The sequence below is a fragment of the Pseudomonas sp. FG35 genome, assembly GCF_057809295.1.
The window spans coordinates 1-194,705 of sequence record NZ_JBMDJR010000011.1 but is presented as its reverse complement, the minus strand read 5'-3'; the positions used below and the strand labels follow the sequence as shown (position 1 = coordinate 194,705).

The 194,705-nt window shown below is 61.6% G+C and carries 126 protein-coding genes, 2 tRNA genes, 1 other RNA gene and 1 pseudogene; 68 read left to right on the top strand and 62 right to left on the bottom strand.

Annotation, left to right across the window (positions count from 1 at the left end; genetic code table 11):
• Positions 1-134: 134 nt before the first annotated feature.
• Positions 135-210: transfer RNA gene (locus tag ACODTD_RS21815), tRNA-Ala, on the bottom strand.
• 202 nt (positions 211-412) lie between these two features.
• Positions 413-1,894, bottom strand: coding sequence for a glutamate--tRNA ligase (gltX, locus tag ACODTD_RS21810; RefSeq protein ID WP_007956429.1), 1,482 nt, complete (start codon positions 1,892-1,894; stop codon positions 413-415).
• Positions 1,895-2,124: 230 nt separating this feature from the next.
• On the opposite strand from gltX, the gene ACODTD_RS21805 reads away from it, so the two are divergent.
• Positions 2,125-3,174 (top strand): HlyD family secretion protein, encoded by a 1,050-nt coding sequence (locus ACODTD_RS21805; RefSeq protein WP_489105192.1) that lies wholly within the window; start codon positions 2,125-2,127, stop codon positions 3,172-3,174.
• Positions 3,164-4,714 (top strand): MDR family MFS transporter, encoded by a 1,551-nt coding sequence (locus tag ACODTD_RS21800; RefSeq protein ID WP_489105191.1) that lies wholly within the window; start codon positions 3,164-3,166, stop codon positions 4,712-4,714. Before ACODTD_RS21805 ends, ACODTD_RS21800 begins: the two co-directional genes overlap by 11 nt.
• 60 nt (positions 4,715-4,774) lie before the next feature.
• Here the strand turns inward: ACODTD_RS21800 and uvrB are convergent, their stop codons facing one another.
• Positions 4,775-6,790, bottom strand: a complete 2,016-nt coding sequence (gene uvrB, locus ACODTD_RS21795) for an excinuclease ABC subunit UvrB (RefSeq protein WP_108560689.1) — start codon at positions 6,788-6,790, stop codon at positions 4,775-4,777.
• A 336-nt stretch (positions 6,791-7,126) separates the two neighbouring features.
• Between uvrB and ACODTD_RS21790 the strand changes: the two genes are divergently transcribed.
• Together ACODTD_RS21790 and ACODTD_RS21785 are read left to right on the top strand one after the other, a co-directional pair.
• Complete coding sequence (locus ACODTD_RS21790) at positions 7,127-8,323, top strand: amino acid aminotransferase (protein WP_489105190.1); 1,197 nt, start codon at positions 7,127-7,129, stop codon at positions 8,321-8,323.
• 112 nt (positions 8,324-8,435) lie between these two features.
• Positions 8,436-8,636, top strand: coding sequence for a hypothetical protein (locus ACODTD_RS21785; protein WP_007956421.1), 201 nt, complete (start codon positions 8,436-8,438; stop codon positions 8,634-8,636).
• On the opposite strand, the gene ACODTD_RS21780 is transcribed toward ACODTD_RS21785, so the two are convergent.
• Complete coding sequence (locus tag ACODTD_RS21780) at positions 8,633-8,863, bottom strand: hypothetical protein (protein WP_011333336.1); 231 nt, start codon at positions 8,861-8,863, stop codon at positions 8,633-8,635. The two genes, ACODTD_RS21785 and ACODTD_RS21780, sit on opposite strands and share 4 nt — an antisense overlap.
• Before the next feature lie 228 nt (positions 8,864-9,091).
• On the opposite strand from ACODTD_RS21780, the gene ACODTD_RS21775 reads away from it, so the two are divergent.
• Positions 9,092-9,167 (top strand) — tRNA-Asn (locus ACODTD_RS21775).
• Positions 9,168-9,287: 120 nt separating this feature from the next.
• On the opposite strand, the gene ACODTD_RS21770 is transcribed toward ACODTD_RS21775, so the two are convergent.
• Entirely contained in the window at positions 9,288-10,808 is a 1,521-nt protein-coding gene (locus tag ACODTD_RS21770; protein ID WP_221615648.1) for a nucleobase:cation symporter-2 family protein, read from the bottom strand.
• A 348-nt stretch (positions 10,809-11,156) separates the two neighbouring features.
• Between ACODTD_RS21770 and ACODTD_RS21765 the strand changes: the two genes are divergently transcribed.
• Entirely contained in the window at positions 11,157-11,486 is a 330-nt protein-coding gene (locus ACODTD_RS21765) for a BrnA antitoxin family protein (protein ID WP_011333334.1), read from the top strand.
• A 3-nt stretch (positions 11,487-11,489) separates the two neighbouring features.
• Here ACODTD_RS21765 and ACODTD_RS21760 read toward each other — a convergent pair whose 3' ends face one another.
• The 4 genes from ACODTD_RS21760 to ACODTD_RS21745 all read right to left on the bottom strand — a co-directional run bounded on the left by ACODTD_RS21760 (position 11,490) and on the right by ACODTD_RS21745 (position 15,737).
• Positions 11,490-12,317, bottom strand: a complete 828-nt coding sequence (locus ACODTD_RS21760; protein WP_489105189.1) for an arylamine N-acetyltransferase family protein — start codon at positions 12,315-12,317, stop codon at positions 11,490-11,492.
• A gap of 101 nt (positions 12,318-12,418) precedes the next feature.
• Positions 12,419-13,213 (bottom strand): exodeoxyribonuclease III, encoded by a 795-nt coding sequence (gene xth / locus ACODTD_RS21755; RefSeq protein ID WP_489105188.1) that lies wholly within the window; start codon positions 13,211-13,213, stop codon positions 12,419-12,421.
• 75 nt (positions 13,214-13,288) lie between these two features.
• Positions 13,289-14,731: a mechanosensitive ion channel family protein gene (locus ACODTD_RS21750; RefSeq protein WP_285354694.1), complete on the bottom strand. Its 1,443-nt coding sequence runs from the start codon at positions 14,729-14,731 to the stop codon at positions 13,289-13,291.
• 139 nt (positions 14,732-14,870) lie between these two features.
• A complete protein-coding gene (locus ACODTD_RS21745; RefSeq protein WP_011333330.1) occupies positions 14,871-15,737 on the bottom strand; it encodes a pirin family protein in 867 nt (288 codons plus the stop codon).
• Between the two features lie 222 nt (positions 15,738-15,959).
• On the opposite strand from ACODTD_RS21745, the gene dkgB reads away from it, so the two are divergent.
• Positions 15,960-16,763 carry a 2,5-didehydrogluconate reductase DkgB gene (dkgB, locus tag ACODTD_RS21740; protein WP_285354695.1) on the top strand — a complete coding sequence of 268 codons (804 nt, stop codon included), beginning with the start codon at positions 15,960-15,962 and terminating at the stop codon, positions 16,761-16,763.
• A 4-nt stretch (positions 16,764-16,767) separates the two neighbouring features.
• Here the strand turns inward: dkgB and ACODTD_RS21735 are convergent, their stop codons facing one another.
• The 7 genes from ACODTD_RS21735 to ACODTD_RS21705 form a co-directional block, all read right to left on the bottom strand.
• Positions 16,768-19,977, bottom strand: coding sequence for a transporter substrate-binding domain-containing protein (locus ACODTD_RS21735; protein WP_011333328.1), 3,210 nt, complete (start codon positions 19,975-19,977; stop codon positions 16,768-16,770).
• A 7-nt stretch (positions 19,978-19,984) separates the two neighbouring features.
• Positions 19,985-20,614 carry a response regulator transcription factor gene (locus ACODTD_RS21730; protein ID WP_011333327.1) on the bottom strand — a complete coding sequence of 210 codons (630 nt, stop codon included), beginning with the start codon at positions 20,612-20,614 and terminating at the stop codon, positions 19,985-19,987.
• A 107-nt stretch (positions 20,615-20,721) separates the two neighbouring features.
• Positions 20,722-21,156 (bottom strand): hypothetical protein, encoded by a 435-nt coding sequence (locus ACODTD_RS21725; protein WP_041475191.1) that lies wholly within the window; start codon positions 21,154-21,156, stop codon positions 20,722-20,724.
• Positions 21,157-21,265: 109 nt separating this feature from the next.
• Complete coding sequence (locus ACODTD_RS21720; RefSeq protein WP_011333325.1) at positions 21,266-21,982, bottom strand: MgtC/SapB family protein; 717 nt, start codon at positions 21,980-21,982, stop codon at positions 21,266-21,268.
• 54 nt (positions 21,983-22,036) lie between these two features.
• The gene (mgtA, locus tag ACODTD_RS21715) at positions 22,037-24,736 is read right to left on the bottom strand and encodes a magnesium-translocating P-type ATPase (RefSeq protein ID WP_489105187.1); all 2,700 of its coding nucleotides are present in this window, start codon (positions 24,734-24,736) and stop codon (positions 22,037-22,039) included.
• A 494-nt stretch (positions 24,737-25,230) separates the two neighbouring features.
• The gene (locus ACODTD_RS21710; protein ID WP_011333323.1) at positions 25,231-26,568 is read right to left on the bottom strand and encodes a lysine N(6)-hydroxylase/L-ornithine N(5)-oxygenase family protein; all 1,338 of its coding nucleotides are present in this window, start codon (positions 26,566-26,568) and stop codon (positions 25,231-25,233) included.
• 113 nt (positions 26,569-26,681) lie between these two features.
• Complete coding sequence (locus ACODTD_RS21705; RefSeq protein WP_011333322.1) at positions 26,682-27,164, bottom strand: sigma-70 family RNA polymerase sigma factor; 483 nt, start codon at positions 27,162-27,164, stop codon at positions 26,682-26,684.
• Positions 27,165-27,482: 318 nt separating this feature from the next.
• Here ACODTD_RS21705 and ACODTD_RS21700 point away from each other — a divergent pair, with 318 nt between their 5' ends.
• The 3 genes from ACODTD_RS21700 to ACODTD_RS21690 are packed head-to-tail and all read left to right on the top strand — an operon-like array spanning position 27,483 to position 32,031.
• Positions 27,483-28,655, top strand: a complete 1,173-nt coding sequence (locus ACODTD_RS21700; RefSeq protein WP_285354697.1) for an efflux RND transporter periplasmic adaptor subunit — start codon at positions 27,483-27,485, stop codon at positions 28,653-28,655.
• A complete protein-coding gene (locus ACODTD_RS21695) occupies positions 28,656-30,629 on the top strand; it encodes a MacB family efflux pump subunit (protein WP_489105186.1) in 1,974 nt (657 codons plus the stop codon).
• 7 nt (positions 30,630-30,636) lie between these two features.
• Positions 30,637-32,031: an efflux transporter outer membrane subunit gene (locus ACODTD_RS21690; RefSeq protein ID WP_011333319.1), complete on the top strand. Its 1,395-nt coding sequence runs from the start codon at positions 30,637-30,639 to the stop codon at positions 32,029-32,031.
• A gap of 33 nt (positions 32,032-32,064) precedes the next feature.
• Here the strand turns inward: ACODTD_RS21690 and pvdP are convergent, their stop codons facing one another.
• Positions 32,065-33,675, bottom strand: a complete 1,611-nt coding sequence (gene pvdP / locus ACODTD_RS21685) for a pyoverdine maturation tyrosinase PvdP (RefSeq protein WP_011333318.1) — start codon at positions 33,673-33,675, stop codon at positions 32,065-32,067.
• Between the two features lie 184 nt (positions 33,676-33,859).
• On the opposite strand from pvdP, the gene pvdM reads away from it, so the two are divergent.
• The 5 genes from pvdM (at position 33,860) to ACODTD_RS21660 (ending at position 43,404) form a co-directional block, all read left to right on the top strand.
• Entirely contained in the window at positions 33,860-35,230 is a 1,371-nt protein-coding gene (pvdM, locus tag ACODTD_RS21680) for a pyoverdine-tailoring dipeptidase-like protein PvdM (RefSeq protein ID WP_489105185.1), read from the top strand.
• A complete protein-coding gene (gene pvdN, locus ACODTD_RS21675; RefSeq protein ID WP_011333316.1) occupies positions 35,227-36,522 on the top strand; it encodes a pyoverdine-tailoring periplasmic protein PvdN in 1,296 nt (431 codons plus the stop codon). The genes pvdM and pvdN overlap by 4 nt, the downstream gene beginning before the upstream one ends.
• A 39-nt stretch (positions 36,523-36,561) precedes the next feature.
• Entirely contained in the window at positions 36,562-37,470 is a 909-nt protein-coding gene (gene pvdO, locus ACODTD_RS21670) for a dihydropyoverdine dehydrogenase (RefSeq protein WP_489105184.1), read from the top strand.
• A gap of 87 nt (positions 37,471-37,557) precedes the next feature.
• Positions 37,558-39,216, top strand: a complete 1,659-nt coding sequence (locus tag ACODTD_RS21665) for a cyclic peptide export ABC transporter (protein ID WP_489105183.1) — start codon at positions 37,558-37,560, stop codon at positions 39,214-39,216.
• Positions 39,217-39,252: 36 nt separating this feature from the next.
• Positions 39,253-43,404, top strand: a complete 4,152-nt coding sequence (locus tag ACODTD_RS21660; protein WP_489105182.1) for an amino acid adenylation domain-containing protein — start codon at positions 39,253-39,255, stop codon at positions 43,402-43,404.
• Positions 43,405-43,557: 153 nt separating this feature from the next.
• On the opposite strand, the gene ACODTD_RS21655 is transcribed toward ACODTD_RS21660, so the two are convergent.
• From ACODTD_RS21655 to ACODTD_RS21635, 5 genes are all read right to left on the bottom strand, one after another.
• Positions 43,558-46,038 (bottom strand): TonB-dependent siderophore receptor, encoded by a 2,481-nt coding sequence (locus tag ACODTD_RS21655; RefSeq protein WP_011333312.1) that lies wholly within the window; start codon positions 46,036-46,038, stop codon positions 43,558-43,560.
• Between the two features lie 346 nt (positions 46,039-46,384).
• Positions 46,385-49,597, bottom strand: coding sequence for a non-ribosomal peptide synthetase (locus tag ACODTD_RS21650; RefSeq protein ID WP_489105181.1), 3,213 nt, complete (start codon positions 49,595-49,597; stop codon positions 46,385-46,387).
• On the bottom strand, positions 49,594-63,099 hold the full coding sequence (locus tag ACODTD_RS21645; RefSeq protein WP_489105180.1) for a non-ribosomal peptide synthase/polyketide synthase: 13,506 nt from the start codon (positions 63,097-63,099) through the stop codon (positions 49,594-49,596). The genes ACODTD_RS21650 and ACODTD_RS21645 overlap by 4 nt, the downstream gene beginning before the upstream one ends.
• Complete coding sequence (locus ACODTD_RS21640) at positions 63,099-80,063, bottom strand: non-ribosomal peptide synthase/polyketide synthase (RefSeq protein ID WP_489105179.1); 16,965 nt, start codon at positions 80,061-80,063, stop codon at positions 63,099-63,101. Before ACODTD_RS21640 ends, ACODTD_RS21645 begins: the two co-directional genes overlap by 1 nt.
• 194 nt (positions 80,064-80,257) lie before the next feature.
• Entirely contained in the window at positions 80,258-80,995 is a 738-nt protein-coding gene (locus ACODTD_RS21635; RefSeq protein WP_011333308.1) for a thioesterase II family protein, read from the bottom strand.
• Between the two features lie 129 nt (positions 80,996-81,124).
• Between ACODTD_RS21635 and ACODTD_RS21630 the strand changes: the two genes are divergently transcribed.
• Complete coding sequence (locus ACODTD_RS21630; RefSeq protein ID WP_011333307.1) at positions 81,125-82,255, top strand: cupin-like domain-containing protein; 1,131 nt, start codon at positions 81,125-81,127, stop codon at positions 82,253-82,255.
• A gap of 6 nt (positions 82,256-82,261) precedes the next feature.
• Here the strand turns inward: ACODTD_RS21630 and ACODTD_RS21625 are convergent, their stop codons facing one another.
• The gene (locus ACODTD_RS21625; protein ID WP_489105178.1) at positions 82,262-83,434 is read right to left on the bottom strand and encodes an MFS transporter; all 1,173 of its coding nucleotides are present in this window, start codon (positions 83,432-83,434) and stop codon (positions 82,262-82,264) included.
• A 295-nt stretch (positions 83,435-83,729) separates the two neighbouring features.
• Here ACODTD_RS21625 and ACODTD_RS21620 point away from each other — a divergent pair, with 295 nt between their 5' ends.
• From ACODTD_RS21620 to ACODTD_RS21600, 5 genes are all read left to right on the top strand, one after another.
• Positions 83,730-84,737, top strand: coding sequence for a terpene synthase family protein (locus ACODTD_RS21620; RefSeq protein WP_011333305.1), 1,008 nt, complete (start codon positions 83,730-83,732; stop codon positions 84,735-84,737).
• A 115-nt stretch (positions 84,738-84,852) separates the two neighbouring features.
• Positions 84,853-85,653 (top strand): glucose 1-dehydrogenase, encoded by an 801-nt coding sequence (locus ACODTD_RS21615; RefSeq protein WP_285354673.1) that lies wholly within the window; start codon positions 84,853-84,855, stop codon positions 85,651-85,653.
• Entirely contained in the window at positions 85,646-87,475 is a 1,830-nt protein-coding gene (locus ACODTD_RS21610) for a glycoside hydrolase family 15 protein (RefSeq protein ID WP_285354672.1), read from the top strand. The genes ACODTD_RS21615 and ACODTD_RS21610 overlap by 8 nt, the downstream gene beginning before the upstream one ends.
• Positions 87,476-87,784: 309 nt before the next feature.
• Entirely contained in the window at positions 87,785-88,174 is a 390-nt protein-coding gene (locus tag ACODTD_RS21605; protein ID WP_221615631.1) for a hypothetical protein, read from the top strand.
• A 10-nt stretch (positions 88,175-88,184) separates the two neighbouring features.
• Positions 88,185-89,084, top strand: coding sequence for an alpha/beta fold hydrolase (locus tag ACODTD_RS21600; protein WP_489105177.1), 900 nt, complete (start codon positions 88,185-88,187; stop codon positions 89,082-89,084).
• On the opposite strand, the gene ACODTD_RS21595 is transcribed toward ACODTD_RS21600, so the two are convergent.
• Entirely contained in the window at positions 89,053-90,036 is a 984-nt protein-coding gene (locus ACODTD_RS21595; protein ID WP_085655229.1) for a GlxA family transcriptional regulator, read from the bottom strand. The two genes, ACODTD_RS21600 and ACODTD_RS21595, sit on opposite strands and share 32 nt — an antisense overlap.
• Positions 90,037-90,126: 90 nt before the next feature.
• On the opposite strand from ACODTD_RS21595, the gene inhA reads away from it, so the two are divergent.
• The 3 genes from inhA (at position 90,127) to ACODTD_RS21580 (ending at position 93,406) form a co-directional block, all read left to right on the top strand.
• Positions 90,127-90,813 carry an isonitrile hydratase gene (inhA, locus tag ACODTD_RS21590; RefSeq protein ID WP_489105176.1) on the top strand — a complete coding sequence of 229 codons (687 nt, stop codon included), beginning with the start codon at positions 90,127-90,129 and terminating at the stop codon, positions 90,811-90,813.
• A gap of 133 nt (positions 90,814-90,946) precedes the next feature.
• Positions 90,947-91,738, top strand: coding sequence for a CPBP family intramembrane glutamic endopeptidase (locus tag ACODTD_RS21585; protein ID WP_489105175.1), 792 nt, complete (start codon positions 90,947-90,949; stop codon positions 91,736-91,738).
• A gap of 102 nt (positions 91,739-91,840) precedes the next feature.
• Positions 91,841-93,406 (top strand): methyl-accepting chemotaxis protein, encoded by a 1,566-nt coding sequence (locus tag ACODTD_RS21580; protein WP_011333297.1) that lies wholly within the window; start codon positions 91,841-91,843, stop codon positions 93,404-93,406.
• 560 nt (positions 93,407-93,966) lie between these two features.
• Here ACODTD_RS21580 and ACODTD_RS21575 read toward each other — a convergent pair.
• Positions 93,967-94,325, bottom strand: a pseudogene (locus ACODTD_RS21575) (DUF6124 family protein).
• Positions 94,326-94,984: 659 nt separating this feature from the next.
• Between ACODTD_RS21575 and ACODTD_RS21570 the strand changes: the two are divergent.
• Both ACODTD_RS21570 and ACODTD_RS21565 read left to right on the top strand, forming a co-directional pair.
• Positions 94,985-96,268: an AAA family ATPase gene (locus tag ACODTD_RS21570; RefSeq protein WP_489105174.1), complete on the top strand. Its 1,284-nt coding sequence runs from the start codon at positions 94,985-94,987 to the stop codon at positions 96,266-96,268.
• Positions 96,265-96,774 (top strand): hypothetical protein, encoded by a 510-nt coding sequence (locus ACODTD_RS21565; protein WP_221615627.1) that lies wholly within the window; start codon positions 96,265-96,267, stop codon positions 96,772-96,774. The genes ACODTD_RS21570 and ACODTD_RS21565 overlap by 4 nt, the downstream gene beginning before the upstream one ends.
• 3 nt (positions 96,775-96,777) lie before the next feature.
• On the opposite strand, the gene ACODTD_RS21560 is transcribed toward ACODTD_RS21565, so the two are convergent.
• Positions 96,778-97,485, bottom strand: a complete 708-nt coding sequence (locus tag ACODTD_RS21560) for an alpha/beta family hydrolase (RefSeq protein WP_489105173.1) — start codon at positions 97,483-97,485, stop codon at positions 96,778-96,780.
• A gap of 86 nt (positions 97,486-97,571) precedes the next feature.
• Here ACODTD_RS21560 and ccoN (ACODTD_RS21555) point away from each other — a divergent pair, with 86 nt between their 5' ends.
• From ccoN (ACODTD_RS21555) to ccoP (ACODTD_RS21520), 8 genes are all read left to right on the top strand, one after another.
• Positions 97,572-98,996, top strand: a complete 1,425-nt coding sequence (ccoN, locus tag ACODTD_RS21555) for a cytochrome-c oxidase, cbb3-type subunit I (protein ID WP_007960356.1) — start codon at positions 97,572-97,574, stop codon at positions 98,994-98,996.
• 10 nt (positions 98,997-99,006) lie between these two features.
• Positions 99,007-99,615 carry a cytochrome-c oxidase, cbb3-type subunit II gene (ccoO, locus tag ACODTD_RS21550; protein ID WP_003223389.1) on the top strand — a complete coding sequence of 203 codons (609 nt, stop codon included), beginning with the start codon at positions 99,007-99,009 and terminating at the stop codon, positions 99,613-99,615.
• Between the two features lie 5 nt (positions 99,616-99,620).
• Positions 99,621-99,818 (top strand): cbb3-type cytochrome oxidase subunit 3, encoded by a 198-nt coding sequence (locus ACODTD_RS21545; protein ID WP_011333290.1) that lies wholly within the window; start codon positions 99,621-99,623, stop codon positions 99,816-99,818.
• A complete protein-coding gene (ccoP, locus tag ACODTD_RS21540; RefSeq protein WP_221615625.1) occupies positions 99,815-100,768 on the top strand; it encodes a cytochrome-c oxidase, cbb3-type subunit III in 954 nt (317 codons plus the stop codon). Before ACODTD_RS21545 ends, ccoP (ACODTD_RS21540) begins: the two co-directional genes overlap by 4 nt.
• A 481-nt stretch (positions 100,769-101,249) precedes the next feature.
• Positions 101,250-102,692 carry a cytochrome-c oxidase, cbb3-type subunit I gene (gene ccoN, locus ACODTD_RS21535; protein WP_011333288.1) on the top strand — a complete coding sequence of 481 codons (1,443 nt, stop codon included), beginning with the start codon at positions 101,250-101,252 and terminating at the stop codon, positions 102,690-102,692.
• A complete protein-coding gene (gene ccoO / locus ACODTD_RS21530; protein ID WP_057396232.1) occupies positions 102,692-103,300 on the top strand; it encodes a cytochrome-c oxidase, cbb3-type subunit II in 609 nt (202 codons plus the stop codon). Before ccoN (ACODTD_RS21535) ends, ccoO (ACODTD_RS21530) begins: the two co-directional genes overlap by 1 nt.
• 5 nt (positions 103,301-103,305) lie before the next feature.
• Entirely contained in the window at positions 103,306-103,491 is a 186-nt protein-coding gene (locus ACODTD_RS21525) for a CcoQ/FixQ family Cbb3-type cytochrome c oxidase assembly chaperone (RefSeq protein ID WP_003175465.1), read from the top strand.
• On the top strand, positions 103,488-104,471 hold the full coding sequence (ccoP, locus tag ACODTD_RS21520; protein WP_011333286.1) for a cytochrome-c oxidase, cbb3-type subunit III: 984 nt from the start codon (positions 103,488-103,490) through the stop codon (positions 104,469-104,471). Before ACODTD_RS21525 ends, ccoP (ACODTD_RS21520) begins: the two co-directional genes overlap by 4 nt.
• A 401-nt stretch (positions 104,472-104,872) precedes the next feature.
• Here ccoP (ACODTD_RS21520) and ACODTD_RS21515 read toward each other — a convergent pair whose 3' ends face one another.
• Positions 104,873-105,877, bottom strand: a complete 1,005-nt coding sequence (locus tag ACODTD_RS21515; RefSeq protein WP_221615624.1) for a metallophosphoesterase family protein — start codon at positions 105,875-105,877, stop codon at positions 104,873-104,875.
• A 470-nt stretch (positions 105,878-106,347) separates the two neighbouring features.
• Here ACODTD_RS21515 and ccoG point away from each other — a divergent pair, with 470 nt between their 5' ends.
• The 6 genes from ccoG to hemN all read left to right on the top strand — a co-directional run bounded on the left by ccoG (position 106,348) and on the right by hemN (position 113,354).
• On the top strand, positions 106,348-107,763 hold the full coding sequence (ccoG, locus tag ACODTD_RS21510; RefSeq protein ID WP_041475186.1) for a cytochrome c oxidase accessory protein CcoG: 1,416 nt from the start codon (positions 106,348-106,350) through the stop codon (positions 107,761-107,763).
• Positions 107,764-107,774: 11 nt separating this feature from the next.
• Entirely contained in the window at positions 107,775-108,314 is a 540-nt protein-coding gene (locus ACODTD_RS21505; RefSeq protein WP_285354668.1) for a FixH family protein, read from the top strand.
• A 213-nt stretch (positions 108,315-108,527) separates the two neighbouring features.
• Complete coding sequence (locus ACODTD_RS21500) at positions 108,528-110,978, top strand: heavy metal translocating P-type ATPase (protein WP_285354667.1); 2,451 nt, start codon at positions 108,528-108,530, stop codon at positions 110,976-110,978.
• A 22-nt stretch (positions 110,979-111,000) separates the two neighbouring features.
• Positions 111,001-111,213, top strand: coding sequence for a cbb3-type cytochrome oxidase assembly protein CcoS (ccoS, locus tag ACODTD_RS21495; protein ID WP_007951659.1), 213 nt, complete (start codon positions 111,001-111,003; stop codon positions 111,211-111,213).
• Entirely contained in the window at positions 111,206-111,889 is a 684-nt protein-coding gene (locus ACODTD_RS21490; protein ID WP_011333281.1) for a sulfite exporter TauE/SafE family protein, read from the top strand. The genes ccoS and ACODTD_RS21490 overlap by 8 nt, the downstream gene beginning before the upstream one ends.
• A gap of 82 nt (positions 111,890-111,971) precedes the next feature.
• On the top strand, positions 111,972-113,354 hold the full coding sequence (hemN, locus tag ACODTD_RS21485) for an oxygen-independent coproporphyrinogen III oxidase (RefSeq protein ID WP_489105172.1): 1,383 nt from the start codon (positions 111,972-111,974) through the stop codon (positions 113,352-113,354).
• Here the strand turns inward: hemN and ACODTD_RS21480 are convergent.
• On the bottom strand, positions 113,351-113,833 hold the full coding sequence (locus tag ACODTD_RS21480) for a hypothetical protein (RefSeq protein WP_221615621.1): 483 nt from the start codon (positions 113,831-113,833) through the stop codon (positions 113,351-113,353). The two genes, hemN and ACODTD_RS21480, sit on opposite strands and share 4 nt — an antisense overlap.
• Positions 113,834-113,988: 155 nt before the next feature.
• On the opposite strand from ACODTD_RS21480, the gene fnr reads away from it, so the two are divergent.
• Together fnr and ACODTD_RS21470 are read left to right on the top strand one after the other, a co-directional pair.
• The gene (gene fnr / locus ACODTD_RS21475) at positions 113,989-114,723 is read left to right on the top strand and encodes a fumarate/nitrate reduction transcriptional regulator Fnr (RefSeq protein WP_039770035.1); all 735 of its coding nucleotides are present in this window, start codon (positions 113,989-113,991) and stop codon (positions 114,721-114,723) included.
• Positions 114,724-114,801: 78 nt separating this feature from the next.
• Positions 114,802-115,350 (top strand): adenine phosphoribosyltransferase, encoded by a 549-nt coding sequence (locus tag ACODTD_RS21470; RefSeq protein ID WP_003223345.1) that lies wholly within the window; start codon positions 114,802-114,804, stop codon positions 115,348-115,350.
• Between the two features lie 147 nt (positions 115,351-115,497).
• Here ACODTD_RS21470 and ACODTD_RS21465 read toward each other — a convergent pair whose 3' ends face one another.
• From ACODTD_RS21465 to dnaX, 5 genes are all read right to left on the bottom strand, one after another.
• On the bottom strand, positions 115,498-116,646 hold the full coding sequence (locus ACODTD_RS21465) for an acyl-CoA dehydrogenase family protein (RefSeq protein ID WP_285354666.1): 1,149 nt from the start codon (positions 116,644-116,646) through the stop codon (positions 115,498-115,500).
• Positions 116,647-116,717: 71 nt separating this feature from the next.
• Complete coding sequence (gene recR / locus ACODTD_RS21460; RefSeq protein WP_007951652.1) at positions 116,718-117,320, bottom strand: recombination mediator RecR; 603 nt, start codon at positions 117,318-117,320, stop codon at positions 116,718-116,720.
• A gap of 66 nt (positions 117,321-117,386) precedes the next feature.
• Positions 117,387-118,421 carry an NADP-dependent oxidoreductase gene (locus ACODTD_RS21455; RefSeq protein ID WP_085667904.1) on the bottom strand — a complete coding sequence of 345 codons (1,035 nt, stop codon included), beginning with the start codon at positions 118,419-118,421 and terminating at the stop codon, positions 117,387-117,389.
• 148 nt (positions 118,422-118,569) lie between these two features.
• Entirely contained in the window at positions 118,570-118,908 is a 339-nt protein-coding gene (locus ACODTD_RS21450) for a YbaB/EbfC family nucleoid-associated protein (RefSeq protein ID WP_285354665.1), read from the bottom strand.
• Positions 118,909-118,975: 67 nt separating this feature from the next.
• Positions 118,976-121,054 (bottom strand): DNA polymerase III subunit gamma/tau, encoded by a 2,079-nt coding sequence (dnaX, locus tag ACODTD_RS21445; protein ID WP_221615618.1) that lies wholly within the window; start codon positions 121,052-121,054, stop codon positions 118,976-118,978.
• Between the two features lie 145 nt (positions 121,055-121,199).
• On the opposite strand from dnaX, the gene ACODTD_RS21440 reads away from it, so the two are divergent.
• The gene (locus tag ACODTD_RS21440; RefSeq protein WP_285354664.1) at positions 121,200-121,949 is read left to right on the top strand and encodes a substrate-binding periplasmic protein; all 750 of its coding nucleotides are present in this window, start codon (positions 121,200-121,202) and stop codon (positions 121,947-121,949) included.
• 9 nt (positions 121,950-121,958) lie between these two features.
• Here ACODTD_RS21440 and ACODTD_RS21435 read toward each other — a convergent pair whose 3' ends face one another.
• The 7 genes from ACODTD_RS21435 to ACODTD_RS21405 form a co-directional block, all read right to left on the bottom strand.
• Positions 121,959-123,914: a hypothetical protein gene (locus ACODTD_RS21435; protein WP_489105171.1), complete on the bottom strand. Its 1,956-nt coding sequence runs from the start codon at positions 123,912-123,914 to the stop codon at positions 121,959-121,961.
• 245 nt (positions 123,915-124,159) lie between these two features.
• Positions 124,160-124,256: signal recognition particle sRNA small type (ffs, locus tag ACODTD_RS21430), an RNA gene on the bottom strand.
• A gap of 111 nt (positions 124,257-124,367) precedes the next feature.
• Positions 124,368-125,534: a zinc-binding metallopeptidase family protein gene (locus ACODTD_RS21425; RefSeq protein ID WP_221615615.1), complete on the bottom strand. Its 1,167-nt coding sequence runs from the start codon at positions 125,532-125,534 to the stop codon at positions 124,368-124,370.
• Positions 125,535-125,602: 68 nt separating this feature from the next.
• Positions 125,603-127,960, bottom strand: coding sequence for an NAD-dependent DNA ligase LigA (gene ligA, locus ACODTD_RS21420; protein ID WP_011333272.1), 2,358 nt, complete (start codon positions 127,958-127,960; stop codon positions 125,603-125,605).
• A gap of 87 nt (positions 127,961-128,047) precedes the next feature.
• Positions 128,048-128,914, bottom strand: coding sequence for a cell division protein ZipA (gene zipA, locus ACODTD_RS21415; RefSeq protein WP_221615613.1), 867 nt, complete (start codon positions 128,912-128,914; stop codon positions 128,048-128,050).
• 258 nt (positions 128,915-129,172) lie between these two features.
• Positions 129,173-132,661, bottom strand: coding sequence for a chromosome segregation protein SMC (smc, locus tag ACODTD_RS21410; RefSeq protein ID WP_489105170.1), 3,489 nt, complete (start codon positions 132,659-132,661; stop codon positions 129,173-129,175).
• 2 nt (positions 132,662-132,663) lie between these two features.
• Positions 132,664-133,323, bottom strand: coding sequence for a GntR family transcriptional regulator (locus ACODTD_RS21405; protein ID WP_011333269.1), 660 nt, complete (start codon positions 133,321-133,323; stop codon positions 132,664-132,666).
• 266 nt (positions 133,324-133,589) lie between these two features.
• Here ACODTD_RS21405 and xdhA point away from each other — a divergent pair, with 266 nt between their 5' ends.
• From xdhA to guaD, 4 genes are all read left to right on the top strand, one after another.
• Entirely contained in the window at positions 133,590-135,044 is a 1,455-nt protein-coding gene (xdhA, locus tag ACODTD_RS21400) for a xanthine dehydrogenase small subunit (RefSeq protein ID WP_201817756.1), read from the top strand.
• The gene (xdhB, locus tag ACODTD_RS21395; RefSeq protein WP_011333267.1) at positions 135,037-137,430 is read left to right on the top strand and encodes a xanthine dehydrogenase molybdopterin binding subunit; all 2,394 of its coding nucleotides are present in this window, start codon (positions 135,037-135,039) and stop codon (positions 137,428-137,430) included. Before xdhA ends, xdhB begins: the two co-directional genes overlap by 8 nt.
• 127 nt (positions 137,431-137,557) lie before the next feature.
• Positions 137,558-138,415: a xanthine dehydrogenase accessory protein XdhC gene (xdhC, locus tag ACODTD_RS21390; protein WP_285354661.1), complete on the top strand. Its 858-nt coding sequence runs from the start codon at positions 137,558-137,560 to the stop codon at positions 138,413-138,415.
• A 13-nt stretch (positions 138,416-138,428) separates the two neighbouring features.
• Positions 138,429-139,733: a guanine deaminase gene (gene guaD / locus ACODTD_RS21385; RefSeq protein ID WP_285354660.1), complete on the top strand. Its 1,305-nt coding sequence runs from the start codon at positions 138,429-138,431 to the stop codon at positions 139,731-139,733.
• 186 nt (positions 139,734-139,919) lie between these two features.
• Here the strand turns inward: guaD and ACODTD_RS21380 are convergent, their stop codons facing one another.
• Complete coding sequence (locus ACODTD_RS21380) at positions 139,920-140,684, bottom strand: GntR family transcriptional regulator (protein WP_064378756.1); 765 nt, start codon at positions 140,682-140,684, stop codon at positions 139,920-139,922.
• Positions 140,685-140,908: 224 nt separating this feature from the next.
• On the opposite strand from ACODTD_RS21380, the gene ACODTD_RS21375 reads away from it, so the two are divergent.
• On the top strand, positions 140,909-142,099 hold the full coding sequence (locus tag ACODTD_RS21375) for a benzoate/H(+) symporter BenE family transporter (RefSeq protein ID WP_201817763.1): 1,191 nt from the start codon (positions 140,909-140,911) through the stop codon (positions 142,097-142,099).
• Between the two features lie 53 nt (positions 142,100-142,152).
• Here the strand turns inward: ACODTD_RS21375 and ACODTD_RS21370 are convergent, their stop codons facing one another.
• Positions 142,153-142,497 carry a YggL family protein gene (locus ACODTD_RS21370; protein WP_011333263.1) on the bottom strand — a complete coding sequence of 115 codons (345 nt, stop codon included), beginning with the start codon at positions 142,495-142,497 and terminating at the stop codon, positions 142,153-142,155.
• Positions 142,498-142,731: 234 nt separating this feature from the next.
• Between ACODTD_RS21370 and dacB the strand changes: the two genes are divergently transcribed.
• On the top strand, positions 142,732-144,192 hold the full coding sequence (gene dacB, locus ACODTD_RS21365) for a D-alanyl-D-alanine carboxypeptidase/D-alanyl-D-alanine endopeptidase (RefSeq protein ID WP_221615608.1): 1,461 nt from the start codon (positions 142,732-142,734) through the stop codon (positions 144,190-144,192).
• Positions 144,193-144,334: 142 nt separating this feature from the next.
• Here dacB and ACODTD_RS21360 read toward each other — a convergent pair whose 3' ends face one another.
• Both ACODTD_RS21360 and rlmKL read right to left on the bottom strand, forming a co-directional pair.
• Positions 144,335-146,719, bottom strand: coding sequence for a sensor domain-containing diguanylate cyclase (locus ACODTD_RS21360; RefSeq protein WP_489105169.1), 2,385 nt, complete (start codon positions 146,717-146,719; stop codon positions 144,335-144,337).
• Between the two features lie 146 nt (positions 146,720-146,865).
• Positions 146,866-149,136 carry a bifunctional 23S rRNA (guanine(2069)-N(7))-methyltransferase RlmK/23S rRNA (guanine(2445)-N(2))-methyltransferase RlmL gene (gene rlmKL, locus ACODTD_RS21355; RefSeq protein ID WP_201817784.1) on the bottom strand — a complete coding sequence of 757 codons (2,271 nt, stop codon included), beginning with the start codon at positions 149,134-149,136 and terminating at the stop codon, positions 146,866-146,868.
• 530 nt (positions 149,137-149,666) lie between these two features.
• Between rlmKL and rmf the strand changes: the two genes are divergently transcribed.
• Entirely contained in the window at positions 149,667-149,882 is a 216-nt protein-coding gene (gene rmf / locus ACODTD_RS21350; protein WP_003223300.1) for a ribosome modulation factor, read from the top strand.
• 138 nt (positions 149,883-150,020) lie between these two features.
• On the opposite strand, the gene ACODTD_RS21345 is transcribed toward rmf, so the two are convergent.
• Positions 150,021-151,040: a quinone-dependent dihydroorotate dehydrogenase gene (locus tag ACODTD_RS21345; protein WP_011333259.1), complete on the bottom strand. Its 1,020-nt coding sequence runs from the start codon at positions 151,038-151,040 to the stop codon at positions 150,021-150,023.
• Positions 151,041-151,262: 222 nt separating this feature from the next.
• Between ACODTD_RS21345 and ACODTD_RS21340 the strand changes: the two genes are divergently transcribed.
• The 8 genes from ACODTD_RS21340 to cobA all read left to right on the top strand — a co-directional run bounded on the left by ACODTD_RS21340 (position 151,263) and on the right by cobA (position 162,732).
• Positions 151,263-152,474 (top strand): CmpA/NrtA family ABC transporter substrate-binding protein, encoded by a 1,212-nt coding sequence (locus tag ACODTD_RS21340; protein ID WP_221615605.1) that lies wholly within the window; start codon positions 151,263-151,265, stop codon positions 152,472-152,474.
• Between the two features lie 15 nt (positions 152,475-152,489).
• Positions 152,490-153,065, top strand: a complete 576-nt coding sequence (locus ACODTD_RS21335; protein WP_007916390.1) for an ANTAR domain-containing response regulator — start codon at positions 152,490-152,492, stop codon at positions 153,063-153,065.
• 220 nt (positions 153,066-153,285) lie between these two features.
• Positions 153,286-154,497 (top strand): nitrate/nitrite transporter, encoded by a 1,212-nt coding sequence (locus ACODTD_RS21330; protein WP_489105168.1) that lies wholly within the window; start codon positions 153,286-153,288, stop codon positions 154,495-154,497.
• Between the two features lie 7 nt (positions 154,498-154,504).
• Positions 154,505-156,175 (top strand): bifunctional protein-serine/threonine kinase/phosphatase, encoded by a 1,671-nt coding sequence (locus ACODTD_RS21325; protein WP_489105167.1) that lies wholly within the window; start codon positions 154,505-154,507, stop codon positions 156,173-156,175.
• 309 nt (positions 156,176-156,484) lie between these two features.
• Positions 156,485-158,938, top strand: coding sequence for a nitrite reductase large subunit NirB (gene nirB / locus ACODTD_RS21320; RefSeq protein ID WP_045121673.1), 2,454 nt, complete (start codon positions 156,485-156,487; stop codon positions 158,936-158,938).
• The gene (nirD, locus tag ACODTD_RS21315; protein ID WP_007951992.1) at positions 158,935-159,252 is read left to right on the top strand and encodes a nitrite reductase small subunit NirD; all 318 of its coding nucleotides are present in this window, start codon (positions 158,935-158,937) and stop codon (positions 159,250-159,252) included. Before nirB ends, nirD begins: the two co-directional genes overlap by 4 nt.
• The gene (locus ACODTD_RS21310; RefSeq protein ID WP_201817791.1) at positions 159,252-161,966 is read left to right on the top strand and encodes a nitrate reductase; all 2,715 of its coding nucleotides are present in this window, start codon (positions 159,252-159,254) and stop codon (positions 161,964-161,966) included. Before nirD ends, ACODTD_RS21310 begins: the two co-directional genes overlap by 1 nt.
• Positions 161,967-161,979: 13 nt before the next feature.
• Complete coding sequence (gene cobA, locus ACODTD_RS21305; protein WP_201817793.1) at positions 161,980-162,732, top strand: uroporphyrinogen-III C-methyltransferase; 753 nt, start codon at positions 161,980-161,982, stop codon at positions 162,730-162,732.
• Positions 162,733-162,807: 75 nt separating this feature from the next.
• Here the strand turns inward: cobA and ACODTD_RS21300 are convergent, their stop codons facing one another.
• The 8 genes from ACODTD_RS21300 to ppsA all read right to left on the bottom strand — a co-directional run bounded on the left by ACODTD_RS21300 (position 162,808) and on the right by ppsA (position 170,971).
• Positions 162,808-163,842 carry an OmpA family protein gene (locus tag ACODTD_RS21300; protein ID WP_011333252.1) on the bottom strand — a complete coding sequence of 345 codons (1,035 nt, stop codon included), beginning with the start codon at positions 163,840-163,842 and terminating at the stop codon, positions 162,808-162,810.
• Between the two features lie 107 nt (positions 163,843-163,949).
• Positions 163,950-164,540: an RNA polymerase sigma factor SigX gene (gene sigX / locus ACODTD_RS21295; RefSeq protein ID WP_011333251.1), complete on the bottom strand. Its 591-nt coding sequence runs from the start codon at positions 164,538-164,540 to the stop codon at positions 163,950-163,952.
• A 90-nt stretch (positions 164,541-164,630) separates the two neighbouring features.
• Positions 164,631-165,455 carry a mechanosensitive ion channel family protein gene (locus ACODTD_RS21290; protein ID WP_007951987.1) on the bottom strand — a complete coding sequence of 275 codons (825 nt, stop codon included), beginning with the start codon at positions 165,453-165,455 and terminating at the stop codon, positions 164,631-164,633.
• A 2-nt stretch (positions 165,456-165,457) separates the two neighbouring features.
• Positions 165,458-165,706, bottom strand: coding sequence for a hypothetical protein (locus tag ACODTD_RS21285; protein WP_007951986.1), 249 nt, complete (start codon positions 165,704-165,706; stop codon positions 165,458-165,460).
• A 63-nt stretch (positions 165,707-165,769) separates the two neighbouring features.
• The gene (locus ACODTD_RS21280; protein WP_011333249.1) at positions 165,770-166,765 is read right to left on the bottom strand and encodes a zinc transporter ZntB; all 996 of its coding nucleotides are present in this window, start codon (positions 166,763-166,765) and stop codon (positions 165,770-165,772) included.
• 24 nt (positions 166,766-166,789) lie between these two features.
• A complete protein-coding gene (rraA, locus tag ACODTD_RS21275) occupies positions 166,790-167,281 on the bottom strand; it encodes a ribonuclease E activity regulator RraA (protein WP_011333248.1) in 492 nt (163 codons plus the stop codon).
• Between the two features lie 226 nt (positions 167,282-167,507).
• Entirely contained in the window at positions 167,508-168,497 is a 990-nt protein-coding gene (locus ACODTD_RS21270; protein WP_011333247.1) for an alpha/beta fold hydrolase, read from the bottom strand.
• Between the two features lie 98 nt (positions 168,498-168,595).
• A complete protein-coding gene (gene ppsA / locus ACODTD_RS21265) occupies positions 168,596-170,971 on the bottom strand; it encodes a phosphoenolpyruvate synthase (protein ID WP_011333246.1) in 2,376 nt (791 codons plus the stop codon).
• A gap of 174 nt (positions 170,972-171,145) precedes the next feature.
• Between ppsA and ppsR the strand changes: the two genes are divergently transcribed.
• Positions 171,146-171,964, top strand: coding sequence for a posphoenolpyruvate synthetase regulatory kinase/phosphorylase PpsR (gene ppsR, locus ACODTD_RS21260; protein WP_011333245.1), 819 nt, complete (start codon positions 171,146-171,148; stop codon positions 171,962-171,964).
• On the opposite strand, the gene prpD is transcribed toward ppsR, so the two are convergent.
• From prpD to ACODTD_RS21230, 6 genes are all read right to left on the bottom strand, one after another.
• A complete protein-coding gene (prpD, locus tag ACODTD_RS21255) occupies positions 171,957-173,441 on the bottom strand; it encodes a 2-methylcitrate dehydratase (RefSeq protein WP_011333244.1) in 1,485 nt (494 codons plus the stop codon). The two genes, ppsR and prpD, sit on opposite strands and share 8 nt — an antisense overlap.
• A gap of 307 nt (positions 173,442-173,748) precedes the next feature.
• Positions 173,749-174,939, bottom strand: a complete 1,191-nt coding sequence (gene prpF, locus ACODTD_RS21250; RefSeq protein ID WP_489105166.1) for a 2-methylaconitate cis-trans isomerase PrpF — start codon at positions 174,937-174,939, stop codon at positions 173,749-173,751.
• A 54-nt stretch (positions 174,940-174,993) separates the two neighbouring features.
• Entirely contained in the window at positions 174,994-177,588 is a 2,595-nt protein-coding gene (acnD, locus tag ACODTD_RS21245; protein WP_489105165.1) for a Fe/S-dependent 2-methylisocitrate dehydratase AcnD, read from the bottom strand.
• 61 nt (positions 177,589-177,649) lie between these two features.
• Positions 177,650-178,777, bottom strand: a complete 1,128-nt coding sequence (prpC, locus tag ACODTD_RS21240) for a bifunctional 2-methylcitrate synthase/citrate synthase (protein WP_489105164.1) — start codon at positions 178,775-178,777, stop codon at positions 177,650-177,652.
• A gap of 43 nt (positions 178,778-178,820) precedes the next feature.
• Positions 178,821-179,711, bottom strand: coding sequence for a methylisocitrate lyase (prpB, locus tag ACODTD_RS21235; RefSeq protein ID WP_007951973.1), 891 nt, complete (start codon positions 179,709-179,711; stop codon positions 178,821-178,823).
• Positions 179,708-180,430 (bottom strand): GntR family transcriptional regulator, encoded by a 723-nt coding sequence (locus tag ACODTD_RS21230; protein ID WP_169432611.1) that lies wholly within the window; start codon positions 180,428-180,430, stop codon positions 179,708-179,710. The genes prpB and ACODTD_RS21230 overlap by 4 nt, the downstream gene beginning before the upstream one ends.
• A 300-nt stretch (positions 180,431-180,730) precedes the next feature.
• Here ACODTD_RS21230 and rloA point away from each other — a divergent pair, with 300 nt between their 5' ends.
• The 4 genes from rloA (at position 180,731) to pabB (ending at position 185,246) form a co-directional block, all read left to right on the top strand.
• A complete protein-coding gene (gene rloA / locus ACODTD_RS21225; RefSeq protein WP_011333239.1) occupies positions 180,731-181,267 on the top strand; it encodes a retropepsin-like aspartic peptidase RloA in 537 nt (178 codons plus the stop codon).
• A 5-nt stretch (positions 181,268-181,272) separates the two neighbouring features.
• Positions 181,273-182,808: an osmotic stress tolerance membrane protein RloB gene (gene rloB, locus ACODTD_RS21220; RefSeq protein WP_039769978.1), complete on the top strand. Its 1,536-nt coding sequence runs from the start codon at positions 181,273-181,275 to the stop codon at positions 182,806-182,808.
• A complete protein-coding gene (locus tag ACODTD_RS21215) occupies positions 182,808-183,794 on the top strand; it encodes an alpha-L-glutamate ligase-like protein (RefSeq protein ID WP_108560483.1) in 987 nt (328 codons plus the stop codon). Before rloB ends, ACODTD_RS21215 begins: the two co-directional genes overlap by 1 nt.
• A 108-nt stretch (positions 183,795-183,902) precedes the next feature.
• On the top strand, positions 183,903-185,246 hold the full coding sequence (gene pabB / locus ACODTD_RS21210; protein WP_489105163.1) for an aminodeoxychorismate synthase component I: 1,344 nt from the start codon (positions 183,903-183,905) through the stop codon (positions 185,244-185,246).
• A gap of 53 nt (positions 185,247-185,299) precedes the next feature.
• Here pabB and thrH read toward each other — a convergent pair whose 3' ends face one another.
• Positions 185,300-185,917 carry a bifunctional phosphoserine phosphatase/homoserine phosphotransferase ThrH gene (thrH, locus tag ACODTD_RS21205; protein ID WP_489105162.1) on the bottom strand — a complete coding sequence of 206 codons (618 nt, stop codon included), beginning with the start codon at positions 185,915-185,917 and terminating at the stop codon, positions 185,300-185,302.
• A gap of 162 nt (positions 185,918-186,079) precedes the next feature.
• On the opposite strand from thrH, the gene ACODTD_RS21200 reads away from it, so the two are divergent.
• The 3 genes from ACODTD_RS21200 (at position 186,080) to ACODTD_RS21190 (ending at position 189,645) form a co-directional block, all read left to right on the top strand.
• Positions 186,080-186,814, top strand: a complete 735-nt coding sequence (locus ACODTD_RS21200) for a phosphoadenylyl-sulfate reductase (RefSeq protein ID WP_007960132.1) — start codon at positions 186,080-186,082, stop codon at positions 186,812-186,814.
• A 503-nt stretch (positions 186,815-187,317) separates the two neighbouring features.
• On the top strand, positions 187,318-188,862 hold the full coding sequence (locus tag ACODTD_RS21195) for an NCS1 family nucleobase:cation symporter-1 (protein WP_489105161.1): 1,545 nt from the start codon (positions 187,318-187,320) through the stop codon (positions 188,860-188,862).
• A gap of 54 nt (positions 188,863-188,916) precedes the next feature.
• The gene (locus ACODTD_RS21190) at positions 188,917-189,645 is read left to right on the top strand and encodes an aspartate/glutamate racemase family protein (protein ID WP_064378736.1); all 729 of its coding nucleotides are present in this window, start codon (positions 188,917-188,919) and stop codon (positions 189,643-189,645) included.
• Here ACODTD_RS21190 and ACODTD_RS21185 read toward each other — a convergent pair.
• On the bottom strand, positions 189,614-190,555 hold the full coding sequence (locus ACODTD_RS21185; RefSeq protein WP_041475183.1) for a LysR family transcriptional regulator: 942 nt from the start codon (positions 190,553-190,555) through the stop codon (positions 189,614-189,616). The genes ACODTD_RS21190 and ACODTD_RS21185 overlap by 32 nt on opposite strands.
• 125 nt (positions 190,556-190,680) lie before the next feature.
• Here ACODTD_RS21185 and ACODTD_RS21180 point away from each other — a divergent pair, with 125 nt between their 5' ends.
• On the top strand, positions 190,681-191,427 hold the full coding sequence (locus ACODTD_RS21180) for a 3-oxoacyl-ACP reductase family protein (protein ID WP_489105160.1): 747 nt from the start codon (positions 190,681-190,683) through the stop codon (positions 191,425-191,427).
• Between the two features lie 76 nt (positions 191,428-191,503).
• On the opposite strand, the gene ACODTD_RS21175 is transcribed toward ACODTD_RS21180, so the two are convergent.
• Entirely contained in the window at positions 191,504-192,199 is a 696-nt protein-coding gene (locus ACODTD_RS21175) for an HAD-IA family hydrolase (RefSeq protein ID WP_007960113.1), read from the bottom strand.
• Between the two features lie 249 nt (positions 192,200-192,448).
• Between ACODTD_RS21175 and ACODTD_RS21170 the strand changes: the two genes are divergently transcribed.
• Positions 192,449-194,705 (top strand): DUF6531 domain-containing protein (locus tag ACODTD_RS21170; protein ID WP_489105159.1); only part of this gene is annotated, 2,257 nt, incomplete at its 3' end.

Sequence of the window (194,705 nt, the reverse complement as noted above, 5' to 3'; positions counted from 1 at the left end):
AACCCCTGTTACCGCCGTGAAAGGGCGGTGTCCTAGGCCACTAGACGAAGGGGACGCAAACCCTTCTATACAACTGATCAACGCTGAGTGTTGATCGCTTCGAAGCCGGTGTGGCCAGGCTTCGAAGTGTAAATTGGTGGAGCTAGACGGGATCGAACCGTCGACCTCTTGCATGCCATGCAAGCGCTCTCCCAGCTGAGCTATAGCCCCTCATCGTTGATGTCATCGCTGAGGACGGGGCGAATCTTAAGGGCGTATCGAAAGGCTGTCAAACTTATTTTTGAAAAATTTCAAAATTTTTTGTCGGCATTACAATCACTTACCGCCCTCCCCCCGTAAATTCGGGGGAAAACACCGAAGGACAGGATCAAAAGATCCTGACCTTCGGCGCGTCCTGCAGAGTCAAACGCAATCAGGCGATGGCGCCCAACAGCTTTTCCCACTCTTTGTTTTCTTTCTTCGACACGCCGCCCAGCAGGTCAATCGCCTGGCGCAGACGGAAACGGGTCAGATCCGGCCCGAGGATTTCCATCGCATCAAGCACCGACACCGAACTCGCCTGCCCGGTAATCGCGGCAAACATCAGCGGCATCGCATCACGCAGCTTGAGCTCGAGGGATTCGACCACCGCCTGAATCGTCGCGGTGATGCTGTCCTTCTCCCACTGACGCAGGCTTTCCAGCTTCCACAGGATCAATTGCATCAACTGACGAACCTGATCGCCCGAAAGCTTTTTCGATTCGAACAGCTTGGCATCCGGGTTCACGCCACCGGCGAAGAAGAACCCGGCCAGCGGTGCAACCTGGCTGAAGGTTTCGACACGGCCCTGAACATGCGGCGCGATCTTCATCATGTATTCGGAATTGAATGCCCACTTTTGTACGCGAGCGGCGAACTCTTCCACCGGCAGATCACGCAGCCACTGACCGTTGAGCCACGACAGTTTCTCGATGTCGAAAATCGGCCCGCCCAGCGACACGCGCTTGAGGTCGAAGTTGTCGACCATTTCCTGCAGCGAGAACTTCTCGCGCTCGTCCGGCATCGACCAGCCCATGCGGCCCAGGTAGTTGAGCATCGCCTCAGGCATGAAACCCATGCGCTCGTAGAACGTCACCGAAGTCGGGTTCTTGCGCTTGGACAGCTTGCTCTTGTCCGGGTTACGCAGCAGCGGCATGTAGCACAGCTCCGGTTGTTCCCAGCCGAAGTACTCGTAAAGCAGGATCAGTTTCGGCGCCGACGGCAGCCATTCTTCGCCGCGCAGCACGTGGGTGATGCCCATCAGGTGATCGTCGACCACGTTGGCCAGGAAGTACGTCGGCAGGCCGTCGGTCTTCATCAGCACTTGCATGTCCATGCGATCCCACGGGATCTCGACATCGCCACGCAGCATGTCCGGCACCACGCAGACGCCTTCGCTCGGCACCTTCATGCGGATCACGTGCGGCTCGCCCGCAGCCAGGCGCCGGGCGACTTCTTCCTTGGACAGCAACAGCGCACGGCCGTCGTAACGCGGGGTTTCGCCGCGCGCCATTTGCTCGGCGCGCATCTGATCCAGCTCTTCAGCGGTGCAGAAGCACGGGAAGGCGTGGCCCATATCGACCAGTTGCTGGCAGTACTTCTGGTAGATATCGCCGCGCTCGCTCTGACGGTAAGGACCGTGCGGGCCGCCGACGTCCGGGCCTTCGCTCCAGTCGATGCCCAGCCAGCGCAGGGCGTCGAAGATCTGCTGTTCGGACTCGCGGGTCGAACGCAATTGATCGGTGTCTTCGATCCGCAGGATGAACTCACCGCCGTGCTGCTTGGCAAAGCAGTAGTTGAACAGTGCGATGTAAGCGGTACCTACGTGGGGATCCCCGGTAGGCGATGGCGCGATGCGAGTGCGGACGGTGGTCATGGCATGTCTCGAAAAGAATGAAAAGCAAAGAACGATCAAGCGGCGAATGGTAACAGGCGACACCCGCCCCGCTCCAGCGGGCAGGGCATTTAAGCCAAGGTTGCGTCTGGAACGCCCGTTGGCCGTGGTGAATGGCCGAATATCAACAGACGGCATTTACCGTTCATCGGCTGTATGCCAGATTCGCCTGCTGATAACTTTCCTTACAATTCCTCGACTACAGTTTGCCCATGCCTGCCCAACTCAAGCGTCGCCTGTTCATTTTCCTGCTGCTGGTCCTGCTGATTGCCGGGGGCTTTTTCGCCCATTGGTTTTTCAAGGGACGCTTTTATGAAAGCACCGACAACGCCTATGTCCAGGGTGAAATCACCCGCGTGTCGAGCCAGTTGAGCGCACGCATCGACGAAGTGCTGGTGCAGGACAACCAACATGTGGAAAAGGGCCAACTGCTGATCCGTCTCGAACCGAATGATTTCCGTCTGGCCGTCGATCGCGCCAACGCCGCCCTCGCCACCCGTGAGGCCGAGCGCCTGCAAGCCCAGAGCAAATTGACCCAGCAAGCCAGCCTGATTGCCGCCAGCGACGCGCAAGTTGCCACCACCCAGGCAACGCTCGGCCGCTCGCAGGTGGATTTGTCGCGGGCAGAAACCCTGCGTAAACCCGGCTACGTCTCCGAGGAGCGGGTCACCACCCTCTCCGCCGACGCCCATATCGCCCGCTCGCAAGTGGCCAAGGCCCAGGCCGATGCCCAGAGCCAGCGCCAGCAGGTCAACGCGCTGACCGCCGAGATCAAACGCCTCGATGCACAGATCGCCAACGCCCGTGCCGACCTCGCCCAGGCCGAACTGAACCTGACCCGCAGCGAAATCCACGCGCCGATCAGCGGCCTGATCGGCCAGCGTGCCGCGCGCAATGGGCAAGTGGTACAGGCCGGCGCCTATCTTTTGTCGATCGTCCCGGGCGAAGACATCTGGGTGCAGGCCAACTTCAAGGAAACCCAGATCGGCCACATGCAGCCAGGCCAGAAGGCCGAGCTGCTTTTCGATGCCTATGGCGATACGCCGGTCGAAGCCCGGGTCGACAGCCTGTTCGCCGCCTCCGGCGCGCAATTCAGCCTGTTGCCGCCGGACAATGCCACCGGCAACTTCACCAAAGTCGTGCAGCGAATTCCGGTCAAGCTGACGTTCAAGGCCGATAACCCGTTGCGCGGCAAGATCCGTCCGGGCATGTCGGTCACCGCCACCGTGAACATCAAAGACGCCCCGGACAATGGCCGGTGATCAACTGATCCGCCCGGTCGGCGAACCGACCCGGCGGGACTGGATCGCGGTGATGAGCGTGATGCTTGGCGCCTTCATGGCGGTGCTCGACATCCAGATCACCAACTCGTCGCTCAAGGATATTCAGGGCGCCCTGTCGGCGACGCTGGAAGAAGGCTCGTGGATTTCGACGTCTTATCTGGTGGCGGAAATCATCATGATTCCGCTGACCGCCTGGCTGGTGCAGTTGCTGTCGGCACGGCGGCTGGCGGTGTGGGTGTCGCTGGGGTTTCTGATTTCTTCGCTGTTGTGCTCGATGGCCTGGAGTCTGGAGAGCATGATCGTGTTTCGCGCCATGCAGGGCTTCACCGGCGGCGCGCTGATCCCGCTGGCGTTCACCCTGACACTGATCAAACTCCCCGAACACCACCGCGCCAAAGGCATGGCGATGTTTGCCATGACCGCCACCTTCGCCCCATCCATCGGCCCGACCCTCGGCGGCTGGCTCACGGAAAACTGGGGCTGGGAGTACATCTTCTATATCAACATCCCGCCGGGGCTGATCATGATCGCCGGGCTGATGTACGGGTTGGAGAAGAAAGAAGCGCATTGGGAGCTGCTGAAAAGCACCGATTACACCGGCATTCTCACGCTCGGCATCGGCCTCGGTTGCCTGCAGGTTTTCCTTGAGGAAGGCCATCGCAAGGACTGGCTGGAATCGAGCCTGATCGTGACGCTGGGCAGCATCGCCCTGCTGAGCCTGATCACCTTCGTGATCGTGCAGATTTCCAAGCCCAACCCGCTCATCAACCTCGGCATCCTGCGCAACCGCAATTTCGGGCTGTCGAGTATTTCCAGCCTCGGCATGGGCGTCGGGTTGTACGGTTCGATCTATCTGCTGCCGCTGTACCTGGCGCAAATCCAGAACTACAACGCCCTGCAGATCGGCGAAGTGATCATGTGGATGGGCGTGCCGCAGCTGTTTCTGATTCCGCTAGTGCCGAAACTGATGAAATTCGTCTCGCCGAAATGGCTGTGCACAATCGGTTTCGGGCTGTTCGGGCTGGCGAGTTTTTCATCCGGGGTGCTCAATCCGGATTTCGCCGGGCCGCAGTTCAACCAGATCCAGATCATCCGTGCCTTGGGTCAGCCGCTGATCATGGTGACCATTTCGCTGATCGCCACGGCGTACATCCTGCCGCAGGACGCGGGTTCGGCGTCGAGCCTGTTCAACATTTTGCGCAACCTCGGCGGCGCCATCGGCATTGCCCTGCTCGCTACTTTGCTGGATGCGCGCACCAAGACCTATTTCGATTATTTGCGTGAAGCGGTGGTGCCGACCAATCCGCAGGTGGCCGAACGCCTGGCGTCGCTGACCGATCGGTTCGGCAGTGACACGGCGGCGTTGGGCAAGTTGAGCGAGATCGTGCATCAGCAGGCGCTGATCATGGCCTACAACGATGCGTTTCATTTTGTCGGGATTGCGCTGGGGATCAGCATGTTGGCGATTTTGCTGACCAAGAAATTGCCCGCCGGACTGAAGGCCGGCGAGGCACATTAACCTTGAGCGGACGCAGAGCGTCCAGGGCTGCGTTCCCACGCAGAGCGTGGGAACGATCCGTTAAACGGCCAACAGCCGCTCACGCAGCTTGGCAATTTCGTCGCGCATCTGCGCTGCCGCTTCGAATTCCAGGTCGCGGGCCAACTGGTACATCTTCTCTTCCAGTTGGCGGATGCGCTTGGTGATCTCGCTCGGCGAGCGCAGTTCGGCTTCGTACTTGGCGTTCTCTTCTGCGGCCTTGGCCATTCCTTTGCGCTTCTTGCTGCGCGAACCGGGCACGGTGGCGCCTTCCATGATGTCGGCGACGTCCTTGAACACGCCCTTCGGCGTGATGCCGTTGGCCAGGTTGAAGGCGATCTGCTTTTCGCGACGGCGCTCGGTTTCGCCGATGGCCCGCTCCATCGAACCGGTGATGCGATCGGCGTAGAGAATCGCCCGGCCATTGAGGTTACGCGCCGCCCGGCCGATGGTCTGGATCAGCGAACGCTCGGAACGCAGGAAGCCTTCCTTGTCGGCGTCAAGAATCGCCACCAGCGACACTTCCGGCATGTCCAGACCTTCACGCAGAAGGTTGATCCCCACCAGCACATCAAAGGTGCCGAGGCGCAGGTCGCGGATGATTTCGACCCGCTCGACGGTGTCGATGTCCGAGTGCAGATAACGCACGCGCACGCCGTGATCGGCCAGGTAATCGGTCAGGTCTTCGGCCATGCGCTTGGTCAGCGTGGTGACCAGCACTCGCTCCTCCAGCGCCACACGCTTGGTGATTTCCGAGAGCAGATCGTCGACCTGAGTCAGCGCCGGGCGTACTTCAACCTGCGGGTCGACCAGACCGGTCGGGCGCACCACTTGCTCGATCACCCGACCTGCGTGTTCGGCTTCGTAGTTGCCGGGCGTGGCCGAGACGAAAATCGTCTGTGGGCTCACCCCTTCCCACTCGTCGAAGCGCATCGGCCGGTTGTCCAGCGCCGATGGCAGGCGGAAGCCGTACTCCACGAGAGTTTCTTTGCGCGAGCGGTCGCCCTTATACATCGCGCCGACTTGCGGCACACTGACGTGGGATTCGTCGATCACCAGCAACGCATCGGCCGGCAGGTAATCGTAGAGCGTCGGCGGCGCCGCACCAGCCGGGCGTCCGGACAGGTAGCGCGAGTAGTTTTCGATGCCGTTGCAGTAGCCGAGTTCGAGGATCATCTCCAGGTCGAACCGGGTGCGCTGCTCAAGACGCTGGGCTTCCACCAGTTTGTTGTTGTTGCGCAGGTATTCCAGGCGCTCCTGCAACTCGACCTTGATCCCCTCGATGGCGTCGAGCAGGGTTTCCCGGGGCGTCACGTAGTGGCTCTTCGGGTAGAAGGTGAAGCGCGGCAGCTTGCGGATGACTTCGCCGGTCAGCGGGTCGAACGCAGAAATGCTCTCCACCTCGTCATCGAACAGCTCGATGCGGATCGCTTCCAGGTCGGATTCCGCCGGGTAGATGTCGATCACATCGCCGCGCACACGGAAGGTCGCACGGGCGAAATCCATGTCGTTGCGGGTGTATTGCAGGTCGGCCAGGCGCCGCACCAGCGCACGCTGGTCGAGCTTGTCGCCGCGATCGACGTGCAAGACCATTTTCAAATAGGTTTCCGGGCTGCCCAGACCGTAAATGCACGACACCGTGGTGACGATGATCGCGTCCTTGCGCTCAAGCAATGCCTTGGTCGCCGACAGCCGCATCTGCTCGATATGGTCGTTGATCGACGCATCCTTCTCGATGAAGGTGTCGGACGACGGCACGTAGGCTTCGGGCTGGTAGTAGTCGTAGTAGGAAACGAAGTACTCGACGGCGTTGTTCGGGAAGAACGACTTGAACTCGCCGTACAACTGCGCGGCCAGGGTCTTGTTCGGCGCCAGCACCAGCGTCGGACGCTGCACCTGGGCGATCACGTTGGCGATGCTGAAGGTCTTGCCCGACCCGGTCACCCCGAGCAATGTCTGGTGCGACAACCCGGCTTCGATGCCTTCGACCATCTGGCGAATGGCTTCGGGTTGATCGCCGGCGGGGTCGAAACGGGTGACGAGCTGGAATTCAGACATAAACACCTCTGGAATCGCGACGCTGCGGACAAACCGCAGCACCACGAGAATGACCGCAAACGACCGATGTCGCGCAAGGAAAAACGAAGATTGTGCTGAATGTGGAGCCGATTGCCTCGCCTTTCAAGGCAAACGTCCTACATCCGGTAAAGTCTCCGACAGGTTCATTCGACTAACGGTCGAGAAATAATCGGAAAAACTTACCTTAAAAGCCGAATCGCCTGTCGCCATTGATCGATGATGGCCTCTATACTAGCTCCCCGTTTGTGCACCGCTCTAGTGCATTCGGCTGGAGCGCCACACGTCCCTCCACTCTCCAATAGAGCTGCCGTAAAAATGAGCCTGTTCTCCGCTGTCGAAATGGCACCCCGCGATCCAATCCTGGGCCTCAACGAAGCATTCAACGCCGATACCCGGACCAACAAGGTCAACCTCGGGGTGGGTGTGTACTGCAACGAAGAGGGGCGAATTCCACTCCTGCGCGCCGTCATCGAAGCCGAAACCCTTCGCGCCGCTCAGCACGCCTCCCGTGGCTACCTGCCGATCGACGGCATCGCGGCCTACGACCAGGCTGTGCAAAAGCTGCTGTTCGGCAATGATTCGCCACTGCTGGCGGCTGGCCGCGTTATCACCACTCAGGCCGTCGGCGGTACCGGCGCACTGAAAATCGGTGCCGACTTCCTCAAGCAACTGCTGCCCAATGCCGTCGTGGCGATCAGCGACCCGAGCTGGGAAAACCACCGCGCGCTGTTCGAAACCGCCGGTTTCCCGGTGCAGAACTACCGCTACTACGACGCCGCCACCCACGACGTGAACCGTGCCGGCCTGCTGGAAGACCTCAATGCCCTGCCGAACGGCTCGATCGTTGTGCTGCACGCTTGCTGCCACAACCCGACCGGCGTCGACCTGAGCCCGGCGGACTGGAACAACGTGCTGGAGGCGGTCAAGGCCAAAGGTCACGTGCCGTTCCTCGACATGGCTTACCAGGGTTTCGGTGACGGCATCGCCGAAGACGCCGCTGCCGTGCGTCTGTTCGCGGAATCCGGTCTGACCTTCTTCGTATCGAGCTCGTTCTCCAAGTCGTTCTCGTTGTACGGCGAGCGCGTCGGTGCACTGTCGATCATCAGCGAATCGAAAGAAGAAAGCGCCCGCGTCCTGTCGCAAGTCAAACGCGTGATCCGCACCAACTACTCCAACCCGCCGACCCACGGCGCAAGCATCGTTGCCGCTGTGCTGAACAGCCCGGAACTGCGCGCTCAGTGGGAAGCCGAACTGGCTGAAATGCGCCTGCGCATTCGCGGCATGCGCGAGCAGATGGTTGCTCTGCTGGCCAAGAAAGCCCCGCAGCGTGACTTCAGCTTCGTCGGTCGCCAGCGCGGCATGTTCTCCTACTCCGGCCTGACCACCGAACAGGTTCACCGCCTGCGCAACGAGTTCGGCATCTACGCCCTGGACACCGGCCGCATCTGCGTCGCCGCGCTGAACCAGAGCAACATCGAAGCCGTGACGGACGCCATCGTTCAGGTCATCTGATCCGGCGTGGCACTGAAAACGGGAAGCCTTCGCGCTTCCCGTTTTTTATTTGTCTGAAGAAAAGCCGCCATACCCTCTAGACTGCACCCAAACGATATTTCAGAGAGACGACATGAAAAACGATGACCTGCGCGCCGACCGCGACGATCTGGATGACTTCATCCCCCGCGCTCCCGCCAAGCGCGGCAACAATCTGGTGCTGCAAGTCGCGGCCGGGGTGTTTCTCGGTGGGCTGGCGCTGTGGCTGGTGCAACTGGGTGCGACGATGCTGTACGCCAAACTGATGCTCGGCACCTTCACCTTCGGCGGTTAAGCCAGTTCCGCTGCACGCTGAGTCGCCGCATCGTCATAAACGACGTAGAGCGATTCGGCGATCTGGCTCTTGATGGCCTTGGTGCTTTCCAGGCCGAGGACAAAACCTTCGGCCTTTCCGCCTGCGCGGTTCAGTTCTTCAGCCGTGGCGGCCTGGGTGATCGCGTCGAAGAGTTTTTCGGCGTGCGGGCCGACGCCTTTGGGCAGGCTGATTTGTGCGGTGCTCATGCGAACACCTCGACAGGACAATGGGTGAGGATGGGACTATTCATGGCGCATACCTTTTCGGCGAATGGCCGGCAGCGCGTGTGACCACTTCCGGGCGGCCATGGTAGACCTCTGCCACGGTTCTGGTAACCGCCAATCGCCGATAAACCGCCGCCCGTCCTGACCTTTCCAACAAATTTACATCTCGCGCTTGACTAGTCTTTTTAAATCAGTAACATACGCACCAATTCCGCAATAGCTCAGTTGGTAGAGCAAGTGACTGTTAATCACTGGGTCCCTGGTTCGAGTCCAGGTTGTGGAGCCAAATACAGAGCCCCTGAATCGAAAGATTCAGGGGCTTTTTTGTGGCATTGAAAAAGTCAGCGCCATAAAAAGGGCCGATCAGTTTCGCAACTGATCGGCCCTTTTCATTCAACTACAACGGTCAGACGTGTTCGCTGCTCTTGGCATGTACCTTCGGCGCGCCATGACCGTGATCCGCATCCGGATCGATCACCGGCACTTCATTGCCGTCGCAGTCATGCAGTTTGCCGTCGCTGAAGTAGTCACCTTCACGCAGCGCGGCCAGATCGCGATAACGCAAGGTCCGCTCTTCTGCTGCCGCAAACACCGACTGCTGATCCGAGTTGCCCGCCGTGAAGTGGTTGAACGCCAGGTTCAGCAGGATCGCCATGATCGCCGACGAGCTGATGCCCGAATGGAAAATGGTCGCGAACCAGCTCGGGAAGTGATCGTAGAAGTTCGGCGCGGCGATCGGGATCATGCCGAAACCGATCGAGGTGGCGACGATGATCAGGTTGACGTTGTTGCGGTAATCGACCTTGGACAGCGTGCGGATACCACTTGCCGCCACGGTGCCGAACAGCACGATACCGGCGCCGCCGAGTACCGAGGTCGGCACGGCTGCAATGACCCGGCCCATGAACGGCAGCAGGCCGAGGATCACCAGGAAGATACCGCCGGTCGCCACCACGTAGCGGCTCTTGATCCCGGTCACCGCCACCAGCCCGACGTTCTGGGCGAAGGCGCTTTGGGTGAACGAGCCGAAGATCGGTGCAAACATGCTCGACAGCATGTCCGCCCGCAGGCCGTTGCCCAGACGCTTGGAGTCGACCTTGGTGCCGATGATTTCACCGACCGCCAGGATGTCCGCCGAGGTTTCCACCAGGGTCACCATGACCACGATGCACATCGACAGGATCGCGGCGAAGTGGAAGGTCGGCATGCCGAAATGGAACGGCGTCGGGAAGCCGAACATCGGGCCTTGGGTGACATTGGAGAAGTCCGCCATGCCGAGGAACACCGCCAGCACCGTGCCGATCACCATGGCCAACAGGATCGACAGACGCGAGATGGTGGAACTGCCGATCTTGCTCAGCAGCAACACCAGCACCAGCGTGACCGCCGCCAGACCGATGTTCTGCATGCTGCCGAAATCAGGGGCGTGACTGTTGCCGCCCATGGCCCAGCGTGCAGCCACGGGCATCAGCGTCAGGCCGATGGTGGTGATCACAATGCCGGTTACCAGCGGCGGGAAGAATTTGGTGATTCGCGAAAATACCGGGGTGATCAGCAAGCCGATCAGCGACGCCGCAATCACCGCGCCGAGCACCGACTGGAAGCCGCCCTCCCCGCCACTGCTGACAATCGCCACCATGGTGGCAACGCCAGAGAAGGACACGCCCTGCACCAGCGGCAACTGACAGCCGAAAAATGGTAAACCCAGGGTTTGCAGCAGCGTGGCCAGCCCCCCCGCAAACAATGAAGCAGCAATCAACAGACCGATGTCCGCCGGCGAAAGCCCGGCGGCCTGACCGATGATCAGTGGCACCGCGACGATACCGCCATACATGGTCAGAACGTGTTGCAGGCCGTAAGCCATATTCGCGCCGACCCCGAGATTCTCGTCCTCGGGCCGTTGGTGTGAAACATGGGGCGTTTTCATGGTGGGGGAGTTCCCTGGTTTTTGTTATGCACACACTGTATGCAAGAGTCAGGACAAATGTCCATAGACTTGTATACAACTTATCAGTCACATAATGGTTAGCTAGCCACCCAACCTTCTATCCCGCTGCTTTCATCCCCCACAAATCCGGCAACACATCCCCAATAGAGTCCACGCGTTATCCGCCTAGGCTGAAGTGTTCATGGCGACCGACGGCGCGGTCGCGTTCTTTTTATACATATAAAGTATGCATAATGAAGTCATTCAAGATTCAGTTCGACAAAAGCAAGAATGCTGCCAACCCATTCGAGCCCAGCGAGCGATGGCAACTTTGCGCAGAGGTGATCAATGAAAGATGAATACAATTTCAGCGACGGTAAACGCGGCGCCATTGCTCCCACCAAGGGTAAAACGCGCATCACCATCATGCTCGATGACGCGGTGATCGAAGCCGCGCGCGAGGTCGCTGAAAGCGAGGGGTTTGGCTATCAGACGGTAATCAACAACACCCTGCGCCACGCATTGCTTAACAGCCGTGGGGCAGCTGTTGAACTCGAAGATTCAAGCGGGCAATTCAAGCAAGGCATCACCGCCACCGACCTCAAGAGCCTTGAGAAAAAACTGTCGGCGGCCGTGAACGAGATCCGGCGAGTACTGGAACCGGACGTCAAACCGTAGCGTTCAAACTGGCTGAATCAAGCGCGCCAGAGCCTCTCGCGCACCGAGCTGGTGCGGCAGGCGCAAGCCGAATTCCCGTTCCAGCAATTCGATCAGTTCATCGACATCCGTCACTTCACGCCGCTCGCTCTCGGCGCCGATACGGTGGATCGCGAAACTGCCGTTGTTCAAGGTGCGCCGCCAGCCGTCGCCCGTACGCGCCACCATCAGGCGCTGGGCAAATGGCGAGTCCGGGTGGGTCGAGACGTACCAGTTGCCGAGGGTGTAATCGATGTCTTCCTGGCGCTGCAGGTCGAACAGGTACATCGGCCGCCATTCGCCGGCGACTTTGGCCCGCAGCATGTAGCCATCGGCCTGCACTTCGATGCGATACGGTTCGTGCGGCGTGGATTGCTCGGCGTCGGTATCCAGCACCAGCGGCGCGGTCGGCACCATGCCGCCGAAGCCGACGTCGGTGATGTAGCGCACGTCGTCAATGGTCACCAGGCTCAAGCGATGGGTGCGCGCGGTCCAGCTGCCTTCGGGCTGATTCATGACCACGCGCCCGCTGATGCCCCGCGCATCGAACCCCAGCTCCAGCAGCAAGGCCAGAAACAGGTTGTTCAGCTCGTAGCAGTACCCGCCACGGGCGTCATTAAAGACTTTGCGCTCGATGGACGGCAGATCGATCAGGACGGGTTCGCCACTGAGCGTCGACAGGTTTTCGAAAGGAAAGGCGCCGGTATGGCGCAGTTGCAACAGGCGCAGGGTTTCAAGGGTCGGTGCCGGGGGCGCGTCGAATCCCAGGCGTTGCAGGTACTGTTTCAGATTCGTCAGGCGTGGCTCGCTCATGGCTGGGTCCTTTTGCATGGGGGCGCGGATCGTTCCGCCGATAGTCGCCATGTATACGGGATCCGGGCATCGAATCGACAATTGAATTAACCAATCACCGGCTAGCGCCTTTTACGCGAATCGATGCGAATCCACGTCGGCGCGTGGTCGCTGGCATGCGGTTCGTTGCGCACCCAGGCATCCACACCGGCCTCGTGCAGATAAGGGCTCAGTGTCGGATTGAGCAGCAGATGGTCGATCCGCAACCCGGAGTTCTTCTGCCAGTGCTGACGGAAATAGTCCCAGAACGTGTACAGCCGATCTTCGGGATACAGATGCCGCAACGAATCGATCCAACCCTGATCCAGCAACCGCTGATAGCACTCGCGGCTTTGCGGTTGCAACAACGCATCCTTGAGCCAGGAACGGGTGTTGTAGATATCCAGATCGGTGGGCACCACGTTGTAATCGCCGGCCAGCACCACCGGGTGATCGCTGCTTTGCAGATCCTTGGCGTATTTGATCAGGCGCTCGAACCAGGCCAGTTTGTAGTCGAACTTCGGCCCCGGTTGCGGGTTGCCATTGGGCAGGTAAAGGCACCCCACCAACACCCCGTGCACTGCCGCCTCAAGATAGCGGCTGTGTTTATCGTCGGGATCGCCGGGCAGGCCGCGCCGGCTCTCCAGCGGTTGCGTATCGCGGGCAAGAATCGCCACGCCGTTCCATGACGCCTGGCCGTGCCAGATAGCGCCGTAGCCGGCGGCCTCCAGATCGGCGGCAGGAAACGCGCTGTCCACCAGTTTCAGCTCCTGCAAACAGGCGATGTCCGGCTGCTCGCGCCTGAGCCATTCCAGCAGATTTGGCAGACGGGCACGCAGGCCGTTGACGTTGAACGTGGCAATGCGCATTTTTTTCATCGTCCGGGCTCCTGCCATTGACCGATAGAACCTGTGACACCGGTCCCCCCGCAGCGGTTGCGTTGGATCCTCCTTTTACACGCGATTGCGCAGCCATTGCAGGAAGCCTTTTTTCGGCACGACCACCGGCGTATCTTCCGTCAGGGATTGCGCCTTGTGCAGGCGGAAATCGAGCAGCGCCTTCATCGCATCGTTGATGTCGTGACGGGCATCGAGGCACGGCTTGAGATAAGACTTCTCGATGCGGTACAGCGCGCAGAAGGTCTTGGCGGAGAAGTCGGCCGGCAATGAGGTATCGGACACAATCCCCGCCTCGCCGATCACTTCGCCCGGCCCCATCCGTCCGGACTCGAACGGCGTGCCGTGGCGCTTGAGCGTCACCGAGACCACGCCGGACTCAATGATGAACAAGTGATCGCTGACCTCCCCACCCGCCAGAATCATCTCGCCGGCACGGAAGGTTTGCAGGGTCATGTTCTGGCTGAAGGTTTCTTTCTCCTCCTGACGCAGGGTGGAGAAAATCGGCGAGCTGTCGAGCAACGCCCGAGGTCGCGAGAGATTGCTCGGAACACCCGGCTCATCACTCGACAGCAGATTGACCCCGGACGCTTGCAGATGCCGGTAGGCCAGGTCGAACAGCTGATTGCGCACCACGCGCTTTTCACTCATCGAGGCGACGAACCCGCTGATTTCATATTCGGTGCCTGCACTGCTGGAGCTCTTCAGCGCAACACTCGGCGCGGGGTTCTCCAGCAGTTGGCGACAGCCCTGCATCGCGCGCTCCAGGGCATCGATCACCGAACTCGGCCGCGCATGGGGGCTGACCTGCACGCTGACGGCAACCCCGAACATGTTGCTCGGCCGGCTGAAGTTGATGATCTTGGCCTTGGCCGCCAGCGAGTTGGGAATCACCGCCATGCTGCCCTGACTGGTTTGCAGGCGCGTGGCGCGCCAGTCAATGTCGGTGACCCGGCCTTCAGTGCCGTCGATGGAAATCCAGTCATCCAGTTGATAAGGCTTGGTGGTGTTGAGCACGATCCCGGAAAACACGTCGCTCAGGGTGCTCTGCAAGGCCAGACCGACGATGATCGCCAACGCCCCGGACGTTGCCAGCACGCCTTTGACCGGCAGATCCAGCACGTAGGCCAGCGCCGCGATGATCGCAATCAGGAAGATCACCGCACCCAGCAAATCCTGCAACAACCGCCCGGTGTGCCCGACCCGCTGCATCATCACTGCGCCGATCAACACCGTCAGAGTGCGCGCGCCGAACAGCCACCAACCAATCTGCAAACCGGTCGCCGCCAGATGCAACGGCACGTTGTCAGCCCACGGCGCAGGCTCCATCGGGTTGAGCCCTTCGTTGAACAGCAGGATGCTGAACAGGGCGAAAATCAGCACCCGCACCAACAGTTTCCACGCGCTGCCGTGGGCGCTGATCAGACGCCACAGACCGAGATCGATCAGGATCAGGATCAAGGCGCAAAACAACGGATGATCGGTGAGCAGAGACAGCATCAAACAACTCCGACAGGGGCCAGTCGCGAGAAGATCGCACAGATTGGGCTCAGTGTAGGAGTAATTGATTTGGCGGGATGAGCGCCACTGCGCGTGCGCAAAAAAAACCGGCAGGCGCACGTGGCGCCTGCCGGTTTTTTTAGCTGTGCATCTGGCCGAAGCGGCCGGACTGGAAGTCGGCGAAAGCCTGATGGATTTCCTGCTCGGTGTTCATCACGAACGGGCCGTGGCCGACAATCGGCTCGTCGATCGGCTCGCCGCTGAGCAGCAGCACCACCGCGTCCGCGCTGGCTTCAAGGGTGATGCGATCGCCATCACGCTCGAACAGCGCCAACTGGCCTTCGCGCATCGACTCCCCACCGTTGATCTGAACCGAACCCTTCAACACCACCAGCGCGGTGTTGCGGCCTTCGTGAAGATCCAGCGTAAGCAGCTTGCCGGCGTTCAGGCGCAGGTCCCACACGTCGATTGGCGTAAACGTGCGGGATGGGCCCTTGTGACCGTCGAACTCACCGGCGATCAGGCGCAGGCTGCCGGCACCGTCATTGAGCGCGATTTGCGGGATATCACTGTCCAGGATGGTCTGGTAACCCGGCGCGGCCATTTTGTCCTTGGCCGGCAGATTCACCCACAGTTGCACCATTTCCAGATTGCCGCCGGTTCGAGCGAAGTTTTCCGAGTGGAATTCTTCATGCAGGATGCCGGAAGCCGCCGTCATCCACTGCACATCGCCCGGACCGATGGTGCCGCCGCTGCCGGTGGAATCACGGTGCTGCACTTCGCCTTCGTAAACGATGGTCACGGTTTCGAAGCCACGGTGCGGATGCTGCCCCACGCCACGGCGCTCAATAGTCGGGGTGAAATGCGCAGGTCCGGCATGATCCAGCAGCAGGAACGGGCTGATGTGCTTGCCCAGGTTGTCGTAGGAAAACAGGGTGCGCACCGGAAACCCATCGCCGACCCAGTGGCCGCGAGGGCTGGTGTAGATACCGATCAGTTTTTTCATGGTGGGCTCCGAAATCAGGTTGATCATGGGCTGATCATAAATTCGCCACGTATTTAGTACTAGTCAGCCAAAACCGTCCTCATCGTTCTATTGATGGAACGATGAGCGATCAATGTGATTCGTGCTTTTCAGTCAACAGTACTTTGCCCCGACAGCGGTTTTTCCCGAGGAATCAGACGCGGATACTCCTGCCCATACCCACTGCAACCCTGGAGTTCCTGCATGTCTGTTCCCGCTTTCGGTCTTGGTACGTTTCGCCTGCAAGGTCAGGTGGTCATCGATTCGGTGAGCACTGCCCTTGAACTGGGTTACCGGGTCATCGACACCGCACAGATCTACGAAAACGAGGCCGACGTCGGCGCAGCCATCGCTGGCAGCGGCATTGCCCGTGAAGAGCTGTTCATCACCAGCAAGATCTGGATCGCCAACTTCGCCAGGGATCGCCTGATCGAAAGCCTCAAGGCGAGCCTGCAAAAACTGCAGACCGACTACCTTGACCTGACGCTGATCCACTGGCCGTCGCCGGAAGATCAGGTGCCCGTCGAAGAGTTCATGGGCGCGCTGCTGGAAGCCAAACGCCTGGGCCTGACCCGGCAGATCGGCGTGTCCAACTTCACCATCGACCTGATGAAACAGGCGATTGCTGCGGTCGGCGCAGAAAATATCGCCACCAACCAGATCGAACTCCACCCGTACCTGCAAAACCGCAAGGTCGTCGAGTTCGCGCAAAGTCAGGGCATCCAGATCACGTCGTACATGACCCTGGCCTATGGCGAAGTGCTGAAGGATCCGCTGATCGTGCAGATCGCCGAGCGTCTGCAAGCCACCCCGGCGCAGGTCACTCTGGCGTGGGCGATGCAATCGGGTTACGCGGTGATTCCGTCGTCGACCAAACGTGCCAACCTGCAAGGCAACCTTGGCGCCATGGCGCTGACCCTGAGCGACGCCGACATGGCGCTGATCGCCACACTGGATCGCGGCCATCGCCTGACCAGCCCCAAAGGCATCGCGCCGCAGTGGGACTGACCGATCAGGCCTGAAGCTGCTGCGCGAGGTCGTGCATGGCCACGCGCAGCGAATCGATGGCGGCCGTCAATGCCGCTGCGGGCTGATCGTCACGGCAAGCCTGCTCGAGCACCCGACACGCCGAGACCACGCGCTCGGCACCAATCATGTGCGCCCCGCCCGTGACGTGATGCGCCAGATCACGCAAGACATCACGATCAAGACCTGATGCTTCCAGACGCTGCAGGTCGATGCGCAGGCTGTTACGCACCTCCTCACGCAATTGTTCGATCAGCGGGTTGTCCGCGCCTGCCAGTTGCAACAGCGCACTCAGATCGAACTCGGACACCGCCGACTCGTCCAAGCTCTCGACCTGCGTCTCTGCTCCGGCGGCCATCAGCGCCTGACTCAGCTCGCGCAGCAGCACCGGCTTGAACAGGCAATCGTTCATTCCGGCCGCCCGGCAGCGCTGCCTTTCTTCGATTTGCGCATTGGCGGTAAATCCGAGAATCAGGCAGGGCGCCCTGCCCGTCGCGGCTTCTTCCTGACGCACCGCGCGCGTCAGTTCATAACCGTTGAGCCCCTGCATGTTGATATCAGTGATCAAAGCATCGAACGATTGCCCGCGCCACAGTGCCAGCGCGCGCTCACCGCCATCGGTGTCAACGGGGCGATGGCCGAGTTCACTCAACTGCCGGCACAACAGCAGGCGATTGACCGGATGGTCGTCCACCACCAGCACGGCCAGTGAATTTGTCATTGCTACCGCAGGTGCCGCTTCTTCCTTCTGCACCCGCGGCGCCAGCACCGGCAGCTCCAGTCGCAGCATGACCTGAGTGCCGCGGTTCAACTCGCTGTTCATCCACAAATCGCCGCCCATCAACCGGCACAGGTTGCGGCTGATCACCAGCCCCAGGCCGGAGCCGCCGTGCGCCACAGACCGATGATCGCCGACCTGTACAAACGGGCTGAACAACCGCTGCTGATCCTCGGCGCTGATCCCACGGCCACTGTCTTCAATGGCCACACCCACTTCAATCAACCCGCCGTGCTCGCCGAACACGCGCAAACACAGGCTCACTTCCCCGGCTTCGGTGAATTTGATTGCATTGCTCAACAGATTCGAGACCACTTGTTTGAAACGCAGGGGATCGAGCATCACCTCGACGTCGCTGCGCTCATCCAGTTCGACATGCAACAACAATTGCTTCTGCCGGGCCAGGCCTTCGAAAATCCGACACACCGACGCCACCACCTCACGTAGATTGGCGCGCTTGGGGGCCAGCGACAGATGCCCGGACTCGATGCGGGCGATGTCGAGAATATCGCCGATCAATGCCAGCAACTGCTGCCCGGCGCTGGACGCCACTTCGATCGCCTGGCGATCGGTCACGCCTTCATCGGCACGCTTGAGGGCGAGTTCGAGCATGCCGATCAGCGCGTTCATCGGTGTGCGGATTTCATGACTCATGGTCGCCAGAAACGTGCTCTTGGCGCGATTGGCTTCGTCGGCTGCGTCCTTGGCTTCCTGCAACTGCTGAAGCCATTGCTGGCGCTGGCGGATCTGCCGACGCTGAAAGGCGATCCAGCCCAATGCCAGCAACAGCAGACCGGCGGCTACGGCAAACCCGCGCAATATTTGCTCTCGATGGCGCTGCCAATAGCTGTCCTGCAGCACCACGTTCCGACTCCATCTCGCGACCAGACCGTCGATTTCCTGAGGTGCAATGCCCAGCAGCGCCTTGTTCAGAATCGACTGCAGCTGCGGGGCATCGGGCGCCGTGGCCATGGCGATCCGGGCCGGTTGATCCCCCAGCGTAGAGGCTATGCGCAAGCGCTCACGGTACTGGTGATCGATCTGATAACGCGCCACCAGCAACGAGCTCAATGTCGCATCGGCCCGACCATCAAACAGCGCCCGCGTACCGTCCGCCGGGCTCGGCAATTCGATCAGGTTGATCTGCGGCACGTGTTCCAGCAGGTAATCACGCAGCGGATTGCCGCGATAGAGCGCCAGACGTTTACCCGCCATCTCTTCGAGACTGCGCGGCGCCTGTGCCTTCGACTCGGTGATCAAGACAAAGGGACTGTTGGCGTACGAGCGAGTGAACAACATTTGCGTTTCGCGCTCGCGGCTCGGTGTCATCACCGGCAACAGGTCCAGCTCACCGTTTCTGAGTTGCTCGACCTGACGATCCAGAGATTGACCGCGCACCACCTCGAATGTCAGGCCGCTGCGCTGACTGATCAGGTTGAGCAATTGAGCGACCAGACCACTGAAGCGGCCATCGGTGTCAAAGAATGTCAGCGGTGCAAAATCATCGACAGCGCCGACCCGTACCACCGGATGCTGATCCAGCCATTGTTGCTCGCTGTCACTCAGGCTCACCCGCGACTGCGCCGCTATGTCGGCTCGACCGGCGCTCCAGCGCAGTTCCATGGCCAGGCGCTGCTCCATGGGAATGGCCAGCAGGGCCTTGTCGACCAGACGTTTCAAGCGGATGTTGCTGCGAGCCAGAGCAAAGCCGAACGGGTTGGCGTCGAGGCCCGAGGGCCCGGCCAGTTGCAGGTCGTTTTGAAAATGGGTGTTGATCAGGTAGCTGGCGCTGATGAAGTCACCGAGGTACAGATCATCCCGGCCGAACGCCACGGCGCCGAGGGCATCGAGGATCGATCGATAGCGCTGCAGGGAAGCTTTCGGGTAAGCCTCTTCGATGGTCGAGGCTGGCAGGTAATCGTCCACCATGGCGATGCGCTTGCCGGCGAGATCATCCGGTAACGCCTCATTGAGCCGGGTCACCCACATCGGCTGATCCTCGGCGTAGGCGCGCGACAGCATCAGTTCGGGATCAGCGATCTCGAAGTTGTTCGACGTGCCCAGCAGGTCTACCTCACCGGCCTTGAGCGCGGCCATGGCGCTTGCGCGGTTGGCATGACACCAGACTTCGACGTCGATGTTCAAAATCTGCGCAATCGCATCAGCGTAATCGGCCGTGAGGCCTTCCAGCTCATGGCGCTTGCGGGTCAGTTCAAAGGGCGGGTAGTCCGGCCAGGAGGCACCGATGCGCAATACCGGGTGCGCACGGAGCCACTGTCGATCCTGCTCATCCAGTTGAATCTGCACACCCTCAAGGCGGGTGCGGGAGACGATTTCCAGCCGTTGTGCCTCGGTCGCGTGCACTGTGCTTGCAAGCATCAGTATCGACAGAAGAACGAACCGCAGAGGCCATATCATGGGCAGCCTATGGAAGCAGACCGTTGCGTTTGACAAACTCTCGCAACACCACCAGTGAGCTTACCCCGAGCTTCAGCATCAGGCGGGTCTTGTAGGTGCTGATGGTTTTGTGGCTAAGGTTCATCGCAAGCGCAATGTGCTTGTTGGACTCGCCTCTGGCCAGCTTCAGCATGATCTCCATTTCGCGAGTGGACAGAAGTGCAATCAACTCTCGTTCATCGCGATGTGCTTCGGATTGCCCGGTATTGACCACAGGCATTTCGGGGAAGTAGGTATAACCCGAACGGACGGCTTTGATTGCATTTTGCAAATGCTGCATCGAGGCGGATTTGGCGACAAAAGCCATCGCCCCTGCACGTCGACAGCGCATCAGATAGTGTTCAGGGTCGGCCGAGGTGAAAATCACCACATTGCAGACCAGCCCGACGGCTCTGATGCGGGCTAACACCTCCAGGCCGCCGAAGCCATCGAGTTTCAGGTCGAGCACTACCAGTTTCGGCGCGTGCTCACGCAGCATCGGCACCACATCGACACCTCTGCCAGTCACATGGATCGGTGTGTAACCCGCAGACTCCAGAACCAGGCGTAGGGCACCCACCACCACTGGATGATCATCAACGATCAATGCTGAACCCATGATCACTCCCGGGGCGAATACATGACACGACGCCACCGATCTGGCTTGAACGGGACTATTGGTAGCTGCGCTACAACTGTTGCACGGTATGCACCCTGAATCACCTGTCAGATCTGACAGTTGTGCGTTCGGCCGATCTGTGATCGAACACGCGAAGAGCGCCCAGACGAACCCTCGACCGAGTTCATCAACTGTTCGATGGCGCGGATGGAAGGCAATGCTTCAGGGCTAGTGATGATCTTTGCCCCAAATCGCCTGGAAACACCTGAAGAGTCCGCCGATTCACCATAGACCAGCGCCCTTCGGACGAGTGGGTGATCAAACAGAAAACCACGCAGATCCGCGATCCCGGTCGCCAGCTCGGCATTAATCACCAGGACATCGAACGGCTGACAGCCGTAATCGACCAGCGTCAGCAGTTCGGCAAGGCTCTGTACCGGTGCAATGCGGTAGTAATCGAGACCATTGAACAGCCGCTCGATCTTCATCCGGTGAAAATGCTGCAGGTCGGCGATCAGGATGCGCAGGGTTTTGTCGGTCAACGTGGAAGTCCGGGTAGTCGCTTCAAGTGGCGGCAAGACTACCCAAGCATCGGGATGCGCTCTGTAGGACTTTTCCGAAAAACACCGTCACTCATCCGGATTGAAAAAGCTATTCCGTGGTGCTCGGACTCCAGAACGCCTGCACCACCAGGCTTGAAGTGGAAATCCGCTTCACCAGTGCGTCCAGTTCATCGCCGTCCACCGACGTGGTTGCGAGCGTGGCTTCGATCTCGATTTCGTCGGCACCGAAGGCGTGCACATCGACATCACTGGCCGGGTAGTTGCTGCGTTCAAGCTCCGCTTCAAGCAGGGCGAACACGGCCGTTTGCTGCGAGCGCCGGGCAATGACATAGACGATGTTGGTGACTTCCGCCGAGACCACATCGAGCGGCTGACGGTTGATGTTGTTGACGATCGGCCGCAGCAAGGTATTGGCGGCGAGCACGAACAAGGTGCCCAGCACCGCTTCGGCCAGCAGGTCGGCACCGGCACAGGCACCGACGGCTGCCGAGGTCCAGAGCGTGGCGGCGGTGTTGAGGCCGCGCACGTTGCCCTCTTCGCGCATGATCACCCCGGCACCGAGAAAGCCGATGCCGGAGACCACATACGCGACCACCCGGACCGCGCCTTCGGCACCGGCGAGACGGTTGGCCATGTCGACGAAAATCGCCGCGCCGACCGCCACCAGCACATTGGTGCGCAAGCCCGCCGTGCGTTGCCGGTACTGGCGCTCGAAGCCGATCAGGCCGCCGAGGATGAACGCCGCGCTGAGGCTGACCAGCGTGTCGAGCAATGAGCTGAGGTTGAGATTGTTGATCGCTTGCATGTCGAACTCCTTGAAACCGCCCCCCTTGCTCCCACAAGGGGGGAATCTTGCCTGTTACTGCCAGCCGAACCGGCGGATGTAGAAGCCTTTAACTGCTTGAGTCAGCGCCATGTACGCCAGCAGGATCACCGGCAGGAACACGAAGTACATCGACGGCAGCGCCTGCAGTTTGAAGTAGTGCGCCAGCGGCCCCATCGGCAGGAAGATGCCCACGGCCATGATGATCCCGGTCATCACCAGCAACGGCATGGCCGCGCGGCTTTGCAGGAACGGAATCTTCGGCGTGCGGATCATGTGCACGATCAGCGTCTGGGTCAGCAGCCCGACCACGAACCAGCCGGACTGGAACAGGGTCTGGTGATCCGGGGTGTTGGCATCGAACACGTACCACATCAAGGCGAACGTTGTGATGTCGAAGATCGAACTGATCGGGCCGAAGAACAGCATGAAGCGCCCGACGTCCCCTGGCTGCCAGCGTTGCGGCTGTTTCAGCATCTCGTCGTCGACGTTGTCGAACGGGATCGCGATCTGCGAAATGTCATACAGCAGGTTCTGCACCAGCAGGTGCATCGGCAGCATCGGCAGGAACGGAATGAACGCGCTGGCCACCAGCACCGAGAACACGTTGCCGAAGTTCGAGCTGGCAGTCATCTTGATGTACTTGAGCATGTTGGCGAAGGTCCGCCGCCCTTCCAGCACGCCCTCCTCCAGCACCATCAGGCTCTTTTCCAGCAGGATGATGTCGGCCGCTTCCTTGGCGATATCCACCGCGCTGTCCACGGAAATCCCGATGTCGGCGGTGCGCAGGGCCGGGGCGTCGTTGATGCCGTCGCCCATGAACCCGACCACGTGGCCGTTGCCCTTGAGGATGCGCACGATGCGCTCCTTGTGCGACGGCGTCAGCTTGGCGAACACATTGGTGGTTTCCACGGCCACTGCCAGTTCCGCGTCGCTCATGCGTTCGATGTCGTTGCCCATCAGCAGGCCTTGCTGGGCCAGGCCCACTTCGCGGCAGATCTTGGCGGTCACCAGCTCGTTGTCGCCGGTCAGCACTTTCACGGCCACGCCGTGCTCGGCCAGGGCCTTGAGTGCCGGGGCGGTGCTTTCCTTCGGCGGATCGAGAAACGCCACGTAACCGATCAGCGTCAGTTCCTGCTCGTCGCCCAGGCTGTAAGTGTCGCGACCTTCAGGCATCGACCGTGCTGCCACTGCTACCACACGCAAGCCTTCAGCGTTGAATGCTGCGGTGACCTGACGAATTTTCGCCAGCAATTCATCGCTCAAGGCTTCGTCGACTTCACCGTGACGAACCCGGCTGCACACCGACAGAACCTCTTCCACCGCGCCTTTGCAGATCAGTTGATGCGGCTGACCGCGCCCTTCGACCACCACCGACATGCGCCGGCGGTTGAAGTCGAACGGGATCTCGTCGACCTTGCGAAACGCCGTGCCGACCTTCAGCTCGCGGTGGATTTCCACGTGTTCCAGGACCGCCACGTCGAGCAGGTTTTTCAGGCCGGTCTGGTAGTAGCTGTTGAGGTAAGCCATTTCCAGCACGTCATCGGAGTCTTCGCCCCAGACATCGACGTTGCGTGCCAGGAAGATCCTGTCCTGGGTCAGGGTGCCGGTCTTGTCGGTGCACAGCACGTCCATGGCGCCGAAGTTCTGGATCGCATCCAGGCGTTTGACGATGACTTTCTTGCGCGACAGGAACACCGCGCCCTTGGCCAGCGTCGAGGTGACGATCATCGGCAGCATTTCCGGGGTAAGGCCCACGGCGATCGACAGCGCGAACAGCAGCGCTTCGGTCCAGTCGCCCTTGGTGAAACCGTTGATGAACAACACCAGCGGCGCCATGACGAACATGAAACGGATCAACAGCCAGCTGACTTTGTTCACCCCTTGCTGGAACGAAGTTACCGCGCGATCCGTCGCCCCGACCCGCTGCGCCAGCGCACCGAAATAGGTGCTGTTGCCGGTGGTGAGAATCACCGCCACCGCCGTGCCGGACACCACGTTGGTGCCCATGAACAGGATGTTGTCGAGCTCCAGCGGATTGCGCGTGTCACGATCGGCCTGACGCGGGAATTTTTCCACCGGCATCGATTCGCCGGTCATCGCCGCCTGGCTGACGAACAGATCCTTGGCGCTGAGCACCCGGCAATCGGCGGGAATCATGTCGCCGGCCGACAGCACGATCAGATCGCCTGGCACCAGTTGCTTGATCGGCAGTTCAGCGCGCGGCGCATCCCGGCGCAGCACGGTGGCGGTGTTGCTGACCATCGCCTTGAGCGCGTCGGCGGCCTGGTTGGATTTGCTTTCCTGCCAGAAGCGCAGCAGCGTCGACAGCACCACCATCGAGAAAATCACGATGGCGGCCTTGAGGTCTTCGGTCAGCCACGAGATTACCGCCAACAGGGTCAGCAGCAGGTTGAACGGGTTCTTGTAGCAGTGCCACAGGTGGGTCCACCACGGCAGCGGTTGCTCGTGCTCGACTTCGTTGTGGCCGTGCTGCGCGCGCAGCACATCGACTTCGAAATCGGTCAGGCCATCGGTGTGGGTGCCGAGGTTCGACAGCAGCACGCCGCTGTCGCAATGGGCGGCGTCCACCAGTGTATTGGCGAGAGTCGGCGGCACTTCACGGCTGACCGTGGTGTCGCTGAGGGTTTCCAGCAAGGCCAGGCGACGGAAATGCCGGGCGATGTGGCGGGTCCGCAGGAAGCCTGCGAAAAATTCCTTGAGCGTAAGTTTCATGGCTGTTGCCCCTATGGTCAGCCGGGAAACCGTCGAGCAGGTACGTCCTCGTCTCGGGCACCGGAAAACCGGCACGGCAAGGCGTGGCGCGCCGGTCAGAAAAGACAGGCGTGTCGATAGGGCTGCAATGACGACGATGAAGTCGACTTCACAGGCTTTTCAGTGTCGATGAGAAGGACGTCGGTACATGACCGGGACCGGTCATGATCGGGATGCCGCTGCTCGCTGTTCGGCGAGACAACGGCACAAAGGAATGCGCGTTATCTTGCCGAGAATCTGCCGGTTACAAGGACCGGCCGACAACTGTCACTCGAACAAGTACCCACTGTGGGTCTCCGCTATTGATGAAAACGCGCGAAGCTTACGCCCCGATGTCTGGAGAGTAAACCCGCAAAAGGAAGTGTGTCGGGGAATGTGGCGGGTGTTCAGGAAGGGTTCAGGATTGGCCTGAAGATCGTTCCCACTGTGTGGGAACGATCAGGCTGAAAGGATGCTTAGCTGGCAGTCGCCAGCAACAGATCCATCACCGAACGGCTGTGCCCGCGGTTCTTGCCATGCTCATACAGCGAGCCGGCGATCTCGTCCGCGCGGATCGGCAGGATCGACAGCAGCGTATCGCTCAGACCATGGCTGGCCTGGCAGAAGCCCTGCATGTACAGACCGGCCTTGCAGCGCTCGTCGGTGATCAGGCGGTAATTGCGGTCGACCTCGAAATCGCCCAGGTACTCCTCCAGCGGCGCCAGCAGTTTGCGGTGCATCTGACGCTCGTAACCGGTGGCCAGCACGACCGCATCGTAGGCACGTACGGTGACTTCGCCGGTGGCATTGTTGCGCACGGTCAGTTCAATGCCATGTTCGGTGGCAGTGGCTTTCTCGACCGTGGTCAGGGTGCGGAACGCGTGACGCGCCACGCCCGAGACTTTCTGGCGATAGAAGATGCCGTAGATACGCTCGATCAGGTCGATGTCGACCACCGAGTAGTTGGTGTTGTGGTACTCGTTGACCAGACGCTCACGCTCGCTGCTCTTCTGCTGGAAGATCAGGTCGGTGAATTCCGGCGAGAACACTTCGTTGACGAACGGGCTGTCGTCCGCCGGTTTCAGCGCCGAGCCGCGCAGGATCATGTCGACCTGCACCGACGGGAACGAGTCGTTCAGATCGATAAAGGCTTCCGCTGCGCTCTGCCCGCCACCGATGATTGCGATGCTCATCGGCTGGTTGTTGATGCACGGCTGCTTGGCCATCTCGGCCAGGTACTGCGAGTGATGGAACACCCGACCATCGCCCTTCAGTGCCTTGAACGCCTCGGGAATGCGCGGCGTGCCGCCGGCGCTGACCACCACCGAACGCGCAGTACGCACGAACTGCTGGCCGTCCGTGCCACGGGAAATCACCCGCAGCGCTTCGACCTGATGGTTATGCAGCACCGGCTCGATGGTCAGCACTTCTTCGCCGTAGCGGCTCTGCTCGGTGAACTGCCCAGCCACCCAGCGCAGGTAGTCGTTGTACTCCATGCGGCACGGGTAGAAGGTGCCGAGGTTGATGAAGTCCACCAATCGGCCGTGGTGCTTGAGGTAGTTGACGAACGAATACGGGCTGGTCGGATTGCGCAGGGTCACCAGATCCTTGAGGAAGGAAATCTGCAACTCGCTCTGGGTCGACAGGGTGTTGCCGTGCCAGCTGTAGTTGGGTTGTTTGTCGAGAAACAGCACATCCAGTTCGCCCTGGGTCGGGCCGCGCTCTTGCAGAGCGATGGCCAGCGCCAGGTTCGAAGGGCCGAAACCGACGCCGATCAGGTCGTGAACGATGGGCGATGCAATTGCCTGTGTCATTTCCAGTGTCCTCTGGACGAAAAGCCTGAGTGACCTGACCGGCCTTGAGCAGGACAGCAGATCGTCTGTTGAGTAGGAACGAGGACAGTGAAATAAAATTTAACGACGACGGCTCAATGGGCGTCCCATTGCTTGATGCGCAGGCGGCAATGCTTCATGGCGTTGACGATGTGTTTTTCCACCAGGGCCTTGGAAATGCCGAGGTGCTGGGCGATTTCGGGGTGCGACAGGCCTTCGATCTTGCGTAGCAGAAAACTTTCGCGGCACAGCGGCGAAAGTTCAGCGAGGGCGCGCTGGAGCATCTCCAGTCGCTGGCCGTGATCGAAGGTGTTGTGGGGGGATGGAGTGAAATAGCGCTCTTCGCTGTCGAGCACTTCCAGCGATTCGACCTGACGCAGGGCATTGCGTCGATGGTCGTCGATCACCAGATTGAGTGCGGTGCGATAGAGAAATGCCCGAGGCTGCTCGATCGGCGTTTCGCTGGATCGCTCCAGCACCCGCAGATAAGCGTCATGCACCACGTCTTCGGCCACCTGACGGTTGCCGAGCCTGGCGTTCAGGAAACACACCAACTCGCGATAGTAGTTTTCCAACATGATTCCCCGCCGCAGCGTGCGGTTTCGATCCTTGAGCCAGATCCGCGACTGTCGAAAAAGGCAGTGGCACGGTAGTGGCAATTTCAGGTGCGTAATTTATAGTAATTCTCATATAGATTTAAAGTGCTGTTTCCATTTGCCCGACAAATTGTTGCCAGCTATACCTGTTACCGCGTTTTTCAGCGCTTAAATTCCCCACCCCGTCTCTCGTTTAAAGGACAGCCCCCGTATCTGTCGCGTCCTGCGACAGCGTTCGACCGTGGCCCGCTCGCGGTGCCTGCTGAACGACGGGCCTATTTCCACTGGCCGGAACCCTGCATGAAACGTCCCCGCCCCGCCCGACGCGCCCTGCTCATCGCCCTTTGCCTTATCCCCGTCATTGCTATTGCCGCCTGGCAGGTGTTGCCGCCCGGTCGGGACAAATTCACCACCGTGCAGGTCTCTCGCGGCGATATAGAAAGCAGCGTGACCGCACTCGGCACCCTCCAGCCTCGCCGGTATGTAGATGTCGGCGCCCAGGCGTCGGGGCAGATTCGCAAGATCCACGTGGAAGTCGGCGACGTGGTCAAGGAGGGTCAGTTGCTGGTAGAGATCGACCCGGCCACGCAAAAGGCCAAACTCGACGCCAGCCAGTTTTCCATCGAGAACCTGAAGGCGCAGTTGCAGGAACAACAGGCCCAACATGAACTGGCGCGTCAGAAGTATCAGCGCCAGCAGAAACTGGCTGCCGGCGGCGCCACCCGTGAAGAAGACGTGCAAACCGCCCGCGCCGAACTGAAAGCCACGCAGGCGCGCATCGACATGTTCCAGGCGCAGATCCGTCAGGCACAGGCGAGCCTGCGCAGCGATCAGGCCGAGCTCGGTTACACCCGGATCTACGCACCGATGGCCGGTACCGTGGTCGCACTGGACGCTCGCGAAGGCCAGACACTCAACGCCCAGCAACAGACACCGCTGATCCTGCGGATCGCCAAGCTGTCGCCAATGACGGTCTGGGCTGAAGTCTCCGAAGCCGACATCGGCCACGTCAAACCGGGCATGAGCGCTTATTTCACCACCCTCAGTGGCGGCAACCGGCGCTGGAGCAGCACCGTGCGGCAGATCCTGCCGGTGCCGCCCAAACCGCTGGACCAGACCAGCCAGGGCGGTGGCAGCCCGACCAGCACCAGCAAAAGCGGTGCCGGTCGTGTGGTGCTGTACACCGTATTGCTGGATGTCGATAACGCCGACAACGCGCTGATGGCGGAAATGACCACACAAGTGTTCTTCGTCTCCAACGAGGCAAAAAACGTCCTCACCGCACCGGTTGCCGCCCTGCACGGCAGCGCCAAACCCGACAGTCAGGTTGCCCGGGTCGTGGCGCAGAACGGCGACATTGAGCAACGCACCGTGCGTACCGGCATCAGCGACCGTTTGAAGGTGCAGATTCTCGACGGTCTCAGCGAAGGCGATCATCTGTTGATCGGCCCGGTCGACGGCAGCGGAGGCTGAATGCAAACGCCCCTGATCGACCTGCAGGACATCCGCAAATCCTACGGCGGCGGCGACACGCCCGAAGTTCACGTGTTGCGTGGCATCGATCTGTCGATCCATGCCGGCGAGTTCGTGGCGATCGTCGGTGCATCCGGCTCCGGCAAATCGACGCTGATGAACATCCTCGGTTGCCTCGACCGGCCCACATCCGGCGAATACCGTTTTGCCGGTGAGAACGTCGCCGGCCTGGACACCGATGAACTGGCCTGGCTGCGTCGCGAGGCTTTCGGTTTCGTGTTTCAGGGTTACCACCTGATTCCGTCGGGCTCCGCCCAGGAAAACGTCGAGATGCCGGCCATCTATGCCGGCATTCCGGCTGCCGAGCGCCATGCACGGGCCGCCGCCCTGCTCGAGCGCCTCGGTCTGGCCTCGCGCACCGGCAACCGCCCCCATCAACTCTCCGGCGGCCAGCAACAACGGGTGTCGATTGCCCGCGCCTTGATGAACGGCGGCCATATCATTCTGGCGGACGAACCGACCGGCGCCCTCGACAGCCACAGCGGCAAGGAAGTCATGGCACTGCTCGACGAGCTGGCGAGCCAGGGTCATGTGGTCATCCTCATCACCCATGACCGTGAAGTGGCGGCGCGCGCCAAGCGCATCATTGAAATCAGCGACGGCCTGATCATCCGCGACAGCGCCAGGGAAGATCCCACCGTGCAGGCCAGCACCAACCCCGGCGCCTTGCAGGCCGTGGATCTGCGCAAACGCCTGAGCGAGGGCAGCGAAGCGAGCGGCGCCTGGAAAGGCGAACTGGTCGATGCGGTGCAGGCGGCGTGGCGCGTCATGTGGATCAACCGCTTCCGTACCGCGCTGACGCTGCTGGGGATCATCATCGGCGTCGCATCGGTGGTGGTCATGCTCGCCGTCGGTGAAGGCAGCAAACGCCAGGTCATGGCGCAGATGGGCGCCTTCGGCTCCAACATCATTTACCTCAGCGGCGCCGCGCCGAACCCGCGCACGCCACCAGGCATCGTTACCCTCGATGAAGTCGCCGCACTGGCCAGCCTGCCGCAGATCACTCGCATCATGCCGGTCAACGGCGCCGAAGCCGGCGTGCGCTTCGGCAACCTCGACCATATGAGCTACATCGGCGGCAACGACACCAATTTCCCCGAGATCTTCAACTGGCCGGTGGTCGAGGGCAGCTACTTCACCGAGGCCGACGAGCGCAACGGTGCAGCCGTGGCGGTAATCGGCAAGAAGGTCCGCGACAAGTTGCTCAAGGACGTGAGCAATCCCATCGGTCAATACATCCTGATCGAGAACGTACCGTTCCAGGTGGTCGGCGTACTGGCCGGCAAAGGCGCCAGCTCCGGCGACCAGGACAGCGACAATCGCATCGCCATCCCCTACTCCGCTGCCAGCGTTCGACTGTTCGGCACGCACAACCCCGAGTACGTAGTGATCGCTGCCGCCGATGCGCGCAAGGTCCATGAAACCGAAATGGCCATCGAGCAATTGATGTTGCAGTTGCACAACGGCAAGAAGGATTTCGAGCTGACCAACAATGCCGCGATGATTCAGGCCGAAGCTCGCACGCAAAACACCCTGTCACTGATGCTCGGTTCGATTGCCGCGATTTCGCTGCTGGTCGGCGGCATCGGCGTGATGAACATCATGCTCATGACCGTGCGCGAACGCACTCGCGAAATCGGTATCCGCATGGCCACCGGCGCCCGTCAGCGCGACATCCTGCGTCAGTTCCTGACCGAGGCGGTGATGCTCTCGGTGGTCGGCGGCATTGCCGGCATCGGCCTGGCGCTGCTCGTGGGCGGTGTGTTGATACTCAGCGAAGTCGCTGTCGCATTTTCCCTGGTGGCCATCGCCGGCGCCTTCGCCTGCGCACTGATCACCGGGGTCGTTTTCGGCTTCATGCCCGCTCGCAAAGCTGCCCGGCTCGACCCGGTCACGGCCCTCACCAGTGAATGATCGATCTATGAAACCGCAACTGAGCCTGTTGACCCTTTGCCTGATGCTGAGCGCCTGCGGCAGCCCCGCGCCACGCCCGGAAAGCGGCGTGACCGCCCCCGCCGCGTGGCAGTCGCCGACCGGGCAATCGGTGGCGCAGACCAACCAGCAATGGTGGACGCATTTCGCCAGCCCGCATCTGAACCTGCTGATCGGGCAGGCGCAAAGCGGCAGCCACGACCTGGCCGCCGCCATTGCCCGCGTACGTCAGGCACGCGCCAGCACAGTGATCGCGGGCGGTTCGCAATTACCGGAACTAACCGCAGGCCTGAACGCCAACCGCCAGAAACTGCTGCGCGGCAACGGCTACAGCCAACTGGATGCCGACAGCAGCAACAAGGCCGTGGACTACTTCGACGCCAACCTCAGCGCGAGTTATGAAATCGACTTCTGGGGCGGTCAGGCCGCCACCCGCGAGAGCGCCCGCCAGGGCCTGCGCGCGAGTGAGTTCGATCAGGCCACCGTGGAATTGACCCTGCTCAGCGACGTCGCCAACCGCTACACCCAGGCGTTGTCATTGCAGGAACAAAGCCGCATTGCCGCGCTGAACCTGGCCAACGCGCAGAGTGTCTTGCAACTGGTGCAGACCCGCTTCAATGCCGGCTCCGCCACCGCGCTGGAACTGGCTCAGCAGAAAAGTCTGGTGGCCGCGCAACAGCGGCAACTGCCGACGGTGCAGCAACAGGCCGAGGACGCGCGAATCGGTCTGGCGGCACTGCTCGGGCGACCGGTGCAAGAGCTGCCACCGAGCCTCGAGTCGTTCGACCAACTGCAGTGGCCACAAATCGCTGCCGGGCTGCCCAGCGACCTGCTGACCCGACGCCCGGACATCGCCCGCGCCGAAGCGCAACTGGCAGCCGCCCGGGCAGACGTCAAAGTCGCCCGCGCCGCCATGCTGCCCAAGGTCACCCTGAGCGCGCAGCTGGGCTCCGGCGCCAACCGCTTCGACGATGTGATGCGTAGCCCGTTCTACAACCTCACCGCCGGGCTGATCGCACCGATCTTCAATAACGGTCGCCTGTCCGCAGAACGCGACAAGGCGACCGCCCGCCAGGAAGAACTGCTGGAAACCTATCGCGGCGCGATCATCAACGGCTTCGCCGACGTGGAAAAAGCCCTGAACAGCATTCAGGGCCTGGATCAACAACGGCAATGGCAGACCGAAGAGCTGAATCAGGCACAGACCGCGTTCAACCTCTCCCAGAGCCGCTATCAGGCCGGCGCCGAAGACTTGCTGACCGTACTGGAAACCCAGCGCACGCTGTACGCCGCGCAGGATCTCAACGTGCAACTGCGGCTGGCGCGGATGCAGGCGAGCATTGCGCTGTACAAAGCGTTGGGTGGGGGTTGGGAGACGCGCTGAAGAACAAAAGATCGCACGCTGCGATCTTTTGTTTTAAACCTTGGCTTTCAAATGACGCGCATACCACGGCCGTTGCGGCACGCGGCGGAACAGCGCGGCAAGTTTCTTCTCGTCGCCGATGAAGGTGATGCGCAGCGCCAGCTTCATGGTCTCGGGATCCATCTCCACTGACTTGCCCACCTGCAACCCCGGCGTGGTGCTGCAACCGTGGGTGGTCGGCCCCAGCCACGGATCCGCGACCTCATTCCAGCGCCCCGGCGCAAACCACTGCACACCGTTGACCACTTGCCGGGTGACTTCGCCCGGGTGAAAACGCTCGTGAGCGCGGAACCAGTCCTCGATGCGGTCATCGATCCAGCCGTGGAAATGCCAGAACACCGGGTTGACGTGGGATGAAAACGGATCGCCGAGGAAGTCGTTTTCCGCCGCAAACCAGCGCGCGGCGAAATCCGCCGGATCACGGGCAAACGGCACCGGCTGGCCGTTGGACGGATCACGCGGCACCGAGGCCCAGCGCATATGCAGCCAGTCATGCAGCCCCAACTCCACTTCAGAACCGAACTGACCCAGCGTGAGTTTGGCCAGATAAGCCGGATCGCGGTATTGCGATTCCCATACCTGAAAGTTGCTTTCGTAGGTCTCGGCGGTTTTCAGGTCGCTGACCCACTGGCTGTATTCGTTGTCGCCATCGGCCAGCCACGTCGGCGGCAGTGCCGTGCCGTCGTGGTTGTCGAAGTAACGGGCGAAACCGACCCGGTCGCGGATCAGCTCGGGCTGCGGCAGCGGGAAGTATTCCCACGACGGCAGATCCTGCATCGAACGCGCCGTGCCCAGCATGTGCCGGTGCATGAAGAAAAAGTCGACGCCCGAGCCGTTGCGATCCTTGCGATCGCCACGGGCATCGCGCTCCTTGCCGCGCGGGCCGGGTTGCCAGCCGAGACCGCGCAACGCATTGCGTTTGTCTTCGGCCAGGGTGTGCCACTTGTCCCGCGTGGCGTGCCAGACCTGGTGAAACAACCGGTGTTCGGGGGAGATCAGCCACGCCAGCAGCGTCGGGTTCAGCGGCGTACGCTGCCGCGCTTCGGGGAATAACTGTTTCACGGCAATGAAGCGGTTGTCCTGCATCGGCAAAGCCAGCGGCCGATCCAGACGTGACACCCGACCGCTGAGGCTGCCGCTGCCGGCGTTGCCGAAGTCGGCCCAGACTTCGTCGAGGATCATTTGCAGTTCGTAGTCGATATGGCCGTTGGCACTGATCAGCCGCCAGCTCAACTTCGCCGCGTCGCCCTCGGCCAGATCACCGATTATTCGGTAACGCGGTGTTTCGCCAGAGCGCAGACGCTCGGGCGTATCCAGAAAGCCGCAGACACCGCGCCCCTTCTGGCCGATGTCGAGAAACACTTGCAGACCGCTTGCCGGCAGCCCTTCGACACCCGCGTCGCGGCCCTCGAAACGGATATCCCAAACCCCGCGCAACTTGTTCGCCAGGCGTTGACCGGCCGTGTCGGCCACGTCGAACGACGCCTCGCCGGGGGTGATCGTGGGGTCCGGTCTGGTCCATTCACGATGACCAAAATACGCCGCAGGCACCGCAGCGCCGGTCAGCGCCAGGCCTGCCATGAACCATCGTCGAGAAATCTTCATTGCCCTACCTGTGTCAGCCATGAAGCAGGCTTTATCCAAGCTAGAACGTACGCTGCCCCGACAAATTTAAGGGTGCCCGCGCCACAGGGCGATGCGACTAAATTTCGTTGCCAATCACTCGTTCTTTCCAGATAGCAATGGCCCCTGCGCCAGCACCTCGACGGCGAACCTGACTGAGATGGCAATGACAAAACCACGTTCGAAAAAGGCTCTTTTCATTGGCCTGCCACTGGCCCTGGCGATCAGTGCCGCAGCAGGCTTCGCAGCCTGGGATTACTGGCTCAACGACAATCTCGGCTATCCGGTCAAGGTGATGGACCAGGCCCGCGAGATGCACCAGCACCTGCTGTCCTTCGACAGCCACATCACCGTCCTTCAGGACTTCGGCACCCACGGCAATGAAGCCGACAAGGACGGCCCCGGTCAGTTCGACCTGATAAAAGCCAATCGCGGGCAACTGTCCGGTGCAGCACTGACGATTTTCGGCTGGCCGGAACTGTGGAACGGCGCCAATGCGCCGCACAAGCCTACGGCGGGTTTCGTTGAAGAGGCACGCAACCAGCAGGAGATCCGCTACAAGATCATCTCCGGGATGGTCCGCGACTTCCCCAATCAGGTCGGGATTGCCTACACGCCCGAAGATTTTCGGCGCCTGCACGGTGAAGGCAAGTTCGCGATCTTCATCAGCATGCTCAACGCCTACCCGCTGGGCCACGACCTGAACCTGCTGGACCTGTGGACGGCGCGTGGCATGCGCATGTTCGGTTTCAGCTACATCGGCAACAACGATTGGGCCGACTCATCCCGGCCGCTGCCGTTCTTCAATGATTCGCCGGATGCACTCGACGGCCTCTCCGACCTCGGCAAACAAGCGGTCAAGCGTCTCAACGATTTGGGCGTGATCATCGATGTGTCACAGATGTCGACCAAAGCCCTGGAGCAAGTCGCGCAACTGAGCCGCACGCCGATGGTGGCCTCGCACTCGGCGCCACGGGCGATGGTCGACATCCCCCGCAACCTCAGCGACAAAGAACTGCAACTGATCAAGAACAGCGGCGGCGTGGTGCAGGTGGTGGGCTTCTCGCAGTACCTGCGCCCGCTGACCCAGACCACCCAGGACAAGCTCAACGAACTGCGCAAAAGCTTTGACCTGCCGCCACTGCCCAACCTCGCCGTGGCACTGATGCCGGGCGACCCGATCATCGCCGCATGGCCCGAGGCCAAGTTCGGCCAGTACGCCAGCCGCCTCTACGCGATCCTCGACGAAGAACCCAAAGCCACGCTCAAGGACTACGGCGACGCCATCGATTACACCGTGCGCAAGATCGGTATCGACCACGTCGGCATCAGCTCCGACTTCAACGAAGGCGGCGGCGTCAAAGGCTGGGAGAACGTCGGCGACATCCCCAACGTCACCGCCGAACTGATTTCGCGCGGCTACTCCGAAGCAGACATCGCCAAGCTCTGGGGCGGCAACTTCCTGCGGGTCTGGGATCAGGTGCAGAAAGCCGCCCGACCTGCGCTGATTTCACAGCAGGACAAGATCAAGCCATGAGTGATCGTCGTACGTTTCTCAAGCAGGCGGGGATTCTCGCCGCCGGCCTGCCGCTGGCCTCGGGCATCGCCCACGGCGCCAGCACCGACAACACCACGAATGTTGCGCCAGCGGCGCCGGCACAGGACAAGTGGACGCAATTACGCACACTGTTCGAGCAGGATCCCGACTGCCTGCACTTCTCCAACTTCCTGATTACCTCGCACCCCAGACCGGTGCGTGACGCCATCGCCCTGCACCGCGCCGCCCTCGACAAGAACCCGGGGCTGGCGATGGACTGGGACCTGGGCGTGATCGAGCAGCGCGAGGAAGAGGTACGGGTCTGGGCCGGGCGTTATCTGCAAGCCGACGCCAGACAGATCGCCCTGACCGGCAGCACCACCGAGGGCCTGGCGATGATTTACGGCGGCGCCCATGTGCGTGCCGATCAGGAAATCCTCACCACTCAACACGAACACTACGCCACCCACACCATCCTCGCGCTGCGCACACAGCGTGAAGGCACCAAGGTGCGCAAGATCCGTCTGTTCAAGGATCCGCACACGGCGACCAAGGCCGAAATCCTGGCGGCGATCGACAGCAACATCCGCCCGGAAACCCGTGTATTGGGCATGTGCTGGGTGCATTCGGGCAGCGGCGTGAAACTGCCGATCGGCGAAATCGGCGCGCTGGTCGACAAGCACAACAAGGGCCGTTCGGACGACAACCGGATCATTTATCTGGTGGACGGCGTGCACGGTTTCGGCGTCGATGACCTGAGTTTCCCGGCCATGAACTGCGACTTCTTTATCGCCGGCACCCACAAATGGATGTTCGGCCCACGCGGCACCGGCATCGTCTGCAGCCGTTTCGACCAGGTCAGGTACATCACGCCGATCATTCCGACCTTCTCCGAAGCCACCGCGTTTTCCACCACCATGACCCCCGGCGGCTATCACGCCTTCGAGCACCGCTGGGCCTTGAACGAAGCGTTCAAATTACACCTGCAACTGGGCAAGGCCGACGTCCAGGCGCGTATTCACGGCTTGAACAGCTACCTGAAAAAGCGCCTGCAGGAACATCCGCAGATCGAACTGGTGACGCCGCTGAGCCCCGAACTCTCCGCCGGTTTCACCTTCTTCCGGGTCAAGGGCAAGGACTGCGACAAGATCGCCGCCTACCTGATGCAGAACAAGGTGATCGCCGATGCCGTCGACCGCGACGTCGGCCCGGTCATTCGCAGCGCGCCGGGCCTGTTGAACACCGAACAAGAAATCGACCGTTTCATGACCGTGCTCGTCAGCCAGATCTGAGCACCGTGAACGCCTTTAAACCTGTTATCGAGAGAAATGATGAACAGTGAGCTACGTAGTTTTTCCATCAAGTCGCTCCCCGCGCTGACCCTGGCCGCCCTGCTCGCCAGCCTGTTGTCGGGACTGGCGCAGGCGGCTGAACCGCTGCAGCCGGGCAAGGTGTTCAAAGACTGCAAGGACTGCCCGGAAATGGTCGTGCTGCCCACCGGCACGTTCACCATGGGCACCCCGGAAGACGAAGTCGGCCGCGAACCGGACGAAGGCCCGATGCACCCGGTGACGTTCGCCAAACCGCTGGCCATCAGCCGCTTTCAGGTCCTTCGGGGCCAATGGGACGCCTATCTCAAGGACACCGGTTATCAGATGCCCGACGGCGATGATCGCGAGGGCCGCGCGTGCAAGGCCGGGATTCCGGATTACGCGGGCAGCGATCCGCGCAAGCAGTACACCGACAAGCATCCGGCCGTGTGCATGGACTTCGCCGAAGTCAACGCGTACGTGGCGTGGCTCTCGAAAAAGACCGGCAAGCAATACCGTCTGGTCAGTGAGTCCCTGCGCGAATACGCCGCGCGTGCCGGCAGCGCCGGGCCCTTCCCGTTCCCGTTCGATGAGGGCAAGGAATACAGCATCGCCAAACACGCCAACACCTACGGCGCCGCCGATGGCTACAACTTTACCGCGCCGGCCGGCAGCTTTCCGGCCAACGCCTTCGGCGTCTATGACATGCACGGCAACGTCTACGAATGGACCGCTGACTGCTACAACGAAAACTACGCCGGTGCCCCGAGTGACGGCAGCGCGTGGCTGACCGGCGACTGCAGCATCCGGCGCATCCGCGGCAATGACTGGGGCGAGGCGCCGGTGTTCTCGCGCTCCGGCAACCGCAACGCGGTCTACCCCAAAGTGCGGGGCGACTGGCTGGGCTTTCGTGTAGCCCGCGACCTCTGATCCACCCCGGCGTCGACCATCGGGTCGACGCCTTCCCGGTTTTTCTCGAATCATCGCCCCCAGCGGCCTTCAAAAGCGGAATCCACCATGACCACTAAATCCCGTGGCGCCATCAGCGAAGTTCTCAGCCTGCTCAAGCCCTATTGGCTGGTGGTCCTGATTTCGATCATGCTCGGCATGGTCGGCGGCCTCAGCGTCACGGCGTTGCTGGCGACCATCAATGACGCCCTGAACGCCAACGGGAGCCCGTCACTGGGTGTGCTCGCCAGTTTCGCCGGGCTCTGTGCACTGGCGCTGCTGAGTTCGATCCTGTCCGACATCGGCACCAACCATGTCGGCCAGCACATCATTGCCGGACTGCGAAAATCGCTCGGTGAAAAAGTCCTGCTGGCGCCGATCGAGCAGATCGAACGCTTCCGCAGCCATCGCCTGATCCCGGTGCTGACCCATGACGTCGACACCGTCAGCGACTTCGCGTTTTCCTTCGCGCCACTGGCCATCGCCTTCACCGTCACCCTCGGTTGCCTGGGTTACCTGGCCTACCTCTCGGTGCCGATGTTCGCGCTGTTGCTGGTGGCGATCATCATCGGCACCGTCGTGCAGTACATCGCCCGAGCCAAAGGCATCAAAGGCTTTGAAGCCGCCCGTGAAGCCGAAGACGAACTGCAAAAGCACTACAGCGCCATCGCGGCCGGCGCCAAGGAACTGCGCATCCATCGCCCGCGCCGTCAGCGCATGTTCAGCCAGCGCATCGAAGGCACCGCCGATTACATCTGCAACACCCACATCCGTTCGATCAACACCTTCGTGGTCGCCAAGACGTTTGGCTCGATGCTGTTCTTCGTGGTGATCGGCCTGGCACTCGCCCTGCAATCCTTCTGGCTGGGCACCGACAAAGCGGTGCTCAGCGGTTTCGTGCTGGTGCTGCTGTACATGAAGGGCCCGCTGGAATACCTGGTGACCACCCTGCCGGTGGTCAGTCGCGCCAACATCGCCTTCAAACGCATTGCCGATCTGGCGGAACAGTTTTCCTCCCCGGAACCGCACCTGCTGCTGAGCGACACCGCCAGCGTCAAACCGGTGGTCGAGCATCTGGAACTGCGTGATGTTCACTATGCATTTGCAGCCGTGGGCGACAACAAACCGTTCACCCTCGGCCCGGTCAATCTGTCGATCCGTCAGGGCGAAATCATGTTCATCGTCGGCGAAAACGGCGGCGGCAAAACCACCCTGATCAAATTGCTGTTGGGGCTGTACGCGCCAAAGGGCGGGGAAATCCTGCTCAACGGTGCGCCCGTGGTGGCCGAGAACCGTGACGATTACCGTCAGTTGTTCACCACGATTTTTGCCGACTACTACCTGTTCGACGAACTGGTGCAGGGCGATCAGCAAGTGCCCGAGGACGCCAACCGCTACCTCGAACGCCTGGAGATTTCGCACAAGGTCAGCATACGAGATGGCGCGTTCAGCACCACCGACCTGTCCACCGGCCAGCGCAAGCGTCTGGCCCTGCTCAACGCCTGGCTGGAAGAACGTCCGGTGCTGGTGTTCGACGAATGGGCAGCGGATCAGGACCCGGTGTTCCGGCGGATTTTCTACACCGAGCTGTTGCCGGAACTCAAATACCTGGGCAAGACCATCATCGTGATCTCCCACGACGACCGTTATTTCGACGTCGCCGACCAACTGGTACGCATGCAAGGCGGCCAGGTCATCAGCGAAAAAGCCCCGGCAGCCGTCTGCTGAACCGGGCCCGCCCCTGTCGAGTGTTAAGAGAAAGCCATGAACGAACTTCTTGATGATGACCTGCTGGCGCTGCTGTTGGCCGATGCCGACGCCGTCGAGCCAGACCCGGTCGCCACCCGCCGCGCGCGCCTGGATCGGGCGCCGCTGTCGTACGCCCAGCAACGCCTGTGGCTGGTGCAGCAACAGGCACCGACGAATACCGCCTACAACTTGCCGCGCGCCCTGCGCCTGGACGGTGACCTCGATCCGCAGGCGCTGGAAACCGCGCTCAACGCGGTGATCGACCGCCACGACATCTTGCGCAGTGCCTTTCGCGAAATCGACGGTGTGCCGACCCAGGTGGTCGAGCGCCAGACACGCCTGAACCTCAAGCGCCAGGACCTTTCCTCACTGGATGAGGACACCCGTCGCCTGCACCTCGAACAACGCCTGCAAACCCAGGCCCTGCAACCGTTCGACCTGAGCCGCGCGCCGCTGATCCGCACCACCCTGGTCAAGACCGCCGAGCGTGAACATGTGCTGCTGCTGAACATGCACCACATCGTGTCTGACGCCTGGTCCAACGCGATCCTCATGCAGGATCTGGCGCGCGCCTATGCGCAGGCCAGCGCCGGCCTCGCTCCGGTGCTGAGCGAGTTGCCGATCCAGTACAGCGACTACGCGCAGTGGCAACGCAGCGAATACCTCGACGGCGTCGCCTGCAAGCGCGCCGACCATTACTGGCGTCAGTATCTGGGTCGCGAACTGCCGGTGCTTGAACTGCCCGTCGATCATGCCCGCGCCGAAGGCCAGCAACACTTGGCCGGGCGTCATTCTCTGAGCCTTGAGCCCACAGCGCTGCAAGCCCTCAACCGCTTCTGCCAGAACGAAGGCCTGACCCCGTTCGTGCTGGCGATGGGCGCGTGGCAATTGCTGCTGGGCCGTTACAGTCAGCAACGCGAATTCACCGTCGGCGTGCCCAACGCCAGCCGCAACCGCAGCGACAGCCAGGAACTGGTGGGCTTTTTTGTCAGCAGTCAGGTGTACAAGGCGACGCTCGACGGCCAGCAACCGGTGCGGGACTTCCTGCACGCCTTGCGCGCGCATTCACTGGCGACCCTGGAACACGCCGATTACCCTCTTGAGCTGTTGTTCGATCAACTGCAACGCGGCAGTGCCACCTCGCTCAATCCGCTGTTCCAGGTGCTGTTCAACTGGCGCACGGGCGGCGGCGAGCCAGCGGCCGTGGAATGGGCCGGGCTCAACCTGCAATTTCTCGATGCCGGCGAAAGCCAGGCCAAGTTCGACCTGTCGCTGGACGTCGACTTCAGTCCGCAGAACCTGCAAGCCACCTTCGAATACAGCCGCGACCTTTACACCCCCGATACCATCGAGCGCATGGCCCGGCACTGGCAACAACTGCTGCTGCAACTGATCGCCAGCTCCGATTTACGCCTGGACGAGTTGCAGTTGCTTGAAGCCGAAGAGCATCGGCAGACCCTCGCCGAATGGAACCCGCAGCAGACCCGAATCGCCCCGTCGCTATGCCTGCATCAGTTGATCGAAGCGCAGGTCTCGCGCGACGGTGCCGCCATCGCCCTGACCTTCGGCGCACAACAGGTCAGCTACGCCGAGCTCAACCGCCAGGCCAACCGTCTGGCCCACCGCTTGATCGCCAACGGTGTCGGCCCGGATGTGCTGGTGGGCATCGCCGCCGAGCGCTCGCCGCAAATGCTGATCGGCCTGCTGGCGATTCTCAAGGCCGGCGGCGCCTATGTACCACTGGACCCGGCCTACCCGGCAGATCGCCTGGCCTACATGATCGAGGACAGCCGCATCGACTGGGTGCTGACCCAGTCCCATCTGCGTGAGCAATTGCCATTGCCGGCCCACGTGCGCTGCGTGCTGCTCGACGACGCCACGAGCCTGATCGACGCCGCCGAGCACAACCCCGACGTCGCCGTGCAGCCGGACAATCTGGCGTACGTGATCTATACCTCCGGTTCGACCGGCAAACCCAAGGGCGCCCTGCTCGCGCATCACAACGTCGTACGTCTGTTCGAAGCCACCACTGGTTGGTTCGGCTTCGATCAGAACGATGTCTGGAGCCTGTTCCATTCCTATGCCTTCGACTTCTCGGTCTGGGAGATCTTTGGCGCGCTGCTGTACGGCGGTCGCCTGGTAATCGTGCCCCACGCCGTCAGCCGTTCGCCGCAAGACGTCTACACGCTGCTCTGCGAGGAAAAAGTCAGCGTGCTGAACCAGACGCCGTCGGCGTTCAAGCAACTGATGAAAGTCGCCTGTGAAGCCGACCAGCCGTTGACCCAGCACCTGCGCTACGTGATTTTCGGCGGTGAGGCGATCGAGGTAAAAAGCCTGCGCCCCTGGTTCGAACGCTTCGGCGATCAGACCCCGCAACTGATCAACATGTACGGCATCACCGAAACCACCGTCCACGTCACCTACCGGCCGCTGTCACTGGCTGACCTGAACGCCGAGTCCGCCAGCCCTATCGGCGTGCCGATTGCCGACCTGTCCTGGTATCTGCTGGATGAAGGCTTCAACCCGGTCGCCAAAGGCTGCACCGGTGAGCTGTACATCGGTCGCGCCGGGCTGGCCCGGGGTTACCTGAACCGCACCGACCTGACCGCTACGCGTTTCATCCCCGACCCCTTCGACAGTGTTGCGGGTGGGCGTCTGTACCGTACCGGCGACCTGGCGAAATACTGCAACGACGGCAGCATCGAATACGTCGGACGGATCGACCATCAAGTAAAAATCCGCGGCTTTCGCATCGAACTGGGCGAGATCGAAGCGCGTCTGCTTGATCAGCCACAGGTGCAGGATTGCGCGGTGCTGACCCACGACGGCCCGAGCGGTCTGCAATTGGTGGCCTACGTCATCGCAGCGGATTCGACGGAACTGCGCGACACTCTGATCACCGCACTGCGTGGGCAATTGCCCGATTACATGGTGCCTGCACACTTGCTGTTCCTTGAGCGCTTCCCCTTGAACGCCAACGGCAAACTCGACCGCAAAGCCCTGCCGGAACCGGATGCCAGCCTCTGGCAACGAACCTACGTGGCGCCGGGCAATCCGCTGGAAGAAGCGCTGGCCGGTCTCTGGCAGCAATCGTTGAACATTGAGCGCGTCGGGATCACCGACAACTTCTTCGAGTTGGGCGGCCATTCGATTCTCGCGATCCAGTTGATCGCCCAGCTCAAGGCACAGCTCGATATCGAAGTACGTCTGCAAGAGTTGCTGGCTCACCCGACCATCGCCGAACTGTCCGCTTTCGTCGCTCGCCAGCATTTCGCAACCGCGCAGTGTGTGGTCGAACTCAACAACGCACCGGCCGACGCACCGGCACTGTTCTGCCTGCACCCCAGCGGTGGCATCGTGTTCTGCTATCAGCCGCTGGCCAAACGCCTGAACAACCGGGCGAAAGTCTACGGCGTGATGCATCGCGGCTTCGCGCAGCAACACAACGACGCGCAAACCTGGTCGGAGATGATCGCCGACTACAGCCGTGAAATCGTCAACACCCAGCCGCAGGGGCCTTATCACCTGATGGGCTGGTCGTTGGGTGGCCCGCTGGCCATGGACGTGGCCGCGACGCTGGAGTCTCAGGGTCACGAAGTGGCGTTTCTGGGGCTGGTCGACGGCACCGTGCCGGCGTCGGCCTTCCCTGCCGACCTGCCACGCTTCCAGCGAACGGACGACGAAGCGCTCGGCGTCACCTCCGAAGAAGTGCTCGATGCCGTGCACTACTTCAATCTGTTGTTCCCGACCCTGGCACCGCGCACCGCTGCCTACCTGCAAACGTCGCCGCACGGCAGCGTCAAGGACTTCTATGACTGGGCGGCCGGTCAGGTCGAACCGGGCCAAGGCGACTTGCTGGCCGTTGTGCAGAACATCAAGAGTGAAGTCATGAACGCCCAGGCGTTCTCGGTCCACGAGCGTCTGGTGGAAGCCTTCGAGGCCTTCACCTACAAGTCTCTGCGGGTCAAACCGAGTTGCTGGTGGGCCGTCCCGGAAAAAACTGCAGAGGAACTGGCCTTCAGCCAGGCGCTGATTCAGCGCTACAGCCAATCGGGCGAACTGAACTGCTCGATACTGTCACCTCTGGAACACCGCAGCATGATCTTCCAGGATGAACTGCTTGAACCCCTGATCGATACGTTCCTGAGCAACAGTCGAGTGCGCTGAGCCTCTGTGCAGGACCTGAAAAACCCCGTCAATCATTGATTGACGGGTTTTTTCTTTGGCCGCTTTTTCGTTCATCCGTCGCTGGAGCCTTTCTTCCGGGCAATAAAAAACCCGGCCTGCAATGGCAGGCCGGGTTCGGGTGTTAGCGGTGGATCAGAACTGCGGTTTGTACGTCACGCTGAACATCACGTTACGCGGGTCGCCGTAGTAGCTGTTGCTGTTGATCTGGGCGAAGGCCGGAATGATGTAGCGCTTGTCGAACATGTTGTTCAGGTTGACCGCCAGATTGACCTCATCGGTGGCCTGGTAGGCAACACGCGAACCCCAGATGGCAAAGCCCGGCAGATCGAAGCTGCGGTCGAAGCTGACCGTGCTGCTCTGGGCATTCACGCCGGCACCGACGCTGACCTTGTTGAAGTCGCCCGGCAGGGTGTAGTCACCCCAGAGACGGAACATGTGCATCGGCGTACCGGTGGCGAAGCGCTTGCCCTTGAGGTCGGAGTCTTCAAGAAACTTGGTGGTGTTGTAGGTATAGCCGCTGGAGATCTGCATGCCATCGAACAGTTCACCGGCGATTTCCGCCTCCAGACCCTGGCTGCGAACCTTACCCGACGCCGTCGAGCAGTACCAGCCGTTGCAGGCCTCAGGCCCTTCGATGTCGGTGGTCAGGTCAGACACGGCGCGGTTTTTCTGGATGTAGCGGAACAACGCCAGGGAGGTGTTGAAGCGGCCATCCATCAACTCGCCCTTGATCCCCAGCTCGTAGTTGGTGCCTTCGATCGGCTTGAGCGCAGTCTTCTCTTTGGTCAACTGGGTTTGCGGAATGAACACTTCGGCAACGCTGCCGTAGGCCGACCACTGTTCGTTGAGCGCATACACCATGCCGACGTAAGGCGTCACACGGCCGGTGCTCTTGATCGAGTTCTTCTCGCCGCCTTCCTGCAATTCGCGGGCGAAGTAGTTGTCCTGGTCGAAGGAGAAGTCATACCAGCTGGTACGCGCCCCGAGGATCAGGGTCAGCGGATCGGTCAGGTTGATCTTGTAACTGCCGTAGAGGCCCTTCTGGCGAACATCGTAGGTGCTCACGGCCAGGTTGGCGGCGTCGGCGATCATGTCGAACGACTTCTGCGGACGATTGTGATCGATGTCGAAGATGTCTACGCCGGGGGTGAACTGGCGAGCGTATTTGTCATCGCTGGTGAACTTGGAATAGTTGGCGCCCACGGTCAGGCCTTGCTTGAAGCCGAAGCCTTCAAACTGGCCGTCGAGGTAGATATCGAACGCACGGTTCTTGTTGGCAAAATCGGTCGCGTAGTCGGAGAAACGCGGACCGGTACTGCCACCCACCGGCACCACGCCGGCGATGAACTGGTAGGTCGCCTCGTTCGACTCGTTCATGGCGATGGCCGAGGCCTTGATTTTCCAGCTGTCGTTGAAGTGGTGTTCAAGGTCGGCGTACACCGCAGTCTGGTCGTTCATCGAACGGTTCCAGGTTGCACCGGTATAGGTCGAGCGCGGCAGATTGATGTTGCTCGCGTCGGCGTAACGCGGCAGGCCCAGCAGGTATGGACGGCCGTGGCTCTTCTTGTTGCTGAAACCGATACCGAGCACGGTGTCTTCATCCAGGTCGAAGTCCAGGGCGCCGTACACGGTCTGTTCCCAATTCCAGGCGTAATCGGTGAACGAATGGTCTTTTTCATAGTTGACCACTGCGCGACCACGGATGGTGCCGGCATCGTTCAGCGGGCCACCTACGTCAGCCTGGGAGCCATAACGGTCCCAGCTGCCCGCCTTGGCAGAAAGGGTCACGGTCGGTTCGGCCTGGCCGCGCTTGCGCACCATGTTGATCGCGCCGCCCGGACTGTTCGCGCCTTGCAGCAGGCCGGCCGCGCCACGGATCACTTCCATGCGGTCGTAGATCGCCATGTTTTCAGTGATGTAGCTGCCCAGCGCATACACGTTGCGCGGGATCGGCACGCCGTCGTACTGGATCGCTTCGATGTCGAAACCACGGGAGTAAATGAAAATGCCCGGGCCCGGCGACTTCAGCGCGGTCAGGCCGGTGGTGGCTTCGACTGCCTGGGTCAGATTGCTGATGTTCTGGTCATCCATGCGCTTGCGGGTCAGGACGCTGACCGACTGCGGGATGTCCTTGAGTTTCTGCTGGCCCTTGCCGATGGTCACGGCACCGGTGGTGTAGGAATGGGTGCCTTCGGTGGTGGTGCCCAGCGCGCTGGCGTTGATCGTGGTTGCACCCAGCTCCAGCCCCTTGGCGCTGCCACTGCGCACCAGCATCAGGGTGTTGCCTTCCACGGTGAAGCGCACGTCGGTGCCGCGCAGGAGCTGGCCGATGGCCGACTCCGGTGTCATGTTGCCTTTGACTGCAAAACTCTTGAGGCCCGCCAGATCATCGGCGCTGTAGATGACCTGCATGTTGCTTTGCTCGCCAAACGCCTGCAGCGCCTGTGGCAGGGACTGTGCCGCGATATTGAAGGCTTTGTCCTCGGCCAGAACCTGAGCGCTGAGCGGCAGCAGGCACGCCATGCCCATTCCCGACAGCACAGAGCGCGAGCGCAACGTTCGGGACATCACCAGGGCCTTGAGCAGGGGTTTCAATTCGTGAATTGCGGACATTGTGCTCTCTATTATTGGTCGAAGTGGAAAAGCCTGCGGGGCGCCGAGCGCCCCTCGAAATGCACACCTGCGCTGCGGGATCGTTCAATCATGTGAATCGATCGACTGGCCCCTCCCCGGGCAACAGTCGCCCGCGCAGAGACGCGGGCCGGTCACGGGTTGCGTAAGAAATCCGTTTGTTGCCGCGTGAAAACCTGACTGAAAAGGCCCTTTTTCGAGTCGATTCACGCGCTTACGTTAGTAAGACGGAGCAGACCGGAAAAACCGGAATGCGTTTGTTTATCATTTGTGAAATAAATTAAAAAAAACCGTCGCACTGAGGCGACGGTTTTTCCTGGCCGGACGGTTAAACGTCCTGGGCCACCTTGGCGGCTTGCAGCTGCCGGGCCTTTTCGGTCAGCAGGGCTTTTTCCTCGGGGCTCATGGACTCGAGACGCACCCGCGCCTGAGCCAGTTTGTCCAGCTGCCCCGGACTTGCTTCCTGACCGCGCAACGCTTGCGCAAGCCCGGCCACGGTCGGATGGTCGAAGACCACGCCCGGGTGGATTTCGCACTGCAGCAGCTTGCGAATCCCCGCGACCAGTTTGATCACCAGCAACGAGTGGCCACCGGCAGCGAAAAAGTCGCGATCGATACTCAGGCGATCCTGCCCGAGCAACTGCGCCATGCGTCCGGCCAGCAACGTTTCGAGGGCGTCACGCGGCGCGACGTAATCGTCGTCGACGCCTTGATCGGCCAATTGCTGCAAAGCCTTGCGGTCGATCTTGCCGTTGGCCAGCCTCGGCAGGCGTTCGATGAAGCGAATCTGCTGCGGCACCATCACCGCCGGCAGTTGCTGCGCCAGTTGCTCGCGCAGACTGTCCGCGGCCAGCGATTCACGGGCCACGACAAACGCCTGCAAGCCTTGCTCAGGACTGTCCCCGGCAACCACCGCCGCTTCCTGCACGGACGGCTGGCGCAGCAATTGCGCCTCGACTTCCGTCAGCTCGATACGGAAACCGCGCACCTTGATCTGATGATCGCGCCGCCCGTGCAAGACAATCGCCCCCTCAGGCAGGTAGCGCGCAAGATCGCCGGTGCGATACAGGCGTTCGCCGCTGATGAACGGGCTGTCGATCAACAGTCCCGCCTCGGCGTCGACATTGACGTACCCGCGAAACAGCTGCGCACCGCCAACATACAACTCGCCAACGACACCGACCGGCGCCAATTGCTGCTGCGCGTCGAGCACGTACACCTGATTGTTGTCGAGCACCTGGCTCAGCCATCCGGCGCCCTGCCCCGGCGCAACCTTGTGCACCATCACGCCGACCGTGGTTTCGGTCGGGCCGTAATGGTTGAACACCTGGCAATCGCTGCGCACCTGCGCGATTCGCTGAATCAGCGGTGCGGCAATCGCCTCCCCGCCCAGCACCAGGGTTCGCGGCAAATGCGGGGTTTCACTGTCGAGCAGTGCGGCCAGATGCGACGGCACGATTTTCAGGCAGTCGATGGCATGCGCCTGCACATAGCCGGCGAAGGCCTGCGCGTCCTGCATCTGTGCATCGCTGGCAACATGCAGCGCTGCACCGTTGAACAGCGCGCCGAACAACGTCGTGTTGCCCAGATCCGCCGCCACCGTGGAGGTCAGACCGAAGTGCCGGTGACCGTCCAGCCCCAGTGCCGAGCTGACACTCGCGGTGTAGTTGAGCAAATGGCGGTGCTCGATCGACACGCCTTTCGGCGTGCCGGTAGAACCCGAAGTGAACAGCACGTACGCAAGATCGCTGCCCTGCGTTTCATGGGCCGGAGCCGGCGCAGCGTCCGTTGCCAACAATTGATCGATGGAACGCACCGGCAGCGCACTGTCCTGCCATTCAGCGACCTGCGTGGCGTCGGTCAGCAACAGACCGGCACGCGCTTGTTCGAGCATCAGTTGCTGACGGGCCACCGGCCATTGGCGATCCAGCGGCAGATACGCCGCGCCGACTCGCCAGATCGCGAGCATCGCCACCACCAGCGCTGCCGAACGCGGCAAGGCCAGCGCGACGATCGAATCACGGCCCACACCCTCGGCATGCAACCCCGCCGCCAGCCGCTCGACTTGGGCCTGCAACTGCGCGTAGTTCAGGCGGCCGGTCTCATCGGTCAGTGCCAGCGCTTCTGGCGTGGACTGTGCCCACTCGGCAATGCGTTGCGGCAGCATAGGTGTTTCAACCCAAGCGCGGGCAGACGGATTGATCGACAGCAAGCGCTGACGCTCGGCGTCGGTCAGCAGGCTGATCGCTCTCAACGGCACGTTTGCGTCGGCCGCAAGCTGGTCCAGCAGCGTGACATATTGATCCAGCAGCACCTGCATGGACGCCGCGCTGTAGCGCTGCGCGGCATATTCAAGCGCAACCGCGCTGGCCACGTTCTCGGCATTCAATTGCACTTGCAGCAGCAACTCGAACACCCTACCGCGCCCGGTCTCCACCGACTGCGCTGTGTAACGGGTCGCGCCGATCACTACCGGCTGCGCCTGACGATGCAACGCAAAACCATAGTCCGGACGTGCAGCCGCCGGTTGCAGCTCAGGGGTCCAGTATTCCTGCCAGAGACGATGTTCTTCCAGGCGCGCGGCGACTGTCGGCAGCCATTGTGCGAATGACTGATCGGCCTCCACGGGCAGATTCAGCGGCAGGGTTTTCTCGAACACGCCGATCGCACCGGAGAAATACTCATAGTCTTCACGACCATCGTGGCGCCAGCCCATCAGCACTTCGTCGCGACCGCTCAAACGCGCCAGCAACAGCCACCAGGCACTTTGCATCAACACCGTCACCGGTTGTGCAACGGTCTGCGCCAGGTGCTCAAGCCCCGCGATCAATGCCGCGTCGAGTGGCTTTTGAAGGGTCGCCGAATCCGCGCCCGATACCGTGGACACGCGCGCCGCCAGCCAAGGCGTCGACAGGCTCGCATCGAGGCCATTGAGCTGTGCCTGCCAATACGCCCGGGCGGTCGCGGCATCCTCGTCGAGGATCACTTCGCTGCGCCATTCCAGGTACTGACCGAACTCACCCGACTCTTCGTCTTCAGGCCATTCACGCTGTTCATACGCGCGCAGCAAGTGCTGATAGAGCAGCGTCAGCGCGTTGCCATCCAGGCTGTGACGAGCCGCGCCCAGCAGGAGCGCCCAACGTTGTTCCGGCAATGCGTACAACACCGCTTGCGCACCGGCAGATTCGCCGTGAACAAAGGCGCGCTGCGCCCACTCGGTCAATTGCGCCTGAATGTCGGCTTCGCGGGCCGGTGCGTTTTGCACGGTCAGCGGGAAGCACCCGGCGGCGACGCTGAACTGGCGCAGGCCATGAAAACCCGGAGCCTTGGCCAACCGGGCCAACAGCATCGGTTGCTGCGCCAGCACCTGGTCGAAAGCCGCTTGCAGGCGCGCCACGTCGAGCTCGCCGGCAATATCGATGCGCAAGAAACGTGCAGCGTCGGCCCAGCATGCAGCGCCCGGCAGCTGCTCACAGAGCATCTGTTGCTCGGGGGTCAACGCTTGCCCCACGTCCTGTTGTTCCATCACCACCTCGTTCATGCCTCTGTTCCTTCGGTTGCGCGGACCGGCTCGCCACGGGCGCCTTGCAGGTCGCTGTGGTCGAACATGTCGCCCATGGCCACGACAATCTTGCGCGGCCCTTCGAACGGATCGCGGGCATGCGCCACCAGCATGTTGTCGAGCAGAATGGCGTCGCCCTTCTGCCAGTCGAACCGTACGGCGCATGCCTCGTAGAGTTCGCCGATGCGCTGCATCACCTCGTCCTCGATCGGCGTGCCATCCCCGTAGTAAACGTGGCGCGGCATCCGCTCCAGACCGAACATCGAAAGCAGGTCTTCACGCACATCCGGCTCCAGCCAGTAGATGTGGTGCAGTTGCACCTGGTTGAAGAACGATTTCGCACCGGTCACCGGGTGACGAATGATCGCCGGGCCGGGGGTACGGGTTTGCAGTTCGTCGTTGTCCAGCCAACGCCATTCGATACCGCCGGCCCGGCAACGGGCCTCGACTTCGGCACGGTCTTCGGTCTTGAAGAAGTGCTGCCACGACACGTCCAGTTTGTCGGTGAAGGTGCGCACATACAGCAGACCCTTTTCCTCGAACTTGTCGCGCAGGTCCGCCGGCAGTTTTTCGTACATCAAGCGGCAATCCACCACCGGCGTCGCGCCGCCAATCGGTGCCGCCACTTCGCAATAGAACATCTGCTTGCGCGGCCAGCGGTCCTGATGGGAGCTCTCGTTGTGGAACAGAATCATTTTGCGTTCCGGGTACGGCGTGGAGCGGTAGGTGTTCTTGCCGCCTTCTTTCTTCGGCAGGTCGCCGTACTGGCCGTACAGACCGGGCTGGATCGCTTCGGCGAAGGCTTCAAAGCCCTGAATGCCGTCGAGTTCGAAACCGCGGAACAGGATGCCGGCGTGGGTGGCCAGCTTCGTCTCGATCAGCGGCCGGTTGTTCTTGATCCACTCGATCAGGTCCAGTTGCGGGTCGTTCGGTTCCACCAGCAGCGGGAACGGTTGTGGCGCTGCCATCAACGATTCACGCACCGGCGCCGGGCGTGCCTTGGCCACCGGGGCAGCGCCGCGCTTGAGGAATTTGCCCAGTTTGTCGGCCTTGGGTCCGGGGGCAGACGGCCGGGTGGCCGCTGCTGAATTGTCGACTGGCATGCTGATAGCTCCCAATTGAATGTCCTGATCAGCGACGATCTGTTCCAACAGGGCTATCCAGGCCTTGACCAGGTACTGAATGCGCTCATGTCCGAACAAGCTTGTGGCGAATTGCCAATTACCCAGCAATTGCCCTTCTTCTTCGTCAACGAACAATGCCATGTCGAATTTAGAATGGGTCTCCAGCGACGGCAGCGCTTCGACGTCCAAACCGCCCATGGCCTGGGTGCGGCCCGGCAGGTTGTTCATCACGAACAGCACCTGCACCAGCGGATTCATACCCTTGTGACGCGGCACGCCCGATGCATCGACGATCATGTCGAACGGCAGGTCCTGGTGCTCCAGCGCTTGCAGCAGCGTGTCCTGGGTCTGCGCCAGGAAGCCGCTGAACGAGGCCTGACTCACAAACCGCGAACGCAGCGGCAGCACGTTGACGAAGAAACCGATCAAGCGCTCCAGCTCCGCCCGCTCACGCCCGGCCACGTCGGCACCGACCAACACGTCCGCGCCTTCGCTGACGCGGTGCAGCAATACCTGGAACGACGCCAGCAACGTGCTGTACAGCGTCACACCGGCCCGTGAGGCCAGCGCCCGGACGTCACGAGTCAGCCGAGCGCCGAGGGCGAATTGCACCGCGTCGCCAGCGTAGGACGGCGTTGCACCGCGCGGGTTGTCCAGCGGCAGGCTGAGCTGGCCGTTGTAGCCCGCCAGTTGTTCTTTCCAGAACCTCGCCTGCTGCCCGAGCACGCCTTGTTGTTCCAGCGCCTGTTGCCACAGGGCAAAGTCCGAATACTGCACGGCGAGTGCCGGCAAGGCATGCGGTTGGCCGGCGCTGGCGCGGTCGTAGATTTCCACCAGCTCGTTGATCAACACCCCCATCGACCAACCGTCGGAAATGATGTGGTGCATCGAATACAGCAACACATGTTCGTTCGGGCTCAGGTGCAGGATGCGTCCGCGCAACAGCGGCGCCTGCTCCATGTCGATCGGCGTGTTGGCGTTGTCGAGGACGGCTTGCGCCACCTGTTCTTCCTGATCGCTGCGCGACAGGCCGGACAGATCGATCAGCGGGAAATCCAGCTCGACCTCATCGACGATCACGGCAATCGGATCACCCTCATCGTCCTGCACATAAGCGGTACGCAGCACCTCATGACGACGCACCACTTCGGCGAAACTCGTCAGCAGGCGCTGCACCGACAAGTCACCGCGCAAGCGCAACGCCATCGGCATGCCATAGGCAGACGTGCCGCCGGAGAGCTGCTCGGCAATCCACAAGCGGCGCTGCACCAGCGACAGCGGCGCGCTGCTCTTGGCGCCGTGCGCCTTGAGCTCGACCTGACGTGAATCGAACGCCGCCAGCTCGGCCCCGACGTTGGCCTGCATGACCGCCGCCAGATCCTTGAGCACCGGCGCGCCGAACAGATCGCGCAGGCTCAGCGTCAGACCGGTGACTTTGCGCAACCGGGAGACGGCCTGGGTCGCCAGCAACGAATGACCGCCGGCCTCGAAGAAGTGCGCGTTGCGCCCGATCTGCTCACGCTCCAGCACGTCCTGCCAGACCTGCGCGATCTGCTGCTCCAGCGAGCCCTGTGGCGCGACGAACTCTTCGCTCGACACCTGAGTGTCGGGCAGTGGCAAGGCCTTGCGATCCACCTTGCCGCTCGGACCGATCGGCATTTGCGCCAACAGCAACACGTGGCTTGGCTGCATGTAGTCCGGCAGGCTGTTTTTCAGCCCGTCGCGCAATACTTGCAACCACGCGGCATTGGCGTTGCCAGCCAATGCCTCATCGTGCGGCACGACGTAAGCCACCAGCTGCTGTCCACCCGCCCCCGGCTGCGCCAGCACCAATGCTTGACGCACACCGTCCTGACGCAACAGGCAAGTCTCGATCTCGCCCAGTTCGATGCGGAAACCGCGCACCTTGACCTGATGATCGAGACGCCCGACGTATTCGATCAAACCGTCAGCGTTGACCCGCGCCAGATCGCCAGTGCGATACAGCCGCCCGCCCAGCGTGCTGAACGGATCAGGCAGGAAGCGATCGGCCGTCAGGTCAGGACGCTGGAAATAACCCCGCGCCAACAGTTCGCCACCGACCAGCAACTCGCCCACCACACCTTGCGGCACCGGCTGCCCGGCGCTGTCGAGGATATGAATCGTGCGCCCGGCCAGACCATGACCGATCGGCAACGCTGCCGGCAACGGCTGGCTGTCCTGCACGTAGTCAACGCAGTCGAGCACGGTGCTGGTGACTGTCGCCTCGGTCGGGCCATAGGCGTTGATCAGTTGCACCTGCTCAAGCCCTGCACGCCGATACGCCGCGATGGCTTGCGGCGGCATGGCTTCACCGCCCACCACCATCTGGCGCAGACGACCGTAGTCGCGCGGGCCATGATCGGCGAAGTCCTGCACCACCACGTTCCAGTACGCCGTTGTCAGGTCGGCGATGCTGATGTCCCGGGCAAGAATTTGCTGATACAGGGTTTCGCTGTCCCACACCTCGTTGCCGCGCAGCACCACCGCCGCGCCACAGATCAGCGCCGGGTAGACCTGCTCGACAAAACTGTCGAAGTTGAACGTCGCAAACTGCAACACCCGATCACGGGCCGACAGGCCCTTGTAGGCCTCGGACACACGGGTGTGCCGCGCCAGCGCCTGGTGGCTGATGCCCACGCCTTTCGGGCGCCCGGTCGAGCCGGACGTGAACATCACGTAAGCCAGGCTCTGCCCGTGCACGACGGCTGACGGGTTGCTGTCGAGCGACGGCCATGCATCGCCGTCCACGGTCAGCGTGCGCACACCGGCCACCACAGGCAGTCGCTCCAGCAGGTGCTGCTGGCTGAGCATCAGGCGCAGGCCGCTGTCTTCGATCATCGCCAGCAGCCGGTCGGCCGGGTAGCCGGGGTCCAGCGGCACGTAAGCACCGCCTGCCTTGAGCACGGCCAACAGGCTGATGATCATGTCCATCGAACGATCAACCGCAATCCCCACCAGCACATCGCTGCCGACGTTGTGTTGCAACAAGCCGTGGGCCACGCGGTTGGCGGCCGCATTGAGTTCGGTGTAAGTCAGTTGTCGGTCTTCGAATATCAGGGCGATGGCATCCGGGGTTTGTGCCACTTGCTGTTCGAACCACTGATGCACGCAATGCTCGCTGGCCGGTGCGTCGATGGCGGCGAGCATCGGCCCGGTCGCCAGGGCCAGTTCGCCCAGACAGGTCGACGCCGGTGCCTGCACCATCTGCTGCAACAGGTGATCGAGCTGGCTCGCCAGTTGCTCGACCGAACGCCCGTCGAATTGCTCACGGTCGAAACTCAGGTGCAGCGACAGCTGTGCGTCGAGGCTGACCGCGAGGGTCAGCGGGTAGTTGGTCTGTTCGTGATTGGCTACTTCGCCAAAGCGCAGATCCTGCGGCGCACCTTGTTGCAGCGCTTCGGACACCGGGTAGTTTTCGAACACCAGGATGTTGTCGAACAGCGCTTCACCGCCCTGCCCGGCCCAGCGCTGAATCTCGAACAGCGGCGTGTGTTCCTGCTCGCGCAGTGCCAGGTTCTGCGCCTGCACCTGTTGCAGCCAGGCACTCAGCGTTTGTTCGGCACGCGGACTGGCGATCACCGGCAAGGTGTTGATGAACAGGCCGATCTGCTGCTCGACGCCGGCCAGTTGCGCCGGACGCCCGGACACGGTCGCACCGAAGCTGACGGTGTCGAGCCCGGTGAAGCGTTGCAACAGCAGCAACCAGGCGCTTTGCACCAGCGTGTTGAGGGTGACTTTGTGGCCACGGGCAAACTCGTTGAGCTGGCGCGTGCGCACCTCGTCCAGCACATGGAAACGCTCGCCATGGCCCTTGACCGGCTGCACCGCGGCAAACGCGCGCGCCAGTCGGGTCGGCTCTTGCAGGTCGGCCAGTTGCGCGTTCCAGAACGCCTCGCTGACCTGCGCGTCCTGTCGGGCCAGCCACTGAATGTAATCGCGATATCGGCCTGCACCGCCGGCCGGTGGCTGACCGCTGTAGCGTTGCAGCACTTCGCCGAGCAACTGCGAATTGCTCCAGCCATCCATCAAAATGTGATGGCTGGTGTAGATCAGCCGGCAGCTATCGGCCGCGGTACGCACCACCACCAGACGCAACAACGGCGCGGTACCCAGCTCGAAACCTTGCTGCTGTTCGGCCAGCGCCAGGGCGGCGATGGCTTGCGGCAGGTCTGCGCGGTCACGCCAGTCGAGCACGCTGAACGGCACGGTCAGGTGCTTGTGGATGACTTGCACCGGACGCTGGAATTCACCGTCCCAGACAAAACTGCTGCGCAGCACATCGTGGGCATCCAGCGCGTCCTGCCACGCCGTACGGAAGCGTTCGATGTCCAGGCCTTGAACGTCGACGCACATCTGATTGATGTAATCGCCGGCCTGTTGCTCGTACAGGGTGTGGAACAACATGCCCTGCTGCATCGGCGACAGTGGATAAATGTCTTCGATCTGTTGCGGCGCCAGCGCCAGCGAATCGAGCTGCACCTGAGTCAGGTGCGCCAGCGGGAAGTCCGACGGTGTAACGCCGTGGCTGTCGCGCTGGCAGCAATGCTCCAGCAATGCATTCAGTTCCAGCGCGTAGGCATCGGCCAGCGCCTGAATGGTCGCGGTGTCGAACATCTGCGAACTGAACGTCCAGCCGACACTCAACTGACCGCCATACACCTGACCGTTGAGGGTCAGCCAGTTACCCAGCGCCGCCAACGGGCTCTGCTCGGCACCGGCCGGTTCGTTGGCCGGGCTGAACAATGCACCGCCATCGTCAGCGAAACCGGCGTCGAACTGCCCCAGATAGTTGAAGGTGATGCGCGGCATCGGCAGCGCTTGCAGGGTCTGACGCGCCGCGTCGTCGCCCAGATAACGCAGCGCACCGAAACCGATGCCTTTGGCCGGAATCGCGCGCAGTTGCTCCTTGACTGCCTTGATCGACCCGGCGAGGTCGGCAGTCGGGGTCAACCGGACCGGGAACAGGCTGGTGAACCAGCCCACGGTGCGGCTCAGATCCAGTTCATCGAACAGGTCTTCACGGCCGTGGCCTTCGAGCTGAATCAGGGTCGATTCGCTGGCGGTCCAGCGGGAAATGACCCGTGCCAGCGCAGTCAGCAACAGGTCGTTGACCTGGGTGCGATAGGCCGCCGGCGCCTGTTGCAGCAGTTGGCGGGTCTGCTCCTTGTCGAGACGGGTTTCGACGCTCGCGGCGTAGCGGGTTTGCAGTGCACCGTCAGCGTGATCCAGCGGCAGTTCAACCTTCGCGCCTTGCAGCTGCGCCTGCCAGAACCCCAGCTCCGCTTGCAGTGCCGGGCTGGCGGCGTAGGTTTGCAGACGTTGCGCCCAGGCTTTCGCAGCGCTGGTCTTGGCCGGCAACTTGAGTGCCTGACCGGCCTGCAACTGCTGATACGCCTGTTGCAGATCTTCCAGCAGGATGCGCCACGACACCCCGTCGACCGCTAGGTGATGGATCACCAGCAGCAAGCGCTGGCTGCCGTCGGCCAGGGTCGCCAACACTGCCCGCAGCAATGGGCCGTTTTCCAGGTCGAGGCTGCGTTGCGCCTGTTCGCCCAGCTGTTCCAGCGCGGCATCATCCGCCACCGCGTGTTGCCAGAGCAGTGGTTCGCTGCCCGGAGCACGGTGAGTTGCAGACCACTGGCCGTCACGCTGGCTGAACACCAATCGCAAGGCATCGTGCTGCACCAGCAGCGCCTGCAACGCATGTTCGACGTGGGCGGCATCCAGCGTTTCGCGCGGCTTGAGCAACACCGACTGGTTCCAGTGATGCGGCTCGGCCATGGCGCTGTCGAAGAACAATTGCTGGAACGGCAGCAACGGACTGTCGCCCGTTACCGGGCCCTGATCGATGCTCGGACCGGCCACACCGACCTTGGCCACCGCTGCCAGACTCTGCACGTTCTGGTGCAGGAACAGATCCTTGGGACTGAAATGAATGCCGGCTTGCCGGGCGCGGCTGACCACCTGAATCGAGATGATCGAATCCCCGCCCAGCTCGAAGAAGTTGTCGTGAATGCCCACCTGCTCCAGGCCCAGCACGTTCTGCCAGATCGCCACCAACGCTTGCTCGATCTCACTGGTCGGTGCACTGTAGGCTTTCTGGCTGACGCTCGGATCGGCCTTTGGCAGGGCTTTGCGCTCGAGTTTGCCGTTCGGGCTGACTGGCATCTTCGCCAGCAACAGCCAGTGTTGCGGAATCATGTATTCCGGCAGGCTCTGGCTCAGGTGCTCCTTGAGACGGCGCTGGAAGGCCTGACGGCGATCATCGTCCGCCTCCAGCAGCAATTCGTCGTTCGGCACCACATAGCCCACCAGCAACGAACCGTCCTGAGCGATGACCACGGTCTCGCGTACGTCATCGTGTTCGGCCAGGCGCGCTTCGATTTCGCCCAGTTCGATACGCAGACCACGGATCTTTACCTGATGGTCCATGCGCCCGGCGTACTCGATCACGCCGTCGGCGCGATAGCGCGCCAGGTCGCCGGTGCGGTACAGGCGCTGGCCGTCACCGAACGGGCTGGTAACAAAGCGTTCGGCGGTCAGCGCCGGACGACGGTGGTAACCACGGGCCAGGCCTTCGCCGCCCAGGTACAGTTCGCCGATCACACCGATCGGCAACGGCGCCAGGCTGTTGTCGAGGATGTAGGTGCTGAGGTTGGCAATCGGCTGACCGATCGGCACGCTGTCACGGCCTTCGTCGCGGCAAGTCCAGTGGGTGACGTCGATCGCCGCTTCGGTCGGACCGTAGAGGTTGAACAGTCCGGCGTTCGGCAACTTGGCGAACACCTGCTGCTGCGCATCGACCTGCAACGCTTCACCGCTGCACACGATCCGGGTCAGGCTGGTGCATTCGGCCACCGCCGGATCCTGCAGGAACGCCTGCAACATCGACGGCACGAAGTGCAGCGTGGTGATGCGTTGTTCGGTGATGACCTGAATCAGTTGCGCCGGATCACGGTGCGCGCCCGGAGCCGCCACCACCAGTGACGAACCGGTCATCAACGGCCAGAAGAACTCCCACACCGACACGTCGAAACTGAACGGGGTCTTTTGCAGCACGCTGTCGTCAGCGGTCAGCTGATAGGCCTGTTGCATCCAGCACAAGCGGTTGACCAGCGCCGAGTGGCGGTTGCCCGCGCCTTTCGGTTTGCCGGTCGAGCCCGAGGTGTAGATCACGTAGGCGAGGTTTTCCGGATCGATGTTCAGCGCCGGGTTGGCTTCGCTGCGACCTTCGAGCCAATCACCTTCCTGATCCAGCACCAGACTGCGCAGCCCGGCCGGAACCGGCAGTTGCGCCAGCAGATGACTTTGGGTCAGCAGCAAGGCAATGCCGCTGTCCTCGAACATGTAGGCCAGACGATCCTGCGGGTACTCAGGATCCAGCGGCAGATAGGCACCGCCCGCCTTGAGAATCGCCAGCAAACCGACAACCATTTCCAGCGAGCGCTCGACCGAAATCCCGACCAGCACTTCCGGGCCGACACCGTGTTCGATCAACACATCTGCCAGCCGATTGGCCCGGGCGTTGAGCTGGGCGTAGGTCAGGCGTTGTTCACCGAACACCAGCGCCAGCGCGTCCGGTGTGGCGCGCACCTGATCCTCGATCAGCGAATGCACACTGCGTGACAGTGGGTATTCAGTGGCGGTGGCGTTCCAGCCTTCGACAATCAGTTCGCGTTCTGCACCGTCAAGCAGCACCAGTTCAGCCAACGGACGTGTCGCGTCAGTCACGACGGCGTTGAGCAGGTTCAGCCAATGCCCGGCGAGGCGCCGGATGCTGCTCGCCTCGAACAGATCGGTAGCGTATGTAAAGGACGCATCCAGGCCTTCCGGGCTGTCGCCGGTGTCCAGCGCCAGATCGAACTGCGCGGTCCGGTGTTCCCAGCTCAGGCTTTGCAGGTTCAGCCCCGGCAATTGCGCGACCAGATCGGACTCGGCTTCGGTGCGATGGTTGAACATCGCCTGAAACAACGGGCTGTGGCTCAGATTGCGTTCAGGCTGCAAGGCATCGACCAGTTGCTCGAACGGCAGGTCCTGATGCATTTGCGCGGCAATCGCGGTGTGCTTGACCTGCTGCAGCAACCGGGCGAAATCCAGCGCCGGATCGAACTCGGCCCGCAGCACCTGGGTGTTGACGAAGAAGCCGATCAACCGCTCGATTTCCAGACGATTGCGGTTGGCGATCGGCACCCCGACGCGGATATCCGACTGACCGCTGTAGCGGTGCAACAGGGTCTGGAACGAGGCCAGCAGCAACATGAACACGGTCACGCCTTCACGCCGCGCCAGCGCCTTGAGTGCGTCACCCAGCGCCGGTTCGATGGTCACGTTCAGGCGCGCACCGCGGAAGCTCTGCACGGCGGGACGCGGATGGTCGGCCGGCATTTCCAGCAGCGGTTGTTGGCTGCCCAGTTGAGTCTTCCAGTACGTCAGCTGTCGTTCACGCTCGCCGTTGTCCATCCACTCGCGTTGCCACACCGCGTAATCGGCGTACTGCACCGCCAGCGCCGGCAACTCGGCCGTGCGGCCTTGGCTGAACGCCGCGTAACAGGCGATCAGGTCTTCGATCATCACCTGCATCGACCAACCATCGGAGACGATGTGGTGCAGGGTCAGGACCAACACATGGTCGGTGTCGCTGATGCGCAGCAAGGCCACTCGCAGCAACTCGCCCGCCAACAGGTCGAACGCCTGCCGGGTCTGCTGTTCGACGAAGACTTTGATCTGCTCATCCGTGGCGTTGGCCAGCGTCTGCTCGTAAAACGCCACCTGCCCGCTCGGCCGGATCACTTGCTGCACGCGCCCGTCGGTATCGACAAACGCCGTGCGCAGGCTTTCGTGGCGCTGGATCAGCGCCTGGAAGCTTTGCTCCAGAGCCGCACGATCGAGTTCGCCATGCAGGCGCAGCGCGGTGGGAATGTTGTAGGCGGCGCTTTGCGGGTCCATCTGCCACAGGAACCATTGACGTTCCTGGGCGTAGGACAGCGCCAGCGGTTGCTCGCGGCTGACCTGTGGAATCGGGGTTTGCGTGGTCTGCTGATCGGCATCGAGGACGCGGACAAAGGCTTCCAGGCTGCTGTGTTCGAACAGCGTGCGCAGCGGCACCTGAATATCCAGCGTGCGACGGATGCGCGACACCACCTGGGTCACCAGCAGCGAATGCCCGCCCAGCTCGAAGAAGTTGTCGGTCAGGCCGACGCGTTCGAGCTTGAGCACGTCCTGCCAGATCGTCGCGACGTGTTTTTGCAGGTCGGTCTGCGGCGCGACAAAGGTGTTTTGCAGGGTGCTGGCATCAAACTTCGGCAACGCCTTGCGTTCGAGTTTACCGTTGGGGCTGACCGGCATTTTTTCCAGCCAGACCCAGTGCTGCGGCACCATGAACTCCGGCAGGCTCTGCCCCAGATGCGCCTTGAGTTCGAGGTTTTTCGCGCTGTGTGTGGCGTCGTCGGCACTCAACAACGCTTCGTCGTCGGGCACCACGTAGGCCACCAGCAACGAACCATCCTGAGCGATGACCACGGTCTCGCGTACGTCATCGTGTTCGGCCAGGCGGGCTTCGATTTCGCCCAGTTCGATGCGCAGGCCACGGATCTTTACCTGATGGTCCATGCGCCCGGCGTACTCGATCACGCCGTCGGCGCGATAGCGCGCCAGGTCGCCGGTGCGGTACAGGCGCTGGCCGTCACCGAACGGGCTGGTAACAAAGCGTTCGGCGGTCAGCGCCGGACGACGGTGGTAACCCCGGGCCAGGCCTTCGCCGCCCAGGTACAACTCGCCGATCACACCCACCGGCAACGGCGCCAGGCTGTTGTCGAGGATGTAGGTGCTGAGGTTGGCAATCGGCTGACCGATCGGCACGCTGTCGCGACCTTCGTCGCGGCACGTCCAGTGGGTGACGTCGATCGCCGCTTCGGTCGGACCGTAGAGGTTGAACAGTCCGGCGTTCGGCAACTTGGCGAACACCTGCTGCTGCGCATCGACCTGCAACGCTTCACCGCTGCACACGATCCGGGTCAGGCTGGTGCATTCGGCCACCGCCGGATCCTGCAGGAACGCCTGCAACATCGACGGCACAAAGTGCAGCGTGGTGATGCGTTGTTCGGTGATCACCTGAATCAGTTGCGCCGGATCCCGGTGCGCACCCGGAGCAGCCACCACCAACGAAGAACCGGTCATCAGCGGCCAGAAGAATTCCCACACCGACACGTCGAAGCTGAACGGGGTCTTTTGCAGCACGCTGTCGTCAGCCGTCAGTTGATAGGCCTGCTGCATCCAGCACAGGCGGTTGACCAGCGCCGAATGACGGTTGCCCGCGCCTTTCGGTTTGCCGGTCGAGCCGGAGGTGTAGATCACGTACGCGAGGTTTTCCGGATCGAGGTTCAGCTCCGGATTGGCTTCGCTGCGACCTTCCAGCCAGTCACCGTCCTGATCGAGCACCAGACTGCGCAACCCGGCCGGAACCGGCAGTTGTGCCAGCAGATGACTTTGGGTCAGCAGCAAGGCAATGCCGCTGTCCTCGAACATGTAGGCCAGACGATCCTGCGGATACTCCGGATCCAGCGGCAGATACGCACCGCCCGCCTTGAGAATTGCCAACAGGCCGACAACCATTTCCAGCGAACGCTCGACCGAGATGCCGACCAGCACTTCCGGGCCAACACCGTGTTCGATCAATACATCTGCCAACTGATTAGCGCGGGCGTTGAGCTGGGCGTAGGTCAGACGTTGCTCGCCGAACACCAGCGCCAGCGAGTCCGGCGTGGCGCGCACCTGATCTTCGATCAGCGAATGCACGCTGCGCGACAGCGGGTATTCGGTGGCGGTGGCGTTCCAGCCTTCGACAATCAGCTCGCGTTCTGCGCTGTCGAGCAACACCAGTTCGGCCAGCGAGCAACTCGCGTCGGCCACAACCGCTGCCAACAGGTTTTGCCAATGCGCGGCCATCCGTTCGATGGTCGCGGCGCTGAACAGATCGGTGGCAAAGGTCAGTTGAGCGCCAAGGCCTTGCGGGGTCTCGAAGGTGTCCAGGCTCAGGTCGAACTGAGCAGTCTGGCTGGCCATGCTCAGCGGATCGATTTGCAGACCCGGCAGACGCGCGCCTCGCTGCGACTCGCCAGTCGCCAGATTCTGGTGGTTGAACATCACCTGGAACAGCGGGCTGTGGCTCAGGCTGCGTTCCGGTTGCAGGGCTTCCACCAACTGTTCGAACGGCAGTTCCTGATGCGCCTGGGCGCCCATCGCCGATTGCTTGACCTGTTGCAGCAGGCTGCGAAAACTCGCCTGCGGGTCAATGCGTGCCTTGAGCACCTGGGTGTTGACGAAGAAGCCGATCAGGCGCTCGGTCTCGACCCGGTTGCGGTTGGCGTTGGGCACGCCGACGCTGATTTCGTTCTGGCCGCTGTAGCGGTGCAACAAGGCCTGGAACGAGGCCAGCAAGACCATGAACACGGTCATGCCTTCGCGCTGGGCAAGGGTTTTCAAACCGGCAGCCAATTGGCTGTCGAGGCTCACATCGAGCCGCTGGCCACGGAAGCTCTGCACCGACGGTCGAGGAAAATCGGTCGGCAGTTGCAGCACCGAATGGTCGGTGCCCAGTTGTTCCTGCCAGTAAGCCAGTTGCCGCGCCCGCTCGCCCGCCTCCATCCAGTGCCGCTGCCAGATGGCGTAGTCGGCGTACTGGATCGGCAATTCGGCGAGGCTGACATCGCGCCCCTGTGCATAACCGGAATACAGCTGCACCAGCTCTTCGACCATGACCCGCATCGACCAGCCATCGGCCGCAATGTGGTGCACGGTGACGGCTAGCACATGCTCGTCATCCGCCAGACGCAGCAGGTTGGCGCGCATCAGCGGACCGGTCTGCAGATCGAACGGAAGGTGCAACTGTTCGTTGATGTAAGCCTGAATCTGCTGCTCGCGTTGCGCCGGATCCGCCGCGCTATCCAGCGCATCCACCGCAATCGTCAGCGGCAGCTGCGCGTGAATCACCTGCACAGAGCCCTCGTCGTCCTGACCGAAGGTGGTGCGCAGGCTGTCGTGACGGGCGATCACGGCGTTGAACGCACGCTCCAGCGCCGGCACGTCGAGGGTGCCGCGCAACTGCAGCGCGGTCGGAATGTTGTAGGCCGCACTGTGCGGGTCCATCTGCCAGACAAACCATTGCCGGTCCTGAGCGAAGGACAACGGGATCGCGGTGAATTCCTCGCGGGTCTGCGGGATCGGCAGGTTCGCGGGGGAAACCCCTTCCTGGAGCATCTTTTCAAGATAGAGCGTGCGCTTTTCCAGGGGCAGACAAATGAACCGCCTGGCAATCTTCAGTGCGACATTCCTATCCATCAAGCCTCCTCCATTTCATCAAGCAGGGATTCCAGCTTGCTCAGTTTCAACATATCGACTTGCTCATCGGCGGCGTCCAGCTGGCTGACGAAATCGCCAAGCGCGGGGTGCTGGAAAATCAATTGCGGTGTCAGCTTCAGGCCCAGTTCCAGTTGCAGGCGCGAAACCACGGTGACGGCCAACAAGGAGTGGCCGCCCAGTTCGAAGAAGTTGTCGTTGAGGCCGATGCGCTCCAGTTGCAGCACGTCCTGCCAGATCGCCGCCACTTGTTGTTGCAGTTCAGTGGACGGCGCGACAAAGGCCTGCTGCGCCTGGCTGGCATCGAACTTGGGCAGTGCCTTGCGTTCGAGTTTGCCGTTCGGGCTGACCGGCATTTTCGCCAGCAGCACCCAGTGCAGCGGAACCATATAGTCAGGAACGTTCCGGGCGAGGTGTTCTTTAAGACGCTGGACCAGTTCGCTGCGACTGGCCTCGTCGGCATCCACCAGACGGGCGTCGTTCGGCACCACATAACCCACCAGCAACGAGCCGTCCTGGGCGATGACCACGGTCTCGCGCACGTCATCGTGCTCGGCCAGACGCGCTTCGATTTCGCCCAGTTCGATACGCAGGCCACGGATCTTCACCTGATGGTCCATGCGCCCGGCGTACTCGATCACGCCGTCGGCGCGATAGCGCGCCAGGTCGCCGGTGCGGTACAGGCGCTGGCCGTCACCGAACGGGCTGGTAACAAAGCGTTCGGCGGTCAGCGCCGGACGACGGTGGTAACCACGGGCCAGGCCTTCGCCGCCCAGATATAGCTCGCCGATCACACCGACCGGCAACGGCGCCAGGCTGTTGTCGAGGATGTAAGTGCTGAGGTTGGCAATCGGCTGACCGATCGGCACGCTGTCACGGCCTTCGTCGCGGCAGGTCCAGTGGGTCACGTCGATGGCCGCTTCGGTCGGGCCGTACAGGTTGAACAGCCCGGCGTTCGGCAACTTGGCGAACACCTGCTGCTGCGCATCGACCTGCAAGGCTTCGCCGCTGCACACGATTCGGGTCAGGCTGGTGCATTCGGCCACCGCCGGATCCTGGAGGAACGCCTGCAACATCGACGGCACAAAGTGCAGCGTGGTAATGCGCTGTTCGGTGATGACCTGAATCAGTTGCGCCGGATCACGGTGCGCGCCCGGCGCCGCGACCACCAAGGAAGAACCGGTCATCAGCGGCCAGAAGAACTCCCACACCGACACGTCGAAGCTGAACGGGGTCTTCTGCAGCACGCTGTCGTCAGCCGTCAGCTGATAGGCCTGCTGCATCCAGCACAAACGGTTGACCAGCGCCGAGTGGCGGTTGCCCGCGCCTTTCGGTTTGCCGGTCGAGCCCGAGGTGTAGATCACGTAGGCGAGGTTTTCCGGATCGATGTTCAGCGCCGGGTTGGCTTCGCTGCGACCTTCGAGCCAATCACCGTCCTGATCCAGCACCAGACTGTGCAGCCCGGCCGGAACCGGCAGTTGCGCCAGCAGATGACTTTGGGTCAGCAACAGCGCAACCCCGCTGTCCTCGAACATGTAGGCCAGACGATCCTGCGGGTACTCAGGATCCAGCGGCAGATAGGCACCGCCGGCCTTGAGAATCGCCAGCAAACCGACAACCATTTCCAGCGAGCGCTCGACCGAAATCCCGACCAGCACTTCCGGGCCGACACCGTGTTCGATCAACACATCTGCCAGCCGATTGGCCCGGGCGTTGAGCTGGGCATAGGTCAAACGTTGTTCGCCGAACACCAGCGCCAGAGCGTCCGGGGTAGCACGTACCTGATCCTCGATCAGCGAATGCACGCTGCGCGACAGCGGGTATTCGGTGGTCGTGGCGTTCCATTGTTCGACCTGCTGCTGTTGCTCCTCGCTGGAGAGCAACTCCAGTTGGCCCAACGCCAAAGCGCCGCCCTGCATCATCTGCGTCAGCAGGTTGTGCAAGTGTTCGCCCAGTCGCGCAATGTCGACTTCGGCAAAATGCGCACGGCCGTAGCTGAAGTGCAGCGACAGGGTGTCGCCCATGCTCACGGCGAGAGTCAACGGGTAGTTGGTCTGCTCGTGGTTGGTGACGTCGGTGAAGCGCAATCCGGCCGGCGCACCCTGTTGCATGGCCTCCGATACCGGGTAGTTCTCGAACACCAGAATGCTGTCGAACAGGGCGTCACCGCCCTTGCCGGCCCAGCGCTGGATCTCGAACAGCGGCGTGTGTTCGTGCTCGCGCAGGCTCAGGTTTTGCGTCTGCACGGTGTGCAACCACTGGCCGACACTCTGCTCGGCTCGCGGGGTGCCGATCACCGGCAAGGTGTTGATGAACAGCCCGATCTGCTGCTCGATGCCTTTGAGATCCGCCGGACGCCCGGCCACCGTTGCACCGAAGGCGACCGTGTCCTGACCGCTGTAGCGTTGCAGCAACAGCAGCCACGCCGCTTGCACCAGGGTGTTGAGGGTGACTTTCTGCTCACGGGCGAACTCGGCCAGTTGCCGGGTGGCAGCGGCATTCATGACGCGCTGATGATCGGCATACCCCGCGACGTCCATCAGGTCATCACGACGGGCGATGGCCTGAGTCAGACGGGTCGGCTCTTGCAGGTCGGCCAACTGGGTTTTCCAGAAAGACTCGCTGACGCTGCCGTCCTGACGTTGCAGCCAGGCGATGTAGTCGCGATAACGTCCCACCGATTGCGCCAGCGGCTGACCGCTGTAGCGGTGCAGCACTTCGCCCATCAACTGCGAGTTGCCCCAGCCATCCATCAGGATGTGATGGTTGGTGTAGATCAGGTGACAGGTGTCATCATCGATGCGCACCAGACACAGGCGCAGCAACGGCGCAGCGGTCAGTTCGAAGCCCCGTTTGCGCTCCTGCGCGGCCAGTGCGTCGAGGTCGGCCTGATAGTCACGGCGACCACGCCAGTCCTGCACGCTGAACGGCAGTTCGACCTGTTTATGCACCACCTGCACCGGACGCTCGCCCTGCCACAGGAATCCGCTGCGCAGTACGTCATGCGCCTGCAACGCTGCCTGCCAGGCAGCACGGAAGCGCTCGACATCCAGCCCCTGCACATCGGCGCGGGTCTGGTTGATGTAATCGCCGGCCTCTTCCTCGTACAGCGTGTGGAACAGCATGCCTTGCTGCATCGGCGACAGCGGATAGATGTCTTCGATCAGCGACGACGGCAGCGGCAACCCATCGAGTTGTGCCTGGCTCAGCGGCGCCAGCGGGAAGTCCGACGGCGTCACACCGTGCACGCCGTCGCGGCAGCAATGTTCGATCAGCGCCGTCAGTTCATCGGCGTAATCGTCGGCCAGGGCCTGCACGGTACCGCGCTCGAACATGCGTTCACTGAAGGTCCAGCCAAGGCTGAATTCGCCGCCATAAATGCCGCCGTTAAGGGTCAACGGACTGCTGAGCAAGGCGTCCAGGCTCTGCTCGGCACCGCGCGCTTCACTGGCTGGCGTGAACAGGGCGGCCTGCCCCGCGTCGAAGCTGCTGTCGAACTGCCCCAGGTAATTGAACGTGATCGCCGGTTGCGGCAAGGCACGCAGGGTTTCGCGTACCGCATCGCTGCCCAGATAACGCAACACACCGAAGCCGATGCCTTTGTTCGGGATGGCGCGCAGTTGCTCCTTGACCGCTTTGAGCGAAGCGCCGAGTTCGACGCCGGCAGTCAGCCTGACCGGGAACAGACTGGTGAACCAGCCGACGCTGCGGCTCAGGTCGATGTCGGCGAACAGGTCTTCGCGGCCATGGCCTTCGAGCTGAATCAGCGTCGAATCCTCGCCGGTCCAACGGCTGATCACCCGTGCCAGTGCGGTCAGCAACAGGTCGTTGACCTGGGTGCGGTAGGCCGCTGGCGCGTCTTGCAGCAGTTGGCGGGTCAGCTCGGCGCCGAGTCGGGTCTGCACCGTGTGTTCATGACGGCTCTGCAAGCTGCCATCGGCATGATCCACCGGCAACTGGCTGGACACGTTTTGCAGCTGTTCGAGCCAGTACGGTTGCTCGGCCAGCAGCGCTTCACTGCTTGCATAAGCGTGCAGGCGCTCGGCCCAGGTTTTGAACGCGCTGGTCCGGGCCGGCAGTTTCACCGGCTGAGCGTTGCTGATTTGCTGGTAAAGCCCTTGCAGGTCTTCCAGCAGAACACGCCACGAAACGCCGTCGACCACCAGGTGATGGATCACCAGCAACAGCCGCTGAGTACCGTCCGCCAGCGTCGCCAGCACCGCGCGCAACAACGGCCCGCCGAGGGCGAGGCTGCGTTGCGCTTCCAGGCCCAGCGCTTCGAGCTCGGCGGCGTCTGTGACCTGGGTTTGCCACAGCAGATCCTCCGGCAGCTCGTCGACCGCCAGGTGTTGCGCGGTCCATAGGCCGTTAACCGACACAAACGACAAGCGCAGTGCGTCGTGATGCTCGATCAACGCGTCGAGGGCAGCTTTCAGATGCGCAGCGTCCAGAGTCTGCGAGGTGTTGAGCAGCACCGACTGGTTCCAGTGATGCGGCTCGGCCACGCCTTCTTCGAAGAACTGCAACTGCGCCGGCAGCAACAGCGATGCACCGGTGACCGGCGACTGGTCGATGACAAAACCGCCCTCGCCGACCCGCGCGACGCTGGCCAGACCTTGAATGGTCTGGTGCTGGAACAGGTCTTTCGGACTGAAATGAATACCCGCCTGACGGGCGCGGCTGACCACTTGAATCGAGACGATCGAGTCACCGCCCAGTTCGAAGAAGTTGTCGGTCACACCGACTTGCGCCAGGCCCAGCACCGCTTGCCAGATGTCCACCAGCGTTTGCTCGGCGGCATTGGTGGCGGCCAGGTAATCCTGCTGCGCCTGCGCCGCGTCGGGTTTCGGCAACGCGTGACGATCGAGTTTTCCGTTGGGCGACAGCGGCATTTTTGCCAGGAACAACAGGTGTGTCGGCACCATGTAATCCGGCAGGGTTTGCTGAAGCTGCTCGCGCAATGCACGGCGCAGTTCGCTTTGCAGCTCGCTGTCAGACATGACCGGTTCGGCGTCGGTCGGCACCACGTAGGCCACCAGTTGCTGACCGCTTGGCCCGGCCACCGCCATCACCAGCGTTTCGCGGACGGTGGGGGCATCCAGCAGACGCGCTTCGATTTCACCCAGTTCGATACGGAAACCGCGAATCTTCACCTGATGGTCGACACGGCCGATGTACTCGATCACCCCGTCGGCCCGGAACCGCGCCAGGTCACCGGTGCGATACAGACGTGCCCCCGGCTGCACCGAGAACGGGTCGGGCATGAAGCGCTCGGCGCTCAGGTCCGGACGGTTGAAATAACCGCGAGCGAGCAATTCGCCGCCGATCATCAGCTCGCCCACCGCGCCGACCGGCACCGGTTGGCCGGCAATGTCCAGCAGGTAGATGGAACGGCCCGGCAACGCCGAACCGATCGGCAAGGTCGATGGCGTCGGCTCGGCACCGGTCACGTAGTCGCCACAATCCAGCGACGTGGCAGTCACGGTGGCTTCGGTCGGGCCGTAGGTGTTGAGCAAACGAACGTGGGCCAGACCGGCCTTGTTCCAGGCCGCCATGCCTTCGGGCGGCATCGCTTCACCGCCGGCATGCACCTGACGCAAAACGCCGTAGTCACGTGGGCCGACTTCGGCGAAGTCCTTGGCCAGCATGCCCCAGTAGGCGGTGGTCAGGTCGATCACGCTGATGCGCTTGTCGAGCATCTCGCTGTACAGGGTTTCGCTGTCCCAGATCTCGGTGCCGCGCAGCACCACCGAAGCACCGGTGATCAGCGCCGGGTAAAGCTGTTCGACGAAACCGTCGAAGTTGAACGTCGAGAATTGCAGCACGCAGTCCTGCGCGGTCAACGCCATCAGGTCCACGGTCACGCAGGCGTGCTTGGTCAGCGACGCCTGATTGATCCCCACGCCTTTCGGACGCCCGGTGGAGCCCGAGGTGAACATCACGTAAGCGAGATTATCGGCCAGGGTCAGGTTCGGCAGATCAGCGCTTTGGAGCTGCTCTGGTTGACGATCAACACACAGCACCTCGACGCCTGCGACCTGCGGCAGACGCTCCAGCAAATGGCTCTGGCTCAGCAAAAGGAGCAGGCCGCTGTCTTCGATCATGCAGGTCAGGCGATCACCCGGGTATTGCGGGTCCAGCGGCACATAGGCGCCGCCGGCCTTGAGCACCGCCAGCAGGCTGACAATCATCTCCAGCGAACGCTCGACCGCGATCCCCACCAGCACGTCAGGACCGACGCCGCGCTGACGCAAGGTGTGCGCCAGACGGTTGGCCTGCTGGTTGAGTGCGGCGTACGTCAGATGTTGATCGGCAAAGTACAGCGCGACCTGATCCGGCGCCCGTTGCACTTGCTGTTCGAACAATTGATGCACATGCAGCGCAGTCGGGTAGTGCCCGGCGCAATAGCCCCAATCGTTGAGTGCCAGCTCACGTGCAGCCGCATCGAGCAGTTGCAGGTCGCCCAGGCAACGTTGATCGGAACCGGCGGCCATCTGCATCAGCACGTGGTTCAACTGCGCGCCCAACTGCTCGACGGTGGCGTCGGCAAAGTGCTCGCGGTCAAAGCTGTAATGCACTTCCAGCGTGCCTTCCAGGCTTACGCCCAGGGTCAGCGGGTAGTTGGTCTGTTCGTGGTTGGCCACCGGGCCGAAGCGCAGACCTTGCGGTGCGCCCTGCTCCAGCGCCTGGGCAATCGGGTAGTTTTCGAACACCAGAATGTTGTCGAACAGCGCTTCACCGCCCTGCCCGGCCCAGCGCTGGATATCGAACAGCGCGGTGTGTTCGAACTCGCGCAGCGCGAGGTTTTGCGCCTGCACCGCTTGCAGCCAGCTGCCGAGCGATTGCTCGGGCCGTGGGCTGGCGATCACTGGCAAGGTGTTGATGAACAGACCAATCTGTTGCTCGATTCCCGGCAAGTCCGCCGGACGCCCCGCCACGGTGGCGCCGAACGCGACGCTGGCCTTGCCGGTGTAGCGTTGCAGCACCAGCAGCCATGCGGCCTGAACGAGGGTGTTGACGGTGACTTTGGAAGCCCGGGCGAACTCACCCAGACGAGCAGTCTGCTCGCTGTCCAGCACGCGATAATGGTCGCCGTAGCCTTGCACCGCCGGCGCATCTTTCGGCCGGGCGATGGCGTGAGCCAGGCGCGTCGGCTCGTCCAGCGTGCGCAACGCCGGCAGCCAGAACGCCTCGCTCGCCGCCGCGTCCTGACGCTGCAACCAGCCGATGTAATCGCCGTAGCGACCTGCGTGCGCGGCACTGAACTTGCCGCTGTAGCGTTGCAGCACTTCGCCGAGCAACTGCGAGTTGCTCCAGCCATCCATCAGGATGTGGTGGTTGGTGTAGATCAAGTGATGACGCTGATCATCAATACGTACGATCACCAGACGCAGCAGGGTCGACGCATTCAGGTCCAGGCTCTGACGCTCGGCGTCAGCCAGGGTCTGCAACGCGTCTTCCCGCTGCGGCTGTGCACGCCAATCGTGCAGGCTGTAAGGCATTTGCGCGTGCTTGCTGACCACTTGCACCGGCGCATCCAGCTCGCCCTGCCAGACGAACCGCGTACGCAGAATGTCGTGCGCATCGACGGCGGCCTGCCAGGCCTGATGGAAACGCTCGGGGTCGAGGCCTTCGACGTCCAGGCGCATCTGGTTGATGTAGTTGCCGGTGGACTCTTCATACACCGCGTGAAACAGCATGCCCTGCTGCATCGGCGACAGCGGATAAACGTCTTCGATCGACTGCGGCGCCAGCGGCAAGCCGTCCAGTTGAGCCTGGCTCAAGCGCGCCAGCGGGAAGTCCGACGGCGTGACCCCGTGATGACCGGCCTGGCAGCAATGCGCGATCAGCGCTTGCAGTTCCTGGGCGTAATCATCGGCCAGACGCTGAATCGTTGCCTCATCGAACATCTCATGGCTGAACGTCCAGCCCAGGTTCAGTTCGCCGCCATACACCTGGCCGTTGAGCGCCAACTGGTTGGCCAGCGGCGCATTGGCATCCAGCTCATCGCCCGCCGCTTCGCTGGACGGCACGAACAGCGCGCCATCGGCGGCGTCGAAGCTGCCGTCGAACTGGCCCAGGTAGTTGAAGGTCAGGCGCGGAACCGGCAGCTGCGCGAGGGCGGCACGATCCGCCTCCTCGCCCAGATACGCCAGCGCACCGAAACCGATGCCTTTGTTGGGGATCGCGCGCAGTTGCTCCTTGATCTGTTTCAGCGACGCGCCCAGCCCTGCCACCGGCGTCAGTCTGGCCGGGTACACGGTGGTGAACCAGCCCACGGTGCGGGTCAGGTCGAGGCTGTCGAACAGCTCTTCACGGCCATGGCCTTCGAGTTGAATCAGCGCACTGTCGGCGCCTGTCCAGCGCACCATCACGCGGGCCAGTGCGGTCAACAGCAGGTCATTGACCTGGGTGCGATAGGCCGCCGGAGCGTCCTGCAACAACTGACGGGTCAGGGCCTTGTCCAGACGGGTACGCACGGTCAGCGCGTGACGGTTTTGCAGACCACCGTCGGCGTTGTCCAGCGGCAGCGCGACATCGGCGCCTTGAAGCTGCTCCTGCCAATACGCCAGTTCGGCGCGCAGCTCGCTGCTGCGGGCGTAGGTCTGCAGGTGCTCGGCCCAGGCCTTGGCGGCGCTGGTTTTAGCCGGCAATTGCAGGGACTCACCCGCTGCAATCTGCCGGTAAGCGCTTTGCAGATCATCGAACAGAATCCGCCACGACACGCCGTCCACCACCAGGTGATGGATCGCCAGCAACAACCGCTGGCTGCCGTCGTCGAGGTTCGCCAGCACTGCACGCAGCAGCGGCCCGGCTTGCAGATCGAGGCTGCGTTGCGCCTCGTTGGCCACCGCTTCCAGCGCGGCGCCATCGGCCACATCGACAGTCCACAGCAGAGCGTCGTCACGGCTGTCGACGTCGCGGTACTCGGCGTGCCAGCCATCGGCCTGCTCGACGAAACTCAGGCGCAAAGCATCGTGGTGCGCGACCAGCGCGTTCAGCGCCTGCTCCAGCGCCGCCGCCTGCACCAGCTGAGTCGGCTTGAGCATCACCGCCTGGTTCCAGTGCTGACGCTCGGGGATGTCCTGTTCGAAGAAGGCCTGCTGCACCGCCAGCAACGGCAGCGCGCCAGTCACCGGGCCCTGATCGATCGCTTGCGCCTGCTCGCCCACTTTGGCCACCGCCGCCAGTGCAGCAATGGTCTGGTGCTGGAACAGGTCTTTCGGCGTGAAGCGGATCCCGGCCTGCCGCGCACGACTGACCACCTGGATCGAGATGATCGAATCGCCACCCAGCTCGAAGAAGTTGTCGCTGACACCCACCTGCTGAAGCTTCAGCACGTCCTGCCAGATCGTCGCCAGGTGCTGCTCCAGCACGGTTTGCGGCGCGACGTAGGCTTGTTGCAGTTGGCTGACATCCGGTTTCGGCAGGTTCTTGCGGTCGAGTTTGCCGTTCGGCGTCAGCGGCATGCGTTCCAGACGCAGCACGTAGGCCGGCACCATGTGCGCCGGTAGCGTGGCTTTGAGTTGCTCGCGCAGGTCTTCGGCGAAATCCTCGCGGGCCGAATCACCGACCACGTAGGCCACCAGACGCTTGCCGCTGCCGGCGCTGCCTTCCTGGGCCACGACCACCGCTTCGCGCACGCCGTCGAGGGCTTGCAGGCAGGCTTCGATTTCCCCCAGTTCGATCCGGAAACCACGGATCTTCACCTGATTGTCGATGCGATCCAGGTAGTCGAAAGTGCCGTCGGCGCGCTGGCGCACCAGGTCGCCGGTGCGGTACAGCAAACCGCCGGTGTGGCTGAACGGATCCGCGACGAAACGCTCCGCCGTCAGCCCCGGACGGTTGAGGTAACCGCGCGCCAGGCCCGTGCCGCCAAGGTACAACTCACCGGCCATGCCTTGCGGCAACAGGTTCAGATCGGCGTCAAGCACATAGGCGCTGCGGTCGCCGATACGGCTGCCGATCGGCGCGTAGGCTGCACCGCACGGCACTTCGCGGCCGGCCTTCCAGATCAGCGGCGTGACCACGGTTTCGGTCGGCCCGTAACCGTTGATGATGTAGTCCGGATCAAGGGCGCGTTTGACCCGTTCGAAACTGGCGCTCGGCACCGCGTCACCGCCGAAGCAGTAAATGCGCACCTTGGGTGGATGACCCTCGCGCTCGGCGTGTTCGGCCAGTTGTTGCAAGTACACCGGCGGGAACGCGACCACGGTCACGCCGTGTTCGCGCATTGCGTTGTACGTCTGCTCCGGGGTCCACAGCGTGTCGTCGCGGATGAGCAGCGAGGCACCGTGGGTCAGGCTGGTCAGCCAGCGCTCGTGGGCACCGTCGAAGGCGAACGACATGAAGTGGAATTCGCAGTCGCTGTCACGCATTTCATAACGCTGACCGATGGCCTGGCAGTGCATCGCCAGCGGACCGTGGGCAACGCTGACACCCTTCGGATTGCCGGTAGAACCGGAGGTGTAAATCACGTAGGCGAGGTTGTCCGGATCGAGCTGCACCTGCGGTGCCTTGATCGGCCACTCGCGCAAGTCGAGGCGGTCCAGTTCCAGCACCGGTACCGATTCGGCGACCGGCAGTTGCGCCGACACCGGCGAATCGCTGATCAGCAGCGCCAGCCCCGAATCCTCGATCAGGTACGCCAGACGCTCGCGCGGATAGCTGGTGTCCAGCGGCACATAGGCACCGCCCGCCTTGAGCACGGCCAGCAAGGCAACGATCACTGATTCGCTGCGCGGCAAGGCTACGCCGACCCGGGTTTCGGCACCGACACCGCGTGCAATCAGCGCGTGGGCCAGTTGATTGGCGCGCTGATCGATCTCGCCATAGCTGAAGTGCTGGCCGTTGAAAATCACCGCCGTGCGCTGCGGACGCTCAGCGGCCAGGGCGCTGATCCGCTGGTGCACAGCGATGTCCACCGGGTACGGCTGCGGGTGGTTATCGGCTTGTTGGCGGGCGTGTTCGCCGGCATCGGCCAGGGCAATTTCACCGAGGCTGCGCTCGGCCGACACAGCAAACTGCTCCAGCAATTGCAGCAGGTGCGCGCTGATGCCTTCGATGGCAGCGGGGGCGAAATGACCACGGTCGAAGCTGTAGTGCAGCGCCAGTTGTTCACCGAGCGTGACGGCGACGCTCAACGCATAGTGAGTCTGTTCCAGGTTGGCGACTTCGCCGAACACCACGCCCTGATCGGCGCCTTGCTTCAGGGCCTGGGCAATCGGGTAGTTTTCGAACACCAGAATGTTGTCGAACAGCGCTTCACCGCCCTGCCCGGCCCAACGCTGAATGTCCGCCAGCGGCGTGTGCTCGAAATCGCGCAGGCCGAGGTTCTGCGCCTGCACGGTTTGCAGCCAGTGGCCCACGCGTTGATCGGGACGCGGCGCACCGATCACTGGCAAGGTGTTGATGAACAGTCCGACTTGCTGCTCGATACCCGGCAAGTCCGCCGGACGCCCGGCGACCGTGGCCCCGAACGCCACCGCTTCGTGACCGGTGTAGCGTTGCAGCAACAGCAGCCACGCGGCCTGGATCAAGGTGTTGACGGTGACTTTCTGCTGGCGGGCGAAGGTTTCCAGCACACGGGTTTGCGCCACGTCGAGGGTCTGGAAGTGATCGCCGTGACCGCTCTGGCCGTCGCTGGTCGAGGCCACACGGGCCAGACGGGTCGGCTCTTGCAGGGCGGCCAGTTGCTCGCCCCAGAAGTTTTCGCTGAGTCGAGCGTCCTGACGTTGCAACCAGGCAATGTAGTCGCGATAGCGGCCGCCGGCATTCGCCGGAATCTGCCCGCTGTAGCGCTGCAACACCTCACCGAGCAACTGCGAGTTGCTCCAGCCGTCCATCAGGATGTGGTGATGGGTGTAGATCAGATGCCACTGCTCGGCGCCGGTCTGCACCAGCACCAGACGCAGCAACGGCGCGCAGGTCAGGTCGAAACCTTGTTGGCGCTCGGCATCGGCCAGCGCCGCGAGGGCTTGTGGCTGATCATCACGGGTGCGCCAGTCCAGCGACGTGAACGGCAACTGCACCTGTTTGTGGACGATTTGCACCGGCTCGGCCAACTCGCCCTGCCAGACAAACCCGCTGCGCAGGATGTCCTGAGCATCTACAGTGGCTTGCCACGCATCGCGGAAACGTTGTGGATCGATGCCTTGAACGTCGACGCGCATCTGGTTGATGTACTCGCCCGCCGCTTGCTCGTACAGGGTATGGAACAGCAGGCCCTGCTGCATCGGCGACAGCGGATAGAGATCCTCCAGTTCACCGGCCGGCACCGGCAGCGCATCGAGTTGCGCCTGGGTCACCCGTGCCAGCGGGAAGTCCGACGGCGTCGCTTGCGGCGCTTCGAGCGCACAGCAATGGTCGATCAGGGCATTGAGTTCAAGGGCGTATTGATCCGCCAGTTGCTGCACGGTCGCCGTGTCGAACATCTCCCGGCTGAAGCCCCAGTTCAGCGCCAGCTCGCCGCCGTACACCTGGCCTTCGACCGTCAGCCAGTTGGCCAGCGGCGCCGACGGATCCTGCGCTTCCCCCCCCCCTTCACCGGACGGCACAAACAGTGCCGCTTCATCGAACTGACGGTCGAACTGGCCGAGGTAGTTGAAGGTGATGCGCGGTTTGACGTCGCTGTTCAGCGACGCCGCCGTTTGCGCGTCCGCCAGATAACGCAGTGCGCCGTAGCTCAGGCCTTTGTCCGGCACGGCACGCAGTTGTTCCTTGATGGCCTTGATCGAAGCGCCCAGGTTGTCCGCCGGGCGAAGATTGACTGGGAACAGGCTGGTGAACCAGCCAAGGGTGCGGGTCAGGTCGATGTCATCGAACAGGTCTTCGCGACCGTGACCTTCCAGTTGAATCAGGGTGCTGGCCTGGCCGCTCCAGCGGCAGACCACGCGGGCCAGCGCGGTCAGCAGCAGGTCGTTGACCTGGGTGCGATAGGCCGCCGGAGCCTGTTGCAGCAACTTGCGGGTCTGCTCGGCGCTGAGCTTGAGCTCAACCTTGTCTTCGAAACGGTTTTCCAGTGCGCCGTCAGGACGCTCGCAAGGCAGTTCGGCACGCGGTGCGTCACGCAGCTGCGCCTGCCAGTAATCGAGGCTTTCGGCGAAAGTCGGCAGGTGTCCTTGCAGGCGTGCGACCCACTGCTGATACGAACTGGTCTTGCCCGGCAAGGCGCTGGCCGCGCCGCTCAGGGCCTGGGTGTAAGCAGCTTGCAGGTCTTCCAGCAACACGCGCCACGACACGCCGTCGATCACCAGGTGATGCGCAACCAGCAGCAGACGCTGGCCGCCATCGGCCATATTCACCAGCATCGAGCGCAACAATGGCCCATTGCTCAGGTCCAGACTGCGCTGAGCTTCATCGCACAAGGCCTTGAGATCTTCCTGCGATTGCGCGCTGCGCTGCCACAACACCGACTCGCTGGTTGGCGCAGCGTACGCCTGCTGCCAGCCCTCGGCAGTCGATTCGTAGCGCAGGCGCAGCGCGTCGTGATGGTTGAGCAACTGACTCAGCGCGCGCTCCAGCGCGCCAGCGTCCACAGGCTGTTGCGCCGCCAGCAACAGCGACTGGTTCCAGTGCTGACGCTGAGGAATGTCCTGTTCGAAGAACCACTGCTGAACCGGTGCCAGCGCCACGGCGCCCACGGCCGGGCCTTGGTCGATCAGCGTCTGTTGGCCCTGACGGGCGACTTGCGCCAGGCTACGGATAGTCTGGTGCTGGAACAGTTCTTTGGGGCTCAGCACGATCCCGGCCTGACGGGCACGGCTGACCACTTGCATCGACACAATGGAGTCGCCGCCCAGTTCGAAGAAGTTGTCTTCGAGGCCGACGTTTTCAATCGACAACACGTCCTGCCAGATCGCCGCCAGGGCTTTTTCCAGGGCGCTGCGGGGCGCCACGTGTTCGCGTTGTTGCTGGCTGCCATCGACGGCCGGCAACGCCTTGCGATCGAGTTTGCCGTTGGGCGTCAGCGGCAATTGCTCGAGGAACAGCAGGTACGCCGGCACCATGTAGTCCGGCAAATGTCGGCGCAGCGCCGCTTTCAGGGTTTCGCGCAGGCTTGCCTGGGCATCGGCATCCGCCGCCAGCACGGCCGCGTCGGTCGGCACGATGTAGGCCACCAATTGCTGGCCGCTGGCGCCTTCCTGAGCCAGCACCGCCAGCTCGCGCACCGCGCCCTGCTGCAACAGCCGCGCTTCGATTTCGCCGAGTTCGATGCGGAAGCCGCGCACCTTCACCTGATGGTCGATCCGGCCAACGTATTGCAGCGCGCCATCGGCCTGATAACGGGTCAGGTCGCCGGTGCGGTACAGCCGCTCGCCATTGCTGGCGAATGGATTGGGCACGTACTTCTCGGCGGTCATCGCCGCGCGGCCCAGATAGCCACGGGTGATGCCAGCCCCCGCCAGATACAGTTCGGCTGCCGCGCCTTGCGGCACCGGTTGCAGATCGGCGTCCAGCAGATAGCTGGCGGTGCCGGTCAGTGGTCGACCGATGCTCGGCGTACCGCCCGCCGCACGACGGGTCCAGGTGGAATACGTAGTGTCCTCCGACGGGCCGTACAGGTCGTAGACGTGCTCGACGCTGGCCTGCTGATACAGCGCTTCCACCAGGCTTTGCTTCAGCGGCTCGCCCGCGAGGTTGATGATGCGCACGCTCGACGGGATCGCACCGTCGCGCTGCAAGGCATTGATCGCCGAAGGCACGGTGTTGATCAACCGCACCTGATCGCGCGCCGGCAGTTGCGGCAACTCCAGGGCATTGCGCGCGATGATCAGCGAGCCGCCGTTGGCGAGGGTGACAAACAGCTCCCACACAGACAGGTCGAAACACACCGACGTCGACGCCAGCACACCTTGAATGTCATCGCGGCTGTAGACCGTGCGCGACCAGTCGATCAAGGCCTGCACGTTGCGGTGCGCGATGGCCACGCCTTTCGGTTTGCCGGTGGAGCCGGAGGTGTAGATCACGTAGGCGAGGTTGTCCGGTGTCACCGCCGTGACGGGCGCACGGGACGGATACGCCGCCAGTTCTGCGCCGATCCGGTCCAGCAACAGCACCTGGGTTTCGGCGCTGACGGAGAGGGTCTCGGCCACGGCGTGCTCGGTCAGCAGCACCAGCGCGCGGCTGTCTTCAAGCATGTAGGCAACACGATCCGCCGGATAATCCGGGTCCAGGGGAACATAGGCGCCGCCGGCCTTGAGCACCGCCAGCAATGCCACCAGCAGGCTGTCGGAACGCTGCATGGCAACGCCGACCCGGACTTCCGGACTGACGCCGCACTCGATCAGTTTGTGCGCCAGCGCATTGGCCCGCGCATCGATCTCGGCATAGGTGAAGGTTCGCTCGCCAAAGGTCACGGCCAGCGCGTCCGGCTGGGCGGCAACCTGTTGCTCGATCAAGCGATGGATGCTCGACGCCTCGGCAGTGCCGGCGTCCACGCTGTTCCAGTCGAACACCATGCGTTGGTATTCAGCCGCTTCCAGCAGCGGCAGATCGCTGATGCGCTGATTGCTGTTCTGCACCATGCCACGCAACAGGTTCAACCAGTGCTGCGCCATGCGCGTGATGGTCTGCGGGTCGAACAGATCGTTGGCGTAAGTCAGCGCGGCGTGCAGTCTGCCGCCCTTCTCGTAGGTGTCCAGGGTCAGATCGAACTGGGTGGTGCGCCCCTGCCATTCGATGACGCCCAGCTCCAGCCCGGAAGCCGTGCTCACGGTGCTGATGTCGGCGACTTGCGGCTGATGGTTGTACATCACCTGGAACAGCGGCGTGTGGCTGAGGCTGCGTTCCAGTTTCAGCGCTTCGACCAGCCGCTCGAACGGCAAGTCCTGATGAGCCTGGGCACCGAGTGCGGTCTCTTTGACGGCACGCAACAGATCAGCGACGCGCGTCTGTCCGTCCAGTTCGGTACGCAATACCTGGGTGTTGACGAAGAAGCCGATCAGGCCTTCGATTTCCCCCCGGTTACGGTTGGCGATCGGCACGCCGACGCGAATGTCCGACTGCCCGGTGTAGCGATGCAGCAGCACATTGAAGGCGCCAAGCAGCAACATGAACAAAGTGATGTTGTGCTGTTGGGCGCTGCTGCGCAGTTGTTCCGCGAGCGCGCCGTCGATAGTGAATTCATACCGCGTGCCGCGATAGCTCGACATCGCCGGGCGCGGGTGATCGGTTGGCAACTCCAGCACCGGGTGCTCATTGCCCAGTTGCGCCTGCCAGTATTCCAGCTGCCGGGCCTGCTCGCCCGCCTCCAGCCAGCGGCGCTGCCACAGTGCGTAGTCGCTGTACTGGATCGGCAACGGCGCCAGTTGCGGCGACTGGCCGGCTTCATGGGCGTCATAGCAACGGATGAATTCGTCGATCAGCACGTTCATCGACCAGCCATCGGAAACGATGTGGTGCAGGGTCAACAGCAGCACGTGCTCCTGTTCGTCGAGCTTGAGCAACTTGACCCGCAGCAGCGGGCCGACGGCCAGATCGAACGGTTGCAAGGATTGTTGCTGAGCGGCGTCGGCCACCGCGACTTCGCGCTCGGGCGCGGCGAGACCGCGGAAATCCACGTGTTCGATCACCAGCGGCGCTTCGGCCGGCACTTGCAGCAGGCTGTCGTCGGCCTGCCGCTGGAACACCGTGCGCAGGGTTTCGTGGCGCGCCACCAGGCTGGCAAACGCCGCGTCGAGGGCGGCCAGGCTCAGGCGCCCCGTCAGGCGCACCGCACCGGGCAAGTTGTAGGCGCCGCTGTGCGGGTCCAGCTGCCAGAGAAACCACATACGCTGCTGCGCGTAGGACAGCGCCTGCCGATCATCGGCCTCGACCCCTTGAGGTATCGGAAAACGGGCGAAATCCACGCCCTCCTTGTGCAGGGCCGCGAGGAACATCTGGCGCTTTTCCAGGGGCAACCCGATAAACCGGCGAGCAAGTTTCAAGGAGTCTTCAGCATTCATTTCTTGGTATCCGAATCAGTAGGCTGGCAGCACAAAGGCACGTCGTCCCTATAAAACGAATGCAAAGCGGAAAAATTAGCGATTGAGAAGAACTATCAGAAGGGAGGTGCAGCGCGGATTTGCGGGCGATAAAAAACCCTGCGGGAGCAAGCCTGCTTGCTTCTCACAGGGTTCTGGACAGTACTGAGTCCGGATTAGACGGCGGCCATCAAGCCATGTCGACGATGATGCACGTCGAGCTGATCCTTGATCACCCGCAGCACCTTGGCTTCGTGCTCATGAATGAAGAAGTGTCCACCGGCCAGCATGTCCACCGAGAAACTGCCACGGGTTTCCTTGCTCCAGCCGATCAACTGCTCGGTGGTGGCCTTGTCGGCCTTGCCGCCGAGTACGTGCACCGGGCAGTTGAGCAGCGGCCGCTGCAACGGCTGGAATTTGCCGCACAGCAGGAAATCGGCGCGCAGGATCGGCAGCGTCAGGCTCATCAACTCTTCATTGGCCAGCACTTCCTCACTGGTGCCATTGAGTGTGCGCAGCTGATCGATCAGCTCGGCGTCTGTCTTGGGCTCGGCAAAGCCGCGGTCGTAATCGGCGCGCAACGTCGGCGCTGCGGTGCCCGAGGCGAACAGTGCCACCGGCTCCGGGCAGCCCAGCGCGCGCAAGGCATGAGCCATTTCGCAGGCCAGCAAGGCGCCCAGGCTATGGCCGAACAGTGCGTAAGGGGCCTTGAGTGTCGGCCGCAGTTCCCTGGCCAGTTGCATGGCCAGTGCCCGCATGTCGGTGTGCAGCGGTTCGCCGAACCGGGCACCGCGCCCCGGCAACTCTACCGGTTGCAATTGCAGCCACTGCGGCAGCTTCGGCCGCCAGCGGCTGTAGACCATGGCACTGGCGCCGGAGTACGGCAGGCACAGCAGGGTCAACTTGGTCACCACGCTTCCCTCGGAAAAAATGTCTCTGTTGAGGGTACGGATGGCTGCCCGGGCAAATTAGTCGGCAGTTCGTAAATTTCCGTTACAAACGCTCGTTAACCGTTCAGACCAAAACAACAACGAGGATTCACCGTGGACCTGCAGACCATTCTGGGCAAACTGTTCGCCAATGCCGGCGCGGTCGGTATCGAAGGCGTTTTCCAATTCGTATTGGGTTCACAGGCATTCTGGTCCGAGGTCAGCGCGAGCAGCCGCACCGAGGCCGGTCGCCATGCCAGCCCCGACGTGACCATTGAAGTCGCTGAGCAGGACTTTCTCGGGATCATGGCCGGCATCGCCAACGTCGAGGAACTGTTTGCCAGCGGTCGCCTGAAGATCAGCGGCAACATGGGCCTGGCGACGATGCTGCCGCAGATCATCGACCACGCTCGCCGGGGGGTGGCGCCCGTGGAAAAGGTCGACATGAACAAGCGCTATCCGACGCCGCCCCGTTTCAGCGAAAAACTCACCGCCAGCCTGCCAGCGCAAACCGTCGTCGAGCGCAGACCGCGCAGCGAGTTGTCGCTGATCGAATTCGAGAGCCGCTACCTGCCCAACGGTATTCCGGTGGTGATCAGCAATGCCTTGCACGACTGGCCGCTGTTCAGGCTCAGCCGCGAAGAATCGCTGGTGCATTTCGCCGAACTGCAAGGCATCACCCGCCACGGCGATTACGTGAAAAAGACGTTCTCGACCGAGCGGGACTTCCGCTCCACGTCGATGGCCGATTTCATCGCCTCGCTGGACAGCCCGGCGGTCAAAGGTGCGGACGGAGAGCCACCGGCCTACATGGGCAACAACATTCTGCCGGCAGCGCTGATGGAGCAGATTCAGTACCCGCCCTACTTCGACGCTTCGCTGTTCATCCCACCGCGCATCTGGATCGGCCCCAAAGGCACATTGACCCCGCTGCACCGCGATGACACCGACAACCTGTTCGCCCAGGTCTGGGGCCAAAAGAAGTTCACCCTCGCCGCGCCGCATCATCGTGAAGCGCTGGGCACCTGGTCCACCGCGCCGGAAGGCGGGCTGGACGGCTGCGATTTCAACCCGGATGCGCCGGACTATGAGCGCTTCCCCAAGGCCCGCGACGTGACCTTCATGCGGGTGACGCTGGAAGCCGGGGATCTGCTGTTCCTGCCCGAAGGCTGGTTCCATCAGGTGGAATCGGTGTCGACGTCGCTGTCGGTCAATTTCTGGGTGAACTCGGGCCGGGGCTGGTAACCGGCATTATTTGAGGTGACGAAAGCTCTGCACCGCCGAGCCCAGCACCACTGCCCCGGCGGCAATCGCCAGCCAGAAGCCGCTGCGGGCACCGAACGCATCCACCAGTGCGCCGGAACCGGCGGCACCGATGGCCACGCCAATGCTCAAACCGGTCACCAGCCAGGTCAGGCCTTCGGTGAGTTTGGCCGGCGGTACGATGCGTTCGATCAACGCCATCGCCACGATCAGGGTCGGCGAGAAGAACAGCCCGGCAATGAACACCGCGACGGCCAACCCGAAAATGTTGCTCGCCAGCAACAACGGCAGCGTGGTCACCGCTGTCGCCAGACCGCCGTAGAGAAACAGGCGCGGCAACGGCAGCTTCGAGCGCATTGCGCCGAAGGCAATCCCGGCCAGACAGGAGCCGATGGCGTACACCGACAACACGATGCTCGCCGCCGCCGGCTGCCCCTGCTGCTGGGCGAACGCGACGCTGACCACATCCACCACGCCGACAATCACACCCATGGCGAGCATCAACGCCAGCAGCCATTGCACTTCGGTGGAACGAATGATCGAACCTTGATGCTGCGATTCGTGCGGATGCACCGGCGGCTCGGTGCTGCGCTGGGCGACGAACGCTGTGACGCCAATCGCCAGCATCAACAGCGCCGCCAGTGGCCCGGCCTCGGGAAACACGCCGACGCACAAGCCCACCGACAACGGCGGGCCGACGATGAAACAGACTTCGTCGAGCACCGACTCCAATGCATAAGCGGTCTGCAATTGCGGCTGGCCGCGATAGATTTCGGTCCAGCGTGCCCGCGCCATCGCCGACATGCTCGGCATGCAACCGGCCAATGCTGCGCACACAAACAGGGTCCAGGTCGGCGCCTGCAAACGGGTGCACAGCAGCAACATCAGCAGCGCGCCCCCGCCGATCAGCGCCGCCACCGGCAGCACCCGACCCTGGCCGAAACGGTCCACCAGCCGTGACACCTGCGGCGCGCAAAACGCCGTGGCCAACGCAAACGTCGCCGCCACCCCACCCGCCAGCGCGTAACCGCCGGTCAATTGCGAGAGCATGGTGATGACACCGATGCCGGTCATGGAAATCGGCATGCGCGCGATCATCGCGGCCATCACAAAAGCCCGGGCGCCGGGGGCGTTGAACAACTCGCGGTAAGGGTTTGCCATCGGATGCAGCCTCATCAAGGGCGGCCAAGTTGCCACAAAGCCTGACGGCCGGGGAAGCGAGGAATTGTTGGTGGAATGTGAAGGGAATGCACCCGCGAAAGATTCAGGGTTTTGGCTTCGCAAATTGCCTGCCTGACGCTTAGTGGAGGTCGTTGACTGCTCGTCCATTGAGCCGCGCACCTGTCAAACATGACAGGTGCGCAAATTCCGCCAAAGGTTTTACATGGACCTGTCATCCCTGCACAGGAACCGCGTCGGTGAGCATCTCAATCGGCCCCGAGAAAAGGATCACCCCATGAATCAATCCAGCAGTGCCCGGACGCCACGCAGCGCCACTGCCCCCTTTATCGTCCGTGCCGTACGCTGCCCGCCGCCTACGCGCATTGATGAGGCGTTGGGCCAGGAAGTCAACGAACGCCTGATGGAGTGGATATCGAACATAGGGATCTTTGCCGGCAAGGAAGAAAAAATCCGCGCCAGCGACTTCGGTCGCTATGCAATGCTGTGCCATGCCGACACGAATAATCCGGATCGACTGTTACTCGTGGCGCAATGCTTTGCGGCGTTGTTTGCGGTGGACGATCACTATTGCGACGATCAATCCCTCGGCGGTCGCCCCGAGACAGTGGCCGAAAGCTTGTCGTTCGCCCTCACCGCGATCGATCCGGTCTATTTGCCTTCGCCGTTCGACAAAGAACTCCTGAAGCAGCAAATGTGCGACCCGGTAATCAGGGGATTGCTGGCCTACATGAAACGGGTCGCCCAATTCTGCACGCCCTCGCAAGTCGCCCGGGTGCGCCAGATCACCATCGCCATGTTCGTCACCATGGCGGCGGAAGGTCCCTGGCGCCTCTATGGCACTCAACCCACCGTCGCCGAATACCTGGCCAGTCGGCAGGTCAACAGCTTCTGGCCATGCCTGGTACTGATCGACCTGATCGGCGGCTACGAAGTCCCGGCCAATACGTATTCCCGTCCAGACATTCACCACGTCACCGCACTGGCCTCGCTGGCGACCACTCTGGTCAACGATCTGTATTCCGCTTACAAAGAGCACCTGAACGAAACCGGCGACTTCAAGCTGCCTTATCTACTGGCAGCCAGGCACAACTGTTCGCTTCAAGAGGCAATCGACCTGGCAGCCGATATCCATGACGCAGTGATGGAAGAATACGAACGCCTGCACGCAACGCTGATGAAAGGCACGCGCTCGCCGGTATTGCGGCGCTATCTCACCGGATTGAGTACATGGATCGGCGGCAATCTGGAGTGGCATAAACACAGTGCCCGGTACCATATCTGAACCCGTACAGCCCTGCGGGACTCGACTTGATTACGTGCCCCTTCGCATTCACGCTGAACTCTGACTCAAGGATGCCGGTCAGCAGATCAGATCCCCGCATAAGGCGCGACCGTTCATGCAGATTTCCCTCGCCCGCCAAGTGGCTCTTGTCACCGGCGCCAGTTCCGGCATCGGCCACGGCGCCGCCAAAGCCCTGGCCGCTGCCGGTGCCGCTGTCGTCATCAACTACAACCGCCAGGCCGAGCCCGCCGAAGCGCTGGCCCGGCAGATCGTCGCCGACGGTGGTCAGGCCATCGCGATTGGCGCAGATGTTTCGAAAGAAGAAGACGTGGAGCGGCTGTTCCAGCAAACCCTCGACGCCTTCGGCACACTGGACATTCTGGTGGCCAATTCCGGCCTGCAAAAAGACGCGGCGGCTGTGGATATGTCGCTGGCCGACTGGAACGCGGTGATCGACGTCAACCTCACCGGCCAGTTCCTCTGCGCCCGCGCCGCGCTGCGGATCTTCAATCGCCAGGGCGTGCGCGAAGGCGTGTCCCGGGCCGCCGGCAAGATCATCCACATGAGCTCGGTGCACCAGCGCATTCCGTGGGCTGGGCACGTCAATTACGCAGCGTCCAAGGGCGGCGTCGATCAGCTGATGCAGACCCTGGCCCAGGAAGTCAGCCACCAGCGCATCCGCATCAACGGCATCGCGCCGGGGGCGATCCGCACGGCCATCAACAAAGACGCCACCGAAGGCGACGCGGGCCAGGCCCTGCTCAAACTCATCCCTTACGGGCGCATCGGCGATGTCGAGGACGTGGCCAACGCGGTGGTGTTTCTCGCCTCCGATGCCTCCGACTACATCGTCGGCACCACCTTGTTCATCGACGGCGGCATGAGCCTCTATCCGGAGTTCCGTGGCAATGGCTGAGCATCATCCCGAACGACAAAGCCCCATCGACGCCCACGGCATCATTGGCGACCTGCGCAGTGCCGCGCTGGTCAATGACAAGGGCAGCGTGGATTTTTTCTGCTGGCCGGAGTTCGACAGCCCGTCGATCTTCTGTTCGCTGCTGGACACGCCCGACGCGGGAATTTTTCAGCTCGCGCCGGACCTGCCCGATGCCCGGCGCGAACAGATTTACCTGCCAGACACCAACGTCCTGCAGACCCGCTGGCTCAGCGACCACGCCGTGGTGGAAATCACCGATCTGCTGCCCATCGGCGACAACGACGATGCCTTGCCGCTGCTGATGCGCCGGGTACGGGTGGTCAGCGGGCAGGCAACGTTTCACCTGCGCTGCGCGGTTCGGCATGACTATGCCCGCGCTGAAACTCGCGCCGCAATCGACAAGAAGGATGTGCTGTTCAGCGCCAGCGGGCAGCCGACACTGCGGCTGGCCTCGGATCAAGCCTTGAGCGTCGATAACGATGCAGCGGTCGGGCAATTCACTCTCAAGCAGGATCAGACCGCCGCGTTCATGCTCGGCGCCAGCGACGATCCGCGCTTCGCCGAAGGCGCCGCACAACTGTGCATCGAGCGCACCCTGAAGTTCTGGCGCGACTGGATCGGCCAGTCCAACTATCGCGGCCGCTGGCGCGAAATGGTCAACCGCTCGGCCCTCGCCCTCAAGCTGCTGACCTCGCGCCAGCACGGCGCAATCCTCGCCGCCGCCACCTTCGGTCTGCCGGAAACACCCGGCGGCGAACGCAACTGGGACTATCGCTATACCTGGATCCGCGACGCCTCGTTCACCGTTTACGCCTTCATGCGCCTGGGCTTTGTCGACGAAGCCAATGCCTACATGCGCTGGCTGCGCGGGCGGGTCAGCGATTGCAGCGGCCAGTCGTCGATGAAGCTGAACATCCTCTATGCGATCGACGGCCGCCAGGAACTGCCGGAAACCGAACTCACGCATTTGTCCGGGCATGGCGGCGCGAAACCGGTGCGCATCGGCAATGGCGCCTACGACCAGATTCAACTGGATATCTTCGGCGAACTGATGGACGCCGTTTATCTGGTCAACAAATACGGCGACGCGATTTCCCAAGAAGGCTGGAAACATGTGATGGAAGTGGTCGATCAGGTCTGTGAGACCTGGCAGACCAAGGACGTAGGCATCTGGGAAATGCGCGGTGAGCAACATCACTTCCTGCACTCACGGCTGATGTGCTGGGTGGCACTGGACCGGGCAATCCGCCTGGCCTCGAAACGCTCGCTGCCGGCGCCCTTTGCCCGCTGGGACCAGACCCGTCAGGCGATTCATGCCGACATCTGGGACAACTTCTGGAACGAAGAGCGTGGGCATTTCGTGCAATACCGAGGCGGTACCGCGCTGGATGGCTCGATGCTGCTGATGCCGTTGGTGCGCTTCGTCAGCGCCAAGGATCCGAAGTGGCTGGCGACGCTGGAAGCGATCGAGAAGCATCTGGTGCGTGACGGCATGGTTTACCGCTACCGCAACGACGATGCCGGCATCGATGGTTTGTCGGGCACTGAAGGCGCTTTTGCTGCGTGCTCGTTCTGGTACGTCGAGTGTCTGGCTCGGGCCGGGCAAGTGGAAAAGGCCCATCTGGAATTCGAGCAACTGCTGCGTTACGCCAATCCGCTGGGTCTGTACGCGGAGGAATTCGACAACCGTGGACGGCATCTGGGCAACACACCCCAGGCGTTGACCCATCTGGCGCTGATCAGCGCGGCGAGTTTTCTCGATCGCAAGTTGAGTGGGGAGAAGAATTACTGGCAGCCGTAGTCATCCTTCTTCGCCAGAGACTGTAAGAAAGATCCCAACTCCAATCGCCGTTTGTAGGATGGCTACCTACGAACGGCAAACACCTCCGAGCCTTGCGGTTGAAGGGCTGGCCCACACAATCGATTCCTTTCGATACAACTTGTTGATGGCACGGCCTACAACAACCTGCCAGACCCCGTGTAACGCTTGGCCCGCAACTCGCACTTACACCCCGAAATACCTTGTTGCCAGCTGTTACATCCCCCCCTACCATCCACCGCAACGGGCACAGCGGAGCTGTCCAATAAAAACCCGATTCAAGGAACCAGAATGAGCCAACGCATCCACCGCCAGATCGAAACCCCACTGCGCACCGGCCTAAAGCGCGACGAACTGTGGGAAGCCGCCGACAAAGGCCTGATCAAATGCTGGGAAATCGGCCGCCAGCGCGCCGCCCGCTTCCCCGACCTCGCTCAACGCTGCAGTGCCGATGAGTTGCCGGTGCTGGGCTGGAAAGGCGGAGTCAGTCGCAGCCTGAAGAAGAATGAAAAATACGGATCGCTGAAATACCTTGCCCAGTGGCAGGGGTTGCGTGGGGAAGATCTGGATATTGATCTGGGTTCAGAGCGCGTCATGACCTGCTCGCGGACGAAGATGGTGGTGACGTTTACGCCGGATCGGAGCAAGTATTTCAATCAGGTGGCGGAAGCCGAAACTTGAGGAATCCCGTATGACCCAAGCCGTGATGCAATTTTGCAAGACTGAAAGCCTGACCATCGGCTACGAGCATCACGGCCCGGAAAACGGCACGCCGGTCATCCTGCTCCACGGTTTCCCCTACTCCCCCCGCGCCTACGACGAAATCGCCCCGCCCCTCGCCGCCAATGGTTATCGGGTAATCGTGCCGTACCTGCGCGGTTACGGCCCGACCCGTTTCAATAGCCCGGACACACTGCGCTCCGGCCAGCAAGCGGCGCTGGCTCAGGATCTGCTGGATCTGATGGATGCACTGGGTATCGAGCAAGCGACGTTGTGCGGTTACGACTGGGGTGGTCGGGCGGCGTGCATTGTGACGGCGCTGTTTCCTGAGCGGGTGCGCGGGTTGGTCACAGGTGATGGCTACAACCTGCAGGACATTCCGAATTCGATCCAGCCGCTGGATCCGCAGAGCGAGCATCGCTACTGGTATCAGTATTACTTCCACACGCCCCGTGGCGTTGAAGGGCTGACGCAGAATCGTCGGGCACTGTGCGAGTTGCTGTGGCAATTGTGGTCACCGACCTGGATGCGGAACGCCGAGCGTTATCCGCTGAGCGCACCGGCGTTCGACAACCCGGATTTCGTCGAGGTGGTGATTCACTCTTATCGCCATCGCTTCATGTATGCGCCGGGCGATCCGGCGCTGGAGGGGATGGAGCAGGCGCTGGAGAAACAACCGGCGATCGGCGTTCCGACGATTTCGCTGTGCGGTGCCGATGATGGCGTTGGCCCGGCGCCGGCGGACGATGAAGATGCGCACCACTTCACCGGAGTATATGAGCGGCAGGTGTTGGCCGGTGTCGGGCATAACATTCCCGAGGAAGCACCGGGCGAAACGCTCAAGGCATTACTGGATCTGCTCCAGCGCTGACCGAAAACCGCTCCCGATACGCCTGCGGCGTCACCCCCATGGCCCGCAGGAAACTGCGTCTTAACGTCTCTTCACTGCCAAATCCACAATTCGCCGCGACCCGTTTGATCGGCAAACCGGTATCGCTCAGCAACCGGCGGGCGGTCTCGACGCGAATCAGTTCGATGGCGCGGGCCGGGGTCTGGCCGGTGTCGGCGCGGTAGTGGCGCACGAAGCTGCGCTCGCTCATGCCGGCCTGTTCGGCGAGGGTCGGGATGCCCAGATCGCAGGTCAGGTGCTCGGCAATCCACGCGTGCAGATCGTCAAAGCGGTTGCCCTGTTTTTGCAGCGACAGCGTCACGCTGAATTGCGACTGCCCGCCCGGACGCTTGAGGAACACCACCAGTTGCCGGGCGACATCCAGGGCCATGTCGCGACCTAGGTCGTCTTCGACCATGGCCAGCGCCAGGTCGATGCCGGCGGTGACGCCCGCCGAGGTCCAGACCGGTCCGTCGTTGATGAAGATCGGATTCGGTTCGACCTTTAATTGCGGGTGTTGCTGCGCCAGTTGTTCGCAACGGGTCCAGTGAGTGACGACCCGGCGACCGTCGAGCCAGCCGCTGGCCGCCAGCAGAAATGCGCCGGTGCAGACCGAGGCCACGCGCCGACAGCCATTCGCATGTTCACGCACCCAATTCACCAACCCGGCGTCTTCGGCAGCGGCATAAACGCCCCAGCCTCCGGCGATGATCAGCGTATCGCTGGGCTGTTTCGGCAGCGGTTCGGCCAGCATCGCCAACCCGGCCGAGGAGTTCACCGCCCCGCCACCACTGGCGATGACCGTTGGCGCGTACGGCGCAGGCAAACCCTGCTGGCGGGCGATGTCGTTGGCCGAGGCGAAGACTTGCAAGGGCCCGGTGACATCGAGCAGTTGCACATTGGCAAACGCGAGGACGTGGATGGTTTTCGGCATTTGGCGTAATTCGAGGGCTTATTGGCGTATGCGCCAAAACCTACGCGCCTACAGTGAAGCCGTCTACCCCCCTTTTCACGGAGAAGAACCATGGCGTTGCAGATCGGTTTTCTGTTGTTTCCCCAGGTGCAGCAACTCGACCTGACCGGCCCGTACGACGTGCTGGCCTCTCTGCCGGACGTGCAGGTGCATCTGGTCTGGAAGGATTTGGTGCCGGTAACTTCCAGCACCGGGCTGCAGCTGAAACCGACCACTACGTTCGAGGACTGCCCGGTTTTGGACGTGATCTGCGTACCCGGCGGCGCCGGGGTCGGGCCGTTGATGGAGGATGAGCAGACGCTGGACTTCATCAGGTCGCAAGCGGCACAGGCTCGGTACGTTACGTCGGTTTGCACCGGTTCGCTTGTGCTTGGCGCGGCGGGTCTGTTGCAAGGTAAACGGGCGACTACGCACTGGGCATATCACGATTTGCTGCCGACACTGGGCGCGATTCCGGTGAAGGATCGGGTGGTGCGTGACGGCAATCTGTTTACCGGGGGCGGCATCACCGCCGGGATCGATTTTGCCCTGACACTGGCGCAGGAACTGGTCGGTGCCGACACGGCGCAACTGGTGCAGTTGCAGCTGGAATATGCGCCGGCGCCGCCGTTTGATTCGGGCAGCCCGGAGACGGCGTCGAGTGCTGTTGTCGATGAGGCGCGCAAGCGTGCGGCGCCTTCATTGAAGTTGCGCACTGAAATCACCGAGCGTGCTGCGGCGAAGCTCAATCTGCGCTGATTCGTGCGCAACATAGGCCCTGCGGGGACCAACCCGCAGGGCCTGCGTCCCGGTTTTCCCCTACACCTTCACTTGTCCCCTCGCCCCCACCCGTGTAGAAAGCCTGTCCACAAATCGTGCACAAGGACTTTCCATGACGGCTCTGCCATGGCTCTATCTCGGGCTTCTCAGCCTAGGTTACGGATTGGCGTCGAGTTTCGGCCAGCTCGGCTGGCTGGCGCTGATCTCCATTGCACTGCTGGTTTTCGCCGGTTACGCCGTGCGCCAGCAAACCGTGCCGCTCGGGCGTTATCTCGGCCATGGCCTGTTTATCGTGCTGGCTCTGGCGCTGGCCCTGCACTGGCTGCCGGGTTTCTACAACGGCCGGGCCATCGAGCCGCAGCGCTTCACCGACAATGCCGTGCCGTTCTCGATGTACCTGAATCTCGACAAACCGCTGATTGGCTTCTGGCTGCTGCTGGTCTGCCCATGGATCGTCGCGCGTCGTTCGTTGCGCCTGACCGTCTACGCCACTGCGCTGGCACTGACGTTGAGCGTGATTCTGGCGCTGGGCGGCGCGGTATTGCTGGGTATGATCACCTGGGCGCCGAAATGGCCGGATCAGGCGTGGCTGTGGGTGCTGAACAATCTGCTGCTGGTGACGCTGGTCGAAGAAGCGCTGTTTCGCGGCTATATCCAGGGTGGCCTGAGTCGGCGTTTCCAACACCTGCCCTACGGCGAAAACCTCGCGTTGCTGCTGGCTTCCCTGCTGTTCGGCCTGGTGCATGTGGGCGCCGGCTGGCAATGGGTGTTGCTGGCGAGCCTGGCGGGTGTCGGCTATGGTCTGGCCTACCGTTTTGGCGGGCTCGGCGCGGCGATCGCAACGCATTTTGGCCTGAACCTGCTGCATTTCGGCCTGTTCACCTATCCGATGCTCGCGGGTTGAAGCAAGGGCCGTTTTGCGACGCCGTACTTATAAATGAAAAAAAATTTCAATAAATGGCCGACCCCGCCGACAACCTTTCAAAGCCTTGCGGATTGAAAAACCATGCGTAACAACCAGCCCATTACACAACGCGAACGGACTTTCCCGGCTCAGCAACGGTTGATTTCCACAACCGACGCCAAGGGCGTGATCACCTACTGCAACGACGCTTTCGTCGAAATCAGCGGGTTTTCGCGTGAGGAACTGATCCGTGCGCCGCACAACCTGGTTCGTCACCCTGACGTGCCGGCGGCGGTGTTTTCGCACATGTGGGGCACACTGAAACAAGGCTTGCCATGGATGGGCATTGTCAAGAATCGCTGCAAGACCGGTGACCATTACTGGGTGAACGCCTATGTAACGCCGGTGTTCGAGGGCAATCAGGTGGTCGGTTACGAGTCGGTGCGGGTCAAACCCACCGCCGAACAGATCCGCCGTGCCGAAGCGCTCTACCAACGCATCAACCAGGGCAAGTCGGCGATTCCTTCGAGCGACAAGTGGCTGCCGATTGTGCAGGACTGGCTGCCGTTCATTCTGGTCAGCCAGCTGAGCTTCATGATCGGCGCCACGCTGAACTCGCAGTGGGGCTTCGCCCTCGCCGCCGGTCTGTCGGTGCCGCTGGGCCTGCTGGGCCTGCAATGGCAACAACGCGGGCTCAAGCGCCTGCTGCGTCTGGCCGAGCAGACCACCTCCGACCCGTTGATCGCGCAGATGTACACCGACAGCCGTGGCGCCCAGGCGCGTCTGGAAATGTCGATCCTCAGCCAAGAAGCGCGCCTGAAAACCTGCCTGACCCGTCTGCAGGACACCGCCGAGCACCTGACCGATCAGGCCAAACAGTCCGACGCCCTGGCGCATAACAGCTCCAGCGGGCTGGAACGTCAGCGCGTGGAAACCGAACAGGTCGCCACCGCCGTCAACCAGATGGCCGCCACCACCCAGGAAGTGGCGAGCCACGTCCAACGCACCGCCGACGCCACCCAGGAAGCCAATCGCCTGACCGGTCGCGGCCGCGACATCGCCGGGGAAACCCGCGAAGCCATCCAGCGCCTGTCGGTCGTGGTCGGTGAAACCGGCCTGACCGTCACCCAACTGGCCAAGGACAGCGACGAAATCGGCGGCGTGGTCGACGTGATCAAAGGCATCGCCGACCAAACCAACCTGCTCGCGCTCAACGCCGCGATTGAAGCCGCGCGTGCCGGCGAGATGGGCCGTGGTTTTGCCGTAGTCGCCGACGAAGTCCGCCAACTGGCGCAACGCACCAGCGAATCCACCGGCCAGATCCACGCCCTGATCGCCAAGCTGCAACAGACTGCATCCAGCGCCGTACAAACCATGGAAGCCGGCCATCGCCAGGCGGAAGAAGGTGTAGCGCGGGTACTGGAAGCGGATCAGGCCCTGGTCGGCATCAGCGAAGCGGTGGCCAACATCACCGACATGACCACCCAGATCGCCGCCGCAACCGAAGAGCAAAGTGCCGTGGCTGAAGAAATCAGCCGCAACATCAGCAACATCTCGGAACTGGCGGACCAGACCTCGGAACAGGCGCATAACTCGGCGTTGCTGAGTGAAGAGCTGACCAAGACTGCCAACACGCAATACTCGTTGGTGGAGCGGTTTAACCGCTGATTGTTCTGGCAATAAAGAAACCCCGGACAGCGAAAGCTTCCGGGGTTTTTATTGCGTGTCTGAAATGGATATGGCCAGCACCGCCCTCTTCGTGGGCAAGCCCACTCCCACAAGGTTTCGCATTGGCCAGAAGATCTCGTAACACCACCATCATTGTGGGAACGGGCTTGCCCGAGAAGAGGACCGGCCTGCGAGCGAAAATCTTATTCAAAAAGCGCGGACAGTGCCTACAACGGAATCGGACCCAACTGACTGGCACGTGATGAAGCTCCGCTCTACTTTGTCGTTCAAACCTATTCACACGGGCTAGCCAGCATGAATACACCACCTACGCAGAATCCGATGGTCACGACCGACAAACCTGTGAGAAAGGAAGTCTGGGGTGAACTGACATTCCTTGATGTGCGGCGAGCGGCACGTGATGGACAGAAAGCGTTCGATAAATTTGTGATCACTGGCCGACTGCTTCCCGATTATTAAGGAGGATCAATCTCGTAATGTTGAAAGCCCGGAACGTGTAAGCATCCGGGCTTTTAATTACCTAGCTGTCAGAGCTGGCGTTACTGCGGCAAGCGCAACCTGTCCAGCAGCCGATTTACCAGCAGCTCGTTCAACATGATCAGCTGTTGCAGCGCCAGCAGCGGTTTACGCTCCGGGCCTTTTACCGAGTTGGCGATATTGCCGGCCATGGCGTTGGCTGATGACAGTGATTCACTGGCTTCGACGAGCAGTGTTTCGTCATCGAGCGTGGGATCGACCATGTAGATGGGGCGGGCCTTGGGTGGGAAGTACTTCGGGATTTCGGGGCCGAGGTAAAAGTCGAGTGCGCGGTCGGCGGCTTCTTTTGTCTTTTGGGACTCGAGCGCGGGGTCGTTGGGGTTGGATCGGTTTCTGGTGGGTTGGGTGTGGCTTTGAACATAGGTATAACTCCTATCGCAGACTTCAAGGAGCCATCACCCACGCTACCAAACGATGGGTGGTGGCCATACGCGGGTTGGTAGACCGGCTGCAATAGGAACCCGGCGCTCACGAATGAGCCCCACGCATGACCACCATAAAACCGAGCCCCGAGAAAGGGACTGCATACGGTGTTGCCATACAGCTATTACAGACGGGCTACCAAACCCGATCACTGTTTTTCAGTGACAGGGAAACGATATAGCCCTCTCCAAGCTGCGTAAGCCGGCGGATTCTGGCGTACGCGTAGGCAACGACGCAAGGTGTTGTAGCCCTTATGGCGTAACGGTTCGTGTACTTTAAACGTGGTGACGCGATCGTGTTTATTCGCTGGAAATGCCGGGCTGGGGGGGGCTTTCAGTTTTTTTGGTGTGCCAGTGAAATCAGCCCCTCACTAGCCCTCTCCCGAAGGAGAGGGCTAGTGAGGGGCTTGGGCGAGGCACGCCGACGTGGGATACCGAGTTGAACTCAAGTTTTGAATAGCTCAAATGTCGGCCTTTCTGTTCATCTTCCTATTCGTCCTCATCTTCCTCGGAGTAAGTATCCAACACTTGGGCCGACGAGCACCGAGTAACTGTATGATGTTCCACTTTATTCCGATGGCCTTAGCAAGGAGCCCCCATGATCACTGAGCTGTCGCTCGAAAATTGGAAGAGCTACGAGAAAGCTACCCTTTACATCGATCCGCTTTCAGTACTGGTGGGAACCAATGCCAGTGGCAAATCGAACGCTTTGGATGCACTCCTACTGCTAAATCGTACCGCCTCCGGGATCATGCTGACGTCCGCCTTGCAAGGTGATGGAGTGCAGATTCCACTTCGCGGCGGTATTGAGTGGGCAGCCAGAAGACCGGGTTCAACGTTCGCTTTGGCTATCACCTGCCGCGCCGATGATCTAACGGACTACGAGTACCGCTTGGAGTGCAGCATTCGCGAGAATCGTTGCGAACTGCATGCAGAGCAGCTCGTTCGTGTCAAATATCGCCCTGGAAAAGATGGCATCCGAAAATCACCAGCTGGCAATATCAAGCTGTTTCGTACTGATGCTTGCGTAGAAGACTCACCGACAATCGTTGCACGTCTTTACAACGAGAAACAGGGTTCTCCAAGACAACTGAGTCGCACCAACTCAGTCCTATTCCAATTAATTGGTCAGAAGTTAAGACAGGAAATTCAAGACGGCGTGAATCTGGTCGTTTCTGCCCTTCGAGATATATTCATTCTCGACCCGATCCCATCGCACATGCGAGGTTATTCTCCACTTTCGGAACGACTAGAATCTGATGCGCGAAATGTCGCAGGCGTTCTAGCGGCATTACCTGACGAAAAGAAGGAGGAAATTGAAACAGTCCTCACTCGCTATGCCAGCAAACTACCTGAGCGAGATATTCGAAGGGTATACGCGGAAACCGTCGGAAAATTTAACTCTGACGCAATGCTTTACTGCGAAGAGTTCTGGAGAGACCAAGGTGAAACACCGACTGTAGATGCACGCGGCATGTCTGATGGAACATTGCGATTTCTTGCGATTCTGACTGCGCTTTTGACACGTCCAAAGTCTAGCTTGCTAGTAATTGAAGAGGTAGATAACGGTTTACACCCGTCAAGGGCGCGCTTACTTCTAGACATGCTCAAGAGTGCAGGTACTCAGCGTGGCGTAGACGTTCTGGTTACAACTCACAATCCCGCGTTACTAGATGCCATGGGTAACGAAATGGTGCCGTTCATTACGGTAGCTAATCGAGATCCATCTACTGGTCACAGCGTGCTTACCCTACTAGAAAGTCTTGAGCAACTACCCAAGCTGTTAGCTCAGGGACCTATAGGGCGGCTTTCAAGCCAAGGTCTGATTGAGGAAAGTATTACCAACGCTCAGACCGCAATGGCAGAAGGAGTTGCCGAATGAGTAAGCGAATTTTGATAATCGATACCTCGGTTCTTTGCTGCTGGCTACAAGTTCCAGGAAAAGCAGAAGCGGGGCCGGATGCAGATCGCTGGAACCATGACCGAATTAGCAAGTTGATTGCCGTCGAACTTGAAAAAAAGAGCACGCTAGTATTGCCGTTGGCGACCTTGATTGAGACGGGAAATCATATAGCCCAAGCCCCTGCTGATCGATTCGAGTGCGCCACAGCTTTGGCGGGCTACCTCCGCGAAGCAGCGAGTGCTACATCACCATGGGTAGCATTCACTGAACAAACTGTTTTATGGCAATCGGAAAACCTTCACGCTCTTGCAAACGCATGGCCAAGACTTGCCGCAGAAAAACTGACTATTGGCGACACCACCATTAAGGACGTAGCGGAATACTATGCGAAGGCAGGTTACACCGTTGAAATCCTGACTGGCGATGCGGGCTTAAAAGCGCATGAGCCTGCTCAACCTTTAAGCATTCCTCGTCGTCGTCGCTAAACATCAATGTGAACAAACATGATCGGAATCATGGGTGGCTAAAAAGTCAGCCACCCTCTCCGCCGCCGCAGCCAAATGCTGCTCATGCGTAAACCCGGAAACCTTGAGCGGCTTCAAATCATGATCCCCGGCCGCCAGCCAAAACACTTCAATTTCCGGCGATAACGAATAACCTTCGACCGCTTCGCGATTCCCCAACGCATCCCGTTCGCCCTGAACAATCAACGTCCGAGTCTGCAAAGAAGCCAGATGTTCGACCCGTGGTTTCTCCGGTTTCCCAACCGCATAAAACGGATACCCCAGACAAACCAAAGCATCAGCGCCAAGCTCATCGGCAAGAAGACTGGCCATCCGCCCCCCCATCGACTTCCCGCCAACCGCCAAAACCCCAGCGACATGAAGTCGCACCAAGCCATAAACCTCACGCCAACATTCCAGCAACTTCGGCGCCGGATTCGGCGGACGTTTGCCGCCATCAACCCGCCGCTGCGCCATATAAGGAAACTCAAACCGCAACACGTTGATACCAAGCCCAGCAAGGCGCCCAGCCATATCGTTCATCCAGTCGCTATCCATCGGCGCCCCCGCACCATGCGCGAGAATGAGCGTCGCCGAAGCCTCACCAACAGCGGCATCCCAAAGCCACCCGTGATCCCGCAGGCACTGCGCCCATTGATCCCCGTCAATACTGGCCTTGTGCTGTTTGTCCATGCTTGCCTCGCTTTTAGTCTGCCTATAACTCCAGGCGAAGGACGCGCTGTCGGCGCTCACTTCGGCTGAACCGTGGATGGGGAACCATGAACACTTCTATCAGTACCGCCTACAACTACAAGGTGGTCCGCCAATTCGCCATTATGACGGTGGTGTGGGGCATCGTCGGCATGGGGCTCGGGGTTTTTCTCGCGGCTCAATTGGTCTGGCCCGAACTCAACTTCAACCTGCCGTGGACCAGCTTCGGACGCCTGCGCCCGCTGCACACCAACGCGGTGATCTTCGCGTTCGGCGGCTGTGCCTTGTTCGCCAGTTCGTTCTACTCGGTGCAGCGCACCTGCCAGACCCAGCTGTTTGCGCCGAAAATCGCCGCCTTCTGCTTCTGGGGCTGGCAACTGGTGATCCTGCTGGCGGCCATCAGCCTGCCACTGGGTTACACCAGTTCCAAGGAATACGCCGAACTGGAATGGCCGATCGACATCCTGATCACCATCGTCTGGGTCGCCTACGCCATCGTGTTCTTCGGCACGATCATGCAGCGCAAGACCAAACACATTTATGTGGGCAACTGGTTCTTCGGCGCGTTCATCATCACCGTGGCGATCCTGCACATCGTCAACAACCTTGAGTTGCCGGTGAGCTTCACCAAGTCCTACTCGGTGTACGCCGGTGCAACCGACGCGATGGTGCAATGGTGGTACGGCCACAACGCCGTAGGCTTTTTCCTCACCGCCGGTTTCCTCGGGATGATGTACTACTTCGTGCCGAAACAGGCCGAACGTCCGGTGTATTCGTATCGCCTGTCGATCGTGCACTTCTGGGCGCTGATCACCCTGTACATCTGGGCCGGCCCGCACCACTTGCACTACACCGCGCTGCCGGACTGGGCGCAGTCGCTGGGCATGGTGATGTCGCTGGTTCTGCTGGCACCGAGCTGGGGCGGCATGATCAACGGCATGATGACCCTCTCGGGCGCCTGGCATAAGTTGCGCAGCGACCCGATCCTGCGCTTCCTGGTGGTGTCGCTGGCGTTCTACGGCATGTCGACCTTCGAAGGTCCGATGATGGCGATCAAGACTGTCAACGCCCTCTCCCACTACACCGACTGGACCATCGGCCACGTACACGCCGGCGCGCTCGGCTGGGTGGCGATGATTTCCATCGGCGCGCTGTACCACATGATCCCGAAAATCTTCGGCAAAGAGCAGATGCACAGCATCGGCCTGATCAACGCGCACTTCTGGCTCGCGACCATCGGCACCGTGCTCTACATCGCCTCGATGTGGGTCAACGGCATCGCCCAGGGCCTGATGTGGCGCGCAGTGAACGAGGACGGCACGCTGACCTACTCCTTCGTCGAAACCCTGGTGGCCAGCCACCCTGGCTTCGTCGTGCGGCTGATCGGCGGTGCGATCTTCCTCAGCGGCATGTTCCTGATGGCTTACAACACCTGGCGCACCGTGCGGGCCTCGCAGCCTGCTGACGTCGTTGCTGCCGCGCAGATGGCCTGAGGAGTCCGCCATGAAACACGAAACGATTGAAAAGAACGTCGGCCTGCTGATGCTGCTGATGGTGTTCGCCGTGAGCATCGGCGGCCTGACCCAGATCGTCCCGCTGTTCTTCCAGGACGTGACCAACAAACCGGTGGAAGGCATGAAACCCTACACCGCGCTGCAACTGGAAGGCCGCGACATCTACATCCGCGAAGGCTGCGTCGGCTGCCACTCGCAGATGATCCGTCCGTTCCGCGCCGAAACCGAACGCTACGGCCACTACTCGGTAGCCGGTGAAAGCGTGTGGGATCACCCGTTCCTGTGGGGTTCCAAGCGTACCGGTCCGGACCTGGCCCGGGTTGGCGCGCGCTACTCGGATGACTGGCACCGCGCGCACTTGTACAACCCGCGCAACGTTGTACCGGAATCGAAAATGCCGGCCTACCCATGGCTGGTTACGCAAGCGGTCGACAGCAGCCACACCGAAACCAAGCTCAAGACCATGCGCACCCTCGGCGTGCCGTACACCGATGACGACATCAGCGGCGCGGTGGCCAGCCTCAAGGGCAAGACCGAAATGGACGCCCTCGTCTCCTACCTGCAAGTGCTCGGCACTGCGATCAAAAGCAAGAGGTGATCGAGATGGCCTTTGAAATGAGCGCGGGGCTGATTCGCGGCCTCGGCACGGTCGTGGTGTTCGTGGCCTTCGTCGGCCTGACCCTGTGGGTGTTCAACCGCAAGCGCACGCCGGAATTCGCCGAAGCGCGCCTGCTGCCGTTTGCCGACGAGCCGCAACCCGACACTACCCAAGTTAATGAAACAAGGAGTACCCGGCCATGACCACCTTCTGGAGTACGTGGATCTGCGTACTGACCATCGGCAGCCTGATCGGCCTGACCTGGCTGCTGGTCGGCACCCGTCGGGGCGAAACCAAGGGCAGCGTCGACCAGACCATGGGCCACAGCTTCGACGGCATCGAGGAGTACGACAACCCGCTGCCGCAGTGGTGGTTCATGCTGTTCGCCGGCACGCTGGTGTTTTCCGTGGGTTATCTGATCCTTTATCCGGGCCTGGGCAACTGGAAAGGCATCCTGCCCGGCTACGAGGACGGCTGGACCGGCGTCCACGAATGGGAAAAGGAAATGAGCAAGGCTGACGCCAAATTCGGGCCGATCTTCGCCAAATTCGCCGCCATGCCGGTGGAAGAAGTGGCGAAGGATCCGCAGGCGCTGAAAATGGGTGGCCGTCTGTTCGCCTCCAATTGCTCGGTGTGCCACGGCTCGGACGCCAAGGGCGCGTTCGGCTTCCCTAATCTCGCCGACAAGGACTGGCGTTGGGGCGGCAGTGCGGAAACCATCAAGACCACCATCATGGGTGGCCGGATGGCGGCGATGCCGGCGTGGGGCGAGTCGCTCGGTGAGGCAGGTGTGAAAAACGTCGCGGCATACGTGCGCCACGAACTCGCCGGGCTGCCACTGCCGGCAGACAACAAGGCCGATCTGCAAGCGGGGCAGCAAACGTTCAGCACCATGTGCGTCGCCTGTCACGGGGCAAACGGCCAAGGCACCGAAGCCATGGGCGCACCGAACCTGACGCACCCGGCCGGTTTCATCTACGGCACCAGCCTGACCCAGCTCGAGCAGACCATTCGCCATGGTCGTCAAGGCCACATGCCAGCTCAGAACGAGCTGCTGGGCAACGATAAAGTGCAATTGCTGGCGGCTTATGTGTACAGCCTTAGCAACGGATTGAATACAGAAAAACTGATTACTGAAGACAATAAAAAGTAATCATTGCGTACAAGACTGCCGCACGTTTCCAGTGCGGCAGTTTCCAGCCCCTTTGCGACGCATTGTCGCACCCCTTCACCCCCTCTCCTTTCGGTTACCCGGATTCGGGTCTACGCTTGCTCGATGCGGACTGGCCCGTGCCGGTTCCAGGTCGACCCTGAGCGAGGCGTTGAACGAATCGGCTGACTGACATGGCCGCAAAGGCCGGTAGATACCGGCTGTCGTGCCGATTACCGTCCGTCACCCGAACCGAGCGTTCGAACACACCCCGTTACATCCGACCGGGCCCCCTCGCTTTTTTCGTCCGCTGCGACATTTTGCCCGAGGGCAATTTTGTCCTTACGCGGCGCATGGAAAGGCCGCAGAATCAGCGTTGGAAAGCATTGACCCAGGTCATGGCGCGTTGCATTGACCCCCTGCTTTCTACATACTTGCGGCCGATTTTAATCCTAATAAAACACCCAAACCGTGGAACCTTAGAATGAGCACAGCAATCAGTCCGACTGCTTATAACTATAAGGTAGTCCGCCAGTTCGCCATCATGACGGTGGTCTGGGGGATCCTTGGCATGGGGCTTGGTGTCTTCATCGCCTCGCAACTGGTCTGGCCGGAGTTGAATTTCGGTCTGCCGTGGACGAGCTTTGGACGCCTGCGCCCGTTGCACACAAACCTGGTGATTTTCGCCTTCGGTGGTTGTGCACTATTTGCCACTTCCTACTATGTCGTGCAGCGAACCTGCCAGACGCGACTGATTTCCGACAGCCTCGCGGCCTTCACCTTCTGGGGATGGCAAGCGGTGATCGTCGGCGCGATCATTACCTTGCCGCTGGGTTACACCACCACCAAGGAATACGCGGAACTGGAATGGCCCCTCGCCATTCTGCTGGCCATTGTCTGGGTCACCTACGGGCTGGTGTTCTTCGGCACCATCACCAAGCGCAAGACCAAGCACATCTATGTCGGTAACTGGTTCTACGGTGCGTTCATCGTGGTGACCGCGATGCTGCACATCGTCAACCACATGTCGCTGCCGGTCAGCCTGTTCAAATCCTACTCGGCCTACTCGGGCGCCACCGATGCGATGATCCAGTGGTGGTACGGCCACAACGCCGTGGGCTTCTTCCTGACCACCGGCTTCCTGGGGATGATGTACTACTTCGTGCCGAAACAGGCCGAACGTCCGATCTACTCCTATCGTCTGTCGATCGTGCACTTCTGGGCGCTGATCACCCTGTACATCTGGGCCGGCCCGCACCACCTGCACTACACCGCGCTGCCGGACTGGGCGCAGTCGCTGGGCATGGCGATGTCGATCATCCTGCTGGCGCCAAGCTGGGGCGGCATGATCAACGGCATGATGACCCTGTCGGGCGCCTGGCATAAGCTGCGCACCGACCCGATCCTGCGTTTCCTCGTGGTATCGCTGGCGTTCTACGGCATGTCGACCTTCGAAGGTCCGATGATGGCGATCAAGACCGTCAACTCGCTCTCGCACTACACCGACTGGACCATCGGCCACGTACACGCCGGCGCTCTGGGCTGGGTGGCGATGATCTCGATCGGCGCGATCTACCACATGATCCCGAAACTGTTCGGCCGTGCGCAGATGCACAGCACCGGCCTGATCAACGCGCACTTCTGGCTCGCGACCATCGGTACCGTGCTGTACATCGCTTCGATGTGGGTCAACGGCATCACCCAGGGCCTGATGTGGCGTGCAATCAACGATGACGGCACCCTCACCTACTCGTTCGTCGAAGCCCTGCAGGCCAGCCACCCTGGCTACATCGTTCGCGCCCTGGGCGGTGCGTTCTTCGCCAGCGGCATGTTCCTGATGGCCTACAACGTGTGGCGCACCGTTCGCGCCTCGGACCCGGCTGAAGCTGAAGCCGCCGCCAAGATCGCCGTAGTTGGAGCTCACTGATGAAGCATGAAGCTGTCGAGAAGAATATTGGCCTGCTGGCCTTCTTCATGGTCATCGCCGTCAGCGTCGGTGGCCTGACCCAAATCGTTCCGCTGTTTTTCCAGGACGTCACCAACAAGCCGGTCGAAGGCATGAAGCCGCGCACCGCCCTTGAACTGGAAGGCCGCGACGTTTACATCGCCAACGGCTGTGTCGGCTGCCACTCGCAGATGATCCGACCGTTCCGTGCCGAAACCGAACGCTATGGCCACTACTCGGTCGCCGGTGAAAGCGTCTGGGATCACCCGTTCCTGTGGGGTTCCAAACGTACCGGCCCGGACCTGGCCCGCGTCGGCGGTCGTTACTCCGATGACTGGCAGCGTGCGCACTTGTACAACCCGCGCAACGTCGTCCCCGAGTCGAAAATGCCGGCCTACCCGTTCCTCGTAGAAAACAAGCTCGATGGCAAAGACACGGCCAGGAAAATGGAAGTGTTGCGCACGCTCGGCGTCCCTTACACCGACGAAGACATCGCCGGTGCCAAGGATGCCGTGAAGGGCAAAACCGAAATGGACGCGCTGGTGGCCTATCTGCAAGGCCTGGGCACCATCATCAAAAGCAAACGGTGATTCTGATGGATATCGGGATGATTCGAGGCCTGGGCACCGTTGTCGTGATGGTTGCCTTCATCGGCCTGGCGTTGTGGGTGTTCAGCCCCAAGCGCAAGTCGGAGTTTGAAGACGCGACCTTGCTGCCCTTCGCGGATGATCCCGAAGCCATCAAGCACGTCGAGCAAGCTTCTAGGAGTAACAAAGAATGACTACATTCTGGAGTCTGTACGTCACAGTCCTCAGTCTCGGTACGATCTTTTCCCTGACCTGGCTGTTGCTGTCGACCCGCAAGGGCCAGCGCAGCGAACAGACGGACGAGACAGTGGGCCACTCCTTCGACGGAATCGAGGAGTACGACAACCCGCTGCCGAAATGGTGGTTCATGCTGTTTGTGGGCACCATCGTCTTCGCTCTGGGTTATCTGGTGCTGTACCCGGGCCTGGGCAACTGGAAAGGCCTGCTGCCGGGCTACAACTACCTCGATACCGAGAAGCAGACCGCGTTCGCCAACGGCCAGACCGGCTGGACCGGCGTTCACGAGTGGGAAAAGGAAATGGCGCGTTCGGATGCCAAGTTCGGTCCGATCTTCGCCAAGTTCGCCGCCATGCCGATCGAAGAAGTGGCCAAGGATCCGCAAGCCCTGAAGATGGGGGGTCGCCTGTTCGCCTCCAACTGCTCGGTCTGCCACGGTTCCGACGCCAAGGGCGCTTATGGCTTCCCGAACCTGACCGACGCCGACTGGCGCTGGGGCGGCGAGCCGGAAACCATCAAGACCACCATCATGGGCGGTCGTCACGCGGTGATGCCGGCCTGGGCAGAAGTGATCGGCGAGCAAGGCGTGGCCGACGTGGCCGCGTTCGTGCTGACCAATCTGGATGGCCGCAAGCTGCCGGAAGGCACCAAGGCAGACCCGGCCAACGGCCAGAAACTGTTCGCCGCCAACTGCGTGGCCTGCCACGGTCCGGAAGGCAAAGGCACCCCGGCAATGGGCGCCCCGAACCTGACCCACCCGGCCGCGTTCATCTACGGTTCGAGCTTCGCCCAGCTGCAGCAGACCATCCGTTACGGCCGTCAGGGCCAGATGCCTGCCCAGGAACAACTGCAAGGCAACGACAAGGTTCACCTGCTGGCGGCTTACGTTTACAGCCTGTCCCACGGTGAAAAACCAGCGGAAGCCGAGGCTCAGTAAGACCAACGCTTGAAGCAAAAAACGGCCCCGCCAATGAGTATTGGCGGGGCCGTTTTGTTTCCCTCTCTACTGATTCAAAGAATATTGCCTCCACCGAGACTGTCCAGGCCCGAAGGTCTGCGCTGCCTGCCGGCATCGCCCGGCTGGTTGCCTTTCTGACTGGCCAGATCCTTCGTCCCCTGCGCAGCTTCGACCGGCTCAAGCGCTCGCAGAGCCGTTTGCAGGTATACGACGGCCAAGGGAGCTACCGCGCTGGCGCTATTCAGAATGACGGTCCAATGCATCCATTTCTTTCTGAGTAATGCCGAGTGCTTTGAAAGTGCCTTTATTCATACATTTTCATCCCTGAAAGAGTCAGATCTTCCGGACAAAGCCTGTGAAAGCGATGTCCGAGACATTTTTTATGGACGATTGGCCCAGATGGACTTCACCGGAACCGTGTGCACGAATCGCGGCTTTTGCCATTCATTGTTCTCGACCAGATTGACGTGCAGCTGCCTGCGATCATCCGAAAAACTGGCCGTCAGGTACGTTTGCTGGGACGTTGCGCCGCTGAGAAACATCGGCACCTTACCCATCCAGCGCTTGGCTCCACCTCGCGCATGGTAATGACCCGCAAAAATGGCCGTGACTTCATACTTCTCGATCATGTCCAGAAAGCGCTGCTCCTGTTGCCAGTCTCCCTGCCAGTCATCCCACTTGTGCATGTTGAGGATGATGGCGTAACCCTGGGCCCTCGCCACCCTCAAATCGTTCTCCAGCCAGTCCAGGGCACTGGTGATATTGAAGGTTGTCGGATTCAACGCATGAGCAATCTTTGTGGCGTAGGTGGGTTCATTGTTGAGCTGCACCAGATGAACTTCTCCGACATTTTTCGAGTAAGCGAGACTGCCCGAGTAAAGGATATTCAGAAAAGCGCCAGTGACCTTGAGATCAAAGTTATCCACCTTGCTCTTATGATGTTCGTTGAACTCGACAATACTGCCCGCCGCACAACTATTACTGAAACAGTCATCAACATTATTTTCGTAGTCATGATTACCCAAGCCATACAGGTAATCACCCTTGAAGTATTTCTCAAGGGCCGATTTCATATACGAGCGCTGCCAACCATGACCAAAAGCAGTAATGTCGCCATTGATCATCAACGGGATTGCCGCCTGCCCACCGTGGGCATTTCGAAACTCGGCGATACTGCCCAACTGGCTGTCCACCAGCCACTTGGCACGTTTCTCAAAGTCCGCATCGGATTCCGGCGCTCCACTATCGGTCTTGTCAGTCCAGGGATACTGCGTATCGGAAGCGAACACCATATGCCGTGGCGTGCCCTCGACGGCATGAGCCAAAGTGACAGAAGATAATAAACAGATGCTCAGCAGAAACTTTACAACTCCATTTAAAGCCATAACAGTGAAACTCCATTTAACTTGAATAATGACTGGCAACTAAATTTCGCCAGACGCAAACATATTCGATCAAACGGAATCTTTCAAAGCCGACAACATGAGCAATTAAATAAACTTGTTTCAAATACAAGAACAACAGAAAGCAGAGCTCCGCACTTCAACAAGACCGCTCTAGGTTTAATTACGGAAACCGGACGACGAAGGGCCGGTTTTCGGCCATGCGGATCACCCGGCAGCGCAACGGCGACGAATCGCCTAGACTGATTTATCGGCCGGGCAAAAAAGGGTGATCCCTCACAAGTCAATTGATTCAAGTCATTACACCATCAATTGATTTTGCCCAACGCGACCAAAGGTCGCACCCGTTCGTCGGCATGACAGGCGTATCATTGGGCCACTGCAACACCCCTTTTTGACCCCGGCCGGCACGTATCGACCGAGGCATTTTTCCACTGCCGTGGGATGCAATGATGAGCAACCAGATTCCGGTACACGACGTCACGCCACCCAGCAAAAACGCGAACAACAGCGTCGACCTTTACGCCTCTCGAGAAAAAATCTACACCCGTGCTTTCACCGGCCTGTTCCGTAATCTGCGGATGATAGGCGGCGCCGCGCTGTTCCTCTTGTATTTCGGAACGGTCTGGCTGAACTGGGGCGGCCATCAGGCCGTGTGGTGGAACCTGCCGGAGCGCAAATTCTTCATCTTCGGCGCCACGTTCTGGCCGCAGGATTTCATTCTGCTTTCCGGGCTGCTGATCATTGCGGCGTTCGGCCTGTTCTTCATCACCGTGTATGCCGGCCGGGTCTGGTGCGGCTATACCTGTCCGCAAAGCGTGTGGACATGGATTTTCATGTGGTGCGAGAAGGTCACCGAAGGCGACCGCAACCAGCGCATCAAGCTCGACAAGGCGCCGATGAGCGCCAACAAGTTCCTGCGTAAATTCGCCAAGCACGCGCTGTGGCTGCTGATCGGTTTCGTCACCGGCATGACCTTCGTCGGCTACTTCTCGCCGATCCGCGAACTGGTCTTCGAATTCTTCACCGGCCAGGCCGATGGCTGGTCGTATTTCTGGGTCGGCTTCTTCACCCTCGCCACCTACGGCAATGCCGGCTGGCTGCGTGAGCAGGTGTGCATCTACATGTGTCCGTATGCGCGCTTCCAGAGCGTGATGTTCGACAAGGACACGCTGATCGTTTCCTACGACCCGCGTCGTGGCGAAAGCCGCGGCCCGCGCAAGAAAGGCGTCGACTACAAGGCCCAGGGCCTGGGCGACTGCATCGACTGCACCATGTGCGTTCAGGTCTGCCCGACCGGCATCGACATCCGCGACGGCCTGCAGATCGAGTGCATCGGCTGCGCCGCCTGCATCGACGCCTGCGACAGCATCATGGACAAGATGGATTACCCGCGCGGGCTGATCAGCTACACCACCGAACACAACTTGTCCGGGCAGAAAACCCATAAACTGCGGCCACGCCTGATCGGTTATGCCGTGGTGCTGCTGGCGATGATCAGCCTGCTGGTGACGGCCTTTTTCATGCGTTCGCTGGTGGGTTTCGACGTCAGCAAGGACCGCGTGCTGTACCGTGAAAACGCCGAAGGCCGGATCGAAAACGTCTACAGCCTGAAGATCATGAACAAGGATCAGCGCGACCACACCTATGTGCTGGAAGCCGCCGGTTTGCCGGATCTGCGCCTGCAAGGCAAACGCGAGATCAAGGTCCCGGCCGGGGAAATCTTCAGCATGCCGGTCGAGCTGTCCAGCGCGCCCGAACAATTGCCATCGAGCACCAATGAGGTGAAATTCATCCTCAAGGATGCCGATGACGACAGCGTCCACGTAGAAGCCAAGAGCCGGTTCATCGGCCCACAGAATCGTTGAGAGAACTGAACATGCCCGCAGCAAACGCCGCAAGTCCCTGGTACAAGCACCTTTGGCCATGGATCATCATCGCGATTCTGGCCTGTTCGGTGACCCTGACGCTGTCCATGGTGACCATCGCGGTGAACAACCCGGACAACCTGGTCAACGACAACTACTACGAGGCCGGCAAAGGCATCAACCGTTCGCTGGATCGCGAGCTGCTGGCCCAGACCCTGAAGATGCGCGCGGCCGTGCATCTGGATGACGTCACTGGCGAGGTCGACCTGCGTCTGAGCGGCGACAGCCAGCCTAAGACCCTGGAACTGAACCTGATCTCGCCGACCCAGCCGGAGAAGGATCGCAAGATCGTCCTGGCCCGCAGCGAGACTGAAACCGGCCGCTACATCGGCCAGTTGAGCGACAAGATCGAAGGCCGGCGTTTTGTGGAGTTGCTGGGCACTCAGGATGATCACGTGTGGCGGATGTTCGAGGAAGAACTGGTCAGCCATGAGAAGGATTTGTTGCTGGGTGATGAACCGCTGCAGGGCGCCGAGGATTTGAAGAAGTAAGCAGCCTGCAAGTGCCCCCTCACCCTGGCCCTCTCCCCCTGGAGAGGGAACTGATCTCGGACGCTTGCACGCGCCATGTATGCCAGTGACGATGTCGCTGACTGAACCCACTTTTCCGGCTCACATCAATCGGCCCCCTCTCCCTCTGGGAGAGGGCTGGGGTGAGGGCAAGCGGACCACTCGATTCCAAGGGTTTATCCCCTCGACAATGCCATGACCACCCCGATCCCCTGCTACCACTGCGCCCTGCCCGTCCCGTCCGGCAGCCGCTTCACCGCCGTCGTGCTCGGGGAGTCCCGCGAGTTCTGCTGCCCCGGCTGTCAGGCTGTGGCCGAAGCCATCGTCGCCGGTGGTCTGGAAAGCTATTACCAGCATCGCAGCGAAGCCTCGGCCAACCCCGAAGCGCTGCCGGTGCAACTGGTCGATGAGCTTGAGCTGTACGACCGCGCCGATGTGCAGCAACCGTTTGTGCGCCACGAAGGTGAACTGGCCGAAACCACGTTGCTGATGGAAGGCATCAGTTGCGCCGCCTGCGGCTGGCTGATCGAGAAACACCTGCGCACCCTGCCCGCCGTGGCCGAGGCGCGGCTGAACCTGTCCAATCATCGCCTGCATGTGCGCTGGGCTGACGCTCAGCTGCCACTGAGCCAGATCCTCGGCGAACTGCGCCACATCGGCTACGCTGCGCACCCGTATCAGGCCGACCGCGCGAGCGAACAACTGGCCAGCGAAAACCGTCTCGCCCTGCGCCAACTCGGGGTCGCCGGGCTGCTGTGGTTTCAGGCGATGATGGCGACCATGGCGACCTGGCCGGAATTCAACATCGACCTCAGCCCGGAGTTGCACACCATCCTGCGCTGGGTCGCGCTGTTCCTCACCACGCCGATTGTGTTCTACAGCTGCGCGCCGTTTTTCAAAGGGGCCATGCGCGACTTGCGCACCCGTCATCTGACCATGGATGTCTCGGTGTCGCTGGCGATCGGCGCAGCGTATGTCGCCGGAATCTGGACCTCTATTACCGGGGTTGGCGAGCTGTATTTCGATGCGGTGGGCATGTTCGCGCTGTTCCTGCTCGCCGGCCGCTACCTCGAACGCCGCGCCCGCGAGCGCACCGCTGCCGCCACCGCGCAACTGGTCAATCTGCTGCCCGCCTCGTGCCTGCGCCTCGACGATACCGGCCAGAGCGAACGCATCCTGCTCAGCGAACTGCGTCTCGGTGATCGCGTGCTTGTGCAACCCGGCTCGGTGCTGCCGGCGGACGGCAGGATTCTCGATGGCCAGTCGAGCATCGACGAATCGGTGCTGACCGGCGAATACCTGCCGCAACCGCGCACCAAGGGCGATGCCGTCACCGCCGGCACGCTGAACGTGGAAGGCGCGCTGACCGTCGAGGTGCAGGCGCTCGGCCAGGACACGCGACTCTCGGCGATCGTCCGCCTGCTGGATCGCGCCCAGGCAGAAAAACCACGGCTGGCGGAAATCGCCGACCGCGCCGCGCAATGGTTCCTGTTGCTGTCGTTGATCGCGGCGGCCGCCATCGGCTTACTGTGGTGGGAACTGGATTCGTCACGGGCCTTCTGGATCGTCCTCGCCATGCTGGTGGCGACCTGCCCGTGCGCGCTGTCGCTGGCGACACCGACCGCCCTCACCGCCGCCACCGGCACCCTGCACAAACTCGGCCTGCTGCTGACCCGCGGCCATGTGCTGGAAGGCCTGAACCAGATCGACACGGTGATTTTCGACAAGACCGGCACCCTCACCGAGGGGCGTCTGGTATTGCGCTCGATCCGCCCGCTCGGCGCCCTCGACAGCGATCAATGCCTGAGCCTCGCCGCCGCCCTGGAAAACCGTTCCGAACACCCGATTGCCCGCGCCTTCGGCCGCGCGCCGCTGGCTGCCGAAGACGTCCACAGCACGCCCGGCCTGGGGCTTGAAGGCTTGGTCGGCGAACAGCGCTTGCGCATCGGTCAGGCGGATTTTGTCTGTGATCTCAGCGACGCGCCGGTGCCATCGATGCCGAACGAGCCGGGTCAATGGCTGCTGCTCGGTAACCGTCAGGGGCCGCTGGCCTGGTTCGCCCTCGACGACCGTCTGCGCGACGACGCCCCGGCCCTGCTCGCGGCGTGCAAGGCGCGCGGCTGGCGCACGCTGCTGCTGTCGGGCGACAGTTCGCCAATGGTCGCCAGTGTCGCCGCCGAACTGGGCATCGACGAGGCCCGTGGCGGCTTGCGTCCGGACGACAAGTTGCAAGTGCTGCAACAACTGCACAGGAACGGCCGCAAGGTGTTGATGCTCGGCGACGGGGTCAACGATGTGCCGGTACTGGCCGCTGCGGACATCAGCGTGGCCATGGGCTCGGCCACTGATCTGGCGAAAACCAGTGCCGACGCGGTGCTGCTGTCCAACCGGCTCGACGCTCTGGTTCAAGCCTTCACGCTGGCCCGCCGCACCCGTCGGGTGATCATCGAGAACCTGTTGTGGGCCGCGCTGTACAATGGCCTCATGTTGCCGTTCGCCGCCCTCGGCTGGATCACTCCGGTGTGGGCCGCCGTCGGCATGTCGATCAGTTCGCTGACCGTGGTGCTCAACGCCCTGCGCCTGACTCGCCTGCCGAGCGCGCCAGCCGTCAGCGCCACTTCAGAAACCCGCCCGCTGCCGGCCTGAGCCGCGCGGGCATGGAGTACAGATGCCAGCTCTCTACGTGATGATTCCGGCCGCGCTGCTGATCGTGGCCATCGCCGTCTACATCTTCTTCTGGGCGGTGGACAGCGGCCAGTACGACGACCTCGACGGCCCGGCCCACAGCATCCTGTTCGACGACCAGGACCCGAACCACACCGCCGCTGTGGACGAAGCCAACCCGGCCAAACCGGACGACAAGGCGCCACCCCATGCTTGAACTGGCGCCACTGCTGGTGTCTGCGTTGATTCTCGGCCTGCTCGGCGGCGGGCATTGCCTGGGCATGTGCGGCGGTCTGATGGGCGCGCTGACTCTGGCGATTCCCAAGGAACAACGCAGCCGACGCTTTCGATTGCTGCTGGCTTATAACCTCGGGCGAATTCTCAGCTATGCCACGGCCGGTCTGCTGATCGGTCTTGCTGGATGGGCCGTAGCCAACAGCCCTGCCGCATTGTTCATGCGGGTTCTGGCCGGGTTGCTGCTGATCGCCATGGGCCTGTATCTGGCGGGCTGGTGGAGCGGCCTGACCCGCATCGAAAGCCTCGGTCGCGGACTGTGGCGTTACATTCAACCTGTCGCCAATCGTCTGCTGCCGGTGTCGAGCCTGCCCCGCGCCCTGCTGCTTGGCGCGCTGTGGGGCTGGCTGCCGTGCGGGCTGGTTTACAGCACGTTGTTGTGGTCGGCCAGCCAGGGCAATGCACTCGACAGCGCCTTACTGATGCTGGCCTTCGGCCTCGGCACCTGGCCGGTATTACTGGCGACCGGCCTCGCGGCCGAACGTGTAACGACACTGTTGCGCAAACGCAGCGTGCGCATGGCCGGTGGCTTGCTGGTGATCCTGTTCGGCATCTGGACCCTGCCGGGGCCGCACCAGCACTGGCTGATGGGCCACTGATCCCGTTGATGCAAATCAAGATGCCTTTTCGCGCCCTCCCCTAGACTCGGCACACTGCCAGCCTATCCGGGGGAATGCCCGCATGCTCGACGCCATTCGTTGGGACACCGATTTGATCCGCCGCTACGACCTGGCGGGGCCGCGCTACACCTCGTACCCGACGGCCGTGCAATTTCACAGTCAGGTCGGCACCTTCGACCTGTTTCACGCCCTGCGCGACAGCCGCAAGGCCCTGCGCACGCTGTCGCTGTACGTGCACGTGCCGTTCTGCGCGAACATTTGCTACTACTGCGCCTGCAACAAGGTCATCACCAAGGATCGCGGCCGCGCGTTGCCTTATCTGCAACGGCTCGAGCAGGAAATCCAATTGATCGCCTGCCACCTCGACCCGGCGCAGAAAGTCGAGCAACTGCACTTCGGCGGCGGCACGCCGACCTTTCTCAGCCACGATGAATTGCGGCAGTTGATGGCGCACCTGCGCAAGCACTTCAATCTGCTGGACGATGATTCTGGCGACTACGGCATCGAAATCGACCCGCGCGAAGCCGACTGGTCGACCATGGGCCTGCTGCGCGAACTTGGTTTCAACCGGGTCAGCATCGGCCTGCAGGATCTCGACCCGGCGGTGCAGCGGGCGGTCAATCGCCTGCAAAGCCTGGAAGAAACCCGCGCGGTGATCGACGCGGCGCGGACCCTGCAATTTCGCTCGATCAACATCGACCTGATTTACGGCCTGCCCAAACAGACCCCGGACAACTTCGCCCGCACCGTCGAGGAAGTCATCAGCCTGCAACCGGACCGGCTCTCGGTGTTCAACTACGCGCACCTGCCGGAACGCTTCATGCCGCAGCGGCGGATCAACGGCAACGAACTGCCGAGCCCGGCGCAGAAACTGGAAATGCTCCAGCGCACCATCGAACAACTGACCGTCGCCGGCTATCGCTACATCGGCATGGACCACTTCGCCCTGCCCGACGACGAACTGGCGATTGCTCAGGAAGAGTCGACCCTGCAACGCAATTTCCAGGGCTACACCACCCACGGCCATTGCGACTTGATCGGCCTGGGCGTGTCGGCCATCAGCCAGATCGGCGACCTGTACTGCCAGAACAGCAGCGACCTCAATCACTACCAGAACACCCTCGCCGGCGCGCAACTGGCCACCAGCCGGGGCCTGGTGTGCAACGCTGACGATCGACTGCGCCGCGCGGTAATTCAGCAACTGATCTGCAACTTCAGCCTGGATTTCGCCGAGATCGAGCGCAGTTTCAACATCGATTTTCAGGGCTACTTCGGCGCGCTCTGGCCGCAATTGCAGGGCATGGCGCAGGACGGGTTGATCGAACTGGATCGCGAGCGCATCACCGTGCTACCGGCCGGGCGCCTGCTGGTACGTTCGGTGTGCATGGTGTTCGACGCTTATCTGGAGCAGCAGAACCGCCAGCGTTTTTCGCGGGTGATCTAGCTCTTCATCAGCAGCGAGTTGGTTTTCAGGTTCTGGTCAGCGGTCAGGCTCGATTGGTCGATGACCTTGGCCAGGGACAGATTGGCAGTAATCAGACCGTTGTTGAGGGCGGAGATGGCGCTTTTGAGGGCAGCGACCTTGGCGAACCGCTCTTCGTTGGAAAGGGTCTTGTTGGCCATCAGCGCGTTGATCTGGGCGTTCTTTTCGGCGATCTGCTGGCGAAACTTGCGAATCATCTTCAGCAATTGCTGGACGTTCTCCGGCAGGCCACTTTCTTCGATATCGCGGTTTTTCCCGCCGGCACCGGCGGATTTTGCAATGGCGGCACCGGACAGCGACACTTTGACGCCCTCGACCAAGGTCGGGCTTCCCAAAGACGACGCGTCTGTGCCGGACTCATCGGCAACGGAGGTTTCAGCACTTTCCAGCAACGACGCAACGCCACTGTTACCGGGGGTCAGCGTACCAATAGCAGTCATCGAAGCGGTTCCTTGCATGCCGTCAGATACCTGTTTATCGGCCGTCATCCCTGCGGCTTTATGCCGAGGGGGCAATCTCGCCCCAAGCTGGCCTGAATGTCCTCCGCTGGGTTACCCTTACGCCTTATGTGTGTTTTCCCACAAGGATCCAAGAAATGTCCGAGCCAGTTAAACTGCGCGCTCACAACCAGGCTAATTGCAAGGATTGCAGCCTGGCCCCTCTCTGCCTGCCACTTTCGCTGAATCTGGAAGACATGGAAGCGCTGGACGAAATCGTTAAACGTGGCCGCCCGCTGAAAAAGGGTGAGTTCCTGTTTCGCCAGGGCGACACCTTCGATTCCGTTTATGCAGTACGCTCCGGCGCCCTGAAGACCTTCAGCCTGAGCGACACCGGCGAAGAGCAACTGACCGGCTTCCACCTGCCGAGCGAACTGGTCGGGCTGTCCGGCATGGACACCGAGAAACACCCGGTCTCCGCCCAGGCGCTGGAAACCACTTCGGTCTGCGAGATTCCGTTCGAACGCCTCGACGAACTGGCCCTGCAATTGCCGCAGCTGCGCCGTCAGTTGATGCGTGTGATGAGCCGCGAAATTCGCGACGACCAGCAAATGATGTTGCTGCTGTCGAAGAAAACCGCCGACGAGCGCATCGCCACCTTCCTGGTCAACCTGTCGGCGCGTTTCCGCGCTCGCGGCTTCTCGGCCAACCAGTTCCGCCTGAGCATGTCGCGCAATGAAATCGGCAACTACCTGGGGCTGGCGGTGGAAACCGTGTCCCGGGTCTTCACCCGCTTCCAACAGAACGAACTGATCGCCGCCGAGGGCAAGGAAATCCATATTCTCGACCCGATCCAGCTCTGTGCCCTGGCCGGCGGCTCGCTCGAAGTCTGATCTCGACCCGCGGCCGAGCGTATCGTTTCAGCCGCGGGTATACTGCGCCGTTTGCAGCCCTGCCAGGACACCTCGACGATGGTCTTCGACTCCTTCGACATCAAATCCCTGATCCGCCCCGTGATCGACTTCCCGAAACCGGGCGTGATCTTTCGCGACATCACCCCGCTGTTCCAGTCGCCCAAGGCCCTGCGCCTGGTGATGGACAGCTTCGCCCACCGCTATGTTGAAGCCGACTTCACCCACATCGGCGCGATGGATGCGCGTGGTTTCCTGATCGGTTCGGTGCTGGCTTATCAACTGAACAAGCCGCTGGTGCTGTTCCGCAAGCAAGGCAAACTGCCGGCGGACGTGCTGGCCGAAGGTTACGCGACCGAGTACGGCGAAGCGTTCCTCGAAGTGCACGCCGACAGCCTGTGCGAAGGCGATTCGGTGGTGATGTTCGATGACCTGATCGCCACCGGCGGCACGCTGATCGCGGCGGCCAACCTGATCCGCCGCATGGGCGCCCGCGTTCATGAAGCGGCGGCGATCATTGATCTGCCGGAGCTGGGTGGTTCGCAGCGTCTTGAGGACATGGGGATTCCTACGTTCTGCCTGACGCAGTTTGCGTTGACTGATAAGTAAAACCCCGCGCCTGATCGTTCCCACGCTCTGCGTGGGAATGCAGCCCGGGACGCTCCGCGTCCCTTCCAAAGCCGAACGCGGAGCGTCCGTTGAGGCATTCCCACGCAGAGCGTGGGAACGATCAGTCCTCCGTGTGGAGACGATCAGTCAAAGTCCCATCTGCTTGCTGATGATCTCGTTCATCACTTCCCGCGTCCCGCCGCCAATCGACAAAATGCGGTTATCCCGATAAAGCCGCTCCACCAGGCTTTCGCGCACGTAACCCAGCCCACCGAGAATCTGCACCGCTTCATTGGTGATGCGATCCGAAGTGTCCGTGGCAAAGTTCTTGGCCATGGAAATCTCCTTGATCACGCTCTGCCCCGCCGCCATCTTCGCCGCCTGCCGGTAGGTGAACTCCCGCGAGACTTCCAGCGTCGTGGCCATTTCCGCGAGGCGATGCTTGATCACCTGGAACTTGCCGATGGGTTTGCCGAACGCTTGCCGCTCCTTTGCCCACTTCAGGCTTTCTTCCAGGGCCAGTTGTGCGGTCATGTTGGCCATCAGCGCCAGCGCCAGACGCTCGCTCTGAAAGTTGCCCATGATGCAGGCAAAGCCCATGTTCTCCGCGCCAATCAGATTTCCTACAGGCACCCGGCAATCTTCGAAGAACAATTCAGCGGTGTCTGACGCCCACCAGCCCATTTTCTTCAGTTGCCGTCCGACAGTGAAACCTGGCGTACTCTTCTCGATCAGCAGCAGGCTGATGCCGCCAAAACCAGGCGCACCGGTACGTACCGCGACCGTGTAGTAGTCGGCGCGTACCCCACTGGTGATGAAGGTTTTGCTGCCACTGACCCGGTAATAATCGCCATCGCGTACGGCGCGGGTCTGCAGGTTGGCGACGTCGGAACCGCCGCCCGGCTCGGTGACGGCCAAGGCGCTGATCTTCTCGCCGCGGAGCACTTGGGGGACGACGCAGTCGCGGACTTCGGGCCGGGCCCATTTGACGATCGGCGGCAAACCGATGTCGAGCGAGCCAAGCCCGGCCACCAGCCCGCCGGAGCCGCAACGCATCAGTTCTTCGCTGGCGGCGATCTTGGCGAACAGATCACCTTCGTGACTGCCGCCCAGCGCTTCGGGGTAACCGATGCCGAGGATGCCGGCCGCGCCGGCCTTGAGGTACAGCTCACGGGGAAAGTTTTCGGCTTCTTCCCACGCGTCGATATCCGGCAGGATCTCGCGTTCGACGAAACGACCGACGCTGTCGCGGACCATTTGGTGGCTGGGATCGAAGTATTCCTGGAAGGCGGGCATCGGCGAACTCCATGGAAGGGTTCGCCGAACTTAACCGAGCGCTTGCTTGGTTTTCAACAGAATTGTGTGGCTCAGAGGGAAATCGGCTTGCGCCCGGCAAACGAGTGAGCCAGCGTGCCGCCGTCCACCAGCTCCAGTTCGCCGCCCAACGGCACGCCGTGGGCGATGCGCGAGGCGATCAGGCCTTTGTTCTGCAGCAACTGGGCAATGTAGTGGGCCGTCGCTTCGCCTTCCACGGTCGGGTTGGTGGCGAGGATGACTTCGGTGAAGGTGCCCGCCTCTTCGATCCGTGCCATCAATTGCGGAATGCCGATGGCCTCCGGGCCGAGCCCGTCCAACGGCGACAGGTGCCCCTTGAGCACGAAGTAACGACCGCGGAATCCGGTCTGCTCGACCGCGTAGACGTCCATCGGCCCTTCCACCACGCACAGTAGCGTGTCGTCGCGACGGGTGTCGGCGCATTGCGGGCACAGATCGTCTTCGGTCAACGTGCGGCACTGGCGGCAGTGTCCGACCCCTTCCATGGCCTGGCTCAAGGCCTGGGCCAGGCGCGTACCGCCGCTGCGGTCACGTTCGAGCAACTGCAACGCCATACGCTGGGCAGTTTTCTGACCCACGCCCGGCAAAGTTCGCAGGGCATCGATCAGTTGGCGAATCAAAGGGCTGAAGCTCATGGGGAAAAAGTCCGACAAAACAACGAGACGCGGTTTATACCCGCGCCTCCGGCCAGCGTCAAATCCTCAGTCCTGGGCGACCTTCACCACCAGTTTGCCGAAGTTGCGCCCCTCCAGCAGCCCGATAAACGCCTCAGGCGCCTGCTCCAGGCCCTCGACCACGTCCTCGCGGAATTTCACCTTGCCGTCGCGCACCCACGGCACCATCGCGCTGATGAATTCCGGCTGACGGTCGCCGTAGTCGTCGAACACGATGAAACCCTGAATCCGTACGCGTTTGGTCAGCAAGGTGCGTTGCAAGGCGGGCAAACGATCCGGGCCTTTCGGCGCTTCCGAGGCGTTGTAGCCGGCAATCAGGCCGCACAGCGGGATCCGCGCCTTGGGATTGAGCAGCGGCACGACCGCATCGAAGACATGGCCACCGACGTTTTCGTAATAGATGTCGATGCCATTGGGACAGGCCTTGGCCAGTTGCTCGGCGAAGTCCGGCGCCTTGTGATCGATACAGGCGTCGAAGCCCAGTTCCTCGACCACGTATTTGCATTTCTCGGCACCACCGGCCACGCCGACGGCGCGCAGACCCTTTATCTTCGCCACCTGGCCGACCACCGAGCCCACTGCGCCGGAAGCGGCGGCGACCACCAGGGTCTCCCCTTCTTTTGGCTGGCCGATGTCCATCAAACCCATGTACGCGGTCATGCCGGGCATGCCCAGCACGCCGAGGGCCATCGACGGACTCGGCAGGCCCGACGGGATCGGGATGATATTGCGGCCATCGCTGATGCTGTGGCTTTGCCACCCGGTGGCACCAACCACCAGATCGCCGGGGTGGAATTTCGGATGACGCGACTGTTCGACCCGGCTGACAGCCCCGCCGGTCATCACCTCGCCGATTTGTACCGGCGCCGCGTAGGACGGCGCGTCACTCATGCGCCCGCGCATGTAGGGATCGAGCGACAGGTACAGGGTCTTGAGCAACACCTGACCGTCTTCAAGGTCCGGCAGCGCCTCGCGCTCCAGACGGAAGTTCTCGGGCGTCGGCGCGCCCACCGGCCGCGAGGCCAGCACGAAGCGTTGATTGAGGGTCAGAGGGTCGGACATGTCAGCGTCTCCTTTGAAGGGTGAATTCGGTGGTATAGGGAGCAGACCGTTGCAGCTATTGCGCGTTCGATGTTTCGTCAGCCGGAAACAAAAATGCCAGGCGCGATGCCTGGCATTTTTTGTAGCTCATCCAACCCGCAAAGGCGAATCAGAACGGCAGTTTCATACCGGTCGGCAGGTTCATGCCAGCGGTCATGCTGCCCATTTTCGCCTGGCTGTTGGCTTCGATCTGACGTACGGCGGCGTTGACGGCAGCGGCCACCAGATCCTCGACCACTTCGCGGTCATCTTCGTCCAGGCCCGGCAGTACGCTCGGGTCGATGCTGACTTTTTTCACGTCATGACGACCAGTCATCACCACGGTGACCAGATCGCCACCGGCTTTGCCAGTGACTTCGGCGTTGGCCAGTTCTTCCTGCATCTTGGCCATTTTTTCCTGCATCTGCTGCGCCTGCTTCATCAGGCCGGCCATGCCACCTTTCATCATGGGAATCACCTCAAAAGTACTTGGATCAAAACAGCGCCCGGCCAGACAGGCCGGACGCCCTCAGTTATTAGCCCTGACTGACCAGGGCGTCGACAGGTTCAATAGTATCGTGTCGCACGACCGCACCGAACTGTTGGACCATCTGCTGGATGAACGGATCGCCGTGGATCGATTCCTCCGCCTCGCGCTGACGGTTGGCACGGCGCCGGGACGCCGCCTGGGCCGGAGTTTCCTGCTCGGGCTTGATCAGCTCGATGGTCAGGGTCAGCGTGCGCCCGTGGAACTGGTTCAGCGCATCGTTCAGACGACGCTGCTGGGTGGCGTTGAACAAGGCGCTGTGGGCCGGGTCCAGGTGCATCAGCCAGTTGTCGCCATCGGCCGCAATAAGCGTGCAGTTGGCGGCGATGCTGCCGGTCATGCCGGAAATCGGCAGTTGCGGGAACAGCTCCAGCCATTGCAGGGCCAGACCTGTGGCCGGCGCGGCGGCGGGTTCCGGCTCGGGCTCGGGAGCCGGTTCTGCGGCGTGCTCGCTGGCCAGATCATCGAGGTAACTGTAGGCCGAATCCATGTCCGGCTCGATGTAATCCTCGTCGAGCGGCGGCTCGTCGTCCATGTCCATGCCCGGTGTGGCGGCATCGACGTCGGCCACTGATGGCTCGGGGATCGGCGCGGCGGCCCACTCCGGCGCGTCCGGTACGACGCTGTCCGGAGTCGGCAGCGGCATGGGCGGCAGGTCAGGCTGTTCGGCGGTGGTTTCCAGCACCGGTTCTACCGCTGGCTGTTGCACAGGCGCCGGCTCTACCGGGTCATTCCACGGTAGATCGACGACTTCTTCGACGGCAACCGGCTCGGGCTCGGGCTCAGGAACGGGTTCCGGCGCAATCACCGGGGCGACCGGTGCAGGCTCGGGAGCCGGCGCAGGCGCAACCACCGGCGCTGGCGCAACAGCCGCAGCAACTACCGGCGCAGGTTTCGGCGCGGCAGCCACTGAGTTTGCGGAATCAACTGTGGCCTGGCTGATCCCCACTGGCTTTAGCGGTTGCCTCGGGGCGTCCGCCGTGTCTGCTGGCCGGAAGGCCAGCATCCGCAGCAGCACCATCTCGAAACCGCCTCGCGGGTCCGGCGCCAGCGGCAAGTCGCGGCGACCGATCAGGCCCATCTGGTAATAGAACTGCACGTCTTCGGCCGGCAAGGCCTGGGCCAGTGCCAGCACCCGGTCACGGTCGCCGTGGCCGTTGTCGACACCTTCCGGCAAGGCCTGGGCGATGGCGACGCGGTGCAGCACATTGAGAATTTCCGAGAGCACGCCGTTCCAGTCCGGCCCCTGTTCGGCCAGATGGCGCACGGCTTCGAGCAACGCCTTGGCGTCGCCTTCAATCAGCGCGTGCAACACGTCGTAGACCTGACCGTGATCCAGCGTACCGAGCATCGCCCGCACATCGGCGGCCAACACTTTGCCTTCACCGAAGGCGATGGCCTGGTCGGTCAGGCTCATGGCGTCACGCATCGAACCGTCCGCCGCGCGGCCGAGCAGCCACAGTGCGTCATCTTCGAACGGGACGTTTTCGGCGCCCAGAACGTGGGTGAGATGCTCGACCACCCGCTCAGGCGTCATGTTCTTCAGGGAGAACTGCAGGCATCGCGACAAAATCGTTGCCGGAAGTTTCTGCGGGTCGGTGGTCGCCAGGATGAACTTGACGTAGGGCGGCGGCTCTTCGAGGGTTTTGAGCAGCGCATTGAAGGAATGGCTGGAGAGCATGTGCACTTCGTCGATCAGGTAGACCTTGAAGCGCCCGCGGCTCGGGGCGTACTGCACGTTGTCGAGCAGCTCGCGGGTGTCCTCGACCTTGGTCCGGCTCGCGGCGTCGATCTCGATCAGGTCGACGAAACGGCCTTCATCGATCTCGCGGCACACCGAACACTCGCCACACGGGCTGGAAGTGATACCTGTTTCACAGTTCAGGCATTTGGCGATGATCCGCGCAATCGTGGTCTTGCCGACGCCCCGCGTACCCGTGAAGAGGTAGGCGTGGTGCAGGCGCTGGCTGTCCAAGGCATTGATCAGAGCCTTGAGCACATGGGTCTGGCCGACCATTTCGCGGAACGAGCGCGGACGCCATTTACGTGCAAGAACCTGATAACTCATCGAAAACCGTCGCGGCAAAGGAAGCAGAAGCGGCTAATGCTAGCGGAGCAAGGCCAAAATTGCATCCGGTGTGCTCGTCTATTCTGGCTAAGCTGCATGGGCAGGGGCTTTTATCGGTTCGGGATCGGGAATTACCGGAGCGTTTATGCGGTGGGCCGTGGGGGCAATACTGGGAATCAGCCTGAGCGCGATGGCGTCGCAACCGCCGCTGCGCTTCGCCGTTGCCGACAGCTGGGCGATGCCGATGGTGCAGATCGAACGCGGCCGTCCGACCCAGGGCATCCTCTACGACATGATGCTCAGCCTGGCGACCCAGGTCGGCATACCGGCGCAATTTCACGTCCTGCCCCGCGCCCGCGTGCAGAACGCCATGGAACATGGCGAAGTCGACGTGCGCTGCTATGCCGCGCAATCGTGGCTGCCGAACCAGTCCGGCGATTACATCTGGAGCATTCCGCTGCTGTTCCAGCGTGACCTGCTGATCAGCCGCCAGGACCAACCGCCCAGCGCTGATCCGGCCCACCTGCCCCGCCAGTCGATCGGCACCGTGCTTGGCTACAGCTATCCCACGCTGCAACCGATATTCGACGCCGATCGACTCTGGCGCGAAGACGCGCGCAACCAGGAGCAGGTGCTCGACAAACTGCTGGCCGGCCGCTACCGCTACGCCGTGAGCAATCAATGGACCCTGGACTGGTTCAACCAGCGCCTGCTCCCCGGGCAGCAACTGCAGGCGGTGGCGGTGTTGCAGGAGCAGAAGGTCGGCTGCTATGTGCGCAATGATCCGAATGTGCCGGTGCAGCGGATATTGAGGACGTTGCTGCGGATGAAAATGTCGGGGGAGATTGATGACATTATCCGGTTGTATACCGGTAGGTCTGGCGGCGAGCCGTGAGCCAGACCCTCAATGCCCCGCCGTATCACGAAACTGCTGGTACTCGTGATACTCGACCCACTCAACCACATCGTACGGCACGTAAAGCTTCAGCCTGGCGCGAGAGATGGCGATGTACACGGCGCAGATCCGCTGATCGAACGCGTAGGCGTCCTTGAATTTCTCGTTGGTCAGCAACCCCGGCGTCAGCAAGACCTTGTCGAACTCCATGCCCCCCGCCTCTTCCGCGAGCATCAGCAGGCAGCCGTTGCCGGCGTTGTCGATCATTCGGTTCAAGCGTGTCAGGTCGGCGATCATGAAGCCGTTTTCCAGCTTGGCCTTGACCCGCAGAAATGATTCGTCGAACTGATTGGCGTCACAAACGGCCTGCCAGTCGGGCAGGTCGCTGAAGTACGGATGCACGCCGTTTTCGCTGAATTCGGAACGGTAGAAATCAGGTTTGAACAGTTCGATGGCGGTGGCCATGAAATGCTTGAGTTCATCCTGAGTGCGCTTGTCCGGAAATCTGAACTTGCAGTTGGAGTCGTGCAGGTGGATGGCCCAGATCATGCTGTCCCAGGGCGATGCCGTCAGCACCACGCAACCCCCGGACGGTACGAAACCTTCCGGGTACTCCTTGATAACAACATCGGCGTCACTGGCGCCTTCGAACGGAATCTTGCCCTTCTGCGAATGCCGGGCGATCAGCGGATTGACCAGCCGTTCGACGTTGCGACCCGAGCGCACGGAATAGCTGATATCGCTTTGGCGAACCTCACGGTGCCGTTTGACCGGCACGCCACTGGCCTGCTGGTACTCGTCGCCGAGGGTGATCAACACCTGGCGGCCGCGTTCGATAATCTGCAACAGCGAGCCGGGAATGTCCTGGCTCTCGTCGATCAGCACGTGCGTGTAGCGCGCCGGCACCACACAGCCGGCGATGCAGGCGCGCTTGATCATCAGCAACGCTTCGAAGCCGGTCTGGCTGCCCCACGCCGGGTTGAGTTCGAGGTAGCCCCAAACCCGGCTCGAGTACTCCAGCAACACCTGAGCGTCGACGCTGGAGAGCGGCTGGTTGAAATGCGGCAGATGCTTCGCCGAAAAAGTGTGATCGCGGAAGCGGCAGTAGCGTTCGATCGCTTTGAGGCAGAGCTCAAGGGTCGCCGGCCCGTCGTAGTGGCGGAAACCGAAGATATTCAGTTCCTGCGCCAGCGCCTGGCGGGTCGGGATTCGCCCTCCCTCCGCCTGAGGCCTGCGACCGAGCATCAGCGACTGGGCAAACGTCAGGAAGGTCTTGCCGGCCCTCTTCTCGCTCGGCCCCACCATGCGCTGACGAAGGACTTCGAGCTTGGCCGGGGTGCGCGCCAGCAACAGGGTCTTTTCCGGGCGCAGATGCTCCAGCAACGCCACCAGCAGATGGCTTTTGCCGATCCCCGCGTAGCCTTGAACGTGCAGGTCTTCGTCCAGATTGGCGCGGAAGGTTCTGACCAGTTTGTCCTGTGCCGGGCTTAACCAGCGCTCGCGGTAACGGGGCGTCACGATCGGCTGGCTGAACGGGTCATGGCTGCGATGGCGCCGGACCTTGTATTCAAAATCCCACTGGCCGTCGGGCAATAGGTAATCGCGTGCCGATATTTCTTCGACCAACAGAAAACGCAGGTTCAGAGGATTCAGGACCTTCAGGCCGAAATACAGTTTGCGCGGGTCGAACAGTCGCTGCGCTTCGGACAGCAGGCTCGCATTCGTAGACTGACGAGTGTCGACAGCCCACGCCAACAGCTTGGCCAGAATCTTCTCTGCCGCCACGGCGCCGAGATCCTGCTCTTTCGTCTGCACCAGATTCTGGATGACCAGCACCGCCGCCAATTCCGGATCGGTCAGGCTTTCGAGCGCTTTTGCGCCACCCGCCTGCAACAGGTTCGCGCAGGTTTCATCCGTGACGGGCAAGAACACAGGGCTGGATAGATCGGAATGTTCCGGGAGCATAAAACCTCGCGGCCAGGGCGCAGACCTTGCAAGGTCGATCCTGGCCAGACTCTTCATTTATTTCGATGGCTGCGAGTATGCGGGATTGAAGAGCAAATGATTACCCCGTATCGACGCCATCGCGAGCAGGCTCGCTCCCACAGGGTGTGCTGACTCGAACGACAAATCGCAGGCATAAAAAAACCGCAGTGGGCGAAACCCATGCAGTTCGGTGTTTATTCGTTCGATGTTCGTTAAGGTGGTAACCCTACCAGCCACACCCCGGCACACAATGTTCCCGCTGTGGCTGCTGCCTTCCGGCTCTGACCAGGTTCACGGGTAATCGTTGCGGGGGGACCGATAGGGTCACCATAACGACACTCGCCTGTCGGCGAGCCGCGCCATTGTACCTATCTGAGACGAAGTTACAACCGCTCGTTGCAGATTAAAAATATGAAGGGCTTCAAGCACTTGCTATTGCGCCTGCAGCACCTCGTCCGCGCGGCCGCCCTCTTGCTGGATCACCAGATGAATGAAGTGCAGCTTGGCGATCGCCGCCGGCGGCAGGACGAAGGGATAGAAATCCGGCTGCCCCATGCTGCGCGACAGTTCGTTGAGCATGCCGGCCAGTTCGATCCACGCGTTGACGAACGACAGGAACGCTGCACCACCGGGATGCTCGGGGTCGTACAGCGTGCTCGGCGGAAACGGCTGGTAATCCAGGTCCATCTCCCGGGCGCTCATACCGAAACCCAGCGCGGTGTCCACCGCGTCCATCATGTGCAGGTAATGCGCCCAGGTTTCCGCCCAGTCTTCCCAGGGGTGCATGGTGGCGTAGGCGCTGACGTAGTGTTGCGACCAGTCCGCCGGCGCGCCCTGTTGATAATGCCGTTCCAGCGCCTCGGCATAACTGGCGCGCTCGTCGCCGAACAGATTGCGGAATGAACCGAGCCACGGACCGTTGGCGATCAACCGATCCCAGTAGTAATGCCCGACCTCATGGCGAAAGTGCCCGAGCAATGTGCGATAGGGTTCGTGCATCTGCGCCCGGACTCGCTCGCGGTGGGCGTCGTCGGCCTCTTCGATGTCGAGAGTGATCAGGCCGTTGGCGTGGCCGGTCATCGGCGCGTTGCCTTGCAGATCGACGCCGATGAAATCGAAGGCCAGGCCGGTGGCTTCGTCGACGGTTTTCGGGACGACCGGCAGGCCGAGGCTGATCAGTTGCGCCACCAGTCGCCGCTTGGCGATTTCCACCTTGCGCCAGCGTTCGGGGTTTTCCGGGACGGAAAGGTCGGGGATGGTGCGGTTCAGAGCGCACGCCGCGCACAGGCTGGCGTGATCGTTGGCGGGCAGCAGCCAGTTGCAGGCCGCAGGAGTATCGAGGTTGGCACAGCGCCGGAACAACCCGGCTTCGGGATCGACATCCAGCGTCCAGGTGCCCTCCTGCGGGCCCGGTTGCAGCGAGGTCAGCCGACTGTATTCCGGTTGATAGCCCAGCGCCGAGTTGCAGGCCAGGCACTGACTGTTGCGAAAGAACAGCGACTGGCCGCAACGGCACGGCCAGATTTTGCTGTTGCGCGAGGATTCGCCCATGAACGGCGCGACGATGCGGGAACTGAGCTGCTCGAAAAAGCGGTACATGGCGATCTCTCCCTTGGGCTTGCCAAGACTAGATCATTCCCGCGAGTCGATCGTTCCCGCGCGTTGCGTCAGGCGGAAATACCGTGTCCTTTCAGGAACGCGATAAACGCCTCTTCATCCATCACTTTCACGCCCAGTTCGTTGGCCTTGGTCAGTTTCGACCCGGCGCCCGGCCCGGCGACCACGCAATGAGTCTTGGCCGACACGGAGCCGGCGACCTTGGCGCCGAGGCTTTCCAGGTGTTCCTTGGCCACGTCGCGGCTCATCAGCTCGACCTTGCCGGTCAGTACCCATGTCTCCCCGGCCAATGGCAGGCCTTCGACGACTTTCTTTTCGCTCTGCCAGTGCATACCGAAATCGCGCAGTTGTTTTTCAGCGTCTTCAGCCAGCTGACGATGCTCGGGCAAGGCAAAGAACTCGCGAACCGAGTTGGCCTGCTTCTCCGGCAACGCCTGGCGCATGTCCAGCCAGTCCGCGTTCATCACCCCTTCCAGCGATTCGAACTTGTCCGCCAGCTTCTGCGCCCCGCCCGGCCCGACCGAAGGAATGTGCAGCTTGTCGAGGAAGCCACCCAGCGTGGTGCTGGCGGCAAACTCGGCACCCAGCTCGCCCTGATCCTGAATCTGCAAACCGTGGCCCAGCAGCTCGGTGATCACCTGCCGGTTGTGCGCATCTTCGAAGAAGCTGTGGATTTCGTGCGCCACTTCCAGGCCGATGTCCGGCAAGTACGTCAGCACTTGCGGCAAGGCTTGCTGAACACGCTCCAGCGACCCCAGCGAGCGGGCCAGAACCTTGGCCGTCTCTTCGCCGACATCTGGAATGCCCAGCGCATAGATGAAGCGCGCCAGACCCGGTTTCTTGCTGTCTTCAATCGCAGCCAGCAACTTGTTGCTCGACACCTCGGCAAAGCCCTCGAGGTCGACGATGTCCTCGAACTTCAGCGCGTAAAGATCGGCCGGCGAACTGACCAGCCCCTCATCGACCAACTGCTCGACGCTCTTGTCGCCGAGGCCTTCGATGTCCATCGCGCGACGGGAGACGAAGTGAATGATCGCCTGCTTCAGTTGCGCACCACAGGCCAGTCGGCCGACGCAGCGATACACCGCACCTTCGCTGATGGTTTCCTTGCCCTTGCTGCGCTTGACCAGTTGCGTGCGTTCGACGTGGGATCCGCAGACCGGGCAGCTCTCAGGAATCTGCACCGGCCGCGCATCTTCCGGGCGGCGCTCCATGACCACTTGCACCACTTGCGGGATCACATCGCCAGCGCGACGAATGATCACCGTGTCGCCGATCATCAGGCCCAGCCGGGCGACTTCATCCATGTTGTGCAATGTGGCGTTGGCCACCGTGACGCCAGCGACCTTGACCGGTTTCAAGCGCGCCACAGGGGTGACGGCGCCGGTACGGCCGACCTGGAACTCCACGTCGAGCAGCTCGGTGAGCTCTTCCATGGCCGGGAATTTGTGGGCGATGGCCCAGCGCGGTTCACGGGCGCGGAAGCCCAGTTCGCGCTGGTCGGCAATGCTGTTTACCTTGAACACCACGCCGTCGATTTCATAGGCCAGCGAATTACGGCGCTCACCGATATCGCGGTAATAATCCAGGCATTCGCCGATGCCCTTGGCCAGTTTCAATTCGTGGCTGATCGGCATGCCCCAGGCTTTCAGTTGCTGGAGGTTGCCGATGTGGGTGTCGGAAATATCGTGGGACACCTGGCCGATGCCGTAGCAGCAGAATTCCAGCGGCCGGTTGGCGGTGATCTTCGAATCCAGCTGACGCAGGCTGCCGGCGGCGGCGTTGCGCGGGTTGGCGAAAGTCTTGCCGCCGACTTCCAGTTGCGAAGCGTTGAGGCGTTCGAAACCGGCCTTGGACATGAACACTTCGCCACGCACTTCCAGGGTCGCCGGCCAGCCCGTGCCGTGCAGCTTCAGCGGAATGTTGCGCACGGTGCGCACGTTGACGCTGATGTCTTCGCCGGTGGTGCCGTCGCCGCGCGTGGCACCGCGCACCAGCACGCCGTCCTGATACAGCAGGCTGACCGCCAGACCATCGAGTTTCGGCTCGCAGCTGTATTCCACCGCCGCGCCACCACCGAACAGATCGCCGGCCGGCAGATCCAGACCTTCGGTCACCCGGCGGTCGAACTCGCGCATGTCGGTTTCTTCGAAGGCGTTGCCGAGGCTGAGCATCGGCACTTCGTGACGCACCTGGGTGAACGCGGTCAGCGCCACGCTGCCGACGCGCTGGGTCGGCGAGTCGCTGGTGATCAGTTCCGGGTTGGCCGCTTCCAGCGCCTTGAGCTCGTGGAACAACCGGTCGTACTCGGCATCCGGAATGCTCGGCTCATCGAGGACGTGGTAACGGTAGTTGTGCTGATCGAGTTCAGCGCGCAGCTCTAGAATGCGGTCTTTGGCGGCAGTCATGGGTGTTCTCTCATAAAGCAAAAGAGCAGCCGAGGCTGCTCAATCTATTTTGCCGATTGCCCCTTTATTGCGAGGCAACCTTTTCAATCAACGCTTCTGGGTCAGGGCGCGACGTTCGAATTCAACGATGCGCTGACGGTAGTGCTCGATGGTCTGCGCGGTCAGGACGCTGCGCTGGTCATCTTTCAATTCACCGTTCAGTTCCTGGGACAGCTTGCGGGCTGCCGCGACCATCACGTCGAAGGCCTGCTTCGGATGACGCGGGCCTGGCAGGCCGAGGAAGAAGCTCACCGCCGGGGTGCTGAAATGGTCGATGTCGTCCAGATCGAAGATGCCCGGCTTGACCGCGTTGGCCATGGAGAACAGCACTTCACCGTTGCCGGCCATGCTTTCGTGACGGTGGAAGATATCCATCTCGCCGAAACGCAGACCGCTTTCCAGAATGTTCTGCAGCAGTGCTGGGCCCTTGAAGCCGGCCGGATCGCGGCAGATCACGCTGATCACCAGCACTTCTTCGGCTTGCGGCTGATCTTTATCGGCAGCGGCAGGCGACGACTTGGCGGCAGGCTCGACGAAATCATCGTCGCGGCTGCTGAAACTCGGGCCGCCGTCCAGATCCAGATCGAGGTTCAGGTCGCCCTGGGCCGGACCGTTGCCGCCACGCTTGCCGCGCTTGGAACCGGATTCGCGAGGCTCGCGTGCTTCGCGGGCCGGCATGCTCACCGATGGCAAATCGTGTTCGTCCAGTTGCGGCTCTTTGTGGGTATCCAGCACGCGGGCCGGGCCCAACAGCTCGGCGCTGGTGTCCTCGTCCGGCAGGTTGGACAGACTTCGGTCAAGACGGAATTTCAGTTTTCCCTTGCCGCCGCGCATACGGCGCCAGCCATCGAAAAGAATACCGGCTATCACAATGATGCCGATGACGATCAGCCACTCGCGCAGACCGATTTCCATGTAATCCCGTGCCTCTATAAAAAATGCTGAAAAATAAGGGGTTTACACTGTGCAAACCGCTTTAAAACGTGGCGCCAACTCTATGTTCTGACAGGCGTTTTGCCCACGTATACGAAAAATTGACATTAAACTAGCACGACCAAAGACAACTTTACACCGTCTGTCTCATTGGCTTGCGCGATTATGTCGATTGGCCAGCAAGTCGAAGCCGGTAAATATGTCCTACAGACTACAAATACCTTTTCCGACAGCGCCGGCTCAGGCATCCACCATCGCCATCGCCTCCTCGACATCCACGGCTACCAGTCGCGAACAACCCGGCTCGTGCATCGTCACGCCCATCAACTGGTCAGCCATTTCCATGGCGATCTTGTTGTGGGTGATATAGATGAACTGCACGGTCTGCGACATCTCTTTGACCAATCGTGCGTAGCGTCCAACGTTAGCGTCATCCAGTGGTGCGTCAACTTCATCGAGCATGCAGAACGGCGCCGGATTCAATTTGAAGATCGCAAAAACCAGTGCCAGTGCCGTCAGGGCTTTCTCGCCGCCGGAGAGCAAATGGATGGTGCTGTTCTTCTTCCCGGGCGGTTGCGCCATGATCGTCACCCCTGTATCGAGTAGATCTTCGCCCGTCAGTTCCAAATACGCCCGCCCGCCACCGAAAACTTTCGGGAAAAGTGCCTGTAAACCGCCATTGATCTGATCAAAGGTATCTTTGAAACGGTTACGGGTTTCCTTGTCGATCTTGCGGATAACGTTTTCCAAGGTCTCCAGCGCCTCCACCAGATCGGCGTCCTGGGCATCCAGATAACGTTTACGCTCTGATTGTTGCTGGTATTCGTCGATCGCCGCGAGGTTGATCGCGCCCAGGCGCTGAATCCGCGCGGCGATGCGTTCAAGTTCTTCTTCGGCAGCCTTCTCGCGGGCCTCGGCAGTCAAGGTGCTGAGCACGCCGTGCAGATCGTAGCCGTCTTCCAGCAATTGATCCTGCAAGGCCTTGCGGCGCACGGTCAGGGCTTGCCATTCCATGCGTTGCTGTTCGAGCTGGCCACGGATCAATTGCGATTGCTGCTCGGCCTGGGTCCGGCGTTTTTCCGCGTCGCGCAGTTCGCGGTCGGCGTCTTCCAGGGCGATCTGCGCGGTCTTGAGTTCATCGTCGACGCTCATGCGCTTGTCGAGCAACTCTTCGAGTTTGAGGCGCAGTTCTTCCAGCGGCGCCTCGCCCTCCTCCAGATTCAGGCTGAGCTGTTCACGTTTTTCGGTGAGACGCTCGGCCTGCATTTCCAGACGCTCAAGGGCCTGGCGAGTCGAATCATGCTGGGCCCGCAGCGAGCCGAGGCGCACGGCCAATTGATGGGCGTGGTCCTTGTGCTGACGGGCTTCCTGACGCACCCGATCCAGCCGCTCGCGCAGGCTGTCACGTTGAGCCAGCAGCAATTCGCGCTGCTCGGTATCGAGGGCCATGGCGTCGAGGGCGTCCTGCAACTGGATCCGCGCTTCGCCGATGTTTTCGTGTTCCAGTTCGCGCTGCTCGGCGAGTTCGACCAGCTCTTCGTCGAGGCGGGTGCGACGCAGGTTCAACTGCTCGGCCTTGGCTTTGCCGGCGGACAACTGGGCTTTCAGTTCGCCTTGCTGACGGGCTTCGTCCTGCAACAGGCGACGCAAATGTTCGCGGCCGTTTTCCTGCTGACGCTGTTGCGCGCGCAGGGTCTGCAAACGGGCTTCCATAGCCTCGACCGTGGCTTCGCGCTCTTCGCGTTCCGCATGCAGCGATTCGATTTCCTGACCGCGTGCGAGCATGCCGCTTTCGGCTTCACTGGCGCGGCGCGCCCGCAGGAAATGCCGGCCGACCCAGTAACCGTCGCGGCTGATCAGACTCTGCCCGGCAGCCAGTTGGCCGCGCGAGGCGAGTGCCTGCTCAAGGCTGTCGACCGGTTTGACCTGAGCGAGCCAAGGCGACAAATCCACCTGCGCCTCGACCTTGTCCAACAGGCTGCCGGCGGCGCGCACGCCGTCGTTGCCGGGGCTGAGCAAACGCAGATCGCCCTGCTCGAAACCAGACAGATCGAAACCGTCGAAATCATCCACCAGCACCGCTTGCAGGTCGGCGCCGAGCACGGTTTCCACCGCCAGCTCCCAACCGGCCTCGACCTTCAGGCCTTCAGCCAGACGCGGACGTTCGGCGAGGTTGTGTTCCTTCAGCCATTCGGCAGTGCCGGTGCCCGGATCGAGCGCGGCCTGCTGCAAGGCTTCCAACGATGCGAGGCGACCATTGAGGCGCTGCAAATCGCCCTGCGCCTGTTGCTGCGCGGTCAGCGCCTGCTGCAATTCCTGGCGCAGTTGCTCAAGTTTTTCGACCTGGGCTGCTTCGCTGGTCTGCAAATCTTCAAGGGTGGCTTCGGACTCGGCGAGCTGCTCGCTGAGTTCCATGATCGCCGCATCTTCGGGATCGGCCGACAGCAGCGCCCGTTCTTCACTCAGGCGCTTTTGCCGATCGGCCAGACGCTCCATGCTGGTTTCCAGCTGCTGGATCCGCGACTGCTGCACTTCGGCCTGACGACGGGGTTCGGCGGCGGTCAGGTTGAAGGCATCCCACTGCTCCTGCCAGCCGTGCATGACGGTTTCGGAATCTTCAAGCGCCGCGGCGGCTTCTTCAGCGGCGGCGTTGGTGATTTCCTGCTCAGGGGTCAGTTGATCGAGTTCTTCGCCGAGGGTCAGCAGCAAGGTGCGGTCGTGGCCCAGGTGCGATTCGGTTTCCAGGCGTGCGCGTTCGGCTTCTTTCAGATCGTCCTGCAATTGGCGCAAGCGTTGCTGACCATGCTGGATGCTCTGCTCGACCCGGGCGATGTCGCCGCCGACCGAATAGAAGCGCCCCTGCACCAGATTGAAGCGCTCGGACAGGTCATGGTGACCGTCGCGCAGGCGTTCAATGGCGGCGTCGGCGTTACGTTGCTCGGCGACCAGCGCTTCGAAGCTGATTTCCTGGTTGCCGATGATCGATTCACGCTGGCTGACCTGATCGTTCAGATCCTGCCAGCGCAGGGCCGACAGTTGTGCCTTGAGCTGGCGTTCTTCGGCCTTGTATTCCTGATACTTCTTGGCGGCCTCGGCCTGCCGGTGCAGGCGTTCGAGCTGGCGCTCGAGCTCTTCACGCAGGTCGGTCAGACGGGCAAGATTTTCGTGAGTGCGGCGGATGCGGTTTTCGGTCTCGCGCCGGCGCTCCTTGTACTTGGAGATGCCGGCGGCTTCTTCGATGAAATTACGCAGGTCTTCGGGTTTGGACTCGATCAGCTTGGAGATCATCCCCTGCTCGATGATCGAGTAGCTGCGCGGCCCGAGGCCGGTGCCGAGGAAGATGTCGGTGATGTCGCGACGACGGCATTTGGCGCCATTGAGGTAATAAGTCGTCTGGCTGTCGCGGGTCACTTTGCGGCGGATCGAAATTTCCGCATACGCCGCCCACTCGCCCAGCAGCGTGCCGTCGGAGTTGTCGAACACCAGCTCGATGCTCGCCTGGCTCACCGGTTTGCGACTGGTCGAGCCGTTGAAGATGACGTCGGTCATCGACTCGCCGCGCAGGTTCTTGGCCGAGCTTTCGCCCATTACCCAGCGCACGGCGTCGATGATGTTCGACTTGCCGCAACCGTTCGGCCCGACGACCGCCGCCATGTTGCTGGGGAAGTTCACCGTGGTCGGATCGACGAAGGATTTGAACCCCGCCAGCTTGATGCACTTGAGCCGCAAGGTCAGGCAACCGTCAGGGCGGACACCACCAGATCGCAGCTGCGCTGGGCGTAAGCCGTCAGCACGATGCGGATCTGCGGCAGGTCACGGGCAAGGACGGCAGCGAGCAAGCGTTCGAACAGTTCGAGGAACTCGCTCATCTCGGCCTTGCGCTGCTCCAGCGCGAGGAAGTACGCACGGCTCATGGCCGGTTGCAGGTTCTCGACGGTTTCCTGCAGGTACGGGTTGTTGGCGAACGGATACGCGGCGCGCATCACGTTGAAGCTGTCGTCGACGAAGGTGCGGATGTCCTGACGCTCGTAGCTGGCGGTCAGGCGCTGCTGGATCTGCACGAACGGCGCCATGTCGGCCTGCGTCTGCCAGCCATTGGCCACGGCGTTGCCGAGCAGGATGTACAACTCGCTCATCAACGTGCACAGGCTCTGCACCTTGTGCGCCGTCAGTTCGGTGACGTGGGCGCCTCGGCGCGGCAGGATCGCGATCAGGTGACGGCGCTCGAGGATCAGCAAGGCTTCGCGGACAGAGCCGCGGCTGACGTTCAGCGCCAGCGTGACCTTTTGTTCCTGGATGCGCTCTCCCGGCTTCATTTCGCCGCGAATGATCCGTTCGGCGAGGTGGTGAGCGATTTGCTCGGCGAGGCTGTCCGGCGCCTTGAACGTCATGGTTGTCCTTCAAACTCTTCGATCTGCACAAGCGGCGCAGTGTAGCGCAATGCGCGGTCATGGCGGAGTGCCCGCACAGCGGTTTTTGGCACGAATCCCGCAAAAAAGCGCTTGATCCAATGAGGGTCAATACTGAAGAGACACGTGGTTGAGCGACAAAACGGTTTTTCCTGACCTTTAAGTCAGAAAACCATTGACCGAAAAGTCAGACCTGCTAAATTCGGCTCAAGTCGCTCAACAACAATAATGAGTCTGCGAGGCCTTCCGTGATCCAGTTTTTACTTAACCAGGAACTCCGTAGCGAGCACGCCCTGGACCCGAACCTGACTGTGCTCAACTACCTGCGCGAACACGTGGGTAAATCCGGCACCAAAGAAGGCTGCGCCAGCGGTGACTGCGGCGCGTGTACGGTGGTGGTCGGCGAGTTGCAGACGGATGACGATGGCCGCGAGCACATTCGCTATCGCAGCCTCAACTCGTGTCTGACGTTCGTTTCGTCGCTGCACGGCAAGCAATTGATCAGCGTCGAAGACCTCAAGCACAAGGGCGAACTGCACAGCGTGCAGAAAGCCATGGTCGAGTGCCACGGTTCGCAGTGCGGTTTCTGCACCCCCGGTTTCGTGATGTCGCTGTTCGCCCTGCAAAAGAACAGCGATGCACCGGATCAGGCCAAGGCCCACGAAGCGCTGGCCGGCAACCTCTGCCGCTGTACCGGCTACCGGCCGATTCTGGCCGCTGCCGAGCAATCCTGCTGCGGCAAGCAACCGGACCAGTTCGACGCCCGCGAAGCCGAAACCATCGCCCGCCTCAAAGCCATTGCCCCGACGTCGATCGGCGAACTCAACAGCGGCGACAAACGTTGCCTGGTGCCGCTGACCGTGGCCGATCTGGCCGATCTCTACGACGCTTATCCACAGGCCCGCCTGCTGGCGGGCGGCACCGATCTGGCGCTGGAAGTCACGCAGTTCCACCGCACCCTGCCGGTGATGATCTACGTCGGCAACGTCGCCGAAATGAAGCGCATCGAGCACTTCGATGACCGCATCGAAATCGGCGCCGCCACCGCCCTCTCCGACTGCTACGAAGCGCTGAACGCCGAGTATCCGGACTTCGGCGAACTGCTGCACCGCTTCGCCTCCCTGCAGATCCGCAACCAGGGCACCCTGGGTGGCAATATCGGCAACGCCTCGCCGATCGGTGACTCGCCGCCCCTGCTGATCGCCCTCGGTGCGCAGATCGTGCTGTGCAAGGGCGAGACCCGCCGCACGCTGGCCCTCGAGGATTACTTCATCGATTACCGGGTCACTGCGCGTCAGGAAAGCGAGTTCATCGAGAAAATCATCGTCCCTCGCGCCACGGCCGAGCAGCGCTTCCGCGCCTACAAAGTCTCCAAGCGTCTGGACGACGACATCTCTGCCGTCTGCGCCGCGTTCAACCTGCGGGTTGAGAACGACGTGATCACCGACGCCCGCGTCGCCTTCGGCGGCATGGCAGCGATCCCGAAACGCGCCGCTCACTGTGAAGCCGTACTGCTCGGTCAGCCGTTCAACAACGCTGTAATCGAACGTGCCTGCACCGCGCTGGGCGAGGATTTCACCCCGCTCTCGGACTTCCGCGCCAGCAAGGAATACCGCCTGCTCAGCGCGCAGAACCTGCTGCGCAAATACTTCATCGAACTGCAAACACCGCACATCGAGACTCGGGTGACCGCTTATGTCTAACCATCACGGCGTAGAGAAAACGCAAGCTGAACTGGCTGAACTGTTCGCCAAAGACCTGACCACCGGCGTCGGCCGCAGCGTCAAGCACGACAGCGCCGCCAAGCATGTGTCCGGTGAAGCGCAGTACATCGATGACCGCCTGGAATTCCCCAACCAGTTGCACGTTTACGCGCGGCTGTCGGATCGCGCCCACGCGAAAATCATCAGCATCGACACCCAGCCTTGCTACGCCTTCGAAGGCGTACGCATCGCCATCACCCACGAAGACGTGCCGGGCCTGAAAGACATCGGCCCGTTGCTGCCGGGCGATCCGCTGCTGGCCATCGATGACGTGCAGTTTGTCGGTCAACCGGTGCTGGCCGTGGCCGCGAAAGACCTGGAAACCGCACGCAAGGCCGCCATGGCCGCGATCATCGAATACGAAGATCTGGAGCCAGTGCTGGACGTGGTCGAAGCCCTGCGCAAACGCCACTTCGTGCTCGACAGCCATACCCATCAACGCGGCGATTCAGCCAATGCGTTGGCCACGGCCGAGCATCGCATTCAAGGCACGCTACACATCGGCGGTCAGGAACACTTCTATCTGGAGACCCAGATCTCCTCGGTGATGCCAACCGAAGACGGCGGCATGATCGTCTACTGCTCGACCCAGAACCCCACCGAAGTGCAGAAACTGGTGGCCGAAGTCCTCGACGTTTCGATGAACAAGATCGTGGTCGACATGCGCCGCATGGGCGGTGGTTTCGGCGGCAAGGAAACCCAGGCCGCGAGCCCGGCGTGCCTGTGCGCAGTGATCGCGCACCTCACCGGCCAGCCGACCAAGATGCGCCTGCCGCGGGTCGAAGACATGCTGATGACCGGCAAGCGTCACCCGTTCTACGTCGAGTACGACGTCGGCTTCGACAGCACCGGCCGCCTGCACGGCATCGCCATGGATCTGGCCGGTAACTGCGGCTGCTCGCCTGACCTGTCGGCCTCGATCGTTGACCGGGCGATGTTCCACTCGGACAACTCGTACTACCTCGGAGATGCGACCATCAACGGTCACCGCTGCAAGACCAACACCGCGTCGAACACTGCGTACCGTGGTTTCGGCGGCCCGCAAGGGATGGTCGCGATCGAAGAAGTGATGGACGCCATCGCCCGTCACCTGAACCTCGATCCGCTGGCCGTGCGCAAGGCCAACTACTACGGCAAGACCGAGCGCAACGTCACCCATTACTACCAGACCGTCGAGCACAACATGCTCGAAGAGATGACCGCCGAACTGGAAGAAAGCAGCCAGTACGCCGAGCGCCGCGAAGCGATCCGTCGCTACAACGCCAACAGCCCGATCCTGAAAAAAGGCCTGGCGCTGACCCCGGTGAAATTCGGCATTTCCTTCACCGCCAGCTTCCTCAACCAGGCAGGTGCCTTGGTGCACGTCTACACCGACGGCAGCATTCACCTGAACCACGGCGGCACGGAAATGGGTCAGGGCCTGAACACCAAGGTTGCGCAGGTCGTGGCCGAAGTGTTCCAGGTGGAAATGGACCGCGTGCAGATCACCGCGACCAACACCGACAAGGTGCCAAACACCTCGCCGACCGCGGCCTCCAGCGGCGCCGACCTCAACGGCAAAGCGGCGCAGAACGCTGCCGAGACAATCAAGCAGCGGCTGGTCGAATTCGCCGCGCGGCACTACAAGGTCAGCGAAGAGGACGTGGAATTCCACAACGGCCACGTGCGCGTTCGTGACCATATCCTGACCTTCGAAGCGCTGATCCAGCTGGCGTATTTCAACCAGGTTTCGCTGTCGAGCACCGGGTTCTACAAGACCCCGAAAATCTACTACGACCGCAGCCAGGCCCGTGGCCGGCCGTTCTACTACTTCGCCTTCGGCGCGGCGTGCTGCGAAGTGATCGTCGACACCCTGACCGGCGAGTACAAGATGCTGCGTACCGACATCCTCCACGATGTCGGCGCCTCGCTGAACCCGGCCATCGACATCGGTCAGGTCGAGGGCGGTTTCGTTCAGGGCATGGGCTGGCTGACCATGGAAGAACTGGTGTGGAACAACAAGGGCAAGCTGATGACCAACGGCCCGGCCAGCTACAAGATCCCGGCCGTGGCGGACATGCCGCTGGACCTGCGGGTGAAGCTGGTGGAAAACCGCAAGAACCCGGAGGACACGGTGTTCCACTCCAAGGCTGTGGGTGAGCCGCCGTTCATGCTCGGCATCGCCGCGTGGTGCGCAATCAAGGATGCGGTGGCCAGTCTGGGCGACTACAAGCATCAGCCGAAGATCGACGCGCCGGCGACCCCGGAGCGGGTGTTGTGGGGTTGCGAGCAGATGCGTCAGCTCAAGGCGGTGAAAGCCGTAGAAGCTGAAACCGAGGTTGTTTGATGATCGCTCCCACGCTCTGCGTGGGAATGCAGCCCGCGACGCTCTGCGTCGCATCCTGAACAGCGGACGCGGAGCGTCCAGTGATGCATTCCCACGCAGAGCGTGGGAACGATCTGAGAGGTGAGATATGTACAACTGGATCGACGCCCTCGCCGACCTGCAGAACCAGGGCGAACCCTGCGTTCTGGTGACGATCATCGAAGAGCTCGGCTCGACGCCGCGCAATGCCGGCTCGAAAATGGTCGTCAGCGCCCGCCAGACGTTCGACACCATCGGTGGCGGGCACCTGGAATACAAAGCCATGCAGATCGCCCGCGAGATGCTCGCCAGCGGCAAGCAGGACACCCATCTGGAGCGCTTCAGCCTCGGCGCCAGTCTTGGCCAGTGCTGCGGCGGCGCCACGGTGCTGCTATTCGAACCGATGGGCCAGGTGCAGGCGCAGATCGCCGTGTTCGGCGCCGGTCATGTGGGTCGCGCGCTGGTACCCTTGCTCGCCAGCCTGCCCTGCCGGGTACGCTGGATCGATTCCCGGGAAGAGGAATTCCCCGAGCAGATTCCCCACGGCGTGCGCAAGATCGTCGCCGAGGACCCGGTGGATGAAATCGACGACCTGCCCGCCGGCAGCTACTGCATCGTCATGACCCACAACCATCAGCTGGATCTGGAACTCACCGCCGCGATCCTCAAGCGCAACGACTTCACCTGGTTTGGCCTGATCGGCTCGAAGACCAAACGGGCCAAGTTCGAACATCGCCTGCGTGACCGTGGCTTCGACGCCAGCGTCGTGCAACGCATGCGCTGCCCGATGGGCATCGGCGAAGTCAAAGGCAAGTTGCCTGTGGAAATCGCCATTTCCATCGCCGGCGAAATCATCGCCACCTATAACGCCAATTTCGGCCAGCACACCGCCAGTGCCGAACCGATTGCCAAACTGCTGCCGGTTTCGCGCCGCAGTCAGGCCGCCACACTCAAAGCCTCAAACTGATTAGAGAACCCTCATGCCTCTGACTCGCAAAGCCTACCGCGCCGCCATCCTGCACAGCATTGCCGACCCCGCCGAGGTCGGCATCGAAGCCTCCTACGAGTATTTCGAGGACGGCCTGCTGGTGGTCGATGACGGCAAGATCAGCGCCCTCGGCCACGCCAGTGAACTGCTGCCGACACTGCCGGCGGACATCGAGATCACCCATCACAAGGATGCGCTGATCACTCCGGGCTTCATCGACACCCACATCCACCTTCCGCAGACCGGCATGGTCGGCGCCTATGGTGAGCAACTGCTGGACTGGCTGAACACCTACACCTTCCCGTGCGAAAGCCAGTTCGCCGACAAGGCCCACGCCGATGAAGTGGCGGATATTTTCATCAAGGAACTGCTGCGCAACGGCACCACCACCGCGCTGGTGTTCGGCAGCGTGCACCCGCAGTCGGTGAACTCGTTCTTCGAAGCGGCCGAAAAGCTGGATCTGCGAATGATCGCCGGCAAGGTGATGATGGACCGCAACGCGCCGGACTACCTGACCGACACCCCGGAATCGAGCTACGTCGACAGCAAGGCGCTGATCGAGCGCTGGCACGGCAAGGGTCGTCTGCACTATGCGGTCACCCCGCGTTTCGCCCCAACCAGCACCCCGGAACAGCTGACGCTCGCCGGCCAGCTGCTCAGCGAATACCCGGATCTGTACATGCAGACCCACATCAGCGAAAACCTCAAGGAAGTCGAGTGGGTCAAGGCGCTGTTCCCGGAGCGCAAGGGCTATCTGGACGTCTACGATCACTACCAATTGCTCGGCGAGCGCTCGGTGTTCGCCCACGGCGTGCACCTGTGCGACGACGAGTGCGCGCGTCTGGCGGAGACCGGTTCGGCGGTCGCGTTCTGCCCGACCTCGAACTTCTTCCTCGGCAGCGGCCTGTTCAACCTGCCGATGGCCGAGAAGCACAAACTGAACGTCGGTCTCGGCACTGACGTCGGTGGCGGCACCAGTTTCTCGCTGCTGCAAACCCTGAACGAAGCCTACAAGGTGATGCAGCTGCAAGGTGCGCGCCTGAGCCCGTTCAAATCGCTGTACCTCGCTACCCTCGGCGGCGCGCGGGCGCTGCGTCTGGAAGACAGGATCGGCAACCTGCAACCGGGCTCCGACGCCGACTTCCTGGTGCTGGACTACAACGCCACGCCGCTGCTGAGCTACCGCTTGAAGCAGGCCAACAATATTGCCGAAACGTTGTTTGTGCTGATGACCCTGGGCGATGACCGCACTGTGGCCCAGACCTATGCGGCGGGTGGGCTGGTACACCAGCGCTAACTGATTGCTCGATCGTTCCCACGCTCTGCGTGGGAATGCCTCTGGGGACGCTCCGCGTCCAGTGACGCAGAGCGTCACGGGCTGCATTCCCACGCGGAGCGTGGGAACGATCATCACGATCAGACGGACAAAAAAATCCCCCGGTACTTTGCAGTCCGGGGGATTTTTGTTGCCTGTCGATTCGCCTCAGAGCTTGGCCGCAGGCCGCCCCGGCTTCTTGGTCTGCAACAGGTGCGAGAACACTGCATGCAGATCGTCGGACGCGCTTTCCTCGTCGAGGTTGAGCTTGCTGTCGATGTGGTCCATGTGATGCATCATCAGGTCCACTGCCAGCTCGCCGTTGCGCGCTTCGATGGCGTCGATCAACTGAGTGTGCTCGTCGTAGGAACAGTGCGAACGGTTGCCGCTTTCATATTGGGCGATGATCAGCGAGGTCTGCGAAACCAGGCTGCGCTGGAAACTGATCAACGGCGCGTTCTTCGCCGCTTCGGCCAGTTTCAGGTGGAATTCGCCGGAGAGACGGATGCCGGCGCCGCGATCGCCACGGGAGAAGCTGTCGCGTTCGTCGTTGACCATCTGGCGCAGTTCGGCGATCTGCTCGGCGGTGGCGTGTTGCACCGCCAGTTCAGTGATCGCGCGTTCCACCAGACGCCGGGCGAGGAACACCTGACGCGCTTCTTCGACGCTCGGGCTGGCGACGACCGCGCCACGGTTCGGCCGCAACAGCACCACGCCTTCATGGGCCAGACGCGACAGCGCACGGCGAATGATGGTCCGGCTGACCCCGAAAATTTCCCCCAGCGCTTCTTCGCTCAACTTGGTGCCGGGCGCCAGGCGTTGTTCGAGGATGGCCTCGAAGATATGCGCATAGACAATATCGTCCTGGGTTCCGCTGCGGCCGGCTTTGCCTGCTCGCGGTTGTTTCTTGAGGGGTTGCAACTGTTCGTTCATGGGCACTCGAGTCGGGAAGAACGGCGGCGAATTGACCGTGACTGTAATACGGCACAGTAGGTCGCTGGCAAGTATCGCGTAAAAAACAGCGCGATTGTACACAATGGAAGGTGGCAACACGACTGTACGGCTGTTTGCGGCTTCGGCTGTATTGCAACGCTCCGTTACGTTTGAGTTTAGGCTTAAACCCGAAATCCGTGGCTTGAACAAGGAACACCGCTGTCATGAACGAAATCACCCACACCCGACTGCGCCCGCTGGCGGACACATCGCCCTCCGCCATCGTCGCCGGGTTCATTGCGATGATGACCGGCTACACCAGTTCGCTGGTGCTGATGTTCCAGGCCGGACAGGCGGCGGGCCTGACCAGCGGGCAGATCTCGTCGTGGATCTGGGCGATTTCCATCGGCATGGCGGTCTGTTCAATCGGCCTGTCGTTGCGTTATCGCACGCCGATCACGATTGCCTGGTCAACGCCCGGCGCAGCGCTGTTGATCACCAGCCTTAGCGGCGTTACCTACGGCGAAGCCATCGGCGCCTACATCACCTGCGCGGTGCTGGTGACCATTTGCGGCCTGACCGGCAGCTTCGAACGGCTGGTGAAAAAGATCCCGGCCTCCCTCGCCGCCGCGCTGCTGGCGGGGATTCTGTTCAAGATCGGCAGCGAAATCTTCGTCGCCGCGCAACACCGCACCGGCCTGGTGCTGGGGATGTTCTTCACTTATCTCATCGTCAAACGCCTGTCGCCGCGTTATGCGGTGCTCGCCGCGCTGCTGATCGGCACCGCGCTGTCGGGTTTCATGGGGCTGCTGGACTTCAGCGGTTTTCATCTGGAAGTGGCGACACCGGTCTGGACCACGCCGCACTTTTCCCTGGCTGCGACCATCAGCATCGGCATCCCGCTGTTTGTCGTAGCGATGACCTCGCAAAACATGCCCGGCATCGCCGTGCTGCGGGCCGACGGCTACAACGTCCCGGCCTCGCCGCTGATCACCGCCACCGGCATCGCGTCCCTGCTGCTGGCGCCGTTCGGTTCCCACGGCATCAACCTCGCGGCCATCAGCGCGGCGATCTGCACCGGGCCGCATGCCCATGAGGATCGCAACAAACGCTACACCGCGGCGGTGTGGTGCGGGATTTTCTACGGGATTGCCGGGGTATTCGGCGCCACGCTGGCGGCGCTGTTTGCCGCGCTGCCCAAGGAGCTGGTGCTTTCGATTGCCGCGCTGGCGCTGTTCGGCTCGATCATCAACGGTTTGAGCATCGCCATGACCGAGGTGAAGGAACGGGAAGCGGCGCTGATCACCTTCATGGTCACGGCGTCGGGGCTGACGCTGTTTTCCATCGGTTCGGCGTTCTGGGGGATTGTCGCGGGGGTGCTGACCTTGCTGATCCTCAACTGGCGCAAGGCCTGATTAAAAAGCAGGCATAAAAAAACGGCGACCCTTGGGTCGCCGTTTTTTTAGTATCACTTGGCCGCGTTGATCGGCTTTTCCGGATACCAGACGTCCAGCAGCGGGCTGATTTCAGTGGTGGTCAGCTCGGAGCGGGTTTTCAGCCAGGCTTCAACAGCAGCGCGCTGCTCTTCGGAGACCGAGCCGCGCTTCTGCAGGCAAACCAGACCGAAGTCGTCGCCGCCGACATAGCCCAGACCATTGGCTTCCATGGCTTCTTTGATGAATGCTTCGAGGAAAGCGTCAATGGCTTCTTCGGACAGGTCTTCTTTGAAGCCCAGGTTCAGTTCGAAACCCAGCTCTTGAAATTCATCGACGCACAGTTTTTTGCGCAGACGCTGGGAACGGTTAGTCGCCATTGGAACAATCCTCTTAAGTAATAACGGCCGGCACTTTACCAGTTTAAGCCGGCGATTGCCCGACTCTCTGGGACGTGCGTGCGACCGCCTGTAAAAAAATAACGAATTGGCGCCCTTGCGAAAGGCCCAAGCTGTTGCACCTTGGGGCATAATGCCGACACTTTCATGACCACTGAGGGCCTTTTCATCCATGTCCTCGTCTTTTTTCCCCTCGGCTGTAGGGTTTTATTTCATATGATCAAATCGTTGCGTCCTCTGCTCCTGGCCGGTCTTCTTCTGCCGCTGGCCCTGCCCGTCTCCGCTGCCACCATCAACACCGCCCTGACCCCCAACGTCGAAAAAGCCCTCAAGGCCAGCAAGCTGCAGCCCTCTGCCCTGTCGCTGGTGATGGTGCCGCTGGACGGCCCGGGCACGCCGACCGTGTACAACGCCGATGTGTCGGTCAACCCGGCCTCGACCATGAAGCTGGTCACCACTTACGCGGCGCTGGAAATGCTCGGCCCCAACCATCAGTGGAAAACCGAGTTCTATACCGACGGCGACCTGAACGGCGGGATCCTCAACGGCAACCTCTACCTCAAGGGTGGCGGCGATCCGAAGCTGAACATGGAAAAACTCTGGCTGCTGATGCGCGACCTGCGCGCCAACGGCGTGACCCAGGTCACCGGTGATCTGGTACTCGATCGCAGCTTCTTCGTGCAGCCGCAACTGCCGGAATTCAACGATGACGGCAACGACGAGAACAAGCCGTTCCTGGTCAAGCCGGATTCGCTGCTGGTCAACCTCAAGGCCTTGCGTTTCGTGGCCCGCAACGACAACGGCCGGGTGCTGATCTCGGTCGAACCGCCGATTGCCAGCATCAACATCGAAAACACTGTCAAAGCGCTCAACTCCAAACAATGCACCGGCGGCGTGCGCTACAACCCGGTGCCGCAGGCCGATGGCAGCGTGACCGTGACCGTGGCCGGCCAGTTGGGCGAAGGCTGCAGCTCGCAGACTTACCTGTCGCTGCTTGACCACGCGACCTACACCGCCGGCGCCGTGCGGGCGATCTGGAAAGAATTGGGCGGCAGCATCCAGGGCAAGGATCGTCTGGCCCCGACCCCGAGCAGCGCGAAAGTGCTGGCCCGTGCGTTCTCGCCGGATCTGGCGGAAATCATCCGCGACATCAACAAATACAGTAACAACACCATGGCTCAGCAGCTGTTCCTGAGCCTGGGCCAGAAATTCCGCAACGACGCCGACGGCGATGACGCCAAAGCCGCGCAACGGGTGGTGCGTCAGTGGCTGGCGAAGAAAGGCATCACCGCGCCGCATCTGGTGATGGAGAACGGTTCCGGTCTGTCGCGTTCCGAGCGGGTCAGCGCCCGGGAAATGGCCAACATGCTGCAAGCGGCCTGGCACAGCCCTTACGCCGCCGAGTACATCAGCTCGCTGCCGATTGCCGGCACCGACGGCACCATGCGCAAACGCCTGAAGACCACCGCGATGCGCGGAGAGGCCCACGTCAAGACCGGCACTCTGAACACGGTACGGGCAATCGCCGGCTTCAGCCGCGACGTCAACGGCAACACTTGGGCGGTGGTGGCGATCCTCAACGACAAGGCCCCGTTCGGCGCGTCGTCGGTGCTGGATCAGGTACTGCTGGATCTCTATAAACAGCCGCGGACGGCGCAGACTGCTTCGGTTCTGTAAGCACACCACAAAACACTGTGGGAGCGACGGTGCGACGACTCGACTTGCTCGCGAAGACGTCCATTCAGTCGATGAAGATGTCGACTTTGATGGCCCCTTCGCAAGCAAGCTCGCTCCCACAGGGATTCAGCGGCAAACCGGATCAGTTCATCTGCCGCTCGACCCGATCCCGTCCGCCCTGCTTCGCCGCATACACCCCGGAATCCGCCCGCAGCAACAGCGCATCCGCGCCCTCTCCCGGTCGCCAGCTGGCAATCCCGAAACTGGCCGTCACCACCCCCACCACGTCGATCGGTGCACTGCGCAGGCTGTGCCATAACTCTTCGGCCAGCATGTGGGCGTGATCGCCGTCGATGTCCGGGCACAGCACCATGAACTCTTCGCCACCCAAGCGGCAGAATACGTCGGTACGCCGCAGACGATGGCCGATGCGCTCGCAGACCGCCTGCAACACGCGGTCACCTACCGCGTGACCGTACTGATCGTTGATCCGCTTGAAGTGGTCGATGTCGAGCATGATCACCGACAACTCGCCTCCGCCGCGCTCGACCCGGGCCATTTCGGTGGTCAGGCGCTCCTGGAAATAGCGCCGGTTGTGAATCCCGGTCAGCGAATCGGTCACCGACAGCGCGCGCAGCTCTTCTTCCACCCGTTTCAGGTCGGAAATATCCGAAATATAGCCATGCCACAGCACCCCGCCGCCCGGCAGTTCCTCCGGCGTCGCCTCGCCGCGAACCCAGCGCAGGCCACGCTCGGGCAATTGCACACGATACTCCTCACGCCATGGGCTGAGATTGTCCGCCGAAGCACGGATCGACTTGCGCACGCGGCTGACGTCCTGCGGGTGGATACGGGTGAAGATCGCCTCGGCGTTGAGCAGCAGCACGTCCGGCTCCAGCTCGTAGATCTCGCGGATGCCGTCGCTGGCGTAGATCACGCTGAAACGCCCGTCGAACTCCATCTTGAATTGATAGATCCCGCCGGGAACATGGGCGCTGAGCTTCTTCAACAGCACATCCCGCGCGGCCAGCGCTTCGTGCACGCGCTTGCGCTCGGTGATGTCGATGCAGATCGCCAGGTGCCCGACCCACAGCCCCTGCTCGTCCAGCACCGGCGTGGCCAGCATGTTCACTGGAATGTGGCTGCCGTCCTTGCGCACCAGCGTCCACTCCCGCGCCTCGTGCCCACCGACTTCGCCACCCTCCACCAGCATCGCCTGGCAGGTCGGAATGGTTTTGCCATAGCGGGCGCTGAGCTCCGCCGCGCGGGCCACCAGTTCCCGGGGAAAGTGCAGGTTTTCCAGGGTCATGTGGCCGACCACTTCGTTGCTGTGATAACCGAGCATCTGCTCGGCACCGGGGTTGAACGTGTTGATCACGCCGCGCAGGTCGGTGGCGATGATTGCCACTTGAGTTGCCGCGTTGAGCACCCCGCGCAACTGACCGTGGGTGCCACGCAGTTCCTGCTCGCGCTCATGCAGCTCCTGAGTGCGCAACTCGACCATGCGCAACGCACGCTGACGCTGGCTGACCAGCACATAAAGCAGCGCGCTCAGCAGCAGACTGAGCAACCCGCCCAGCACCACTACGCTGCCCACCGACGAATGGTTGGCCTGCATGAACGCTTCGCTGGGCAGGATATCTACCTGATAGTCGTGATCGGCCATGCGCACCAGCCGGGTCGCCGACAGATCACTCTGCGCCGGTTCATTGGTCGATTCGAACAGCACTTCATGCTGATCGTCGGTGGACAGATCGAGGATGCGCACCGACAGATAGTCATGAAATGCATCCGGCAAGCCGTCTGCCAGCAGTTGACGCATGCTGATGACAGCCATCACGTAGCCGTATGATATGGGCTCGCCTTCGCGCAACACCGGTGCCACCAGCAATACGCCGCGTGCGTATGCCGGCTCTATACCGACCAGATGCATCGGCTGCGAGACTGCCAGACTGCGAAGCTGGTCGGCGCGCTCCAGGGTCGAGCGGCGCAAAGGCTGAGCCAGCAAGTCGTAACCCAGCGGAGAACCGAGCCGGCTCTGGGTCTGGCTGTACACCACGACGACGTACTCATCGCGGGCCGAGGCCAGTTGCAGTTCGCCGCGCGCATTGAGTTCGCGCACGCTGAAGGTGCTCAGGCCCTCATCTCGCACGCGCTGCTCGAAGGCGGCACGTTCGGCACCGCTCACCCGCAAGGCAAACGAATAAGCCTGGGTGCGCAGCAATAGAGGATGGGTGTAACCGTCGAACTCGGCGCGGGACACCGATTCGGAGTTGGCGAAGAACCGGCGCAGGCCATCGAGACGTTGCTCCTGATCCTGAAAACGTTCTTCGATGCGGCTATAGCGTTCGTTGGCCAGCAGCTGAAAGCGTTGGCGCAACTGGCTGTGAAACTGATTGAGGGTGCCCCAGGCGAGCAGCCCCGTGAGAATTCCGCCGGCGAGCAATACCAGCACCCCGACCAGCCAGGCCGAGACGTCTTCGCTGATAAAACCCAATATCTTCGGGCGCACGGGGTGCAACGACATAAAAGCCACTCACTACGTCAGCATCTGCGGGAAAAACCCCATCGGCCGTGTGTGAGTTATAGCTATTAGCCACTAATTTGGCTAGCTCTGAACGGATCCAAGAGCCTTTAAAAATCAAGGCTCTGTGGATCCAATTTTGCAGAGTGTCAACGAGCCGTGATTTTCCAGGCGCGGTGGATCTTGCCGTTGCGGGCGAAATCCGGGTCGATGGTGCTGGCGGTGATTTCCTCGACCGCGTAGCGCTCGGCCAGGTTGTCTTCGAGCTGGAACTTGCGGAAGTTGTTGGAGAAGTACAACACCCCGCCCGCCGCCAGACGGGCCATGGCCAGATCGATCAACTGCACCTGGTCACGCTGCACGTCGAAGATGCCTTCCATGCGCTTGGAGTTGGAAAAGGTCGGCGGATCGATGAAGATCAGGTCGTATTCGTCGCGGGAGTTTTCCAGCCACGCCATCACGTCGCCCTGCTCCAGACGGTTCTTGTCGGAGAAACCGTTGAGCGACAGGTTGCGGCGCGCCCAGTCGAGGTAGGTTTTCGACAGGTCGACGCTGGTGGTGCTGCGCGCGCCGCCCTTGGCCGCGTGCACGCTGGCGGTCGCGGTGTAGCAGAACAGGTTGAGGAAGCGCTTGCCGGCGGCCTCTTTCTGGATACGCATGCGCATCGGCCGATGATCGAGGAACAGTCCGGTGTCGAGGTAGTCGGTGAGGTTGACCAGCAACTTCACGCCGCCCTCGGTCACTTCATTGAACTTGCCCTGGGCCGCCTGACGCTCGTACTGCTTGGTGCCGCTCTGACGCTCGCGGCGCTTCACCACCACGCGGCTCTTGTCGATGTTCAGCGCCTGCGGAATGGCCGCCAGGGCGTCGAACATGCGGATCGAAGCTTTTTCCGGGTCGATCGACTTCGGCGCGGCGTATTCCTGAACGTGCACCCAGTCGTGGTACAGGTCGATGGCCATGGCGTATTCCGGCATGTCCGCATCGTAGACGCGGTAGCAATCGATGCCTTCACGCTTGACCCACTTGCTCATGGCCTTGAGGTTCTTTTGCAGGCGGTTGGCAAACATCTGCCCGCCTTCGCTCAGGCGCGGTTGCTCGATCACTGGCGCCGGGGCCGGCGTCGGTTTGATCGGGTTGCCGTTCTTGTTGAACTTGCGCTCCTGCGGCTCGTTCGGCGTCTGGTCGTAGGCGGCTTGCTCGCGCTCGGCCTGACGTTGTTCCGGGGTGCGGCGCTCGCCGGTGACGAACTGATCCGGCAGGACTTTGATCAACAGCAGCTTGCACGGCAACGCGCCGTTCCAGAACGAATATTGTTTATGGCTGCGGATGCCCATGCGCTTGCCCAGATCCGGCGCGCCGGTGAACACCGCCGCTTCCCAGTTCAGGCAGGCCTGACGCAGACGCTCGCCGAGGTTCTGGTAGAGGTACAACAGACTCGCTTCATCACCCAGACGCTCGCCGTACGGCGGGTTGCAGATGACCAGACCTTTCTGGTTCTGATCCGGACGCGGTTCGAACGTCGCCACTTCGCCCTGATAGATCTTGATCCACTCGCTCAGGCCGGCGCGCTCGACGTTGTTGCGGCCCGGCTGAATCAGCCGTGGGTCGGCTTCATAACCACGAATCCACAGCGGCGGCTTGGCCAGACCGGCAGCAGCACGCTCGACGGCTTCTTCATGCAGTTTTTTCCACAGCGCCGGCACGTGACCGAGCCAGGCGGTGAAGCCCCACTGCTCGCGACGCAGGTTCGGCGCCATGTCGGCGGCGATCATGCCGGCTTCGACCAGGAACGTACCGACACCGCACATCGGGTCAGCCAGCGCGCCACCTTCGGCGGCAATGCGCGGCCAGCCGGAACGGATCAGGATCGCGGCTGCAAGGTTCTCCTTCAGCGGCGCAGCGCCCTGCTGCAAGCGGTAACCGCGCTGGTGCAGGCTGTGGCCGGAGAGGTCGAGGGACAGAATCGCTTCGCCACGATCCAGACGCAGGTGAATGCGCAGGTCCGGGTTGAGTTTGTCGATGCTCGGGCGGTCGCCCTGCGGTGTGCGCAGTTTGTCGACGATGGCGTCCTTGACCTTCAGGGCGCCGAAATGAGTGTTGTCGATGCCCGAACCATGACCGCTGAATTCCACCGCCAGGGTGCCGTCGGCCAGCATGTGATCCTGCCAGTCGACGTCGAGTACGCCGTGGTACAGGTCTTCGGCGTTTTTCATCGGGAAGCGCTTGAGCACCAGCAGCACCCGGTTGGCCAGACGCGACCAGAGGCACAGGCGATAAGCGGTTTCCATGGTCGCCATGCCACGCACGGCGGAGGTGTGTTCGCGGGCCTCTTCAAGGCCAAGCCCGACGGCTTCCTCGATGAGCAGGCCTTCAAGGCCTTTGGGGCAAGTGAGGAAGAGTTCGAAACGGTCGGACATGGTTTTTCCAGAGCCTTTGGCTGATGAACCGGCAACGCATTGCCGATCCGGTTTTCAATCAGGCGCTTTTCTACAAGAGCGCCCGCGTGGCACGAAGGTGTGCCGTTCCATCCCCGCTGCTCGGGTTAAAAGAGCTTAGATGCCGGGACAGAGAAAAAAGTTGAAGCAACAAAATGACTCAAAGCAACCCTTCGTCGAATAGTACCCCAGTGTAAACGTGGGTCATTCTCACTAAAGGATTAACCTCATCATCCAGCGCGGGGCCGATCATACCGGGGTTTGGCCAACAAACGCTGGATAAATACGCGGTTACTTATGGCCATAGCATCTTTTTCGTTACGTCCTTATGACAAAACGGTCATTCCATCGATGTGACTCATTGGTTAGAACTGGACACAGGTTGACGTCGCAACGGCGTCAACACCTTGGCTCGCCACGCCGGCAGCGAGCCGCCAACGGCAGAGTTTTTCTGCCAGACCTCAGTTGAGGTCGACGCGACAAAAACAGTCAACAAGTGAGGGAAACACCCTATGAGAAGACTTAAGCGTGATCCGTTGGAAAGAGCATTTTTGCGCGGATATCAATATGGCGTTGGTGGCAAATCCCGTGAGCTTTGCCCATTTACTCTACCGTCGGTACGTCAAGCCTGGATCAACGGCTGGCGAGAAGGACGCGGCGACAACTGGGACGGTATGACCGGCACTGCGGGAATCCACAGACTCAACGAACTTCACGCCGTCGGCTGACACAGGGCACTTATTGCGACACGACAATCTGATTTCGTAACGACCTGATCACCATGCACGTCCTTCCCGGACGGCGGGCTACGGCCCAGGGGCTCCTTCGAGGAGCCCTTTTTTATGCCTGCCTTTTAAATCCGCAAATCAGCGCTTGGCGGCGATCGCGTCCACGGACTCGCGGATCAGCGCCGGGCCCTTATAGATGAAGCCGGAGTAGATCTGCACCAGGCTCGCGCCGGCAGCGATCTTCTCGGCCGCATGCTTGCCTTCGGTGATGCCGCCCGCCGCGATGATCGGCAGCTTGCCGCCCAGCTCGGACGCCAGCACTTTCACGGTGTGGGTGCTCTTCTCACGCACCGGCGCGCCGGACAGACCGCCCGCCTCGTCACCGTGTTCCATGCCTTCGACGCCCACGCGGCTGAGGGTGGTGTTGGTGGCGATCACCGCGTCCATCCCGGTTTCGATCAGCGCCTGGGCGACTTGCGCGGTTTCTTCGTCGGTCATGTCCGGCGCGATCTTGATCGCCAGCGGTACATGTTTGCCGTGGCGCAGGGCCAGTTCGGCGCGGCGCGTGGCCAGGTCCGCCAGCAATTGCTTGAGCGAATCACCGAATTGCAGGCTGCGCAGGCCCGGAGTGTTCGGCGAGCTGACGTTGACCGTGACGTAACTGGCGTGGGCGTAGACCTTGTCCAGGCAGATCAGGTAGTCATCCACGGCGCGCTCGACCGGGGTGTCGAAGTTCTTGCCGATGTTGATCCCCAGCACGCCCTTGTATTTGGCCGCCGCCACCCGCGCCAGCAGGTTATCCACACCGAGGTTGTTGAAACCCATGCGGTTGATGATCGCCTCGGCTTCCGGCAGGCGGAAAATCCGTGGTTTCGGATTGCCCGGCTGCGGGCGCGGGGTCACGGTGCCGATTTCGACAAAACCGAACCCCAGCTGGGCGAAGCCATCGATGGCCGCGCCGTTCTTGTCCAGACCGGCCGCCAGACCGACAGGGTTCGGGAACTGCAGGCCCATGACGTTTACCGGCAACGACGCCGGCGCCTTGCACAGCAAGCCATTGAGGCCCAAACGCCCGCCCGCGCCGATCAGATCCAGCGACAGATCGTGGGAGGTTTCCGGGGAAAGTTTGAACAACAGCTGACGGGCCAGGGTGTACATGGGCGGCTATGACTCGGGCGGCGAAAAGAGGCGGCGATTATAGCCGGGCATCGCCCCGCCGCGCGAGGCGCACGGGTAAATCGGTGCGCATGGCATATGCCTTGCACCCTCCTCGGCATCAGCCCGCAGGCCAATGGTGGCGCGCAGGCAAAGACAATGGCGTCGTCTCTCGGTTTTGCGCGGGCAAAGCCTGGGACGACGTTTTTTTTGAGGGTGGCTTTCATGACTCAAACCTCCGCCGGGCCGCTGGCCTGGGTCAACGGCAGCGATGCCCCGGAAAAAAGTGCGATCAACCTGGGCTTCATGGCCCTGAGCGACTGCGCCTCGCTGGTGGTCGCCGCCACCCAGGGCTTTGCCCAGCCTTACGGCCTGACCCTGAACCTCAAGCGCCAGAGTTCCTGGGCCAACCTGCGGGACAATCTGGTCAGCGGCGAACTCGATGCCGCCCACAGCCTTTACGGCCTGATCTACGCGGTGCATCTGGGCATCGGCGGCGTCGCGTCAACCGACATGGCGGTACTGATGGGCCTGAACCAGAACGGCCAGAGCCTGAACCTGTCCCACGGTTTGCAGGGCCTGGGCGTGACCGGTCCTGAAGCGCTGCACCACCATGTGCACCAAACCCGCGCAAAACTGACCTTCGCCCAGACCTTCCCGACCGGCACCCATGCCATGTGGTTGTATTACTGGCTGGCGAGCCAGGGCATTCATCCGTTGCAGGATGTCGACAGCGTGGTGGTGCCGCCACCGCAAATGGTCGCGCACCTGCAGGCCGGGCGCATCGATGGCTTCTGCGTCGGCGAGCCGTGGGCGGCCAGCGCCGTGCAGCAGAATCTAGGCTTCACGCTGGCCACCAGCCAGACCATCTGGCCCGATCATCCGGAGAAAGTTCTCGGCTGCACCCGCGCGTTCGTCGAGCAGTACCCCAACACCGCCCGCGCGTTGGTGATGGCGATCCTCGAAGCCAGCCGTTTCATCGAAGAAAGCCCGGAAAACCGCCGCAGCACCGCGCAGTTGCTGAGCGCTGCGGAATACCTCGACGCCCCGGTGTCCTGCATCGAACCACGCTTTCTCGGCGACTACGACGATGGCCTGGGCAATCGCTGGCAGGACCCGCACGCCCTGCGCTTTCACGGCGATGGCGCGGTGAATCTGCCGTACCTGTCGGACGGCATGTGGTTCATGACCCAGTTCCGCCGCTGGGGCTTGCTGCGCGATGACCCGGACTACCTCGCCGTCGCCCGGCAGGTGCAACAACTGGAGATCTATCGCGACGCGGCGACTGCTGTGGGCGTCGCAGCTTGGGGCAAAGACATGCGCAGCAGCCAGTTGATCGACGGCAAAATCTGGGACGGCAGCGATCCGGCCACCTACGCCCGGAGCTTCAAGCTCCATGCGCTGAGCGACAGCGCGCCCCTTCTTGCCCAGCGCTGACAGGAGACCGCGAATATGTTGCGCATTCTGCTGATCAACGACACCGCGAAAAAAGTCGGACGCCTGAAAGCCGCGCTGACCGAGGCCGGTTTCGAGGTGATCGACGAGTCGGGCCTGACCATCGATTTGCCGGCGCGCGTCGAAACGGTGCGTCCGGACGTGATCCTGATCGATACCGAGTCACCGAGCCGCGATGTGATGGAGCAAGTGGTGCTGGTCAGCCGCGACCAGCCCCGGCCGATCGTGATGTTCACCGACGAACATGACCCCGGCGTGATGCGTCAGGCGATCAAGTCCGGGGTCAGTGCCTACATCGTCGAAGGCATTCATGCACAACGCTTGCAGCCGATTCTCGACGTGGCGATGGCCCGCTTCGAAAGCGACCAGGCCTTGCGCGCCCAGCTTCAGGCGCGCGACCAGCAACTGGCCGAGCGCAAGCGCATCGAACTGGCCAAAGGACTGCTGATGAAAATGAAGGACTGCAACGAAGAAGAGGCCTACACCCTGATGCGCCGCCAGGCCATGAGCCGCCAGCAGAAACTGATTCAGGTGGCAGAGCAGATCATCGCGATGAGCGAGTTGCTTGGCTGAGCTGGCACAAATCTCGCTAGGCAATCCCTACAGGTAACCAACGGCGGTTGCCCCACCTACGACAAAGACGTCGCTCACCTTCTTCGCCCCTTTCGGCGATCCGGGTAGCGGCGTTTTTTCGTTTTGGCCCCACAGCCCGGGGCCGGTGGTGCGGCCGTGGCGGCGCCCCACTGTGCTGGTTCTGACTCCTTCTCGAGATTCTCTACAGCTGAGGTGCGCGATGAATAAAAGCTTCTGGAAATCCGGCCACACCCCGACCCTGTTCGCGGCCTTCCTGTATTTCGACCTGAGCTTCATGGTCTGGTACCTGCTCGGCCCGCTGGCGGTGCAGATTGCTGGCGACCTGCACCTGACCACCCAGCAGCGCGGTCTTGTGGTCGCCACGCCGATTCTGGCTGGCGCGGTATTGCGTTTTGCGATGGGCATGCTCGCCGATCGCCTGTCGCCGAAAACCGCCGGGCTGATCGGCCAGGTGATCGTGATCTGTGCGCTGTTCGGTGCCTGGAAGCTGGGCATCCACAGTTACGAACAGGCCCTGCTGCTCGGCCTCTTCCTCGGCATGGCCGGTGCGTCGTTCGCCGTGGCCCTGCCGCTGGCCTCGCAATGGTATCCGCCGGAACATCAGGGCAAGGCGATGGGCATCGCCGGGGCCGGCAATTCCGGGACTGTGTTCGCGGCACTGATCGCCCCGGTGCTGGCGGCGGCGTTTGGCTGGAGCAATGTATTCGGGTTCGCCCTGATCCCGTTGATCCTGACCCTGGTGCTGTTCGCCTGGCTGGCGAAAAACGCGCCGGAGCGGCCGAAAGCCAAATCCATGGCCGACTACTTCAAGGCCCTGGGCGATCGCGACAGCTGGTGGTTCATGTTTTTCTACAGCGTCACCTTCGGCGGCTTCATCGGCCTGGCCAGCGCCCTGCCCGGTTACTTCAACGATCAATACGGCCTGAGCCCGGTGACCGCCGGTTACTACACCGCCGCCTGCGTCTTCGGCGGCAGCCTGATGCGTCCCCTCGGTGGCGCACTGGCTGACCGATTCGGTGGTATTCGCACGCTTTTGGCGATGTACACGGTCGCCGCAGTTTGTATCGCGGCGGTCGGTTTCAACCTGCCAAGTTCCTACGCGGCGCTGGCACTTTTCGTCTGCACCATGCTCGGTCTCGGCGCGGGTAATGGCGCGGTGTTCCAACTGGTGCCGCAACGTTTCCGTCGCGAAATCGGCGTGATGACCGGACTGATCGGCATGGCCGGCGGCATCGGCGGCTTTGCCCTGGCGGCAGGCATGGGCGCGATCAAACAGAGCACCGGCAGCTATCAACTGGCGCTGTGGTTGTTCGCCAGCCTTGGCGTATTGGCCTGGTTCGGTCTGCACGGGGTCAAACGTCGCTGGAGAACCACTTGGGGTTCGGCGGCCGTGACCGCTGCCCGGGTCTGAGGCCCGAATGGCTCTGCAACTGAGCTTCGCCGAAGCCAGCGCCACAGGCCCCCGCGCGGAAAATCAGGACGCCTTGCGCCTGGTGACCCCGGCTCCGGCGCTGGCTGCCAGCAAAGGCTTTCTGTTCGCCATCGCCGACGGCGTGAGCCAGTGCGCCGATGGCGGGCTGGCCGCACGTTCGACCTTGCAGGCGCTGGCACTGGACTATTACGCCACTCCGGAAACCTGGAGCGTGGCCCAGGCCCTCGATCGTCTGCTGCTCGCGCAAAACCGCTGGTTGCAGGCCAACGGTGGCGGCCAGCCGCTGCTCACCACCGTCAGCGCGCTGGTCCTGCGCGGCCGGCGGTTTACCCTGGCGCACGTCGGTGATTGCCGGGTCTATCGCTGGCACGCCGAGACCTTGCAACGGATCAGCGAGGATCACGTCTGGGATCAACCGGGCATGCAGCACGTGCTCAAGCGCGCCATGGGGCTGGATCAGCATCTGGTGCTGGATTTTCTCGACGGCGAACTGCGTGACGGCGAATGTTTTGTGCTGCTCAGTGATGGCGTTTGGGCGGCGCTCGGCGATACCGCCATTGCCGGAATCCTGCGCGATCAACCGGATCTTCACAGTGCCGCGCAAACCTTGGTCAATGCCGCGCATCTGGCCGGCAGTCAGGACAATGCCAGTGCGCTGTTGGTGCGGGTGGATGCTGTTGGCGAGGCCAGCCTCGGCGATGCGCTGATTCATTTGCAGCAGTGGCCGCTGCCCACGTCGTTGAAACCGGGTCAGGTCTTTGAAGGCTGGCGGGTTCAAGAGGTTATAAGCCGGAGCCAGCAATCGTTGTTGTATCGCGTGCTCGATGGTCAGGGCCAGGCGTGGCTTTTGAAGACGTTGCCTGCACAACTGGCAGACGATGCCCAGGCCGGTCAGGCCTTGCTGGCAGAGGAATGGTTTCTCAAACGCGTCGCCGGGCGGCACTTCCCTGAAGTCCATAGCGCCGGTCAGCGTCAGCATTTGTACTACGTGATGCGTGAATATTCGGGGACGACCCTGGCTCAGTTGTTCGGGCAAAACGGCCCGCTGCCGCTGGCTCAGTGGCAGGATCTGGCCGAACGCCTTCTGCGGGCTGTCGGCCTGTTGCATCGACGGCAGATCCTGCACCGCGACATCAAACCGGAAAACCTGCACCTGGGGGACGACGGCGAGTTGCGCCTGCTGGATTTCGGTCTGGCGTATTGTCCCGGTCTGTCGCAGGACGCACCGTCGACCTTGCCCGGAACCCCGAGCTTCATCGCGCCGGAAGCCTTTCAAGGCACGGCGCCCAGCACACACCAGGATCTGTATGCGGTAGGCGTGACCTTGTATTTCCTGCTTATCGGGCATTTTCCCTACGGCGAGATAGAAGCCTTCCAGCGCCCGCGTTTCGGGGTGCCGGTGAGTGCCGGTCGCTATCGCCCGGATCTGCCGGAATGGCTGGCGCAATGCCTGGAGCGCGGGGTCTTGGCCGACCCATTGCAACGTTATGAAACTGCTGAAGAATGGCTGCTGGCTCTGGAACAAGGTGAACGCCGCAGCCTGAATGTGCGCCCTCGTCCCTTGCTGGAGCGTGAGCCGCTGAAGGTCTGGCGGACACTGGCGCTACTGGCACTGCTGGGCAATCTGGTGCTGCTGTTCCTGCTGTTTCATGGCTGACGCGGCGCTCCATTAACGGGCGTGCCGCTTCCATTCAGTGCAAAAACCACAATGAACATCTGGCCAATTCCAGCCTTACCCCAGTGAATTCGCGGCCCGCCGCGACTTGGCACAACCACTGCATTAACGTTTTCAACTGACATAAAGCCCGACCTTCAACGACGAAGGCCAGGCTTCCCGAGAGAACGGGACAAGGACAAAGGCGTCCTCGCTAGGTAACTGGCGGGACGCCTTTTTTGTTTGCGCCATTTTTGTCGAGCAAGGCCTGACTGCCCACAAGAGGCAAGCCCGATGCTCCCGGAGAACCTGATGAAAAAACTCAAACTGGTGATGATCGGCAATGGCATGGCCGGGGTTCGCACCCTGGAAGAACTGCTGAAACTGAGCAACGAGCTGTACGACATCACGGTCTTCGGCGCCGAACCGCACACCAACTACAACCGCATCCTGTTGTCGCCGGTACTGGCCGGCGAACAGACCTTCGAAGAGATCGTGCTCAACGACCTCGACTGGTATCTGGAAAACAACATCAAACTGCTGCTCAACCGCAAAGTGGTGGAGATCGACCGGGTCAAACGCCGAGTGATCGCCGAGGATGGCACCGAGGCCGAATACGATCGTCTGCTGATCGCCACAGGTTCGACCCCGTTCATCCTGCCGATCCCCGGCAACACCTTGCAGGGCGTGATCGGCTACCGCGACATCGCCGACACCCAGGCGATGATCGACACTGCCAAGACCCACAAGCACGCCGTGGTGATCGGCGGCGGCCTGCTCGGTCTCGAAGCGGCCAACGGCCTGATGCTGCGCGGCATGCACGTCACCGTGGTGCACCTCGGTGAATGGCTGCTGGAGCGGCAACTGGACAAGACCAGCGGCCAGCTCCTGCAAACCGCCCTCGAATCCCGTGGCCTGCACTTTCGCCTGTGTGAACAGACCCAGGCCCTGCACGACGCTGGCAATGGTCGGGTCGGCTCGGTGCAATTCAAGAACGGCGACATCATCCCCGCCGATCTGGTGGTCATGGCCGCCGGCATCCGCCCCAATACCGAACTGGCGGAAAAGGCCGGCATCCCGTGCAACCGCGGGATTCTGGTCAATGACACCCTGCAAACCTATGACCCGCGCATCTATGCCATCGGCGAATGCGCCAGCCATCGCGGCATTGCCTACGGCCTGGTGGCGCCGTTGTTCGAACAGGCCAAAGTCTGCGCCAACCACCTGGCGCAACTGGGCTTCGCCCGTTATCAGGGCTCGGTGACGTCGACCAAACTGAAAGTTACCGGCATCGATCTGTTTTCCGCCGGTGACTTCATGGGCGGCGAAGGCACCGAAACCATCACTCTCTCCGACCCGATCGGCGGGGTGTACAAAAAACTGGTGATCAAGGATGACGTGCTGGTCGGCGCCTGTCTGTACGGCGATACGGCAGATGGCGGTTGGTATTTCCGGCAGATTCGTGAGAATCACGCCATCGGCGAGATCCGCGATCACCTCATGTTCGGAGAAAACGCACTTGGCGACGTAGGACATCAGGGCCAGGACAAAGCCATGAGCATGGCCGACAACGCCGAAGTCTGCGGCTGCAACGGCGTATGCAAGGGCACCATCGTCAAGGCGATTCAGGAACACGGCCTGTTCAGCGTCGACGAAGTGAAGAAACACACCAAGGCTGCCAGCTCCTGTGGCTCCTGCGCCGGGCTGGTCGAGCAGATCCTGATCAACACCGTTGGCGGCGCGGCGGACGTCAAACCGAAAAGCGAAAAAGCCATCTGCGGATGCAGCGACCTCAACCACGGCCAGATCCGCCAGGCCATTCGCGAACAGCATTTGCTGACCATCGCCGGCACCATGAGCTACCTCAACTGGCGCACTCCGAACGGCTGCGCCACCTGCCGCCCGGCCCTCAACTATTACCTGATTTCCACCTGGCCAGGCGAAGCCAAGGACGATCCGCAGTCGCGCCTGATCAACGAGCGGGCCCACGCCAACATCCAGAAGGACGGCACTTATTCGGTGGTGCCGCGGATGTGGGGCGGCGTGACCAACCCGTCGGAACTGCGGCGGATCGCCGACGTGGCGGACAAATACCAGGTGCCAATGGTCAAGGTCACCGGCGGCCAGCGCATCGACTTGCTGGGGATCAAGAAACAGGATTTGCCCGGCGTATGGAAAGACCTCGACATGCCGTCCGGCCACGCCTATGGCAAATCCATCCGCACGGTGAAAACCTGCGTCGGCAGCGAGTTCTGCCGCTTCGGCACGCAGAACTCGACCCAGTTGGGCATCGACCTCGAACACGACCTGTTCAACATGTGGTCGCCGCACAAAGTGAAGCTGGCGGTCTCCGGATGCCCACGCAACTGCTCGGAAGCGGGGATCAAGGATGTAGGCATCATCGGCGTCGATTCCGGCTGGGAGATGTACATCGGTGGCAACGGCGGGATCAAGACCGAAGTCGCCGAGTTCTTCGTCAAGCTCAAGACGGCCGAGGAAGTGCGCGAGTACAACGGCGCGTTCCTGCAGCTGTACCGCGAAGAAGCCTTCTACCTCGAACGCACCGTGCACTACCTGCAACGGGTCGGCATGGAGCACATCAAGAAAGCCGTGCTGGAAGACCCCGAGCGCCGCAAGGCCCTGAACGAGCGCCTGCAGTTCTCCCTGTCGTTCGAACAAGACCCGTGGAAAGAGCGCCTGGCGCAGCCGCAACTGAAGAAAGAATTCGACGTGATCCCCGTGAAAAACCTGGAGGTGCCGGCATGAACTGGCTCGATATCTGTGCCCTGGAAGAGATCAACGCCCTCGGTTCGCGGATCATCGCCGGGCCCAAAGGTGACATTGCGATCTTTCGCACAAGCGACGACGAAGTTTTCGCACTGGATGACCGCTGCCCGCACAAGGGCGGCCCATTGTCCCAAGGACTGATCTACGGCAAACGCGTCGCCTGCCCGCTGCACAACTGGCAGATCGACCTGCAATCCGGCGAAGCCCAGGCGCCGGACGTCGGCTGCGCGCACCATCACCCGGCCCGGGTCGAAAACGGCCGCGTGCAACTGGCCCTGCGGGATGCCGTCTGATGAACCGCCAGACGACCGCCTCGACCTGCTGCTACTGCGGGGTCGGCTGCGGCGTGCTGATCGAGCATGACGGCGAGCGCATCCTCGGCGTCAGCGGCGATCCGGCGCATCCGGCCAACTTCGGCAAACTGTGCAGCAAAGGCTCGACCCTGCACCTGACCGGCGATCTGGCGGCCCGGGCGTTGTATCCGGAATTGCGCCTGGGCAAAGGCCTGGCACGCAGTCGTTGCGACTGGGACACCGCGCTGGATCACGCCACCAACGTGTTCGCCGACACCATCGCCGAACACGGCCCGGACAGCGTGGCGTTCTATATCTCCGGGCAGTTGCTGACCGAGGATTACTACGCCTTCAACAAACTGGCGCGGGCGCTGGTCGGCACCAATAACATCGACAGCAATTCGCGGCTGTGCATGTCTTCGGCGGTGGTCGGCTACAAACACAGCCTCGGCGCCGACGCACCGCCATGCAGCTATGAAGACCTGGAGTTGAGCGATTGCGTGGTGATCGTCGGCAGTAACATGGCCTACGCCCATCCGGTGCTTTTTCGCCGTATCGAAGAAGCCAAATCCCGCCGCCCGCAGATGAAAGTCGTCGTCATTGATCCACGGCGCACCGACACCTGCGATCTGGCGGGCCTGCATCTGGCGATTCTGCCGGGCACCGATGTCGCGCTGTTCCATGGGATTTTGCATCTGCTGTTGTGGGAAGACTGGATCGACCGCGATTTCATCAAGGCCCACACCGATGGCCTCGCCGAGCTGAAAAGCCTGGTGCGCGATTACACCCCGGCGATGGTTTCGCAGCTGTGCGGGATCAGCGTCGAGCAGTTGCAGCAATGCGCCGAGTGGATCGGCACCGCGCCGAGTTTCCTGTCGCTGTGGTGCATGGGCCTGAACCAGTCCACCGCTGGCAGTGCCAAGAACAGCGCGCTGATCAATCTGCATCTGGCCACCGGGCAAATCGGCCGGCCGGGTGCAGGACCTTTCTCCCTGACCGGTCAGCCCAATGCCATGGGCGGGCGCGAAACCGGCAGCCTCTCAAACCTTTTGCCCGGTCATCGTGAGGTAGCCAATCCAGAGCACCGCGCCGAAGTCGCGGCGTATTGGGGTGTGGATAAGCTGCCGGAAAACACCGGGCTCAGCGCCATCGAACTGTTTGAACAAGTGCGCAGCGGCAAGATCAAGGCGCTGTGGATTGCCTGCACCAACCCGGCGCAATCGATGCCGGATCAGAACGCCGTGCGCGCCGCGCTGGAGGCTTGTCCGTTCGTGGTTTTGCAGGAGGCGTTCCGTACCACCGAAACCGCAGCGTTTGCCGATCTACTGTTGCCGGCGGCCAGTTGGGGCGAGAAGGAAGGTTCGGTGACCAACTCCGAGCGGCGGATTTCCCACGTCCGCCAAGCCATTGCCGCACCGGGTGAAGCGCGTCCGGACTGGACGATTACCGTTGATTTCGCACAACGCCTGGAGAAACGTCTGCGCCCGCAACAGCCCGGTCTGTTTGCCTTCGAGCAACCGGCGCAGTTGTTTGACGAGTACAAACAACTGACCCGGGGGCGCGATCTGGATTTGTCCGGGATCAGCCATGGGTTGATTGATGAGCTGGGGCCACAGCAATGGCCCTTCCCCGCTGGCGCTCGCCAAGGTACAGCCCGGCTGTATGGCGACGGGATCTTTCCTACAGCGAACGGGCGCGCGCGGTTCGTTGCCGATCCCTATCGCGCCGCCAAGGAACAACGCGACGCGCGCTTTCCCCTGACCCTGATCACCGGCCGCCTGCGTGATCAATGGCACGGTATGAGCCGCACCGGCACGGCGGCGCAGTTGTTCGGCCATGTCAGCGAAGCCGTGTTGAGCCTGCATCCGGACGAATTGCGCCGTCACCGCTTGCAGCCGGGGGATCTGGTGAATCTGAAAAGTCGTCGGGGCGCGGTGATTGTGGCGGTCGCCAGCGATGACAGCGTGCGTCCGGGCCAGGCGTTCCTGCCGATGCACTGGGGCGATCGTTTCCTCAAGGGCGGCGTGAACAGCCTGACCCTGCCCGCCTTCGATCCTTTGTCGAAACAGCCGGAACTCAAGCACAGCGGTGTACGGCTGGAACCGGTGGATTTGCCATGGCAACTGTTCGCACTGATCGAGGGCGATGTTCAACGGCATTTCGAGGCGCTTCGACCGCTCTGTGAGGCGTTTTCCTACGCAAGTCTCAGCCTTGTCGGACGTGAACGGCCTGCGCTGCTGATACGCGCAGCCAGCGCCGTGGCGCCAGAACCGCAATTACTGCGTGAAATCGACCAGTGCCTGGCCCTGATCGACGGGCCGGTGCTGGCTTATGACGATCCTCGCCGCGCCATCGGCAAACGGGTGCGCATTGAAAACGGGCGCATCACTGCGATCCGCCTCGCTGGCGAAACCCTCGCTCAGCACTGGTTGCAAGGCCTGTGGCTGGAAGGTCGTGCCGACGAACAACTGCGGCGCTGGCTGCTGGCGCCGATGAGTGCACCGCCGGGCAATGCCGGGGCGCAGGTTGTGGCGGACAAAACCCTGTGCAACTGCAAGAACGTCAGCCACAGCGCGGTCTGCGCCGGTATCCGTGAAGGTCTGGATCTGCAGGGTTTGAAAAACAAGTTGGGGTGCGGCACGCAATGCGGCTCCTGCGTCCCGGAAATCAAGCGTTTGCTGGCCGCCGAAGTGCGTCCGGTCGCCGTTATCTGAAGAGGAAAACACCATGAACGCGAAAGTCTGGCTGGTGGGCGCGGGCCCCGGTGATCCTGAACTGCTGACGCTAAAAGCCGTACGTGCCTTGCGCGAGGCCGAGGTGGTACTGATCGACGATCTGGTCAATGACGCGGTGCTCGAACACTGCCCTGCTGCACGGATCATCGCGGTCGGCAAACGCGGCGGCTGCCGCTCGACGCCCCAGGCGTTCATCCATCGGCTGATGCTGCGATATGCCCGTCAGGGCAAATGCGTGGTGCGGCTCAAGGGCGGCGATCCGTGCATTTTCGGGCGTGGAGGTGAGGAAGCGCAGTGGTTGCGCGAGCGCGGGGTCGAGGTGGAACTGGTCAATGGCATCACCGCCGGACTGGCCGGCGCGACCCAGTGTGATATTCCGCTGACGTTGCGCGGCGTGGCCCGAGGCGTGACGCTGGTCACGGCCCATACCCAGGACGACAGCCACTTGAACTGGCGGGCGCTGGCGCAAGGCGGGACGACGCTGGTGATTTACATGGGAGTGGCGAAGCTCGGAGAGATTCGCGAGCAGCTGTTGGCTGGGGGGATGGCAGCGGATACGCCGGTGGCGATGATCGAGAACGCCTCGTTGCCAGAGCAGCGCGAATGCCGCAGCGATCTGACAGCGATGGAAGACGACGCCCTTGGTTTCCAGCTCAAGAGCCCTGCGATTCTGGTCATAGGCGCCGTCGCAGCAGCGGCGACCCAGGTCGGTTCGATTGGCTGGGCAGCCGATCGCCTGGCCTGACAATCTCTGGATTCACCAAACCGCAGGCAAAGAAAAGCCCGGCCTAAGCCGGGCTTTTCTCGTAGCGGCAGCTAATTACTTAGCTTGAGCTTCAACCTGCGCTTCTACGCGACGGTTAACAGCACGGCCAGCTTCAGTTTTGTTGTCAGCAACTGGGCGGGATTCGCCGTAGCCGATCGACTGAACGCGGGACGATTCAACACCGTACTGGTTGGTCAGAACTTGCTTAACGGCGTTTGCACGACGCTCGGACAGTTTCTGGTTGTAAGCGTCAGGACCGACGGAGTCAGTGTGACCTTCAACAGTAGTGGTGGTGGATGGGTACTGCTTCATGAAGTCAGCCAGGTTTTTGATGTCGCCGTAGCTGTTTGGCTTCACAACCGACTTGTCGAAGTCGAACTTAACGTCCAGCTCAACACGAACAACTTCAGCAACTGCAGGGCAGCCATCAGCGTCAACAGTTACGTTGGCTGGGGTGTCCGGGCACTTGTCAACGTTGTCGCAAACGCCGTCGTTGTCGCTGTCGGAGCAGACTTCAGCTGGTGCTGGAACTGGAGCAGCGGCTGGCTTGGAGCCGCCACCGAAGTTCACACCGATACCGACGCTAGGAGCCCACTCGGTGTCGCCCTGGTCGATGTTGTACTGAGCTTCAACGCCAGCACGGGCGTAGAAGTTGTCAGTGAAGTACAGCTTGGCACCGGCGCCCAGGTTGGCGAAGGTGGAACGGTTGCGACCGTTCGAACCGTTCTGGTCGATGCTCTGGTCAGAGAAACCGGCCGAAACGTATGGACGCAGCATGTCGCCTGGGTTGTTGAAGTGGTACAGAGCGTCCAGAGCGGTGTTGGCGCCCTTGACGTTCTTGCCATCGTCGGCACGCACGTTGTGCACTTCGTCGTAGCCCAGACGCAGTTCAACGTCGTCGGTCAGGAAGTAACCGATCGAACCGCCGAACAGGTTGCCGTTGTTCTTGAAGTTACGAGCGCTGTCGAATTGTTCTTTCTTTGCGAAGCCTTCGATTTCAACTGCGCCTTGGCCTTGTGCCAGAGCGCCGAAAGAAGTGGCGGCAATCAAAGAACCAATGGCCAAGCCCAAGGTGTTTTTCAGTTTCATCCGTTAAATCCCCATCTGGTGATTGTGAAGCAGTCCCGCAAACCGGGGGACAACTCGGCGGCAAGTCTATCAGAACTTGCCTACACGTAAGAGATATTTGCGCCGAACTAAGTTTCAGCAATGCCTGCAAATTTCTCACGCAATTTATCAAGAGCGCGTTTGTAACGCATTTTTGTCGCACTCAACCCCATGTGCATGATGTCTGCGATCTCCTGAAACTCCAGCTCTGCGACAAATCGTAGCACCAGAATTTCCCGATCAATCGGGTTCACATACACCAGCCAGCGATCCAGTCCGCCCTTCTCCTCGGGTTTCGGCGCCTTTTCTTCGGACGCTTCCTCGAGGGGGTCAAGACTCAGTGCGTCCATCAAGCGACGCTTTCGCCGTTCCTTCCGATACTGTGTGATGCATTCGTTGTAGGTGATGCTGTACAGCCATGTCTTGAACTTCGATTTCCCCTCGAAGTTCTTCAGCCCGTACAGCACCTTCAACATCACTTCCTGACAGACATCGTCTGCATCGCGATCGTTCCCAAGATATCGTGCGCACACGTTAAATAATGTCCGCTGGTAACGCCGCATCAGTTCTTCATACGCACGCGTCACGTGAAAAAGCTCGGTATGCGAGCGCGCGACCAACTCCTCATCAGAGAGCTCGCGGGGGTCGTAGCGCGTGGATAGCGTTTGGGCTTTATTCAAAACAAGTCGTGCCGACAGTCAGGTCAATGTCCACCGCAGCCAGCGACAGCTGGCATTTTGCGGCGGCATACATTAGCAGGGTTTGCCGGGTTAGCGGCTACTCACATGCTGCTCCAGCAGGATCCGATTGGAGAGAGAGACTAGCTCACCCTCATCGGTCAGCAATGTGGTCTTAACCGTGCCGATCTCTTCGATCTGGCCTTCGACCTCGCCAATACGCACTTGTTGCCCAACCTGATACAACTCACGCACATAGATTCCCGCAAGAATCTGACCGGCAATTTCCCGGCTTCCCAAGCCCATGGCCAGCGCAACCGCCAGACCAACGGTAATCAATACGATGACGATCACATGGTTCAGCAGGTCGGTCTTGACCTCCAGCTGACTGATCGCGACCGAAATGCTGATGATGATCACCAAGCCCTGGGCAATTCGCCCAAGGCCGGAAGCGTAGTCCAGGCCTACGCCTTCTGCCGCCCCGCGAACCAGGCCATTGGCCAGTTGCGCAAGAAGGACACCCACCAGCAACACCAGCGCCGCGCCGAACACTTTTGGCAAATACAGCGCGAGCATGTCAAGCGTAGCTGAAACTCGCTCAAGTCCAAGGGATTCTGCTGCCGAAACCAGAAAAATCAGCAGAACGAACCAATAGACGATTTTACCGATCAACGTGGAGATCGGCACTTGCAGCCCCGCGCGGGACATCAATTTGGTCAGGCCGGTGCCGCCCATCAGGCGATCAAGCCCCAGTTTGGCCAGCAATTTGGACAGCAAGGTGTCCAGCAGCTTGGCCACGACAAAACCCAATAGCAACACAACCAGTGCGCCGAACAGGTTCGGAATGAAGTTAGCGACTTTGGTCCACAACGCAGTCATTGCAGTGACGAGGCTCTGAGTCCAGAGATCAAGTTCCATATTCAATCAGCCTTATCAGCAGTGCGAGCGGTAGGTTTACGGAGACGGGAGACCGGCGCGACATGGGCCGAGCCATTATTCAGGGCGATCATCAGCGCGGGCAGCCAGCGGCCCAGCAGGCTGAACAGATCGCCGGCGCCAACCTGGCGGTTGGCGGTTTTGAGTACGCGGCCCAGACAGGCATCGTCGTCGCGGCTGGACGGCGAGGCGTTGAGCATGTCGCGCAAAGACTGTTCAAACGGATCGTGCATACGCACCTCTCGTGATGTCTGTGAAAGACGCGGGCAAATTTGGTCGGGTCACATGGCGCATCGTCATACCCAGCGCAAACGGCGGAACAACCACCATTGTCCGAACGCCAGGGCGAGCACCGTCAGACAGGCGATCAGGAAACCATAAGGGCTGCTCGAGAATGGAATGCCGCCGACATTGATGCCCAGCAGACCGGTAATAAAACTCATCGGCAAGAAGATGCAGGTAATGATGCCGAAGCGATACATCGTGCGATTCATGTGCACGCTCAAGCGCCGGTCTTCGGCCTCCAGCACAAGCCCCACGCGCTCTCGGGTCAATTCGAGCTCTTCAAGATAACGGGTCAGGCTGTTGTTCAATTCGTTCCAGTAGTCGGCATCGTCATCGACGAACCACGGCAGTTTTATCCGCGTCAGCTGTCCGAAAATATCCCGCTGCGGTGCCAGAAAACGCTTCAGTCCGGCGGCCCGGCGACGGATGTGCAAAATGGCGCCGTGCTCGGGGGTATACCGTTCGTCGGCATCCAGTTTTTCTTCCTCTTCATCGACCACTTCGGAGAGGCAAGTCACCAGATCCTGCACCTTGTTGGTGAGGAATTGCGCCAGATAGAGCATCAATTCGGACGAGGTTTTCGGCCCCTTGCCCTCGCCCAGCATCACCAGCAACTCGTCGGTGGCGCGCAACGGACGCAAACGCAGGGAAATCACCCGCTGGGCCGAAGCAAAAATCCGCACCGATACCATGTCTTCCGGCTCGGCGCCCGGGTTGAGATTGACCCCGCGCAAAAACAGCAACAGCTCGGAATCCGGCAGCGGCAACAGGCGTGGGCGGGTGTTTTCTTCCAGCAGCAGATCGCAGGTGAACTCGTTGAGCCCACTGGATTTGCGCAGCCAGGTCTGGGTCTGCGGGTGACTGCGATCCCAGTGCAGCCACAGGCTTTCATGAGCCTGCAGCTGCAGATCGTCGAGATCAGTCCGGGCTATCGAACGCGCACCGCCTTTACCGTCCAGCACCAGGGCATGCACCAGCCCCCATTGCGCGTTTTCTTCCTCGAACATCCTCACCCCTGTGATGACCGCGATTTATTCAGGCATTTTCAACGGACTTGGCGAGATGATCACGCCATTGTTGTCCGCATAGATGTACTGACCGGGATGGAAGGTCACACCCGCGAAGGTCACCGGCACGTTGAGGTCGCCGAGACCGCGTTTTTCAGTCTTTTTCGGATGGCTGGCCAGGGCCTGCACGCCAAGATCGGTCTGGGCGATGACGTCCACATCACGGATGCAGCCGTAGATGACCAGCCCTTCCCAACCGTTTTTCGCGGCTTTCTCGGCGATCATGTCGCCCAGCAGTGCGCAGCGCAGCGAGCCACCGCCATCGACCACCAGCACCTTGCCGTTGCCCTTGAGCTCGGCTTGTTCCTTGACCAGCGAGTTGTCTTCGAAGCATTTGATGGTCACGATTTCGCCACCGAACGAATCACGGCCGCCGAAATTGCTGAACATCGGTTCCAGCACCTGAACCAGCTCCGGATAGGCGTCGCACAGGTCAGGCGTAAGGTAATGGTTCATCGAAAAACTCCTGTAACAAGGAAGACGATCAAGGATGTCGCACTCTTTTGAAACGAGTTCCGGCGGTCGCTGTTTACCTTAGCCCATGTCATGGTCGCTGAACGAACCTGAACACAAGCTGAAACGTAATAGCGAAACAGTCACCAAATATGACCAGAACCGTCCAATGCGTCATATCTTAGCCGCAAGCCGACGCGAACGAAATGCCCTTTTCAGGGCGCCGCGTTCAGACCGCTGCCGCCAGATCCGGCTTCTCGCCAAGCAATGGCGTGTGCTGATCTGCCAGCCAGCGCGCCACCAGCGGCCAGACCTCAGCCTGCGCCGCCTTGCTGACCAGCATTTCGACATGGCCGAACTGATCGTTGAAGCCCTGCTCTCGGCCCAGATTGATGAACTGCTTGTGCTCGGAGCCAATCTGTTCGAACAGCTTCCGGCAGGCCCAGGCCGGATCCTGATGATCCCCCGCAGCGCTCACCGCCAGCACCGGCACCTGCACATCGGCCAGGCCTGCCCACCAATCCTTGTCCTTGTCGCCGAAACGACCGAACAGCCCGTACCAGCGCATGCTTTCCAGCGCCAGACCGATCGGCTCGTCCTCGGGGCCGCGCTTGAGTCGCGAGCCGGACAACTGGGCAAAACGCTTGAGAATGAAGCGCCCGCTCCATTCCACCGGCGGAATCTTCAACGGCCAGTAGGTGCGGCTGACCTGGGTGCCGAAAAACGCCGCCGACGCCACCGCAGGCTCACCGAGGTATTCGCCGCCCAACGCGGCTGCCAGCGTGATGCCACCCAGCGAGTGGCCGATCCAGTGCGGAATCTGCCCGCTCTGCTCACGGACGAACGCGGCAATCGCCGGCAGATCGTAACGGGCATAGTCGGCGACCCGGTTGCGGCGGTAGTCCTCGTTGCGCTGGGACAGGCCATGACCGCGCATTTCCGGGATCCACACATCGAAGCCCAGTCGCGTCAGATAGGCGCCAAGGCCTAGGCCTTTTGGCGAAAACCAGAAGCGCCGGTTGGAAAAACTGCCGTGCAGCAAGATCACCGGCACGCCGCGCGACGCCGGCTCATCGGCCATGCCGAGACGGGTCACCGCGATTTCCACGGACCAGTCAGGGCTGTTGCCCGGTTTCAAACGATAAACGTCTTCGCTCAGATCACCGCGTCGCTCGGCGCTGATCAGGGCGACAGGAAATAGGTTGCTGCTGCTTTGCATAATGCTCTTGCACAAAAAAGGGCGGCATCCGGAGAGCTCGCCCTACTTCAATCTTAAAGCCCCGACCCGGTTCAACGGGCCGGGGCTTCATTCACGGCTTATTCCGCCGCCTGGCCTTCGGCAAGGAAGAACCAGGTTTCCAGCACGGTGTCCGGGTTCAGCGACACGCTTTCGATGCCCTGCTCCATCAGCCACTTGGCCAGGTCCGGGTGGTCCGAAGGACCCTGACCGCAGATGCCGATGTACTTGCCGGCCTTGTTGCACGCGGCAATCGCGTTGGCCAGCAGTTTCTTGACCGCCGGATTACGCTCGTCGAACAGGTGCGCGATGATCCCGGAGTCACGGTCCAGACCCAGTGTCAGCTGAGTCAGGTCGTTGGAGCCGATCGAGAAACCATCGAAGAATTCGAGGAATTCTTCCGCCAGGATCGCGTTGGACGGCAGTTCGCACATCATGATCACGCGCAGACCGTTGTCGCCACGGGCCAGGCCGTTTTCGGCGAGCAGATCCACCACCTGGCTGGCTTCGCCGAGGGTACGGACGAACGGCACCATGATTTCGACGTTGGTCAGGCCCATCTCGTTGCGTACGCGTTTCAGCGCACGGCACTCGAGTTCGAAGCAGTCACGGAACGATTCACTGATGTAACGCGAAGCGCCACGGAAGCCCAGCATCGGGTTTTCTTCTTCCGGCTCGTACAGCTTGCCGCCGATCAGGTTGGCGTACTCGTTGGACTTGAAGTCCGACAGACGCACGATGACCTTCTTCGGTGCAAACGCAGCGGCCAGGGTGCTGATGCCTTCAACCAGCTTCTCGACATAGAAGCCGACCGGATCGTCGTAACCGGCGATGCGCTTGTCGACGCTTTCCTTGATGTCCTGCGGCAGGCCGTCGTAGTTCAACAGCGCTTTCGGGTGGACGCCGATCATGCGGTTGATGATGAACTCCAGACGGGCCAGGCCCACACCGGCGTTCGGTAGCTGCGCGAAGTCGAAGGCGCGATCCGGGTTGCCGACGTTCATCATGATCTTGAACGGCAGCTCCGGCATGGCGTCGACGGAGTTCTTCTTGATGTCGAAGCCCAGTTCGCCTTCGAAGATGTAACCGGTGTCGCCTTCGGCGCAGGACACGGTCACGCCTTGGCCATCCTTCAGCAGTTGGGTGGCGTTGCCGCAACCCACGACTGCAGGAATCCCCAGCTCACGGGCGATGATCGCCGCGTGGCAGGTACGGCCACCACGGTTGGTGACGATGGCGCTGGCGCGCTTCATGACCGGCTCCCAGTCCGGGTCGGTCATGTCGGAGACCAGCACGTCTCCCGGCTGGACCTTGTCCATCTCGGAGACGTCCTTGATGATCCGCACCTTGCCGGCGCCGATGCGCTGGCCGATGGCACGACCTTCCACCAGCACGGTGCCGGTTTCTTTCAGCAGGTAACGTTCCATGACGTTGGCCTGGGTGCGACTTTTCACGGTTTCCGGACGGGCCTGCACGATGTACAGCTTGCCGTCGTCACCGTCCTTGGCCCACTCGATGTCCATCGGGCAGCCATAATGCTTCTCGATGATCATCGCCTGCTTGGCCAGCTCGCTGACTTCAGCGTCGGTCAGGCAGAAACGCGCGCGCTCGGCCTTGTCGACATCAACGGTTTTCACGGAACGACCGGCCTTGGCCTCGTCGCCGTAGATCATCTTGATGGCCTTGCTGCCCAGGTTGCGACGCAGGATCGCCGGGCGACCGGCCTCCAGCGTGCCCTTGTGGACATAGAATTCGTCCGGGTTCACCGCGCCTTGCACGACGGTTTCGCCCAGGCCGTAGGCGCCGGTGATGAACACCACGTCACGGAAGCCGGATTCGGTATCGAGGGTGAACATCACGCCGGCGGTGCCGGTTTCCGAACGCACCATGCGCTGCACGCCGGCCGACAGGGCGACCAGCTTGTGGTCGAAGCCCTGGTGCACGCGGTAGGAAATGGCGCGGTCGTTGAACAGGGAAGCGAACACTTCCTTGGCCGCGCGGATGACGTTTTCCACGCCACGGATGTTCAGGAAGGTTTCCTGCTGACCGGCGAACGAAGCGTCCGGCAAGTCTTCGGCGGTGGCGGAGGAACGCACGGCCACGGCCACGTCAGGGTTACCGGCCGACAGCGCGGCGAACGCGGTGCGGATCTCGGTGTTCAGTTTTTCAGGGAATTCGGCTTCCATGATCCATTGGCGGATCTGGGCGCCGGTCTTGGCCAGGGCATTGACGTCATCGACGTCCAGCGCATCGAGGGCCTTGTGGATCTGATCGTTCAGACCGCTCAGTTCCAGGAAATCACGATAGGCCTGCGCCGTGGTGGCGAAGCCGCCGGGGACCGAAACACCGGCACCGGCCAGGTTACTGATCATCTCGCCCAGGGATGCGTTCTTGCCCCCCACATGCTCAACATCGTGTTTGCCGAGCTTATCGAGGGAAACTACGTACTCTACCAAGGTGATCTCTCCACTAACTGTGTTGGAAAAGCTCAGAAACCGGCGGCTCGGGGGAGCGTTGGCCGGCTGTATGGCCTGGACCTGGAAAATAAGTGAGAATGCGGGCCAATGGCGGCCGGCAAATCGCGCCTATCATATCCAAGATTCGTCACTAGCTTAAGGCCCAAGGTGCAAATGAAACGATCTGCTTTCTTTATCTCCGATGGCACCGGCATCACCGCCGAAACCCTGGGTCAAAGCCTTCTGGCGCAGTTCGAAAACATTACCTTCAGCAAATTCACGCGGCCGTACATCGACAGCGTTGAAAAAGCGCGGGCCATGGTACAACAAATCAACAAAGCCGCTGAAACCGACGGTTTCCGGCCGATCATCTTCGACACCATCGTCAACCAGGACATCCGTGAGATTCTCGCAACCTCCAATGGTTTCATGATCGACATTTTCTCGACGTTCCTCGCCCCGCTCGAGCAGGAACTGACCGAGCATTCTTCCTACACCGTCGGCAAATCCCACTCCATCGGCCACAACTCCAATTACATGGAGCGGATCGAGGCGGTGAACTTCGCCCTCGACAACGACGACGGCGCCCGCACCCACTATTACGACAAGGCCGACCTGATACTAGTGGGCGTGTCGCGTTGTGGTAAGACGCCGACGTGTCTGTACATGGCGATGCAGTTCGGCATCCGTGCGGCCAACTACCCGCTGACCGAAGACGACATGGAACGCCTGCAACTGCCGGCCGCCCTGCGTGCTCACCAGCACAAGCTGTTCGGCCTGACTATCGATCCGGACCGCCTCACCGCGATCCGCAACGAACGCAAGCCCAACAGCCGCTATTCGAGCTACGCCCAGTGCGAGTTCGAAGTGCGCGAAGTGGAAAACCTGTTCCGCCGCGAGAACATTCCGCACATCAACTCCACGCATTTCTCCGTTGAAGAAATCTCCGCGAAGATCCTCGTGGAAAAAGGCGTGGAGCGGCGCTTCAAATAACCAATAAATCCATAAACCGATTCACCGGCGTGGCTTCAAGCCGCGCCGAATCCTTGCACAGCGCAAGAATCTCCCCGCTGCGCTGCCCGGTGAAACGGGTGGCCAGATTTGCCCTGAACTTGTCCTCCAGCAATGGAATGCCCTCGGCGCGACGCCGGCGATGGCCGATCGGGTATTCCACCACCACGTTTTCCGTGCTCGAACCGTCCTTGAAAAACACCTGCACCGCGTTGGCAATCGAGCGTTTGTCGGCCTCCAGATATTCACGGGTGAAGCGCGGATCTTCGACGATGACCATTTTCTCGCGCAGCACATCGATGATCGGATGGGCCTTGTGGAAATCATCCTCGTACTGCTCCGCTACCAGATTGCCGAACGCCAGCGGCACGGCGGTCATGTACTGGAGGCAGTGATCGCGGTCGGCGGCATTGGCCAACGGCCCGACCTTGGAAATGATGCGGATCGCCGACTCGTGGGTAGTGATGACGATCCGATCAATTTCATGCAGACGATTGCGTACCTGCGGATGCAGGGTCACGGCGGCCTCGCAGGCGGTTTGCGCGTGAAACTCGGCGGGGAAGCTGATCTTGAACAGCACGTTTTCCATCACGTAACTGCCGAACGGTCGCGAGAAGCTGAAGGTGCGTTTGTCTTCGGGTTTGAGCGCCAGATCGTTGTTGGTGTGGCTGAACAGAACGTCGTAAAAGCCCCACTGTCTGGCACTCAAGACGCCGGGAATGCCCATTTCGCCGCGCATCGCGATATCCGCCAGCCGCACGCCCCGGCTCGATGCATCCCCTGCCGCCCAGGATTTACGCGAGCCGGCGTTTGGTGCATGGCGGTAAGTGCGCAATGCCTGGCCGTCGGCGAACGCGTGAGACAACGCCGATAACAACTGCTCACGGTTGGCGCCCATCAGCTTGGCGGTCACGGCGGTCGAGGCGACTTTCACCAGAATGACATGGTCGAGGCCTACGCGATTGAAGGAGTTCTCCAGCGCGATCACGCCCTGGATTTCGTGGGCCATGATCATGGCTTCAAGTACATCGCGCACGGTCAGCGGCGCTTCGCCGTTGGCCAGACGCTTTTGCGACAGGTGATCGGCCACCGCGAGAATCCCACCGAGGTTGTCCGACGGATGGCCCCATTCGGCGGCGAGCCAGGTGTCGTTGTAATCGAGCCAGCGCACGATGCAACCGATGTCCCACGCCGCTTTCACTGGGTCGAGGCGATAGGAGGTGCCAGGGACTCGGGCGCCGAATGGGACGACGGTGCCTTCGACGATTGGGCCAAGGTGTTTGGTGCATTCGGGGAAACGCAGGGCCAGCAGGCCGCAGCCCAGGGTGTCCATCAGGCAGTTGCGGGCGGTGTCGAGGGCTTCGGCGGATGTGATTTTGTAGCTGAGGACGTAATCGGCGATATCCTGCAGGACATGGTCGTAGTCGGGGCGGTTGTTCAGGTCGACGTTGGCGCTCATTGCGGTTCTCCTGGTGGGGAATGATGAGTGGTGGGGTCTTCCTCAGGGGCTGGTTGTTTTTTTGTTTAGAGCAGATCGTGGGTGTCTGCTTTGGGGTGTTTCTTCAGTTGGATTGTTGCCCTCACCCTAGCCCTCTCCCGGGGGGAGAGGGGTCCGAATGGGGGATATTCAAGCGTTACGCCGACCTGAACGTCTTTCTGTGAATCCATAATCGCCAAGATGCTTCAGGTCGCAGGACATCTAATTACAACTCGGTCAGCCCCCTCTCCCTCCGGGAGAGGGCTGGGGTGAGGGTAGGCTCTTGATCTTAAAAAGAGTCGCCAGGAACGCGCACGTAACCTTCCATCAGGACGCGCGCACTGCGGCTCATGATCGCCTTCTTCACGACCCACTCACCGTTTTCCAGGCTGGCCTCAGCCCCCACGCGCAGGGTTCCGGACGGATGTCCAAAGCGCACAGCATTCCGCTCCACACCACCAGCCGCCAGATTCACCAAGGTGCCGGAGATAGCTGCTGCGGTACCAATCGCCACTGCCGCCGTCCCCATCATCGCGTGGTGCAGCTTGCCCATCGACAACGCCCGCACCAGCAAATCCACATCCCCGGCGCCAATGGCTTTGCCACTGGACGCGACGTAATCCGCAGGCTTGGCGACGAACGCTACCTTAGGCGTGTGCTGACGCCTGGCCGCTTCATCCAGACTGGAAATCAGCCCCATACGCAAAGCACCGTAGGCACGAATGGTCTCAAACATCTGCAACGCTTTCGGATCGCTGTTGATCGCGCTCTGCAATTCAGTACCGGTGTAACCGATGTCTTCGGCGTTGACGAAGATCGTCGGGATCCCTGCATTGATCATGGTCGCCTTGAACGTACCGACACCCGGAACTTCCAGCTCGTCGATCAGGTTGCCGGTGGGGAACATCGAGCCACCGCCGCCCTCTTCTTCCGCCGCCGGGTCCATGAATTCGACCTGGACTTCGGCGGCCGGAAAGGTCACGCCGTCGAGTTCGAAATCGCCGGTTTCCTGGACTTCGCCGTTGGTGATTGGCACATGGGCAATGATGGTTTTGCCGATGTTGGCCTGCCACACGCGAACCACCGCCACACCGTTGTGCGGAATGCGACTGGCGTCCACCAGACCGTTGCTGATGGCAAACGAGCCGACCGCCGCCGACAGGTTGCCGCAGTTGCCACTCCAGTCCACAAACGGCTTGTCGATCGACACCTGACCGAACAGGTAATCGACGTCGTGATCGGCCTTGATGCTTTTCGACAGGATTACGGTTTTGCTGGTGCTCGAGGTGGCGCCGCCCATGCCGTCGATCTGCTTGTCGTACGGATCAGGGCTGCCGATGACCCGCAGCAACAGCGCATCGCGGGCCGGGCCGGGAATCTGCGCGGCTTCGGGCAGCTCCTTGAGGCTGAAAAACACGCCTTTGCTGGTGCCACCACGCATGTAGGTGGCGGGGATTTTTATTTGCGGTGCGTGAGCCATGGTGCTCCTTAACGAAGACATGGGACTTGAAGTCCCATGCCCACATCAGTTGATTTAAACGGCAACCGCCGACTCTTCGAGGAAGTCCTGAGCGAAGCGCTGCAACACGCCGCCAGCCTCGTAGATCGACACTTCTTCGGCGGTGTCGAGGCGACAGGTCACCGGCACGTCGACGCGTTCGCCGTTCTTGCGATGGATCACCAGCGTCAGGTCGGCGCGCGGCGTGCGCTCACCGATCACGTCGTAGGTTTCACTGCCGTCGATGCCCAGAGTCTTGCGGTCAGTGCCCGGTTTGAATTCCAGTGGCAACACGCCCATGCCCACCAGGTTGGTGCGGTGAATGCGCTCGAAACCTTCGGCGGCAATCGCTTCCACCCCCGCCAGACGCACGCCTTTGGCCGCCCAGTCGCGGGACGAGCCCTGGCCGTAGTCGGCGCCGGCGATGATGATCAGCGGCTGCTTGCGCTCCATGTAGGTTTCGATGGCTTCCCACATGCGCATCACTTTGCCCTCCGGCTCGACACGGGCCAGCGAGCCCTGCCTGACCTTGCCGTTTTCCACGACCATTTCGTTGAACAGTTTCGGGTTGGCGAAGGTCGCGCGCTGTGCGGTCAAGTGGTCGCCCCGGTGGGTCGCGTAAGAGTTGAAGTCCTCTTCCGGCAGGCCCATTTTCGCCAGGTACTCACCGGCGGCGCTGTCGAGCATGATCGCGTTCGACGGCGACAGGTGATCGGTGGTGATGTTGTCCGGCAACACCGCCAGCGGGCGCATGCCTTTGAGCGGACGTGCCCCGGCCAGCGCGCCTTCCCAGTACGGCGGACGGCGGATGTAGGTGCTCATTTCGCGCCAGTCGTACAGCGGCGTGACTTTCGGGCCGGTGTCTTCATGAATGGCGAACATCGGGATGTAGACCTGACGGAACTGCTCAGGCTTGACCGAAGATTTCACCACCGCGTCGATTTCTTCGTCGCTCGGCCAGATGTCTTTCAGGCGGATTTCCTTGCCGTCGACCACGCCCAGCACATCTTTCTCGATATCGAAACGAATGGTGCCGGCGATCGCGTAGGCCACCACCAGCGGCGGCGAAGCGAGGAACGCCTGCTTGGCGTACGGGTGAATCCGCCCGTCGAAGTTACGGTTACCGGACAGCACAGCAGTGGCGTACAGGTCGCGGTCGATGATCTCTTGCTGGATCACCGGATCCAGCGCGCCGGACATGCCGTTGCAGGTGGTGCAGGCAAACGCGACAACGCCGAAACCGAGCTGCTCCAGCTCCGTGGTCAGCCCCGCTTCATCGAGGTACAGCGCCACGGTTTTCGAACCCGGCGCCAGCGACGACTTGACCCATGGCTTGCGGGTCAGCCCGAGCTTGTTGGCGTTGCGCGCCAGCAGGCCGGCGGCAATCACGTTGCGCGGGTTGCTGGTGTTGGTGCAACTGGTGATGGCGGCGATGATCACCGCGCCGTCAGGCATTTGCCCCGGCACTTCTTCCCACTGACCGGCGATGCCTTTGGCCGCCAGATCCGACACCGCCACGCGAGCGTGCGGGTTGCTCGGGCCGGCCATGTTGCGCACCACCGAAGACAGATCGAAGGTCAGGCCGCGCTCGTATTGCGCGCCTTTCAGGCTGTCGGCCCACAGGCCGATCTGCTTGGCGTATTGCTCGACCAGTTGCACTTGCTGGTCTTCGCGACCGGTGAGTTTCAGGTAATCGATGGTCTGCTGGTCGATGTAGAACATCGCCGCGGTGGCGCCGTATTCCGGGGCCATGTTGGAGATGGTCGCGCGGTCGCCGAGGGTCAGCGCGGAAGCACCTTCGCCGAAAAACTCCAGCCATGCGCCGACCACTTTCTGTTTGCGCAGATATTCGGTCAGCGCCAGCACCATGTCGGTGGCGGTGATGCCCGGTTGCAGCTTGCCGGTCAGTTCGACGCCGACGCTTTCCGGCAGGCGCATCCACGAGGCGCGGCCGAGCATCACGCTCTCGGCTTCAAGCCCACCGACGCCGATGGCGATCACGCCCAGCGCATCAACGTGCGGGGTGTGGCTGTCGGTGCCGACGCAGGTATCCGGGAACGCCACGCCGTCGCGCACCTGGATCACCGGAGACATTTTCTCCAGATTGATCTGGTGCATGATGCCGTTGCCCGGCGGGATGACGTCGACGTTCTTGAACGCCTTCTTGGTCCAGTTGATGAAGTGGAAACGGTCTTCGTTGCGACGGTCTTCGATGGCGCGGTTCTTCTCGAACGCCTGGGCGTCAAAACCGCCCGCCTCCACCGCCAGCGAGTGGTCGACGATGAGTTGCGTCGGCACCACCGGGTTGACCTGCGCCGGGTCGCCGCCCTGCTGGGCAATCGCGTCGCGCAGGCCGGCCAGGTCCACCAGCGCGGTCTGGCCGAGAATGTCGTGGCACACCACGCGGGCCGGGAACCACGGGAAGTCGAGGTCGCGTTTGCGCTCGATCAGCTGTTTCAGGGAATCGGTGAGCGTGGCCGGGTCGCAGCGCCGCACGAGGTTTTCCGCCAGCACGCGAGAGGTGTACGGCAGGGTGTCGTAGCTGCCCGGCTGGATCGCATCGACTGCCGCGCGGACGTCGAAGAAGTCCAGCGGCGTGCCGGGCAGGTTCTTGCGAAATTCTGTGTTCATCGGTCAGGACTCGGTCACGGTAGTTTCAAAGAGGGGGCGCCTGTGCCGGCGCCCTCCCCGGTCAGCGCTGTTCGATGGGCACGAACTTGCGCTGTTCGACGCCGGTGTACTCGGCGCTTGGACGGATGATGCGGTTGTTGGCGCGCTGTTCGAATACGTGCGCCGCCCAGCCGGTCAGGCGCGAGCAGACGAAGATCGGGGTGAACAGCTTGGTCGGGATGCCCATGAAGTGATACGCCGAGGCATGGTAGAAATCGGCGTTGGGGAACAGTTTCTTCTGTTCCCACATGGTCTTGTCGATGGCTTCCGAAACCGCGAACAACACCTTGTCGCCCACTTCGTCGGCGAGTTTTTTCGACCAGCCCTTGATCACCTCGTTGCGCGGATCGCTGTCCTTATAGATCGCGTGGCCGAAGCCCATGATCTTGTCCTTGCGCTCGAGCATGCGGAGGGTGCCCTTGATCGCCTCTTCCGGCGACGAGAAGCGCTCGATCATTTCCATCGCCGCTTCGTTGGCGCCGCCATGCAGCGGGCCGCGCAGCGAGCCGATGGCCGCCGTGACGCAGGAATACAGATCGGACAAGGTCGAAGCACACACCCGAGCGGTGAAGGTCGAGGCGTTGAATTCGTGCTCGGCGTAGAGGATCAGCGACACGTTCATCACTTTGACGTGCAGCTCGCTCGGCTTCTTGTCGTGCAGCAGGTGCAGGAAGTGGCCGCCGATGGACGGCTCGTCGCTCACGCAGTTGATGCGTTTGCCGTCGTGGCTGAAGCGATACCAGTAGCACATGATCGCCGGAAACGCGGCCAGCAGGCGGTCGGTCTTGTCGCGTTGCTCGGAGAAGTCTTTCTCCGGCTCGATGTTGCCAAGGAACGAGCAACCGGTGCGCATCACGTCCATCGGGTGGGCGTCGGCGGGGATGCGCTCCAGCACTTCTTTCAGCGCTTGCGGCAGGTCGCGCAGCTTGCTCAGCTTGCCTTGATAGTCGGCGAGTTGCGCCTTGGTCGGCAGCTCCCCGTAGAGCAGCAGGTACGCCACCTCTTCAAATTGTGCGTCGGCTGCCAGTTCGCGCACGTCGTAGCCGCGATAGGTCAGCCCGGCACCGGCCTGGCCCACGGTGGACAGTGCGGTTTGCCCGGCGACCTGGCCCCGGAGCCCGGCGCCACTGAGTACTTTTGCTTCGGCCATTGTTGTCTCCAATCTTGAATTTATTAGGGAGTACGGTTGCGGCTTACTTCTTCGCCGCAAACAACGCGTCGAGCTTCTGCTCGAAGGTGTGGTAATCGATGCGATCGTAAAGCTCCATGCGAGTCTGCATGGTGTCGATGACATTCTGTTGGGTGCCGTCGCGGCGGATCGCGGTGTAGACGTTTTCCGCAGCCTTGTTCATCGCGCGGAACGCCGATAGCGGGTACAGCACCAGCGAAACGTCGGCGCCCGCCAGTTGCTCGGTGGTGTACAGCGGCGTCGAGCCGAATTCGGTGATGTTGGCCAGAATCGGCGCTTTCACGCGGCTGGCGAACAGCTTGTACATCTCAAGCTCAGTGATGGCTTCCGGGAAGATCATGTCGGCGCCGGCCTCGATGCACGCGGCGGCGCGATCCAGTGCCGATTCCAGACCCTCAACGGCCAGCGCATCGGTGCGGGCCATGATCACGAAGCTGTCGTCGGTGCGGGCATCGACGGCGGCCTTGATGCGGTCGACCATTTCCTGCTGGGTCACGATTTCTTTGTTCGGACGGTGGCCGCAGCGCTTGGCGCCGACCTGGTCTTCGATGTGAATCGCCGCCGCGCCGAACTTGATCATCGACTTGACGGTGCGGGCCACGTTGAACGCCGAGGCTCCGAAACCGGTGTCCACGTCCACCAGCAGCGGCAGGTCGCAGACGTCGGTGATGCGGCGCACGTCTGTCAGCACGTCATCCAGGCCGGTGATGCCCAGGTCCGGCACGCCGAGGGAGCCGGCCGCCACCCCGCCACCCGACAGGTAGATCGCCTTGAAACCGGCGCGCTTGGCCAGCAGCGCGTGGTTGGCGTTGATCGCGCCGACCACTTGCAGCGGATGTTCGCTGGCGACCGCATCGCGGAAACGCTGGCCTGGAGTGCTCTTGTTGGAACTCATGACTCACCTCGTTCAGTGGCTGTCTTATTGTCGGCGCCGTCCTGGTAGTGACGGGCGATGTTGCGTTTCGAGGCGCCGATGTGACGGCGCATCAACAATTCCGCCAGCTCGCCGTCACGGTCGGCGATGGCATCGAGAATCCGGTGGTGTTCGGCAAAGGCCTGGCGCGGGCGGTTGGGCGTGGTGGAAAACTGGATGCGGTACATGCGCACCAGTTGATAGAGCTCGCCGCAGAGCATTTGCGTGAGGGTGCGGTTGCCGCTGCCCTGGATGATCCGGTAGTGAAAGTCGAAATCGCCTTCCTGCTGGTAGTAGCCGACCCCGGCCTGGAACGCTGCATCGCGTTCGTGGGTTTCCAGCACCCGGCGCAGTTCGTCGATTTCTTCGACGCTCATGCGCTCGGCCGCCAAACGGCAGGCCATGCCTTCGAGGGATTCACGGATTTCGTAGAGTTCTAGCAATTCGGCGTGGCTCAGCGACACCACCCGCGCACCGACATGCGGTACGCGCACCAGCAGGCGCTGGCCTTCCAGTCGATGGATCGCCTCGCGCAGCGGCCCGCGGCTGATGCCGTAGGTGCGCGCCAGTTCCGGCTCGGAGATCTTGCTGCCCGGGGCGATCTCACCTTTGACGATGGCCGCCTGAATGCGCCGGAAGACGTTTTCCGAGAGCGTCTCGGAATCGTCACCGCTGATCACCGGGGGATCGAGTTGATCCAGCATATTGTCGACACCTTAAAATCCAATGCGGCAAAAACTAGCGAATCAGCTCACACCAGTCAAAGGATAAATGCAGATTGTCGACAATCGTCTAATAAGCCTTCATATCAGCCCCAAGGGTTATAGACCGGCACCGGCGCTGGCGCCATAAAACCACCGTGCTAGAATGCCGCCCGCATTTGCGAGTCATTTGCACGGCTTGTCATAAAAAGCTGATAGGCACACGAAGGCGCATGGGCAGACAGGATTTCCTGATGCCATGGCCCTGAACCGAGAACGGAACGCTGCTCGCCAGGATTTATGAGACTCAAGCCCTTCCCCACATTCTTTGCATTGTTTTGCCTGCCCGGCCTCGCCGCGGCGGGGGAAAAGACCGTGTACGGCCTCAACGAATACGCTGCCCTCGACGGGATCAACCTGGAAGTGGCGGCGAAACTCGACACCGGGGCGAAAACCGCCTCCCTGAGCGCCCGCGACATCAAACGCTTCAAACGCAACGGCGAGTCCTGGGTACGTTTCTACCTGGCCATCGACGCCGCGCATTCGCACCCGATCGAACGGCCGCTGGCCCGGGTCAGCAAGATCAAGCGCCGCGCCGGCGACTACGACCCGGAAGAAGGCAAGAAGTACACCGCCCGCCCGGTGATCGAGCTGGACATCTGCATGGGTTCGGCAATGCGCAGCATCGAAGTGAACCTGACCGACCGTAGTGCGTTCCAATACCCGCTTTTGATCGGCTCCGAGGCGTTGAAACGCTTCGATGCGCTGGTCGATCCCAGTCTTAAATACGCTGCCGGCAAACCCGCCTGCGCCATCGCCGCTCATACCGCCGAGTAATTTCCATGCGTTCTCTAACCTTCCACCTGAAAGTCCTGATCACCATCCTGGTGTTGCTGGGCGTTTCGGTTACGGCCTATCAGATTTTCGTGCTCGGCATCCCGGTGACCGAAGACGCCACCGACGACCTGTGGAACATCGACGCCAAGGTCGAGTTCGTCGCCAGCACCAAGGATCCGGTGAAGATCCAGATGTTCGTGCCGCCCCTGAGTCGCGATTACGTCAGCCTCAATGAAAGCTTCATCTCCAACAACTATGGCGTGGCGGTCAACCGTGTCGACGGCAACCGCAAGGTCACCTGGTCGGCACGCCGGGCCAAGGGTAACCAGACGCTTTATTACCGTCTGGTGCTGACCAAGCGTTACACCGCCGAGAAAACCAAGGTCAAAGGCCCGACCTTCCGCGACAGCATGGCCATCGAAGGCCCGGAAAAGATCGCCGCCGAAGCCCTGCTCGCTCCGATCCGCCAGCACTCGGCGGACGTCGAGACCTTCATTGGCGAGGCGATCAAACGCGTCAACAACGTCAACGACGACAACGTGAAACTGCTGCTGGCCGGCGATCCGTCGACGCCGCACAAAGCCAAAATCGTCGAGCTGCTGCTGTCTATCGCCCACGTGCCGGTGGAGAAAGTCCACACCATCCGCCTCGTCGCCGATCAGCCGCAAACCCCGGAACTGTGGCTGCGCAGCTTCAACGGCACCGACTGGCTGTACTTCAACCCGGAAACCGGTGAACAAGGCCTGCCGACCGATCGCCTGCTGTGGTGGAGCGGTGATGAAAACCTGATCACCGTCGACGGCGGCAAGAAAGCCAACGTGACCTTCAGCCTGAACAACAGCGAAATGAACGCTATTCGTCTGGCCAAGCTGACCGACGAAAACACCGACGCCAACTTCCTCGAATACTCGCTGTACGGCCTGCCGCTGCAAACCCAGCAGACCTTCATGATCATGGTAATGATCCCGATCGGCGTGCTGGTGATCCTGATCCTGCGCAACCTGATCGGCCTGCAGACCCTCGGCACGTTCACGCCGGTGCTGATCGCCCTGGCTTTTCGCGAGACACAACTGGGCTTCGGCATCCTGCTGTTCACCGTGATCACGGCGCTCGGGTTATCGCTGCGTTCGTACCTGGAACACTTGAAGCTGCAAATGCTTCCGCGCCTGTCGGTGGTGTTGACCTTCGTGGTGGTGCTGATTGCGGCGATCAGTCTGTTCAGTCACAAGCTCGGTCTTGAGCGTGGCCTGTCGGTGGCGCTGTTCCCGATGGTGATTCTGACCATGACTATCGAACGCCTGTCGATCACCTGGGAAGAACGCGGCGCCAGCCATGCCATGAAAGTGGCGATCGGCACGCTGTTCGCGGCGTCCCTGGCGCACCTGATCATGACCGTTCCGGAGCTGGTGTACTTCGTGTTCACCTTCCCGGCGATCCTGCTGATTCTGGTGGGCTTCATGCTGGCCATGGGTCGCTATCGCGGCTACCGCCTGACTGAACTGGTGCGTTTCAAGGCTTTCCTGAAGAAGGCTGACGCCTGATGTTCGGTTTCTGGAAGACCTGGAAAGCCCTGGAAGCCCGGGGCATCATGGGCATCAATCGGCGTAACGCCGACTACGTGCTCAAGTACAACAAGCGCAGCCTGTACCCGATCGTCGATGACAAGATCATCACCAAGGAACGCGCGATCAAGGCCGGCATTCACGTGCCGGAACTGTATGGCGTGATTTCCACGGAGAAAGAAATCGACAAGCTCGGCGAGATCATCGGCGGGCGCAGCGACTTCGTGATCAAGCCGGCCCAGGGTGCCGGCGGTGACGGCATCATCGTCATCGCCGACCGTTTCGAAGGCCGCTATCGCACGGTATCGGGCAAGATCCTCAGCCACGAAGAGCTGGAGCACCATATTTCCAGCATCCTCACCGGCCTGTATTCGCTGGGCGGCCACCGCGACCGGGCGCTGATCGAGTATCGAGTGACCCCGGACCAGATCTTCAAGAGCATCAGCTACGAAGGCGTGCCGGACATCCGCATCATCGTGCTGATGGGGTACCCGGTGATGGCGATGCTGCGGCTGCCGACCCGTCAGTCCGGCGGCAAGGCCAACCTGCACCAGGGCGCCATCGGCGTCGGGGTCGACCTGGCCACCGGCCTGACCCTGCGCGGCACCTGGCTGAACAACATCATCGCCAAACACCCGGACACCACCAACGCGGTGGACGGTGTGCAATTGCCCTACTGGGACGGATTCATGAAGCTCGCCGCCGGTTGCTATGAGCTGTGCGGCCTGGGTTACATCGGCGTGGACATGGTGCTGGACCAAGAGAAAGGCCCGCTGATTCTGGAGCTGAATGCGCGGCCGGGGCTGAATATCCAGATTGCCAACGATTGCGGGCTGACGTTGCGCACCCATGCGGTGGAAGCGCATCTGGAAGAGCTCAAGGCACGTGGTGTGACGGAGTCGGTTGAAGAGCGGGTGGCGTTTGCTCAGGAATTGTTTGGGCATATTCCGGCGGTCGAGGGCTGAGTCGCACTTCCTGCCGCCAATCTGCCAATCACCGACATCCCCTCTAGGAGCAATTCCCGGAGGGGACTACAATCCCCACCCCGCCTCGATGGCCGATCTGCCCCGCCCATGTTGACCTGTTCCGTACACCCGCTGCCCTACCGCGCCAACCCCGCCGACTATTTTGCGGCCGTCCGCCATGCGCCCGGCGCCGTGCTGCTCGACAGTGGCCGGCCGAGTGCCGATCGTGGCCGTTATGACTTGCTCAGCGCCTGGCCGCTGGAACAACCGGCGGTGTTGCCGGACGAGCGCGGGGAAGATTTCCTGCAACGCCTACGGACCAATCTGACCCGGTTGGGCGACGCGCAATTGCCCGACGACTACGAATTGCCTTTCGCTGGTGGCCTGATTGGTTACCTGAGCTACGACTTCGGTCGGCATCTGGAAAACCTGCCGAGCCACGCCCGGGATGACCTGCAATTGCCCGATGCGCGATTTGGTCTGTACGACTGGGCCTTGATCAGCGATCACCAATCGGCCACCAGCCAGTTGGTATTTCACCCGTCGGTCAGCGCCAGCGAGAAACAGCGGCTGATCGAAGTATTCAGCCAACCGGTGGGCGCCGAACTCACCCCGTTCAAGCTGAGCAGCCCGATGGCGGCAGACCTTTCAGCCGACGAGTACCGTCAGGCCTTCGAGCGTATCCAGCACTACATACAGGCCGGTGACTGCTATCAGGTCAATTTCGCTCAGCGTTTCCGCGCGCCATGCCAGGGCGATCCATGGCTGGCCTACTGCAAACTGCGTGAGGCCTGTCCGACGCCGTTTTCCGGGTTCCAGAGCCTGCCCGACGGCAACGCAGTGCTGAGCCTGTCGCCCGAGCGTTTCGTCAAAGTCAGCCAGCGTCAGGTGGAAACCCGCCCGATCAAGGGCACCCGCCCCCGTGGCGCGACCCCGGCCGAAGACGCGGCGAACGCCGCCGAACTGCTGGCCAGCCCCAAGGATCGCGCGGAAAACCTGATGATCGTCGACCTGCTGCGCAACGACCTGGGCCGCACCTGCCGCATCGGTTCGGTGCGGGTGCCGGAGTTGTTCAGCCTGGAAAGCTATCCGAACGTGCATCACCTGGTCAGCAGCGTGACCGGTGAGCTGGCGGATGATCGCGATGCGCTGGATCTAATTGCCGGCAGCTTCCCCGGCGGCTCGATCACTGGCGCGCCGAAGATCCGCGCGATGCAGATCATCGATGAGCTGGAGCCGACCCGACGCGGTTTGTATTGCGGTTCGTTGCTGTATCTGGATGTGCGCGGCGAGATGGACAGCTCCATCGCCATTCGCAGTCTGCTGGTGAAGGATGGACAAGTGTGTTGCTGGGGCGGTGGCGGAATCGTCGCCGATTCGAACTGGCAGGCGGAGTATCAGGAGTCGATTACCAAGGTCAGAGTCCTGCTCGAAACCCTGCAGAACCTTTAATCGCCGATCGCTTGATCGTTCCCACGCAGAGCGCGGGAACGATCATCAAAGGGTTACAGGGACAGATCGCGGTTCGAGGCTTTGAGGAATTCCTGCTTCAACTCGGCAAACGTATGCACCGCCGGAAACTGCGGAAACTCGCGGATCACGTTATCCGGCGCATGGAACAGAATCCCCGCATCCGCCTCGCCCAGCATGCTCGTGTCGTTGTAGGAATCCCCCGCCGCAATCACCCGGTAATACAAACTCTTGAAGGCCAGGACCGACTGCCGCTTCGGATCTTTCTGACGCAACTGGTAGCTCGTCACCCGCCCGCTGTCATCGGTAATCAGTCGATGGCACAGCAAGGTCGGAAAGCCCAACTGACGCATCAGCGGCTGGGAGAACTCATAGAAAGTGTCCGACAGAATCACCACCTGAAACCGCTCGCGCAGCCAGTTGACGAACTCTACCGCGCCGTTGAGCGGCTTGAGGGTCGCGATCACTTCCTGGATGTCCGACAGCTTCAGGCCATGCTCGTCGAGGATGCGCAGGCGCTGTTTCATCAGCACATCGTAGTCGGGAATGTCCCGGGTGGTGGCCTTGAGCGATTCGATTCCGGTTTTTTCGGCGAAGGCGATCCAGATTTCCGGCACCAGCACCCCTTCAAGATCAAGACAGGCAATTTCCACAGGACACTCCATTTGTAATGTTTATTGAGCCGAGCGAGCCCGAACTCTAGCGGCTCGACCTGGAGCGCGCAACGCAGAGGCTGCCCCGGCGCGCGTTGCTTTTTGTTACCATCGCCGCCATATAGAGCGCCCAGCGCCACCGACCTGTAGGAAGCCGCCCTGATGAGCCCAACGTTCGACGTCGTGGAACTCGCCACGACCTATGCCAACAAATCCGCGCAGGACATCCTCAAACTCGCGTTCGCCGAGTTCGGCGATGACCTGTGGATATCTTTCAGCGGCGCCGAGGATGTGGTGCTGGTGGACATGGCCTGGAAGCTGAACAAGAACGTCAAGGTGTTCAGTCTCGACACCGGCCGCCTGCATCCGGAAACCTACCGCTTCATCGATCAGGTGCGCGAGCACTACAAGATCGATATCGAACTGGTCTCGCCGGACTACACGAAACTCGAACCGTTCGTGAAGGAAAAAGGCCTGTTCAGTTTCTACAAGGACGGTCACGGCGAATGCTGCGGTATCCGCAAGATCGAGCCCCTGCGCCGCAAGCTGTCCGGCGTCAAAGCCTGGGCCACCGGCCAGCGCCGCGATCAAAGCCCTGGCACCCGCAGCGCTGTGGCGGTGATGGAAATCGATACAGCGTTCTCCACCCCGGAGCGCACCCTGTACAAGTTCAACCCGCTGGCACAGATGACCAGCGAGGAAATCTGGGGCTACATCCGCATGCTGGAGCTGCCGTACAACAGCCTGCACGAGCGCGGCTTTATCAGCATCGGCTGCGAACCGTGCACTCGTCCTGTCCTGCCGAACCAGCACGAACGTGAAGGTCGCTGGTGGTGGGAAGAAGCGACCCAAAAAGAATGCGGGTTGCATGCCGGGAACATCATCAGCAAGGCATAAGCATCCCTGTTGCCCTTTGGGAGCAAGTCAGCTCCCACAGTGTTCACCACCCGTTTTGAAAAATGTGTACACACGAATGTCACCATCGGTGCCATTTATGTGTGCACTTTTCGTTTCTGCGCCCTGAAAAGTTACATCAAGCTCCAAAAACACTCCCTCCTCGCACTCGCCAAAATCCCTCCCGAAAAATAAATACCTGTTCGAACGGTCAATTTATATCGCTCGTATTTCAACGACTTGGCTCGCCTCAATAACTTTTCGAAATCAGCGATGGTTTTCATAGATCGCCGACTGGCACAGATCTGGCTTTAGTGCATACATGTTTTGTATACAAAACCGCAAAACATGAACCCACACTTTCGATCCGCAAGCCTGAAGCGCCCTATCCCGTACAGGCTGCAGATGCCCCGTAACCAGTGATGTTTTCACCGCCGCGAGAAGATCTGCCGAGCCCGAACGCTCATGCACAGTCATCGCGGCCCGAACATCAGGAGCCTGCCGGAATGCGTACGAGTCTCTCCAATAACAACATCGCGCTGAATCTGCCCGCCTCTTCACCCCTCGACCACAGCGTGCCCGGTGATGGCATCGCCGAACCGCTGCAACTGAGCCCGCGTCTGCACAACAGCGACCTCGCGCCGACCAAGGTCGAAGGACGGCGCTGGGGCAAATACAGCATCTTTGCCCTGTGGACCAACGATGTGCACAACATCGCCAACTACTCGTTTGCCATCGGTCTGTACGCCTTGGGCCTGGGCGGCTGGCAGATTCTGCTGTCGCTGGGGATCGGCGCGGCGCTGGTGTACTTCTTCATGAACCTGTCCGGCTACATGGGGCAGAAAACCGGGGTGCCGTTTCCGGTGATCAGCCGGATCAGTTTCGGCATTCACGGGGCACAGATTCCTGCATTGATCCGGGCGGTGATCGCCATCGCCTGGTTCGGGATTCAGACGTACCTGGCGTCGGTGGTGTTTCGCGTGTTGCTCACGGCAATCCATCCCGGTTTCGCCGACTACGACCACAACTCGATCCTCGGCCTGTCGAGCCTGGGCTGGGTGTGTTTCGTGGCGATCTGGTTCGTGCAGCTGGCGATCCTCGCCTACGGCATGGAAATGGTCCGCCGCTACGAAGCCTTCGCCGGGCCGGTGATTCTGCTGACCGTCGCCTGCCTCGCCGCGTGGATGTACACCCAGGCCAACGCGACCATCGCCTGGTCAATCCGCGAACCACTGACCGGCGCCGAGATGTGGCGCAACATCTTCGCCGGCGGCGCCTTGTGGCTGGCGATCTACGGCACGCTGATCCTCAATTTCTGCGACTTCGCCCGCTCTTCGCCATGCCGCAAGACGATCAAGATCGGAAACTTCTGGGGCCTGCCGGTCAATATTCTGGTGTTCGCCGGGATCACCGTCCTGCTGTGCGGTGCGCAATTTCAGATCAACGGCCGGATCATCGAAAGCCCGACCGAAATCATTGCGTCGATTCCCAACACGTTCTTTCTGGTACTCGGTTGCCTGGCGTTCCTGATCGTCACCGTGGCGGTGAACATCATGGCCAACTTCGTCGCCCCGGCCTTCGTGCTCAGCAATCTGGCGCCGAAATACCTGACCTTCCGCCGCGCCGGGCTGATCAGCGCAACGATTGCCGTGCTGATCCTGCCGTGGAATCTCTACAACAGTCCGCTGGTGATCGTGTATTTCCTGTCCGGCCTCGGCGCCCTGCTCGGCCCGTTGTATGGCGTGATCATGGTCGACTACTGGCTGATCCGCAAAGGCAGGATCCACGTGCCGCAGTTGTACAGCGAACATCCTGACGGTGCGTATTACTACAGCCGAGGGGTCAACCTGCGGGCGGTGGCGGCGTTCATTCCGGCCGCGCTGATCGCGATCGTCCTGGCACTGGTGCCGGGCTTCCACAGCGTTTCGCCCTTCTCCTGGCTGATTGGTGCCGGCATTGCCGGAATGCTCTACCTGATCATCGCCAAACGCCAGCCGCACTACGCCGACGTCGACGGTGAAGCCATCGCCGTCGACAACCTCAGCCACTGAATCTTTTGGCGGCCCTTCGCGGGGCCGCAGAACCAACCGTAATAAGGACTTCCCATGCGCATTCTCGTGGTCAACGTCAACACCACCGAATCCATCACCCAGGCCATCGCCCGCTCGGCGCAGGCTGTCGCTTCCCCCGGCACCGAGATTGTCGGCCTGACGCCGTACTTCGGCGCCGATTCAGTCGAAGGCAATTTCGAAAGTTACCTGGCCGCCATCGCCGTGATGGACCGGGTGATGTCCTACGACCAGCCGTTCGACGCGGTGATTCAGGCCGGCTACGGCGAACACGGTCGCGAAGGTTTGCAGGAATTGCTTAACGTGCCGGTGGTGGACATCACCGACGCGGCCGCCAGCACCGCGATGTTTCTCGGCCACGCCTATTCGGTGGTTACCACGTTGGATCGCACCGTGCCGTTGATCGAGGATCGGCTGAAACTGTCCGGCCTGTGGGATCGCTGCGCCTCGGTGCGCGCCAGTGGCCTGGCGGTGCTGGAGCTGGAACACGAGCCGCAACGGGCGCTGGAAGCGATCGTGCATCAGGCGGAACTGGCGGTGACTCAGGATAAAGCCGAAGTGATCTGCCTCGGTTGCGGCGGCATGGCCGGGCTCGACGAGAAGATTCGCCAGCGCACCGGCGTGCCGGTGGTGGATGGCGTCACTGCGGCCGTGACCATTGCCGAATCGCTGGTGCGCCTCGGCCTGTCGACCTCCAAGGTGCGCACCTATGCGACGCCACGGCCGAAAACCATCATTGGCTGGCCAGCACGTTTTGCGCGTTGAACCGTTCGGCGAGGCCCAGGGTTGAAAACTGCTCGATGACAAAATCGACGAACGCCCGGGTCTTGCCCGGCAGCAGTTTGTGTTCGGCGTAATAAATGGAGATGTTGCCGTCGTCGACGTACCAGTCCGGCAGGACCCGCTGCAAGGTCCCCACCTCAAGGTAACCGACGGCAAACGGCATGCTCACCAACGCAATCCCCAACCCCTGCGCCGCCGTGGCGCAGGCGGCTTCGGAATCACTCATGGTCATTCGTGCCTTGAGGGTCAGCGGGCTGTGTTGCCGGGTGCGATGGGTCAACTGCCAGGAGCGCACGCGACCGGTCTGCGGTGAGCGGATCAGGATGCCGTCGTGCAGCTTGAGGTCGTCCGGCTCGCTGATCGGCGCGTATCGATCCAGATAATCCGCAGAAGCCACCAACACCCGATGCGCCGGTGTGAGCCTGCGCGCTACCACGCCTTGGGGCAGTTCGAAGCCTCCACCAATCGCCGCATCGAAACCCTGGCCGATCAGATCGACCTGGCGGTTATCGAAGTGCCAGTCCGGGTTGATCGCCGGAAATCTTTTCAGGAATTCCCCCAGCAACGGCACGATGTACAAACGGCCGAACACCGTACCCATGCTGACTTTCAGCGTGCCCGCCGGTTGACCGCCGGCACTGGCCAGATTGTTCACCGCGTTCTGGATGGTGGTCAGGCTGCCGCTGACCTCACTCAGAAACAATTGCCCCGCTTCCGTCAGGGTCAAGCGACGGGTGCTACGCTGGAACAGCCTCACGCCGAGGCGCGCTTCCAGTTTCGCCACGCTTTTGCCCACGGCGGCCGGTGTCAGGCTCAGTCGTCGCGCGGCCTCGGCAAAGCTGCCGACTTCGGCGCTGCGCACGAAGCATTCGATACTGCTGAAGGTTTCCATGGCCGCCACTCTAAACTTTTGGTTTACACAGACTATAGCAACCACGGTCTACCCGCCTATTGGCGAGGGGCAGATACTCGACACCACACCAAGGCAGCCTGCCTTGAAACTTCTGGAGATCGAACATGACCACTCAACACCTCAGCGGTAAAGTCGCTCTGATTCAAGGCGGCTCTCGCGGCATCGGTGCCGCCATCGTCAAACGCCTGGCCGCTGAAGGCGCCGCGGTTGCCTTTACCTACGTCAGCTCGGCCGCCAAGGCTGAGGAACTGCAAAACAGCATCACCGCTACCGGCGGCAAAGCTCTGGCAATCAAGGCTGACAGCGCCGACGCCAACGCCATCCGCAACGCGGTGAACGCCACTGTCGAAACCTTTGGCCGCCTCGACATTCTGGTCAACAACGCCGGCGTGCTGGCCGTCGCGCCGCTGGAAGACTTCAAACTGGAAGACTTCGACCAGACCCTGGCAATCAACGTGCGCAGCGTGTTCATCGCCAGCCAGGAAGCCGCCAAACACATGGGCGAAGGCTCGCGCATCATCAACATCGGCAGCACCAACGCCGACCGCATGCCCTTCGCCGGTGGCGGCGTGTATGCGATGAGCAAATCCGCACTGGTCGGCCTGACCAAAGGCCTGGCCCGCGACCTCGGCCCACGGGGCATCACCATCAACAACGTGCAGCCCGGCCCGGTCGATACAGACATGAACCCGGCCCACGGCGAGTTCGCCGACAGCCTGATTCCGCTGATGGCCGTCGGTCGTTATGGCACGGCCGAGGAAATCGCCAGCTTCGTCGCCTACCTCGCAAGCCCGGAGGCCGGTTATATCACCGGGGCCAGCCTGACCATCGACGGTGGTTTCGGCGCCTGATTGATCAGATAGTCGATAACGAAAAACGCCGCCCCTCCTTTGACAGAGGGGCGGCGTTTTTTTGTTCGGGATTTGATCAGGCCCAGTCGAGCGCCGGCAATCCGCATGCACTCGGCGTAAACGCCTTCAACGTACGAAGAATCCCGTCGGCGTGTGCGTATTTTTCATCGGCCATGGCGGCATCGGGAATGGCGATGGCAGTCATACCGGCCGCTTTCGCCGCCGTCACGCCGAATGGCGAATCTTCGAACACCAGGCAATCTTCCGGCGCTACACCCAGGCGGCGCGCGGCGGTGAGGAAGATGTCAGGCGCCGGTTTGGCCGCGCCGACTTCCGGGTCGTCAGCGGTGACGATGAAGTCGAACAACGCGAACCAGTCGCGGTGCAACGTGGTTTTCTGACCGAACGACTGACGCGACGAACTGGTGCCGACGGCAATCGGAATGTTGTGCGCCTTGAGGTGGCGGATCAGTTCCTCGGCGCCCGGCATCGCTTGCGCGGTGGGAAAACGCTCGCGCATCAGCGGCTCGCGGATCACCAGAAACTCTTCGGCGGTGATCGGCAGGTCCAGCGCTTCAACCACATAACGCGCCAGATCGCCGGCGCCACGGCCGATGATGTTCTGCTTGATGCTCCAGTCGAAGGTGCGCCCGTAACGCTCGGCAATCAGCGAGGTGACCTCGGTGTAAATGCCCTCGGTGTCCAGCAGCAAACCGTCCATATCGAAAATCACGGCCTTGATCGGGCCGAACGCCTTCAGCGGTGCATTCATCATCGGATCCGTTATCAAAGACATCCCGGGCGGCGTGGATAGCGCCGCCGCTCGGATCTGATTAAAGGGTTCAGCAGCATAACGAGCGCGGCCGAGGTTGAGCAACGGACAATGTCGGTTGTCCGCCGAACGCCCTCCTGCACATTTAGAGAATCGCCCTACAGACATCACCTACTCGGCTGACTTCTTTCCTGTTTGATCCCCCGCAAAGTTTCGCGCCATTCCCCTGATGCGCGCGAGTGACTGCGAATGCTTCCATCCGACCAACTCCTGAAACTGAACAACAGCATTGGTTTGCTGGTGGTCGCTGCGCTGAACCCTGATCAGCCCGACGTCGAAAAACTGTTTCAGGAGTTTCGCCTCTGCCTCAACAACTATGACGCCTGGGCCGAGCAGTTCTGGACGGGCACCGCGTTGGATGTCGAACAGGTGTTCCAGGTCGGCAACGATGTCCGGCTCAGTGCACCGGTTGCCAGCCGCAAGCCCATCAGTTCCTCTGTCGCCATGTGTTCCGCCAGCGGCTCCCTGACGCTGGTGCACATGTTCGAAGCCGCGAGGTTTGTGCCGATCGGTGATACGCCGGTGATTCTTGAACCGGTCATTTCCGATGTCGACGGTGTTTTGGGTTTCGGCGAACCGCTGCATTACACCATCGGCCCCAGCGGCATTCTCAAGGTCGACGATTGCGACCGGGGCCAGCGTTATCGCATCACCTTCTTTCCCGATGTTTCTACCGCGCATGTCCAGACGTTGTATGCCTCGTATCAGGGTCTTCTTGATGTTCTGGAAGGCTGGCTGCGTGAGGAATGGGAAGGGTTTCAACCGCAGTGGACAGAGTTTTCCAGCGCCGGTTTCACCGAGCGTTACAGGCAGTTGCAACGGGCTGACTGGCACGGTTTTGAAACTGCCCTGAATGGTGTCTGGGATGACGTAAAGCAACTGTTCGCGTTGCTCGCCGATTTGCAGGCCAACAGCGAAAAGCTTCTGCAGTACCTCTCCAGCGCTGAACTGGATGCCTTGCTTGAAGCGTCCTCCGAGGCCATCGCCAATGGCCTGCTGATGCTCGGCGATGAGCCGTTGCTGTTCATTTATCTGGCGGCCTTTACCAGTTGGCTGAAGATGTTGCCGCCGCAGTGTCTGGCCGAGGTGGTGGCTGAGGTTCGGGCCGAATTGCTGGTCAGTTTTCTGCTGATGTGCGTGTCGGGTGGCATGGGTGTGCCGCTGCGGTTGAGCACCAAGGTATTGGGCAAGATCAAGTCACCCCGTGCGCGGGCATGGCTTGCGGCATCGGCGTTGCGGCTGGCGGAGCTGACCTCCGCGCCTGATCTGACCCGGCATGCGAGCGCGTTGAAACCGCTGATGGTCAATGCAGGTCCGGCACCGTTGCGGCCGACACCGGCTATTCCGCTTGAAGTTCGCACGGGGGATGCGCTGGTGCTGACGGTACCCAATCCGGCGGCCATTGCCCGTGACAAGTCCCACGGCATGACGCGAATGGAACGGCATGAGCCTCGCGATGAGGCTTCGGATCAGGCGAAAAATCCCAACGGTGACAGCGCCGATTGTGCGCCGCGGACCTGCACCAACGGGTGTCCGGTGTCGATGGTCACCGGTGAGGAATTGCTGACCCTCACCGATGGCGTGCTCGACGGGCTGCTGCCGTTCGAGTTCAGCCGCTTGTATCGCACCAGTGCGGTCGAGATCGATGTCGGGCTGGGGTTTGGCTGGAGTCACTCGCTGGCGCATCGGCTGGAGGTCGAGGGCGCTTCGGTGGTCTGGGTTGACCATGAGAACCGGCGCACGCCGTTTCCGTTGCCGAGTATCGAGAGGCCGGCGATTCACAACAGCTTGTCGCGGGCGGCGATCTTTCTGGGGGATGAGCCGGAGGAGTTGATCGTTGCGCTGGCGGGTGAGACGGCGCGGTTTTATCACTTTCGGGCTGGGCGTCTGACGGCGGTCAGCGATGCCTATGGCAACCGGTTGCGTATTACGCGGGATCGTCTGGATCGCGTTGAGCGCCTCGACAACGGGGCCGGTCGTTCCCTGTTGCTGCGCTATGAGCGGGCGCATCTGGTCGCGGTCGACTATCAGGTTTTTCGGGAGTCTGCCTGGCGCACCGAGCAGACGCTGGTCAGCTACCGCTTCGATGCCCGTCATCGATTGATCGAGGCGACCAACGCCGTCGGCGAGAGCGAGCGTTACGACTACGACGACCAGCACGTCATCCTGCAACGGCAGTTAACGGGCGGCGCGAGTTTCTTCTGGGCGTGGGAGCGTGGCGGCAAGGCCGCGCGTTGCGTGCGGCACTGGGCCTCGTTTTCGCAGATGGACACGCGCTACGTCTGGGATGACGCCGGCCGTGTCACCGTGCAGTACGTCGACGGTCGCGAAGAGGTTTATGTCCACGACGACACGGCGCGGCTGGTGCGTCAGGTGTCGGCGGACGGTGGCGAGCAGCTCAAGGCCTATGACGCGCAAGGTCGGTTGGTCGCCGAGCAGGATGCGC

What these genes read in the sequence shown, in the direction of transcription:
- ACODTD_RS21665 (WP_489105183.1), top strand. Translation starts at nt 37,558, where the DNA reads ATGACCACTAAATCCCGTGGCGCCATCAGCGAAGTTCTCAGCCTGCTC.
- zipA (WP_221615613.1), bottom strand. Translation starts at nt 128,914, where the DNA reads ATGGAAATCGGTCTGCGCGAGTGGCTGATCGTCATCGGCATCATTGTG.
- ACODTD_RS21215 (WP_108560483.1), top strand. Translation starts at nt 182,808, where the DNA reads ATGTTCGGTTTCTGGAAGACCTGGAAAGCCCTGGAAGCCCGGGGCATC.
- prpC (WP_489105164.1), bottom strand. Translation starts at nt 178,777, where the DNA reads ATGGCCGAAGCAAAAGTACTCAGTGGCGCCGGGCTCCGGGGCCAGGTC.
- ACODTD_RS21190 (WP_064378736.1), top strand. Translation starts at nt 188,917, where the DNA reads ATGCGCATTCTCGTGGTCAACGTCAACACCACCGAATCCATCACCCAG.
- ACODTD_RS21370 (WP_011333263.1), bottom strand. Translation starts at nt 142,497, where the DNA reads ATGGCGACTAACCGTTCCCAGCGTCTGCGCAAAAAACTGTGCGTCGAT.
- cobA (WP_201817793.1), top strand. Translation starts at nt 161,980, where the DNA reads ATGAACGCGAAAGTCTGGCTGGTGGGCGCGGGCCCCGGTGATCCTGAA.
- pvdN (WP_011333316.1), top strand. Translation starts at nt 35,227, where the DNA reads ATGAGTGATCGTCGTACGTTTCTCAAGCAGGCGGGGATTCTCGCCGCC.
- ACODTD_RS21580 (WP_011333297.1), top strand. Translation starts at nt 91,841, where the DNA reads ATGCGTAACAACCAGCCCATTACACAACGCGAACGGACTTTCCCGGCT.
- ACODTD_RS21640 (WP_489105179.1), bottom strand. Translation starts at nt 80,063, where the DNA reads ATGAATGCTGAAGACTCCTTGAAACTTGCTCGCCGGTTTATCGGGTTG.
- ACODTD_RS21705 (WP_011333322.1), bottom strand. Translation starts at nt 27,164, where the DNA reads ATGTTGGAAAACTACTATCGCGAGTTGGTGTGTTTCCTGAACGCCAGG.
- ACODTD_RS21605 (WP_221615631.1), top strand. Translation starts at nt 87,785, where the DNA reads ATGAGCCAACGCATCCACCGCCAGATCGAAACCCCACTGCGCACCGGC.
- ACODTD_RS21285 (WP_007951986.1), bottom strand. Translation starts at nt 165,706, where the DNA reads ATGCACGATCCGTTTGAACAGTCTTTGCGCGACATGCTCAACGCCTCG.
- ACODTD_RS21780 (WP_011333336.1), bottom strand. Translation starts at nt 8,863, where the DNA reads ATGAGCACCGCACAAATCAGCCTGCCCAAAGGCGTCGGCCCGCACGCC.
- gltX (WP_007956429.1), bottom strand. Translation starts at nt 1,894, where the DNA reads ATGACCACCGTCCGCACTCGCATCGCGCCATCGCCTACCGGGGATCCC.
- ACODTD_RS21750 (WP_285354694.1), bottom strand. Translation starts at nt 14,731, where the DNA reads ATGCTGTCTCTGCTCACCGATCATCCGTTGTTTTGCGCCTTGATCCTG.
- ACODTD_RS21470 (WP_003223345.1), top strand. Translation starts at nt 114,802, where the DNA reads ATGGTCTTCGACTCCTTCGACATCAAATCCCTGATCCGCCCCGTGATC.
- mgtA (WP_489105187.1), bottom strand. Translation starts at nt 24,736, where the DNA reads ATGAAACTTACGCTCAAGGAATTTTTCGCAGGCTTCCTGCGGACCCGC.
- uvrB (WP_108560689.1), bottom strand. Translation starts at nt 6,790, where the DNA reads ATGTCTGAATTCCAGCTCGTCACCCGTTTCGACCCCGCCGGCGATCAA.
- ACODTD_RS21595 (WP_085655229.1), bottom strand. Translation starts at nt 90,036, where the DNA reads ATGCCGAAAACCATCCACGTCCTCGCGTTTGCCAATGTGCAACTGCTC.
- nirD (WP_007951992.1), top strand. Translation starts at nt 158,935, where the DNA reads ATGAACTGGCTCGATATCTGTGCCCTGGAAGAGATCAACGCCCTCGGT.
- ccoN (WP_007960356.1), top strand. Translation starts at nt 97,572, where the DNA reads ATGAACACTTCTATCAGTACCGCCTACAACTACAAGGTGGTCCGCCAA.
- pvdP (WP_011333318.1), bottom strand. Translation starts at nt 33,675, where the DNA reads ATGAAGATTTCTCGACGATGGTTCATGGCAGGCCTGGCGCTGACCGGC.
- ligA (WP_011333272.1), bottom strand. Translation starts at nt 127,960, where the DNA reads ATGACTGCCGCCAAAGACCGCATTCTAGAGCTGCGCGCTGAACTCGAT.
- ACODTD_RS21765 (WP_011333334.1), top strand. Translation starts at nt 11,157, where the DNA reads ATGAAAGATGAATACAATTTCAGCGACGGTAAACGCGGCGCCATTGCT.
- ACODTD_RS21650 (WP_489105181.1), bottom strand. Translation starts at nt 49,597, where the DNA reads ATGAACGAGGTGGTGATGGAACAACAGGACGTGGGGCAAGCGTTGACC.
- ACODTD_RS21600 (WP_489105177.1), top strand. Translation starts at nt 88,185, where the DNA reads ATGACCCAAGCCGTGATGCAATTTTGCAAGACTGAAAGCCTGACCATC.
- ccoO (WP_057396232.1), top strand. Translation starts at nt 102,692, where the DNA reads ATGAAGCATGAAGCTGTCGAGAAGAATATTGGCCTGCTGGCCTTCTTC.
- ACODTD_RS21625 (WP_489105178.1), bottom strand. Translation starts at nt 83,434, where the DNA reads ATGGCAAACCCTTACCGCGAGTTGTTCAACGCCCCCGGCGCCCGGGCT.
- ACODTD_RS21490 (WP_011333281.1), top strand. Translation starts at nt 111,206, where the DNA reads ATGCTTGAACTGGCGCCACTGCTGGTGTCTGCGTTGATTCTCGGCCTG.
- prpD (WP_011333244.1), bottom strand. Translation starts at nt 173,441, where the DNA reads ATGAGCGCCAACGTCGACCTGAACAACCGCCCCGACTACGACCATGTC.
- xdhB (WP_011333267.1), top strand. Translation starts at nt 135,037, where the DNA reads ATGTCTAACCATCACGGCGTAGAGAAAACGCAAGCTGAACTGGCTGAA.
- ccoP (WP_011333286.1), top strand. Translation starts at nt 103,488, where the DNA reads ATGACTACATTCTGGAGTCTGTACGTCACAGTCCTCAGTCTCGGTACG.
- ACODTD_RS21770 (WP_221615648.1), bottom strand. Translation starts at nt 10,808, where the DNA reads ATGAAAACGCCCCATGTTTCACACCAACGGCCCGAGGACGAGAATCTC.
- pvdO (WP_489105184.1), top strand. Translation starts at nt 36,562, where the DNA reads ATGAACAGTGAGCTACGTAGTTTTTCCATCAAGTCGCTCCCCGCGCTG.
- ACODTD_RS21710 (WP_011333323.1), bottom strand. Translation starts at nt 26,568, where the DNA reads ATGACACAGGCAATTGCATCGCCCATCGTTCACGACCTGATCGGCGTC.
- pabB (WP_489105163.1), top strand. Translation starts at nt 183,903, where the DNA reads ATGTTGACCTGTTCCGTACACCCGCTGCCCTACCGCGCCAACCCCGCC.
- ACODTD_RS21720 (WP_011333325.1), bottom strand. Translation starts at nt 21,982, where the DNA reads ATGCAAGCGATCAACAATCTCAACCTCAGCTCATTGCTCGACACGCTG.
- ACODTD_RS21745 (WP_011333330.1), bottom strand. Translation starts at nt 15,737, where the DNA reads ATGAAAAAACTGATCGGTATCTACACCAGCCCTCGCGGCCACTGGGTC.
- ACODTD_RS21195 (WP_489105161.1), top strand. Translation starts at nt 187,318, where the DNA reads ATGCGTACGAGTCTCTCCAATAACAACATCGCGCTGAATCTGCCCGCC.
- ACODTD_RS21175 (WP_007960113.1), bottom strand. Translation starts at nt 192,199, where the DNA reads ATGAATGCACCGCTGAAGGCGTTCGGCCCGATCAAGGCCGTGATTTTC.
- ACODTD_RS21425 (WP_221615615.1), bottom strand. Translation starts at nt 125,534, where the DNA reads ATGTACCGCTTTTTCGAGCAGCTCAGTTCCCGCATCGTCGCGCCGTTC.
- ACODTD_RS21645 (WP_489105180.1), bottom strand. Translation starts at nt 63,099, where the DNA reads ATGGATAGGAATGTCGCACTGAAGATTGCCAGGCGGTTCATTTGTCTG.
- prpB (WP_007951973.1), bottom strand. Translation starts at nt 179,711, where the DNA reads ATGAGTTCCAACAAGAGCACTCCAGGCCAGCGTTTCCGCGATGCGGTC.
- inhA (WP_489105176.1), top strand. Translation starts at nt 90,127, where the DNA reads ATGGCGTTGCAGATCGGTTTTCTGTTGTTTCCCCAGGTGCAGCAACTC.
- ACODTD_RS21440 (WP_285354664.1), top strand. Translation starts at nt 121,200, where the DNA reads ATGCGGTGGGCCGTGGGGGCAATACTGGGAATCAGCCTGAGCGCGATG.
- ACODTD_RS21435 (WP_489105171.1), bottom strand. Translation starts at nt 123,914, where the DNA reads ATGCTCCCGGAACATTCCGATCTATCCAGCCCTGTGTTCTTGCCCGTC.
- ACODTD_RS21560 (WP_489105173.1), bottom strand. Translation starts at nt 97,485, where the DNA reads ATGGACAAACAGCACAAGGCCAGTATTGACGGGGATCAATGGGCGCAG.
- fnr (WP_039770035.1), top strand. Translation starts at nt 113,989, where the DNA reads ATGTCCGAGCCAGTTAAACTGCGCGCTCACAACCAGGCTAATTGCAAG.
- ACODTD_RS21660 (WP_489105182.1), top strand. Translation starts at nt 39,253, where the DNA reads ATGAACGAACTTCTTGATGATGACCTGCTGGCGCTGCTGTTGGCCGAT.
- rloB (WP_039769978.1), top strand. Translation starts at nt 181,273, where the DNA reads ATGCGTTCTCTAACCTTCCACCTGAAAGTCCTGATCACCATCCTGGTG.
- ACODTD_RS21310 (WP_201817791.1), top strand. Translation starts at nt 159,252, where the DNA reads ATGAACCGCCAGACGACCGCCTCGACCTGCTGCTACTGCGGGGTCGGC.
- pvdM (WP_489105185.1), top strand. Translation starts at nt 33,860, where the DNA reads ATGACAAAACCACGTTCGAAAAAGGCTCTTTTCATTGGCCTGCCACTG.
- ACODTD_RS21340 (WP_221615605.1), top strand. Translation starts at nt 151,263, where the DNA reads ATGACTCAAACCTCCGCCGGGCCGCTGGCCTGGGTCAACGGCAGCGAT.
- ACODTD_RS21300 (WP_011333252.1), bottom strand. Translation starts at nt 163,842, where the DNA reads ATGAAACTGAAAAACACCTTGGGCTTGGCCATTGGTTCTTTGATTGCC.
- dacB (WP_221615608.1), top strand. Translation starts at nt 142,732, where the DNA reads ATGATCAAATCGTTGCGTCCTCTGCTCCTGGCCGGTCTTCTTCTGCCG.
- ACODTD_RS21330 (WP_489105168.1), top strand. Translation starts at nt 153,286, where the DNA reads ATGAATAAAAGCTTCTGGAAATCCGGCCACACCCCGACCCTGTTCGCG.
- recR (WP_007951652.1), bottom strand. Translation starts at nt 117,320, where the DNA reads ATGAGCTTCAGCCCTTTGATTCGCCAACTGATCGATGCCCTGCGAACT.
- nirB (WP_045121673.1), top strand. Translation starts at nt 156,485, where the DNA reads ATGAAAAAACTCAAACTGGTGATGATCGGCAATGGCATGGCCGGGGTT.
- ACODTD_RS21325 (WP_489105167.1), top strand. Translation starts at nt 154,505, where the DNA reads ATGGCTCTGCAACTGAGCTTCGCCGAAGCCAGCGCCACAGGCCCCCGC.
- rloA (WP_011333239.1), top strand. Translation starts at nt 180,731, where the DNA reads ATGAGACTCAAGCCCTTCCCCACATTCTTTGCATTGTTTTGCCTGCCC.
- ccoN (WP_011333288.1), top strand. Translation starts at nt 101,250, where the DNA reads ATGAGCACAGCAATCAGTCCGACTGCTTATAACTATAAGGTAGTCCGC.
- ACODTD_RS21280 (WP_011333249.1), bottom strand. Translation starts at nt 166,765, where the DNA reads ATGTTCGAGGAAGAAAACGCGCAATGGGGGCTGGTGCATGCCCTGGTG.
- ACODTD_RS21545 (WP_011333290.1), top strand. Translation starts at nt 99,621, where the DNA reads ATGGCCTTTGAAATGAGCGCGGGGCTGATTCGCGGCCTCGGCACGGTC.
- ACODTD_RS21185 (WP_041475183.1), bottom strand. Translation starts at nt 190,555, where the DNA reads ATGGAAACCTTCAGCAGTATCGAATGCTTCGTGCGCAGCGCCGAAGTC.
- ACODTD_RS21360 (WP_489105169.1), bottom strand. Translation starts at nt 146,719, where the DNA reads ATGTCGTTGCACCCCGTGCGCCCGAAGATATTGGGTTTTATCAGCGAA.
- ACODTD_RS21730 (WP_011333327.1), bottom strand. Translation starts at nt 20,614, where the DNA reads ATGGGTTCAGCATTGATCGTTGATGATCATCCAGTGGTGGTGGGTGCC.
- rmf (WP_003223300.1), top strand. Translation starts at nt 149,667, where the DNA reads ATGAGAAGACTTAAGCGTGATCCGTTGGAAAGAGCATTTTTGCGCGGA.
- ccoP (WP_221615625.1), top strand. Translation starts at nt 99,815, where the DNA reads ATGACCACCTTCTGGAGTACGTGGATCTGCGTACTGACCATCGGCAGC.
- ACODTD_RS21525 (WP_003175465.1), top strand. Translation starts at nt 103,306, where the DNA reads ATGGATATCGGGATGATTCGAGGCCTGGGCACCGTTGTCGTGATGGTT.
- ACODTD_RS21700 (WP_285354697.1), top strand. Translation starts at nt 27,483, where the DNA reads ATGAAACGTCCCCGCCCCGCCCGACGCGCCCTGCTCATCGCCCTTTGC.
- ACODTD_RS21690 (WP_011333319.1), top strand. Translation starts at nt 30,637, where the DNA reads ATGAAACCGCAACTGAGCCTGTTGACCCTTTGCCTGATGCTGAGCGCC.
- rlmKL (WP_201817784.1), bottom strand. Translation starts at nt 149,136, where the DNA reads ATGTCCGACCGTTTCGAACTCTTCCTCACTTGCCCCAAAGGCCTTGAA.
- ACODTD_RS21380 (WP_064378756.1), bottom strand. Translation starts at nt 140,684, where the DNA reads ATGAACGAACAGTTGCAACCCCTCAAGAAACAACCGCGAGCAGGCAAA.
- ACODTD_RS21290 (WP_007951987.1), bottom strand. Translation starts at nt 165,455, where the DNA reads ATGGAACTTGATCTCTGGACTCAGAGCCTCGTCACTGCAATGACTGCG.
- ACODTD_RS21335 (WP_007916390.1), top strand. Translation starts at nt 152,490, where the DNA reads ATGTTGCGCATTCTGCTGATCAACGACACCGCGAAAAAAGTCGGACGC.
- xth (WP_489105188.1), bottom strand. Translation starts at nt 13,213, where the DNA reads ATGAAAAAAATGCGCATTGCCACGTTCAACGTCAACGGCCTGCGTGCC.
- ACODTD_RS21570 (WP_489105174.1), top strand. Translation starts at nt 94,985, where the DNA reads ATGATCACTGAGCTGTCGCTCGAAAATTGGAAGAGCTACGAGAAAGCT.
- rraA (WP_011333248.1), bottom strand. Translation starts at nt 167,281, where the DNA reads ATGAACCATTACCTTACGCCTGACCTGTGCGACGCCTATCCGGAGCTG.
- ACODTD_RS21615 (WP_285354673.1), top strand. Translation starts at nt 84,853, where the DNA reads ATGCAGATTTCCCTCGCCCGCCAAGTGGCTCTTGTCACCGGCGCCAGT.
- ACODTD_RS21345 (WP_011333259.1), bottom strand. Translation starts at nt 151,040, where the DNA reads ATGTACACCCTGGCCCGTCAGCTGTTGTTCAAACTTTCCCCGGAAACC.
- ACODTD_RS21760 (WP_489105189.1), bottom strand. Translation starts at nt 12,317, where the DNA reads ATGAGCGAGCCACGCCTGACGAATCTGAAACAGTACCTGCAACGCCTG.
- ACODTD_RS21790 (WP_489105190.1), top strand. Translation starts at nt 7,127, where the DNA reads ATGAGCCTGTTCTCCGCTGTCGAAATGGCACCCCGCGATCCAATCCTG.
- ccoG (WP_041475186.1), top strand. Translation starts at nt 106,348, where the DNA reads ATGAGCAACCAGATTCCGGTACACGACGTCACGCCACCCAGCAAAAAC.
- ACODTD_RS21375 (WP_201817763.1), top strand. Translation starts at nt 140,909, where the DNA reads ATGAACGAAATCACCCACACCCGACTGCGCCCGCTGGCGGACACATCG.
- ACODTD_RS21465 (WP_285354666.1), bottom strand. Translation starts at nt 116,646, where the DNA reads ATGCCCGCCTTCCAGGAATACTTCGATCCCAGCCACCAAATGGTCCGC.
- ACODTD_RS21610 (WP_285354672.1), top strand. Translation starts at nt 85,646, where the DNA reads ATGGCTGAGCATCATCCCGAACGACAAAGCCCCATCGACGCCCACGGC.
- ACODTD_RS21655 (WP_011333312.1), bottom strand. Translation starts at nt 46,038, where the DNA reads ATGTCCGCAATTCACGAATTGAAACCCCTGCTCAAGGCCCTGGTGATG.
- ACODTD_RS21565 (WP_221615627.1), top strand. Translation starts at nt 96,265, where the DNA reads ATGAGTAAGCGAATTTTGATAATCGATACCTCGGTTCTTTGCTGCTGG.
- ACODTD_RS21805 (WP_489105192.1), top strand. Translation starts at nt 2,125, where the DNA reads ATGCCTGCCCAACTCAAGCGTCGCCTGTTCATTTTCCTGCTGCTGGTC.
- ACODTD_RS21270 (WP_011333247.1), bottom strand. Translation starts at nt 168,497, where the DNA reads ATGCAAAGCAGCAGCAACCTATTTCCTGTCGCCCTGATCAGCGCCGAG.
- ACODTD_RS21455 (WP_085667904.1), bottom strand. Translation starts at nt 118,421, where the DNA reads ATGTCCGACCCTCTGACCCTCAATCAACGCTTCGTGCTGGCCTCGCGG.
- ACODTD_RS21450 (WP_285354665.1), bottom strand. Translation starts at nt 118,908, where the DNA reads ATGATGAAAGGTGGCATGGCCGGCCTGATGAAGCAGGCGCAGCAGATG.
- dnaX (WP_221615618.1), bottom strand. Translation starts at nt 121,054, where the DNA reads ATGAGTTATCAGGTTCTTGCACGTAAATGGCGTCCGCGCTCGTTCCGC.
- ccoS (WP_007951659.1), top strand. Translation starts at nt 111,001, where the DNA reads ATGCCAGCTCTCTACGTGATGATTCCGGCCGCGCTGCTGATCGTGGCC.
- ACODTD_RS21180 (WP_489105160.1), top strand. Translation starts at nt 190,681, where the DNA reads ATGACCACTCAACACCTCAGCGGTAAAGTCGCTCTGATTCAAGGCGGC.
- acnD (WP_489105165.1), bottom strand. Translation starts at nt 177,588, where the DNA reads ATGAACACAGAATTTCGCAAGAACCTGCCCGGCACGCCGCTGGACTTC.
- xdhC (WP_285354661.1), top strand. Translation starts at nt 137,558, where the DNA reads ATGTACAACTGGATCGACGCCCTCGCCGACCTGCAGAACCAGGGCGAA.
- ACODTD_RS21505 (WP_285354668.1), top strand. Translation starts at nt 107,775, where the DNA reads ATGCCCGCAGCAAACGCCGCAAGTCCCTGGTACAAGCACCTTTGGCCA.
- ACODTD_RS21515 (WP_221615624.1), bottom strand. Translation starts at nt 105,877, where the DNA reads ATGGCTTTAAATGGAGTTGTAAAGTTTCTGCTGAGCATCTGTTTATTA.
- ccoO (WP_003223389.1), top strand. Translation starts at nt 99,007, where the DNA reads ATGAAACACGAAACGATTGAAAAGAACGTCGGCCTGCTGATGCTGCTG.
- ACODTD_RS21585 (WP_489105175.1), top strand. Translation starts at nt 90,947, where the DNA reads ATGACGGCTCTGCCATGGCTCTATCTCGGGCTTCTCAGCCTAGGTTAC.
- ACODTD_RS21620 (WP_011333305.1), top strand. Translation starts at nt 83,730, where the DNA reads ATGAATCAATCCAGCAGTGCCCGGACGCCACGCAGCGCCACTGCCCCC.
- prpF (WP_489105166.1), bottom strand. Translation starts at nt 174,939, where the DNA reads ATGGCTCACGCACCGCAAATAAAAATCCCCGCCACCTACATGCGTGGT.
- ACODTD_RS21200 (WP_007960132.1), top strand. Translation starts at nt 186,080, where the DNA reads ATGAGCCCAACGTTCGACGTCGTGGAACTCGCCACGACCTATGCCAAC.
- ACODTD_RS21785 (WP_007956421.1), top strand. Translation starts at nt 8,436, where the DNA reads ATGAAAAACGATGACCTGCGCGCCGACCGCGACGATCTGGATGACTTC.
- ACODTD_RS21405 (WP_011333269.1), bottom strand. Translation starts at nt 133,323, where the DNA reads ATGACGTTCAAGGCGCCGGACAGCCTCGCCGAGCAAATCGCTCACCAC.
- guaD (WP_285354660.1), top strand. Translation starts at nt 138,429, where the DNA reads ATGCCTCTGACTCGCAAAGCCTACCGCGCCGCCATCCTGCACAGCATT.
- hemN (WP_489105172.1), top strand. Translation starts at nt 111,972, where the DNA reads ATGCTCGACGCCATTCGTTGGGACACCGATTTGATCCGCCGCTACGAC.
- ACODTD_RS21500 (WP_285354667.1), top strand. Translation starts at nt 108,528, where the DNA reads ATGACCACCCCGATCCCCTGCTACCACTGCGCCCTGCCCGTCCCGTCC.
- ppsR (WP_011333245.1), top strand. Translation starts at nt 171,146, where the DNA reads ATGAAACGATCTGCTTTCTTTATCTCCGATGGCACCGGCATCACCGCC.
- ACODTD_RS21735 (WP_011333328.1), bottom strand. Translation starts at nt 19,977, where the DNA reads ATGATATGGCCTCTGCGGTTCGTTCTTCTGTCGATACTGATGCTTGCA.
- dkgB (WP_285354695.1), top strand. Translation starts at nt 15,960, where the DNA reads ATGTCTGTTCCCGCTTTCGGTCTTGGTACGTTTCGCCTGCAAGGTCAG.
- ACODTD_RS21480 (WP_221615621.1), bottom strand. Translation starts at nt 113,833, where the DNA reads ATGACTGCTATTGGTACGCTGACCCCCGGTAACAGTGGCGTTGCGTCG.
- ACODTD_RS21800 (WP_489105191.1), top strand. Translation starts at nt 3,164, where the DNA reads ATGGCCGGTGATCAACTGATCCGCCCGGTCGGCGAACCGACCCGGCGG.
- ACODTD_RS21695 (WP_489105186.1), top strand. Translation starts at nt 28,656, where the DNA reads ATGCAAACGCCCCTGATCGACCTGCAGGACATCCGCAAATCCTACGGC.